The sequence below is a fragment of the Microbacterium sp. NPDC019599 genome (assembly GCF_040632175.1).
Lineage (GTDB): Bacteria > Actinomycetota > Actinomycetes > Actinomycetales > Microbacteriaceae > Microbacterium.
In genome coordinates, this window is record NZ_JBEYBL010000002.1 from 227,318 (window position 1) to 454,475 (window position 227,158).

General features: G+C 70.0%; 209 protein-coding genes, 4 tRNA genes, 1 other RNA gene and 2 pseudogenes (2 of these 216 cut by a window edge). 89 read left to right on the plus strand and 127 right to left on the minus strand.

Annotated elements, in window-relative coordinates; genetic code table 11:
• The 6 genes from ABZ477_RS04440 to ABZ477_RS04465 form a co-directional block, all read right to left on the minus strand.
• On the minus strand, nt 1-2,285 hold the 5' portion of the coding sequence (locus ABZ477_RS04440) for an FAD-binding and (Fe-S)-binding domain-containing protein (RefSeq protein WP_360128484.1). The gene continues 562 nt to the left of window position 1, outside the view; the window shows 2,285 of its 2,847 coding nt (coding positions 1-2,285); the start codon lies at nt 2,283-2,285; the stop codon falls past the left edge of the window.
• Nucleotides 2,272-3,987: an IlvD/Edd family dehydratase gene (locus tag ABZ477_RS04445; RefSeq protein ID WP_360128486.1), complete on the minus strand. Its 1,716-nt coding sequence runs from the start codon at nt 3,985-3,987 to the stop codon at nt 2,272-2,274. The genes ABZ477_RS04440 and ABZ477_RS04445 overlap by 14 nt, the downstream gene beginning before the upstream one ends.
• A 28-nt stretch (nt 3,988-4,015) precedes the next feature.
• Entirely contained in the window at nt 4,016-4,690 is a 675-nt protein-coding gene (locus tag ABZ477_RS04450) for an SDR family NAD(P)-dependent oxidoreductase (RefSeq protein WP_360128489.1), read from the minus strand.
• A 42-nt stretch (nt 4,691-4,732) separates the two neighbouring features.
• On the minus strand, nt 4,733-6,370 hold the full coding sequence (locus tag ABZ477_RS04455; RefSeq protein ID WP_360128492.1) for a CocE/NonD family hydrolase: 1,638 nt from the start codon (nt 6,368-6,370) through the stop codon (nt 4,733-4,735).
• On the minus strand, nt 6,363-7,334 hold the full coding sequence (locus tag ABZ477_RS04460) for an alpha/beta hydrolase (protein ID WP_360128495.1): 972 nt from the start codon (nt 7,332-7,334) through the stop codon (nt 6,363-6,365). Before ABZ477_RS04460 ends, ABZ477_RS04455 begins: the two co-directional genes overlap by 8 nt.
• Nucleotides 7,335-7,445: 111 nt before the next feature.
• Entirely contained in the window at nt 7,446-8,606 is a 1,161-nt protein-coding gene (locus tag ABZ477_RS04465) for an alpha/beta hydrolase (RefSeq protein ID WP_360128498.1), read from the minus strand.
• A 152-nt stretch (nt 8,607-8,758) separates the two neighbouring features.
• On the opposite strand from ABZ477_RS04465, the gene ABZ477_RS04470 reads away from it, so the two are divergent.
• Nucleotides 8,759-10,279 (plus strand): MFS transporter, encoded by a 1,521-nt coding sequence (locus ABZ477_RS04470; protein WP_360128501.1) that lies wholly within the window; start codon nt 8,759-8,761, stop codon nt 10,277-10,279.
• Between the two features lie 269 nt (nt 10,280-10,548).
• Nucleotides 10,549-10,976 (plus strand): annotated as a pseudogene (locus ABZ477_RS04475) (SDR family oxidoreductase).
• Nucleotides 10,977-11,090: 114 nt separating this feature from the next.
• On the opposite strand, the gene ABZ477_RS04480 reads toward ABZ477_RS04475, so the two are convergent.
• The 3 genes from ABZ477_RS04480 to ABZ477_RS04490 all read right to left on the minus strand — a co-directional run bounded on the left by ABZ477_RS04480 (nt 11,091) and on the right by ABZ477_RS04490 (nt 12,757).
• Nucleotides 11,091-12,143, minus strand: a complete 1,053-nt coding sequence (locus ABZ477_RS04480) for a site-specific integrase (protein WP_360128504.1) — start codon at nt 12,141-12,143, stop codon at nt 11,091-11,093.
• Nucleotides 12,144-12,285: 142 nt separating this feature from the next.
• A complete protein-coding gene (locus ABZ477_RS04485; RefSeq protein ID WP_360128507.1) occupies nt 12,286-12,510 on the minus strand; it encodes a helix-turn-helix domain-containing protein in 225 nt (74 codons plus the stop codon).
• A 171-nt stretch (nt 12,511-12,681) separates the two neighbouring features.
• Nucleotides 12,682-12,757 (minus strand) — tRNA-Thr (locus tag ABZ477_RS04490).
• A 228-nt stretch (nt 12,758-12,985) separates the two neighbouring features.
• Between ABZ477_RS04490 and ABZ477_RS04495 the strand changes: the two genes are divergently transcribed.
• From ABZ477_RS04495 to ABZ477_RS04505, 3 genes are all read left to right on the plus strand, one after another.
• Nucleotides 12,986-13,882 carry a MetQ/NlpA family ABC transporter substrate-binding protein gene (locus tag ABZ477_RS04495; RefSeq protein ID WP_360128510.1) on the plus strand — a complete coding sequence of 299 codons (897 nt, stop codon included), beginning with the start codon at nt 12,986-12,988 and terminating at the stop codon, nt 13,880-13,882.
• Between the two features lie 69 nt (nt 13,883-13,951).
• The gene (locus ABZ477_RS04500) at nt 13,952-14,989 is read left to right on the plus strand and encodes a methionine ABC transporter ATP-binding protein (RefSeq protein WP_360128513.1); all 1,038 of its coding nucleotides are present in this window, start codon (nt 13,952-13,954) and stop codon (nt 14,987-14,989) included.
• Nucleotides 14,982-15,641 (plus strand): ABC transporter permease subunit, encoded by a 660-nt coding sequence (locus tag ABZ477_RS04505; RefSeq protein ID WP_360128516.1) that lies wholly within the window; start codon nt 14,982-14,984, stop codon nt 15,639-15,641. Before ABZ477_RS04500 ends, ABZ477_RS04505 begins: the two co-directional genes overlap by 8 nt.
• 39 nt (nt 15,642-15,680) lie before the next feature.
• Here the strand turns inward: ABZ477_RS04505 and ABZ477_RS04510 are convergent, their stop codons facing one another.
• From ABZ477_RS04510 to ABZ477_RS04555, 10 genes are all read right to left on the minus strand, one after another.
• Entirely contained in the window at nt 15,681-17,210 is a 1,530-nt protein-coding gene (locus tag ABZ477_RS04510) for an alpha/beta hydrolase (RefSeq protein ID WP_360129808.1), read from the minus strand.
• A gap of 29 nt (nt 17,211-17,239) precedes the next feature.
• Entirely contained in the window at nt 17,240-18,397 is a 1,158-nt protein-coding gene (locus tag ABZ477_RS04515) for a DNA polymerase III subunit delta' (RefSeq protein ID WP_360128519.1), read from the minus strand.
• 73 nt (nt 18,398-18,470) lie between these two features.
• Nucleotides 18,471-20,897 (minus strand): hypothetical protein, encoded by a 2,427-nt coding sequence (locus tag ABZ477_RS04520; protein WP_360128522.1) that lies wholly within the window; start codon nt 20,895-20,897, stop codon nt 18,471-18,473.
• Between the two features lie 230 nt (nt 20,898-21,127).
• Entirely contained in the window at nt 21,128-21,775 is a 648-nt protein-coding gene (gene tmk / locus ABZ477_RS04525; RefSeq protein WP_360128525.1) for a dTMP kinase, read from the minus strand.
• A complete protein-coding gene (gene topA / locus ABZ477_RS04530; protein ID WP_360128528.1) occupies nt 21,772-24,498 on the minus strand; it encodes a type I DNA topoisomerase in 2,727 nt (908 codons plus the stop codon). Before topA ends, tmk begins: the two co-directional genes overlap by 4 nt.
• A gap of 104 nt (nt 24,499-24,602) precedes the next feature.
• Nucleotides 24,603-24,920, minus strand: a complete 318-nt coding sequence (locus ABZ477_RS04535) for an Rv3654c family TadE-like protein (protein ID WP_360128531.1) — start codon at nt 24,918-24,920, stop codon at nt 24,603-24,605.
• Nucleotides 24,920-25,258, minus strand: coding sequence for a TadE family type IV pilus minor pilin (locus tag ABZ477_RS04540; protein ID WP_360128534.1), 339 nt, complete (start codon nt 25,256-25,258; stop codon nt 24,920-24,922). The genes ABZ477_RS04535 and ABZ477_RS04540 overlap by 1 nt, the downstream gene beginning before the upstream one ends.
• Nucleotides 25,255-25,449: a DUF4244 domain-containing protein gene (locus ABZ477_RS04545; RefSeq protein WP_360128537.1), complete on the minus strand. Its 195-nt coding sequence runs from the start codon at nt 25,447-25,449 to the stop codon at nt 25,255-25,257. Before ABZ477_RS04545 ends, ABZ477_RS04540 begins: the two co-directional genes overlap by 4 nt.
• A 40-nt stretch (nt 25,450-25,489) precedes the next feature.
• A complete protein-coding gene (locus ABZ477_RS04550; protein WP_360128540.1) occupies nt 25,490-26,377 on the minus strand; it encodes a type II secretion system F family protein in 888 nt (295 codons plus the stop codon).
• 1 nt (nt 26,378) lies between these two features.
• The gene (locus ABZ477_RS04555) at nt 26,379-27,509 is read right to left on the minus strand and encodes a TadA family conjugal transfer-associated ATPase (RefSeq protein WP_360128543.1); all 1,131 of its coding nucleotides are present in this window, start codon (nt 27,507-27,509) and stop codon (nt 26,379-26,381) included.
• A 450-nt stretch (nt 27,510-27,959) separates the two neighbouring features.
• Between ABZ477_RS04555 and acs the strand changes: the two genes are divergently transcribed.
• Entirely contained in the window at nt 27,960-29,930 is a 1,971-nt protein-coding gene (acs, locus tag ABZ477_RS04560) for an acetate--CoA ligase (RefSeq protein ID WP_360128546.1), read from the plus strand.
• A gap of 66 nt (nt 29,931-29,996) precedes the next feature.
• Here acs and ABZ477_RS04565 read toward each other — a convergent pair whose 3' ends face one another.
• A complete protein-coding gene (locus ABZ477_RS04565) occupies nt 29,997-30,464 on the minus strand; it encodes a RidA family protein (protein WP_360128549.1) in 468 nt (155 codons plus the stop codon).
• A 3-nt stretch (nt 30,465-30,467) separates the two neighbouring features.
• Nucleotides 30,468-30,683, minus strand: coding sequence for a hypothetical protein (locus ABZ477_RS04570; RefSeq protein WP_360128552.1), 216 nt, complete (start codon nt 30,681-30,683; stop codon nt 30,468-30,470).
• Between the two features lie 122 nt (nt 30,684-30,805).
• Here ABZ477_RS04570 and ABZ477_RS04575 point away from each other — a divergent pair, with 122 nt between their 5' ends.
• The 4 genes from ABZ477_RS04575 to ABZ477_RS04590 all read left to right on the plus strand — a co-directional run bounded on the left by ABZ477_RS04575 (nt 30,806) and on the right by ABZ477_RS04590 (nt 35,345).
• Nucleotides 30,806-33,436 carry a transglycosylase domain-containing protein gene (locus tag ABZ477_RS04575; RefSeq protein WP_360128555.1) on the plus strand — a complete coding sequence of 877 codons (2,631 nt, stop codon included), beginning with the start codon at nt 30,806-30,808 and terminating at the stop codon, nt 33,434-33,436.
• Nucleotides 33,433-34,365, plus strand: a complete 933-nt coding sequence (locus ABZ477_RS04580; RefSeq protein ID WP_360128558.1) for a metallophosphoesterase — start codon at nt 33,433-33,435, stop codon at nt 34,363-34,365. Before ABZ477_RS04575 ends, ABZ477_RS04580 begins: the two co-directional genes overlap by 4 nt.
• A 56-nt stretch (nt 34,366-34,421) precedes the next feature.
• Nucleotides 34,422-34,495, plus strand: a tRNA-Pro gene (locus ABZ477_RS04585).
• Nucleotides 34,496-34,571: 76 nt separating this feature from the next.
• Nucleotides 34,572-35,345, plus strand: a complete 774-nt coding sequence (locus ABZ477_RS04590) for an HAD-IIB family hydrolase (RefSeq protein WP_360128561.1) — start codon at nt 34,572-34,574, stop codon at nt 35,343-35,345.
• A 218-nt stretch (nt 35,346-35,563) separates the two neighbouring features.
• Here ABZ477_RS04590 and ABZ477_RS04595 read toward each other — a convergent pair whose 3' ends face one another.
• Both ABZ477_RS04595 and ABZ477_RS04600 read right to left on the minus strand, forming a co-directional pair.
• Complete coding sequence (locus tag ABZ477_RS04595; RefSeq protein ID WP_360128564.1) at nt 35,564-36,844, minus strand: alpha-hydroxy acid oxidase; 1,281 nt, start codon at nt 36,842-36,844, stop codon at nt 35,564-35,566.
• A 17-nt stretch (nt 36,845-36,861) separates the two neighbouring features.
• Nucleotides 36,862-37,581 (minus strand): FCD domain-containing protein, encoded by a 720-nt coding sequence (locus ABZ477_RS04600; protein ID WP_360128567.1) that lies wholly within the window; start codon nt 37,579-37,581, stop codon nt 36,862-36,864.
• An 89-nt stretch (nt 37,582-37,670) separates the two neighbouring features.
• Here ABZ477_RS04600 and ABZ477_RS04605 point away from each other — a divergent pair, with 89 nt between their 5' ends.
• The gene (locus ABZ477_RS04605) at nt 37,671-38,576 is read left to right on the plus strand and encodes a DUF1295 domain-containing protein (protein ID WP_360128570.1); all 906 of its coding nucleotides are present in this window, start codon (nt 37,671-37,673) and stop codon (nt 38,574-38,576) included.
• Between the two features lie 145 nt (nt 38,577-38,721).
• Here ABZ477_RS04605 and ABZ477_RS04610 read toward each other — a convergent pair whose 3' ends face one another.
• From ABZ477_RS04610 to ABZ477_RS04635, 6 genes are all read right to left on the minus strand, one after another.
• Nucleotides 38,722-39,369, minus strand: a complete 648-nt coding sequence (locus tag ABZ477_RS04610; protein ID WP_360128573.1) for a thymidine kinase — start codon at nt 39,367-39,369, stop codon at nt 38,722-38,724.
• 9 nt (nt 39,370-39,378) lie between these two features.
• Complete coding sequence (locus ABZ477_RS04615; RefSeq protein WP_360128576.1) at nt 39,379-39,819, minus strand: pyrimidine dimer DNA glycosylase/endonuclease V; 441 nt, start codon at nt 39,817-39,819, stop codon at nt 39,379-39,381.
• Nucleotides 39,816-41,870 (minus strand): DUF2207 domain-containing protein, encoded by a 2,055-nt coding sequence (locus tag ABZ477_RS04620; protein ID WP_360128579.1) that lies wholly within the window; start codon nt 41,868-41,870, stop codon nt 39,816-39,818. Before ABZ477_RS04620 ends, ABZ477_RS04615 begins: the two co-directional genes overlap by 4 nt.
• 25 nt (nt 41,871-41,895) lie before the next feature.
• Nucleotides 41,896-43,368, minus strand: a complete 1,473-nt coding sequence (locus ABZ477_RS04625; protein ID WP_360128582.1) for a malate:quinone oxidoreductase — start codon at nt 43,366-43,368, stop codon at nt 41,896-41,898.
• Between the two features lie 196 nt (nt 43,369-43,564).
• Entirely contained in the window at nt 43,565-44,635 is a 1,071-nt protein-coding gene (locus ABZ477_RS04630; RefSeq protein ID WP_360128585.1) for an aspartate-semialdehyde dehydrogenase, read from the minus strand.
• 102 nt (nt 44,636-44,737) lie between these two features.
• A complete protein-coding gene (locus ABZ477_RS04635) occupies nt 44,738-45,514 on the minus strand; it encodes an NRDE family protein (protein WP_360128588.1) in 777 nt (258 codons plus the stop codon).
• A gap of 88 nt (nt 45,515-45,602) precedes the next feature.
• Between ABZ477_RS04635 and coaBC the strand changes: the two genes are divergently transcribed.
• Nucleotides 45,603-46,820 carry a bifunctional phosphopantothenoylcysteine decarboxylase/phosphopantothenate--cysteine ligase CoaBC gene (gene coaBC, locus ABZ477_RS04640; protein WP_360128591.1) on the plus strand — a complete coding sequence of 406 codons (1,218 nt, stop codon included), beginning with the start codon at nt 45,603-45,605 and terminating at the stop codon, nt 46,818-46,820.
• Between the two features lie 111 nt (nt 46,821-46,931).
• Here coaBC and ABZ477_RS04645 read toward each other — a convergent pair whose 3' ends face one another.
• From ABZ477_RS04645 to pta, 9 genes are all read right to left on the minus strand, one after another.
• The gene (locus ABZ477_RS04645; protein WP_360128594.1) at nt 46,932-47,711 is read right to left on the minus strand and encodes an endo alpha-1,4 polygalactosaminidase; all 780 of its coding nucleotides are present in this window, start codon (nt 47,709-47,711) and stop codon (nt 46,932-46,934) included.
• Nucleotides 47,712-47,725: 14 nt separating this feature from the next.
• Entirely contained in the window at nt 47,726-49,009 is a 1,284-nt protein-coding gene (locus tag ABZ477_RS04650; RefSeq protein ID WP_360128597.1) for an aspartate kinase, read from the minus strand.
• Nucleotides 49,010-49,142: 133 nt separating this feature from the next.
• Nucleotides 49,143-50,081, minus strand: a complete 939-nt coding sequence (locus ABZ477_RS04655) for a DMT family transporter (RefSeq protein WP_360128600.1) — start codon at nt 50,079-50,081, stop codon at nt 49,143-49,145.
• Nucleotides 50,078-50,671 (minus strand): recombination mediator RecR, encoded by a 594-nt coding sequence (recR, locus tag ABZ477_RS04660; protein ID WP_360128603.1) that lies wholly within the window; start codon nt 50,669-50,671, stop codon nt 50,078-50,080. Before recR ends, ABZ477_RS04655 begins: the two co-directional genes overlap by 4 nt.
• A 3-nt stretch (nt 50,672-50,674) precedes the next feature.
• Nucleotides 50,675-52,873 carry a DNA polymerase III subunit gamma and tau gene (locus tag ABZ477_RS04665; protein WP_360128606.1) on the minus strand — a complete coding sequence of 733 codons (2,199 nt, stop codon included), beginning with the start codon at nt 52,871-52,873 and terminating at the stop codon, nt 50,675-50,677.
• Nucleotides 52,874-52,941: 68 nt separating this feature from the next.
• Nucleotides 52,942-55,455, minus strand: coding sequence for a glycosyl hydrolase family 65 protein (locus tag ABZ477_RS04670; protein WP_360128608.1), 2,514 nt, complete (start codon nt 55,453-55,455; stop codon nt 52,942-52,944).
• Nucleotides 55,452-56,183, minus strand: coding sequence for a beta-phosphoglucomutase family hydrolase (locus tag ABZ477_RS04675; RefSeq protein WP_360128611.1), 732 nt, complete (start codon nt 56,181-56,183; stop codon nt 55,452-55,454). The genes ABZ477_RS04670 and ABZ477_RS04675 overlap by 4 nt, the downstream gene beginning before the upstream one ends.
• Before the next feature lie 124 nt (nt 56,184-56,307).
• Nucleotides 56,308-57,537 (minus strand): acetate kinase, encoded by a 1,230-nt coding sequence (locus tag ABZ477_RS04680; RefSeq protein WP_360128614.1) that lies wholly within the window; start codon nt 57,535-57,537, stop codon nt 56,308-56,310.
• A 160-nt stretch (nt 57,538-57,697) separates the two neighbouring features.
• Entirely contained in the window at nt 57,698-59,845 is a 2,148-nt protein-coding gene (gene pta / locus ABZ477_RS04685) for a phosphate acetyltransferase (RefSeq protein WP_360128617.1), read from the minus strand.
• Between the two features lie 107 nt (nt 59,846-59,952).
• On the opposite strand from pta, the gene ABZ477_RS04690 reads away from it, so the two are divergent.
• Entirely contained in the window at nt 59,953-60,615 is a 663-nt protein-coding gene (locus ABZ477_RS04690) for an NUDIX domain-containing protein (RefSeq protein ID WP_360128620.1), read from the plus strand.
• A gap of 50 nt (nt 60,616-60,665) precedes the next feature.
• On the opposite strand, the gene ffs is transcribed toward ABZ477_RS04690, so the two are convergent.
• The 3 genes from ffs to ABZ477_RS04705 all read right to left on the minus strand — a co-directional run bounded on the left by ffs (nt 60,666) and on the right by ABZ477_RS04705 (nt 62,978).
• An RNA gene (gene ffs, locus ABZ477_RS04695) (signal recognition particle sRNA small type) lies at nt 60,666-60,762 on the minus strand.
• 6 nt (nt 60,763-60,768) lie between these two features.
• Nucleotides 60,769-62,415: a DUF5671 domain-containing protein gene (locus tag ABZ477_RS04700; RefSeq protein WP_360128623.1), complete on the minus strand. Its 1,647-nt coding sequence runs from the start codon at nt 62,413-62,415 to the stop codon at nt 60,769-60,771.
• Nucleotides 62,415-62,978, minus strand: coding sequence for a hypothetical protein (locus tag ABZ477_RS04705; protein WP_360128626.1), 564 nt, complete (start codon nt 62,976-62,978; stop codon nt 62,415-62,417). The genes ABZ477_RS04700 and ABZ477_RS04705 overlap by 1 nt, the downstream gene beginning before the upstream one ends.
• Nucleotides 62,979-63,180: 202 nt before the next feature.
• On the opposite strand from ABZ477_RS04705, the gene ABZ477_RS04710 reads away from it, so the two are divergent.
• From ABZ477_RS04710 to ABZ477_RS04735, 6 genes are all read left to right on the plus strand, one after another.
• Nucleotides 63,181-64,185, plus strand: a complete 1,005-nt coding sequence (locus tag ABZ477_RS04710; RefSeq protein WP_360128629.1) for a MoxR family ATPase — start codon at nt 63,181-63,183, stop codon at nt 64,183-64,185.
• Nucleotides 64,186-64,231: 46 nt separating this feature from the next.
• Nucleotides 64,232-65,479, plus strand: coding sequence for a DUF58 domain-containing protein (locus ABZ477_RS04715; protein WP_360128632.1), 1,248 nt, complete (start codon nt 64,232-64,234; stop codon nt 65,477-65,479).
• Entirely contained in the window at nt 65,466-67,820 is a 2,355-nt protein-coding gene (locus ABZ477_RS04720) for a DUF3488 and transglutaminase-like domain-containing protein (RefSeq protein ID WP_360128635.1), read from the plus strand. The genes ABZ477_RS04715 and ABZ477_RS04720 overlap by 14 nt, the downstream gene beginning before the upstream one ends.
• A 74-nt stretch (nt 67,821-67,894) precedes the next feature.
• A tRNA-Ser gene (locus tag ABZ477_RS04725) sits at nt 67,895-67,982 on the plus strand.
• A gap of 249 nt (nt 67,983-68,231) precedes the next feature.
• On the plus strand, nt 68,232-69,536 hold the full coding sequence (locus ABZ477_RS04730) for a Fic family protein (RefSeq protein WP_360128638.1): 1,305 nt from the start codon (nt 68,232-68,234) through the stop codon (nt 69,534-69,536).
• Nucleotides 69,537-70,144: 608 nt separating this feature from the next.
• The gene (locus tag ABZ477_RS04735) at nt 70,145-70,600 is read left to right on the plus strand and encodes a hypothetical protein (RefSeq protein WP_360128641.1); all 456 of its coding nucleotides are present in this window, start codon (nt 70,145-70,147) and stop codon (nt 70,598-70,600) included.
• Nucleotides 70,601-70,731: 131 nt separating this feature from the next.
• Here ABZ477_RS04735 and ABZ477_RS04740 read toward each other — a convergent pair whose 3' ends face one another.
• From ABZ477_RS04740 to ABZ477_RS04750, 3 genes are read right to left on the minus strand one after another with little or no spacing between them, the layout of a single operon-like run.
• Nucleotides 70,732-73,869, minus strand: coding sequence for a type I restriction endonuclease (locus ABZ477_RS04740; RefSeq protein WP_360128644.1), 3,138 nt, complete (start codon nt 73,867-73,869; stop codon nt 70,732-70,734).
• Complete coding sequence (locus ABZ477_RS04745) at nt 73,866-75,143, minus strand: hypothetical protein (protein ID WP_360128647.1); 1,278 nt, start codon at nt 75,141-75,143, stop codon at nt 73,866-73,868. Before ABZ477_RS04745 ends, ABZ477_RS04740 begins: the two co-directional genes overlap by 4 nt.
• Nucleotides 75,144-75,166: 23 nt before the next feature.
• Nucleotides 75,167-77,161 (minus strand): class I SAM-dependent DNA methyltransferase, encoded by a 1,995-nt coding sequence (locus tag ABZ477_RS04750; RefSeq protein WP_360128650.1) that lies wholly within the window; start codon nt 77,159-77,161, stop codon nt 75,167-75,169.
• Between the two features lie 413 nt (nt 77,162-77,574).
• Between ABZ477_RS04750 and ABZ477_RS04755 the strand changes: the two genes are divergently transcribed.
• Complete coding sequence (locus ABZ477_RS04755) at nt 77,575-78,912, plus strand: hypothetical protein (RefSeq protein WP_360128653.1); 1,338 nt, start codon at nt 77,575-77,577, stop codon at nt 78,910-78,912.
• Nucleotides 78,909-79,085, plus strand: a complete 177-nt coding sequence (locus tag ABZ477_RS04760; protein WP_360128655.1) for a hypothetical protein — start codon at nt 78,909-78,911, stop codon at nt 79,083-79,085. The genes ABZ477_RS04755 and ABZ477_RS04760 overlap by 4 nt, the downstream gene beginning before the upstream one ends.
• Nucleotides 79,086-79,296: 211 nt before the next feature.
• On the opposite strand, the gene ABZ477_RS04765 is transcribed toward ABZ477_RS04760, so the two are convergent.
• The 3 genes from ABZ477_RS04765 to ABZ477_RS04775 form a co-directional block, all read right to left on the minus strand.
• Nucleotides 79,297-80,625 (minus strand): hypothetical protein, encoded by a 1,329-nt coding sequence (locus ABZ477_RS04765; protein ID WP_360128658.1) that lies wholly within the window; start codon nt 80,623-80,625, stop codon nt 79,297-79,299.
• Between the two features lie 377 nt (nt 80,626-81,002).
• Nucleotides 81,003-81,746 (minus strand): SDR family oxidoreductase, encoded by a 744-nt coding sequence (locus tag ABZ477_RS04770; protein ID WP_360128661.1) that lies wholly within the window; start codon nt 81,744-81,746, stop codon nt 81,003-81,005.
• 209 nt (nt 81,747-81,955) lie between these two features.
• Complete coding sequence (locus ABZ477_RS04775) at nt 81,956-82,531, minus strand: dihydrofolate reductase family protein (RefSeq protein ID WP_360128664.1); 576 nt, start codon at nt 82,529-82,531, stop codon at nt 81,956-81,958.
• Between the two features lie 86 nt (nt 82,532-82,617).
• Between ABZ477_RS04775 and ABZ477_RS04780 the strand changes: the two genes are divergently transcribed.
• The 4 genes from ABZ477_RS04780 (at nt 82,618) to ABZ477_RS04795 (ending at nt 87,525) form a co-directional block, all read left to right on the plus strand.
• Complete coding sequence (locus ABZ477_RS04780) at nt 82,618-83,610, plus strand: winged helix-turn-helix domain-containing protein (RefSeq protein WP_360128667.1); 993 nt, start codon at nt 82,618-82,620, stop codon at nt 83,608-83,610.
• A gap of 276 nt (nt 83,611-83,886) precedes the next feature.
• Nucleotides 83,887-84,783 carry a CPBP family intramembrane glutamic endopeptidase gene (locus ABZ477_RS04785; RefSeq protein WP_360128670.1) on the plus strand — a complete coding sequence of 299 codons (897 nt, stop codon included), beginning with the start codon at nt 83,887-83,889 and terminating at the stop codon, nt 84,781-84,783.
• Nucleotides 84,784-84,812: 29 nt separating this feature from the next.
• Nucleotides 84,813-85,652, plus strand: a complete 840-nt coding sequence (locus tag ABZ477_RS04790; RefSeq protein ID WP_360128673.1) for a type II CAAX endopeptidase family protein — start codon at nt 84,813-84,815, stop codon at nt 85,650-85,652.
• Between the two features lie 64 nt (nt 85,653-85,716).
• Entirely contained in the window at nt 85,717-87,525 is a 1,809-nt protein-coding gene (locus ABZ477_RS04795; protein ID WP_360129811.1) for a WD40 repeat domain-containing protein, read from the plus strand.
• Between the two features lie 151 nt (nt 87,526-87,676).
• On the opposite strand, the gene ABZ477_RS04800 is transcribed toward ABZ477_RS04795, so the two are convergent.
• Both ABZ477_RS04800 and ABZ477_RS04805 read right to left on the minus strand, forming a co-directional pair.
• Nucleotides 87,677-87,976 carry a HigA family addiction module antitoxin gene (locus ABZ477_RS04800; RefSeq protein ID WP_360128676.1) on the minus strand — a complete coding sequence of 100 codons (300 nt, stop codon included), beginning with the start codon at nt 87,974-87,976 and terminating at the stop codon, nt 87,677-87,679.
• Nucleotides 87,977-87,988: 12 nt separating this feature from the next.
• Nucleotides 87,989-88,270: a type II toxin-antitoxin system RelE/ParE family toxin gene (locus ABZ477_RS04805; RefSeq protein ID WP_360128679.1), complete on the minus strand. Its 282-nt coding sequence runs from the start codon at nt 88,268-88,270 to the stop codon at nt 87,989-87,991.
• Between the two features lie 219 nt (nt 88,271-88,489).
• Between ABZ477_RS04805 and ABZ477_RS04810 the strand changes: the two genes are divergently transcribed.
• Nucleotides 88,490-88,660, plus strand: coding sequence for a hypothetical protein (locus tag ABZ477_RS04810; protein ID WP_360128682.1), 171 nt, complete (start codon nt 88,490-88,492; stop codon nt 88,658-88,660).
• Between the two features lie 16 nt (nt 88,661-88,676).
• On the opposite strand, the gene ABZ477_RS04815 is transcribed toward ABZ477_RS04810, so the two are convergent.
• On the minus strand, nt 88,677-89,210 hold the full coding sequence (locus ABZ477_RS04815) for a GNAT family N-acetyltransferase (RefSeq protein ID WP_360128685.1): 534 nt from the start codon (nt 89,208-89,210) through the stop codon (nt 88,677-88,679).
• A 255-nt stretch (nt 89,211-89,465) separates the two neighbouring features.
• On the opposite strand from ABZ477_RS04815, the gene ABZ477_RS04820 reads away from it, so the two are divergent.
• Entirely contained in the window at nt 89,466-90,026 is a 561-nt protein-coding gene (locus ABZ477_RS04820) for a sigma-70 family RNA polymerase sigma factor (RefSeq protein ID WP_360128688.1), read from the plus strand.
• Nucleotides 90,023-90,589 carry a hypothetical protein gene (locus ABZ477_RS04825; RefSeq protein WP_360128691.1) on the plus strand — a complete coding sequence of 189 codons (567 nt, stop codon included), beginning with the start codon at nt 90,023-90,025 and terminating at the stop codon, nt 90,587-90,589. The genes ABZ477_RS04820 and ABZ477_RS04825 overlap by 4 nt, the downstream gene beginning before the upstream one ends.
• A 175-nt stretch (nt 90,590-90,764) precedes the next feature.
• On the opposite strand, the gene ABZ477_RS04830 is transcribed toward ABZ477_RS04825, so the two are convergent.
• The gene (locus ABZ477_RS04830) at nt 90,765-91,163 is read right to left on the minus strand and encodes a nuclear transport factor 2 family protein (protein ID WP_360128694.1); all 399 of its coding nucleotides are present in this window, start codon (nt 91,161-91,163) and stop codon (nt 90,765-90,767) included.
• 205 nt (nt 91,164-91,368) lie between these two features.
• Between ABZ477_RS04830 and ABZ477_RS04835 the strand changes: the two genes are divergently transcribed.
• Together ABZ477_RS04835 and ABZ477_RS04840 are read left to right on the plus strand one after the other, a co-directional pair.
• Complete coding sequence (locus ABZ477_RS04835; RefSeq protein ID WP_360128697.1) at nt 91,369-91,662, plus strand: hypothetical protein; 294 nt, start codon at nt 91,369-91,371, stop codon at nt 91,660-91,662.
• Between the two features lie 337 nt (nt 91,663-91,999).
• Nucleotides 92,000-92,428, plus strand: coding sequence for a hypothetical protein (locus ABZ477_RS04840; protein ID WP_360128700.1), 429 nt, complete (start codon nt 92,000-92,002; stop codon nt 92,426-92,428).
• A 284-nt stretch (nt 92,429-92,712) separates the two neighbouring features.
• Here ABZ477_RS04840 and ABZ477_RS04845 read toward each other — a convergent pair whose 3' ends face one another.
• Entirely contained in the window at nt 92,713-93,060 is a 348-nt protein-coding gene (locus tag ABZ477_RS04845; protein ID WP_360128703.1) for a hypothetical protein, read from the minus strand.
• A gap of 330 nt (nt 93,061-93,390) precedes the next feature.
• Nucleotides 93,391-93,945, minus strand: a complete 555-nt coding sequence (locus ABZ477_RS04850; RefSeq protein ID WP_360128706.1) for a DUF937 domain-containing protein — start codon at nt 93,943-93,945, stop codon at nt 93,391-93,393.
• Nucleotides 93,946-94,330: 385 nt separating this feature from the next.
• On the opposite strand from ABZ477_RS04850, the gene ABZ477_RS04855 reads away from it, so the two are divergent.
• Nucleotides 94,331-95,284 (plus strand): hypothetical protein, encoded by a 954-nt coding sequence (locus ABZ477_RS04855; protein ID WP_360128709.1) that lies wholly within the window; start codon nt 94,331-94,333, stop codon nt 95,282-95,284.
• Between the two features lie 59 nt (nt 95,285-95,343).
• Here the strand turns inward: ABZ477_RS04855 and ABZ477_RS04860 are convergent, their stop codons facing one another.
• Nucleotides 95,344-96,297, minus strand: coding sequence for a nucleoside hydrolase (locus tag ABZ477_RS04860; RefSeq protein WP_360128712.1), 954 nt, complete (start codon nt 96,295-96,297; stop codon nt 95,344-95,346).
• A gap of 321 nt (nt 96,298-96,618) precedes the next feature.
• On the opposite strand from ABZ477_RS04860, the gene ggt reads away from it, so the two are divergent.
• From ggt to ABZ477_RS04880, 4 genes are all read left to right on the plus strand, one after another.
• The gene (gene ggt / locus ABZ477_RS04865) at nt 96,619-98,457 is read left to right on the plus strand and encodes a gamma-glutamyltransferase (protein WP_360128715.1); all 1,839 of its coding nucleotides are present in this window, start codon (nt 96,619-96,621) and stop codon (nt 98,455-98,457) included.
• Nucleotides 98,458-98,538: 81 nt separating this feature from the next.
• Entirely contained in the window at nt 98,539-98,697 is a 159-nt protein-coding gene (locus ABZ477_RS04870; protein ID WP_360128718.1) for a hypothetical protein, read from the plus strand.
• A gap of 83 nt (nt 98,698-98,780) precedes the next feature.
• Nucleotides 98,781-99,605, plus strand: a complete 825-nt coding sequence (locus ABZ477_RS04875) for an alpha/beta hydrolase (RefSeq protein WP_360128721.1) — start codon at nt 98,781-98,783, stop codon at nt 99,603-99,605.
• Nucleotides 99,606-99,873: 268 nt separating this feature from the next.
• Nucleotides 99,874-100,230 carry a PRC-barrel domain containing protein gene (locus tag ABZ477_RS04880; RefSeq protein WP_360128724.1) on the plus strand — a complete coding sequence of 119 codons (357 nt, stop codon included), beginning with the start codon at nt 99,874-99,876 and terminating at the stop codon, nt 100,228-100,230.
• Nucleotides 100,231-100,293: 63 nt separating this feature from the next.
• Here the strand turns inward: ABZ477_RS04880 and ABZ477_RS04885 are convergent, their stop codons facing one another.
• Nucleotides 100,294-101,277, minus strand: coding sequence for a virulence protein RhuM/Fic/DOC family protein (locus tag ABZ477_RS04885; RefSeq protein WP_360128727.1), 984 nt, complete (start codon nt 101,275-101,277; stop codon nt 100,294-100,296).
• Between the two features lie 135 nt (nt 101,278-101,412).
• Complete coding sequence (locus ABZ477_RS04890; RefSeq protein ID WP_360128730.1) at nt 101,413-102,294, minus strand: hypothetical protein; 882 nt, start codon at nt 102,292-102,294, stop codon at nt 101,413-101,415.
• Nucleotides 102,295-102,572: 278 nt separating this feature from the next.
• Between ABZ477_RS04890 and ABZ477_RS04895 the strand changes: the two genes are divergently transcribed.
• Nucleotides 102,573-103,544 (plus strand): TIGR03557 family F420-dependent LLM class oxidoreductase, encoded by a 972-nt coding sequence (locus tag ABZ477_RS04895; RefSeq protein WP_360128733.1) that lies wholly within the window; start codon nt 102,573-102,575, stop codon nt 103,542-103,544.
• A gap of 35 nt (nt 103,545-103,579) precedes the next feature.
• Here the strand turns inward: ABZ477_RS04895 and ABZ477_RS04900 are convergent, their stop codons facing one another.
• From ABZ477_RS04900 to ABZ477_RS04935, 8 genes are all read right to left on the minus strand, one after another.
• A complete protein-coding gene (locus ABZ477_RS04900; protein ID WP_360128736.1) occupies nt 103,580-103,861 on the minus strand; it encodes a hypothetical protein in 282 nt (93 codons plus the stop codon).
• A gap of 153 nt (nt 103,862-104,014) precedes the next feature.
• The gene (locus ABZ477_RS04905; RefSeq protein ID WP_360128739.1) at nt 104,015-104,881 is read right to left on the minus strand and encodes a GyrI-like domain-containing protein; all 867 of its coding nucleotides are present in this window, start codon (nt 104,879-104,881) and stop codon (nt 104,015-104,017) included.
• Between the two features lie 134 nt (nt 104,882-105,015).
• Nucleotides 105,016-105,570, minus strand: a complete 555-nt coding sequence (locus tag ABZ477_RS04910; protein ID WP_360128741.1) for an NYN domain-containing protein — start codon at nt 105,568-105,570, stop codon at nt 105,016-105,018.
• A gap of 135 nt (nt 105,571-105,705) precedes the next feature.
• On the minus strand, nt 105,706-106,086 hold the full coding sequence (locus tag ABZ477_RS04915; protein ID WP_360128744.1) for a nitroreductase family deazaflavin-dependent oxidoreductase: 381 nt from the start codon (nt 106,084-106,086) through the stop codon (nt 105,706-105,708).
• Nucleotides 106,083-106,424 (minus strand): DUF2200 domain-containing protein, encoded by a 342-nt coding sequence (locus ABZ477_RS04920; protein ID WP_360128747.1) that lies wholly within the window; start codon nt 106,422-106,424, stop codon nt 106,083-106,085. The genes ABZ477_RS04915 and ABZ477_RS04920 overlap by 4 nt, the downstream gene beginning before the upstream one ends.
• 37 nt (nt 106,425-106,461) lie before the next feature.
• On the minus strand, nt 106,462-107,691 hold the full coding sequence (locus ABZ477_RS04925) for a nucleotide disphospho-sugar-binding domain-containing protein (protein WP_360128750.1): 1,230 nt from the start codon (nt 107,689-107,691) through the stop codon (nt 106,462-106,464).
• A gap of 34 nt (nt 107,692-107,725) precedes the next feature.
• On the minus strand, nt 107,726-108,805 hold the full coding sequence (locus tag ABZ477_RS04930) for a crosslink repair DNA glycosylase YcaQ family protein (RefSeq protein WP_360128753.1): 1,080 nt from the start codon (nt 108,803-108,805) through the stop codon (nt 107,726-107,728).
• An 81-nt stretch (nt 108,806-108,886) separates the two neighbouring features.
• The gene (locus tag ABZ477_RS04935) at nt 108,887-109,516 is read right to left on the minus strand and encodes a CoA pyrophosphatase (RefSeq protein ID WP_360129814.1); all 630 of its coding nucleotides are present in this window, start codon (nt 109,514-109,516) and stop codon (nt 108,887-108,889) included.
• 204 nt (nt 109,517-109,720) lie between these two features.
• Between ABZ477_RS04935 and ABZ477_RS04940 the strand changes: the two genes are divergently transcribed.
• From ABZ477_RS04940 to ABZ477_RS04970, 7 genes are all read left to right on the plus strand, one after another.
• Entirely contained in the window at nt 109,721-110,293 is a 573-nt protein-coding gene (locus ABZ477_RS04940) for a DNA starvation/stationary phase protection protein (protein WP_360128756.1), read from the plus strand.
• A gap of 364 nt (nt 110,294-110,657) precedes the next feature.
• Nucleotides 110,658-112,184: an HD domain-containing protein gene (locus ABZ477_RS04945; RefSeq protein WP_360128759.1), complete on the plus strand. Its 1,527-nt coding sequence runs from the start codon at nt 110,658-110,660 to the stop codon at nt 112,182-112,184.
• Nucleotides 112,185-112,354: 170 nt separating this feature from the next.
• A complete protein-coding gene (locus ABZ477_RS04950; protein WP_360128762.1) occupies nt 112,355-113,359 on the plus strand; it encodes a lytic transglycosylase domain-containing protein in 1,005 nt (334 codons plus the stop codon).
• Between the two features lie 200 nt (nt 113,360-113,559).
• Nucleotides 113,560-114,735, plus strand: coding sequence for an aminotransferase class I/II-fold pyridoxal phosphate-dependent enzyme (locus ABZ477_RS04955; protein WP_360128765.1), 1,176 nt, complete (start codon nt 113,560-113,562; stop codon nt 114,733-114,735).
• A gap of 84 nt (nt 114,736-114,819) precedes the next feature.
• Entirely contained in the window at nt 114,820-115,185 is a 366-nt protein-coding gene (locus tag ABZ477_RS04960; RefSeq protein ID WP_360128768.1) for a cupin domain-containing protein, read from the plus strand.
• A 115-nt stretch (nt 115,186-115,300) separates the two neighbouring features.
• Nucleotides 115,301-115,642, plus strand: coding sequence for a hypothetical protein (locus tag ABZ477_RS04965; protein WP_360128771.1), 342 nt, complete (start codon nt 115,301-115,303; stop codon nt 115,640-115,642).
• Nucleotides 115,643-115,679: 37 nt separating this feature from the next.
• Complete coding sequence (locus ABZ477_RS04970; RefSeq protein ID WP_360128774.1) at nt 115,680-116,249, plus strand: DUF2510 domain-containing protein; 570 nt, start codon at nt 115,680-115,682, stop codon at nt 116,247-116,249.
• Nucleotides 116,250-116,309: 60 nt separating this feature from the next.
• Here the strand turns inward: ABZ477_RS04970 and ABZ477_RS04975 are convergent, their stop codons facing one another.
• The 3 genes from ABZ477_RS04975 to ABZ477_RS04985 are packed head-to-tail and all read right to left on the minus strand — an operon-like array spanning nt 116,310 to nt 119,556.
• Nucleotides 116,310-117,176 carry an alpha/beta hydrolase gene (locus tag ABZ477_RS04975; RefSeq protein WP_360128777.1) on the minus strand — a complete coding sequence of 289 codons (867 nt, stop codon included), beginning with the start codon at nt 117,174-117,176 and terminating at the stop codon, nt 116,310-116,312.
• Nucleotides 117,176-118,417, minus strand: a complete 1,242-nt coding sequence (locus tag ABZ477_RS04980; protein WP_360128780.1) for a glycosyltransferase — start codon at nt 118,415-118,417, stop codon at nt 117,176-117,178. The genes ABZ477_RS04975 and ABZ477_RS04980 overlap by 1 nt, the downstream gene beginning before the upstream one ends.
• A 41-nt stretch (nt 118,418-118,458) precedes the next feature.
• Entirely contained in the window at nt 118,459-119,556 is a 1,098-nt protein-coding gene (locus ABZ477_RS04985) for a class I SAM-dependent methyltransferase (RefSeq protein ID WP_360128783.1), read from the minus strand.
• Nucleotides 119,557-119,670: 114 nt separating this feature from the next.
• Between ABZ477_RS04985 and ABZ477_RS04990 the strand changes: the two genes are divergently transcribed.
• Nucleotides 119,671-122,430 (plus strand): AAA family ATPase, encoded by a 2,760-nt coding sequence (locus ABZ477_RS04990; protein ID WP_360128786.1) that lies wholly within the window; start codon nt 119,671-119,673, stop codon nt 122,428-122,430.
• 127 nt (nt 122,431-122,557) lie between these two features.
• Here the strand turns inward: ABZ477_RS04990 and ABZ477_RS04995 are convergent, their stop codons facing one another.
• Nucleotides 122,558-122,893 (minus strand): hypothetical protein, encoded by a 336-nt coding sequence (locus ABZ477_RS04995; protein ID WP_360128789.1) that lies wholly within the window; start codon nt 122,891-122,893, stop codon nt 122,558-122,560.
• 10 nt (nt 122,894-122,903) lie between these two features.
• A complete protein-coding gene (locus tag ABZ477_RS05000) occupies nt 122,904-123,533 on the minus strand; it encodes a MerR family transcriptional regulator (RefSeq protein WP_360128792.1) in 630 nt (209 codons plus the stop codon).
• Nucleotides 123,534-123,604: 71 nt separating this feature from the next.
• On the opposite strand from ABZ477_RS05000, the gene ABZ477_RS05005 reads away from it, so the two are divergent.
• A complete protein-coding gene (locus tag ABZ477_RS05005; protein WP_360128795.1) occupies nt 123,605-124,108 on the plus strand; it encodes a DUF4188 domain-containing protein in 504 nt (167 codons plus the stop codon).
• Nucleotides 124,109-124,280: 172 nt separating this feature from the next.
• On the opposite strand, the gene ABZ477_RS05010 is transcribed toward ABZ477_RS05005, so the two are convergent.
• From ABZ477_RS05010 to ABZ477_RS05020, 3 genes are all read right to left on the minus strand, one after another.
• The gene (locus tag ABZ477_RS05010; protein WP_360128798.1) at nt 124,281-125,972 is read right to left on the minus strand and encodes an AarF/UbiB family protein; all 1,692 of its coding nucleotides are present in this window, start codon (nt 125,970-125,972) and stop codon (nt 124,281-124,283) included.
• Nucleotides 125,973-126,087: 115 nt separating this feature from the next.
• On the minus strand, nt 126,088-126,678 hold the full coding sequence (locus ABZ477_RS05015) for a PadR family transcriptional regulator (protein ID WP_360128801.1): 591 nt from the start codon (nt 126,676-126,678) through the stop codon (nt 126,088-126,090).
• A 109-nt stretch (nt 126,679-126,787) separates the two neighbouring features.
• Complete coding sequence (locus tag ABZ477_RS05020; RefSeq protein ID WP_360128804.1) at nt 126,788-127,963, minus strand: trypsin-like peptidase domain-containing protein; 1,176 nt, start codon at nt 127,961-127,963, stop codon at nt 126,788-126,790.
• Between the two features lie 207 nt (nt 127,964-128,170).
• On the opposite strand from ABZ477_RS05020, the gene msrB reads away from it, so the two are divergent.
• Nucleotides 128,171-128,701: a peptide-methionine (R)-S-oxide reductase MsrB gene (msrB, locus tag ABZ477_RS05025; protein WP_360128807.1), complete on the plus strand. Its 531-nt coding sequence runs from the start codon at nt 128,171-128,173 to the stop codon at nt 128,699-128,701.
• Nucleotides 128,698-129,252, plus strand: coding sequence for a peptide-methionine (S)-S-oxide reductase MsrA (msrA, locus tag ABZ477_RS05030; protein WP_360128811.1), 555 nt, complete (start codon nt 128,698-128,700; stop codon nt 129,250-129,252). The genes msrB and msrA overlap by 4 nt, the downstream gene beginning before the upstream one ends.
• Before the next feature lie 120 nt (nt 129,253-129,372).
• Here the strand turns inward: msrA and ABZ477_RS05035 are convergent, their stop codons facing one another.
• The 3 genes from ABZ477_RS05035 to ABZ477_RS05045 all read right to left on the minus strand — a co-directional run bounded on the left by ABZ477_RS05035 (nt 129,373) and on the right by ABZ477_RS05045 (nt 131,020).
• Complete coding sequence (locus ABZ477_RS05035; RefSeq protein WP_360128814.1) at nt 129,373-129,606, minus strand: hypothetical protein; 234 nt, start codon at nt 129,604-129,606, stop codon at nt 129,373-129,375.
• Nucleotides 129,607-129,656: 50 nt separating this feature from the next.
• Nucleotides 129,657-130,253, minus strand: coding sequence for a dihydrofolate reductase family protein (locus ABZ477_RS05040; protein WP_360128817.1), 597 nt, complete (start codon nt 130,251-130,253; stop codon nt 129,657-129,659).
• A gap of 86 nt (nt 130,254-130,339) precedes the next feature.
• A complete protein-coding gene (locus tag ABZ477_RS05045; protein WP_360128820.1) occupies nt 130,340-131,020 on the minus strand; it encodes a type 1 glutamine amidotransferase domain-containing protein in 681 nt (226 codons plus the stop codon).
• Between the two features lie 93 nt (nt 131,021-131,113).
• On the opposite strand from ABZ477_RS05045, the gene ABZ477_RS05050 reads away from it, so the two are divergent.
• Together ABZ477_RS05050 and ABZ477_RS05055 are read left to right on the plus strand one after the other, a co-directional pair.
• Entirely contained in the window at nt 131,114-132,055 is a 942-nt protein-coding gene (locus tag ABZ477_RS05050) for a LysR family transcriptional regulator (protein WP_360128823.1), read from the plus strand.
• Nucleotides 132,056-132,169: 114 nt separating this feature from the next.
• The gene (locus tag ABZ477_RS05055) at nt 132,170-133,240 is read left to right on the plus strand and encodes a DNA polymerase IV (protein WP_360128826.1); all 1,071 of its coding nucleotides are present in this window, start codon (nt 132,170-132,172) and stop codon (nt 133,238-133,240) included.
• Nucleotides 133,241-133,246: 6 nt separating this feature from the next.
• Here the strand turns inward: ABZ477_RS05055 and ABZ477_RS05060 are convergent, their stop codons facing one another.
• Nucleotides 133,247-133,762: an ACT domain-containing protein gene (locus tag ABZ477_RS05060; RefSeq protein ID WP_360128829.1), complete on the minus strand. Its 516-nt coding sequence runs from the start codon at nt 133,760-133,762 to the stop codon at nt 133,247-133,249.
• A 72-nt stretch (nt 133,763-133,834) separates the two neighbouring features.
• On the opposite strand from ABZ477_RS05060, the gene ABZ477_RS05065 reads away from it, so the two are divergent.
• Nucleotides 133,835-135,172, plus strand: a complete 1,338-nt coding sequence (locus ABZ477_RS05065; protein ID WP_360128832.1) for a cytochrome P450 — start codon at nt 133,835-133,837, stop codon at nt 135,170-135,172.
• A 28-nt stretch (nt 135,173-135,200) separates the two neighbouring features.
• On the opposite strand, the gene ABZ477_RS05070 is transcribed toward ABZ477_RS05065, so the two are convergent.
• The 7 genes from ABZ477_RS05070 to ABZ477_RS05100 all read right to left on the minus strand — a co-directional run bounded on the left by ABZ477_RS05070 (nt 135,201) and on the right by ABZ477_RS05100 (nt 141,260).
• Complete coding sequence (locus ABZ477_RS05070) at nt 135,201-135,809, minus strand: GyrI-like domain-containing protein (RefSeq protein WP_360128835.1); 609 nt, start codon at nt 135,807-135,809, stop codon at nt 135,201-135,203.
• Between the two features lie 11 nt (nt 135,810-135,820).
• Nucleotides 135,821-136,549, minus strand: coding sequence for a sulfurtransferase (locus tag ABZ477_RS05075; RefSeq protein ID WP_360128838.1), 729 nt, complete (start codon nt 136,547-136,549; stop codon nt 135,821-135,823).
• An 85-nt stretch (nt 136,550-136,634) separates the two neighbouring features.
• The gene (locus tag ABZ477_RS05080; RefSeq protein ID WP_360128841.1) at nt 136,635-138,665 is read right to left on the minus strand and encodes an acyltransferase family protein; all 2,031 of its coding nucleotides are present in this window, start codon (nt 138,663-138,665) and stop codon (nt 136,635-136,637) included.
• A 96-nt stretch (nt 138,666-138,761) separates the two neighbouring features.
• Nucleotides 138,762-139,532 carry a hypothetical protein gene (locus tag ABZ477_RS05085; RefSeq protein WP_360128844.1) on the minus strand — a complete coding sequence of 257 codons (771 nt, stop codon included), beginning with the start codon at nt 139,530-139,532 and terminating at the stop codon, nt 138,762-138,764.
• Nucleotides 139,533-139,619: 87 nt separating this feature from the next.
• Nucleotides 139,620-140,117: a metallophosphoesterase gene (locus ABZ477_RS05090; RefSeq protein WP_360128847.1), complete on the minus strand. Its 498-nt coding sequence runs from the start codon at nt 140,115-140,117 to the stop codon at nt 139,620-139,622.
• A gap of 146 nt (nt 140,118-140,263) precedes the next feature.
• Entirely contained in the window at nt 140,264-140,668 is a 405-nt protein-coding gene (locus ABZ477_RS05095; RefSeq protein ID WP_360128850.1) for a DUF3054 domain-containing protein, read from the minus strand.
• A gap of 79 nt (nt 140,669-140,747) precedes the next feature.
• Nucleotides 140,748-141,260: a bifunctional nuclease family protein gene (locus ABZ477_RS05100; protein WP_360128853.1), complete on the minus strand. Its 513-nt coding sequence runs from the start codon at nt 141,258-141,260 to the stop codon at nt 140,748-140,750.
• A 151-nt stretch (nt 141,261-141,411) separates the two neighbouring features.
• On the opposite strand from ABZ477_RS05100, the gene ABZ477_RS05105 reads away from it, so the two are divergent.
• Nucleotides 141,412-142,443 (plus strand): LLM class flavin-dependent oxidoreductase, encoded by a 1,032-nt coding sequence (locus tag ABZ477_RS05105; RefSeq protein WP_360128856.1) that lies wholly within the window; start codon nt 141,412-141,414, stop codon nt 142,441-142,443.
• Between the two features lie 124 nt (nt 142,444-142,567).
• Here ABZ477_RS05105 and ABZ477_RS05110 read toward each other — a convergent pair whose 3' ends face one another.
• Complete coding sequence (locus tag ABZ477_RS05110) at nt 142,568-143,968, minus strand: amidase family protein (protein ID WP_360128859.1); 1,401 nt, start codon at nt 143,966-143,968, stop codon at nt 142,568-142,570.
• A gap of 87 nt (nt 143,969-144,055) precedes the next feature.
• Here ABZ477_RS05110 and ABZ477_RS05115 point away from each other — a divergent pair, with 87 nt between their 5' ends.
• The 3 genes from ABZ477_RS05115 (at nt 144,056) to ABZ477_RS05125 (ending at nt 145,096) form a co-directional block, all read left to right on the plus strand.
• Nucleotides 144,056-144,400, plus strand: coding sequence for an HNH endonuclease signature motif containing protein (locus ABZ477_RS05115; protein WP_360128862.1), 345 nt, complete (start codon nt 144,056-144,058; stop codon nt 144,398-144,400).
• Between the two features lie 105 nt (nt 144,401-144,505).
• On the plus strand, nt 144,506-144,841 hold the full coding sequence (locus tag ABZ477_RS05120; protein ID WP_360128865.1) for a hypothetical protein: 336 nt from the start codon (nt 144,506-144,508) through the stop codon (nt 144,839-144,841).
• Nucleotides 144,842-144,856: 15 nt separating this feature from the next.
• The gene (locus ABZ477_RS05125; RefSeq protein WP_360128868.1) at nt 144,857-145,096 is read left to right on the plus strand and encodes a hypothetical protein; all 240 of its coding nucleotides are present in this window, start codon (nt 144,857-144,859) and stop codon (nt 145,094-145,096) included.
• 42 nt (nt 145,097-145,138) lie between these two features.
• Here ABZ477_RS05125 and msuE read toward each other — a convergent pair whose 3' ends face one another.
• Nucleotides 145,139-145,765, minus strand: a complete 627-nt coding sequence (msuE, locus tag ABZ477_RS05130) for an FMN reductase (protein WP_360128871.1) — start codon at nt 145,763-145,765, stop codon at nt 145,139-145,141.
• A gap of 128 nt (nt 145,766-145,893) precedes the next feature.
• Between msuE and ABZ477_RS05135 the strand changes: the two genes are divergently transcribed.
• Both ABZ477_RS05135 and ABZ477_RS05140 read left to right on the plus strand, forming a co-directional pair.
• Nucleotides 145,894-146,259 carry a hypothetical protein gene (locus ABZ477_RS05135; protein ID WP_360128874.1) on the plus strand — a complete coding sequence of 122 codons (366 nt, stop codon included), beginning with the start codon at nt 145,894-145,896 and terminating at the stop codon, nt 146,257-146,259.
• Between the two features lie 54 nt (nt 146,260-146,313).
• The gene (locus ABZ477_RS05140; RefSeq protein ID WP_360128877.1) at nt 146,314-146,922 is read left to right on the plus strand and encodes a winged helix-turn-helix domain-containing protein; all 609 of its coding nucleotides are present in this window, start codon (nt 146,314-146,316) and stop codon (nt 146,920-146,922) included.
• 6 nt (nt 146,923-146,928) lie between these two features.
• Here the strand turns inward: ABZ477_RS05140 and fdhD are convergent, their stop codons facing one another.
• Both fdhD and moaA read right to left on the minus strand, forming a co-directional pair.
• Nucleotides 146,929-147,795, minus strand: coding sequence for a formate dehydrogenase accessory sulfurtransferase FdhD (gene fdhD, locus ABZ477_RS05145; RefSeq protein WP_360128880.1), 867 nt, complete (start codon nt 147,793-147,795; stop codon nt 146,929-146,931).
• Nucleotides 147,796-148,007: 212 nt separating this feature from the next.
• Entirely contained in the window at nt 148,008-149,093 is a 1,086-nt protein-coding gene (gene moaA, locus ABZ477_RS05150) for a GTP 3',8-cyclase MoaA (RefSeq protein ID WP_360128883.1), read from the minus strand.
• 172 nt (nt 149,094-149,265) lie between these two features.
• On the opposite strand from moaA, the gene ABZ477_RS05155 reads away from it, so the two are divergent.
• The 4 genes from ABZ477_RS05155 (at nt 149,266) to cydC (ending at nt 155,375) form a co-directional block, all read left to right on the plus strand.
• Complete coding sequence (locus ABZ477_RS05155) at nt 149,266-150,711, plus strand: cytochrome ubiquinol oxidase subunit I (RefSeq protein WP_360128886.1); 1,446 nt, start codon at nt 149,266-149,268, stop codon at nt 150,709-150,711.
• A gap of 17 nt (nt 150,712-150,728) precedes the next feature.
• Nucleotides 150,729-151,760 (plus strand): cytochrome d ubiquinol oxidase subunit II, encoded by a 1,032-nt coding sequence (cydB, locus tag ABZ477_RS05160; protein WP_360128889.1) that lies wholly within the window; start codon nt 150,729-150,731, stop codon nt 151,758-151,760.
• Between the two features lie 121 nt (nt 151,761-151,881).
• The gene (gene cydD, locus ABZ477_RS05165) at nt 151,882-153,690 is read left to right on the plus strand and encodes a thiol reductant ABC exporter subunit CydD (protein WP_360128892.1); all 1,809 of its coding nucleotides are present in this window, start codon (nt 151,882-151,884) and stop codon (nt 153,688-153,690) included.
• Nucleotides 153,691-153,746: 56 nt separating this feature from the next.
• Nucleotides 153,747-155,375 (plus strand): thiol reductant ABC exporter subunit CydC, encoded by a 1,629-nt coding sequence (cydC, locus tag ABZ477_RS05170; RefSeq protein ID WP_360129817.1) that lies wholly within the window; start codon nt 153,747-153,749, stop codon nt 155,373-155,375.
• Nucleotides 155,376-155,484: 109 nt separating this feature from the next.
• On the opposite strand, the gene ABZ477_RS05175 is transcribed toward cydC, so the two are convergent.
• From ABZ477_RS05175 to ABZ477_RS05195, 5 genes are read right to left on the minus strand one after another with little or no spacing between them, the layout of a single operon-like run.
• Complete coding sequence (locus tag ABZ477_RS05175) at nt 155,485-156,081, minus strand: GNAT family N-acetyltransferase (protein WP_360128895.1); 597 nt, start codon at nt 156,079-156,081, stop codon at nt 155,485-155,487.
• A gap of 10 nt (nt 156,082-156,091) precedes the next feature.
• Nucleotides 156,092-156,838 carry an ATP-binding cassette domain-containing protein gene (locus ABZ477_RS05180; protein WP_360128898.1) on the minus strand — a complete coding sequence of 249 codons (747 nt, stop codon included), beginning with the start codon at nt 156,836-156,838 and terminating at the stop codon, nt 156,092-156,094.
• Nucleotides 156,835-157,641 (minus strand): ABC transporter permease, encoded by an 807-nt coding sequence (locus ABZ477_RS05185; RefSeq protein WP_360128901.1) that lies wholly within the window; start codon nt 157,639-157,641, stop codon nt 156,835-156,837. The genes ABZ477_RS05180 and ABZ477_RS05185 overlap by 4 nt, the downstream gene beginning before the upstream one ends.
• Entirely contained in the window at nt 157,638-158,432 is a 795-nt protein-coding gene (gene modA, locus ABZ477_RS05190) for a molybdate ABC transporter substrate-binding protein (protein WP_360128904.1), read from the minus strand. Before modA ends, ABZ477_RS05185 begins: the two co-directional genes overlap by 4 nt.
• Nucleotides 158,429-158,827, minus strand: a complete 399-nt coding sequence (locus ABZ477_RS05195) for a TOBE domain-containing protein (protein WP_360128907.1) — start codon at nt 158,825-158,827, stop codon at nt 158,429-158,431. Before ABZ477_RS05195 ends, modA begins: the two co-directional genes overlap by 4 nt.
• Nucleotides 158,828-158,972: 145 nt before the next feature.
• On the opposite strand from ABZ477_RS05195, the gene ABZ477_RS05200 reads away from it, so the two are divergent.
• The 6 genes and pseudogenes from ABZ477_RS05200 to ABZ477_RS05225 all read left to right on the plus strand — a co-directional run bounded on the left by ABZ477_RS05200 (nt 158,973) and on the right by ABZ477_RS05225 (nt 163,167).
• Nucleotides 158,973-160,106, plus strand: a complete 1,134-nt coding sequence (locus ABZ477_RS05200) for a HesA/MoeB/ThiF family protein (RefSeq protein ID WP_360128910.1) — start codon at nt 158,973-158,975, stop codon at nt 160,104-160,106.
• Nucleotides 160,103-161,347, plus strand: a complete 1,245-nt coding sequence (glp, locus tag ABZ477_RS05205; RefSeq protein ID WP_360128913.1) for a gephyrin-like molybdotransferase Glp — start codon at nt 160,103-160,105, stop codon at nt 161,345-161,347. The genes ABZ477_RS05200 and glp overlap by 4 nt, the downstream gene beginning before the upstream one ends.
• Nucleotides 161,344-161,808: pseudogene (gene moaC / locus ABZ477_RS05210) on the plus strand (cyclic pyranopterin monophosphate synthase MoaC); the annotation flags it as partial. The gene glp and the pseudogene moaC, both read left to right, overlap by 4 nt.
• Before the next feature lie 236 nt (nt 161,809-162,044).
• On the plus strand, nt 162,045-162,668 hold the full coding sequence (locus ABZ477_RS05215) for an NTP transferase domain-containing protein (protein ID WP_360128916.1): 624 nt from the start codon (nt 162,045-162,047) through the stop codon (nt 162,666-162,668).
• Entirely contained in the window at nt 162,665-162,934 is a 270-nt protein-coding gene (locus tag ABZ477_RS05220; protein ID WP_360128919.1) for a DUF6457 domain-containing protein, read from the plus strand. Before ABZ477_RS05215 ends, ABZ477_RS05220 begins: the two co-directional genes overlap by 4 nt.
• Nucleotides 162,934-163,167, plus strand: coding sequence for a MoaD/ThiS family protein (locus tag ABZ477_RS05225; protein WP_360128922.1), 234 nt, complete (start codon nt 162,934-162,936; stop codon nt 163,165-163,167). Before ABZ477_RS05220 ends, ABZ477_RS05225 begins: the two co-directional genes overlap by 1 nt.
• A gap of 110 nt (nt 163,168-163,277) precedes the next feature.
• Here ABZ477_RS05225 and ABZ477_RS05230 read toward each other — a convergent pair whose 3' ends face one another.
• Both ABZ477_RS05230 and ABZ477_RS05235 read right to left on the minus strand, forming a co-directional pair.
• A complete protein-coding gene (locus tag ABZ477_RS05230; protein WP_360128925.1) occupies nt 163,278-163,706 on the minus strand; it encodes a molybdenum cofactor biosynthesis protein MoaE in 429 nt (142 codons plus the stop codon).
• The gene (locus tag ABZ477_RS05235) at nt 163,703-164,203 is read right to left on the minus strand and encodes a molybdopterin-binding protein (protein ID WP_360128928.1); all 501 of its coding nucleotides are present in this window, start codon (nt 164,201-164,203) and stop codon (nt 163,703-163,705) included. Before ABZ477_RS05235 ends, ABZ477_RS05230 begins: the two co-directional genes overlap by 4 nt.
• Before the next feature lie 56 nt (nt 164,204-164,259).
• On the opposite strand from ABZ477_RS05235, the gene ABZ477_RS05240 reads away from it, so the two are divergent.
• From ABZ477_RS05240 to narI, 6 genes are all read left to right on the plus strand, one after another.
• Nucleotides 164,260-164,931: a helix-turn-helix domain-containing protein gene (locus ABZ477_RS05240; RefSeq protein WP_360128930.1), complete on the plus strand. Its 672-nt coding sequence runs from the start codon at nt 164,260-164,262 to the stop codon at nt 164,929-164,931.
• Nucleotides 164,932-165,143: 212 nt separating this feature from the next.
• Complete coding sequence (locus ABZ477_RS05245) at nt 165,144-166,454, plus strand: MFS transporter (RefSeq protein ID WP_360128933.1); 1,311 nt, start codon at nt 165,144-165,146, stop codon at nt 166,452-166,454.
• A gap of 55 nt (nt 166,455-166,509) precedes the next feature.
• A complete protein-coding gene (locus ABZ477_RS05250) occupies nt 166,510-170,256 on the plus strand; it encodes a nitrate reductase subunit alpha (protein WP_360128936.1) in 3,747 nt (1,248 codons plus the stop codon).
• On the plus strand, nt 170,256-171,941 hold the full coding sequence (narH, locus tag ABZ477_RS05255; RefSeq protein ID WP_360128939.1) for a nitrate reductase subunit beta: 1,686 nt from the start codon (nt 170,256-170,258) through the stop codon (nt 171,939-171,941). Before ABZ477_RS05250 ends, narH begins: the two co-directional genes overlap by 1 nt.
• Complete coding sequence (gene narJ / locus ABZ477_RS05260; protein WP_360128942.1) at nt 171,938-172,645, plus strand: nitrate reductase molybdenum cofactor assembly chaperone; 708 nt, start codon at nt 171,938-171,940, stop codon at nt 172,643-172,645. Before narH ends, narJ begins: the two co-directional genes overlap by 4 nt.
• Before the next feature lie 5 nt (nt 172,646-172,650).
• The gene (narI, locus tag ABZ477_RS05265; protein WP_360129820.1) at nt 172,651-173,400 is read left to right on the plus strand and encodes a respiratory nitrate reductase subunit gamma; all 750 of its coding nucleotides are present in this window, start codon (nt 172,651-172,653) and stop codon (nt 173,398-173,400) included.
• A gap of 183 nt (nt 173,401-173,583) precedes the next feature.
• On the opposite strand, the gene ABZ477_RS05270 is transcribed toward narI, so the two are convergent.
• From ABZ477_RS05270 to ABZ477_RS05290, 5 genes are all read right to left on the minus strand, one after another.
• Nucleotides 173,584-176,217, minus strand: a complete 2,634-nt coding sequence (locus tag ABZ477_RS05270) for a multicopper oxidase domain-containing protein (RefSeq protein WP_360128945.1) — start codon at nt 176,215-176,217, stop codon at nt 173,584-173,586.
• Between the two features lie 89 nt (nt 176,218-176,306).
• Nucleotides 176,307-177,857 (minus strand): SDR family oxidoreductase, encoded by a 1,551-nt coding sequence (locus ABZ477_RS05275; protein WP_360128947.1) that lies wholly within the window; start codon nt 177,855-177,857, stop codon nt 176,307-176,309.
• Between the two features lie 187 nt (nt 177,858-178,044).
• Nucleotides 178,045-180,495, minus strand: coding sequence for an FdhF/YdeP family oxidoreductase (locus tag ABZ477_RS05280; protein WP_360128950.1), 2,451 nt, complete (start codon nt 180,493-180,495; stop codon nt 178,045-178,047).
• A 189-nt stretch (nt 180,496-180,684) separates the two neighbouring features.
• Nucleotides 180,685-182,676, minus strand: a complete 1,992-nt coding sequence (locus ABZ477_RS05285) for a helicase HerA-like domain-containing protein (RefSeq protein WP_360128953.1) — start codon at nt 182,674-182,676, stop codon at nt 180,685-180,687.
• Nucleotides 182,677-182,698: 22 nt separating this feature from the next.
• The gene (locus ABZ477_RS05290) at nt 182,699-183,400 is read right to left on the minus strand and encodes a phosphatase PAP2 family protein (RefSeq protein WP_360128956.1); all 702 of its coding nucleotides are present in this window, start codon (nt 183,398-183,400) and stop codon (nt 182,699-182,701) included.
• Nucleotides 183,401-183,482: 82 nt separating this feature from the next.
• On the opposite strand from ABZ477_RS05290, the gene ABZ477_RS05295 reads away from it, so the two are divergent.
• Both ABZ477_RS05295 and ABZ477_RS05300 read left to right on the plus strand, forming a co-directional pair.
• Nucleotides 183,483-183,983 (plus strand): nitroreductase family deazaflavin-dependent oxidoreductase, encoded by a 501-nt coding sequence (locus ABZ477_RS05295; protein WP_360128959.1) that lies wholly within the window; start codon nt 183,483-183,485, stop codon nt 183,981-183,983.
• Complete coding sequence (locus ABZ477_RS05300; protein WP_360128962.1) at nt 183,980-184,486, plus strand: nitroreductase family deazaflavin-dependent oxidoreductase; 507 nt, start codon at nt 183,980-183,982, stop codon at nt 184,484-184,486. The genes ABZ477_RS05295 and ABZ477_RS05300 overlap by 4 nt, the downstream gene beginning before the upstream one ends.
• 7 nt (nt 184,487-184,493) lie before the next feature.
• On the opposite strand, the gene ABZ477_RS05305 is transcribed toward ABZ477_RS05300, so the two are convergent.
• The gene (locus ABZ477_RS05305; RefSeq protein ID WP_360129823.1) at nt 184,494-185,723 is read right to left on the minus strand and encodes a multidrug effflux MFS transporter; all 1,230 of its coding nucleotides are present in this window, start codon (nt 185,721-185,723) and stop codon (nt 184,494-184,496) included.
• 525 nt (nt 185,724-186,248) lie between these two features.
• On the opposite strand from ABZ477_RS05305, the gene ABZ477_RS05310 reads away from it, so the two are divergent.
• Both ABZ477_RS05310 and ABZ477_RS05315 read left to right on the plus strand, forming a co-directional pair.
• Entirely contained in the window at nt 186,249-186,968 is a 720-nt protein-coding gene (locus tag ABZ477_RS05310; RefSeq protein ID WP_360128965.1) for a DUF3105 domain-containing protein, read from the plus strand.
• Between the two features lie 5 nt (nt 186,969-186,973).
• Nucleotides 186,974-187,669 carry a DUF305 domain-containing protein gene (locus ABZ477_RS05315; RefSeq protein ID WP_360128968.1) on the plus strand — a complete coding sequence of 232 codons (696 nt, stop codon included), beginning with the start codon at nt 186,974-186,976 and terminating at the stop codon, nt 187,667-187,669.
• A gap of 75 nt (nt 187,670-187,744) precedes the next feature.
• Here the strand turns inward: ABZ477_RS05315 and ABZ477_RS05320 are convergent, their stop codons facing one another.
• The 3 genes from ABZ477_RS05320 to ABZ477_RS05330 all read right to left on the minus strand — a co-directional run bounded on the left by ABZ477_RS05320 (nt 187,745) and on the right by ABZ477_RS05330 (nt 191,283).
• Nucleotides 187,745-188,710 carry a carbohydrate ABC transporter permease gene (locus ABZ477_RS05320; RefSeq protein WP_360128971.1) on the minus strand — a complete coding sequence of 322 codons (966 nt, stop codon included), beginning with the start codon at nt 188,708-188,710 and terminating at the stop codon, nt 187,745-187,747.
• Complete coding sequence (locus ABZ477_RS05325) at nt 188,710-189,849, minus strand: sugar ABC transporter permease (protein WP_360128974.1); 1,140 nt, start codon at nt 189,847-189,849, stop codon at nt 188,710-188,712. Before ABZ477_RS05325 ends, ABZ477_RS05320 begins: the two co-directional genes overlap by 1 nt.
• 102 nt (nt 189,850-189,951) lie before the next feature.
• Nucleotides 189,952-191,283 (minus strand): ABC transporter substrate-binding protein, encoded by a 1,332-nt coding sequence (locus ABZ477_RS05330; protein ID WP_360128977.1) that lies wholly within the window; start codon nt 191,281-191,283, stop codon nt 189,952-189,954.
• A gap of 267 nt (nt 191,284-191,550) precedes the next feature.
• Here ABZ477_RS05330 and ABZ477_RS05335 point away from each other — a divergent pair, with 267 nt between their 5' ends.
• On the plus strand, nt 191,551-192,591 hold the full coding sequence (locus ABZ477_RS05335; RefSeq protein ID WP_360128980.1) for a LacI family DNA-binding transcriptional regulator: 1,041 nt from the start codon (nt 191,551-191,553) through the stop codon (nt 192,589-192,591).
• A 54-nt stretch (nt 192,592-192,645) separates the two neighbouring features.
• Here ABZ477_RS05335 and rplL read toward each other — a convergent pair whose 3' ends face one another.
• Both rplL and rplJ read right to left on the minus strand, forming a co-directional pair.
• The gene (gene rplL / locus ABZ477_RS05340; protein ID WP_165128292.1) at nt 192,646-193,035 is read right to left on the minus strand and encodes a 50S ribosomal protein L7/L12; all 390 of its coding nucleotides are present in this window, start codon (nt 193,033-193,035) and stop codon (nt 192,646-192,648) included.
• Between the two features lie 43 nt (nt 193,036-193,078).
• The gene (gene rplJ, locus ABZ477_RS05345) at nt 193,079-193,594 is read right to left on the minus strand and encodes a 50S ribosomal protein L10 (protein ID WP_360128984.1); all 516 of its coding nucleotides are present in this window, start codon (nt 193,592-193,594) and stop codon (nt 193,079-193,081) included.
• A gap of 395 nt (nt 193,595-193,989) precedes the next feature.
• On the opposite strand from rplJ, the gene ABZ477_RS05350 reads away from it, so the two are divergent.
• On the plus strand, nt 193,990-195,522 hold the full coding sequence (locus ABZ477_RS05350) for a M28 family peptidase (RefSeq protein WP_360128987.1): 1,533 nt from the start codon (nt 193,990-193,992) through the stop codon (nt 195,520-195,522).
• Nucleotides 195,523-195,644: 122 nt separating this feature from the next.
• Here the strand turns inward: ABZ477_RS05350 and ABZ477_RS05355 are convergent, their stop codons facing one another.
• Nucleotides 195,645-195,953, minus strand: coding sequence for a 4a-hydroxytetrahydrobiopterin dehydratase (locus tag ABZ477_RS05355; RefSeq protein WP_360128990.1), 309 nt, complete (start codon nt 195,951-195,953; stop codon nt 195,645-195,647).
• Between the two features lie 104 nt (nt 195,954-196,057).
• On the opposite strand from ABZ477_RS05355, the gene ABZ477_RS05360 reads away from it, so the two are divergent.
• Both ABZ477_RS05360 and ABZ477_RS05365 read left to right on the plus strand, forming a co-directional pair.
• On the plus strand, nt 196,058-196,711 hold the full coding sequence (locus ABZ477_RS05360; protein WP_360128993.1) for a hypothetical protein: 654 nt from the start codon (nt 196,058-196,060) through the stop codon (nt 196,709-196,711).
• A gap of 55 nt (nt 196,712-196,766) precedes the next feature.
• Nucleotides 196,767-197,429, plus strand: coding sequence for a YqaJ viral recombinase family protein (locus tag ABZ477_RS05365; protein ID WP_360128996.1), 663 nt, complete (start codon nt 196,767-196,769; stop codon nt 197,427-197,429).
• A 6-nt stretch (nt 197,430-197,435) separates the two neighbouring features.
• On the opposite strand, the gene ABZ477_RS05370 is transcribed toward ABZ477_RS05365, so the two are convergent.
• Nucleotides 197,436-197,939: a 2'-5' RNA ligase family protein gene (locus tag ABZ477_RS05370; protein WP_360128999.1), complete on the minus strand. Its 504-nt coding sequence runs from the start codon at nt 197,937-197,939 to the stop codon at nt 197,436-197,438.
• A 185-nt stretch (nt 197,940-198,124) separates the two neighbouring features.
• On the opposite strand from ABZ477_RS05370, the gene ABZ477_RS05375 reads away from it, so the two are divergent.
• The 3 genes from ABZ477_RS05375 to ABZ477_RS05385 all read left to right on the plus strand — a co-directional run bounded on the left by ABZ477_RS05375 (nt 198,125) and on the right by ABZ477_RS05385 (nt 201,488).
• On the plus strand, nt 198,125-199,843 hold the full coding sequence (locus tag ABZ477_RS05375) for an MDR family MFS transporter (protein ID WP_360129002.1): 1,719 nt from the start codon (nt 198,125-198,127) through the stop codon (nt 199,841-199,843).
• Nucleotides 199,844-199,854: 11 nt separating this feature from the next.
• A complete protein-coding gene (locus tag ABZ477_RS05380) occupies nt 199,855-200,313 on the plus strand; it encodes a MarR family transcriptional regulator (RefSeq protein ID WP_360129005.1) in 459 nt (152 codons plus the stop codon).
• 143 nt (nt 200,314-200,456) lie between these two features.
• Nucleotides 200,457-201,488 (plus strand): NADP-dependent oxidoreductase, encoded by a 1,032-nt coding sequence (locus ABZ477_RS05385; RefSeq protein WP_360129008.1) that lies wholly within the window; start codon nt 200,457-200,459, stop codon nt 201,486-201,488.
• Here the strand turns inward: ABZ477_RS05385 and ABZ477_RS05390 are convergent, their stop codons facing one another.
• Nucleotides 201,489-202,379 (minus strand): LysR family transcriptional regulator ArgP, encoded by an 891-nt coding sequence (locus tag ABZ477_RS05390; protein ID WP_360129011.1) that lies wholly within the window; start codon nt 202,377-202,379, stop codon nt 201,489-201,491. It lies immediately after the preceding gene.
• A 70-nt stretch (nt 202,380-202,449) separates the two neighbouring features.
• On the opposite strand from ABZ477_RS05390, the gene ABZ477_RS05395 reads away from it, so the two are divergent.
• The gene (locus tag ABZ477_RS05395; protein ID WP_360129014.1) at nt 202,450-203,181 is read left to right on the plus strand and encodes a LysE/ArgO family amino acid transporter; all 732 of its coding nucleotides are present in this window, start codon (nt 202,450-202,452) and stop codon (nt 203,179-203,181) included.
• A gap of 120 nt (nt 203,182-203,301) precedes the next feature.
• Here the strand turns inward: ABZ477_RS05395 and ABZ477_RS05400 are convergent, their stop codons facing one another.
• A complete protein-coding gene (locus ABZ477_RS05400; RefSeq protein ID WP_360129017.1) occupies nt 203,302-203,655 on the minus strand; it encodes a DUF1801 domain-containing protein in 354 nt (117 codons plus the stop codon).
• 59 nt (nt 203,656-203,714) lie between these two features.
• Here ABZ477_RS05400 and ABZ477_RS05405 point away from each other — a divergent pair, with 59 nt between their 5' ends.
• A complete protein-coding gene (locus ABZ477_RS05405; protein WP_360129020.1) occupies nt 203,715-203,990 on the plus strand; it encodes an acylphosphatase in 276 nt (91 codons plus the stop codon).
• A gap of 188 nt (nt 203,991-204,178) precedes the next feature.
• Here ABZ477_RS05405 and ABZ477_RS05410 read toward each other — a convergent pair whose 3' ends face one another.
• From ABZ477_RS05410 to gabT, 12 genes are all read right to left on the minus strand, one after another.
• The gene (locus ABZ477_RS05410) at nt 204,179-205,225 is read right to left on the minus strand and encodes a nitronate monooxygenase (protein WP_360129023.1); all 1,047 of its coding nucleotides are present in this window, start codon (nt 205,223-205,225) and stop codon (nt 204,179-204,181) included.
• Nucleotides 205,226-205,451: 226 nt separating this feature from the next.
• Entirely contained in the window at nt 205,452-206,141 is a 690-nt protein-coding gene (gene rplA, locus ABZ477_RS05415) for a 50S ribosomal protein L1 (RefSeq protein WP_360129026.1), read from the minus strand.
• 14 nt (nt 206,142-206,155) lie between these two features.
• Entirely contained in the window at nt 206,156-206,587 is a 432-nt protein-coding gene (gene rplK / locus ABZ477_RS05420) for a 50S ribosomal protein L11 (protein WP_360129029.1), read from the minus strand.
• 206 nt (nt 206,588-206,793) lie between these two features.
• A complete protein-coding gene (gene nusG, locus ABZ477_RS05425) occupies nt 206,794-207,831 on the minus strand; it encodes a transcription termination/antitermination protein NusG (protein WP_360129032.1) in 1,038 nt (345 codons plus the stop codon).
• A gap of 64 nt (nt 207,832-207,895) precedes the next feature.
• Nucleotides 207,896-208,174: a preprotein translocase subunit SecE gene (gene secE / locus ABZ477_RS05430; RefSeq protein ID WP_360129035.1), complete on the minus strand. Its 279-nt coding sequence runs from the start codon at nt 208,172-208,174 to the stop codon at nt 207,896-207,898.
• A gap of 45 nt (nt 208,175-208,219) precedes the next feature.
• Nucleotides 208,220-208,292 (minus strand) — tRNA-Trp (locus ABZ477_RS05435).
• A 163-nt stretch (nt 208,293-208,455) separates the two neighbouring features.
• Complete coding sequence (locus ABZ477_RS05440) at nt 208,456-208,902, minus strand: pyridoxamine 5'-phosphate oxidase family protein (RefSeq protein ID WP_360129038.1); 447 nt, start codon at nt 208,900-208,902, stop codon at nt 208,456-208,458.
• Between the two features lie 190 nt (nt 208,903-209,092).
• Entirely contained in the window at nt 209,093-210,454 is a 1,362-nt protein-coding gene (locus tag ABZ477_RS05445; protein WP_360129041.1) for an NAD-dependent succinate-semialdehyde dehydrogenase, read from the minus strand.
• Nucleotides 210,455-210,476: 22 nt separating this feature from the next.
• Nucleotides 210,477-212,051: an APC family permease gene (locus ABZ477_RS05450; RefSeq protein WP_360129044.1), complete on the minus strand. Its 1,575-nt coding sequence runs from the start codon at nt 212,049-212,051 to the stop codon at nt 210,477-210,479.
• A complete protein-coding gene (locus ABZ477_RS05455; RefSeq protein ID WP_360129047.1) occupies nt 212,048-212,938 on the minus strand; it encodes a universal stress protein in 891 nt (296 codons plus the stop codon). The genes ABZ477_RS05450 and ABZ477_RS05455 overlap by 4 nt, the downstream gene beginning before the upstream one ends.
• Entirely contained in the window at nt 212,935-214,293 is a 1,359-nt protein-coding gene (locus tag ABZ477_RS05460; RefSeq protein ID WP_360129050.1) for an NAD(P)/FAD-dependent oxidoreductase, read from the minus strand. Before ABZ477_RS05460 ends, ABZ477_RS05455 begins: the two co-directional genes overlap by 4 nt.
• A gap of 82 nt (nt 214,294-214,375) precedes the next feature.
• Nucleotides 214,376-215,734, minus strand: a complete 1,359-nt coding sequence (gene gabT / locus ABZ477_RS05465) for a 4-aminobutyrate--2-oxoglutarate transaminase (RefSeq protein WP_360129053.1) — start codon at nt 215,732-215,734, stop codon at nt 214,376-214,378.
• A 104-nt stretch (nt 215,735-215,838) separates the two neighbouring features.
• Between gabT and ABZ477_RS05470 the strand changes: the two genes are divergently transcribed.
• Complete coding sequence (locus ABZ477_RS05470) at nt 215,839-217,374, plus strand: PucR family transcriptional regulator (RefSeq protein ID WP_360129056.1); 1,536 nt, start codon at nt 215,839-215,841, stop codon at nt 217,372-217,374.
• A 141-nt stretch (nt 217,375-217,515) separates the two neighbouring features.
• On the opposite strand, the gene ABZ477_RS05475 is transcribed toward ABZ477_RS05470, so the two are convergent.
• Entirely contained in the window at nt 217,516-218,994 is a 1,479-nt protein-coding gene (locus ABZ477_RS05475; RefSeq protein ID WP_360129059.1) for a helix-turn-helix domain-containing protein, read from the minus strand.
• 323 nt (nt 218,995-219,317) lie between these two features.
• Here ABZ477_RS05475 and aceB point away from each other — a divergent pair, with 323 nt between their 5' ends.
• Complete coding sequence (aceB, locus tag ABZ477_RS05480) at nt 219,318-220,958, plus strand: malate synthase A (protein WP_360129826.1); 1,641 nt, start codon at nt 219,318-219,320, stop codon at nt 220,956-220,958.
• Nucleotides 220,959-220,988: 30 nt separating this feature from the next.
• Nucleotides 220,989-222,584, plus strand: coding sequence for an isocitrate lyase (locus ABZ477_RS05485; protein WP_360129062.1), 1,596 nt, complete (start codon nt 220,989-220,991; stop codon nt 222,582-222,584).
• A gap of 178 nt (nt 222,585-222,762) precedes the next feature.
• Here the strand turns inward: ABZ477_RS05485 and ABZ477_RS05490 are convergent, their stop codons facing one another.
• Nucleotides 222,763-223,092 (minus strand): hypothetical protein, encoded by a 330-nt coding sequence (locus ABZ477_RS05490; protein ID WP_360129065.1) that lies wholly within the window; start codon nt 223,090-223,092, stop codon nt 222,763-222,765.
• Between the two features lie 116 nt (nt 223,093-223,208).
• Between ABZ477_RS05490 and ABZ477_RS05495 the strand changes: the two genes are divergently transcribed.
• Entirely contained in the window at nt 223,209-224,411 is a 1,203-nt protein-coding gene (locus tag ABZ477_RS05495; protein WP_360129068.1) for a pyridoxal phosphate-dependent aminotransferase, read from the plus strand.
• A 220-nt stretch (nt 224,412-224,631) separates the two neighbouring features.
• Here ABZ477_RS05495 and ABZ477_RS05500 read toward each other — a convergent pair whose 3' ends face one another.
• The 4 genes in view from ABZ477_RS05500 to ABZ477_RS05515 are tightly spaced (at most 49 nt apart) and all read right to left on the minus strand, a layout consistent with a single transcriptional unit that may run on beyond the window.
• Nucleotides 224,632-225,768 carry a UDP-N-acetylmuramate dehydrogenase gene (locus ABZ477_RS05500; RefSeq protein ID WP_360129071.1) on the minus strand — a complete coding sequence of 379 codons (1,137 nt, stop codon included), beginning with the start codon at nt 225,766-225,768 and terminating at the stop codon, nt 224,632-224,634.
• A 3-nt stretch (nt 225,769-225,771) separates the two neighbouring features.
• Nucleotides 225,772-226,194: a MaoC/PaaZ C-terminal domain-containing protein gene (locus tag ABZ477_RS05505; protein WP_360129074.1), complete on the minus strand. Its 423-nt coding sequence runs from the start codon at nt 226,192-226,194 to the stop codon at nt 225,772-225,774.
• On the minus strand, nt 226,191-226,640 hold the full coding sequence (locus ABZ477_RS05510; protein WP_360129077.1) for a MaoC family dehydratase N-terminal domain-containing protein: 450 nt from the start codon (nt 226,638-226,640) through the stop codon (nt 226,191-226,193). The genes ABZ477_RS05505 and ABZ477_RS05510 overlap by 4 nt, the downstream gene beginning before the upstream one ends.
• 49 nt (nt 226,641-226,689) lie before the next feature.
• Nucleotides 226,690-227,158, minus strand: the 3' portion of a protein-coding gene (locus tag ABZ477_RS05515; RefSeq protein WP_360129080.1) for a sulfite exporter TauE/SafE family protein. 332 nt of this gene lie beyond the right edge of the window; only the last 469 of its 801 coding nucleotides appear in the window; its start codon lies beyond the right edge, outside the window; it ends in the stop codon at nt 226,690-226,692.

Here is a 227,158-nt window from a genome sequence, read left to right on the forward strand (position 1 = left end):
CAGGGGGTTCCGCAGCACAGCGACGGCAGGTCGTCGGGAGTGCGCACGTGCACGCCGACGCGTTCGCACAGCCGCAGGAACGACTCGGCGACCCCGGCGCCGCCGACCGGCCCGAACATCGTGTTCGTGCACGACGAGAAGAACACCGCGACCGGCTTATCCGCGTCGATCAGCCGGCGACGCTTGCCGCCGCCCGGAAGATCCGCTGTATAGAGGGGGACGGTGTCGTCGCCGAGGATGCCGCGGCCGATCTTCGTTGCCATCGCCGGCAGGGCGGTGGGCACCGCGCTCGCCACCGACAGTGTGACGCCGCCGGCCGCGGACACGGCATCCCACTGCTTCGCAGCGACGTTCCATGCCGCCTGCGCGAGCGCGTTCTGGTTCTCTGTGCGGAGCCGGCGGACGAGGTCGCCGGTGTTGATGAGAACAGGGCAGGCGGTCTTGCACATGCCGTCCACCGCGCAGGTCTGCACCCCGTCGTACCGGTACTCGTCCTGCAGGGTGCGGACGAGGTCCTCGTCGCCTCGGTCGCGGGCGCGCTGGATCTCTCGGCGAAGCACGATCCGCTCGCGCGGGGTGAGGGTGATGTCCTTCGAGGGGCAGACCGGCTCGCAGTACCCGCATTCCACGCACCGGTCGACCTCGGACTCCACGGTCGGCGCGCTCTTGAGGTGCCGGATGTGGGCCTGCGGGTCGTCGGTGAGCAGCACTCCGGGGTTGAGGGTCATGCCCGGGTCGATAAGGCGCTTGACCTCCCACATCACGTCGTACAGCTCGTCACCGTATTGACGGTGGACGAAAGGGGCCATGATTCGGCCGGTGCCGTGCTCGGCTTTCAGCGTTCCGCCCTGAGCGAGGACGAGGTCGACCATCTCTTCGGTGAACGCCTCGTAGCGCGCCAGTTTCTCGGTGTCGTCGAAGCGCTCGTTGACGAGGAAGTGGATGTTCCCGTCTTTCGCATGACCGAAGATCACGCTGCCCTCGTACCCGTACCGGTCGAACATCTCGATCAGCCGCTCGCATGTCGCGCCGAGACGCTCCACGGGAACGGCGATGTCTTCCAGCAGCGCCGTCGTCCCGGAGGGGCGCGCACCGGCGACCGCGGTGAAGAGTCCTTTGCGGATGTGCCACAGTTGGGCGCGGGTCGCGGCATCCGTGGTCAGCGCCGCGGGCTGCACCAAAGGCAACGCGGCGAGGACCGGGGTCGCGACGGCGAGGCGGGCGTCGAGAGCGGCGTCGGACTCCTCCTGGAACTCCACCAGAAGCGCCGCATGATCGATCACCACCAGCCCGCCGAGGTCGACTGTCGCCTCGGGATCCTCCTGCGCGACACGCAAAGAGGCGGCATCCAGCAGCTCGATGGTCGCGAAGCCTGCCGCGACCAGCGCGGGAAGCGCCGCAGTCGCAGCGGGCAGGTCCGCGAAGATCAGCAGGCCCGTGGCGAGGTTCGGCTTCACGGGGAGGGTGCGGAACGTCGCCTCGGCGACGAACGCGAGAGTGCCCTCCGACCCGACGACCAGGTGGGTGAGGATCTCGAGCGGGTCATCGTGATCGAGGAACGAGTTCAGCCCGTAGCCCATCGTGTTCTTGATCGCATGCAGCGCCCGCAGCGTGTCGACCGAGTCGGGATCTCTCCGGACGCGGTCGCGCAGCGTGAGCAGACCGGCGTGGATCTCGGGCTCCGCCTCGGCGAACCGTTCAGCGGCGCCCGGCGCGCCCGTGTCGACCACCGTGCCCGACGGCAGCACCAGCACCGCTGACTCGAGGGTGCGGTACGCGTTCGCGTGGGTGCCGCACGACATGCCGGAGGAGTTGTTCGCGATCACCCCGCCGATCGTGCACGCGATCTCACTCGCAGGATCCGGACCGAGCTTGCGCTTGTAGCGGGCCAGGCGCGTGTTGACCGAGCGCACGGTCGCTCCCGGCTGCACGCGGACCCGCTCCCCGTCATCGAGGACGTCGATGCGCCGGAAGTGGTGGTGTGTGTCGATCAGCACCTGGTCGGTGCCGGCCTGACCCGACAGGCTCGTCCCACCCGAGCGGAACGTCACCGGGGCCCCCGCTGCCCGTGCGGCGGCCATCACCCGGGCGACCTCGTCGACATCGGTCGGAGTCACCACCGCCTGCGGGGTGAGGAGATAGTGGCTCGCGTCGTGCGCGCCCGCCAGACGGTCGGTCGCGCGCGTGCCGACAGCGGCGCCCACCGACTCGATCGCGGCGATCAGTGCCGGATCGACCGGCGACAGCGTGGCCGTGCCGGCGACACCATGATCAGTGTGACTCACGGGACACCTTCGATCCCGACGCTCCGACGAGGAAGTCGAGGTCGGCGCCACGATCTGCCTGCAGGACGTGGTCGATGTAGAGCCGCTCCCATCCTCGGCGGGGCCGGGCGTACCCGTCGAGGGTCGCCTGGTTGGGCATCCGCGCGGCGAGGTCGTCGGCGGGCACGTCGAGGTCGAGCCGGCCCGCGCGCACGTCGAGGCTGATCCAGTCGCCCGTCTGCACGAGTGCGAGCGGTCCGCCGGCCGCCGCTTCGGGCGTGACGTGCAGGATGACGGTGCCGTACGCGGTGCCCGACATGCGGCCGTCGCAGATGCGGACGATGTCGCGCACGCCCTTCTCGAGGAGCTTCTTCGGCAGGGGCATGTTCGACACCTCGGGCATGCCCGGGTACCCCTTCGGCCCGCATCCCCGCAGCACCATGACGCTGTTCTCGTCGATCTCGAGGTCGGGGTCGTCGACGCGGGCGTGGAAGTCCTCGATGGAGTCGAACACGACAGCCCGCCCGCGGTGATTGAGCAGATGAGCGGATGCCGCGGCGGGCTTCACGAGCGCGCCGCCCGGCGCGAGCGACCCGCGCAGCACGCTGATCCCCGCGGCCGGCAGCAGCGGGCTCTCCCGCGACGCGATGACGTCGGGATCCCAGATCTGCGCCTCCTCGAGGTACTCCACGAACGGCGTGCCGGTGATCGTGAGCGCGTCCGGGTCGAGCAGGTCGCGGACCTCGCGCATCACCGCGAGGAACCCGCCCGCGCGGTACAGGTCGTCCATGAGGTACCGGCCCGCGGGCTGCAGATTCACCAGCAGCGGCACCTCCGCCCCGATCCGGTCGAAGTCGTCGACCGTCAGGTCGATGCCGAGGCGGCCCGCGATCGCGAGCAGGTGCACGACGGCGTTCGTGGACCCGCCGATCGCCGCCAGCGCCACGATCGCGTTGTGGAAGCTGCCCTTCGTCAGGAATGTCGACGGCCGCCGGTCGTCTGCCACGAGCTGCACGGCGAGCCGCCCGGTCTCATGCGAAGCCTCGAGCAGTCGCGCGTCCGGCGCGGGCGTGCCCGCGACCCCCGGCACGACCACACCGAGCGCCTCGGCGACGAGCGCCATCGTCGACGCCGTGCCCATCGTGTTGCAGTGCCCCTTCGACCGGATCATCGACGACTCGCTCTTCAGGAACATCGCCTCGGACAGCGTCCCGGCCCGCACCTCCTCGGACAGCCGCCACACGTCCGTGCCGCAGCCGAGCGCCTCGTTGCGGAAGTGCCCTGTCAGCATCGGGCCCCCGGGGACGACGACGGCAGGAAGGTCGACGGATGCCGCCGCCATGAGCAGCGACGGGATCGTCTTGTCGCATCCGCCGAGCAGCACGACCCCGTCGATCGGATTGGCCCGGAGCATCTCTTCCGTCGCCATCGCGGCCATGTTGCGCCACAGCATCGCCGTCGGGCGCACCTGCGTCTCACCCAGCGACACCACCGGCAGCTCGAGCGGGATCCCGCCCGCCTCGTAGATGCCGTTCTTCACCGACTGCGCGACCTCGGTCAGGTGCGCGTTGCACGGCGTGAGGTCGGACGCGGTGTTCGCGATCGCGATCTGCGGCCGCCCCTCGAAGGCCGAGCCCGGCACACCTCGGCGCATCCACGCGCGGTGGATATAGGCGTTTCGGGCATCGCCGGAGTACCACTCCGAACTGCGCAACTCCGTCATCGCATCAACCTCCCTCGTGCGCCGGTCGTCAGTAGGTCGCCCGGCCGCCGCTGATGTCATACACCGCGCCCGTCGAGAACGACACCTTGTCGGACGCCAGCCACGTCACGAGCTCCGCCACTTCACGGGCTTCGCCCACGCGCTTCATCGGGATGAGCGAGGTGATGTGGGCGAGCACCTCCGGGGCGGTGGAGTCGTTCATCGGGGTCGCGATCACCGCGGGAGCGATCGCGTTCACGATCACCCCCGACGTCGCGAGCTCCTTCCCCGCTGACTTCGTCAGCGCGATCACGGCGGCCTTGCTCGCTGAGTACACGCTGAGGTTCGGGTTGCCATCCTTGCCCGCCATGCTCGCGAAGTTGACGACGCGCCCCCATCCACGGTCGACCATGCCTGGCACGAATGCCTGCATCATCGACACCGTGCCCAGCACGTTCACCTCGAAGGTCCGACGCCAATCCTCCGGATCCGTCGACAACATGGGCATGTTCGGACCGACGACACCGGCCGAGTTGATCAGCACGTCTATCGTGCCCACCCGCTCCGCGAGCGCGGCCACTGCGGAGGCATCCGTGATGTCGACGATCTCGTCGGCGCCGGCGGCGCGGTCGACGGTGATGACCTCGAGCCCCTCCGCACGAAGCCGGGTGGCTGTTGCTGACCCGAGGCCGCTGGCCCCGCCGGTCACGATGGCACGTCGCATGATGTTCCTTCTGGTGTGGGAGATGAATGGTGCGCGGGCAGGTCAGACCGCGGAGGAATCGATCGGCATGCGCAGGGTCGATGCCGCCCCTGCGTGCGAAACGGAGTGGACGTTGGGGAGCAGGGTTTGGGCGGAAAGCGGGTTCTCCCCGGTGCCGGGATTGCGGCTGAACTGCGGAAAGGAGCCACCGGCGACCATCAGCCGGATGCGGTGCCCCGCGGCGAAGGTGTGCGCGGTGTCGTTCAGCACGATCTCGATCACCCCTGCGGTCGAGTCGACGCGGCAGTATGCCTCGCACACCGCGGTCGACCGTCCCCTCGCGTCGACGTCGCTCACCCGCACGAAGAGGTCGGCATCACCGAGCGAGGTGCTGTGGTGGAGGGTGACCACGGGAGCACCGAGCACCGTGAGGTGGCCCTCCAGCGGCGAGGTGTGGTAGATGAGCACATCCGAGCGCTGAGCATACGCGGAGTCATCCACGTAGCCGCCGCGGGCGATGAGATTGCCGCCGATCGTGGGTGTGGGATCCGCGGGATCGTACGTGAAGCTCGCGGGCGCGGCATCCGTAGCCGGCTCGCCGCTGTCGAGGCGACCACCCGGATGCAAGTGCCACGTCGCCACGGTCGTGTATGCCGGGGGCCACTGCGGGAACTCCAGCCATGTCTTGCGATCACTCAGTTGGGCGCGCACCGCGGCCGTGCGCGCGAGAGGCGCGCCGCCGAGGTGGGCGTCCAGCCACTGGACACTCTCGCGTGCGATCGTCGTCCCTCCCCGCAGCAGGATGTCAGCGTGCACCCAGGCGCCGACGGTAAGAGCGACGTCGACTCCGCGTTCGCGAAGTCGCGCATACTGCACAAGCGACTGCGGCAGGAAGATGTCCTGCCAGCCGGCGACGATCAGAGTCGGTGTGCTGATGGTCTCGAGGGCCCGCGCGAGCTGCATCGGAGCCCAGTAGGGGTCGTCGAGGTCTGAGCGCGACATCCGGTCGATCATCCATGCACGTTTACCCCTGAAGAACTCCTGCGCCACGGGGAGCGACGGCACCGCGTTGATCACGGCCGCCGCACCTTTGTCGAATGCAGACTGCACCCTCAGGTTCGCGAACGGATTCCGGCTCTCTGGCGGCCCACCGACCCCGCCGCTCCAGCCGATGAGATCGGTGCGGAAGGAGCCGGTGCCCCACGTGTGCCTGCTGAAGTCGTGCGGTCCCATCACCACGATCGACGCAGCGATATCGTCGGGCGCGTCCGCGAGGAGTGCCCACTGAGTGAATCCCAGGTAGGAGCCGCCGACAGTGGCGAGGCGCCCCGGGTACCAGGGCTGCTCCCGCAACCAGGCGACGATGTCGTGGCTGTCTCGCGCATCTGTGCGCATGGGGTCGAGTTCACCCTCGGAGTCGGCTGTGCCGCGGGTGGAGGCGAAGACGACGGTGTACCCCTGACCGACGAACGCCCAAGCGAAGCCCACCGTGTAGATGAATCCGCGACCGTATGGCCCGACCGCCAGAAGTACGCCCTTCGAGGGCACAGTCGGCTCGTAGATGTCAGCACCGAGCGTCACCCCGTCACGCATCGGAATGCGCACGGAGCGCTTTCGCCACGCGGCTGGCTTCGGGAGCTTCGCGCGGCGCGCGTGCCAGCGCGCCCACAGCGGCAGGACCGCCTTGGTCGCCTCACTCATATGCGGGATGCTCTTCTCTGGTTCGGTGCAGCCACTCGGCCATCACCGCCACAGAGTGCAGGAACGGCGCCCCTCCCCCGCGACCGAGGTGGCCGTGATAGACCCCCGGCTCGACGACTTCGGTCACATCAGCGCCGTCTCTGCGAAGCTGCTCGGCGAACGCCTCGGCCGACGCCCGCATGCCGTCGTACTCGCTGTTCAGGATGAGGGTGCGAGGGAACCCCGTCAGGTCGCCGGATACCCCGGGCATCGCATAGGCGGGAGCCTTTGACGCCGGCGCCCCGATGTAGTTCTCGACAACCGCTTCGACGAGGTCGGCGGACGGCTGGAGCATCGGTGACAGGCACGCGACCTTGGGGCCAAGCTCGGCACTCGCCTGGGGAAGCACTGGGTGAAGCAGCGGATACAGCAGCAGCGTCGACACCGGCTGGATCCCGCCCCGATCGCGCAACGCGAGGGCGGCGCCCGCCGCCAGATTGCCTCCTGCGCTCGCTCCCCCGAGGCTGATCCGACCCGTGTCGATGCCGAGCTCGTCTGCGTGGTCGACCGCCCAGTCGAACGCCGCCACGACATCGTCGTGAAGGGCGGGGAAGTGGATGCCGAGCGCCAGCCTGTAGTCGACGGCAACGACGACCGCGTCGGCGCGTGCGGAGATCTCACGGGCGACGGCGTCGGACTCATGCATGTCGAGATCGCCGGAGAAGAACGACCCGCCGTGGCACCAGACCAGCAGCGACCGTCGGGGCCGCTCGGAAAGCGGGCGGTAGACACGAACGCCGAACTCGCCGCCTGCGACTGGGAGCCTGTGATCACTGGTTGATGCCTCGGGCGCGACGTAATCCGCCTCGCCGGCCCGTGGAGCCAAGAGACCCATGATCAGCTCGGCATCGCCACCCTCGATGGGGTTGGTGGATTCCCATGCGGCCGCGCCGGCCTGGAGTCGTTCGAAGTAGATGTCGCCCATGACGTCCTTTCCATGACAAGCCTACGCGAAAGTCACCCAGCTGTGTGTTTTTCGACGAGTGGAGGTTCAATGCTCGAAGCTCGTGCACTGATTCGGATGGGACTCAGGCGTTCACGCGCCGTGCGCGCGGAAGTGACGTAGGTACAGATGCAGCATCGTCTGATTCGGTAGCCCGTCGTAACGCGCTGAGATGAGGTGATCGCCCCACCGCCGGTACTCAGCGCGGATGTCGACCCCCGCGCGTTCTGCTTCCGTGACGAAATCGCGGATGCCCGCGACAGGGACGAGATGGTCGGGTACGCACGCGGTGAGCAGGGTCGGAGGCGCCGCGGGCGACGCGTAGCTGTTGACACGCACGGCGGCGATCCGCTCCGGGTGGTCCGCAGGACTCCCGCCGATGTAGGTCTGCACCATGCTCCGCGTCGCCGTGCCCCACTCAGGGTCGTCGTTGTCGTAGACCGTGAGCGGATCTACCGCGGGAACTTCTCCCGCGACAGCGCGGACTGTCGGCGGGATCGCACCGTTCGGCAACACGAGTCTTCCCGCCGCGGCCGCGTACGACGTCGCCAGCGCGAGGTTCGCACCCGCGGATCCGCCCCACATCACGATCCGGTCGGAGTCGGCTCCCCACTGCGCGGCGTTCGCCGCTGCCCACACGAGCGCCATCCCGATCTGAGGCATCGCGACATCCCAGGTCGGCCGATGGTCGGTGGCCAGGCTGTACTCGGGAGCGAGCACAACGTATCCGTGATCGGCGAACCAACGGAGATCGGCGGAGGCATCATCCGGCGTGCCCTGAATCCAGCCGCCGCCGTGGACATAGATCATCAGCGGCGCCGGGCCCGCACCGGGTGACGGAGGCAGGTAGACGTCGACGCGCAGTGGCCTGCCGTCGGCATCGTCCGCATATGTCTCGGTGCGGTCGGGCAGCGGCTTGGGGCTGCGCCGCACCGCGAATGTCGAGGCGCGCACCGGCGCACCCGCCGCGCGTGCCGCGCGCAGCTGATCTGTGAAGATGATCGCGGTTGCCGTGCTGGCGAGTGCCCCCATCGCGGTGAGCGCGCCGCCCAGTCGCCGGGCGCCGAGGAGCACGGAAGCACCGGCCGCGAGACTGCCGACGACGCCGGCGACCAGGCCTGGTCCGCTATATGTCGGCAGGACCAGCGAGCCCGCGACACCCACGCGCGGAAGACGTGGCGCGTGGGCGCCCAGAGACAGCAGTGAGACCACCGCGATGATCGGTGTCGCGCCCACCAGGAGCACAACGCGCACTGCGGACAACCATGTCATCGACCGTCTGCGTGCGAGCATCGCACTTCCTCCTTGAAACCCACCCAACTGGATGACTTTCATGTTAGTGTGTTGTCGCCCGAGCCGGTGTCCGGCTTGCCATCACGATGCCATCACGAGGAAGTGAGCCGCACATGTCGACTGAACTCGACGCCCACGGGACGACGTCTGAGAAGAAGACCCAGAATAGGCGCCGCGGCATGGTTCCGATGGGCGAGCGCCTCGCCTACATCATCGGCTCCGGCTCGCACTTCACGGCGCACTTCTTCATCTCGGCGTTCCTCGCCACATACCTCCTGATGATCGGCATCCCGCCGGCGATCTCGGCCGCGGTGGTACTGGTCTTGCGCGTGTGGGACGCGGCGAACGACCTCCTGTTCGGCTACCTCGTCGACCGGGTCCGCCTTCGCGGCGGCAAGAACCCCTTCCTGCGATGGCTCTTCCGCGGTCGCTACCTTCCCTGGTACCGGATCGCCGCATTCATCCTGCCGATCGCCATGATCACGACCTTCACCGTCAACACCGACGCACCGATCTGGCTCCGCATCGTCCAGTACGCCATCGGCTACATGCTCTACGACTTCGCCTACACCCTGTCGTCCACGCCCTACGGCGCGATGCTGAACACCCTCACCAACGACAACAACGAGCGCACCACGCTCCAGTCGTACAGCGCGCTGGGACAGATTGTGAGCAACCTTCCGGTGCTGATCCTCGGCACGCTACTGATCGCGGGCAGCTGGGGCTACGCGGGCTCCGCCATCCTCTTCGGCTGCTGGGGCGTGCTCCTTGCGATCCCCGCGATGTTCGCAGTCAAGGAGCGCAACATCGCTGTCACCGAACCCGACGCCGACAAGGTCGAGGCGGAGGCGGAGCACGGCTTCCGACAGATGCTCCGCTTCCTGCGCTCGACGCCTGAGCTCCTCTTCCTCGTGCTTGCCATCCTGGTGCTCGGACTGACGGGAACCGGTGGCGCGTACTCGCTGCTCATCGGGTTCTACATCTTCGACAACGCCGCACTGGCTTCTCTTATCGGCCTCATCGCGATCGTTCCCACGCTCCTTCTCATCCCTCTCCTGCCCCCGCTGTTCAAGCGCGTCGACAAGGTCGTCGCGATCCGCGTCGCCGGCATCGTCGGCGTCGCCGCCGGCATCGGGCTGTACAGCATGGGCATCGAGGGTGCGCCGGCCAACCTCGGCGTATACATCGCCCTCGAGGCGGTGAAGGGCACCGCGCTCATCCTCATCCTGCTCGCGACGCAGATGCTCCTGCCCGACATCGCCGAGACCGGACGCTTCCGTACGGGCACCGATCACACTGCAATGGTGTGGGCGTCGTACGGCTTCGCGAACAAGTTCGGCACGAGCGTCGTGTCGTCGCTCTCGCTGCTGATCCTCGCCGCGTACGGCTTCGTCAGCGTCGAGGCCGGCAGTTTCGAAGAGCTCGCCGAGATGAAGGCCGACGGCGTGGCCCTCCAGACCGACACCGCGATCCAGGGCCTGTGGGACGTCAGTCATCTCTATCCCACGATCGGTCTCGCGGTGACGTGCGTCTTCTTCTTCTTCGTCAAGGTCCGCCGACGCGACATCGCGACCATGGCGGAGGCCAACTCGGGAGCGATCTCGAGGGAGGAAGCTCATGCTCGCCTAGGCTGACGGACGATCACGTCAGCCGGCCACTCGGAACATGTTCGACCGGCCGCCCTCGCTTCTGGGGGCTCACGCCGCGAATCTGGCAGCTGTGCCGCCGTCGGGTCCTGCATGCCGAACTGGGAGTGGGCGATCCTCGTCGGCAACCGACCGCAGGAATGCGAAGGACCGCTGACCCGCAGCACGCCATGGTGAGCGATCGGCATCCGGTTACTCATGTGAGGTGAATGCCAACACCCGCCGCCGCATTGAGAGGCCTCAAGCAATGGCAACGCATGTACGACATCGACACGACAGGGGTCTTTCTGAGTTCGCAGGCAGAGGGCCGAGCGATGATCAGAAATGGACGAGGATCGATCGTCAACATCGCCTCGATGTCCGGCACCATCGCGAACCGAGGGTTGCAGCAAGTGCACTACAACAGCGCCAAGCCGCCGTGATCCACTTCTCACGGTCACTCGCGGTGGAATGGGCGCACTACAACATCCGAGTAAACGCGCTCAGCCCGGGCTACACCGCGACGCCGATGAACACCCGCCCAGAAATGGTCGACAGGATGCGCGAGTTCGCAGAGTCCGTACCCATGCAGCGCGTCGCTGAACCGGACGAAATCGCCGGCCCGGCCGTCTTCCTGCTATCGGACGCCGCCTCGTACGTCACCGGAATCAATCTCCTTGTCGATGGCGGTCACACCGCCTGGTAGGACCCGCGCGGCGGCGCTGCCTATGACCTCGAACCGTAGGCACATTCGAGAAGTCAGAATCTCGGATCGTGCGACGACACAAGTCCGACCGCGCCGCAGCGATCCTCACCGACCTCACGACTCGGACTGATGGTCACTTGACGGAGCGAGCATCTCAAGAATCTTCGCCGTCTCGGGGTTCGCCGCCTGCTTGCGCTCGATGTAGTGCTTGCGCGTCACCGCAGTGCCGGAGTGCCCGAGCATCTCAGCAGCCATCTCGTCGTCCGCTTCCTCACTGATGAGCGTGGCAACTGTCTTTCGAAACGAGTGCGGCTTGATACCTCTGCCCGCGAGCCCCGCGTCGTCCAGCACCTGCCGAAAGATTCGCCGCGCGTTATAGGGGGTGACTGGCGTTCCCCGCTTGGTGAAGAACAGCAGGTGCTCAGGGTCGCGGTCGTCAACCAGCGCGAGGCGATGGCGAACGACCTCGGCGGCGAACTGCGGGATCGCGACGATGCGGTCAGACTTGTGCGACTTCGGCCATGACTGACGCAGGACGCCTTTGCCCTTACGGACAACGACGGTTCCCCGGATGTGGACGGTGGGCGGGCTGACAGTCATGTCGACGTCGCACTTGCGGAGCGCGAGCGCTTCACCGATGCGTGCGGAGCTGCCGAGCATGACCTCGATGATCTCGCGCAGCTGCCCATCCGGCTTAGGGCCCGGGAGTCCCTCTGCCGTGCGCCACTCGCGAGCGGCCTTGCGGATCCGCGTGATCTCGTCCATCGTCAACGCCTTGGGCGCGGGGGCCGACTTGGGGAGCGGAGAACAGCCGGCGACCGGGTTGTGACGGATCGCATCGTGCCGCATGGCGAACTTCATCATCAGGTTCAGCAGGACACGAGAGAGCCGGGCCTTCGAATCCGACTTCAACCGCTGCGCCTTCAGGAAGCGGTCTATCCGCCCGGTCGTCATCTCGCGGAGCATGAAGTGCTCCCAGGTCGGCATCAGCAGCGTGCGAGTTTCGGTTGCATAAAGCTCCTTCGTGCCGTCGGAAAGGCGCGGATCTTGCTCGATCTCCTCGAGCCACAGCGCGGCGAGCGTCGGAAAGGAAGTGTCGGCCGTGACTGCCTGTCCCGTGTCCGAGCTGCGATCACGTTCAGCGAGCTTCACACGTAGCGCGGCCACGGCCTTCGCCTTCGTCGCTCCCGAGGCGCTCACAGGCCGAAGGCGGCCGTCCCAATCACGGAACCGGCAGATTGCCTGGACCGCGCCGGACGGCAGCGTCGCCGTTCTGATCGCACCGAACGTGCCGATCTCAGTGCGCGGTCTACCCGGCACGGGCAGCGCTCCCCCGCGACGGATCGGCGCGGGATTCGAGCCACGCACGGATTTCTGGGACGCAGTAGCGGAGTTCCTTGCCGACGTGGAATCCGCGCGGTCCCTCGCCGGTCCGTCGGAGGTCGTAGATCACCTGCGGTTTGACGCCCAGGTACTCCGCGAGTTCGCTCGTCGTGAGCACCTCGTCCAACCCGGCTGCGACGTAGTCCCTCATGCAAGAGAGGTACGCCAAACGCGCCGCGCCGATCCCAAGCGATTCGACCCACGGTCGCCGCCTGGGCGCTGAAACGCCGCCTCGACGGCGAATGTGGCGAATAAACGACCAATCGGTCAACTTTCCATCCCCTCCTGATAGGGAGGAAAAGCCAGATGATCAGGTGATATGTGGAGCCACCTAAGGGAATCGAACCCTTGACCTATTCATTACGAGTGAATCGCTCTGCCGACTGAGCTAAGGTGGCGCACCTCGCTTGCGCGGGGCACGATGAACGATCTTACAGGGTCGCGGCGATGCTCGCGAACCGAGACCCCTTCGCGCGGCGTTTCGACGTGTTACGGGCGGATTTCGATCGCCTGAGAGCCTCGCCTAGCGTCGATGAGGCACCGCGTCGTGGCGAACGCGGTCCGCATCTGGTCGCGCTCGTCGCCGACACCGCACCGCGGTGCGTCGACAGAGCAGGAGCAACCACATGTCCAAGAAGCCACTCATCACCGCAGCGCTCGCCCTCCCCCTCGCTCTCGCACTCGGCGGCTGCGCCGGCGCCTCGTCGGATTCCGCCGGCAGCGGCGACGCCGCGCCCGAGGTCGTCCGCATCGGCGTCGTCGGCGCCGGCGACCCGTACTGGGAGACCTACAAGAAGGCCGCGGCCGCGGAAGGCATCGAGGTGGAGCTCGTCGACTTCTCGGAGTACACCCAGCCCAACCCGGCCCTGGCGGCCGGCGAACTGGACCTGAACCAGTTCCAGCACGTCATCTACCTCGCGACCTACAACGTCAACAGCGACGACGACCTCGAGCCCATCGGCTCGACCGCCATCTACCCGCTCGGCCTGTACTCGTCGCAGTACGACGACGTCGCCGACATCCCCGAGGGGGCCACGGTCGCCGTGCCGAACGACGAGTCGAACCAGGCCCGCGGCCTGCTCGTCCTGCAGTCGGCGGGTCTCATCGAGCTCGAGGACGGCGGATCGACCCTCTCGACGGTCGCCGACGTCTTGCCGTCGTCGAAGGTCGAGGTCGAGGCGCTCGACGCCGCGTTCACCGCCACGTCGCTCCCCGACGTCGCGGCCGCGATCATCAACAACGACTTCATCGCGGACGCCGGTCTCGAGCCGTCGGACGCGATCGCGCAGGACGACCCGAGCGACCCGAACGCCTTCCCGTACATCAACATCTTCGCGGCCCGCGCCGAGGACGCAGACAACCCGACCTACCTCAAGCTCGTCGAGATCTACCAGAACACGCAGGACGTGCTCGACGGCGTGCAGGAGGCCTCGGGCGGCTCGGCCGTGTTCGTCCAGACCGCGGCGGCGGATCTCGTGACGTCGCTGCACGACGTCGAGGACGACATCCGCGCCAACCAGTAGGTCCCCTGCGCGTGTGCGGCCCGCTCACCCGAGCGGGCCGCACACGTGTGCATCCCTCAGGAGCAGCCCATGACGATCATCCGCCTCAGCGGCGTCACCAAGGAGTTCCCGGCCGCATCGAAGGATGCCCGGCCGACCCTCGCCGTCGACGACGTGTCGCTCGACATCGCCGCGGGCGAGATCTGCGGCATCGTCGGATACTCCGGCGCCGGCAAGAGCACCGTGCTGCGGCTCGTGAACGCCCTCGAGACCCCCACGTCCGGGTCGATCGAGATCGACGGCCGCGAGATCACCCGGCTCGCCGAACGCGACCTGCGCGCGCTCCGCGGCGACATCGGCATGATCTTCCAGCAGTTCAACCTCTTCGACTCCCGCACCGTCGCCGGCAACGTGGCCTATCCCCTCGAGGTGGCCGGTCGCCCGCGCGGCGAGATCGCGGCGCGCGTCGACGAGCTCCTCCGGTTCGTGGGCCTCGCCGACAAGGCCCGCAGCTACCCCGAGCAGCTCTCGGGCGGACAGAAGCAGCGCGTCGGCATCGCCCGCGCCCTCGCGACCAGCCCCCGCATCCTGCTCGCGGACGAGGCGACGAGCGCGCTCGATCCCGACACGACGCAGGAGGTGCTGGCGCTCCTGAAGCGCGTCAACGCCGAGCTCGGCATCACGATCCTCGTCATCACGCACGAGATGGACGTCATCCGCACGCTCGCCGACCGCGTCATCGTCATGGAGCAGGGCCGGATCATCGAGTCGGGTGAGGTCTTCGACGTTCTCTCGGCGCCGCGGCATCCCGCGACGAAACGGTTCGTCGCGAGCATCATCGAGGACGTCCCGGCGGGTGACCAGCTCGAGACCCTCCGTCGGCGCCATCCCGGCCGCATCGTGACATTCACGATCCGGGACGGCGACGTGACGCAGGCCGACGTGTTCACGGCGCTCTCCGCGCGGGGTGTGCGCTTCGAGCTCATCCACGGCGGCATCAACGACATCCGCGGCCGCGTCTTCGGGCACTTGACCCTCGCGCTGACGGGCGACGCCCGAGCCGTTCAGGAGGCGATCGACGCGGCATCCGCGTTCGCGCCGCTCATCGAGGAGGACGCCCGTGGATAGGCTCGTCGACCTGCTGCCCGAGCTCTGGGCCGCCACGGCCGAGACGCTCTACATCGTCACGCTCTCGCTCCTGCTCGGCGGGTTCGCAGGGCTCCTGCTCGGCCTCGGGCTCTACGCGTCGCGGCCGGGGAGCCTCTTCCCCAACCGGCCCGTGTACGGCGCGCTCAACGTCGTCGTCAACTTCTTCCGGCCGATCCCGTTCGTGATCCTCCTGGCGGCGGTGCAGCCGATCGCGCGCAGCCTCGGCATCCCGGGAATCGGGCCGGAGTTCGCGGTCTTCGCGATCTCGATCGCCTCGATGTTCGCGATCAGCCGCATCGTCGAGCAGAACCTGCTCACCGTCCGGCCGGGTGTCATCGAGGCGGCGCGCGCGGCGGGCGCGAGCCGCTCGCGCATCCTCTTCCGCCTGATCCCGCGCGAGTCGCTCGGGCCGCTCGTGCTCGGCTACACCTTCATCGTCGTCGCCCTCGTCGACATGACGGCGATCGCCGGCGCCGTCGCCGCGGGCGGGCTCGGCGAGTTCGCGATCGTCTACGGCTTCAAGCAGTTCAACCCCGTCGTCACGTGGGCGGCGGTGCTCGTCATCATCGTGATCGTCCAGGCCGTGCAGTTCATCGGCAACGCGCTCGCGCGCCGCATCCTCCGCCGCTGACGCCCGGACGAAGAGCGGATGCTGGAACCCGGGCATCCGCTATTCGCAGCGCAGCCCGTCCTCCGGAACGGTGCCCTCGAGCAGGTACGCCTCGATGGCGTCGTCGACGCACTGGTTGCCCTTGTTGAAGCCCGTGTGCCCCTCACCGACACGCGTCACGAGGACTCCCGAGGAGAGCTGGTCCGCGAGCGAGACCGCCCACTCGTACGGCGTGGCGGGGTCGTTCGTCGTGCCCAGCACGACGATCGGCGCGGCGCCTTCCGCCGTGATCGGCTCGCGCGTGCCGGACGCCGGGTGATGCCAGACGCTGCACGGCGCCGGAGTGAGCCAGTACGGCGCGATCGTCGGCGCCTTCTCGTCGAGCTCGGCCTGTGCGGCCGCCACGTCGTCGGCGGTCCAGTCGATGGGATAGTCCATGCAGTTGTACGCGCGGAACGCCTCGAAGAAGCTGTCGACGTACTCGCCGTCCTCGTTCCGGTCGTAGTAGAAGTCGGCGAGCTGGAACGCGACGTCGGGGTTGCCCTGCAGTGCATCGGTGAGCGCGACCGTGAGGTACGGCCAGCTCCCCTCGGAGTACAGCGGCGCCACGATCGCGGTCTGGAGCGAGTCGGCGCCCATCAGGCGTCCGTCCGAGGCGGGCAGCGGCGATCGATCGACGCTCGCCAGCAGTGTGCCGAGGTCCGCCATCGCGTCATCGACGGTGCCGCGGAACGGGCAGTCGCTGCCCTCGAGGCAGTCCGCCATGTACGCGCGGAGTGCGCTCTCGAAGCCGAGGCCTTGTGTGAGGTCCAGCTCGAGCATCGAAACCTGCGGATCGATCGCGCCGTCCAGGACCAGTCGCCCGACGCGCTCCGGATACAGCCCCGCGTAGGTCGCGCCGAGGAGACTGCCATACGAGTAGCCGAGATAGTTGAGCTTCTCGTCGCCCAGCACAGCGCGCAGAAGGTCCATGTCGCGCGCGGCGTTCGGCGTGGTGATGAACGGCAGGATGCCGTCGCTGTTGGCGTCGCAGGCCTCGGCGAACCCGGCGTGCCGGTCGAGCATCTCCTGCTCCCAGGCGTCTGTTCCGCGCTCGTTGCGGGGGATGTCGTACAGGTAGTGGTCCATGTCGGCGGCGTCGTAGCAGCGCACCTTCGTCGAGGCGCCGACTCCGCGTGGGTCGAATCCGATGACGTCGTACGCAGCCTCGAGGTCCTCGCCCACCGCGAACGTCACGGAGTCGCGGACGAGGGCGACGCCGCTCGATCCGGGGCCGCCGGGGTTGACCAGGAGCGAGCCGATGGGCTCGGCCCCGTTGCTCGGCCGGTGCCGGATGAGCGCCAGCTCGATGTCGCCCGCGCCAGGGTCGGCCCAGTCCAGCGGCGCGTCCACGGTCGTGCAGTCGAAGCCTTCACCGCAGCCCTCCCACGCGAGCTCCTGGCTGTAGAACGGCAGCAGGTCGGCCGACACCCCGGAGGTATCCGGCGCGAGACTCGCGGTCGAGACGGGAGCAGGTGCCGGAATGACCGAGTAGAGGCATCCAGAGAGGGCGAGGGATGCCGCGACAAGGCCTGCGACGAGCGCGGCCATGCGGCGCCTGCCCCGCGTGAGATTCGGGTTCACGGGGTCCTTCCGCTCGCGACGGTCACGAGCATGCTCTCGAGCGCGAGCGCCGGCGCGGCGTTCAGCTCGAGGTTGCGGCGGGTCTCGGTGATCCGGTCGAGCACGGTGAGCGTGCGGTCGGGTGTCCACGCGGCCGCGACTGCGCGCAGCTCCGGCTCGAGCTCGAGGTTGATGAGGTCGTCGTCGCGCCCGAACTGCAGCACGACCACGTCGCGGAACATCGACTGGAGGTCCGTCAGGACACGATCGATCCCGTCGCGGAGGCTCCGCGTCGCGCGCCGCTTCTGGTCGTCCTCGAGTGCCGAGAGCTGTGCCCGGACAGCCGGCGGAACGGGCGAGCCCTCCGCCACGCCGAGCGTCCGCAGGAGTCCCGTCCGCTCGGCTTCGTCGCGTTCCGCCGTGAGCGCCTTCGCGTCGTCGGTCGCCGCCTGCACGATGGCGCCGGCGACTTCGACCGCGTCGTTCACGCCGCGCACGCGCAGGACGGCGCGGAGCGTCTCGTCGCGACGCACCCTGGTGGCGGCATCCGTCGCGAGTCGCTGCGCCATCCCGATGTGACGCTGCGCGTGCCGGGCGGACTGCTCGGCGATCGCGAGGTCGACGCCCGTGCGCTGGACGATGAGCCGCGCGACGTCGGCGACTTCGGGATCGCGCAGGCGCAGCGTGCGCACCCGCGACCGGATCGTCGGCAGGAGGTCGGCCTCGCTCGGCGCGCACAGCACCCACACGGTGCGCTCGGGGGGCTCTTCGAGGGCCTTCAGGAGGACGTTCGACGTCCGCTCCGCCATGCGATCGGCGTCCTCCATGACGATGACGCGGTACCGGCCGAGCGACGGCGCGAAGTACGACCGCTCGACGAGCGACCGCGCGTCCTTGATGGAGATGATGACGCCCTCGGTGCGCAGCGCCGTGAGATCCGGATGGGTCCCCGCGAGCACCTGCCGCATGGCCTGCTCATCGCCCGGCTCGGCGATGAGAGCCGCCGCGAACGCGTACGCGAGAGTCGACCGACCCGAGCCCGGCGGCCCCGTGATGAGCCACGCGTGCGTCAGCGCAACGGGGTCGGATGCTGCCGCCTGCAGCGTCGCGACCGCCTCGTCCTGCGCCCACACGTCGCCCCACGGCGGGGCGGCGACGGCGGCCGGGGCATCCATCCGTCCAGCCTAACCGCGGGCGCCGACGCCGCCGCCCGGCATCCAGCTGCTTCTCTGCCGGGCGGCGATCACGTCAGTCTCCGATCCTCGTCCACGTTCCGCAGTCCTCGGACCTGAAGCCGGCGTCGTCGGGATAGATCCGCACGTAGTTCGGCGCGTCGTAGGTGAAGTCGTTCTCGAGGATCTCGCCGAACGTTCCGCCGAAGCCGGATACTGCCTCCCAGTAGCACCCGTTCGACGCGGTCGTGCTCATGTAGAGACCGGGCTTGATGTGGACGCCCACTACGTGGACTCCGTTCCCGAAGCTCGACTTGGCGCTGCCCAGCGGGGCGTACGGCGCCCACGAACCGCAGTCGGCGTCAGTGACGAAGTACTTGTCCGTCGACGAGATCGTCACGATGACGCGTCCGTCGAACGGGACGAAGTCGTTCGCGATGATGCCGTCGAAAGACGTCCCGGCCGTTGATCGGCGCTCCCAGTAGCAGCCGTAACGCGCGTTCGCGACGTACGTCCCCGGCTTGATCTGCGTCCCCACCTGGTAGGTGCCCGCTGCACTGATCACCGGAGCAGGACCCGCCACCGTTGCGGTGGCGGCGCTCGTCATCGACTTCGTCACGACGTTCGTCGCCTTACCGGTGACCGTGACCGTGATCGTCTTGCCGTAATCCGCGCCCGTGAGCTTGTACGACATACCGGTCGCACCGGAGATCGCGGTGCCGTTGCGCTTCCACTGATAGCTCAGCGATGCCGTAGGCGACCAGGTCGAGACGGAGGCTTTCAGCCACGAATACACACGCGTGGTTCCGGAGATCTTCGGCGCTGCGGCGACGGCGAAGTACTTCGTGATGGTGGCCGTCGCGGCACTCGTCCGGGTCGTCGTCGTGTAGCCGGTCTTCTTCGCCGTCACCTTGACGGTGATCTTCCTGTTCCAATCCGAGCTCGTCAGCGTGTAGCTGGACCCCGTGGCGCTCGGGATGGCGACCCCGTTGCGCATCCACTGGTACGAGCGGGTCGCGCTGGGTGACCAGGTGCCGGGGACGACGGTGAGGGTCTGGCCGAGGATTCTCTTCCCAGTGATCGTCGGAGTGGGCGCGCTCGAGAAGATCCCGTAGCCGATAGTGACGGCCGAGGTCGACCGCGTCACGGTCGCGTAGCCCGTTCGGGATGCTTTCACGGTGAGCACGAGCGATTTGCCACGCTGATCGGCGGTCGGCGTGAACTTGGAGGCGGTGGAGACGGTCGTGCCCGACACCTTCCAGGCATAGGCGACGGTCGTCGAGGCCGGCCACGCACCGGTGACGGCGGTCAGTGCGGATCCGACGCGCACAGCGCCGCTGATGGTCGGCGCGAGCGCAGCGTCGAAGGCTCCGAGCGCCACAGTCACGGGGGCCGTCATTCGCGTGACGGTGTCGTAGTGGTCACGGGTTCCCGTCACGGCGAGGATCAGCGGCTTCCCGGCATCTGAGGCGATCGGGGTGAACGACTCCGAAGTGGAGCGCACAATCCCGTCGACGCGCCACTCGAATGCCAGCTGGGCTTCGGGGCTCCAGAGCTCCGTTGCTGCGGTGAGCGGCTGATCCACGCGCACGATGCCGTCGATGACGGGGATGGGGGACGCCTGGAACGTGCCGCGCAGGACGCGAGACTCGCTCGTGAGCTCGACCGTCTCGTAGTCGGAATGCGATGCACGCACCGTCACGCTGACGGCGTGGCCGACCTGGTCGGGTTCGAACACGTGGGAGCCGTCCGAGTCGCCGCCCGCCGTGGGCGCGCCGTCCACGAGATACGTGAACTCGAACGTCGTGCCCTCCGGCCACTCACCGAGGGTGGGTGCCACCGGCTGACCCGCGTACACCGACTCCGGCAGTACCGGCTGCTGGACGGATGGGAACGTGCCGAGGACGCCGACGACGCTGCGCGCGCTGGTCGCGGACGCCCCTGCGTATCCCGGCCGGGTCGCCGATACCGTGACGGACAGTTCATGACCCTGCTGAGCCTGCGACGGCGTGTAGGTCGCGTCGGTGGCATTCTTCAGCACGACGCCGTCGAGGAGCCACCGGTAGCTGAGCTGGACGTCATGCGGAACGTCGCCGGGGATGGCGACGGTCACGGGGCGGTCGTTCACCACGGCCCCGACGATCGTCGGGGTCGCCAAGGACCAGGTTCCCTCCGCCACGATCTCCGGCGCCGTCAGCTCGAATGTCGCAGGCTCGTATCCGGGGGCTTCCGCCACGACCTCCGCCTCGACGAGCTTTCCGACCCACTCGGGACGAATCGTCAGATCCAGCGGCATGGCCGATTCCAGCTCGTCTTCTACCGCGACGTCGTCGACGAGCCACGTGACGTCGAGGATGACATCCGCCGGCGTCCAGCCCTCGCCTGAGACCTCCACTGTCTCGCCGACGCGCAGGTCACCGGTTATCGCGAGACCTTCCGGTGCGGCGATCGCATCGGCCGCCTGGGCGGGCGCCGCTCCGATGAGTGAAGTGACGAGGACCACGGCAGCGGTGCTCGCGGTCGTGGTGAGAAGGGCTCGAGCCCGTGAGGCGCGCCTGTTTCCGGGCGCGCTGAGGACAGCATTCATTCGGGTGTCTCTCCAAGACATGCATCGGCGAGGGGACGGCGCGATCGGGTGACGCGACAAAGCCGCGCACGTCATCGCGCGCGGGCCGAACCGACTATACGTCGAGGCGACGACACTCGTTGAATCGCCGGGCCGGGAATATCCCGTTATCGGCCGAGTCGCGCTCGGATCCGCTCGCGCACTGTTGCGGCAAGCTCTTCCGCCGGACGCGAGGCGTCCAGGACGAGGAACCGATCGGGCTCGGCGGTCGCGATCGCGAGGAAGCGATCACGGACGCGCGCGTGGAAGTCCTCCTGCTCGGCCTCGAGCCGGTCGAACGGCTTGTCGTCGGCGTCGAGCCGGAGGCGGGCGGCGGCGGGGTCGAGGTCGAGCAGCACCGTGAGGTCCGGGAGGAGACCTCCCGTCGCCCACATCGAAAGGTCGCGGATCTCGCTCGGCTCGAGCTGGCGCCCGTCGCCTTGATACGCGACCGACGAGTCGACGTAGCGGTCCTGGATCACGACGTCGCCGCGCGCCAGCGCCGGCCGGACGACCGTCGCGACGTGGTGCGCCCGGTCGGCTGCATAGAGGAGGGCCTCGGCCCGCGGCGCGACGTCGCCCCGGTGGTGCAGGACGATGTCGCGCACCAGAAGGCCCACTTCCGTGCCGCCGGGCTCGCGGGTGCGGACGACGGTGCGCCCGAGGCCCGTCAGCCACTCGTCGAGGAGCGCCGCCTGCGTCGTCTTGCCGACGCCGTCGCCGCCCTCGAAGGTGACGAACAGTCCCTGTCTGCGTCCTTCTCCGGCCGCCGTCACTTCTTCGCCGGCGTCTTGCGCGTCGTCGTGCGGGCCGCGCGCTTGGGCGCCGGACCCTTCGCCCGCTTGTCGGCAAGCATCTGCACGGCGATCTCGAAGGTGATGTCGTCGGGCGTCTGTCCGCGCGGGATCGTGACGTTCGTCACGCCGTCGGTCACGTACGGCCCGAAGCGGCCGTCCTTGACCTTGATCGGCTTGCCGCTCACGGGGTCGGCCTCGAACTCCTTCAGGGCGCTCGATGCGCCGCGCGCGCCGTACTTGGGCTGCGCATAGACGGCGAGCGCCTCCTCGAGCGTGATGTCGAAGATCTGCTGCTCGCTCTGCAGCGTCCGCGAGTCCGTGCCCTTCTTGAGGTACGGACCGTAGCGGCCGTTCTGCGCCGTGATCTCGTTGCCAGACTCCGGGTCGACCCCGACGGTGCGCGGCAGCGACAGGAGCTTCAGCGCCGTGTCCAGGTCGATCGCGTCGACCGACATCGACTTGAACAGCGACGCGGTCCGCGGCTTCGGCGCCGGCTCCTTCTTCGCCGCACCCCGCTTCTTGGGCGCGGCCGCGACCTCGACCTCGCCGGTCGCCTCGTCGACAGCATCCGGGTCGACCGGATCCGTCTCCTGGACGTACGGACCGAACCGGCCGTCCTTGACGACGACGAGCTTGCCGTTCTCGGGGTTCTCGCCGAGCACGCGGTCGCCGGCGACGGGCGCGTCGATGAGCTCCTGCGCCTTCGCGGCCGTCAGCTCGTCGGGCGCCAGCTCCTCCGGGATGTTGACGCGTCGAGGCTCGGCCTCGGCGTTCGCGGCGTCGACGACTTCGAGGTACGGGCCGTACTTGCCGAAGCGGAGGGTCGCGGCATCCGAGATCCTCGTCGCATTGAGCTCGCGCGCGTCGATCTCTCCGAGGTTCTCGACGATGTTGCGCAGGCCCACCTGCCCCTCGGAGCCGAAGTAGAACCCGTTGAGCCACGCGACGCGCTGCTGCTCGCCGCGGGCGATCGCGTCGAGGTCGTCCTCGAGCGCCGCGGTGAAGTCGTAGTCCACGAGGTCGGCGAAGTGCTGCTCGAGCAGGCGCACGACACTGAAGGCGAGCCAGCTCGGCACGAGCGCCTGCCCGCGCTTGGTGACGTACCCGCGGTCGAGGATGACGTCGATGATGCTGGCGAACGTCGACGGACGGCCGATGCCCTTCTCCTCGAGCGCCTTCACGAGGCTCGCCTCGGTGTACCGCGGCTTCGGGCTCGTCGAGTGGCCCTTCGGCTCGACATCCTTCATCCGCAGGACATCGCCGACCGCCATGGCGGGCAGCGACTGGTCGTCGGCCTTGTCGGCGTCGCTGCGCTTCTCGTCGTGTCCTTCTTCATAGGCCTCGAGGAAGCCCTTGAACGTGTAGACGGTTCCGGATGCTGTGAACTCCGCGCTCCGGCCACCGGCCTGGACGGCGAGGGTCACGGTCGTCGTCTCGTACTTCGCGTCGGACATCTGGCTCGCGACGGTGCGCTTCCAGATGAGGTCGTACATGCGCAGCTCGTCGCGGTCGAGCTCGGACGAGATCGAGGCGGGCGTGCGGAAGACGTCGCCCGACGGGCGGATCGCCTCGTGCGCCTCCTGCGCGTTCTTGCTGTTGCTGCGGTAGACGCGCGGGTTGAGCGGCACGGCCTTCTCGCCGTACAGCGCGACGGCCTGCGTGCGCGCCGCTTCGACCGCCTGCTTCGACAGGGCGGTCGAGTCGGTGCGCATGTAGGTGATGTACCCCTTCTCGTAGAGACGCTGCGCGACGCTCATGGCGTGCTTGGCGCTCATCGAGAGCTTGCGACCGGCTTCCTGCTGGAGGGTCGAGGTCGTGAAGGGCGCCCGCGGGCTGCGCGTGCCGGGCTTCGCCTCGAGGTTGACGACGGATGCCTCGCCCACCGCCGCGATGGCGTCCGCGAGGGCGCGCGCCCCGGCCTCGTCGAGCACGACGACGGCCTTCTTCAGCCGGCCGTTGTCGTCGAAGTCCGTGCCCCGGGCCAGCGGCGCGCCGTCGAGGCGCGCGAGGCGCGTCGTGAACGCCGCTGAATCCGATCCCTGAGCCTGTCGAAGGGCGGCGAGCGCCTCGACATCCCAGTAGGAGGCTGACACGAACGCCATGCGCTCGCGCTCGCGATCGACGACCATGCGGGTCGCGGCCGACTGCACGCGGCCCGCGCTCAGCGCCGCTCCCTCACGGCCGCTGCCGACCTTGCGCCACAGCACGGGCGAGACGTCCCACCCGTAGAGACGGTCGAGGACGCGTCGCGTCTCCTGCGCATCGACGAGGGCGAGATCCAGCTCGCGCGTGTTCTCGGCGGCGGCCTGGATCGCATCCTTCGTGATCTCGTGGAACACCATGCGCTTGACGGGGACCTTGGGCTTGAGCACCTCGAGCAGATGCCACGCGATCGCCTCGCCCTCGCGGTCTTCATCGGTGGCGAGCAGGACTTCGTCGGCGCCCTTGAGCGCGCGCTTGAGCTCGGCGACGGTCTTCGACTTGCGGTCGTTGACGACGTAATAGGGGTCGAACCCGTTGTCGATGTCGATCGAGTACTTGCCGTACGCGACCTTCTTGTCGTCCGGGATCTCCTTCTTGCTCGCGAGATCACGGATGTGCCCGACCGAGCTCAGCACCTCGTAGCCATCGCCGAGGTACCCCTGGATCGACTTCATCTTCGTGGGGGACTCGACGATCACGAGCTTCTTGCCTTGTGCCAACGTGGGTCGTCCTTTCTTCGAAGCACACCATACACACCGCTCACAGGGGTCGGCGCTGTGAGGACTCCCAGGCAAGGTGCCCGGCGGAGCCCGGGGAATCGCACTCACGGCGGCGGTCCGGCGCGTGCGGAGGCCCTCGCGACGAGGCCCGCGAAGCCCGTGGAGACGGTCACGGTCGCGACCAGGCCTGCCAGGTCGCACGACTCGAGAATCGCGCCCGACGACGCGGCGATCTCGGCGGCGCGCTCGCACGGCACCCCACGGACGGCTCCCGAGGCGGCGTCGGCAGCCGCGAGCGCTGCGGCGTCGGCAGCCCCGGACAGTCGCTGCCCCGTCGTCGCCGCGGCGGAGACGGCGCCGAGCCCGACCGTGAGGACCGCGCACACCCCGAGGACGCCGACCGCGAGTCCCACTCCCGCCATCACAGCCCGCCCGCGAGCGCGCACGACCGCGCCGACAGCGTCAGCGATGCGATGCCCGCCGGGGCCGTCGCCGTCACGCACACGAGGTCGCCGGGCCGGTCGACCACCGCGGCGGCGCCGGACACGGCTGCGGAGACGACGCGGCTCGCCGCCTCGGCCGGCTCGCCGCGCCCCACGACTCGCGCGGCATCGGCTGCGGCATCCTGCAGCCGGACGTGGGTCGCTCCGGCGGCCAGCGCGCCCATGCCGAGCAGCAGGACGAGCAGGACCGCGGGCAGAGCGACGGCGAACTCGGCGACGACCGATCCGCGATCGCCGCCGAGCCGTCCGGCGCTCACGAAACCGTGAGCGCCCGGCGGACGAGGTCGGTCAGGATGCCGCGCACCTCATCCGAGCGCATGATGACGACCAACAGCCCGGCGAAGGCGACGGCGGCCATCGTCGCGATCGCGTATTCGGCGGTCGCGGCTCCCGTGTCGTCGCCGAACAGGTGGGCGGCACGGCGGCGCGTGAGTCGGGGAACAGTCATTCGGATACTCCTTCTTCTCTGGATGGGTGGGCACAGGACGTCAGAGCGACAGCGACATCGTCGACATGACGCTCAGGAGCAGCGGCGCGACCCCGAGCAGCAGGAACGCCGGCAGCGTGCACACGCCGAGCGGGAGCAGCAGGCGCGACGAGAGCTTCGCGGCCCGCAGCCGCGCGTCGATGCGGGCGTGGTGCCGCGCGAGGCCTGCGGCGGCCCGGAGGAGCTCGACGGCGGGAACGCCGGCGCGCTGGGACAGTCGCAGCACGTCCTCGACCGCGGCCTCGGGCGGCACACGCGAGAAGCGCGCGACGACCGCGCGGGCGCGCTCGATCGACACGCCGCCCGCCATCGCGATCGCGAGGAGCTCGGCCGACAGACCGGGGATGCTGTCATCCGGCGCCGCGCGCTTTACGAGCGCCGACGTCCAGCGGTGGGCGGCGACGATGAGCACAGCACCGAGGACGAGGCACACGATGCCGAGAGGGTTCGTGGCGAGCGTGGTCAGCGTGTCGAACCCGAACGCGGCACCCAGCGCGACCGCCACGAGCGGAAGCCATGCCATGAGCCGCGCCGTGCCGGCGGGCTCGGCGAGGGCGACCCGGACGTCGTCGGAGGCCTCCCCCGCGTCTCGGACCGCCCGTGCGATTGCCCGAAGCGCATCGGCGAGCGGAGCGCCCACCGTGGTCGCGATCGCCCAGGCCGAGGCGACATCGCGCCACGCACCGCCTTCAACGCCGATCGCCTCCGCGAGCGCGGTCCCGTCCGCGAGGGCACCGTGGATGCGCACGGCCACGGGATCGCCGGACTCGGCAGCGAGCTCCCATGCGCGGACGGGGGCGAGACCCGATTGAAGGAGCACGGCCAGGCGCAGCACGGTATCGGCGGCGACATCGGCCGAGGGCTCGGGCGCGCGACGCTTCAGCCGCACGTCACGCCACCGCCTCGATCACGAGGCGCCCCGCGGCGTCGAGCGACGGGCGCCCGATCGCCGCGAGGCGCCGTGCGCCGTCGCCGTCACGGGCGACGTGAAGGACGACGCCGATGGCGCTGACCACCTGACGCGCGAGGGACCGGTCGTCGAGCGACGCCATCGCGCCGAGCGACTCGAGGCGGGCCGCGACCTCGTGGATGCCGTTCGCATGGAGCGTGCCTGCGCCGCCGTCGTGCCCCGTGTTGAGGGCGGCGAGCAGTTCGCGCACCTCCTCTCCACGGCACTCGCCGACGACGAGGCGATCGGGACGCATCCGCAGCGCCTCGCGGACGAGTCGCGCAAGGCCGATGCCGCCCGCACCCTCGAGGTTCGGCTGACGCGCCTCGAGCTGCACGTGGTGCGGATGGTCGATGCGCAGCTCCGCGACGTCCTCGATCGTGACGATCCGGTCGCTCCGCGCGGCGCGGCCGAGGAGCGCGGCGAGCAGGGTCGTCTTGCCGGCGCCGGCGGCTCCGGTCACGAGCAGATTGACGCGCTGATCGACGATCTCTTCGAGCCGGTCCCGCATCGCGGGGTCGAACATGCCGGCGGTGCCGAGCCCGTCCAGGGTCGCGATGCCGAGCCGCGGGATCCTGATCGAGATCGCCGTGCCCGCCGGCGCGACAGGCGGCAGGACGGCGTGCACGCGGATGCCGCCCTCGAGTCGGACGTCGACGCAGGCCGTCGAGTCGTCGAGGTGCCGCCCGCCGAGCGAGATGAGGACGACCGCGAGCTCGCGCACATCCTCTTCTGCGGCCCGCCAGCCCTGCGCGCGCTCGGCGCCGCTCCCCCGGTCGACGAACAGACCGTCCGACCCGTTGATGAAGAGGTCGGTCACGGCCGGGTCCGCGAGGAACGGGACGAGCGGCGCGAGTGCGGGATGATCGCGCAGAGTCCGCGCCGGAGGGCTGACGTCCGGTGCAGGCGCCTTCGACACAAGAGTCGACGCCGGGGTGACAGCATCCCGCTCCACCGTTGTCGGCACGAAGCCGAGGACGCCGAGAGTCGGTCCAGTGCGCACGGAACGATCGGAGTCGCGCGCCGTCACCGGCGGCGCAGTGCGCGGCTCGACGACGAACGGCTGAGGCATGCCTCGACGGTAGATTCCGCGGGGCATGCGGCCAGCGGCATCCACGCACCTGGTGGACAGGCCCGCAAGCGCAGGACCTGGGGAGGAGGGGCCGTCGCGGAAGCGCTCCCATGCGAGCGCTCCGCGCCGGAGGTCAGGGGCGGCATCCCATGGGGGGTATGGGATGCCGCCGCGCGCGACACCGCATTTCGGGGGGTGCTTCAGGTGCCGCAATGCCAGAATCGAAGTTCGGCCGTGGAAGAGCATACGCAACTGCACGCAACCTTCCAAACAAACTGGAGCAAGGTCGAAGTGATATATCGGTGGGACCCCTCGAAGTGGCCGCCACCCACTATCGGAGGTAGTGGGCGTCGGGCGCCGTGGGTAGATTGCTCACGGCATCCGTCACCATGACGAGACCCCCATCCGTCGCCCCGCGACACCTCTCCAGCCGCAAAGGAGCGCGCCGCAATGAGCAGCCAGATCGACCACCTCCTGAATGAGACGCGCCGGTTCGCCCCGGCGGAGGACTTCGCCGCCGGCGCCGTCGCGACGGCGGAGCTGTACGAGCGCGCGTCGGCGGACCGCGAGGGCTTCTGGGCGGACCAGGCGCGCGAGCTGCTGCACTGGGACACGCCCTTCACCGAGGTGCTCGACTGGTCGCACCCGCCGTTCGCCAAGTGGTTCGCCGACGGGCGCCTCAACGTCGCCTACAACTGCCTCGACCGCCACGTCGAAGCCGGCAACGGGGACCGCGTCGCGCTCCTGTGGGAGGGCGAGCCCGGCGACGACCGCCGCGTGACGTACGCCGAACTGACGGACGAGGTCAAGCGGCTCGCGAACGTCCTCGAGGGCCTCGGCATCGGCGAGGGCGACCGCGTCGCGATCTACATGCCGATGATCCCCGAGGCGGTCGCGGCGATGCTCGCGGTGGTGCGGATCGGCGCGATCCACTCCGTCGTCTTCGGCGGCTTCTCGGCCGACAGCCTGCGCTCCCGCATCGACGACGCCGGCGCGAAGCTCGTCATCACGGCCGACGGCGGCTACCGCAAGGGCAAGGTCTCGCCGCTCAAGCCCGCCGTGGACCTGGCGCTCGCCGACCGCAACGGCTCGGGGGTGCAGGAGACCGTCGAGAACGTGCTCGTCGTCAAGCGCGGAGGCAACGACGTCGAGTGGACCGACGGTCGCGACATCTGGTGGCACGACGTCGTCCCCCAGGCCTCGGGTGAGCACGAGGCGACGGCCTTCCCCGCCGAGAACCCGCTCTTCATCCTCTACACGTCGGGGACGACCGGGAAGCCGAAGGGCATCCTGCACACGTCGGGCGGCTACCTCGCCCAGGCGACGTTCACGAACAAGGTCGTGCACGACATCCACCCCGAGTCGGACGTCTACTGGTGCACGGCCGACATCGGCTGGATCACGGGCCACTCGTACGTCACGTACGGCCCCCTCGCCAACGGTGCGACCCAGGTGCTCTACGAAGGGACCCCCGACACGCCGCACCCGGGCCGCTGGTGGGAGATCGTGCAGAAGTACGGCGTCACGATCCTTTATACGGCGCCCACCGCGATCCGCTCGTTCATGAAGATCGGCCGGGCCGTGCCCAAGCAGTTCGACCTGTCGTCGCTGCGCCTCCTCGGATCGGTGGGCGAGCCCATCAACCCCGAGGCGTGGATGTGGTACCGCAAGATCATCGGCGGCAAGACGGCGCCCATCGTCGACACGTGGTGGCAGACCGAGACCGGCGCGATCATGATCTCGGCCCTTCCGGGCGTCACCGAGACGAAGCCGGGCTCGGCGCAGGTGCCGCTGCCGGGCGTCTCGATCGACGTCGTCGATGAGGACGGCCAGCACGTCGGCAACGGCAACGGCGGCCTGCTCGTCGTGACGGAGCCGTGGCCGAGCATGCTCCGCGGCATCTGGGGCGACCCGGAGCGCTTCAAGGAGACGTACTGGGAGAAGTTCGAGAAGCAGGGCTTCTACTTCGCCGGCGACGGCGCCCGTCTCGACGAGGACGGCGACGTGTGGCTCCTCGGCCGCGTCGACGACGTCATGAACGTATCCGGTCACCGCCTGTCGACGACCGAGATCGAGTCGGCGCTCGTGGGCAACGAGGCCGTCGCCGAGGCCGCCGTCGTCGGAGCTTCCGACGAGACGACGGGGCAGGCCGTGGTGGCCTTCGTCATCATCAAGCAGTCGTACCTCGCGGAGCACTCCGCGGAGGGCCTCGCGAACAGCCTGCGCCTGTGGGTCGGCGAGCAGATCGGCCCGATCGCCCGCCCACGCGACGTCTACATCGTGGGCGAGCTTCCCAAGACCCGCTCGGGCAAGATCATGCGCCGGCTCCTGCGCGACGTCGCCGAGGGCCGCGAGGTCGGCGACACGACGACCCTCGCCGACACGGCCGTCATGAGCGTCATCTCGGCCCAGGTCAAGTAGGACGACGGAGCGGATGCTGCGACCCGGGGTCGCAGCATCCGCTCCGTTCGTCAGTAGGCGAAGCCGTCACTCGAAGGTGAAGACGACCTCGACCTCGACGGGGCTGTCCAGCGGCAGGACCGGGACGCCGACGGCCGAGCGCGCGTGGCGACCGGCGTCACCGAAGATCTCGCCGAGCAGTTCGCTCGCGCCGTTGATGACGCCGGGCTGACCGGTGAACTCGGGCACCGAGGCGACGAAGCCGGTCACCTTCAGGACACCCGTGAGGCGATCCACTCCCCCGACGGCAGAGGCCGCGGCGGCGACGGCGTTGAGCGCGGACTGGCGCGCATACGCCTTGGCGTCGGATGCCGGGACGAGCCCGTGCCCATCGCCGACCTTGCCCGCCTCGGGCAGCGCGCCCGAGATCATCGGCAGCTGGCCTGCCGTGTAGACGAGGTCGCCGTGCGCCTTCGCGGGCACGTAGGCGGCGACCGGCGGGACGACTTCTGGCAGCTGGATGCCGAGCTCGGCGAGACGCTGGGAGACGGTCATGCCTCAGGCCTCCTCGAACTGCTTGGCGGCAGTTGCCGCGGCATCCAGTCCCGCGTTCTGGGCTCCGTCGCCCACGGGGCGCTTGAAGTAGGCGACGAGGCCGCCCTCGGGGCCCTGGACGACCTGCACGAGCTCCCAGCCCTGCTTGCCCCAGTTGTTGAGGATCGCGGCGGTGTTGTGGATGAGTAGGGGCGTCGTGAGATATTCCCACGTGGTCATCTGCGGCTCCTGGCGGGGTCGAGGTGGGCGGAGAAGGAAATCCCTGATCATGGGCAGAACAAGCATCCGGCTTCGGCATGCCGTAAAGGGATCTGCCAGGTATCTCCCCTACGATCAACCCTATGCCTGATACCAAACGGACGGCTAGCGGTGTGCTCGGCGGCCTCGCCGGCCTCGTCGGCCTGAGCGCTGTCGCCGGCATCCTCGTGACCGCGACAGTCACTCCCGCCATCGCCCTGTCCGGGGCTGCGGCATCCAGCGCCATCACGATGTTCGACAACCTGCCCAGCGTGCTCGAGATCGAGAAGCTCATGCTTCCGACGACGATCTACTACACGAACGACCAGGGGCAGCCGGTCGAGCTTACGAAGTTCTACGACCAGAACCGGTCGCCGGTCGAGTTCGACGAAATCGCGCCCGTCATGTACGACGCGATCCTCTCCAGCGAGGACAAGAACTTCTACCAGCACGGCGGCATCGACCTCGTCGGCACGGCGAGCGCCGTCTACGACAACATCCGGGGCCGCGACACTCGCGGTGGATCGTCGATCAGCCAGCAGTACGTCAAGAACATCCTCGTCCAGCGGTGCGAGTCCAATGCCGAAGAGGTTACGGAGGAGAAGGACGGCGAGACGGTCGTCGTCACGACCCTCGAGGAAGCCCTCGCCAACTGCTACACCGAGGCGACGACCGCGGCGGGCACAGAGGGCATCCAGCGCAAGCTGCAGGAGATGCGCTACGCCATCGCGCTCGAGCAGAAGTACTCGAAGAACGAGATCCTGCTCGGCTACCTCAACATCGCCGGCTTCGGCGGACAGACCTACGGCGTCGACGCCGCTGCGAGGTACTACTTCGGCGTGGCCGCGAAGGACCTGAGCATCGGCCAGGCCGCGGCCCTCGCCGGCATGGTGCAGAACCCCAACAGCTACCGCATCGACATGAAGGGCGGGTCGACGACCGACAGCGACGGCAACCCCGTCAACAGCGAGGAAGACGGCTACAAGCTCACCAAGGCCCGCCAGGTCTATGTCCTGGACCGGCTCCTGGCCGACGGCAAGATCACGCAGGAGCAGCACGCCAAGGCGATCGAAGAGCCGATCACGCCCAACATCGTCAAGCCCAAGACCGGCTGTGCCGCGGCCGGCGGCTCGGCCTACTTCTGCCAGTACGTCAAGAACATCATCCGCACCGACACGGCGTTCGGCGCGACGCAGGACGAGCGCGACAAGGCGCTGCGGCGCGGCGGCCTGAACGTCTACACGACGCTCGACCTGCGCGTGCAGATCCCCGCCGAGGAAGCGGTGCACAACACCGCTCCCGCGAAGATCGACGGAATGGACTTCGGCGCGTCCACGGTCAGCATCGAGGCGACGACGGGCCGCATCCTGTCGATCGTGCAGAACACGCAGTTCAGCGAGGACCGCGCGGTCACCGACGCCGATCCCGCGTACACCTCGCTCGTTTACGCAGGATCGGCGAAGTACGGCAAGTCGAGCGGCTTCAACGCGGGCTCGACGTTCAAGCTCTTCACGCTCATCGACTGGCTCGAGAAGGGGCACTCGCTCAACGAGGTCCTCAACGGCACGACCCGCATCATCAAGCGGGTCACGAACTCCTGCGACGGCGACTGGGTGAACTTCGAGAACACCGAGGTCAACAACTTCGGCGGCGGCCGCGGCTGGGTCGGGACCCCGATGTCGTTCACGGCGCAGTCGCTCAACACGGGCTACTTCTCCATGGCCGAGAAGCTCGACCTGTGCGACATCCAGAAGGTCGCGACCAAGATGGGCGTGACGCGCGGCGATGACTCGCCGATCCAGATGAAGGTGCTCAACTCCATCATCGGAACGGAGCCCGTCGCTCCCATCGCCATGGCCGGGGCGTACGCCACCGTCGCGAACAACGGCATCTACTGCCAGCCGAAGGCGATCGACAAGGTCACCGACGCCGAGGGCAACGATCTGCCCGTGCCGAAGACCACGTGCACGCAGGTCCTCGACCCGAAGATCGCCGCGACCGCCGCGTACGCGCTGCAGGGCGTCATGCGCTCGGGCGGCACGGGTGCGCAGTCCAACCCGTGGGACGGCACTCCCCTCATCGGCAAGACGGGTACGCACGAGGACCTGCAGACCTGGATGGTGGAGTCCTCGACGAACGTCACGACCGCCGTGTGGGTCGGAAACGCCGACGGCTTCGGCTCGCTCAAGCAGTGGGCCAACGGCGTGCAGCTCAACCAGATGCGTCACCGGATCGCACCCGCGATCCAGCGTGCGGCGGACACCTTCTACGGCGGCAACGAGTTCCCGCAGCCCGACCGCGAGCTCACGCGTCAGGTCCTGACCGATCTGCCCAGCGTCATCGGCATGAGCGTCGACGACGCCACGCGGACGCTGCAGAATGCCGGATTCACCGTCATCGTGGGCGACCCGATCGACTCCGGGGAAGCGCAGGGCATCATCGCCGCGCAGAACCCGGGTGCCGGCAGGGTCGCGGGCGGCACGACCGTCACGATCAACCCGAGCAACGGCAACGGCATCATGGTTCCGTCGGATGTCGCGGGCCGCTCCGTGAGCGAGGCGATCAGCTATCTCCGCGCGGCGGGCTTCGGCAACGTCCAACCCGGGGTCTGCACCGAGGAGAAGAAGGTGAAGGGCAACGGCGAGGCGACCGGCACCAACCCGCCGGGCGGCACCGTCGTGAACCGGAACTCCACGATCCAGGTCGACTACAAGAGCGAGCACTGCAACCAGTGACCTCCGCATCGACTCGTACCGCCCTCACCGCGCTCGGCGCGGTGGGGGCGGTCGCTCTCGGCTCGGTCGTGTGGGGCGTCGGGATCGAGCGCTACCTCTTCACGCTGCGCCGGCACGAGCTGCGGATCCTCCCCGAGGGCTCGACACCGGTGAAGGTCCTGCATCTGTCCGACGCGCACATGGCGCCGTGGCAGACGCGCAAGCAGGAGTGGATCGCGGCGCTGGCCTCCCTCCAGCCCGACCTCGTCGTCAACACGGGCGACAACATGGGTCACGAGCAGGGACTCCGGGGCCTCAGACGCGCCTTCGACCCGCTGCGCGGCATCCCGGGTGTCTTCGTGCACGGCTCCAACGACCACGCGGCGCCGTCCCCGCGCAATCCGTTCAAGTACTTCACGGGGCCCTCCAAGACGCACGTGACGGTCGAACCGCTCGACACGCAGGCGCTCGACGCGTACCTCACCGAGGATCTGGGCTGGACCTCGCTGAACAACGCCGTCACGTCGCTCGATGTCGCGGGTCTGCGCATCGACGCGATGGGCGTCAGCGACGCGCATCGCCGGTGGGATCGCCTCGACGCCCTTCCCGATCCTCTCGAGGAGCTCCGCGGAGGAGGCGAGGCCGACCTCACGATCGGCGTCACGCACGCCCCGTATCGACGCGTGCTCGACGCGTTCACCAGGATGGGCTCCGACATGATCTTCGGCGGCCACACGCACGGCGGCCAGGTCCGCGTCCCCGGCTTCGGCGCGCTCGTCGCGAACTGCGACATCCCCCTCCGGCAGGCGCGGGGGCTCAGCGAGTGGTCGCGGGGCGGGCGGACGATCCCCCTCAATGTCAGCGCAGGACTCGGCCACTCCATCTACGCACCCGTGCGATTCGCATGCCGACCCGAGGCATCCCTCATCACTCTGCTCCCGGAGGCCTGAATCCCGCGCTCGATTCGGAGCATGCGCTCGGATCGGATAGACTCGGAGGGTTGTTACGGGGTGTGGCGCAGCTTGGTAGCGCGCTTCGTTCGGGACGAAGAGGCCGCAGGTTCAAATCCTGTCACCCCGACAGCAGGGAGGCTCCACCAGTATTGGTGGGGCCTTCCGTCGTATACGCCAGACCGCACCAGAGACAGGAGCCACGCATGCCGCACCCCCGCCTCGTCGCGTTCGACCTCGACGACACGCTCGCCCCGTCCAAGAGCGCCATCGACCCCCGCATCGGCGACCTGCTCGTCGCGCTCGCGGAGCGCGTCGACGTCGCGATCATCTCCGGAGGGCAGCTCGCCCAGTTCACGACGCAGGTCGTCGACAGACTTCCGGATGCCTCGGCCGAGGCCCTGTCGCGCATCCACCTGCTGCCCACCTGCGGCACGCAGTACTACCGCCTCTCGGCCGACGGTGTCGTGAAGATCTACGCCCACAGCCTCACCGGCGACGAGAAGTCGCGCGCCCTGGCCGCCGTCGAGCAGGAGGCCAAGCGCCTCGGGCTGTGGGAGTCGAAGACCTGGGGCGACATCCTCGAGGACCGCGGCTCGCAGATCACGTTCTCGGCGCTCGGCCAGACCGCGCCGCTGGATGCCAAGAAGGCGTGGGACCCGACCGGAGAGAAGAAGAACTCCCTCCGCGCCGCCGTCGCCGCGCGCATCCCCGACCTCGAGGTGCGCTCCGGCGGGTCGACGAGCGTCGACATCACGCAGCGCGGCATCGACAAGGCGTACGGCATGCGGCAGCTCGCCGAGCAGACCGGCATCTCCCTCGACGACATGCTCTTCGTCGGCGACCGGCTCGACCCGGACGGCAACGACTACCCCGTGCTCGCGATGGGCGTGGACTGTCACGCCGTCGAGGGCTGGGAAGACACGGCCGACTATCTCGAGGGGCTCATCCCGACCCTGCCCGAGCCCACCCGGGCCTGACCCCGGCGTTCAGCCGCCGCGCGGCCCTGCGTGGTCCCGCCGCCCCGCACCGCCCCGCGGTCGCCGCCTGACCTAGCTTCTTCACGCGAACCCACCTCTTTCACACGAACCCACCTGCTCCCGAGCGCGAGAGCGGGTGGGTTCGGCGAGAAAGGGTGGGTTCGGCGACAAGGCGAGGCTCGGCGAAGGCGAGGCGCGACGCCAAGGCGAGGCGCGGATCAGGTCCGGACGCGCGGGGCGCCGCCGGCGGTCGCCTCGGCGGGCGCCCCCGCGAGAGGCAGCAGTCGCGTGAGCTGCGTGACGTGCTTGGGCTCGAGCTCCTCGAGCGACGCGACGCCCAGCAGCTGCATCGTGCGCTCGATCTCGGTGCGCAGGATCGCGATCGTGCGGTCGACGCCCTCGCGCCCGCCGGCCATGAGGCCGTAGAGGTACGCCCGCCCGATGAGCGTGAACTTCGCGCCCAGCGCGATCGAGGCGACGATGTCGGCGCCGTTCATGATGCCCGTGTCGACCATGATGGTCGCGTCCGAGCCGACCTCGCGGACGACGTTGGGCAGCAGGTGGAACGGGATCGGCGCGCGGTCGAGCTGGCGCCCGCCGTGGTTGGACAGGACGATGCCGTCGACGCCGAGGTCGACGAGGCGCTTGGAGTCCTCGACGTTCTGGACGCCCTTGACGACGATCTTGCCCGGCCAGATGCCGCGGATGACCTCGAGGTCCTCGTAGCTGATCGTGGGATCCATGGCGGCGTTGAGCAGCTCGCCGACCGTGCCGCCCGTCGTGGACAGCGACGCGAACTCGAGCTTCGGCGTCGTGAGGAAATCGAACCACCACCACGGCCGCGGGATCGCGTTGATGATCGTGCCCACCGTCAACTGCGGCGGGATCGAGAACCCGTTGCGCTTGTCACGCAGCCGCGCGCCGGCCACCGGCGTGTCGACCGTGAACATGATCGTGTCGAAGCCCGCCTCCGCGGCCCGCTTGGCGAGGCCGTACGAGATCTCGCGCTCGCGCATGACGTACAGCTGGAACCAGTTCCGGCCGTTCGGGTTGGCCGCCTTGACGTCCTCGATCGACGTCGTGCCGAGCGTCGAGAGGGTGAACGGGATGCCGGCGGCACCGGCCGCGGACGCGCCCGCGATCTCGCCCTCGGTCTGCATGAGCCGCGTGAACCCCGTCGGCGCGATCCCGAACGGCAGGGCCGACGGCCCGCCGAGGATCGTCGTGGACATGTCGACGCGCTCGGCCGGACGCAGGATCGACGGGTGGAATTCGACATCCTCGAACGCCTGGCGGGCGCGGGCGAGCGACAGCTCGCCCTCGGCCGCCCCGTCGGTGTAGTCGAACGCGGCCTTGGGCGTGCGGCGCTTGGCGATCGTCCGGAGGTCGGCGATCGTGAGGGCGCCCTGGAGCCTGCGCTTCTTGCCGTTGAGCTCGGGCTTCTTGAACCTCATGAGCTCGAGGAGCTCGGACGGGACGGGCAGCTGCCGGGTCACCATGGAACGGGGTCCTTCCTTCAGTCGCGGGTCAGGCCCGCGGCGGCGTAGTAGCCGGTGATGTGGTCGTGGACGAGGGAACGGGCGAGGTCGGCCTCGCCCGAGTCGATGGCGCGGATGAGGTCGTGGTGCTCGCGGCGCAGGCGCGTGGCCGTGGCATCCCAATCGGGGATCCTCCGGGCGCCCGCCTGCACGTACGACTCGATCGAGGTGCGCAGGCCCGCCATCGACGCGCCGACGACGGCGTTGCCGGAGGCGTCGGCCAGTGCGAGGTGGAACTGCGCGTCGAGCGCGAGGAACTCCTCCGTCGAGAGCGCGTCGTCGTCCATCGCGGTCAGCGTGGAGCGCACGGCCGCGAGGTCGTGCTCGCCATCGACCGCGAGGGTGCCGACGACCCACTGCTCGAGCAGGAGACGGGTCGCCACGACATCCGCGATGGGGAACCCCTGCGCCGCGACCTGGAGGCGCAGGAGCGCGGCGAGGCCGCCGCGCGGGGTCGCGATGATGATGGCGCCGGAGGTCGGCCCCGAGCCCGTGCCCGTCTTGATGAGGCCCATGACCTCGAGGACGCGCAGCGCTTCGCGCACGCTGGAGCGGCCGACGCCGAGCGTCGCCGAGAGCTCGCGCTCGGGTGCGAGGCGGTCGCCTGGAGTGAGCCGTCCCTCGAGCAGATCGGTCTCGATCTTGTCGAGCACGACTCGCCATGCGCGAGCCGGGGCCTGGGCGACGTCGTCTGCCACGGCAACTCCTCATCTTTGTGGTCCGACCACAATACACGCGGTGGTCAGACCATGCAAAGCGTGGGAACCCTCAACGTAATCTGAGGGGCATGACCCCCCTCACCCTCGTCCTCATCGTCGCGGGCGCCGTCTGCGCGTTCTGCTGGATCGCCTCCCTCGTCACGAAGGACACCTCATGGGTCGACCGTCTGTGGTCGATCGCGCCCGTCGTCTACGTCTGGATCTTCGCCGTCTCCGGGATCATCGGCAGCGCATCCGGCGACGCCGTGTCGGCGGGCACGGAGCCCGGCGACTGGCTTGTCGGCGCAGCCGGCGGCGACCCCGTGCGCCTCGTCGTGATGGCGCTCCTCGTCACCGCGTGGGGCGCCCGCCTCACGTTCAACTTCGCCCGCAAGGGCGGCTACACGGGCATGGAGGACTACCGCTGGGCGGTCCTCCGCGGGCGCATGAAGCCGTGGCAGTTCCAGCTCTTCAACCTCTTCTTCATCGTCCTGTACCAGAACGCCCTCCTCGTCCTGATCACGCTTCCCGCGTTCATCGCGTGGCAGAACCCGTCGCCGTTCACGGGATGGGATGCCGCCTTCGCGCTGCTGTTCGCCGCGCTCCTGGTCGGCGAGTACGTCGCCGATCAGCAGCAGTGGGAGTTCCATCAGGCGAAGAAGGCCGCGGGCGGAACCCTCGAGCCCGGGTTCGTCACGACAGGACTCTTCCGCTTCAGCCGACACCCCAACTTCTTCTTCGAGCAGGCCCAGTGGTGGGTCTTCTACGCCATCGGGGCGACGGCGGCCGTGGCATCCGGCCTCGGGTTCTGGGGCGGCGCCGCCAACTGGACGATCGCGGGGGCCGCGCTGCTGACGCTGCTGTTCATCGGATCGACCGTCTTCACGGAGTCGATCACGGCGTCCAAGTACCCCGCCTACGCCGAGTACCAGCGCGCGACGTCGATGCTCATCCCCCGCCCGCCGCGGCGGCGCAGCGCCGAGGCGACCGCGTAGCCCCGGAGGACGTGCACGAACTCAGCAAGAATCACGGCGCGCACGCCGGACGGCGGCCACAGGCGCCGATCGAGCTGGATTTTGAGGAGTTCGTGCGCGGCAAGGCGCCGAAGCGACCGCGCACCCTGCACCGAGGCGCCAGGCCTCAGCCGAGCCGGCCGCCCGAGGCGCGCAGGTAGTCCTCGGCGCACAGCGACTCGTACGTCACGCGCTCGGTCGACAGCTCGTCGATCGCGACCTGATCGCCGTCGAAGACGAAGCGCCCGCCCACCAGGCGCGCATTGAAGATCGCCTTCCGGCCGCAGCGGCAGATCGTCTTGAGCTCCTCGAGCGAGTGCGCGAGCTCGAGCAGCCGCCGCGATCCGGGGAAGGCCTGCGTCTGGAAGTCGGTCCGGATGCCGTACGCAAGCACGGGCACGCCGTCGAGCACGACGATCCGCAGGAGGTCGTCGACCTGGTCGCGCGTGAGGAACTGCGCCTCGTCGATCAGAAGGCACGCGACGTCGACCGGGTGCTCGTCCGATTCCGGGATGAGGGATGCCGCGGCCTCGCGCTGCACGCGCACCCGGTGCTCCGCGAAGAGTGCGCGCAGGTCGTCGCCGGGCCCCACCAGGAAGTCCACCGGGCGCGTCACGCCGAGGCGGCTGGAGATCTCGTCGGCGCCCTTCGTGTCGATCGCGGGCTTGGCGAGGAGGACGTGCTGGCCGCGCTCCTCGTAGTTGTAGGCGGCCTGGAGCATCGCGGTCGACTTGCCGGAGTTCATCGCCCCGTAGCGGAAGTAGAGCTTGGCCACCAGGTGAGTCTAGGGGCGCCCCGGGGGCACCCTCTCCCACGTCTCGATCCCGCCCGGGACGATCCTGAAGGTCGGAGACGCCGAAGCCACGACCGGCAGGCGGGGAAGCCAGCCCGGGTCGCGGAGGCCGACCTTGTCGCGCAGGTGCGACAGCTCGTAGGCGAGCTGGCCGTCGGTGACGGGGATGCCGGGGGCGACAGCATCCGTCCGCTGAATGCGCGAGCCGTCGAAGCGGTAGCCGCGCGCCGTCGCCTCGAGGCGCAGCGCCTCGAGGAAGTGGCCGACGGCCTCGAGCGGATCGGGCGCGGCGCGGAACCGCTCCAGCTGCGGATGGCGCGTGTAACCTCGCGTGCCGCCCGCCAGGACCTTCTGCGCGAGCAGCCCCTCGCGCCAGCACGCCACGAGCGCGGCCCTGTCGAGGATCGACGGATGCAGCGACCAGAGCCTCATCGGCCGCCGAACCCGCCGCCGCCACCGCCGCCGCCGGAGAACCCCCCGCCGCTCGACCCGCCCGACGACGACCAACTGCTGGAGAACGACGAGCCGGACGAGCTGGAGGAGCTCCCGCTCGAGACGGGGGTCGCGGCGAGGCGGCCGATCGAGCGCGATGCGTCCGCGAGGGAGTCCGAGCACACGGAGTCGAACAGTGCGAGCCGGGATGTCGTGGCCTCGAGGGGCGACGCCGAGCGGATGACGTCGATCCACTCGCGCTCCATGCCGAACAGCACGGCGTACGGGAGGAGCCGCTCGTAGAGGTTCACGACGTCGACGCCGGCCCGATTCGGCGCGTCGCCGAACGGGCGCCTGCCGCTCGAGACCAGATCGGCCGTCTGCGGGGACTGCGCGGCGCGCAGGCGGTCCTCCTCCGCGAGGCGCAGGTACTCGCGGATGCCCTCGAGGTACGTCTTGTGCATGCCGCCCGCCCGCGTGAGGGCCGTCTTGGGCAGCCCGAAGAACGGCAGGACGATGAAGGCGCCGAAGCCGCTCACGATGGACAGCGTGTAGATCCAGCCGCCGACCCGCCCCAGGTCCGTGAGCACGGACGGGACGGCGTCGACGAAGAACATGAGGACCATCGCGACGATGAATCCGCCGAACTGCAGTGCGCCGCGGACGGCGCCGATCCACCCGGGGGTCTTGCTGCGGTAGCCGCGGTCCACGGTCGCGTCGTCGATCCGACGCACGTAGGTCACGGCGCGGACGGGGGGCCTGGCCGCGAACTCGCCGAGGTCGACGCGGTCGCCGGGGGCGGCATCCTTCCCGAACAGGGTCGTGACGATCCGGCGGTCGTCGTGCTCGAGGCCGGTCCCGTCGCGCAGGACGACGCTGAAGTCGTCCGGCTCGTCACGGCCGCCCTTCGCCGTGATCTCGACCTTGTCGCGCACCGCCAGATCCACGACGTGGGCCGCGAGGGCGCGTGCGGGGACGCCGAGGACTCCCGCGGACAGTGTCGGCGATTCGTCCACGGGCGGCGTGTACTGCACGATGACGGGCGAATCGTCGGGATTGCGGCGCAGGAACGCCTTCATGACGAGGATGAACACGAGCCCGCCGAATCCGGCGATGAGCGCGAGGACGGGGAGGATCCACTCCCACCACGGATACGGCGGGGGCGGGGGCGGCGTGGGGGCGGCGAAGGTCATCTGCGCGAAGCCGATCGCGACGGTCATCGCCTCTTCGGGCGCGAGGAAGGCATCGGTGGCCGTGAACACGACGGCGGATTCCTCGGCATCCCGTCCGCTCAGTGCGAGAGCCCATCCCGCGACGTCGTCGGGCCATGCCTCGTCGAGCTCGGGACCCTTGATCTCGCAGCGATTGGTGGACCCGACCGGGCCGCGGTAGCAGTAGACGCGACCGGACATGAGCCCGTCGGCGGCGTCGCCCGCGATGTGCACGCGCGCCGTCACCGCATCGAAGGGCTGCGCGTGGTCCTCGCCGACGACGTCCCAGTAGAACTCGTCGGCGCCGGTGTCGGCGTAGCGGAGCACGACGTCGCTCATCGTGTACGAGATGACGTAGGTCTGCGGTCCGTGCACGTAGGTGTCGTCGCCCGTGAGGACGTAGATGTCGTCCTCGTCCTGCTCGGTCCACCACGGGACGGGCGTCCCTCCCCCGGCTGTGACGTTGACGACGGCCGTGTTGAGGTCGATACCGGAGTCCGACTTCGGGATGCGGCGCACGATGCCCTTGTTCTGGTCGAACTCGGGGAACCTCGCGACGATCGTCTCCTGGGTGTAGAGCTGCGACTGGCCCGAGACCGAGCGGACGAGCCAGTAGTCGGCCGTCAGGGAGTCGTACCGGAAGTCGTCGACATCCGCGCGCGCGGCCGTGCCGACGGCGTCCGCCAGGGTTCCGGATGCCGCGGCCTCCGCGGTCGCGACGGGCGCCGCCGCGACCGGCATCGGGGATGCCGCGGCCCCCGCCGCGGCAGCGGGCGTCGCCGCGAGGGCGAGCGCGAGCACGGCCGCGGACGCGGCGCGGGCGAGCGTGCTGAGCCCCATCGGGCCAGCGTAGCGGCGCGAGGCGTCAGGCCGTGAGGGCCAGCGCCTCCGCCGTCTCGCTGAGGGTCTCCTCGGCCCGTTCGGGCTTCGGGTTGAGCGTCTCGCCGTAGCTCGGGATGAGCTCCTTGAGCGTCGGCTCCCACTGCGCGATGTTGTCGGGGAAGCACGTCTTGAGCAGGCCGAGCATGATCGACACGGCCGTCGACGCGCCCGGAGACGCGCCCAGCAGGCCCGCGATCGAGCCGTCGGCGGCTGTCACGACCTCCGTGCCGAACTGGAGGATGCCGCCCTTCTTCGGGTCCTTCTTCATGACCTGAGCGCGCTGCCCGGCCTGGATGAGCTCCCAGTCGGCATCCTTGGCGGTCGGCACGAAGGTGCGGAGGCTGTCGACCTTCTTCGCGTGGTTCTTCAGCAGCTCGCCCACGAGGTAGGTGATGAGGCTGGGGTTGTCCCACGCGACCTTGAGCATGGGCCACAGGTTGCCGGGCCGCACCTGCGTCACGATGTCGAGCATCGACCCGTTCTTGAGGAACTTGGGGCTGAATGTCGCGAACGGTCCGAAGAGGAGGGATGCCTCGCCGTCGACGACGCGCGTGTCCAGGTGCGGCACCGACATGGGCGGAGCCCCGACGGAGGCCTGCGAGTAGACCTTCGCCTGGTGCTGAGCGACGAGCGACGGGTCGGAGGTCTTGAGGAACTGCCCGCCGATGGGGAACACGCCGTAGCCCGAGATCTCGGGGATGCCCGAGCGCTGCAGGAGCTTGAGCGCCCAGCCGCCCGCGCCGACGAAGACGAAGCGTGCTTTCACCTCACCCGGCGTGCGGCCGACGGAGTTGCGCCACTTGAGCAGCCACGTGCCGTCGGCCTGCTTCTTGATGCGGCGCACCTCGCGGTTCGTGACGATGTCGGCGCCGCGCTCGCGCAGCCCGTCGAAGAGCTGGCGCGTCAGCGCGCCGAAGTCGACGTCGGTCCCGGCCGGCACGCGCGTCGCGGCGAACGGCTCGCCCGCGCGGCGCTTCTGCATGAGCAGCGGCGCCCACTGGTTGATGACGCGCGAGTCCTCGCTGTACTGGATGCCGGCGAACAGCGGCTCCTGCTTGAGCACCTCGTAGCGCTTGCGGAGGTACTCGACGTCCTTCTCGCCGCGGACGAACGTCATGTGCGGCGTGGAGTTGATGAACGTGTTGGGCGCGTCGAGGACGCCCCTCTCGACGAGAGAGGCCCAGAACTGCCGGCTCTGCTGGAACTGCTCGTTGATCGCGATGGCCTTCGCGGGATCGACGGTGCCGTCGGAGCCCTGCGGCATGTAGTTCAGCTCGCACAGCGCCGCGTGCCCCGTGCCGGCGTTGTTCCAGGCGTTGGAGCTCTCCAGCGCGACGTCATGGAGCCGTTCGTAGACGACGATCTTCCAGTCGGGCTGCAGTTCGGAGAGGAGGGTACCCAGGGTGGCGCTCATGATGCCGCCACCGATGAGCACGACGTCGACGGTCTCTGTCACCTGACGATTCTAGGCGGCGCGCCGAGGGCTCCCGCCCGCCGGGGGCTCCGGCATCCGTCAAAGAACGCACTTCTTGCCGCCGCGGAAAGGCCGGACCCGGCTCGGCCCGCTCGGTTCGTCTCCGTCGAATGCACCGCGGCATGCCGCAGAACCCCGCGTTCCACGGAGGCGAACGCGGCGAGCGGGATGCTGTGCGTCAGGCCTTGACGCCGAGGTTCGCCGCGACGAGCTCGGCGATCTGCACGGCGTTGAGGGCGGCGCCCTTGCGGAGGTTGTCGTTGCTGATGAACAGCACGAGGCCCTTGCCCTCGGGCGCCGACTGGTCGGCGCGGATGCGGCCGACGTAGCTGGGGTCGCTGCCCGCGGCCTGGAGGGGCGTCGGGACCTCCTCGAGCGCGACACCGGGTGCGACGGCGAGCAGCTCGCGAGCGCGCTCGGGCGTGATGTCGCGCCCGAACTCGGCGTGGATGCTCAGGGAGTGCCCGGTGAAGACGGGGACGCGCACGCACGTGCCGGCGACGCGGAGGCCAGGCAGCTCGAGGATCTTGCGGCTCTCGTTGCGGAGCTTCTTCTCCTCGTCGGTCTCGTTCAGGCCGTCGTCGACGAGGCTGCCGGCGAGCGGGATGACGTCGAACGCGATGGGCGCGACGTACTTCTCCGGCTGCGGGAAGTCGACGGCTGAGCCGTCGTGGACGAGGTCGATCGCATTGGGCTGCGCGACGACGGCCTCGACCTGGCCGAGGAGCTCCTGCGCGCCCGCGAGACCCGAGCCCGACACGGCCTGGTACGTCGAGACGATGAGCCGCTCGAGGCCGGCCTCGGCGTCGAGCACCTTGAGGACCGGCATCGCGGCCATCGTGGTGCAGTTGGGGTTGGCGATGATCCCCTTGTGCGCCTGGGCGATCGCGTGCGGGTTGACCTCGCTGACGACGAGCGGGACCTCGGGGTCCATGCGCCACGCGCTCGAGTTGTCGATGACGACGGCGCCGGCATCGGCGAAGCGGGGCGCGTGCGCGCGGCTGCCGGTCGCACCGGCCGAGAAGAGCGCGATGTCGATGCCGGAGGGGTCGGCGGTCGCGACATCCTCGATGACGACCGTCTCACCCGCGAACTCGACCGACGTTCCCGCCGAGCGGGCCGTCGCGAACAGCCGCAGCTCGCGGATCGGGAACGACCGCTCGGCGAGGATCTCGCGCATGACGGTGCCGACCTGGCCGGTGGCGCCGACGACGGCGATGGAGAGTCCGGAGTCTGAGATGCGGGTCATGCGGGATCCTCGAGGTTGCGACGGTGCACGGCAGCAGCCGACGGGGTGCGGGGTTTGCCCGATTCTACCGGCCGGCATATTCCGCTCGGGCCGTATGACGCCTCAGACCAGCGGCAGCGGGTTCCAGTGGCCGGGCTCGTCGAGCGCGCCGTAGGCCAGGTCGATCGAGTCCGGCCCGACCGACGCGAGGCACACGAGGAGTGACAGCGTCGGATAGCCCAGCGGGCGGTTGTCGCGGATGATCGCGTCGTCGTCGGTCGGCTCGAGCGCCGCGGACTCCTCGAGCAGGGCGACCCACGGCGCGAACCAGTCGAGCGGCTCACCGCCGGCAGGGGAAGCCGGGAGGTCCTCGATCGCTGGGGACGCGGCATCCGTCGCCGGTGCCCCGTGCGCGGCGGTGAAGGGCGCGAGCCAGCGCGCGATGCGCGGCGTCGCGTGGTCGTCCACGTCGTCGTGCGCGATCATGTGGGTTCCCGGCGCGAGCTCCGCCCTGCGCAGTTCGACGCCGTCCCACGTCGTGACGCGCGCTCCGGATCCGTCGACCTCGACGAGGTTGAACCCATGGGTCGGCGGATGCTGTCCGGGCGAGCGCCCGTCGACGGCGTCCAGCACGACTCCCCCGCGCGATTGCAGGCCGTCCTCGGGCAGGTCGGGCACGTCGGCGCGGTTGAGCAGCACGGCGAGCCGCCCTCGCGCGGGATCGGCGGCGAGCCACGCGCCCCCGGCGCGTGCATCGCGCACCCCGACGACGCCGGGGTGCGCCTCGGGCCACCACGGGCCGAGCGGGTCCCACGCGCGGGCCGGGTCCTCGTCGCGCACGGCGAGCACGCGCGTGGGCTCGCCCGCGGTCTCGGGGACCTGGAGGATGACGGTGCACATTCGGGATGCCGCTTTCTCGCGGCCCATCGGCAGCGCCGCGCACCCGGCCAACCGCCTGGCGGAGCGCGCCGCGTGGGAGGATCGGGGAATGTTCATCGTAGTCGGCGTGACAGGCGGGATCGCCGCGTACAAGACGGTCCAGCTCGTGCGGCTCCTCGTGCTCGAAGGCCACGACGTGCACGTCATCCCGACCGAGGACGCGCTGCGGTTCGTCGGACTCACGACGTGGGAGGCGATCAGTCGCAATCCCGTCACGACGTCGGTGCACGAGGACGTCTCGGAGGTGCGGCACGTCGCTCTCGGCCGGAAGGCCGACCTCATCGTCGTCGCCCCCGCGACGGCCAACACGCTCGCCTCGATGGCGGCGGGACTCGCCGACGACCTCCTCGGCACGACACTGCTCGCGACGAGCGCTCCCGTCGTCGTCGCGCCCGCGATGCACACCGAGATGTGGCGGCACCCCGCGACCGTCGCGAACATCCAGACGCTCCGCAGCCGCGGCGTGCACGTCGTCGGGCCGGCGGACGGACCCCTCACCGGCGGCGACAGCGGGCCGGGAAGGATGTCGGAGCCTGAGGAGATCGCCGCCTCCGCACTCGCCCTCGCGTCGGCGGAGGGTGACCTCGCCGGCCTCGTCGTGGCCGTCTCGACCGGCGGCACGCGCGAGCCCATCGATCCCGTCCGCTACGTCGGCAACCGCTCGAGCGGACGCCAGGGCGCCGAGATCGCGCTGGCCGCCGCGGCACGCGGAGCGCACGTGCGGCTCGTCGCAGCGCACGTCGACGACGGCGTGCTGGCGACAGCATCCCTCCACCCGCGCATCGAGCTCTCGCGCATCGCGACCGCGGGCGAGCTCGGGAGCGCGATGCGCGAGGCCGCGGCCGAGGCGGACGTCGTCGTGATGGTCGCGGCGGTCGCCGACTACCGCGTCGCCGACGTCGCCCCCGAGAAGCTCCGCAAGGAGGACGGGCCGCTCACGACGCTCCAGCTCGTCGAGAACGAGGACATCCTCGCCGGGCTGGTCGCGACGCGGCGGCGCGGTCAGACGATCGTCGGCTTCGCCGCCGAGACCGCCGCGAACGAGGAGGAGCTCCTCGATCGCGCCCGCCGCAAGCGCCGCCGCAAGGGCGTCGACCTGCTCGTCGTGAACGAGGTCGGGTGGGACAAGGGCTTCGAGGCCTCGGACAACCATGTCGCGGTCATCGATGCGCGCGACGAGGTCGCGGCCGAGGCGTCCGGCACCAAGCGCGAGGTGGCGGATGCTGTCTGGGATGCCGTGCTCGCCGCCCGCGGCTCTTCGGCATAGGACCCGAGTCGCTGACCCGCCGATTCGCCAGAACTTCGGGTGTCTGGACGCCGAGATGCCAGAACTTCTGGCCTTTCGGCAGCGTCGGCAGCCCGGACTCGCCGCCCGGGCTCAGCAGTGCTCGAAGACGTGTCCCGGCTCGCCCGCGGGGACGAGGTCGCGATCGCGGAGGATCATCGTGGCCGGGCGGTCCGGGTCGGCGCAGACCTCGGCGAAGGGCCGGCGGAGGTCGTCGGTGTACTCGATCGCGATGACGGCGTCGCCGTAGACGTCCGTATAGGCCGCGCACTCCTCGAACACGTCGCACTCCTCCGCGACGGCGAAGTCGAAGCCCGTCCGGTGGCCGTGCTCCGTGAGTTCGGCGGTGTTCTTCTGGCCTGCGGCGAGGCCGGCCGCGTGCGCCTCCTGGACGAGATCCGCGGCGAAGGCCAGGGCGTCTTCGGCATCGAGGAGGCCCGCCGAGCGGGTGAACGAGTCGAGGTTGTCGAACTCGACGGCGTCGAATCCGGCGTCGGCGCAGCGGGCGATGCCGTCCGCGGCGCGCTCGAGCGCAGCATCCGTCCTGATGTCGACGAGGCGCTCGTCGGGCCAGTCCGGATCCGCGATGGATTCGCCGTCCTGGTCCGTCAGGAGCAGGTCGGCGGCGGGGGTCTCGCCCGGCTGCGTCTGGAACGCGTTGAGGTAGCAGACGGAGTAGCGGCCGGGCGCGGGAGCCTCGGTGCTGTCGCGGACGACGAGCGTCACCTCGGGCGCGGGGTCGTAGGCTCCGCCGAGCTGATAGTCGGCGACAGCGCCCGCCGGAGGGAGGGCGACATCCGGCGCGGGCGGTGCCGAACATCCCGAGACGAGGGCGACCAGGAGCGCCGTCAAGGCGACACTCAGGGTGCGCATCCGCGCGGTCGGCGTCAGCGACCCGAGCCGGCGTGGACCGTCGCGTCGATGTCGCCGTCGAGGTCGTAGGCGCGGTGCACGACGCGGGCGGCCTCGGCGAGGTCGTCCCCGCGCACGACGACCGAGATGCGGATCTCGGACGTCGAGATCATCTCGATGTTGATGCCCGCGATCGACAGCGCCTCGAAGAGCGTCGCCGAGACGCCCGAGTGCGTGCGCATCCCGGCGCCGACGACCGAGAGCTTGCCGATCTGGTCGTCGTGGACGAGGCTCTCGAAGCCGACCTCGGTCTGGTCGCCGGCGAGCGCCTTGAGCGCCGTCGCCGCGTCGCCCTTGGGGAGCGTGAACGAGATGTCGGTGCGGCCCGTGGTCGCGGCCGACACGTTCTGGACGATCATGTCGACGTTGGCACCGGACTTGGCGACGATCTTGAAGATCTCGGCGGCCTTGCCCGGCACATCGGGAACGCCGATGACCGTGATCTTCGCCTGGCCCAGGTCGGTCGCGACACCCGCGACGATCGGCTCTTCCATCTCTTCTCCTTCGCCGTCGGGGAGGCTCATCCCCGGGCCCAGCACATAGGTTCCGACGTTCGGGCTGAACGTCGAGCGGGCGTGGATGAGCACGCCATGGCGGCGCGCGTACTCGACAGCGCGGATGTACAGCACCTTCGCGCCGTTCGCCGAGAGCTCGAGCATCTCTTCGCTCGTGACCGTCTTGAGCTTGCGCGCCTTCGGTACGACGCGGGGGTCGGCCGTGAAGATGCCGTCGACGTCGCTGTAGATCTCGCACGCGTCGGCGTCGAGCGCCGCCGCGAGCGCGACGGCGGTCGTGTCGGTGCCGCCGCGGCCGAGGGTCGTGATGTCGCGCGTGTCGCGGTTGAAGCCCTGGAAGCCGGCGACGATGACGATGGCGCCTTCATCGAGCGCCTCGCGCAGGCGTACAGGCGTCACGTCGACGATGCGGGCCGAGCCGTGGTCGGCTGTCGTGATCATGCCGGCCTGGCTGCCCGTGAACGAGCGGGCCTCGAAGCCCATCGAGTGAATCGCCATCGCGAGGAGCGCCATCGAGATGCGCTCTCCGCTCGAGAGCAGCATGTCGAGCTCGCGGGGCGCGGGGATCGGCGCGACCTGGGCCGCCAGGTCGAGCAGTTCGTCGGTCGTGTCGCCCATCGCGCTCACGGCGACGACGACGTCGTTGCCCGCGCGGCGCGTGTCGACGATGCGCTTCGCGACCCGCTTGATGCTCTCCGCGTCGGCGACGGACGAACCGCCGTACTTCTGGACGATCAGCGCCACGTTCAGAACTCCCAAGGATGCGCCGCCGGTCGATCGACGGCGGAGGGCGAACGGATGCCGCGCCCAACGGTCCATCTTACGGACGGGCTCATGCCGGCCCGACCATGTGACCGGATGCCGTGCCGGCGTCGGTCTACGAGAGGTCGGCCTCGCCGAGAGGCTCGGGGCCGCGGCGTGCGCGGCGTGGGACCACCCCGCCCGTCGCGGCGAGCCAGCAGCCCAGGATCACGAGCGGGAACCCGATGAGCAGGCCCGCACTCAGCTCCTCGCCGAGCAGGATCGTGCCGAGGAGGATCGCGACGACGGGATTGACGTAGGTGAACAGCGGCGCGCGGGCAGGGCCGACCTCGGCGATGAGCGCGAAGAACGCGATGAAGGCGATCGCCGTGCAGACGACGCCGAGCGCGACGAGCGAGACCGTGCTGCGCGCGGTCGGCGTCTCGTGCTGCGTCAGGAAGCCGATCGGCAGGTAGAAGAGGCCGACCGCGAAGAGGGACAGCGTGATGGTGCCGAGCGAGGGCACGTCCTTGAGCTTCGTCGCGACGATGAAGGGCGCGATGGCGTAGCAGAGCGCGACGAGCAGGAGTTCGCCGACCGCGAGGAGACTCGCCGAGTCGCCCGCTGCGAGCCCGGGGCCTGCCACGATGACCGCGACGCCCCCGAACCCGATCAGCAGCCCGCCCGCCCGCGCCGGACGGAGGACGCCCTTGTCGCCACGCGTGAACGCGATGACGGCGGCGAAGAGCGGGACGGTCGCGACGAGGAGTCCCGTGAGACCGGACGGAAGGGTCTGCTCGGCGTGCCCGAGCAGCAGGAACGGGCCGGCCATCTCGATCGCGCCGAACGCGAGCACCCATGGCCAGAGCTTGAGCGCGGGCCCGAGCGCGCGCCGGTGCAGCGCGATCGGGAGCAGGATCAGGGCGCCGATGAGGGTCCTGCCCGCGACGACCGCCGCCGGCGAGTAGGAGTCGACCGCCTCTTTGATGAAGAGATACGGCACGCCCCACACGAGCGACATGACGGCGAACAGCACCCAGCCACGGGTGCTGAACCGCGTCGAGGCGGCGTTCACAGCGTGCGGCGCCCCTCGAACGCGCGGCCGAGCGTGACTTCGTCGGCGTACTCGAGGTCGCCGCCGACGGGAAGCCCCGACGCGAGCCGCGTCACGGTGATCTCGAGCGTGTGCAGCAGCCGGCTGAGGTAGGTCGCCGTGGCCTCGCCCTCGAGGTTGGGGTTCGTCGCGAGGATGACCTCCTGCACCGTCCCGTCGGCGAGTCGCTTCATCAGCTGCGCGATGCGGAGGTCGTCGGGCCCGATGCCCGCGATGGGGCTGATCGCGCCGCCGAGCACGTGGTAGAGACCGCGGAACTCGCGCGTGCGCTCGATCGCCGCGACATCCTTCGCGTCCTCGACGACGCAGATGAGCGTCTCGTTGCGCCGGGGGTCGCGGCAGATGGCGCAGCGCTCCTGCTCCGAGACGTTGCCGCAGATCTCGCAGAAGCGCACCTTCTCGCGCACCTCGGCGAGCAGCTGCGCGAGCCGCGAGACGTCGAAGTTCGGGGTCTGCAGGATGTGGAACGTGATGCGCTGGGCGGACTTCGGGCCGATGCCCGGAAGCCGCCCGAACTCATCGATGAGGTCCTGGACGATGCCGTCGTACATGGGCTAGCTGAACCTCGTGGGCGGCTCGTAGGGCTCTTCACGGACGAACGCCGCGCCGAGCACCTGGCGCACGACTGCTTCGCCGTACCGCTGGGGCTGGCCGGGGCGCGACGCGGTCTGCGGGCGCCGGTCGGCGTCGCGCGGCGACGCCGAGAGCGGCGGCGCGATGACGGGCGGCACGGGCGCGTCGGCGGATGCCCCGACCTCGGGCTCGTCCTCGTCGTCGTCCTCCGGCTCGATCGACGGCTCGACGTCGGTCGAGGGCAGGACGTCGCCCTCCCGCGCAGGGGCGAGGGTCGCGGTGCGCAGGCGCGCCGCCTCGGTCGCGGCGTCCTCGGGCTCGTCGTCGATCGCGAACTGGGCGACGGCGGACGTCGACGCGGATGCCTCGGGCCCGGGGTCGGGCGCGGGAGCAGCATCCGGAATCGGCGCGACCGCCCACTCCGTCACGGGAGCCGCAGACGCGCGCGCCGGCGCGCTCTGCCGCTCGGGTGCGCGCTCGGGGCGGGGCGGCCTCGGGGCGTCGCCTCGAGCGGCGGGCGCTCCCCCATCGCCGCGGTCTCGGGAGGAGTCGTGCTTCGCACGGTACTTGACCCGGACGCCGAGCACGGCCTGGATCGCGCCGCGCAGGTCTTCGCTGGGCCCCGCACCTGCGGAGAGCTGCTTGAACTTCGCGACATCGCTCTGGCTCCCGAACGCGAGCGTGAGCACGTCGTCGTCGTCGAAGTCGACGACCGTCGCGTTGGTCGCGAGCATCCACGACGAGCGGCTGATCGTCTCGAGACGGGCCAGGATGCCCGGCCACGCCTCGCGCAGGCGCTCGAGCGTGACGGGGCCGGTCGGGACGGGCTCGGGCGCGGCGGGAGCCCGGCTGGGGGCGGAAGCAGCCGGGGCCGAAGTCGGGGCAGGGACGGCGTTCGACCCCTCGACAGGCTCGGGGACCGTGGCTCGAGCCACCGAGGAGCCCGGAGTCGTGGCCGCCGCGCGCACCGGGTTCGACGCGTCGACAGGCTCGGGGACCGTGGCAGGAGCGACGGCCACCGGCGCGGCCGGGACCGCAGCAGCCGGAACCGCGGGGGCGATCGGCGCAGCCGCCGCCACCCCCGTCGCGGTGAGCACGCGCGCGACCATGAGCTCGAGCTGCAGCCGCGGCGAGGTCGCGCCCGTCATGTCGTCGAGGGTCGCGATCACGAGGTCGGCGGTGTGCGAGAGGCGCGCCGTGCCGAACGCGGCGGCCTGGCGCGTCATCCGCTCCAGCTCCTCGGCCGAGACGCCGCGGAGGACGGCCGCGGCACCGGACCCCGTCGCGCTCACGACGATGAGGTCGCGCAGCCGCTCGAGGAGGTCGTCGACGAAGCGCCGGGGGTCCTGCCCGGTCTGGACGACGCGGTCGACGGCGGCGAAGGCGGCCGAGGCATCCGTCGCGGCGAAGGCGTCGACGACCTCATCGAGCAGCTCGGCGTGCGTGTACCCGAGGAGGGCGACGGCACGCTGATACGTCACGACCGAGCCCTCGGAGCCGGCGATGAGCTGGTCGAGGAGCGACAGCGTGTCTCGCGGCGACCCGCCGCCGGCGCGTACGACCAGTGGCAGGACGCCCGACTCGATCGTCACGCCCTCGGTCTCGCAGAGCTCTTCGACGTACGCGAGCATCGCGCCGGGAGGCACGAGCCGGAACGGATAGTGGTGGGTGCGAGAGCGGATCGTGCCGATGACCTTCTCGGGCTCGGTCGTCGCGAAGATGAACTTGACGTGGTCGGGCGGCTCCTCGACGAGCTTGAGCAGCGCGTTGAAGCCCTGCGGCGTCACCATGTGCGCCTCGTCGAGGATGAAGATCTTGAACCGGTCGCGCGCCGGGGCGAAGATCGCGCGCTCGCGCAGGTCGCGCGCGTCGTCGACGCCGTTGTGCGAGGCCGCGTCGATCTCGACGACGTCGAGCGAACCGCCGCCGCCGCGACCGAGCTCCACGCAGCTGTCGCACTTTCCGCACGGGGTGTCGGTCGGCCCCTCGGCGCAGTTGAGGCAGCGCGCGAGGATGCGCGCCGACGTCGTCTTGCCGCAGCCGCGCGGACCTGAGAACAGATACGCGTGACCGACCCGGTCGCTGCGCAGAGCCGTCATGAGCGGCTCGGTCACCTGCGACTGCCCGATCATCTCGCCGAACGCCTCAGGACGGTAACGGCGGTAGAGGGCTGTGGTCACCCGACCAGCCTAGGGCGTGCCTCCGACACTTCGGCGGGCTCTGCACATCGCATCACGGTCGGCCCCGATCACGCGTCGACGGGCTCATCCGACAGCTGCCCGTCGCCGATGATGGGGATCGCCGACGTGACGGCGGGGACGGATGCCGACAGCAGCGTGCCGTCCTCGCGACGGACGTCCTCGAGCTGGCGGATCGTGGGCCGCCCCGGGATGACGGGGCCCTGGTCGGCGAGCGGCACGGAGACCGTGTCGCCGGGGGCGACGACGAACGCGTCTCCGCGGACGCCGAACTCCACCGGCCGGTCGCCCTTCGCCGACACCCGCAGCTCGCTGCGCGTGATCTCGATGTCGAGGTGCGTACCGTGCCACTGCAGCGCGAACGCGAGCTCGTCCCACGCGGCCGGGAGCCGAGGGTCGAACGTCAGCTTGCCGAAGTGGTCGCGCATGCCGCCGAAGCCCGACGTGAGCGCCGTCCACACGCCGCCTGCCGAGGCCACGTGCACGCCGTCGGCCGCATTGTGGTGCAGGTCGCCGAGGTCCACGAACGCCGACTGCAGGAAGTACTCCAGCGCGAGGTCCTGGTACCCCACCTCGGCTGCGAGGATCGCCTGCACGACGGACGACAGCGTCGAGTCGCCCGTCGTCAGCGGGTCGTAGTACTCGAAGTCGGCGAGCTTCTCGTCGGCCGTGAAGTGGTTGCCCTGCAGGAAGAGCGCGAGCACGACATCCGCCTGCTTGAGCACCTGGTACCGGTAGATGACGAGCGGGTGGAAGTGCAGCAGGAGCGGCCTCTTGTCGGCCGGCGTGTGCTCGAGGTCCCAGATCTCGCGCTCGAGGAAGACAGCATCCTGCGGATGGATGCCGAGGGCCGCGCTGTACGGGATGTGCATCGCCTCCGCGGCCCGCTCCCACGCCTCGGGCTCTTCCGGATCCAGCGCGAGGCGGTCCACCATCATGCGGTACGCCTCTGGGTCGTCGTCGGCCATGAGCCGCGCGACCCGTGCCGCGAACCGCAGGTTGAAGCGCGCCATGACGTTGGTGAAGAGGTTGTCGTTGACGACCGTCGTGTACTCGTCCGGGCCCGTCACGCCGTGGATGTGGAACGACTCCACCTCGTCGTCGCTCGTGCGCCAGAAGCCCAGTGTGGTCCAGAGGCGCGCCGTCTCGACGGCGATGTCGATGCCTTCGCGATAGAGGAACTCGACGTCGCCCGTCGCCCTGACGTACTTCGCGAGCGCGAAGCTGACGTCGGCGTTGATGTGGTACTGCGCCGTGCCCGCCGCGTAGTAGGCGGAGGCCTCCTCGCCGTTGATCGTCCGCCACGGGAAGAGCGCGCCTGCCTCGTTCAGCTGGAAGGCGCGGCGCCGCGCGGCGGGCAGCATGAGGTACCGCATGCGCAGCGCGTTCTTCGCCCACTGCGGCGTCGTGTACATGAGGAACGGCAGGACGTAGATCTCGGTGTCCCAGAAGTAGTGCCCGCTGTAGCCGGAGCCGGACACGCCCTTGGCGGGCACGCCCTGGCCGTCGGCGCGGCTCGCGGCCTGCGCGAGCTGGAAGAGGCACCAGCGCGTCGCCTGCTGGAGGGCGTCATGGCCGGCGATGCGCACGTCCGAGCGCTCCCAGAAGCCGTCGAGCCACAGCCGCTGCTGACGGAACAGCGCGTCGACCCCGACCATGAGCGCACGGTCGAGCGTGCGTCGGCAGCGGTCGACGAGCTCGCGCGCGGGCACGCCGCGCGACGTGTGGTAGCTCACGAGCTTCGTCACGCGGATCGGCACGCCCGCCTTGGCCTGCACGCGGAAGACGTTCTTCGCGATGTCGGCCTCGATGAGGCGCCGCGCCGAGTACTCGTTGGCCGTCTCGATGACGTGGTCGGCGACGACCCCGAGAGTCATCCCCGACTCGGTGACGCGATACGACAGGGCCGAGCGCAGCTCGTCCTGCCAGTACTCCTGCGGCTGCAGGACGCGCTCCTGGAACTTCTCCGTCTTGCGCGGGTCGAATCCGGCCTTCCTCGACGGCAGCGGCGAGCCGCCGTAGACGTCCTCGCCGTCCTGCCGGTTGATGAGCTGGCAGTTGATCGTGACAGGGGCGTCGGCGTTGAGCACCGTGACGTCGACGCGCATGATCGCGAGGTGCTTCTCCTCGAACGACACCATCCGCTCGAAGTCGATCCGCACCTCCTTGCCCGAGGGTGTGGCCCACGTGAGGCCGCGGCGCAGGACGCCATCGCGCATGTCGAGCGTGCGCTCGTAGTCGCGCACATCCGCCACGTCGAACGACAGCGGCTCGTCGTCGACGTACACGCGCATGATCTTGGCGTCGGGCGCGTTGATGATCGTCTGCCCGACTTCGGCGAAGCCGTACGCCTGCTCGGCGTGGCGGATGGGGAACGTCTCGTGGAAGCCGTTGATGAAGGTGCCGTGCTCGTGCGCATGGCGTCCTTCGGGCATGTTGCCGCGGAGGCCGAGGTAGCCGTTGCCGACGGCGAAGAGCGTCTCGGTCACTCCGGCTTCGGAGAGCGCGAACTCCTTCTCGACGAGCCGCCAGGGGTCGACGGGGAACCGGTCGCGATCGATCATGAGACGAGCTCCTCCAGGTCCTCGACGACGATGTGAGCGCCGGCAGCGCGCAGGGCCTCCGCGCCGACCCCGCGGTCGACGCCCACGACGAGGCCGAAGCCTCCCGCGACGGCGGACTTCACGCCGCTCAAGGCGTCCTCCACTGCGACGGCACGGGCGGGCTCGACCTCCAGCATCCGCGCAGCCTCGACGAAGACATCCGGTGCGGGCTTGGAGGCGAGGTGGTCGCGTTCGGCGATGACGCCGTCCATCACGACCGGGAAGCGTTCGCGGATGCCGGCGACCTGCAGCACTTCTTCGGCGTTCTTCGAGCTCGACACGACGGCGACGGGCGTGCCGGCGGCGGCGAGCGCGTCCAGGAGCGCGATCGAGCCCGGATACGGGTCGATGCCGTCGCTGCGCAGCACGCGCGAGAAGACGAGGTTCTTGCGGTTGCCGATCCCGCACACGGTGTCGGTCTGGGGCTCGTCGGCGGGCGTGCCCCATGGCACCTCGACGTCGCGGCTGTGCAGCAGGCTCGCCACGCCGTCGTACCGCTTCTTGCCGTCCAGGTACTCGAAGTAGTCGCGCTCCGAGTACGCGGGTTCTATGCCCCACGCGGCGAACAGCTCCTCGAACATCGTCTGCCACGCATGCATGTGCACTTCGGCGGTCGGCGTCAGGACGCCGTCCAGGTCGAACAGCACGGCGTCGTAGCCGGTCAGATCGGGCAGAGCGTCAACGGGCACAGAACCTCCTCGCGAGGGCCTCGGGTCGTCGGACAGGCGGCTCGTATCGCGCCGTCCTGCAAGCGTAGTCCGCCGCCTCCGAGAGCCGAAGGGCGCACGCGTTACGGATGCGTGACGGCCTGGCTCACGCTCCGGCGACGCTCAGAGTCTGGCGCGCGATCTCGAGCTCCTCGTTCGTGGGGACGACGAGGACCGTCACGCGGGACGCATCCGTCGAGATGATCCGGATGCCGCGTCCCCGCGCCTCGTTGCGCTCGGGGTCGATCTCGATCCCCGCGAAGCCGAGGGACTCCAGCGCTCCGGCCCGGACGAGCGACGAGTTCTCGCCGACGCCCGCCGTGAACGAGATGACGTCGGCGCCGCCGAGCTCGGCGAGGTAGGCGCCCGCGTAGGAGCGCAGCCGGTGCAGGTAGACCTCGAAGGCCAGGGTGGCCGCGGCATCCCCCCTCTCGAGTCCCTGCTCGATGTCACGCATGTCGGAGACGCCCGCGAGCCCCAGGATGCCGCTGCGCTTGTTGAGGAGCGTGTCGAGGTCATCGATCGACAGGCCCGCGCGACGCGCGAGGTGGAACAGCACGGCCGGATCGATGTCACCCGAGCGCGTGCCCATGACGAGCCCCTCGAGGGGCGTCATGCCCATCGAGGTGTCGACGGAGCGTCCGCCGTCGATCGCGGTGACGGATGCCCCGTTCCCGAGGTGGAAGACGATCTGCTTGAGCTCGCCCAGTGGCCGGCCGAGGAAGGCCGCCGCGGCCTCCGAGACGAACTTGTGCGACGTGCCGTGGAAGCCGTAGCGGCGGATGCGGTGCGCCTCGGCGAGCTCGCGATCGATCGCGTACGTGTAGGCCGCGGGCGGCAGCGTCTGGTGGAACGCCGTGTCGAAGATCGCGACGTGCGGGAGGTCGGGGAAGTCCGCCTTGGCGGCCTTGATCCCCTGCAGCGCGCCGGGATTGTGCAGGGGCGCGAGGACGGACAGCTCGTCGATGTTGATCTCGACGAGGGGCGTGATGAGGGTCGGCTCGAAGAAGCGCGCGCCGCCGTGCACGACGCGATGCCCCACCGCGACCGGCGGCCGCTGTTCGAGCGACGGACCGTGCTCGGCGAAGGCGTCGAGCATGACCCGGAAGCCCGCCGTGTGGTCGGGGATCGGCAGCTCCCGCGTGTACTTCGCATCGCGGACGGCAGGGGCGGGCACGCCCTCCTCCGCCGAGAAGAACACGGTGTGGCGGGACTCCCCGACGGCCTCGCCGATCCGCTCCACGAGCCCGGAGGCGAGGACGGCCTCGGCATCCATGTCGATCAGCTGGTATTTGAACGAGGACGAACCGCTGTTGACGACCAGCACGACGCTCATGCCGCGAACCCCTTCTCTCCGTGTCCGAGACTCAGCCGCTCACGTCTCTCCGGTCGTTGAGCGAGGAGCGAAGCGACGAGACGAAACGCCCGAGCACTCGGCAACTCGTCGGTCCCCTGCGTTTCGTCTCGCTTCGCTCGCTCAACGACCGGGATCGCGCTCATGCCGTTGCTCCCCCGCCCTGGGCCTGGATCGCCGTGATGGCGATCGTGTTGATGATGTCGTCCACGAGCGCGCCGCGGGACAGGTCGTTGATCGGCTTGTTGAGGCCCTGCAGGACGGGCCCGATCGCCACTGCGCCGGCGGAGCGCTGCACCGCCTTGTAGGTGTTGTTGCCCGTGTTCAGATCGGGGAAGACGAAGACCGTCGCGCGGCCTGCGACGGCCGAGTCCGGCATCTTCGCCTTCGCGACGGCGGCGTCGGCCGCCGCGTCGTACTGGATGGGGCCCTCGACGAGCAGCTCGGGCGCGCGCTCCCGCACGAGCGACGTGGCCTCGCGGACCTTGTCGACATCGGCGCCCGACCCTGACTCCCCCGTCGAGTACGACAGCATCGCGACACGCGGCTCGATGCCGAACTGCGTGGCCGTGGCCGCTGACGACACCGCGATGTCGGCGAGCTGCGTCGCCGTGGGATCCGGGATGACGGCGCAGTCGCCGTAGACGAGGACGCGGTCGGCGAGCGCCATGAGGAAGACGCTCGACACCACCGAGACCCCCGGCTTGGTCTTGATGATCTCGAAGGACGGACGGATCGTGTGCGCCGTCGTGTGCGCCGCACCCGACACCATGCCGTCCGCGAGCCCCAGGTGGACCATGAGCGTGCCGAAGTACGACACGTCCGTGACCGTGTCGGCGGCCTGCGAGTAGGTGACCCCCTTGTGCCCCCGCAGGCGCTCGTACTCGCGCGCGAACTTGTCGACGTGGACGGCGTCGAAGGGGCTCAGGATGTTCGCGGCCTTGAGGTCGAGGCCCAGCTCGAGGGCGCGGCTGCGCACCTCGATCTCCTCGCCGAGGATCGTGAGGTCCGCGATGCCGCGCGCCAGCACGCTCGCTGCGGCGCGCAGGATGCGGTCGTCGTCGCCCTCCGGAAGCACGATGTGCTTGCGGTCGGCGCGGGCGCGCTCCATGAGCGCGTACTCGAACATGAGGGGCGTCACGACCGTCGACCGCGCCAGGCCCAGCGACCGGACGAGGGCCTCCGTGTCCACGTTGTTCTCGAAGAGCGCGAGGGCCGTGTCGTAGCGCCGCTGCGAATCGGCGGCCAGGCGGCCCCGCGTCCCCATGACCCGCACGATCACGTCGTACGTGCCGAGGTCGGTCGCGACGATCGGGAGAGTGGGCCCGAGGCCGTCGATGAGCCGGTCGATGTCGTCCGGCAGCGGGAACGGGCCGTTCAGGACGATCCCCGAGACGGAGGGGAACGTGCCGGACCGCTGTGCGAGGAGGGCCGCGAGCAGCACCTCGACGCGGTCGGCCGGGATGATCAGGAGCGCGTTGTCGACGAGGCGCGGCAGCACGTTGACGAGCGACATGCCGGCGATGACGACCTCGAGCACTTCGCGGTGCAGCAGCTCCGCGTCGCCCTTGACGAGCGTGCCGCCCACGCTGCGCATGGCGTCGCGGACGGACGGCGCCACGAGGAAGCGGTCCTCCGGCAGCGCCCATACGCCGACGGACCCGTCGGCCGTCGCCCGCTCGGGCGCGTGCGCGGAATCCACGACCTCGCGGACCGCCGCGACCGTCTCGGACAGGCTGTCAGGATCTGCGCGGTTGACGACGACGGCGAACAGGCCCGCGCGGCCGTGCGCGAGCTCGGCCAGCGACAGTGCGGCCACCTGCCCGATCTCGGCGGGCGTGCGGGGGGCCGACGTGCCGAGCTGCTCGCCCTGGCCAGGGCGGCCGTTGAGCACGAGGAGCACGGGAGCGCCCAGGTTCGCCGCGACGCGCGCGTTGTAGCCGAGCTCCGTCGGGCTGCCCACATCGGTGTAGTCGCTGCCGACGATGACGACGGCGTCGCACTGGGATTCGACGGCCTTGTAGCGCTGGACGATCGTCGCGAGGGCGGCATCCGGATCGTGCCGGACGTCGTCGTAGCTCACTCCCACGCACAGCTCGTAGTCGAGATCGACGCCGTCGTGGTCGAGCAGCATCTCGAGCACGTAGTCGCGCTCGACGGTCGACCGCGCGATGGGCCGGAAGACCCCGACGCGCGGCGTCGCATGACTCAATGCGTCCAGCACGCCCAGCGCGATCGTGGACTTGCCCGAGTGACCTTCTGCCGACGTGATGAAGATGCTCTGCGCCACATCGGCCAGCCTATGGGCGGCCGGGATGCTGCGGCCAGGCCGCTTCCCGTGGGAAATACGCCGTCGAGACAAAAGGTGCGGACGGGGCGGTCGGTAGGCTCGCGGCCATGTCCCCGACTCCCGGCATCGACGTTCCCGACCATCGCGGCCGCACTGGCCTGGACCGGACGGGACGCGATCTGTCGCGCAATCCCGACGTGCGGGTGACGGATGTCGAGGTGCTCGCGTCGGCGTGGCACGTGCTGCGGCGCACGACGCTCGAGTACCGCGACGCGTCGGGCGAGTGGTCCACGCAGCAGCGCGAGACCTACGATCGCGGAAACGGCGCGACGGTGCTGCTCTACGACGGCGGCCGGCGGACCGTGCTGCTGACACGGCAGTTCCGCTACCCCGTCTACGTCAACGACCACCCGGACGGGATGCTGGTGGAGACGGCCGCGGGGCTCCTCGACGACGACGACCCCGAGACGGCGATCCGGCGCGAGGCGCAGGAGGAGACGGGCGTCGACATCGGCGACATCGAGCACGTCTTCGACGTCTACATGAGCCCGGGCTCGGTCACGGAGCGCCTGCACTTCTTCGCGGCGCCGTACGAGGCCTCCGCCCGCCTCCAGGATCGCGGCGGGCTCGTTCACGAAGGCGAGGACATCGAACTCGTCGAGCTCGACATCGACGAGGCGCTCGCGTGGATCCGCGACGGGCGCATCCAGGACGCGAAGACGATCATGCTGCTGCAGTGGGCGGTGCTGGACGGCCCGTTCCGGCGCTGATCTCGCGGCCGGCGGCAACGCTGCCGCCGGCATCCGACATGCCCCGCACAAAGTAAGACTCTCCGCGAACCCGGCAGAGCCTGGTTACCCTTGCTACGTTTCCGTCCTGGGGGAGTTGGCCTGGATGCCGCCTCGCGGAGAGCTTCCGACAGTCTACCCGCTCGCGGCGGACGCTCGCGCCGCACCCTCCTCCAAGGGAACGGCGCGCACTCCCCCGCCCGCCTCGCCGAGGACGAGGAGCCGCGGAGCCGCGAGCCCGCGGATGGCCTCGAGGGCGGCGGGCAGGTGGAGGTCGCCGAGCTCGGCCGTGCGGTCGTCGCCGGCCGCGGACCACACCGACACGGGGGCTCCGGTCGCCGCGCGGATCCCCCGCACGAGCTCGTCCGCCCCCGATTCCGCGACGAGGATGACACGACCCACCGCGGGGACGGATACTGCCGGTCGCGCGATCGCCCGGTCACGGCGCCAGAGAGCGAAGTGGTAGCCGAACACGACGGCGGTCGCGGCCAGGAGGCCGAAGGGCGCGCGGATGCGCTCGACGAGTCCGTCGGTGCCGCCTGAACCGAGTGCGAACTCGAACACGCGGAAGCCGATGATCAGCAGCGAGACGATCGCGACGATGGCGCTCGCCCCGAAGATCGTCACGAGGTACACGCGGCGAGCGCGGTCGGCCGCCTCGTCGGCCGTGGTCGCGCGCGTCGGCTGCCACGCGAGCCACCAGGCAGGCACCCCGATGATCATGGCGCTCAGGCCGCCGAGCAGGATCGTGCGCGGGTCGTCCTCGACGAGGTTCGCGGAGAGAGACGCGAGCAGCGCGTTGACCACCACGCCGAAGCCGCTCGCCGCCCCGATGAGAGCGACGGCCGAGACGACGAGCCGGGCGCCGCGCCGGACTGCTTCCGAGCGCCATACGACGACCTGCGAGTGATACGCCCACACGATCCCGCCGATGAGGGCGGCTGCGAGCCAGACATCGAGCGACGCGGTCACCTCGGCGAACGGGTCGTCGTCGAACAGCAGACGCAGGACGACGAAGAGGGTCGCACCTGCGCCGAAGAGAGCCGTCGCCGCCGCGGCGCCGACGACGATGACGAGCGCGACGGGAGCGAACGCTCCCGGGGCCGTTCTGCCGCGCTCCGCGGACCAGTGCCACCACCACACGACGGCGCCGATGACCGCCCACACGAGGGCCTGCAGGGCGGCGAGGTACCACGGCTGCGATGCGACGAGCAGGAGTCCCGCCTGCGCGAGCGCGGCTCGGATGAGCGCCGCGAGCGCCGCGATCGAGCCGATCGTCGCGACGGCCAGGCCGAAGACGGCGCCGAGCGTGACGGGGACGAACGGCAGGCGCAGGGGCGCGGTGACGGCGCTGCGGCGCATGGAGCGGTGCCACACCCACACGCCGGCCCACACGACGCCCGACGCGAAGGCGCCGGCATCCCACCGCCCGTCGATGCCGGCGGCCGCGGCGATCGCGAGACCGGAGGTCGCGGCGATGAGCACGTTCGTCGACATGAGCGCGACGTACAGCGCCCAGACGAGCGACGACCGCTCCTGCGGATCGGCGAACCGGCGGCGCTGCCACCACCACAGCAGACCCGCCAGGGGCGCCGCGATGACGGTGAACGCGAGCGACAGCGCGAGTCCCGTGCTGTCGTCGTCGACGAGGGTGCTGCCGGCATCAAGCGCCCGCTCGAGGAGTCCCGCGAGCCCGATGCCGGCGATGATGACGAGCGCGTAGAGGATAGCGTAGACGAGGATGCGGCGAACCGCTGTCTGCGCCCGCCCCGCGCCGGCCATCAGCGGGGCTCCGTCTGCAGGCAGATCACGAACTCCCACGGCGTCGTGGAGATCCGCCAGTCGCCGCCGACCTTCGAGAGCTCGAAGACGCCCTCGTTCTCGTACTCGCTCGGGCCGAAGGGCCCGTCGCCGTACACGGTCGCGATCAGCACCTCGACGCGCGTGCGGTCCTCGTCACCGGTGGTCTTGACGAGCGTCACGCGCATGTCCTGCGTGCCGGTCGACTGGTGCTCGCAGTCGTCCGCGATCACAGGGAGCAGATACGTCAGCGCCGTCTCGTCGTCGCCGTCCACGACCGCCTGCGAGTAGCGCTGCACGACCCCCTCGGGCGTGCTCTCGTCGTACGCCGTCGGGCCGCTTCGTGCGAAGACGGCGACGAGGGCGACGATGATCACGAGCACCACGATCCCGATGAGCACGAACATGGTCGTCCGGGACCGGCGGGCCTGCCGAGCGGCGCCCGCGTCGGGCTCACTCACGGGCGGAACCGCGGGCGGCACGGGCTCGACGGCATCCGGTGTCTGCGGGTCGGGATGCTGTCCATCGGGCGTCGGATCGCTCATACGCACATCATGGCGGCGTATCCGCCTGCGGCCGGGGATTTCGCGGTCGGCCGCGCCACCTGTCGCGTCCTGGGGCGGGCCGGCCTGCCAGCGATCTCCCAGGCCCCGTGAACTGCGAGCGCGGCTACGATCGTTACCATCCTGATACCACCGTGCTCGACGGTGGGATGGACGGATCTCGAGCGCACCAAAGGAGGTCGCAGTGACCGAGACGGCCACGACGGCGGAACGGGTCGAGATCGACGCCGACGCCTTCGCACAGACGACCGACCAGATCCTGGCTTCGGTCGGGAGCGTCATCGACGGCAAGCCCGACGCCGTGCGGTCCTCGCTCGTGTGCCTGCTCGCCGAGGGTCATCTGCTCATCGAGGACGTGCCGGGCGTCGGCAAGACGATGCTCGCGCGCGCGCTCGCGGCATCCGTCGACGCGACGGTCCGCCGCATCCAGTTCACGCCCGACCTGCTGCCGGGCGACGTCACCGGCGTGAGCGTCTTCAACCCCGTCGAGCGGGAGTTCGAATTCAAGCCGGGCGCGATCTTCGCGAACATCGTGATCGCCGACGAGATCAACCGCTCGTCCCCGAAGACGCAGTCGGCGCTCCTCGAGGCGATGGAGGAGCACAACGTCACCGTCGACGGGCGCTCGCATCCGCTGCCCGACCCCTTCCTAGTCGTCGCGACGCAGAACCCGCTCGAGATGGAGGGCACGTACGCCCTGCCCGAGGCGCAGCGGGATCGCTTCATGATGCGCATCTCGATGGGCTACCCCGACCCGCGGTCGGAGGCGCTCATGCTGCGGCAGCGCGACACGGTCAATCCGCTCGAGGCCATCCGCGCCGTCGTCTCGGCCGAAGTGGTCTCGGACCTCGTCACGTGGGCGCGGGCCGTGCACGTCGCCCCGACGATCGAGGACTACGCTGTGGCGCTCGCCCAGGCGACCCGCGGGCACTCCGACCTGCGTCTCGGGGCGAGCCCCCGCGCGACGCTCCAGCTCGTCCGCGCCGCGAAGGTCTGGGCCGCCCTCGACGGCCGCGAGTTCGTCATCCCGGACGACATCACGGCGCTGCTGGTGCCCGTGTTCGCCCACCGTCTCATCCCGACGCGCTCCGCCGGCGGCTCCCGCGCCCGCTCCGGAACCGACGTCGTCACCTCGATCCTCGAGCGCATCGCGCAGAGCGTGCGCGTCCCGATAGCCGCTCGAGCCTGAACCCGGAAGCCGCCGCCGTGCACACCCGAAGCGCCGCGAGGTCGTCGTGAAGAGACTGTGGCCTCTCACGGCACGTGGAACGGGGGCGCTCGCCCTCGCGATCGGCTGCTTCGTGCTCGCGAACGAGCTCGGCGTCGTCGAGCTGATGTACTTCGGGATGCTGCTGCTCGCCGTCCTCGCCGCCGGCTGGGTCTCGCTGCACCTCGTACGCCGCACGGATCGCGTGACCCGCTCGCTCTCGCCCGACGTCGGCACCGTCGGCCGCCCGTCGACCGTCGTCGCGCGGGTCGGCGTCCGCTCCCCCTTCGCGACGGCGCCGGGCACGTGGGAGGACGGCCTCCCCAAGGGCGTCTCCGGCATCGCCCGCGGATCCTTCCCCGCCATCGGCTCGGGCTTCATCGGCACCGAGAAGATCGTCGAGCTCGAATACACGATCACGAGTGCGCGCCGGGGCGTGCACTCGCTCGGGCCCCTCACGGTCACCTCGACCGATCCCTTCCTGCTCACCCGCCGGCGCACGGTCTTCAGCGACCACGCCAAGATCACGATCGCACCCGCGGTCATCGAGCTGTCGCCGCTGACGAACCTCCTCGGCGACGCGGGCGGGACGCTGCACTCGCACACGAACCACCTCGGCCAGGGCGCCGACAACCTCGTCGCGCGCCCCTACGTCCCGGGCGACTCCATGCGTCGCATCCACTGGCGCGCCTCCGCGCACCGCGGCGACCTCATGGTCCGCCAGGAGGAGCAGGAGTCCACACCGGATGCTGTCGTCGTCCTCGATCGCGGAGTGCTCCGCTTCACCGGCGATGCGATGTCGGCGACGGGCGCCGATCCGGGATTCGAGGCGGCCGTGTCCGTCGCGATCTCCGTCATCACCCGGCTCGTGCACGACGGCTACGCCGTGGACGTCATCGACTCCGACGGCACTCCCCTCGCCGACCGCATCGACGGCAACGACATGACCGCCGTCGAGGATGTCCGCACGCGCTTCGCGATGCTGACGGCCCGCCGCGACGACTCTCTGCAGCGACTGCCGAAGCTCTTCCACGGTGTCGTGACGGGCCCGGTCGTCCTCGTCGTCGGGCGCCTGGATCGAGCGGATGCCGAGGCCCTCGGTCCGATCGTCCACCACAGCTCGCTGCCGCTCCTCTTCGCCGTGGCGCCCACGCCGGATGCGCTGGACCGGGCGCACGATGCCGGCTGGCATGCAGCATCCATCGGTCCCGACTCGGATGTCGCGGTCGCGTGGTCGACCGCCGTCGAGAGAGGCGTGAGCCGTGCGTTCCGCTGAGCGGGTGCGTGCCGACGGGGCCGGACAGGCGGCCTCCGGCGAGGGCGCCGCGACGGGCGCCTCGGGACCGGGCCGCCGGGCCGCCGACGAGCGCGAGCTGCGGCGCCCGCCGGATCTCGCGCTGACGATCGGCGTCTTCGTCGCCGTGTTCGCAGCGCTCCTGCCCGTCACGGGCGTCGTCGAGCCGTGGCCGTGGCTGCTGGGGGCGACGTTCCTCACGGGAGTCGTCCTGGCCGTCGGGTACATCGCGCGCCGCTACCGCCTCGCGGCCGTCGCGGTGAGCCTGCTCGAGATCGCCGCCTGGGCGCTGATCCTCACCTTCCTCTTCTTCCGCGACACGGCACTGCTGTGGATCATCCCGACCCCCGAGACGATCCGGTCCGTCCCCGATGCGCTGGCGATCGCCGGCAACGACATCGCCCTCGGAGCGGCACCGCTGACCCCCAGCGCCGAGCTCGCCTTCCTCATCGTCGGCGCGACCGCTCTGCTCGCGATCATCATCGACCACGTCGTCCTGACTGCTCGGATGCCGCTCCTGGCCGCCGTCGGGCTCATCGCCGTATCGCTCATCCCGTCGATCGCCGTTCCGCGGGGCATCAACCTCCCCGCCTTCGTGCTGCTGTCGGCGGCGATCCTCTTCCTCATCCGCGCCGAGACACGCGCGCGCGAGCCGAAGTCCCATCGCGAGGCGTCCCGCTTCTCCGGCGTCCCCGCCACGGCGCTGGGGATCGGCGCCATCGCGGTCGTGGTCGCGCTCGTGGCCTCTCCCCTCCTCCCGCAGCCTGCGATCCAGCCCGGCGCGGGCGGCGTCGGCGCGGGGCCTGGGATCGACGTCACGCTGCAGCTGGGCGACGACCTGCGCCGCCCGCGCGAGACGACGGCGCTCGTGGTCCGTTCGAGCCTCACCTCGGCACCGTACCTCCGGGCCGCGACGCTCTCGCAGTTCGACGGCGCGGTCTGGCAGCCCGACCGCTCGCGCTCCGTGCCGCTGTCGAGCGACTTCGCGCTGAGCGAGGTGGCCGTGAACCCCGACGTGCGCGTGTCCGAGTACACCACCAGCGTCACGGTGCAGGACCTCGTCTCGCCGTGGCTGCCTGTGCCGTTCCCCGCCGTCGGGGTCGACGGCCTACAGGGCGACTGGGAGGCCGTGCCCTACAACCGCACGGTCGTGTCGCGCACCACCTCGACAGCGGGCCAGGACTACGAGGTCGTGACGCACGTGCCGCGGCCCTCGCTCGAGCAGATGCGCGCGGCGACCGCCGGCAGCGTGCAGGCGCGCGACATCACGACGTCCCTGCCGGGCGGCATGCCGCCCATCATCGCCGAGCTGGCCGCGGAGGTGACGGAGGGTGCCGAGAGCGACTACGACGCCCTCGCAATGCTCCAGCGGTGGTTCCGCGGCGGCACGTTCAAGTACTCGCTCGACTCCCCCGTCGAGGAGCGGTTCGACGGCAGCGGCGCGCAGGCGGTCGCACGGTTCCTCGAGGTCCAGGAGGGCTACTGCGTGCACTTCGCCTCAGCCTTCGCCCTCATGGCGCGCACGCTCAACATGCCCTCGCGCATCGTCGTCGGCTATCTCCCGGGAACGCCGACGACGGATGCTGTCGACGGCCAGACCGTCTACACCGTCATGAGCAGCCAGCTGCACGCATGGCCCGAGGTGTACTTCGAAGGCATCGGCTGGATCCCCTTCGAGCCGACCGTGGGCCTCGGCGTCCCGACCACCTTCTCGCCGGCATCGACCCTGGCCGACAACCCCGGGGACGCTCCGGACGTCACACCCGGTCCCACGCCGTCCTCCTCGGCGCCGGTGCGCGACCCGGACCAGAACCTCGAGGACCCGGGCACGACCGAGGCGAGCGGGGCCTCCACGACCGTCAACCCGCTGCCGACCTTCGGCGTCGTGGTCGGCATCCTTCTAGCTCTCGCTATCCCCGCCGTCATCCAGGGGTTCCGGACGCGGCGCCTCCTGAACGCGGCCTCCCGCGGCGACGCCGTCGCCGCCTGGACGGTGGTGCAGGATGCCGCGATCGACCTCGGCATCTCCGCACCCTCCAGCGACTCTCCGCGCGCGCTCGGCCGGCGCCTGATCGATGAGCACGGCGCTCCCCTGGCCGAGACGACGCGACTGGTCAGCGCGATCGAGCGCGCGAGCTACGCGGCTGGCCGCGGTGGGGTCGATCCGGGAATGGCGGATGCTGCGGCCGCCGTCCGCTCGGCGCTCTTCGGGCACGTCTCCTCGGGCCGGCGAGCGCGTGGAGTGCTGATACCGAGGTCGCTCGTCATCCGGCCCGGATCCGTGTACGCGGGCGACGGGACGCGGGTGCGGACCGGCGTCTGAGCGGCCGCCCGGGTGCTCGGTTCTCTCGCGCGGTCCCGAGCAGGTTAGAATGTCCTTCGGCCCTTCGGGGTCGAGGAGGATTCGCCTAGTGGCCTATGGCGCACGCTTGGAAAGCGTGTTGGGTGAAAGCCCTCGGGGGTTCGAATCCCCCATCCTCCGCCAATGTCCTGAGTCGCGACATAGGTCACTCCTGAGTCGAGTGATAGGTCACTTTCGAACAGCCCCTGGCCATCGGCCGGGGGTTGTTTGCGTGTTGCACCAGTGAGTCTCCTCGGCCTCCTGCAATGTGCGGCTTGTGCCTCCCGCGCTCGTTCACATGGCCGGACGCCGAACTCGATCCACCCATCATCAACTTTGTGGGCGCTAAAGTTGATTTGTCCGCGTACTCGCCAACCTTGAGGGAGGCGGATCATGCCGCAGTGGATTGAACGACTCTGGGGTCCTGCCGACGAGGGACAGCTGAGCCGGCGCGATCGGGCGCCCGGCCGATACCTGGCCTACGTGCCGGACGAGCTGGGCGCGACCCTCCCCGTGCTCGGCGCAGAAGCTCAGTCGGCCGCGGAGGACGCGCTGGCCGCATTGGCACGCGCCGACGAGCGGATCGGCGCCCGCGCCGGCTACCTGAACCACCTACTCATCCGGTCGGAGAGCATCTCCTCCTCGTGGATCGAAGGCAACAGGGTCACGCCCAAGCGACTCGCCATCGCCGAAGCTCTGCAGTACGGACCGCGTGTCGCCCTCGATGTCATCGGCAACGTGCGCGCGACCGAGGCCGCGATCGCCGCACTCGCCGACCCTGCACGGCCCATCACGACGGGCGACATCGAACAGCTCCAGCACGTCATCGAACCCTCATTGAAACCGGGTCTGCGCACCAAGCAGAACTGGGTGGGCGGCTCCGGCTGGAGCCCGCTGCGCGCGGAGTTCGTACCGCCACCCGAATCCGAAGTGGCTCGGCTCGTCGACGACCTCGCGACGTTCGTGACCGCCACCTCCGGCAACCCCATCGTCCGCGCAGCCATCGCGCACGCACAGTTCGAGACCATCCACCCCTTCGTCGACGGCAACGGTCGCACCGGCCGCACGCTCATCCACACCGTGCTCCGCCGTACGGACGCGCTGCGCAGCATCCTGATCCCGATCAGCACCGTCTTCGCCGGCGACACCCAGGCCTACATCGCCGGGCTGACCGCCTTCCGCGCCAACCCTCCCCGACTCGAGCAATGGGTCATCGGATTCGCGCAGGCGACGGAGCTGGCCGCCGGCAACGCGGTCCGCCTCGCCGACGACGTCGCCGCACTCGACGCGCGCACCTTCGACGACCTCATCGCCTACCGTCGCGCCCGCGAAGTGGCCCCCGCCGTCCCGCGCCGTGACGCCGTCGTCCTCCGGATCCTCGGCAATCTCGCCACCGAGCCAGTGCTCACCGTCGACCGCGTCGCCAGCCGCCATCACGTGTCCACGACCGCGGCGCACCGGGCGCTGACCGAACTGGCCGACGCCGGCATCCTCGGCCGCACCAAGGATCAGCGCGGCCGCCTGATCTGCTGGACAGCCGACCGCCACCTCGCCCTCGTCGCCCTCACCGAACGCAGCGACGGCGTGGGCGCCGGAGACACCGAAGGTCGCACACCGCGGATCGGCCCCCCAGCCTCCGATCGCAAGCACCTCGGCCAGCTCCGCGCACAACCCGAGCCGAGAAGGCTCAGCCGATAGAGCAGCCTGCGCGCGCGGCACCACACTCACACGGCCGGCAGAGCCCGAGCCTCTCCTACCCGGACTGACAACGAAAAGGCAATGCGCCCAGGCACCCTTCAGTGACACGCCTCGAAGCCTTGTGGAAACTGCGATGCAATGTACACCGGGTCGCAAATGGGGCAGCGAGCGCTCCGGTCTGGACCGGCTCGGTGCCCTCTCGAAGGAACCCGTGAAGATTCATCGGGAGGAAGTTCGCTTGCTCCGAGAGCGCGACGATCTGGTGGCGTGTCTCCGATGTGATGGCCATAGTTGGACGTCGCTGAGCGCGCGAACCACGCTGAGTCGGCAAGCCCTGATGAAGCGGAAGAGCACGACTCCAACGCGCGAATAGCGGACGGCCATCGGGCCCATGTGCGGGCCGGCTAAATGCGAAGGGGTCGCGTCAACGAAGCCGTCGCAAGGGCCGAGGATCGGGGCGAAGGTACCAAGGGCTTATGGCACGAGGAATTGGTCACGGCTCGAGTGGATCCAGCAGTGTCTACCCGCGTGAGTCGACTCGCACGATGGTCGACAGCCACTGCATCGTCTGAGGGGCGTAACGTGGCGGTCAACATTCAGGAGGGATCGTGAAGCGGCGACACGCGAAGCAGCTCATCAGCGAAGACGAGCAGATCGCCCGCTACGCGTACGTCCTGGGAAATGTGCCAGCCGCGATCGCGGACAGAGGGTACGCGGCCGCCTTCCAGCGACTTGCACCGCCACAGCGCGAACACCTCATGATCGGCCTGCGTGAGCAGCTTCCAGCTGACATGCCAGAGACGGCATCCGACGATCCCGAAGCGTTCGCGATACTGATGCGCAATCTCCACGCCCGCCTCGCCATCGTTACCACGGGCGGCGCCGGTGCCCTGGCGGCCGCATTCGTCACAAGCCCGCCGATCGTCGCCTACTTCACGACGGGTGCTGGGTCGGTGGCGATAGACCAGCATCCGCCGTGGTTGCACGAACTTGCCGGACACGAGACGGCCCCGATCGACGCCGGAGGAAACAGAAGCGTCAACGGTCCGCAACGCTGGGTCTGATCGCCGAGCGAGGCGGCACGGGATTGCGCACCGCCGCAGGGCAGCGCAGCGGGCCGCCCGTATGCCGACCCTGCAAGGGGCGTCGTTTCCCGCGACCCGGAACCTGGCATGGGCGCGATGTGCCCAACACGTCAGCCCGTCGGCCGCTCCCGCAACCGCTCGTACAGCCCGAAGTCCAGGGCCAGCTGCACGAGGTGACCAGCCGGAAGCGCCCGGATCGCGGCGAGCACCTCGGCACTCGCCGTCTCGTGCGACCAGACCGCATCCTCGAGCACGACCTGCAACGCGGGGGAGTTCGAGAAGTCGACCTTGGTGTTGTTGCGCGCCTGCTCGGCGAGCCCGGCGTCCGCGATCGCCTCGACCAGCAGACCCTCGATCGCTCCCACCTTGTGCTCATCCTTCGCCGCGAGATCGCCGAGGTACTTGTTGACCTTCTCGATCAGCTCGGCGGTCGAGGCACGCTCCTTCTCGCGAAGCGCCGCCATCCCCGCTTCGGTGACTCCCTGCAGGCCCTCTGCCTCGCCGGAGGCGAGCGCGATGCCTTCCTGCTTGAGCTTCTCGAGCTTGTAGTGGGTGAGCACGACGTCCGACACATCGACGACCTCGCCGCCGCCCGAGTCCGACACTGCGCGAAGCCGCCGAGCGAGCAGGTCGCCGAAGACCGAGAACTTCTCGTACCGCGGATCGCCAAAATGCAGCACCTGCGAGAAGAACGCGTACAGCGAGGCATACTGTGCGAGCGTCGCGCGGAAGTCGATCAGGCGCTCGCGCTCCTCCGCGTCCTCCGTCGATGCCAGCCAGCGCGTCGTGAAACGGTCCACGGCCGGGTCGAGGTGGGCCGAGAGTGCGTTGTGCGCGGCACCGGGGCCGCCCGGCGTCGCGGTCCAGTCCGCCCACACCTGGTCGACCTCGGCCCATGTGAAGACGCCGACGGCGTCGAGCTTGTTGAGCAGGTTCGCCACGAGATCGGGATCGGATGCCGTCTCGACCCGGGCACCCTCGTAGTACTCCTGGAACGCCGCCTGGATGACCTCGGGCTCATTGACGAAATCGAGGACGTACGTCTCGGTCTTCCCCGGCATCGTGCGGTTCAGGCGCGAGAGCGTCTGCACGGCGGCGATCCCCGACAGTTGCTTGTCGACGTACATCGCCACGAGCAGCGGCTGGTCGAACCCGGTCTGGTACTTGTTCGCCACGATCAGCACATGGTGGTCGGGCTGTGCGAACACGTCGGCGAGGTCGCGCCCCTTCACCGTCGGATTCATGGATGCTTCGGTCACGGTCGGCGGCGAGACCCCGGGCAGCGCGGCGACATCTGGGTCGGGCACCTCGCCCGAGAACGCGACGAGCGCCTGGAGCGGCAGCCCTCGCTCGGCCGCGAGCTTCTCGAACGCCCGCGCGTAGCGCACGGCCGCGGCCCGCGACGACGTGACGATCATCGCCTTCGCGCGCCCGCCGAGCTGGGGCTGCACGACCTCACGGAAATGCGTGATGATCTCGGACACCTTCGAGGCGATGTTGGTCGGATGCAGCTCCACGAGCCCGATGAGAGCGCGCGTGCCTTTGCGCACGTCGATCTCGTCGGCATCGGCCGACCCGGTGCCCGAGCCGCCCCCGGTCCCCGAGCTTGTCGAGGGGCCGGCCCCCCGCTTAGCGATGCGCGCGGCCATGTCGTACGTCGTGTAGTTGCGCAGCACATCGAGGATGAACCCCTCCTCGATCGCCTGCTTCATCGAGTACAGGTCGAAGGGGCGGGGCTCGCCGTCGGGGCCGGGCGTGCCGAACAGTTCGAGCGTCTTCGCCTTGGGCGTCGCGGTGAACGCGAAGAAGCTCAGCCGCTCGTCGGTGTCGGCGTGCGCGGCCATCGCGACGAGGGCGTCCTGGTCGGCACCCGGTTCGTCGACGTCGATCTCGACGGCCTCGCCGCGATAGAGCAGCTCTCGCAGCTTGTTCGCCGCGTCGCCGGACTGCGACGAGTGCGCTTCGTCGGCGATGACCGCGAACCGCTTGCCCGCGAGGGCGCCGCCGTCCTCGCGCATCTGCTTCAGAGCGTGCGGGAACGTCTGCAGAGTGACGCCGATGATCGGGATGCCGGATGCCAGCGCCTCGGTCAGCTGCGCCGACTTCGACCCTTCCGACCCGCGCGTGATCGCCTGGAAGGTTCCGGTCGCCGTGACGAGCTGGTCGACAGCATCCTGCAACTGCCGGTCGAGCACTTGCCGGTCGGCGATCACGATGACCGAGTCGAACACCTTGTCGCCCGCGAGGGTGTGGAGCGACGCGAGGCGATGCGCGGTCCACGCGATCGAGTCGGTCTTGCCCGAACCGGCGGAGTGCTGGATGAGGTACCTGTGACCCGGACCGTCGGCGCGGGCGGCGGCGGTGAGCGCCGTGACGGCGCGCCACTGGTGGAACCGCGGAAAGCGGATCTGCGATCGGTAGGTCACCTTGCCGGTAAGCGGATCGGTCTGCTTCTCATGGTTGGTGTAGACGAACTTCGTGAGGATGTGCAGCCACGCGTCGCGGCCCAGCACGTCCTCCCAGAAGTACGCCGTGCGCGGCTTGTCTCCGTTCGGCGCATTGCCCGCGCCCCCGTCATGGCCGCGGTTGAACGGCAGGAACGATGTCGCCTCGCCCGCGAGCCGCGTCGTCATCGCGATCTCGTCCTGCGTGAGCGCGAAGTGCACCAGCGCCCCGCGCCCGACCGTCAGCAGCGGCTCGCCCTGCGGGTGCCGGTCGTGCTTGTACTGCGTGATCGCGTGGGCGAGGCTCTGCGCGAAGTTCGTCTTGATCTCGACCGTCGCCACGGGGACGCCGTTGACGAAGAACACCAGGTCGATGCGGTCGGCCTTCCTCGTCGAATAACTTAGCTCGGGCACGACCCGCAGGATGTTGCGCTCGTACAGCGCCGACAGCGCCGGGTTGCGGTCGTCGGCGGGAGGCTGCTGCAGCATGCGGAACCGCTTGGCCCCCACGACGTCGAACCCCTTGCGCAGGACCGTCAGGGTGCCGCCGCCCTGCTTCTCGTCAGTGCCGAGGGATGCCGCGAGCCGATCGAGCACACGGGCGCGACCTAGCTCGTCTCCGTCGTGCTTGACGATCCTGCGCAGGTTCTTCTCGTCGTCGAGCGCGAGCCACGCGAGCACGTCGTCGGGATACAGCGCCCGCTCGCGGTCGTATCTGTCGCTCGTGCCGACCTGCCAGCCGTGCCCCGCCAAGTGGGCGACGATGAGCTTCTGGAACTCGGTCTCGCCATACAGCGTGCTCATCGCGCCCCCACGGTGGTCGGTGGTTGAGTAGCGCGCGCAGCCCGCGTATCGAAACCGATGCTGTCGACCATCGGCTTCTGCCGGGTCGTGACGTCGATCTGGCCAGTGACGGCGGCGGTGATGAGGGCCGCGCGGCGTTCTTTCGCGAGGGCGATGGCGGCGTCGATGTCGGCGCTCACATTTGCAACCTCGGCCCACCGCGCGTCGAGTGCGTCGGCAACCTCACGCTGACGCTCCGGGCTCGCGATGGGAACCGGAGTCACCGCAACCTTCTCCGCCGTGAAGTGGGGCATCGAGGTGACCGATGCAATCGTCTTGATGTAGCCGGCGTGGCGAAGGAGGTGGAGGGCGTAGGCGACGTAGCGCCCGTCGACGCCGGAATGGGGGCGAACCCGAACAATCGAGTTCTGAAAGCCCAGCTCGGGTAGATCCTTATGTGCGTAGGCGGCCCTGCCAAACCCGCCCTGGCCGCCCTCGACGATCAGGACATCGTTGCGGCGCACATCCATCAAGGCACGCTCCGAACGAGTGAAGTGCATGGTCTTGAGATCGGATAGGTCGAGACGGCCGAGCGGCTGAATGTTCGCCGCCCTCAGGTATCGGTACTCGCTCTCCGCAGTCGTCGGCGAAGGGTCGAGCATCTTCCCCAGTGTGATCGACCCGAGATGGCGGAGAGGAACGACGGTTGAGGAGTCGGCACGAAAGAGGTCTGTCGGATAGGGCAGCACGCTCGCGAGCTCCGCCATGCGGTGCTCATCGAGTGTCGACTTGAGTTTCTCGAGGTCGGCGATGAAGGCGTCGATCTCGGCGGTCTCGTGGTCGAGGTAGTCCGCGATCTGCTGCTGCATCCAGGGGTCGAACCACGGAAGGGCCGTCTGTCTCACCCAGCCCATGTTCAGGTTCGGAACCGCTCCACCGTTCAAGAGCAAGTCGGGATCCAGGAGGTGGAGGGCAAAGTACAGATAACGAGGATGAGTACCTGGACGTGGCACCATCGCCACCATGTTGTTGTCGATGCATGATGTGATCCCCGTCACGCCGACGCGACGCAGACTGACAGCGGCCCCGATCTTCGCCAGTACAGGCGTGCCGGGCGCGATGAGGTCGGCACGCAGGAGGGATGCCGTATCTCTGTCGATGGTGTCAGGCGGCTCGGCGAAATACCCTTGCGAGTTGGTCCTCCCAAGTTCGCCAACCTTGAGGAAGGGCAGCTCGTTGCCACGCTCGCCCTGCAGTGCGGGCGGAAACCCCGCGCCCGACACTGGGTCGGCCATCAGCTTGAGGGGACGCCTATCGCTCACGCCCTCACCGCTTCCAGCCTCACGCGGATCCGCCCGAGCACCTCGTCCAGATCCCGGTCGATCTCCTCCAGCGGGCGCGGCGGCACGTACTCGTAGAAGTGACGCGTGAAGGGGATCTCGGCGCCCTCCTTCGTCTTCGACTCGTCGATCCACGCGTCCGGCACGAACGGCTTCACCTCGCGCTCGAGGTAGGCGTGGATGTCTTCGTCCCACGGCACGTTCTCGGTGTCGCGACGCGAGGCGTCGGGAGCGGGCTTGCCGGCAACCGTGACGAGCTCGCCCTCGTCGTCGGGCTCGCCGAGCTCGGAGACGAGGGACTTGAGCTGGGTGGGCGAAAGCGTGATTCCGGCATCCGTCAGCGTTGCGGTGAGGGAGCGGGTGAACTCGGCGCGGTTCGTCGAGACGAAGCGGGACGACGCTTCGACAAGCTCAGCGACCGCGGGCGAGGCTGTTGAGAGCAGGGCGGCGCGGAGCGCGGCGAGGGTCGCGGCATCCAGCTTCGACAGCGCGCGCGAGGCGAGCGCCTTCTCGACCCGCGTGGCGGTCACGGCGTAGTTGAGCCGCAGTGGGCGCTCGACGGTGATCGTGCGGTAGAAGAAGTCGGTCGTGCGGAAGATCTTCGAGTGCTTCGACTCGGCGAACTCCGTGAACAGCTTGGTGATCTCGCGAATGTGCGCGGCCGACAGCTTGCGGCGTTTGGAGCCGATCGACTTGCGCATCTTCTCGAACATGCCGGTCGCGTCGATGAGCTGCACGAGCCCGCGGCGGTTCGCCGGCTTGTCTTTGTTCAGCACCCACACGTAGGTCGCGATGCCGGTGTTGTAGAACATGTCGGTCGGCAGGCCCACGATCGCCTCGAGGTAGTCGGACTCGAGGATCCACTTGCGGATGTTCGATTCGCCCGACCCCGCGCCGCCCGTGAACAGCGGGGAACCGTTCAGCACGATCGCCCCGCGGCCAGCGACGGCGGCAGCCTCGCCCGGCTTCGGCTCGCGCAGCTTCGCGATCAGATGCATGAGGAACAGCAGCGAGCCGTCCGATACGCGCGGCAGCCCGGGCCCGAACCGGCCGGCGAAACCCGCGACGGTGTGCTCGGTCTCGATCTGCTGGCGGTACTGCTTCCAGTCGACGCCGAACGGCGGATTCGACAGCCCGTAGTGGAACGTGCGTCCCTCGAACGCCGGATCGGTGAGGGTGTTGCCGAGCACGATGTTGTCGATCGGCTGGCCCTTGACGACCATGTCGGCCTTGCAGATCGCGTACGAGGCGGGGTTGATCTCCTGCCCGAGCAGGTTCACGTGCGCCTTGGCGTTGTGGTCGTGGATGCGGTCGGCGGCGACCGACAGCATCCCACCCGTCCCCGCCGTGGGGTCGTAGACCTCACGGACGATCCCCGGGGTCATGAGGCTCTCGTCGGCATCGACGAGCAGCGACACCATGAGCTCGATCACCTCGCGCGGAGTGAAGTGCTCACCGGCGGTCTCGTTCGACGCCTCGGCGAACTTGCGGATGAGCTCCTCGAAGATGTGCCCCATCTGCTCGTTGCTCACGGCGTCGGGATGCAGGTTCGCCTTCGCGAAGTGCTGCAGCACCTGCAGGAGCAGGTCGTGTGCCGCGAGATCGAGAATGGTGTCTTCGAGCTTGTACTTGTCGAAGATGTCGCGCACGTTCGGCGAGAACGCCTGCACATAGTCGCGCAGGTTCTTCTCGAGGTTGTCGGGGTCGCCCGTGAGCGACTTCAGGTCGTGACGCGAGCGGTTGTGGAACGAATACGGATGCTGCGCCTTGGCCCGCAGCATCGCCTGCGGCGGCTCGTCATCGGGCCCGTACCCCTCTGACGCTGCGAGCACCGCCTGCTTCGTCGGCGCGAGCACGGCATCGAGGCGCGACAGCACCGTGAACGGCAGGATCACATCGCCGTACTGATGCTGCTTGTAGGTGCCCCGCAGGATGTCGGCGGCGTTCCAGATGAACGTGGCGTGATTGAGCAACGATCGCCCCTAAGTCGATATCGAACTGACCCATCACTCTATGGCCGAAGGGCGCCGCGCCCGCGGGCACGGTACCGCCATCAGGTATCGCAGTCTGGTCCCTCGCGTTCGGATCGTCGACAAGATTCGGGCTCCTCGCTCTTGGGAGCGCATGGTACCTCGCCACCGAGGTAGCGCGATGCTCGCCTGCGCGGCTTTCCGACCTACGGCGGAGGATCGGGAGAGGATCGGCATCCCCCACCCCAGTTCGACTAGCTTCGCGTCCGTGTGGTGGTTCGGGCTTCCATCTTCGCGCACACGGACGTCATCATGACGTCCGTAAAGGGCTGTGTCCACCAGGCTGAGGGCGCGCTGCCCGGCCCTGACCCCGCGCGCCGGTACGTTACTTCTCAACGTCCTTACCCAGGAGCGACATGACGACCGAGATCGCGATTCTCAATCGCAGCGCTGTCGCGCTCGCAGCCGACAGTGCCGTGAGTGTTTCGAGCGCCGGCAGCCTCAAGGTTTACGACGGAGTCAACAAGCTCTTCGAGCTGATTAAGGGCCGCCCAGTGGGGGTCATGATCTACAACGGCGCAGAACTCTCATTCCGGCCATGGGAGACGATCATCAAGGCCTACAGGGAGGAGCGGCGCGATCGTTCACTTCCGACACTCGATGAGTACGTAGAGGATTTCAAGGCGTTCATCCGCCTGCACCCTGAACTGTTCTCGGAGCGCCAGCAACACGAGGCACTCATGCAGACTGCGTTCGCGCATCTGTCATCCGTGCGGGTTGCCGTCTTGCAGGACCTGCAGCAAGCGATCGCCAAGGGCAAGAGGCCAACGCCCAGGCTAATCACGGCGACGACCGCTCGGCATGTGCGGGTTTTCTGGGACAGGGCACGCACTACCTACGACATCACCGCGTGGCCCGACGCGCTTCCTACGGCTCGAACCCTCGGTCAGCAGCTCCGTGCCGACCTCGACCCGTTGATCGACGCCGCGTTCGGCAATCTCCCGCTCAGCGACCCCCTCAAGGCCAACCTTCGCGTGGGACTCATCCATCGGATGTTCGGTCGGAACGATGCGGATGGTCAGTTCTCGGGCGTCGTCATCGCGGGTTTCGGCGACGCCGAGTATTACCCCCGCCTTCGGGAGTTCCGCGCGAAGGCAGTGTACAAGGATCGGCTGATGGCCTTCGACGTGCTCGAGTCAAAGACTGACATCGGAGTCTATCTGCCGGGCGACATCAAGTCCTTCGCGCAGGGCGACATGATCAGGTCCTTCACCGACGGAATCCAGGACCAGGTTCGCGGCGAGATGATCGAGTTCTGGAACAACTGGCGGACACGAGATGTCGGCAATGCGGTGGCAGCTGACGCACGACTGGACGGTCTTGCCCCCGCGGATCGCGCAGCCGTCACCGACTCAATCAGGGACATGTCGTCGACCGCTGTCGACGAGTTCCTCGACCACATGGCGAAGTACGAGCAAGCGAGTGTGAAGGGCCCGCTCCTTCAGAGTGTCGCGTTCCTGCCAAAGGACGAGCTCGGAGCCATGGCGGAAAGTCTCGTGAACCTCACAACGCTCAAACGACGGGTATCCATCAACGAAGCGCAGACTGTTGGTGGTGCCGTCGATGTCGCTGTGGTGTCGAGGGGTGATGGTTTTGTATGGTTGAAGCGTAAGCACTACTTCGATCAAGAGTTGAACCCCTCGTGGGCAGCGACGCACGCAGCGCAGCCGGTTCGAAGGAAGGCATCCCAGTGAACGGTGACAAGGTGCAAGGTCAGGTATTCCAGGAGCTCGTTAACGAATACTTCCCGCGGGACGCGGTCCAGGTACTGGAGGATGTTCGCGTCGCCCGTCAGCATGTAACTCCGATCGCCGACCAAGAGACGAATCTCCTGCTCGGATCGCTCAGCGGCCAGTTCGCTCGCTGATAGACCATCGTCGGTTGGCGCTGGGGATCCGCGAGTAATCGTGGTCTCGGCCGTCGACACCTTTCCCTCAACTCCTTCCAGATCGCACTCGCCAATGCTGGTCGTCTCGTGTTGGCGCGACCTTGCTCGCCTACACTCACCGCCACGGTTGAAGACGCCTGACGCACGCTCAGCCCCGAGTCTGTGTCGAAGGCGTGCATTCCCCGCGTATCTATGCCTCCTCCACGACTGGCTGGTCTCCACGCCTCTGTGAGATCACCGAATGTAGAGGTCCCCGCCAGTCCCTAGTGCTCACACTCACTTCGAACGTGCCTTTGAGGACCTCGTTGATCTCGCCCGCCACCAGCCGCCAGCTCGCGATCACCTTCTGCGGGGCTACCGACATGTCGCCCACAAAGGCGACCAGAACTACGTCTCTGTCCGGAGTCGTGACGGCCTGCTCCGCGTGGAGACGACGGAGTTCCACGACGAGTTCCGTCGGGTTCTGCTTGTCGATGCGGATCGCACCGTCGGAACTGTGAGTTGACGCGAACAATCGACCGTGGTCGAGGGCAACTGCGGTAAGGAACGACTCCTGCCCCCGGTCCCGCGGGCGGCCAGCGAACAGGTCAATATCTTCGTCCTTGTCCTCCCAGTCCAGCGCTGTCAGCGGGACGTCGAAGGTGATATCCAGCCGGACGTCTTTGAGCGACGCAGTCGTGTTGTTGACGATCTTTACCGCGAACGCGCGGGACATCTGCGCCGCGAGCTCATGAAGACCCACGGTGGGTTCCTCCAACGCTTCGGCCGCCCACTCGTCCACTGCGCTCAGAAAGGCCTCGCGGCTACGCCTGTCCGTGTGAAGAATCGGCTGAACGAGCCCGAACGGCGAACGCGCAGATTCGACGTCCACCTGCGCCTCCAGCCGCTCGACATGCCATTCGACGAAAGCCCGCAGCTCGTCGTCGTCCACCACGTATGCCTCGACCCCACCCACCGGCTCCACGGCTACATCCAGCACGCTACCGGGCGTCGCCGCCCGTGAGAGCATCGCAACTACTTCAGGTCCGTTTGCCTTGCGGGTCTGACCATCCGCCCGCATATAGATGTCTCCGCTCCAGAGCGGCTCCCCATCCTTCAGGACTGGCCAGATCCTCCCGGTGGGCGGGTCGACGATGATGAGGACGATGTCCCGGCCCCCGTCGACGGCGATGGTGTCGATGTCCCAGACCGGCGGCTCGGGTCCAGCGAACTCGACGATCTCGCGTTCCAGGTCCATCACCTCGAATTTGGGGACACCCCGCACACCGTCAAGGGGAAGTCCGAGCACCAAGACGGCGTGACCCTCGAAGTGTCGGGCAGCTTTGACAGGTTCGCGATGAGCCGCGCCGAGGATGAACTTTACGACCTTGCGGCGGTCGGCTCGCCGGTTTAGGTCGAACCCGCTCTTCAGCTCCAGATAGTGCCGCTCGGCGCGGTCGTCGCTCGCTTCCAGGGCTGCCACGAACGCCGCACGCGCCCGTTTCCCCACCGGCAGTTTGCCCGTCTCCACCACGCCCATTGGACGAGTAAACCGTATCCGGGGTCCTGACGCCCGTACCGTGGCCGTCACCTCAATGCGTTGCGCAACCAAGAGCTCGTCGACTCCACTTCCGAGCGGGTGGAGACTACCGTCATCATCGCCGCTGATGGCTTGCCGCCCCCGGTAAGAGGGCGCACCTCACACGCGGCAGACCGCACCACCGCGCGGGGTCAGGTTTCGCTCGGCGGGGTCCCTCTATCGTGCAGTGCCCGAATGAGGATCCCGGCTGCACGCGCGCCTTGGTGAGGCTGTGGGGGCTCTCCGTCCATGAGTGGGCGGTCCGATACGACTTGGACGCGACAGGCTCGTCGCGCTGGCGAGCGGAACGTGTCGCCTTGCTACGGTGAGAATTGGCGTCAGTCGCTCTCGGCGAGCCACTCGTCGTAGGTCTGGTGGCCGATGATCGCTCCGGGGGCGGGAAGCGATGAGCCGTCGCGCTGGGACTTCGCCATGGCCCCGGGGAGCGACACCGCCGGGATCCAGGCGTGTGACCCGTGCGTCCGGGCATACGCCCTGACGATCTCGACGAGGCTCTCTTCGCGCGGCCCGGCGAGGTCCGTGACACGCCCGGCGGGTCCGGCCTCGGCGAGGTCGACCAGACGCTCGGCGACTTCTCGGGCCGCGATCGGCTGGGTGCGCATGCGCGGCGCGAGATGCACGGGGCCGATCTTGGCCCCGCCGTACACCTGCCGCGCGAACTCGTGAACCTGTGTGGCGCGCTGAATGGTCCACGGTATCGGGCCGGCCTGGACCGCGCGCTCCTGCGCGAGCTTCGCGCCGTAGTAGCCATCATCGATCCCGTCGATTCCGACAATGGAGAGCGTCACATGGTGCCGGACACCCTCCCGGGCCTCCGCCGCGAGCAGCACGCGGGTGGTCACCTCGAAGAACTCCGTCGCCTCACGTCCGTTCATCGTGGCGATGTTGGCGACGTCGATGACCACGTCGACGCCGTGCAGCGCTTCCGCGACGCCCTCGTCGTGAACCAGGTCGACACCGCTGCTTCGCGACAGCACCACGACATCGTGCCCGCGCTCCACCGCAATCTCGACGACGTGGGTCCCGATCGTTCCGGTTCCGCCGGCGACCGCGATTCTCATGGCCCGATCCTCCCTATCCGTCCCAGAGCAATCCCATGGGGACCATGCTTCCCCTCAGTGCAGTCTCCGTGGGACGGCCTTGACAGGCCCCGGCAGAAGTGCCCCGGCCGCACAGGGATCCCGCGGCGGTCGGTGAGTCTGGTCGGTGGGCAGCATCGGGGTGCGTCGCCGTCGGGGTCGGGTGGGGTCGTGGCCGGTGACTCCGCTGGTTACGCGCGGCGTACGCGGTAGCGGAGGTGGAGCACCCTGCCACCTTGGATGACGACGTCGGGGTCTTCGAGCAGCCGGGGGGTGTCGAGATCGCCGAAGAAGCGGCGTCCAGAGCCGAAGACGACGGGCGCGACATCCATCGCGACTTCGTCGACGAGCCCAGCCGCGAAGCACTGCCCGCCCACAAGGCCCGCGGCGACGCCGACGTCCTTGCCGTCCGCGAGTTCACGGGCGCGGTCGATCGCCGTCGAGATGTCCTCCACGAACTCGTACGGGGCGTCGGGATACCACTGCTCGGGGCGCTGACGGTGCGAGACGACCACGACGTGCGGGATCCCCGCCGGGGGTGTCCCCTCCCAGCCGTTCATGAGGTCGAACAGCCGTCGACCGATGACGAGGCATCCTGTCGCCGCCCAGGTCGATTCGAGATAGCTCGCCGACTGGGGCGTCACCCGGAATCCGCCGAGGGGCACGTTCCCGGCGAAGTACCAGTCGAAGAGCGAGCCGATGTCGTCGTTGTCGTCGGCGATGAACCCGTCGACGGACACCACGTTGTGCATCACTACCTTGCTCATGGAATCCTCCTCTGCTTGGTTGCGTGCCCTTCCAGGCTTCCGGTTGACGCAGCACTCAGGCAACGGATTCTGACTATTCTGAATCCATGACCGAGACGGAGTCCGCTGTCCGATTCCGGTTCGGACGCGACGACCTGCTGCGCACCCGTTTCGCGATCGCGCCGTTGATCGAGCTCAGCGCGGCGACCTACGTGCTGCGGCTCCCCGGTCAGTTCCCGGAGCATCGTCGTTTCATCCAAGCCGCCTCATCCCGCATCGGCTCGCTCGACCTCGGACTGCTGTACGCGGTCAATCCGCTGGGCCGTCGCACCTGGCCGAACTTCAACGCTCCCGCCCCGTTGACTCCGCACCCCGACATCGGCAACGAACTGGCCAGAGTCGCCGCCACACCGCCGTCGACCGTGGTCGCTGACGTCCTCCGCACGTATCCCGGAGGAGTCCCTGAAGGCCTGCGCCCGTTCGTCGAGGACCCGGAGGAAGCGCTCGCCGGCCTCGTCGAGCAGATGCGCGCCTTCTGGGACGCGGTGATCGATCCGTGGTGGGCGCGGATGACCGGATTCCTAGAGGCGGAGATCGCCGGTCGTGCCCGTCGACTGGTGTCGGCGGGTGGGGCTTCCGCATTCACCGGACTGGGCCGGAACGTGCGCTGGGACGGAGCGGCCCTGACCGTGTCGCCGGTCGCGATGGCCTCGCGCGACATCGACCTCGCCGGCAGAGGCTTGCTGCTGATCCCCTCCGCGCTGGCATTCGACGTGTGGCCGCGCGTCGATGGCCCGTGGGACCCGGCCCTCACCTACCAGCCGCCCGGAGTCGGAGACCTCTGGCAACGCGATCACCACGCCGCGGGAGCACTCGAGGAACTCATCGGGCGCCGCCGCGCCGCGATCCTCCGAGCGCTCGACCAGCCGACGTCAACGCTCGCCGTCGCCCAGCGCACCGGCTGGAGCGCCGGCGGCGTGAGCACCCACCTGGCAGCCCTGCGCCGCACCGGCCTCGTTGTCCGCCGGCGCGACGGACGTGAAGTGCTCTACACCCGCACCCACGCCGGCACAGCCCTCATCGCGCACGCAACAACCTAACAAGCGGCCACGGACGAGCTATCCGCCGGCAAACCGGCGAATGCGCGCGACGGTCCCGCTCTCGGGCACTGCCCGCAAGGGGATGCATCCCGGGCACTTCGACCGCCCGCGTCTCTTCTGGGATCCGGCGCATGATCCGCACGCAGAGCGACCGGCTTCCGCACGCCCGCCGACCGTCATCCGCGCTGATCGGCGGTGAGTAACGGGGATTTGAACCCGCGACCCTCCGTTGCGCGCAGGTGGACCCGGAGAGGTGAGCGCATCTGCCAGGATCGGGTGAGGCACGCGGCCGAGCGGTCTTGCGGCAGTCCGGGTATCAGGATGGGGGAGTTGATGGCTGATCGGTCGACGGGGTGGAAGGGTTTCTGGGATCGTGGGGGCTTCTGGCGGGCGCTGCTGCTGGCGGCGCTGTACCTCGGTGTTTACCTTCTGATCGGGTTCCTGCTCGGACTGGTGGTGCCGGAGGGTGGTGACGTGCGGGGTGAGAAGGGCAGCGCGCCGGATGTGTTCTTCGCCACCGCGCTGCCGATCATCCTCACCAGCATTCTTCTGATCGCGTTCGCGGCGTCGGTCGGATGGTTGAAGGAGCTGTTCGCCCGGCAGTCGCTGGGCGGACGCGGATGGATGTGGATCGCGCTGATCGTCGTGTTGGCGATCAACGTCGCCGCGCTGTTCAGCATCGACTACGCCGAGGCCGGTCTCGTCCTCGTATTCACGTGGCTGTTCGCGGGACTGTTCGTCGGATTCGTGGAAGAGCTCGTCACCCGCGGCTTCGTGGTCAACATGATGCGCAAGGCCGGCCACGGCGAGATCGCGGTCGCGCTGGCCTCCGCGGGCATCTTCGCCGCGCTGCACCTGGTCAACGCCTTCACCACGAGCCAGGGAATCGTCGTAACGCTCGAACAGGTCGTCTACACGTTCGCGTTCGGCATCTGCATGTACCTGATCCTGCGCGTCACCCGCACCCTGATCGCCCCGATGCTCGTCCACGCCAGCACCGACCCGACCCTGCTCCTGCACGGAACCTACCCGGCGAACAGCATCGTCGGATTGCTGCCCACGCTCAGCACCTACCTCGTCGTCGCGACCGGGATCATCCTGCTGATCGTGCTGATCGTCAGCGAACGACGCCGGACCGCGCAGCACAGTCCCGCTGGCGTGGCAAGCCCCTGACGTCAGCCATCTCGACTGCGAAGGCCACGATGACGACATCGCCACCGACGACCGAGACCCGCAGGGTACGTCCCCGCATCTGGATCGGCCTCGTCGCCGTTCTGATCTACGTTGGTTTCGCCGCAGGCCTCGGCAACGTGCTGGGCGGCTTGGCCGGCGACGACGCGACCGCCGAGTTCGCGCTGTCCCATCTCATCCCCCTTCCGATCGCGATCGCCGCCGCCCTGGCGTTCGTCCGCTGGGCCGGGTGGTCGCAGCCGGTGTGGCAGGAGACGCCGACCGTGCGGCGCATCCCGCGACGCTGGTGGCTGGTCAGTATCCCGGTGCTCGCGCTGCTGGTGCCGCTCGGGCAGGCGGTCACGATCCCCTGGGGTGACCGGGCCATCTCGTTCATCCTGATCGTCGCCGTCGGGACGTTGCTGGTCGGCCTCGGTGAGGAGCTCGTGGTGCGCGGCATCCTGCTCGTCACCGTCCGGGAACGGCACGGTGAACTCCTCACCATGCTCGTCACCGCCGTGGTGTTCGCTCTGGCCCACGTGTTCGGCAGCGTCTGGCACGGGCTGCCGCCCGCGGCGATCGCGTTCCAGGTGGCCGTGCTGGCGATGGCCGGAGTCGGCTATTACTGGGTGCGACGGGTCACCGGTCGGCTGTGGGCGGCGGTGCTGCTGCACGCGTTCACCGACTTCGTCCTCTACGTCGGCTCCGCAGCGGGCAACCCCGCCGAGGCGATGGCCTCCACCTCCGACGCCGGCAATCCCGTCACCGTGACCGCCCAGATCCTGCTCGGCATCGCCATCACCGCCAGCATCGTCAGCGTCATCCGCGAAGACATCCGCGCCCGCCGCCGCGCCACGAACAGACCGCGGTAGCCAGAACCCGACGCCCCCAGGTGCGCGCGGTCAGCTCCCTGACCGCGCACTTGCCCGCAAGGGGATCGCGATCGACGAGGCCCACACACGGGTCATCGATCGGCTGGTCGACGCGCGCCTGCTCACCACCGACGAGGAATCGGTGCAGCTGTCGCACGAAGCACTCGCACGGGAATGGCCACGGCTGAAGGAATGGCTCGCCGCTGATGTCGAGGGCCAACGCATCATGCGGCACCTCAGCTCCGCTGCCGCCGCCTGGGATGCAATGGGACGACCCGACAGCGAGCTCTACCGCGGCAGCAGGCTCGCGGCGGCCCAGCAGTGGCGGGATGTGGCTGATCCCGCCCTCACCGCGGTCGAGCAAGAGTTCCTGGATGCCTCTTCAGCGCACGAGTCCGCAGAACTCGCCGCCGCCCGCCGCATGGTGCGCCGACTGTCCTGGGTGTCGGTCGGCGCAGCCGGTCTGGCTCTCGTCGCTATTGCGGCGAGCCTCTTCGGGGGGTTCCAGGCAAGCCTCGCAGGCGAGCGCGCGACGGTCGCCGAAGCCCGACGGGTCGCTGGGCTGGCCCTGGAAGAGCCCGACTTCGACCGTGCGCTGTTACTCGCTGTGGAAGCCATCCACATCTGGGACGATCCCGAGACACGCGTCAACCTCGTACGCGTCATCTCGCGCGCACCCCGACTGACGAGCATCACCCGCATCCCGGAAGTCGGAGTCGCCGCGGGCAGCATGTCGCTTGCGGAGGACGGGACTCGCGCGTCGGTGATCGACAGCGACGGGGTTGTGCGCCTGTTCGATCTCGACGACCGATCGCAGCTCGCGGAGTACGGGCCGTTCTTCAAGATAGTGGTGACGTCGGCGATCGACCCCGTCACTGGGGCAGTCGCGTTCAGCGAGACATCCGACACGTGCACCGAGGCCCGCTGCGACTTCCGCCGGATCGCAACACTCGATGTCGGCGACGCGGGCCGCTCGGGCGTCACGACCTACGAGGGGCTGGGCGGGCCGGCGACCGACGTCGAATACTCGGCCGACGGATCCCTGTTCGCCGCGCTCACGGCGACACCGCGGCCTGACTCATCCGTGAGCGTCGCCCTGTGGCGAGGCGGCGCAGCCGACCGGACCGGCCCGATACTCCGGGATCTCGGCGTGATCACTTCCAATCCGAGCTCTCTGCCCGGTCGGGGCTTGCCCGGTCCGGCGTGGCAATACAGTGCGGTGAAGTTCTCACCGGACGGCTCGCGCATCTACGCCAGCGGGTTCGGGCCGACCATCGTGCTTGACACGACATCGGGCCAAGAGCTTCATCGGATCCCCGGCACCGGGATACTCGCCGTCAGTCCGGATGGACGCCGGATCGCCGTCCGCGATGGCGAGCGCGCGGTGCGCATCGTCGACTCCTCCGGGCAAGCAGCACCCATCGCCGTCACGCTGTCGTCCTTTCCGTCGGTGGCCGACTTCAGCCCAGACGGCACTCAGTTGGCCATCGCCGCCGGCAACGAGGTCGTGGTGGCGAACGCCGAGAGCGGCGAGGTCGAGGAGACGCTCCAAGATCATGACGGCTTGGTCACCGCGGTCGAGTTCCGACCCACCGGTGAGCTGGTGACAGCCGGAGATGACGGCGCGATCATCACGTGGCAATTCGGGGACTGGGTGGGGGGCCTTCGCAGCGACCTACGGGACCATGGGCCGGCCGAGGTCGATGAACGCACCGTCGCGCGCGAACAGTCCGACGGGCGTTGGCTGGTCGTTGTCGCCGAGCCGACGGCGTGGGAGGAACGCGCGTGTGAGACTGCGGGACGCGCGCTGACCGAGCAGGAGTGGGCGGAATTCTTGGGATCTCGTCCGTACGCCCCGGCATGTGGGGAATGACCGCGGCTGCAGCTTCACGACGACCTATCAGCGCGCGCGGCTCACCCGAACGTGTCCGGGGGCGGACTTACGTGCGAAAGCCGAGTTCTCCGTCGAACCTACTGCCCGTTGAAGGGACCGGCCCACGTGCGGTGAAAGACCGGCGGGCCAGCTACGCCGCACCGACCAGGGGCCTGATTTGATCAAGGCCCTGATGCTGCGAGTCGTCGAAGACCTCTAGGTCGTAGTCCAATTGGAGAATGAGCCAGAACCGTTCCGTTGTGTCGAAAGCCTTCGCGAGCCGCGCGGCGGTGTCCGGCGTGATCGACCTCCGTCCTTTCACGATCTGACCAATCGTTGGCTTGGACACGCTGATCGCGCGGGCAAGGGCAGCGTTGGTTAGCCCTAGCGGCTTCATGTACTCCTCGAGGAGGATCTCACCGGGGTGAACCGGTGCAAAGTCGGCAGCCATTTCCTTCTCCTCTCAGTGGTAGTCGACTATTTCAACGTTCTCGGGACCCAGATCAGTCCAGGTGAAGCAGATGCGGAACTGATCGTTGATACGAATGCTGTACTGTCCCTCGCGGTCGCCCGTCAGCTTCTCCAATCGGTTCCCTGGCGGGCTGTTGGCATCCTTCAAACTCTGTGCAGCGTTGAGGATTCGAAGCTTCCTGTGCGCTTGCTTCTGCAAATCTGGACCAAAGGCCGGCACTCGGATGCGACGCCAGACATCTCGAGTGTCGTTGTCACCGAAGGACCGGATCACCCACCAACCGTAACGCGTAACGTAACTGATTACAAGGGTACGCCCGACCTCTGGCTGCCGTGCCTAGCGATGCTGCCCATGTCCAGCCCCGGAGTCGACGTCCCGGTTATCGCCGCGTAGCGCCAACGCGGCGCTGCCGCCAAGGAGCGATCCGTGCGCTGAGCGACCGACAATCGCGCAAACGCATTCGCTCCCGCTCGCCGGCGTAGGCTCAGCCGCATGACGGACAGCCCGTTCAAACCCGGAGACGACGTCTTCACCCCCGGTGCACGCGGCATTGTGGTCGATGTTCGGGCTACTCCATCTGGCAAGTGGGTCTTCGGCGTCGAGGACGCCAACGGCAGGGTGGACTACTACACCGCTGGGGCCCTCCGGTTGGCATCCAGCTAGCCTGTCCCAAGGCCGCTTATTGGGCGGCCGACGCTGGCAGCGTGACGTAGAACTTGAAGCCTACGTGCGAGTCGACGAAACCGAGCCTGCGATAGAACCGGTGCGCATCGTCGCGGGCGGCGTCGGAGGTGAGCTGCACCAGCGGCGCTTCAAGATCAATCGCGGCTTGTTCTATCACCCACCGCATCAGCGCACTCCCGATACCTGAGGATCGCTGGGTGCTCGCGACGCGGACGGCTTCGATGAGGAGCCGGGTACTACCCCGACGTGCCATCCCAGGGATGACCGTCAGTTGCAGTGTGCCCACGACGGCATCGTCGCGGTTCACGGCCACTAGGAGTTCGTTGCCAGGATCGTGAATGATGCGATCAAGTGCGGCGGCGTACGCGGGGCGGTCGTCGTCGTTCGCGATGTCCCCGCGGCCGGCGCTGATCGGGTCATCGGAGAGCAACTGCATGATCGCTTGCAGATCGTCAGGCGTTGCTCGGCGGATGACGACGCTTGTGCCGGGGGCGCTGATGGAAGTCGGAAGGTCAAGGTCGTCGAGCACGCTCTATTCTCTCGACTCGCGATAGGTCGTCGATCACGACCTTCGAGCGCCCTCACAGGGCGGTCGCTCCAGGGAGTGCGGTCAGCGGCGGCAACTTGTATCCCGTGTGCGGCTCACGCCCGAGGCGTCTTCCGCGTGCGTGGGCGCCGGGCCCACGACTGCCTAGCTGCCTCGACAGCGGCGGCGGCCGGGATCGGCGGCTCTGCGGCAGAATCTCGATGTGACGTTCTGGGCGGGTGCGGACATTTCTGGGTGATGGAACAGTCAGACCAGGCGTTGTGGGGTGATGTTGTGGCCGGTGATGCGCGTGCGTTCGGGATCATCTGGGATCGCCACCATGTGCGTGTCTTCCGTCATCTGGTCGCCGGTGGTGCGTCAACGGTCGATGCGGAGGATCTGTCGGCGGCGGCCTTCCTTGAGCTATGGCGAAAGCGCCGCAGCATCCGATTCGTGGACGGGTCCGTGCTGCCGTGGCTGATCGTTACCGCGCGGAATGTCGAACGCAACGCCTCCCGCGCCAAGCGTCGCTACCACAGATTCCTCGCCGCACTGCCCGCACCCGCACTCGCCCCCGACCCGGCCGACACTGATCACGACCTGGACGACCGAACAGCGCAGATCCGCGTTGCCCTGGCGTCGGTGAAGCAATTGGACTCCGACCTGCTGGCCATGACTGCGATCGAGGGACTCACAGTGCGCGAAGCGGCCGCCGCCGTCGGGCTGTCCGAATCGGCTGCGAAGATGCGGCTGTCCCGCCTGCCTAACCAGCTGCGCTCAGCAGTCGCCGCACCCATCATCGAAGGGGGCACGTCATGAACACCGCCTTCACACCTGAGCGGGCCACCGCGATCAGGGAAGCACTTGTCACCCACGTCGCCACGACCGGTGCCCGACCCCGCCGCCGCGGCGTGTGGGCGGTCATCGCGGGCGCGCTCTTGGCCGGCGCGAGCCTCGCGACACTCGGCGGGCTGGCCGCATCCGGAGGAGCATTCACCAACCCGGAAGCAGGACCCCTGCCCGAGGGTGTCGACATGGTCACGCAGCAGGTATACGACGACGCCTTCGCGAAGTTCGAAGAGTGCATGAACGAAGGCGGTGCCGAGCTTGCCGGCAAGCGCGTTGTCGGCGGTGTGCACGAGTTCTCCTTCCTGGCCCAATTCGAGCCGGTGTACGACAAGTGTTATTTCGACTTCGCACCGGTCGACTTTCAGTGGCAGGTCGCCCACTCATACGACTCCGAGACATTCCTCACGTACCGCAAGTGCCTTGAGGACATCGGCATCGAGCCGGGCAGGGACGCTGACGCGATCTTGGCGCAGGTCAAGGAGAGCGGCCTCGACGTCCGGAAGTGCTTCGAGGAAGGCACAACAAACGGGTGAACCGAACACCCACGCCGTCCTGTCATCCGAATCGCCGGCGACAGGACGGCGGATATGAGCGCGCCAGTGGCGATCACGCAGGATCACCACTCGGCCGCCACTCACTCGACACCACACACCAGCGAACGACCTGGTGCGGGATCGCTAGACAGCGTCGGCCCGCCGTAGACGACCGTTACTGCGCCGAGATGCGTGGTCCCGCGTGCCCGGCCAGACACTGCCACTGCCCACCCGCGCGAACCCACATCTGTGTCATCGGCATCCGATATTCGGAACGTCCAGCACTGGTCGTGACGTCGTCGACGACGACACATCGCAGAACGGCGGTGCCGCCGACCACGGTGATCTTGGGGTCCGTCAGCAGCTGAGAATGCCAACGCGTCGGTCCGCGGAGATTGCCGGCGAGATAGCTGTCCCGGTCGAAGTGTTCCCCGGTGTGCGACGTCCATCCGAAGGCGGGGTGAAGCAGCATCCTGAGCGCGCGCTCGTCGCCCGCCGCCAGCGCAGCAGCACGACGCTCCGCGGCCCCGAGAACCTCATCTTGGATGGTCACCACGTCATATTCCCTCTCCATGTCGGCTCCTCTGCAGATACTCCCGCTCTGCTTCCCTGACCCAGACCCCGCACTGAGCCGAGTCGGTGACCGCTGTCGACTCCGAGACAGATGACCTCACCGTTCAGAGAGGGCGTTGCGTCGATCCTGCTGCTTGTTGCACGCGGGGACCGGCTCGAGGGGCGTGTAGGGATGTCGCGACCTTGTGCATCGATAGTGTCGACGCGTGAGCGAGCGGAAGAGATCGATCCTGGCATGGGCGACTGCCGGCGTCGTGGTCGGGGTAGGCGCCGTCGTTCTGATCGTCGGGTTGCTGACTCCAGTGACGTTCGGCTGGTTCGCATATCAACCTCTGGCCGATGCGACGTTCGTTCCCGGCGCTGGCGGGGTATTCCTGTCCCGCGTCACGATCATCGGGTGGGTGATCTTGACGGTCGGGCTCCTGGCGGTCGCCTTCCTCGCCGGGTGGCGGATTGCCAAAGCGCGCCCCAATCGGCTCAACTCCGATTCCGCGACTTGACAGGCGAACATCCGGACGGGCGCGGCGACCGCGCGGTGCCCTCAAGGCGATCTCAGCAAATGCGCGGCGTTGCTCGTCAGCTCTGACGGCTCTCTACGGGCGTGATTCGCGCAGGCATTCCCAGCAAGCCTGCTGGTTCGATATGGGCAAGTGCGTGTGTCAGCGACGACCCATCGAGCGCGCGCCCACATCCACGGCTTTCCGTAGGACGGGCAACCGGACCCTATGAACGCTCCTCACCGCACACCTGCCCTCATCAGGACCGGCTTGCGAGGTCTCTGTTGACCAACGGCTCCGAGAGCAAATGACGGGAAGGCCGAGTCAATAGTCTTCGACTATGGCGCGTATCCGCAGGCTCGTATTCATCTCGGCGGCCGCGGGTCTGCTTGGCTCGATTGTCGGCTGCAGTGGAGGCGGCGCAGGAGTCAGCGTTCCGCAGGGATTCGATGATCTCGATCAATGCCCGCCCCGCTCCATTCCGGTCGAAGATCTGCGGGAGATCGGCGAGCCGGGATGCGACCTCGTTGGTTCATCGCTGACTTTCCCGGACGGTGTGTCGCTTCCCATCTATGCCGTCGGCGAGGTCTTCTCGTCCGCGGACTCCTCAGCCGGCAACCGTGAGCATCTCATCGTGAATTGGGGGACACCCGGAGTCGGGGCGCTTACGAAGGACGGCGACGAGCTGCTGGACCTGTGGGCCACCAGCGACAAGGCCGAACACCTGCAGCGCGAGCAGGCGAAGATCGAAGGCGTGCGCCTGGACTGAGCCGCGCCCGGCGAGGGACCCCATGGGCACGCCGCGGACGGCAACGGGCCGCATCAGACGAGCTCTCCCGCTGTCGCTGCTTCGCTACCTCGAGATGACTCGGAACATCGCGGTGCCGGTCGGCCGGCCTGCTCGCCGATATCGAGGCTCCGCGGAGGGCTGGCGTCTCGGAGTCGAAAGTTGAACACGGGTCCGGCCGTTTCGGCGGAGCGACGACGTGCTGGGAGCGATCGCCCGCCCTCGCGGAGCAGGCCGGGCGGCGGGAGCGAGGCTGACCGAACCGGCTACCTGCTGTCGTTGGCGTTGTTGCCCGGGAACTCGGGGGCGTCCTTGTGGTGGCCCCAGGCCTTGCCGTGCTTCTCCTTGTCGAGGCCCTTGCCCTTACCCGGGAAGTCCTCGGAATCCTTGTCGAGACCCCTGCCCCGACCGGGGAAGTCGGGGTCGTCCTTGTGATGACCCCACGCCTTGCCTCCCCCGTTGCCCGGCGTCTCGCCGGTGTCGTCAGGGGACCCCACATCGACAGAGACGACCGTCGGAAGCGAAGCACCAGAGGCGATCGCCGGAACCAGGATCGCACCTGCGCAGACCCCGGCGACCACGGCCCCAGCGACGAGCGACTTCTTCGAGCCCATGGCGACCTCGGATTCGGTGGCGCGCCCACCCCAGGCGCGCTCTTGCGGGGAGCGTAGCACCGGCAGGCCCCGCCACACCCACTCCGCCGCATCGCGTCTGCACGCCGACGCCCCTTCCGCGCCATACCCGCTGAGGGGATGGCCGTTGAACAATCTCTCGACGCGCGCCCGAGTGCAGGCGTGGTGACCTCGGAGCTGTGGATAGCGAGGGCTGTCTCGTTCGTCGTGATGGTTAGCGCCGGCGTTCTCCTCATCTGCATGGCGCGGGCCGCAGGTCATCCCGGGGCGGTCGTGATCCGTGCGCGCAGCTGGTGCCGCTCCGTTGCGTACCTACTTCTTTCCCCCGAAGAGCCCACCCAGCAGTCCGCCGATGTCGATGCCGCCCGCGGAAGCCCCGCCGCCAGATGCACCGCCACCGAGCAGTCCGCCGATGATGTCCCCGAGGCCGCCTCCGCCCGCGGCCGAACCAGAGCCGGCCTGGCCAGCCGCTCCACCCTGCTTCTTGGCGAGCAAGCCGAGCACGATGGGCGCCAAGATCGGCAGGAGCTTCCCGAAGTCGATGCCCGCCGTCTGAGGCTCCGACGTAAGCTTCTGCGCGACGGCGTCCTGCTGGCCGCCGAAGATGTGCCCCAGGATCTTCTGACCGTCGGCGGTGTCGACGCGGTCGACTTCTACCGTTCCCTCGCCGATCGTGTCCGAGTGCTTGTCGAGGGCTTTCAGGATCGCCTGCGAGCCTTCGGGTGTCTGCGCGTTCCCCTGCAGACCGGTCAGGATCGTCGCGCCGCCCTCTTGGATCGCCTGCCGAGCAACGCTCGGGTCGACTCCGAGCTTGGCGGCGGTCTCATCCACCGGCAGTGATCTGAGGATCTCGTCGTTTCCAGCCATGATCATCTCCCCACCGCGAGGTCGTTCGTCCCCGCTCGCCCGTCAGGCTAATTGGAGGCAGCGAAGTCCAGCCAGGGCTTGCGATACACGGCCGAGGGTGCTCGGATTCGGGCACCCGCTCAGCCCCGGTCCGGCGGTTCCGAGCCGCGCGCTGAACGACCGCAAGGCGGGCGTTGGATGCGATGATCCGCGAACCGCCTCGCCTCGCTATCTGGTGGGGATTGCGTGTGCTCCCTAACCCAGACAGTTGCATCGAGCGGACGGGAATCATGGGGAGGTTCAGCCCGCGGCCATCCGGCAGGATCGATCGCTGTACCGGCTCTTCCACGGCCCTGCGCTCCCATCCGGGATCTCGTCGGCGGGAGTCATGTGGCACAGTGACGGGGTGACTGAACCCGATCTGGGCGCGCTCGCCGAGGCCGTTCGCATTGCCGCAGAAGCCCGCGCGCGTCATAGCCGACTGGGTGTGCAGCTCGAGACCTTGGGGTTTCTCGTGGAGACGCGGCGCGGCGAACTGGCAGAAGCGCAGCGGAGGCTGCAGAGGGAGCAGTCCGATGTCCGCCGGCTGGATAAGCTGTCGCCGACGAGGATCTGGACGACGCTGCGCGGAGACGCGGCCGATCGTCTGTCCATCGAGCGCGCCGAGGCGGATGCCGCCAGGCTCGCCCTGGCCGGCGCACAGGCCCGGCTCGACAGCGCCATCGCCGACGCCGCCCGAGTCCGCAGCCGACGCGATCCGCTGAACGGCGCGGATCACGCCTACGGCCAAGCGCTGGCCGCTTACGAGGCCGCATTGCGCGCGGCCGGTGGCCGTGACGCGGCAGAGCTGACGGTGATCGCCGACCAGCTGGGGGTGGCCGCGGCCCGTCAGCACGAAATCGCAGAGGCTGTCGATGCGCTGCGCGCCACAACAGCAGCACTGGAGGAAGCACTCGTGAAGTTGGACAGCGCGGGGGGCTGGTCGACGTACGACACCTTCTTCGGGGGCGGCTTCGTCGCCGACATGATCAAGCACTCGAACATCGACGACGCCACCGCCGCCTTCGCAAAGGTCAACCGGGCGCTCGAACGACTCTCCACCGAGCTCGCCGACCTCGGCGCCCCGACGGTCACTGCCGTCGAGATATCCGACGCTCTGGCGGTCTTTGATGTGCTGTTCGACAACATCCTCAGCGACTGGATGGTCATGGACCGCATCTCCGGAGCCCGGGCGAGCGCCGACAGACTTCGGGACCGCCTCGCTCAGGTCGCAGAACAACTCGCCACCAGCGCTGTAGACACCTCGACACACATCGGCGCGTTGCTGGGGCGGCGAGAAGCGATCCTCACCGCAGCCTGAACAACGGGTCAGAGACCTCGCCTCCGGACCCGTGCCGGTCCGCAGCACGAGACAACGACTCAGGCGCGTATCGACAGCATCCGTTCCAGGAGGTGCGGCGCGGCATCCTCCGCGACGGCGCGAACCACACGGACGTGACTGACGCTCATGCCCTGCTCCACGTCACTGCACACGGTGCGGCCGCGCTCGGGTCCGCCGGTCACGTCGACCGACACCTTGCACAGGGATGCGTCGGTGATGGTCAGGTCGCCCAACGCCAGAGCGGCGGCGAGCGGGTCGTACAGAATGCACTGGCGCACGCCCAGGATCGGTTCGTAGAAGTCCAGGTAGGTATCCAGCATCTCGCCGAGCGCGGTGTGGACGGCGCTGCCGGCATTGCGAAGAGCTGCCTGATGCGTGACGTCGAAGCGGTGTGCGCGCGTCACATCCAGCGGCACGAGGAGGATCGGCCACCCTGCATTCAGGACGATCTGTGCAGCTTCAGGATCGTTGGCGACGTTGGCCTCGGCGAACGGCGTGATGTTCCCGTCGACCCAGCCGGCACCGCCCATGATCGTGACACTGTGCACGAGGCCGGGTAATCCCGGATCGAGCTCAAGCGCTCGGGCCAGGTTCGTCAGGGGCCCGATCGCCAGCACACGAAGTCGCCCTTCGCACTCGTGAGCAAGGCGGACCAGTGCTTCCGCCGCCGCCTCGACCGGTGGTGTCCATCCCTGCGAAGGCAGAGCGACGCCCCCGATTCCATTGGAGCCGTGTACCTCAGGCGCGCCGCCCGCGTACGGATGTGTCCGAAAGTTCTGTTCCCCCAGGAAGATCTGCACCTCGCCGCGTCCGGCCAGACCGAGGAGGTTCGCCGTGTTGATGGCCGCCGTCGCCGCATCGATGTTTCCGCTGACGGTGCCGATGCCGACCAGTCGCGCGTGCGAGCTTGCGAGCAGATATGCCAGCGCGAGCGCGTCGTCGATGCCCGTGTCGCAGTCGAGATAGAGGGGCACGGGCGAGGAGTCGGGCATGGCGTCAGGACCTTTCGACAGGAAACGATGCGGCAGGCCGACATCAGACTCAGCGTACGTTCTGACATGAATGCGGGGCCGGCGAAGTCGCCGGACAGTCGCGCGCCGTGCTGCACGTCCGAGGACCGGGTTCCGCGCTGCGTTCGGCTCGGCGCGGGACCGTTGCCACGATTACGCCAGTCGACAGGTGGAGCCTGAGAAGAGCCCCGCGTGCGAGCAGCGGCACGCGGCGGTTCGTTGCCGTCGTCAGGGACTGGGGCTACCGTGAAAGGGTCCGCCCTCGCCACTCCGCCCTCGCCGCTCAGCTCGTGGGGGTTTGTCATGGTCAGCTTCACGCTCCGTTCCGTGCGCACGCGCGCCGCGCTGGCCCTCGTCGGGGTACTGGTCGCGGCGCTTGCGGCCGCATCACCGGCATCCGGGCTCCAGACAGCCACGCAGGCAGGGCGTCCGGCACCGCCGAAGCCTTCGACGTCCACGGGATACGGCGGTGCGGTGGCGTCCGTCGACGCCGAAGCGAGCGCCGTCGGCCTCGAGGTGCTTCGCAAGGGCGGCAACGCCGTGGACGCCGCCGTCGCGACCGCCGCCGCGCTCGGTGTCACCGAGCCCTACAGCGCCGGGATCGGCGGCGGCGGGTACTTCGTGTACTTCGACGCCGCGACCGGCGAGGTCACAACGATCGACGGACGCGAGACGGCGCCCGCCGCGATGAATGAGAGGTCTTTTCTCGACCCGGCCACGGGCACGGCGTACCCCTTCTTCGACGTCGTCTACTCCGGCCTGTCGGTCGGAGTGCCGGGCACCCTCGCGACGTGGGAGGCCGCGCTCGACCGCTTCGGTACGACGTCGCTCAGGGATGCACTGAAACCGGCGATCCTTCTTGCGACCCGCGGCTTCCAGGTCGACGAGACGTTCCGGCAGCAGACGGCGGGCAATGAGGCGCGGTTCCGGCAGTTCCCCGACACCGCCGAGCTCTTCCTTCCGAAGGGGGAACTGCCCGTCGTCGGGTCGACGTTCAAGAACCCCGACCTGGCACGAACGCTGCGCGAGATCTCGTTGCGCGGCACCGACGTGTTCTACGACGGGGCGATCGCGGATGAGATCGTCGCGCTCGTGGAGGACCCCGTGACGACGGAGGACCACACTCTCCCTGCGTTCCCGGGCGTGATGACGACAGAAGACATCGCGGACTACTCCGTGATCGAACAGGCGCCGACGCATATCGCCTACCGCGGCCTGGACATCTACGGCATGGCGCCGTCGTCGTCGGGCGGCACGACGGTCGGAGAATCGCTGAACATCCTCGAGAACTTCGAGCTCTCGGCCGCAGACATGCCGCAGAGCCTCCACCTCTACCTCGAGGCGACGGCTCATGCATTCGCCGACCGCGGCGCCTACGTCGGCGACCCGGCCTTCGTCGACGTGCCGACCGAGATCCTGCTCAGCCAGGAGTTCGCCGATGCGCGAGCCTGCGTGATCGATCCCAACGCTGCGTCGGTGAAGCCCGTCGCCGCCGCGCCCCTCGATGCCGCCGGGTGCGATGCGCTCGTCTTCGCGGAGGCTCCCGACACCGAGAACCTTTCGACCACCCACCTCTCGGTCGTCGACCGGTGGGGCAACGCCGTGGCGTACACGCTGACGATCGAGCAGACCGGCGGATCCGGCATGACCGTGCCGGATCGCGGGTTCCTCCTGAACAACGAGCTCACCGACTTCTCGTTCACTCCGCGCGACGCTGATCCGGACTCCGACATCGATCCGAACACGATCGGGCCGGGCAAGCGCCCGCGCTCATCGATGTCGCCCACGATCGTGCTCGACGGCGGCGACATCCGCTTCGTGGTCGGATCCCCGGGTGGCTCGATGATCATCACGACGGTCACCCAGGTGCTGATCAACCGCATCGACCTCGGAATGACTCTGCCCGAGGCAGTCGCGGCGCCGCGCGCGTCGCAGCGGAACACCGCGGCCGTAGCCGCTGAGCCGGCGTTCCTCGCGGCCTACCAGGGCCCGCTCACGACGTTCGGGCACGCATTCTCGTCGACCGCCGAGATCGGCGCCGTGGCAGCCATCGAGGTGGGGAATGACGGACTCATGACGGCCGCCGCCGAACCGGTGCGACGTGGTGGTGGCACGGGACTGGTGGTCGAGCCCGCAGACTGATAAGCCGCGCCTCGGAACGGACTTCGCGGGCGGGACCCCCGTCCAGGCGCCGCCGCTTACCCTGCGCTGACCGAACAGCGTGTGGGAACTCTGGCGAGCACCGCTTCGCTGGCAACCGACGGCCAGGCCGAGTCATCGGCCTTCACGGAGGACGGCGACGAACTGCTGGACCTGTGGCCCTCCAGCGAAGCCGAGCGTCTGCAACGCGAGCAGGCGAACATCGAAGGCGTGCGGGAGTGAGCCGCGCCCCTGGGAGGGCCCGTCTTCGAGCTGATCCCCATCGAACGCTTGGGTCCCGTGTTGCGACTGACCATCATGGGGCCATGACGATGACGGTCGAACTGGGCCCCTCGGCTTCGCTGGCATACGACGCCATCGGCACGGGCATCCCGCTCCTGGCTCTTCACGGCGCATACTCCGCGCGTGGCGAGGTACGCGGCTTCCTCGAGCCGATGATCGCTGGGCGGCCTCTGCGTCGGCTGTACGTAGACCTGCCCGGCCATGGCGACTCCCGGCCTTCGGCGGGAGTTCAGCAACCGGATGACGTGCTGGATCTCGTCGACCGCCTGCTTGACCGTGAGGCGCCATCCGGGAGATTTCTCGTGCTCGGGCACTCGTTCGGTGGGCACGTCGCCCGGGCGATCGCGGCGCGGCATCCTGACCGTGTCGCCGGGATCGCACTCATCTGCCCAGCTCTTCCCGGCGAGCAGAGCACCCCTCCGCCAGCGGTCGTTCGCGATGATCACGTGTCCGGCGCACTCGATCCCGATCTGCGAGCCCAGTACGAGGGGTACTTCGTTGTTCGAACGACTGAGACCCTCGAGCGGTTTCGCCGCGCCGTGGTCCCCGCCATCGGGCAGGTCGACGAGCCGACGCTGGAGCGGGCGATCACGGCGGGCCCGCATGCCGCCGATCCCGACAGGGTGGCGGTGACCTGTTCGGTGCTGGTGATCTCAGGCCGACGCGATCACTGGGTCGGCTGGGAGCGGCAACAGCTGCTCGGCGATCGGTACCCCCGTGCCACCGTCGTCACTGCGGGCGACGCCGGCCACGCGCTGCCTCACGAACGCCCCGGTCTCGTGGCTGCACTGCTGTCCGACTGGCTCGAAATCGTGGATCTCGATGCAGACACACGACGGCAGCGCTGATCGCGTTGTCCCGGAAACCGCCCAACCACCCGGCAGAACGGCCTATTGAGGCCTGATCAGGCATTCTCTGAACGTCCAGAGTGCCTGATCGCGCCTCAGTCCTCCTTCCGCTCGGCCATGCTCGCTCGGCTGAGCGCCGGCCCATTACGCTTCTTGACCCGATTGCGCCAGGGGGTCCCCCGGCCGGACGACCCCTCGTAGCGTCGATATCAGAGCGACCGTCGCGGTCGCCCTTCGAATCCCTCGCAGGAAGACGAAGGAGGAGCCCATGACAGCTTGGGACGCCTGGAACTACCGTGAGTCAGTGGGCCGTGGCCCCGGATCGCGCGATCTGGTGGGATACCACGTGCACGCCACGGACGGTGACATCGGCAAGGTCGATGAAGCCAGCAACGAGGCGGGAAACAGCCGCCTGGTGGTGGACACCGGCCCGTGGATCTTCGGCCGGAAGGTGGTCCTTCCCGCCGGTACCGTCCAGCGTGTCGACGACGATGACCAGAAGGTCTACGTCGACCTGACCAAGGACCAGATCAAGGACTCCCCGGAGTGGGACCAGAGCAGCGCCGGCATGGATGACGCCGACCGCGGCCGCCTGGACACCTACTACGGCGGCTACTACCGCTGATCCTGAAGGCGATGGGTGCTCGGCCATGGGCCGGGCACCCATCGCTCTGCTCTGGCGAGTGCCTCAGGAGGGGTCCGCGGACAGCATCCGGTCCGCGGACAGCATCCGGTCTTCGGAGAGCATGCCGACGATCAGGGCGATCATCAGGTCCTTCTCCTTCGGGTCGCTCATCGCGACCATGAGGGTGATCGCGGCGAGGGCGTTGTTCGAGATCAGCGGCACGCCGTGCTCGTCGTCGAGCGCCCGGTTGCGGACGAGGAAGTGGGCGAAGAGCGCGGCAGCACTGCGCTTGTTGCCATCGGTCAGCGGGTGGTCCTTGACGACGAGATAGAGCAGGTTCGCGGCCTTCTCCTGCACGGTCGGATAGAGCTCCGCTCCCCCGAATCCCTGGTAGATCGCGTCGATGATGCCGTCGAGCGCATCGCCTCGCTCACCGCCGAAGAAGGTGTCCTGCGGGAAGGCGGCGCCGACTTCGTCGATGACCGCGCGCGCGCCGTCGTAGGTGAGGAACCACGTCGGTGGATCACCCTCGCCGGACGGGATCTCCCCTTCGTCGTAGTCGCGCAGCATGCGCAGGCTCGGGAGATAGTTCGCGACGACCTTGGCGACGCTCGCGATGAGCTCACCGCCGGAGCGCGAGAGCTCACGCACCATCGATCTCTGCTGGGAGAGCCGACGCTCGTTGAGGACAACGCCTTCCAGCAGATACTGGCGCAGCACCTGCGTCGCCCAGCGGCGGAAGCTCACCCCTTCCGACGACTTCACCCGGTAGCCGACCGAGATGACGACATCCAGGTTGTAGTGCGCGACGTGGTAGGTCTTGCCGTCCGCGGCAGTTGTGGCAAAATCTGCAACAACTGCCTGCCGGTCCAGTTCGCCGTCGTCGAAGACGTTGCGCAGGTGCCGCGAGATCGTCGACTTGTCGCGGCCGAACAGCTCCCCGAGCTGGTCCGCGGAGAGCCAGACCGTCTCGGCGTCGGTGCGCACGGCGAGCTCGAACTCGCCGCTCGCGGATCGGTAGAGCTCGACGCCCTGGGCTTCCGGCACTCGTCGCCTCCCGGCTCATCGAGGCGGTCGGCCGCCTCGTCATCGGGTTCAGGCTATGTCGGGTCGCTCGGCGCCCGCCGCCCCCTCGCCGGGTTGCGGCGCAAGACTCGCACGCAGTCCGCCGGCCGGTCGGGATCAGCGCCGGCGCTCGGTCCAGCGCGCCGGCTCGGGCGCCCAGGACGCGGCCCGCTCCTCGCGCTCGGTGATGAGCATGGCCAGCCGGAGGCGCGCGAGCACCTCCGTGCGCACCTTCCGCACGCGGGCCGCGTCCCGATGCATCGCCTCGGGACCGACCGCGGACCACCAGCGGTCGAGCGCTTCATAGACCTCGAGGGCATCCCCCTGATCGACGAGGTCGCCGGTGAGGCGTGCGAGACCGGTCTGGCGTCCCGAGCGATCCGCACGCAAGGCGTGGAACCACAGGATCAGTGCCCCGACCCCGGAGCACGCCAGCAGCGTGAGGCCCGTGGTCTGCGCGAGCGCGCGGTCGAGGTCCACCTCGTCCCACCGGAAGATCAGCACATACGCCGCGGCGAGGAGCCACAGCATCCCGAAGATGAGGTGGATGACGGCGGGAGCGCGGGATCCCCAGAGCGAGCCGTTCGCGCGGCGCGGCTCGAGCCACCACAGCAGCGACACCGAGACGGAGGCGCACAGGCCGGCGGGCAGCATCCCGTCCTGCAGCGAGACCGAGCTGCTGCGCCCCGTGGCCACGAGCGCGACGGCGAGGATGCCGAGCACGAACGCCACCCCGAGCATCGCGCGGTGCAGCGCCGTCGACGGCCGCACCCGGGCCGCGACGGGATCGCGCCGCTCGTTCACGGCTCGCACGGCCGCGGCCCGTGCGCGCTCGTGATCGGCGAGCGTCCGGGCGTCGGAGGCGAGCACGGCGACCCGCCACGAGTCCTCGACGGCGGCCCGGGCGTCGCGGTAGTCCGCGTCGAAGAGGATGAGGTCGATGCGGCCGACGGTGCGGTCGTCCAGTCCCGTCACGGAATCGTGTCCGGATCCGGCCATCGCACCCTCCTCGCACCTCATCAGGCATCGGGCTGCTGTCGTACAACCTCAGAGTAGGCCCGGGGCGCGCGGGCGGCGCGAGACGGCCGCCGCTCTGGTCGCGCGCCAGTTGTTGCAGATTCTGCAACAACTGCCGGACGCGTCTCTCGCGACAGGTCTTCGGAGTGCAGTAGCAGGCGGCGGTTCGCCTGCCAACCCCCGGACCGACCGGATGAACGATCCGTATCGTCGCGACGGAGGCGGCCCTGCGATGCCGCCCGCGCGCGATCGGAGAAGTCATGGTGAGATACGGCTACACGCTCATGTGCGAGCAGAGCGGACCCCGCGAGCTCGTCCGCTACGCGCAGGCGGCCGAGGAGGCGGGGTTCGACTTCGAGGTCATGAGCGACCACTATTCGCCCTGGCTCGTGAGCCAGGGGCATTCGCCGTATGCGTGGACCCTGCTCGGCGCGGTCGCACAGGCCACGTCGCGGGTCGGACTCATGACCTACGTGACCTGTCCCACGACGAGGTACCACCCCGCTGTCGTGGCGCAGAAGGCCGCCACGGTGCAGCTGCTCAGCGAGGGCCGCTTCACCCTCGGCCTCGGGTCGGGCGAGAGCCTCAACGAGCACGTCGTAGGTGAAGGGTGGCCGAACGTGGCGGTGCGGCAGGCCAAGCTCGTCGAGGCGATCGAGATCATCCGAGAGCTCCAGTCCGGCGAACTCGTGACATACGACGGCGAGTACTTCCGCGTCGACTCGGCTCGCGTCTGGGACGTGCCCGATACGCCGCTCGAGATCGGAGTCGCCGTCTCGGGTGAGGAGTCGATCGCCGCCTTCGCGCCGCTCAGCGAGCACATGATCGCCGTGGAGCCGGATGCCGCGCTCGTGGAGGGATGGACGGCCGCGCACACCGGCTCGTCGCGGATCATCGGGCAGATCCCGATCTCCTGGGATCCGGACAGGCAGAAGGCGGTCGAGCGCGCGCACGAGCAGTTCCGGTGGTTCGCCGGCGGCTGGCCCGTCAACAGCGAGCTGCCCAATCCGGCGTCCTTCGCGGCGGCGAGCCGGTTCGTGCGTCCCGAGGACGTCGCCGAGCAGATCGCCTGCGGGCCGGATCTCGACGAGCTCGCGGAGAGTGTCCGCCCCTTCCTCGACGCCGGGTTCACCGATGTCGCCATCGTGCAGATCGGCGATGAGGAGCAGGAGCAGTTCCTCGCGGAGGTCGCGCAGCCCCTGCTCGAGAAGCTCCGCGCGCTCGGCTCATAGCGCCCCACAGGACGCGCAGGCGTGAGGTCCGCGGGTCAGACCGAGGCGAGTTCGGCGGTGCGGCGCCGGAGCTCTTCGAGCAGGTGCGCCGACCCGTCGAGATTGCCGGGAGTGCTTCCTGGGATGCGCACCGTGGCGATCTGGTACGGCTTGCCCAGCAGCACCGACGCCATGCTCGGACCGCTGTCGTAGAGGCACGGGAACTCGACGATCTCCATCCGCCCGCGCTCCGCGAGCGCGCAGGCGAGTTCGAGCACTGCGTCGGCGATGTCGTCGGAGGTCTCGATACGAGCCCCGAGGATCACGATCTGCTTCACGGTCACCCCCCCACAGGTGCAAGAACGCGCGCGCCTCGATCATCCGCTCACGGAGGCTCCAGGACAACCGGATGCGCGTGATCCGTACAGAGAATTCGCGATTCGGCCCGCGTGTCCGAGGTCAGGAGAGCCGCGCAGGTGGCGGATCCGGAGTCACGCGCGCTCGACGGGGAGCCACAGTTCGCAGGTCGCGGTGCTGAAGTCGGGAGCACGGTCGAGCACGGCCACGATGGACGGGCCGGGGCGAAGCCGCCAAGGGTTGGACGGGAACCAGTCGCTCGCGGTCGCTGCCCAGGTCGCCTGGAGGGCGGCCGGGTACTCCCCCGAGATGCGGAACACCGCCCACGCGCCCTCCTCGGCCGGAATGACGTCGAGGTCGTCGGGCACGGGCGAAGCGGCGCTCACCGCAACCCCGTGGAGGTAGGTCAGCTCGCTGCCCTCCGTGTAGTCGGGGTCGACGTCCGCGCTCACCTGGAGCAGGCCCGCCGGCTCGGTGTCGCCGAGGTCCTTGAGCCGGGCGTGCTCGGACATGGGCAGCGAGGCGATGTGCGCCTGGATGTGGGGATTGACGCCCTCGTGGATCAGGGGGACGCGGGCGCTGTGCCCGATGAGCCGGAAGGCCGGCCGGTCGGCGATGCGGGTGTCCATCGTGGTGTTCCCTTCTACTGTCAGGCGGAACCTGAGCTGTGGTTGCGTGCGAAGGGGACCGCCGTCGCGGCGCACATCGGCGGGACTCACGCCGTGCACCGCCCGGAACGCCCGGTTGAACGCCTCGGTCGAGCCGTAGCCATAGCGCACCGCGATGTCGAGCAGATCGTCGCCGTCGAGCACGTCGGCGGCCGCGACGGTCATTCGGCGCCGACGGACGTACTCCGACAGCGGCATCCCCGCCAGTGACGAGAACATGCGCCGCACGTGGTACTCCGTCGTGCCGAGGCTCCCGGCCAGGTCGGCGAGGTCGAGATCATCGTCGAGATGCTGCTCGACGAACTCGACGACCCGGTTGAGAATCGCGATCACGGTTCCTCCTTCGACATCGAGCCTCGTCGAACGGGCGGCCGTCCACCCGACTATCGCGGTCCGAAACGATCGGGATGCGCGGGATGCTCGACGCAGTCCGCTTGCCTGCGCGCGGCGCCGGGCGACAGCATCCGTCAGCCGAGGAATTCGGCGGGATCGAACTCCTCGATCGAGATGACGCGAACCCGGGGCAGGCGCGCGTCGAAGGCCTGTGCGTCGTACTCGAGATCGAAGAACTCCACGCCCGGGATGGCGGTCAGCTCGCTGCTGCGGAACTCGTGGAACGCGAGCACTCCCACGCGTCGGCCGTCGCCCGCGAGGCTGCCGAGGTCCTGCGCGAAGTCGCGGTCGTGGCTGACGAGCACGATGTCGCCCTCGCGGCCGGCGAGCGCGCGCAGTGTGCGCTGGACGGCGATGTCGACGATCTTCTCATCGGCGGGGCCGGACAGCGGCACGGGCTGGTACCCGAGGGCGAGCAGCGCCTGGATGAACGGCATCGGCAGGTTGGTGCTGGCGTTGAGGAAGAACAGCCCCTTGGCCGACTGGTTCCAGCGCGAGGCGATGAACGTCAGGATGCGGTCCCAGCGCGGACGCTCCTCCGGCTGCGGGCGGCGGCCGAGGATCGATGCGCCGAGCGTCGCATCGATGTTCTCGCCGTCGACCAGCACCCACGTGACGCGCTCCGACATGTGCTCCCCCATCCCGCCGATCCGATTCCGACCGTAGCAGGGGGCGGATGCTGTCCGGATGGGCGGATGCCGCGCGGAGCGTCAGGCGACCACACCGGGGACGGCGGCGTCGGGCACCTCACCGGTTTGTGCGCGTCAGACCAGCCGCATCACCAGGGCGCCCGGCATCCGCTTTACGACGAACCGGAACGCGGGGCGTGCGAACGCGGTCGCCTCGTCGGCTTCGATGATCCTTGCGCCTGCGGCCCGGACGGTCTCACCCTTCCAGTCGAGTTCCGCGCCGCCCGCCGTCACGACGTTGCGCGCCCAGTTGGTGTCGATCCCCCACGGCAGGCCGATCAGCACGAGGCTCCGGTCCGACGTCGGGATGACGGCGATCGGCGTGGCGTACTCCGTGCCGCTCTTGCGCCCGCGGTGGTGGATCACGGCCCACAGTGGCATCCACCGGTGCCCCGCGAGCCTGCGGGCGATCGGTTCGGTCGCCCGCTGCACGGCAGGACGGCGCGACCCGGTCATGCCCGGAGGATCTTCGCCATAGGACGGCCCTTCGCGAGCTCGTCCACGAGCTTGTCCATGTAGCGGATCTTCTGCATGAGCGGGTCCTCGATCTGCTCGACCCGCATGCCGCAGATGACGCCCGTGATGAGCGACGCGTTCGGGTTGAGGTCGGCGTCGGCGAAGAAGTCCTCGAGGGTCGTGTGCTCGTCGATGTGCCGGCGCAGCTCGTCGTCGTCGAAGCCCGTGAGCCACTCGATGACCTCGTCCAGCTCGTCGTTCGTGCGCCCCTTCTTCTCGACCTTCGTCACGTAGAGGGGGTAGACGGACGCGAAGCTGATCCCGAAGATCCTGTGCACGTCTGAAAGCGTACGCCGGGTGTCATTCCGGATGCTGTCAGCGCCCTGCGACGGCAGCCTCGATGATCCGCGCCGACGCGGCGGCGCCGTCCTCCTGCGCATACGCGCGCTGGACGCGCCCGGCCGCCTCGCGGAACGAGTCCTCCGCGAGCAGACGGCGCACAGCATCCGCCAATGCCGGCGAGCCGGCCTGCTTGGGAGCCAGGGCGATCGCGTTGCCCTGCTTCACGCACACGTCGACGTTCCAGACCTGCTCGGGCTGCAGCCCCATTCCGACGAACGGGATGCCGGTGGCACACGCGGTCTGCACAGTCCCCTGTCCGCCGTGCAGGACGGCGGCGTCGACGAGGCCGCCCAGCAGGTGCGCGGGGATGAGGTCGACGACGTGCACGTTGGCCGGGAGGACGTCGCCCGGCTTCAGGTAGTGCCGGATGGGTGCGACGACGTTGACCGGGAGCCGGCCGAGCTGCGACGCGGCCGCGAGCGCCAGCTCACGGCTCGCCGACGAGCCGAGGCCGAGGTACACGAGCGGTTCGGGCCGCGCCGCGAGCTCGGTCACGATCGGTGGGACGGGCGCGTCGATGTGGGCGAAGATCGGCCCGACGCGCTCGTATCCGTCGGGCAGCGTGAAGCCGTCGAGCTCCCAGGGCATGACGGCGACGAGGTTGCGGTCGGCCTCCAGCAGCGAGACGACGGTCTTGAGCGGTCGCACGCCGTTCGCGACCGCGACCCGCCGGAAGGCCCGCGGTGCGAGCGGCGCCTTGTTGTACGCCCAGCGCAGCGCGCTCGTCGCGACCCGATCCGCGGCCCGGGCGAACCACCCCGACCCGCGCACGAGGCCCATGCGCTTCGTCTGATCGACCTGCGGGCGGGTCAGCGCCCACGTCACGGCGTAGAAGAGCGGAAGTCCCTCTGCGCGCGCCGAGATCATCGACGTGGGATTGGATCCGATTACGACGGCCGCAGCATCCGTCTGCCTGATGAGGGCTCGCTCGGCAGCGACGCGCGCGCCGATGAACTCGTCCGTGAACGGCGTGCGCAGCGTCTTGCCCTGATCGAACTTCATGACCTGGTCGCGCTCGGCGGGCGTGAGCGCGGGGCGGAGTGCGCGGTACTCGAAGCCCGCATCGCGGATGAGCTGCGCGAAGTCCTCCTCGTACCCCTGGAAGATCGCGCGGTGCGCGGGGTCGAGGGCACGCGCCACCTCGATCATGCGCGTGACCTCGGCGAGGTTGAACGTGATGGGGCAGAAGAGGATGGTCGCCACAGCCCCATCCTTGCGTGCGGACACAGGGTCGGGCTCAGCCCAGGCCGACGACGGGGACGCCGAGCCACTCCCCCAGCTCCGCGATCTCGGCCCGGACCATGTCGTGCTCCTCGGGCTCCCACGGCAGGAACTCGTGCACAGCGTTGACACGCAGCACTTCGCGCGCGCGGTCGACCTCGGCGTCCAGCATCCCGATGAAGCGGTCGCCCATGAGGATCGGATGCGCGAAATAGCCGTACCGCCGCTGCGGCTTGGGCTTGAACTGCTCGAGGACGTAGTCGAACTCGAAGATCTCGCTGAGGCGCGGGCGGTCGAACAGCATCCCGTCGTAGGGGTTGAGGAAGGCGACGCGTCCGCCGCCGTCGTCGTCGAGCGCTGCGAGCGCCTCGGGATCGACGCGGTACTTGCGCGGGCTGCCCTCGATGACAGCGGGCTCGCCCGCTTCGCCGACGGGCGTCCAGGGCGACCTCTGCTTCGCGATGCCGGCCGCCTGCAGTCGCCGCTCGTGGAGCAGGCGCTCGGCCTCGTCGTCGGGATGGACGGGCAAGTCGCTCGGGTACACGCGCTCGGCGAGATCCCACCGGCGATGCCGGCCCTCGCGCCCGACGACGGCCACCTCGCCCCGCCGCAGGAGGAAGTCGAGCATGATCGGCACCTGGTTGGAGCCGGACCAGCCGTCCGGTGCGCGGCTGACCTGGGCCGTGTCCGGGATCTGGCTCGCGAGGAGCGGCCCCTCGGCGCGCAGCTTCGCGAGGACGTCGGCACGGAAGCGCGCGTTGGCGTCGAGCCACGCGCGGCTGCGCTCGTGGGTCGGCCACCGCCGCATCGCGGGGAGCATGAGCGGGAGCAGGCTCATGGGCCGGAAGGTGCCGTCGAACTCGAACAGCAGCCGGTCCAGCTCGACGGCCTTCTGCAGCTGTCCCGCCTCGTACGACCAGCCGATGCGCGACCACAGGACCGTGTGCTCGCACGGGGCGATCGTCGCGGTCGGGTCGATCTTGATGTAGCCGAGCTGCTCGGCGACCTCGACGACATCGCCGGGCCGCTCGGCGTCGAGCAGCTGCGCGCGCACGATGATGCGGCGTGCCTCGTCGCGCGTCAGCCGGTGCGTCACACGGTCGAGGCTAGCGGGGCGGGCTTGCGTTTCGTCTCGCGTCGACCGGCACCGAGCGAGCGAAGCGAGTCGAAGTGTCGCTCAACGACCGGTGGGAAGGTCGAGCGGGAGTTCGCGCTCCTCATCCCACGACTCGGACCACCCCAACCGGTCGAACAGGCCGTCGAGCAGCATCCCGGTGAATCCCCAGACGAGGTGATGGCCGGATTCATGCCGCACGAGGAATCCGGGGCCGCGCCACTCCTGGCCGTCGCGCCTGATCACGGTGACGCCGCGGTTCGCGGGGTCGAGCAGGTCGGCGACGGGGGCACGGAACACTGCCGACGACTCGGCCTCGTCGACGACGCGGACGGGGCTGGGATGCTGCCACCAGGCCAGCACCGGAGTCACGCGATGCTGCGAGTAGACGAGGGGGATGTCCATGAGCGGTCCGAGCACTTCGACCCCGTCCGGGTCGAGGCCCGTCTCCTCGCGCGCCTCGCGGAGAGCCGCCGCGATGGGCCCGTCGTCGCCCGGATCGACGCGGCCGCCCGGGAATGCGACCTGCCCCGCGTGCGAGCGCAGCGTCGTCGCGCGCGAGAGGAGGAGCACGTCCAGGTCGCGCGAGACGGCGTGCGCCTGCGCGTCGTGATCGCTGGCGAGCGAGTCGAGTACGCCGAAGAGCATGAGCACGGCGGCCGGCCGCGCGTCCGGCTCCTCGTCCGCGTCGATGAGCCGCCCCGGGCGCCCGTTGCCTGCACCGCGCGCTTCGGCGAGGGCGAGGAGCTGCGCGCGTGCGCTTCGGGTGTTCACGTCGGCGGGCACTCCTTCAGGCTACGCCCGGCGTAGCACGCACCCGGCGGGCACGACAACCCCGCGGACCGATCCGACCCGCGACCGTAGCGTGGCGGCATCCGACTGTGAAAGGTGGACCCGATGGCTGCGACCGCGACCAAGAAGAGCTCGACCGCTTCCGCGACGACGGCGAAGAACAAGCGACGTCCCGCCAAGAGCGGCGCGATGCTCACGAGCGCACAGAACGCCGAGACGGGCTTCCGCGCCTCCGAGGCGCTCAGCGACAACCTGCAGCGTGTCCTCGTGGATCTGCTCGAGCTGGCGAGCCAGGGCAAGCAGGCCCACTGGAACGTCGTCGGCAAGAACTTCCGCGACACGCACAAGCAGCTCGACGAGATCATCGAGGCCGCGCGGACCTTCAGCGACACCGTCGCAGAGCGCATGCGCGCGCTCCACGCCCTCCCCGACGGACGCAGCGACACGGTGGCCGAGACGACGACGCTCCCGGAGTTCCCGCAGGGCGAGATCGACACGGCCGAGGTCGTCGACCTCGTGACGGAGCGGCTGGAGGCGGCGATCGGCACGTGTCGCGAGGTCCACGACGACGTCGACGAGGAGGACCCGACCAGCGCCGACATCCTGCACGCGATCCTCGAGTCGCTCGAGCAGTACGCGTGGATGGTCAGCGCGGAGGACCGCACCCCGAGCCGCTGACCCCTGCCGTACGGTCGGCGGGCTGCGGCTCGCAGGCCGTGCTCCGCCTGCCGGGCTCGTGGCGCCGATGCGCGCCTGCGCACGGGTTCGTCTCCGTGGAATGCGGGTTTCTCGCGCCGTGCACGCGACGTTCGACGGAGACGAACCGACAGGCCGGGATCGGCAACGCGGGCTGAGGAGGGGCGCCTCGGTGCGCGAGAGATCTGCGCGGGAGCGGGTGCCATCAGGGAACTCCCACGTGACGCCCGGCTTCGCCCCATTCTGTGGTCTGACCACAGGGCAGAATGGATGCCGAGCCCGACCGACTCCGTCGGCTCGCCCGCTGGACCACACGCCCGAGACGTGGCCGCGCAGGAGACGCATCATGCACACCGACCACGACCCCCGCTTCGTATCCCCTCAGTCCGTCGATGTTCCGGAATGGGAGTGGTCGCGGCATCCCATCATGCGCCGAGCGGTTGTCGAGGCAGTCGGCTCGCTCTCGTGGCAGCTGGGACCGTGTGCGCCGCACGTCATGGACCAGTGCGTCGCCGCCGTCGCCCGCATCGAGCTGCGCCGATCCTCGGCGGGCACCCTCGTCGCGCGGCTCGGCGAGCCGATCAACGAGGACTGGTTCGTCGACGCGGACGCCGGCGACGAGGACGGCGCGCGCCGCGTCGGCCGGACGCAGGACATCACGCGTTGGTACGCGCGCCATCGCTCCGACGGCGCCGAGATGGGCTTCGTGTGCGCCGAGACGATCGAAGGCGTGCGCCGCTACTTCGAGTGGATCGAAGGCATCTGGGTGCGCGTGCCCACGAGCCGCTGGGTGACGATCCGCGACGACAGCGTCGCCGAGGCGCTCACGGACGACGAGGCGCGCGAGGCGAGCCCGGCCGCGGTCCTCGCGCCGCGCATCCTCCGCTGCCGGACCGAGCGGATGCCGCGCGAGCACGCGCAGCTTCAGATCCAGCTCGCCCGGGCCATCGCACGGTCCGCCCACGCCGCGCAGGTCGACAAGCTCGGCGAGCCGTACATCGAGCACCCCGCGCGGGTCGCGGCGCGATTCGACCCCGAGACGCAGGCCGTCGAGCACGCGGCGGCCTGGCTGCACGACGTCGTGGAGGACACCGCGACGACGACGGCCGACCTGCTGGAGGCGGGCATCGATCCCGAGATCGTCGAGGTCGTCGTCCTGCTGACGCGGGATGCCGCCACCCCGCCCCGCGAATACCACGAGCGCATCCGCGGCAACGCGAAGGCCTTCGCCGTCAAGGCATCCGACATCGACGACAACACCGCTCCGTGGCGCGCCGGACGCCTCGACCCCGCCGTGCAGGAATGGCTGGCGAAGAAGTATGCCGACGCCCGAGCGGCGCTCGACCTCGAGCCGGCCTCGACGGCGTCGCTCAACCCGATCCTGTATATCGAGATGGACACGCTCGTCGACTTCCGGTCCGCGTTCCCGCTCGTGGACCCGCGCCTCCTCGAGGCCTACCAGAACGACGTCGACGACATCCCCGGGATCTTCGCCCACGTGCACCCGCTGGAGGGCGCGATCGACGCCGTCAGCACGCTCGCGGAGCACTTCGACGTCTACGTCCTGTCGACCGCGCCGTGGAACAACCCGTCCGCCTGGAGCGACAAGCTCACGTGGATCCAGCGGCACTTCGGCGCCGGCCCCGAATCGATGCTCTACAAGCGCCTCATCCTGAGCCACCACAAGGACCTCAATCGGGGCGCGATCCTCATCGACGACCGGCCCGGAAGGAACGGCGCGGCAGGCTTCGAAGGGACGGTCATCCCCTTCGGCACCGCAGGTTTCGCGGACTGGCGGGCTGTCGTCGAAAAGCTCCGCGGGACGGATGCCGAGACCCTCCGTGAGGCGGTCGCCGACGCCGTTCCCGCCTAGCGGAGCAGACCCCGAAACGGCGTGCGACGCGCGGTAGGAATACGACCGCGTCCAGGTAACGTTCAGATAACGCCCAGAAAAGACGGGCAGGATCTGGGTTTTGTGTCCGCAGGAGCGGCCGCGACGCGTCGAACTCGCCGGCGCCGACCCCCGACACGGAACCCGAATTCATGACCTCGAACACGTCATCCACGCCCACCCGCCGAACCGCAAGATCCGTCGAGAGGCGCGCTCGACGCCGGCCCTCGATCGTCGCCGGAAGCATCGCTGCCGGAGTCCTCACCGTCGTCGGATTCGCGGGTGCGACGCCCGTCTCGTACGCGGAGGCGGGCGGCACGACACCGACCTTCGCCCTCGCCTCGTACGCCACCTCCGTGGCCTCCCCCGCGGCGGAGAAGGCCGTCGCAGAGGCCGCACCGGACGCGGCCCACGAAGTGCTCGACGCGGCGGAGACCACCGTCGACGCGGCTGCGGCCGTCACCGCCGACGTCGCCGAGTCGGGCCTCGAGCTCGGCGTGAAGAAGACGTCGATCGACACCTCGAAGCTCGAGGACGCGGCGGACCGCCTCGAGATCGGCATCGGCCACCTTCCCGAGCCCGTCCTCGCCGATGTCGCAGACGATGTGAGCGAACTCGCCGACTCGATCGACGAGCAGGTCGCGAGCCTCCGCGGCAGCCTCGACGCCGCGATCGCGGCCGAAGAGGAGCGCAAGGCCGAAGAGAAGGCCCGCCAGGAGGCCGAGGCGCGCGCCGCGGCCGAGGCCGAGGCCGCCGCTCAGGCCGCGGCGTCGAGCAGCGGCTCGTCGAGCGCTCCGGCCGCGTCGTACCCGTCTGCGCCGATCCCCTCCGGCAACGGCAACGGCGACAACAGCCCCGCCGGCGCCCAGGCCTTCGCGTACTCCCAGTTCGCGAGCCGCGGCTGGGGCGACGACCAGTTCGGCTGCCTCGTCGCGCTCTGGAACAAGGAGTCGGGCTGGAACTACCAGGCCTACAACGCCGGCAGCGGCGCCTACGGCATCCCCCAGGCACTCCCCGGCAGCAAGATGGGCAGCGCCGGCGCGGACTGGCAGAGCAACGCCGCCACGCAGGTCCTCTGGGGCCTCGGCTACATCCAGGGCCGATACGGCACCCCCTGCAACGCGTGGGGCCACTCGCAGTCCACCGGCTGGTACTGACCTCCCGACCACGGCATTCGACGGGATGCTGCTCCCCGGCGCGCTCGCGCGTCACCGGGAGCAGCATCCCGTCGCCGTTCCGGAGTGACCCGCGGGCTCGGCCACCGGGCCTGAGCGGCGGAGGCGATTGACGCCGACCGCGTCGGCTGGGAGGCTGACCGCGTCGCACCCAGCGGTGGGTGTCGGGGGTGGTGAGTGCCATGGTGCTGTCGGCTCGCGCAACGACGGCGAAGGCGTCGGTCGACATCGTGACGACGTTCCTCGCCCGTATCCAGGAGCTCGCGGATGATCCCGATGCCCTGGATCTGACCTTCGGCAATCCGCACGAGATGCCCCTGCCGGGGCTCTCCGCGGCCCTGAAGGCCCAGCTCGAACCCCAGTCCGTCGACTGGTTCGCGTACAAGACGAGCGAGCGGGAGGCGCAGGAGGCCGTCGCGGCCGGTCTGCGGGCAGAGCTCGGTCTCGACTTCGGGCCCGACGACATCGCCATGACGCAGGGCGCCTTCGGAGCGATGTCGCTCGCCTTCGCACTGCTCGCGGACGCGGGCGACGAAGTCGTCATCCCGGTCCCCGGGTGGTTCTGCTACGAGCCCATGCTGTTCGCCGCCGATCTCGTCCCGGTGCGGGCCCCGCTGGCGGAGGGGAGCTTCGACCTCGATGTCGACGCGATCGCACGGGCGATCACCCCCCGCACGCGCATCGTGATCGTCAACTCGCCGGCGAACCCGACGGGGCGGGTCTACCCGAAGTCCTCCTGGGACGCGCTCGCCGACGTGCTCGAGGCCGCCTCGCAGCGGCACGGGCGTCGCATCTGGATCCTGTCGGACGAGCCGTATCGCCGCATCCGGTTCGACGGCGTCGGCTTCGCGAGCCCCGTCGCGTCGTATCCGTGGACCGCGATCGACTACAGCTACGCCAAGGTGCTCCTCGCTCCGGGGCAGCGCCTCGGCTACCTGGCGCTCTCGCCGCTGCTCTCAGCCCGGGATCGCGACGAGCTGCAGGCCGCGTTCATGCCGCTGGGGCTCGCGATCGGCTGGGGGTTCCCCGACGCGATCATGCAGTACGCGACCCCCGCGCTCGAGGCGCTGTCGCTCGACATCCCGGAGCTGACCCGCAAGCGCGACCGGATGTACGGGGCGCTCACCGACGCGGGCTTCGAGATCACGCGCCCCGAGGGCACGTTCTACCTGTGGGGCAGGGCACCGGGCGGCGACGGCGCGGCGTTCTGCGACGCCCTCGCCGCGCGAGGGGTCTACCTCATGCCCGGCACGCTGTTCGACCAGCCCCATCACTTCCGCGTCTCGCTCACGGCGACGATGGAGATGATCGACCAGTCACTCCCCCACATCCTCGAGGTGGGCTCGCAGCTCCGCTGATGCGAACGGATGCCGCGGCATCCCCTCCTCGCGGCGACAGGCGTAGCCTGACCACGCGACCACTCGACGACGAAGGGTGACCCGGTGCTGAGGTACGACGAGGACAACCTGGCCGAACTGGTGGCGGAGCTGCTCGACACCGCGCGCTCGGTCCCGAGCGGGCGCGCCGCCCGCACTATCATGGGCGACCACGAGCACGCACTCCGTCAGACGGTCATCGCGCTGCGGGGCGGTGAGCAGCTCAACGAGCACGAGAGCCCCGGCGAGGCGACACTGCAGGTCCTCGCCGGACGGATCCGCCTCGTCGCCGGCGAAGAGGCGTGGGACGGGGCATCCGGAGATCACCTCGCGATCCCGCCGCGAAGGCACCGGCTGGACGCCGTGGAGGACTCCGCCGTGCTGCTCACCGTCGTCAAACGGCCCGTGGGCGACTACCCCGCGAGCCCGTAGCGCCGCTGCGTGGGGGCGAACGCGCCTCCGTCAAGCCCTTGGCACTCATGAGCGATGCGACGGATGCTGGGCTCCGTCGCGCCCGCCGTGAGCCGACGACGAGATGGAGGAACCCATGAGCGAGACGCTTCCCGACATCCCCGGCGACCCCGGGCAGGCCCCGCCCGGGCCCGGCGAAGTGCCGGGCGCTCCCCCCGGCGGACCGACAGCGCCGCCGGGACCCTCGGAGCCCGCACCCGGCCCTTCGGAGCCGGCACCGGGTCCCGCCGCGCCGCCGACGCCGACCGAGCCCGATGCGCCGAACCCGGAGGAGCCGCTCGCACCCAACCCGCCCGAGCCGCTCGCACCGAACCCGGAGGAGCCGATCCTGCCGACGCCGGACGAGCCTCTGGCACCCAACCCGCCGGAGACTCCGATGCCGCCGCCGAGCGCCCCCACGTCCCCGACCCCCATGTGACGGGCCGGGGCCCGGTCTGCGCGGGTACCCTCGATCCATGGTCGCGGCGGAGCCCGGGTGGTACGACGACGGCACCGGCGCGATGCGCTGGTGGGACGGTTCGCGCTGGACCGAGCACTACGCGGACTTCGACAGGTTCGGGGTCGAGCTGCGCGCAGGCGCCGCGCCCGAGACGAAGCCGACGGCCGCCGGGTGGTACGACGACGGCCACGGCCGCATGCGCTGGTGGGACGGGCATCGCTGGACGACCCAGTCACGGTTCAGCGGCAGTGAAGAGTCGTATGCAGGCGTCGTCGTCGACGGCCGGTGGATCCACCTCGGCGAGCGGAGCCAGGCCATCGCGGGCGTCGTCGCGGTCGTCGACAGCCTCGAGCAGCTCGGCAAGCGGCCCGGCTTCTCACGGCCTGCGCACGCGAGGGCGCTGTTCGACCCGCGCGGCGCGATGACCTGGCGCCAGTTCACTCATTTCGACCGCCGGGTCCTCGGTCTCGCGGTCGAGAGCGCGGATCAGGCCTGGATCACCTTCCCGCCTGCCGGCGACGAGGCGCGCGCCCGGCAGTTCGCCGGCTGGATCAACGCTAGCGCGGAGCACTACCGGTACAGGTGACGGATGCCGGGCGCCAGTTCGATGCTCGGCGTCGACCCTCGACCGACTCACGACCGTCGCCTAGACCCTCCGGATGAAATCGCGGAGCAGAAGATTGACCTTCACGGGGTCCCTCGCCTGCGGAAGGTGCCCGCCGCCCTCGATGATCACGTGCTCACCGCCCGTGAGTTCGGCCAGGCGCCGGCTTCGCTCGGGGTTCTGGCACATGTCCATCGACCCGGTGATGACGAGCACGGGGCAGCGCACGGCCTGCGCCGCCGCGACCGTCTGCGGCTCGCTGCCCGGGTACGGCGCCGAGTAGCCGGCGAGGATCATCGCCTCCGGCGTGGTCTGCAGCGCCCATTCGACGCAGTCCTCGTGCTGCTTGGTGGAATGCGGCTCGGGGAACATCTCGGCGAAGAAGAAGCGCGCGAAGTCGGGCCAGTCCTGGCGCCAGTACTGCTTGTTCAGCTTCTGCCAGCCCTCGTACGACTCGCGCGGCTCGTCGAAGTCGAACGCCACCTTGTGCGGCAGCGGCGGGCTCAGCTGCAGACCCGGATTGACGGCGCACACGCCCAGCACGCGCTCGGGCGCCTCGGCGGCCATGAGCACGACGTACCCCGCGCCCGTGCAGAGCCCGACGAGCACGGCCTGCTCCGCGCCGACCTCATCGAGCACCGCCCACGCGTCGTCGATCATGAGCCGATCGGCGAAGCCGTCCGCTGTCGCAGGTGTGCCGCTGCCGCCGTTGCCCCGCGGATCGCTCACCACGACCCGGAAATGGCGGGCGAGGAAAGGCACCTGCGCCTTCCACGCTCGGCTGTCCACGATCGTGTCGGGCATGAGGAGGTACACGGTCGGGTCGCCGTCGCCGTACACCTCGTAGTGGATGGCCACGCCGTCTCCGCGATCGACCGAGCTGTCGATCACCGGCTGGATCGCACGCATCAGATCAGCTCCCCCAGCAGTGCGGCGGCGCGGGCCGCGCCGTCCGTCTCGACAGCGCGGTATCGCACCGTGCCGGCGAGCTCGTCGATGAGAGCCGCGGCGAGCGCGGAGGAATCGCTCGCCTCGGCATAGCGGATGCAGCGACCTGCTCCGTACTGGTCGAGCCGGTGGCGCACGTGGAAGTTCTGCTCGAAGTGGTTCTCGAGCGGCACGTAGAGGAACGGCCGCTGCGCCGCCGTGAGCTCCATGCAGGTCGTGAGTCCGCCCTGCACGATCGCGACGTCGCATGCGGCGAGCGTCAGGTAAAGATCGGGGACGAATCCGCGCACGGCGGCGCCGCGCCGACGCGGCAGCGATGCCGGTTCGATGCGCGGGCCCGTCACGACGAGGAAGCGCAGCCTCGGCTCGACGCGCCGCGCGAGGGGGACAGCATCCATCGCCCGATGAAGCAGGGCCTCGCCCACACCGGATCCCCCGACCGTCACGACGCAGAGCAGCGCATCGGGCTCGAGTCCCAGGCGCGCTCGCACCCGCTCACGCTCCTGGCCCGACGGAGCCGCGAATCCCGTCACGTAACCGGCGAAGTCGTAGTGCGCCTCGGTCCACTCCCGGATCCGCGGCAGCCCGGGCCCGAACGACTCGTCGACGATGTCGTCCGGATTGCCGACGAAGATCGAACGATCGCGCAGCCGCCGGTAGCGGGCGCGCTGCTCGAGCATCTCGGCGTTGTAGTCGGCGGTGAGGGCTGCCTCGGCATCCCCTCCCGCCGGCATCGGCAGCCACCCCACGAAGTCGGTCATCCAGGCGAACGCGAACCGCTTGAGCTCGGGGTTCTCGTGCAGGAAGTAGTCGACGTCCCATGCCTCGTCGCCGATCACGAGGTCGTAGTAGGTCTCGTCGACCACGTCGTTGAAGACCATGAAGTTGCTGACGAGGATCTCGTCCATGCGGCGGATGGCCTGGAAGGCGTGCAGGTCGTGGTCGGCGGACTCGTCCTCGATGTGCGCGGACTCGTTCGCGAGCCAGGCGGATGCCGGATGCACGGACTCACCGGCATCCGCCAGAACCCGCGTGACGGGATGCTGTGCCAGCCAGTCGATCTGCAGATCCGGGTGGATGCTCCTCAGCTCCTGTGCGATCGCGACATCGCGGCGCGCGTGGCCGAGCCCGATCGGGGACGAGAGGAACAGCGCCCGCTTGGGGCGGCGCTGCGCCCGGACCCAGGTATGGCTCTTGCCCATGGCCGCCATCCCCTCAGTGTGCTCCTCCCGTCCCGCGACCGTCAGGGGCGCGCCTCGAGCACGCGGTTGAACGGCGTCTCGGCGACGCTGCGGAACCGGGTGAATCCCCCGGCGGCCGTGACGTCGCGGATGCGCGCCGGCCCGGCCTGCGTGCCGAGGGCGAGGCCGATGTCCTGCGAGAGCGACGACGGCGTGCACAGGAGCGTCGAGAAGCCGTAGTACGCGCGCCCGACGGGGTTGAGGTTGTCTTCGACGCGGTCGCCCGCCATGGGCTCGACGATCATCCACGTGCCGTCGTCGGCGATGACCTCGCGCACGCGGCGCGCCGCCCCGACGGGGTCGCCCATGTCGTGCAGGCAGTCGAACATCGCCACGAGGTCATACCCGCTGCCGGTGAACTCCTGCGCGGACGCGACCTCGAACGTCACGCGATCCGCGACTCCTGCGTCCGCGGCGCGGGCCCGTGCCGTCTCGATCGACGCCGGGTGGTAGTCCGAGCCGATGAAGCGGGAGTTCGGGAACGCCTGCGCCAGGAGGATCGTGGAGGCCCCGTATCCGCAGCCGACGTCGGCGACGAGGGCGCCGCGCTCGAGCTTCTCCTGCACGCCGTCGAGCGCGGGGATCCACGAGCCGACGAGATTCGCGTGATAGCTCGGGCGGAAGAAGCGCTCGCACCCGACGTGCACGTCGGCGTCGTGCTCGTGCCAGCCGTAGCCGGCTCCGCTGCGGGCCGCCTCGACGATGTGCTGCGTGTCGTGGACGGTGCCCAGGGCGATCTGGAAGAAGCCGGGCAGGAACGCCGGGCTGTCGGCATCCGTCATCGCGAGGGCGTGCTCGGGCGGCAGCGTGTAGCGCTTGGTCGCCGGGTCGTACGTGACGTAGCCGCCCGCCGCCTGGGCGTTGAGCCACTCGCGGGCGTACGGCTCGGCCGTCTCGGTCCGCTCGGCGAGCTGCGTCGGGGTCGTGGGCCCGTGCGCCGCGAGGTCGCGGTAGTAGCCGAGCTTGTCGCCCATCACGACGAGGGCGGCGTTGAGCGTGGCTCCCACCTCGTCGACGGCGCGGAAGACGAAGCCCATCAGCTTGTCTGTGTCGATCGCGGCCGGCTGCTCGTCGACGCGCGGTTCTGTCGTGAGGGACATCGGTGGCTCCTTCGTTCGGTCATGCCGTGCTGGATGACTCGACGGTAGGGAGCGCTGCGCGAGCGTCGCGTCCGGGGACCCCCCTAGTCGTCCGCTCGGTCATAGGCTCGGGGCATGCTGGTGGGTCGGCGGGCCGAGCAGCGGGCGATCGAGCGGCTCGTCGCCTCGGCGCGCCTGGGCACGAGCGGCGTGCTCGCGATCGTCGGCGAGGCGGGCGTGGGCAAGACGGCGCTCATCGACGACGCCCTCGGGCGGTTGGGCGGCATGCGCGTGCTCCGGGCGACGGGCGTCGAGTCGGAGCGCGAGATCCCGTTCGGGATGCTGTTGCAGCTCGTCCGGCCCGCACTCGACGTCCTCGACGGCATCCCGGCGATCCAGGCCGCCGCCCTCGCGTCGGCGCTCGCCCTGCCCGGGGCCTCGGCGGGCGTCCCGGGATCGTCGGCACTCGACGGCCGCGACCGATTCGCTGTCGGCGCCGCGCTGCTGAGCCTCCTCTGCCGCTACGCCGAGGATGGCCCGATCGCCGTCATCGTCGACGACCTCCAGCTGGCTGACGCACCCTCTGCGAGCGCCCTCGTCTTCGCCGCGCGCCGGCTCGCGGCCGATCCGGTGGTCGCGCTGCTCGGCGTGCGCACGCCCGACGGCGATGCGGTCGTGGCGGGGCTGCCGGCCCTGGCCCTCGGCGGCCTGGATGTCGACGCGACTCGTCTGCTGGTCGCCGCCGCGCGAGGCCGTGACGACACGGAGGAGCACGTGCAGGCCCTGCATCGCGCCACCGCGGGCAACCCGCTCGCGGTCCTCGAGCTCGGAAACGCCGAGCGCGAGCTGCTCGACAGTCTCGAGACGGGCATGCCGCTGCGGGTCTCGCGGGCGGTGTCCGACGCGTTCGGCCGGCGACTCGCCCAGGTGGACGACGCGTGCCGCGCGGTTCTGCTCGTCGCGGCGGTCTGCGGCGTCGACCTCCGGCTCATCGCCGACGCGTGCTCTTCACTGGGGTTCGATGTCGCGCAGCTGGAGGCAGCGGAGGACCTGTCGCTCGTGACCGTCCGGGACGGCCGTGTCGAGTTCCGGCATCCGCTCCTGCGCGCAGCGGTCTACTCGGGCGCATCGGTGCACGACCGCCGTGCGGCGCATCGGGCCGCCGCGATCGCGGCCGCCCCTTCGGACCTGGATCGGCGGGCATGGCATCTGTCCGAGGCCATCTGGCATCCGGATGCCGGGACCGCGGAGCTGCTCACCCAGGTCGGCGAGCGCGCCGTCGGGCGGGCGGCGTACTCGGTGGCCTCCGGTGCGTTCGAACGCGCGGCACGGGTTACTCCGGATGCCGACGCCCGAGCGGCACGCCTGCTCCGCGCCGCCGACGCGGCGTGGGCGGGCGGCGACGGAGGTCGCGCGATCGCGCTCCTCGACCAGTGGCGGGAACACGCGGGCGCAGAGCCCGGCCCCGCGGTGCGGGCGATCGAGCTGCGGGCGTCGATCGCGGCCCGCACGGGATCGCTGCGCGAGGCGCTCGACCTGCTGATCGCGGCCGCGTCGCGGGTCGACAGCGCGGATACGACAGCGATCGCGCTCGCCGACGCCGTCCACGCGACCTACTACCTCGGTGACGCCCGGACGGCTTCGTCCCTCGCGGATCGGCTGGATGGGCTTCGCGAACACGTCAACGAGCCGCGCGCCCGCGCGTTGGCGCTCATGGCGAGCGGGATGGCGAGGACTCTCGCAGGTCGGGGCGGCGCCGACGACATCCGCGCGGCGGTGCCGCTGCTCGAATCCGACCCGGATCTCTCGCACGACCCGCGCCGGCTCTCGTGGCTCCTGCTCGCACCGCTCTTCCTCCGGGACGCGACCAGTGGGGCGCGCCTGCGCGCGGTCGTGGACGAGGTGCGCGGCGCCGCGGGGGTCGGAGCACTGCCCGCCGTGCTCTTCCACGTCGCGCGAGACGAATCCACGACGGGGGCATCCTGGGCGCGCGCCGAGGCGGACTACACCGAGGCGATCCATCTCGCGACCGAGACGGGTCAGGCCACGGAGCTCGCGATGTCTCTCGCCGGACTCGCCTGGCTCGAGTCCAGAGCCGGTCGAGCGGACGCCTCCCGGGCGCACGGGGCCGAGGCCGCCGCGCTCTGCGCGGCGCGCGACATCCACGTCGGCGAGGTGTGGGTGGCGCTCGCGCTCGGCGACCTCGAGCTCTCGCTCGGACGTGCCGAGGCGGCCGCCGAGCGGCTGCTCGCGCTCGGAGCGCTCCTGGAACGTCTCGGGCTGGACGACGTGGATCTCAGGCCCGGACCGGAGCTGACCGACGCCCTCCTGCGGCTGGGCCGCCGTGTCGAGGCCGCAGGGGTCGCGCGCGACTACCGCGATCGCGCCGTCGACAAGGGGCAGCCCTGGGCGCTCGCCCGCGCCGATCGGGCGTCGGGGCTGGCCGCCGACGAGGGCGACTTCGACGCCTTGTTCGAGTCAGCGCTCGGCTGGCACGAGCAGACGCTCGATCGCTTCGAGACGGCGCGCACCCGGCTCGCGTACGGCTCGCGGCTGCGCCGTGCAGGGCGCCGGGTGGATGCGCGCGAGCCGTTGCGCGGTGCTTTCGAGGCCTTCTCCGATCTCGGTGCCGAGCGGTGGCGCGAACACGCGGCCGACGAGCTCGCCGCGACGGGCGAGCACGTGCGCCGGGCCGGGACGAACCCGCTCGCCGACCTGACTCCGCAGGAGCTGCAGGTGAGCGTGCTCCTGGCGGAGGGTCGGACGACCCGCGAGGCCGCCGCCGCGCTGTTCCTGAGCCCCAAGACCGTCGAGTATCACTTGCGGAAGGTCTACACGAAGCTCGGCATCTCCTCGCGTGACGAGCTCGCGCGGGTCATGGCCGCGGAAGCCTGACGCGCCCTTCGACGCCTCGACAGGCTCTCGGCGACCGGGGTGGTTCACCGACTCGGCGACCGTTCGGCCCCCGTGCCGGCGTTGTCCCGCTTTCCGCCAGTCATGTCCCCGGTGCGAAGCCGGCGGTCTAGCGCCGCCGCCGTTGGAGACCCCGCAGTCCGCGGCCTCCGCGAAGGACGTCGCCGAAGTGGAAGGCGAGCACGAACGCCATCGCGACCGCTGCCGCACCCGCGCCGATCCACTCCCCGCGGGAGCGGATGCCTCGGCGGACGAGCAGCGCGCCGGCCACGGCGTTGGCGGCGCTCCACGCGACGTTCACGACAGGAGGCGACATCCCGACCCCCGGCGGATCGGCGAACGGCGACGGGAACGGCTTTCCCTGCACACCGCTCACCCCGTGCGGCACGGCGTTGACGAGAAGCGCAGCGCCGAGAGCGCTCCTGAGGATCGAGCCGAGCGACATGTCGCCCACCCTACGGCTCAGGATCGGCGGCCGCCGGGTCCCCGAAGCGCTCGGCCGACGCGACCTGCTCCGCGACGCGACGCAAGGCAAGCAGCAGCGGCTCGATGAGCACGGAGCCGAGCACGACGTAGCGGACGGCGGCCTCGGGCGAGTCGGTCGGGACGTTGGCGATCTCGGCGCGGGCGAGGGTCCGCACGGATTCGAGATAGGCCGACATGACAGCATCCGGAATCTCGAACCCCGCACGCTGAACGCCCTGTAGCGCACGGGCGACACCGGCGAGGATCTGGTCGTCGCACATGCCGGGCTGCCAGCCCAGGCGGACGGCGAGCGCCTCGGCCGCCGCCGTGTCGAGGGCCTCGCCGGTGGCCGGGAGCACGGCGGCATGCGCTGCCCCGAGCAGGTCGTGCGGGCTCGTCGGCGGATCGTCCAGCGCGGCGAGCACCCTGCGGGTCTCGGCGACGCTGACTCCGGCCTCGATGAGCGCGCGGATGACCCGCAGCCGCTCGATGTGCGGCTCGCCGTAGGTCGCCTGCGTGGCGGACGTGCGGGCTCCCTCGGGCAGCAGATCCTCGCGCAGGTAGTACTTGATCGTCGCGACGGGCACACCCGATTCGGCGGACAGTTCCGAGATCCTCATGCGTCACCTCTTGACACCGATAGTAGTGCTATCCAATATAGATAGTGAAACTATCGAGTAAGGAGTGTGCGATGACGAAGGTGATCCCGGGGCGCATGACGCACCGTCACGACGGCGAGCTCGTCGTCTTCCACATCGGGATGCAGATCAACCGCTGGTGGCGGCCGGATCTGTGGGGTCCCGCCTTCTTCGCGATGCCGGGCATGCTCAAAGAGCTCAGCGCCGACCCCGATTCGGGGCTCCTCGGGTTCGAGCTGCTCTTCGGCGCCGGCGGCCCATACGTCGTGCAGTACTGGTCGTCGATCGAGAAGCTGTACGCCTATGCCTCGAACCCCGCACAGCAGCACCGGCCCGCGTGGGCGGCGTTCAACAAGGCCGCGCGCAAGGCTCCGGGCGCGGTCGGCGTGTGGCACGAGACCTACCTCGTCGAGCGCGCCGAGAGCGTCTTCGTCTCGACGAAGGCGATGGGACTGCCGAAGGCGACGGAGCTCGTGCCCGTCGGGCGGAATCACGACGGGGCCAAGGCGCGCTTCGAGGACGGGCGGACGGGCGCTGCCGAGCGCGAGGCGGCGTAGGCCTGCCGGGCGGAGGACGCCGACATTGCGCGGATGACCGGGCGCACAGCATCCGGCCGGTCGTCCGGGCGATCTCGACGGACTCTGAGGCAGACGCGCCAGGCGAGGCCGCATCGGCTCGGCCCGTTTCGTCTCGCCTTCGGCTCGCTCGACGACCGGGGTGGACGAGCCGTCACCGCCCGCGGGACCAGAACCCCGCGAACAGGGCGGGCACGAGTGGGACGACCGAGACCGCCAGCAGGACGGTGCCCCACACGGCGTCCTCGGACCGGAGGATGATGCCGCCGATGAAGAGGCCTGCGAACAGGACGGCCGACAGGATGCGCCGGCCCATCCGCTCGAGGCGGGCGAGGCGCTTCTCGAGGCGCGGAGTCTCGACGACGACCTTGCCGTCCTCGACGCGCGTCGCGAGGCTGTCGAGCCGCTTCGGCAGGCGCGCCGAGACCCCCGCGATCGACAGCGCCTCCTGCAGGAACGCCTGCGCGACATTGCCCCGCTCGTCGCGGAGGAGCTGCGCCGCGTAGGGCTCGACGGCGTCCCAGACATTGAAGGCCGGGTCCAGGCCGCTGCACATGCCTGACGTCAGCGACATCGCCCGGACGATGAGCAGGAAGTTCTCCGGCAGCTGGAACGGCAGCGACCGCACGACGTCGCCGAATTCGCGCCCGAAGTCGCGGAACTCCTTCGGATCGACATCCCGCAGCTCGGCGAAGCCCATCCCGCCGAAGCGCGCGAAGAGCTGGGTCATGGCCCGCTCGAGCTCCGCCGTGTCGGCGGACGGGAGCAGGATGCCGACACCCCGGATGCTGTCCACCAGGCGCTTCCCGTCGCGCGCGGCGACCGCGAGCAGCACGTCGCGCAGGCCGCTGCGCAGAGTGTCGGGGACTTCGCCCATCATGCCGAAGTCGACGAAGGTCAGGGTCCACGGCCGGGATGCGGCATCCGGCCCCTCCTTCGCGGGCGTGACGAAGATGTTGCCGGGGTGCGGGTCTGCGTGGAAGAAGCCGTGCCCGAAGAGCTGGTCGAACATGACCGCGGCGAACTCGCTCGCGACGGCCGACGGATCGATCCCAGCCGCCCGCAGCGCGTCGACATCGTTGATCTTGATGGCGGTGACGTCCTCGAGGGTGAGGACGCGACGCGTCGTGCGCTCCCACGCGACCCGGGGCACGCCGACGCGCGGGTCGCCCGCGAAGCTCTCGGCGAATCGCTCGGCACTGGCCGCCTCGTGGAGGTAGTCGATCTCCTCGAAGCTCGTGGCGGCGAACTCCTCGACGAGCTCGGGAAGGTCCACGTGATCCGACACGACGCGCACGCGGTTGAGCCATCCCGCGACCCGCCGGAGCGCCGCGAGGTCGACGTCGACGATCGCCTCGATGCCCGGCCGCTGCACCTTGACGACGACGAAGTCGAGCCCGGTGTCGGCAGCGGTGACGGGCGCGAGCCGTGCCCGATGCGCCTGACCGAGGGATGCCGCGGCCACCGGCACTTCGTCGAACGACGCGTAGGCGTGCTCGAGCGGCATGCCGAGCTCGGCTTCGGCGAGCCGGCGGATCGCGGGGAACGGCACGGCGGGCACTTCGTCCTGCAGTCCCTCGAGCTCCTTCGTGATCTCGGGCGGCAGGACGTCGAGCCGCGACGAGAGGAACTGGCCGACCTTGATCATGAGGCCGCCGAGGTCGACCGCGAGCCCGTGGAAGCGCTGCGCGATGTGCGTCAGCCGGGCCGCACGCCCTCGCGCCGAGTAGCGCGCGAGCCCGAACCTGGGCAGGACGAGCTCGAACCACCACACCTGGATGATGTAGAAGCCCGCGAATCGCAGGATGCGACGGTAGCGGGCGCGGGTGTTCCCGACGTCGGCCATCGATTCTCCTTGACGCCGACGTGCCGGGGCACCGGTCGGGCTTCGGCGGGCTCAGCTTCCGGCAGGCTCGGGCCTGGGCGGGCTCGGCCCGCTCAGACCTCGACTGCTCCCCCGCTCAGTCCTGAGCGAGGATGGAGTAGAGCTTACGGCGCGCCTCGTCGAGGACGTCGACGGCCTGCTTGACCTGGTCGGGAGAGCCCGTGCGCGCCACCTGTGCCGCGACCTGCGCGAGTTCCATGCCGGCCTTCGGGAGGGCCGCCGCGGCGTGCGCGGCATCCCGCATCCCGGACGACTCCCACGGGGCGGACTTCTCGCTCGCCGCCTCGGCTTCGAGCCGGCCGTCGTCGGTGAGCGAGTAGGTCTTGCGCCCGCCCGATTCCTCGGCCTTGATGAGTCCTTCGTCGGCCAGGAGCTGCAGGGTCGGATAGATGGAGCCCGCGCTGGGCTTCCAGCTGCCGCCGCTGCGCTCCTCGATCTGCTGGATGATCTGGTAGCCGTGCATGGGCTGCTCGAGGAGCAGCGCGAGCACGGCGGCGCGCACGTCGCCCTTGCCCATCCGCGTCGCCGGCGGGCCGATCTTCTGGCCGAACGCCTCGCGGAGCTGATCCATGATGTCCCAGAGGCCCGAACCGGGTCCGCCGGGGCCACCCGGACCGCGGCCCGGGAACCCTCCGCCGAACCCTCCGCCGCTGTACGAACCGCTCATGATGACCTCCCTGATGACCGGGCGCTCGCGCGTCAACGATATATACCGATATATCGTTAAGCCGCGGGATCCACAAGGGGATGTCAGGCGGCCGGCGCCGCCGGGAGCGTCAGGCGGCCGGACCCGCTGCGAGCGTCACGTCCGCGGCGTGCGTCGCGCCGGACGCGTCGATCCACGTGATCGTGACGGAGTCACCGGGCTCGTGGCCGGCGATCAGATCGCTGAGGGACGCGGCATCCGTCACCGCCGCGCCGTCGATCGCCGTGATCGTGTCGCCGCCGGTCAGACCCGCCTCAGCGGCCGGGGTGCCCGAGTAGACGCCCGCGATGAGCGCCCCACCTGTCGAGCCGCCGCCGCGGAGGCCGTACCGGCCGTACGCCTGCGTCTCGGACGCGAGCCCGACGCCCAGGAACGCGGGGTAGCCGACGGTCACCCCATCGGTCTCGTCCCCGTCGACGATCTGCTGCGCGATGGCGAGCGCGTCCTCGATCGGGATGGCCCACCCTGTGATCGCGGCGGTGCCGGAGGATGCGGCGGTCGTCATGCCGATGACCTCGCCTTCCGCGTCGAGGAGCGCACCGCCGGAGTCGCCCGAGACCACGTCGGCGGCGACCTCGATCATGCCGTTCAGCGTCTCGCCGGACGCGGTCCCCTCAGACGCCGTCGTGACCGTCGTCTCGAGGTCGGTGATGCGGCCGTCCGCGGCGAGCAGCTCGCCTCGCCCCAGGGCGTTGCCGACAGCGGTCACGGCCTGACCGATGGTCTCGGCATCCTGGTCGATCGTCACCGTCGCGAGCCCTGACGCGCCGTCGAGCTGCAGCAGGGCGACGTCGTCCTCCGCGTCCGTGCCGACGACGGTCGCCGTGTAGGTCTCGCCGGTCGAGGCGATCGTCACCTGGATCGCTGTCGAGCCCTCCACGACGTGGTTGTTCGTGAGGACGAGCCCGCCGCTCGTGAGCACCATGCCGGTGCCGGCGGCTTGGGCCCCCTCGTAGCCGAGGACCGTGTCGATGAGGACGACGCCCGTGGACTCATCGGCGGTCGCCGCACTGGCATCGATCGAGACCGACCTGCCCTGCGCGCTGTACGGGTATGAGCCCCAGCTCGCCGCGCGCTCGGCCGAGGAGAACGCGGACGGAGCCGGAGCGGCGTTCGCCGCGGTCGGGATGCCGAAGGCCAGGGCTCCCGCGCAGGCGAGCGTCGCGGCAGTCGAGGCGAAGAGCCATCCCCGCCGGCTGCGCGCGGGGGCGGGGGTGCGTCGGTGCGGGGCGGTGCTGTCGAACATGGCGTGGTCCTCTCGTCGGATCCGATGTCACCTCTCCGGGCTCGGAACCGCCGATCGAACAGCTATGCCCCGGCTATGGATCGCGGCATCCAGCCCGGTCCGCCCACAACTCACAGCGCGCTCACAGCCTCGCGGGACCAATCCCGCCCGGTCGCACGTTCTCATCTCATGTCGCCGCAGCCAGCGACGCCACCAAGGGAGGAATCCGTGTCACACGACTACCGCAGGACCCCCGAGGCGCTGAGCCGCCTCACCGACGCCCAGTACCGCGTCACGCAGGAGGACGGCACCGAGCCGGCGTTCCGCAACGCGTACTGGAACAACCACGAGCCCGGCATCTACGTGGATGTCGTCTCGGGACAGCCGCTCTTCTCGTCGATCGACAAGTACGACAGCGGGACGGGCTGGCCGAGCTTCACGCGGCCCATCGAGTCCGCCGCCGTGCGCACCAAGACCGACTGGGGTTTCGACAGGCTCAACCACCGGTTGGGGATGGCACGCACCGAGGTGCGCTCCTCGGGCGCCGACAGCCACCTCGGCCACGTGTTCCACGACGGCCCCCGGGATGCCGGCGGCCTGAGATACTGCATGAATTCGGCCGCGCTGCGCTTCGTGCCCGCCTCGTCGCTCGAGGACGAGGGCTACGAGGCCTACCGAGACCTCTTCCCCACCGACACATCGACCAGCTCAGCAACCGAGACGTCGAGCTCAGCAACCGAGACGGAGAACGCATCATGACCAGCGGACCTTTCGACACCGGCGAGATCACCCGCACCCCTGGAACCGAGACGGCCGTCCTCGCCGGCGGCTGTTTCTGGGGCATGGAGGACCTCATCCGCCGCCAGCCCGGCGTGCTCGACACACGCGTCGGCTACACGGGCGGCGAGAACGCTCACGCGACCTATCGCAAGCACCCCGGCCACGCCGAGGCCGTGGAGATCGTCTTCGACCCCGCGAAGACGTCGTATCGCGACATCCTGGCCTTCTTCTTCCAGATCCACGACCCGTCGACCCTCAACCGCCAGGGCAACGACATCGGCACGAGCTACCGCTCGGCGATCTTCCCGCTCTCGCCCGAGCAGGAGCAGGTCGCCCGAGACACGATCGCCGACGTCGACGCGTCGGGTCTGTGGCCCGGCAAGGCGGTCACGACGATCGAGCCCGAGGGCCCGTTCTGGGAGGCCGAGCCCGAGCACCAGGACTACCTGATCACGTACCCGAACGGGTACACGTGCCACTTCCCGCGCGCGGGCTGGATCCTCCCCAAGCGGGCCGACGCGACGGCGTGAGCGCGCCGGAACGCGCCTGTGTCCTCAACACGCCGTGGGTTGGAGACATAGGAGCGTTCTCGCGCCGGAACCGACGACAGCGGATGCTGCGGCCCGGCCGGGTCGCGGCATCCGCTGTTCTCAGTCGTCGTCGGCGGTGCTCAGACCGTGCCCGCTCGTGAGGTGGGGCGGAAGGTGAGCGATCGTCCCGGGATGCGCGATCTGCGACCCGATGTCGGTTTCCGCGGCGTGCAGCTCGAGGTCTTCACGCGCCTGGTGCGCGACCGCCTTCTGGTACTCGAGCATGATCTCGGAGATGTCGCCGGACGCGGCATCCTCGCCCGGCGGGTGGTACGGAACGTTCGGATCAGCCATGCCGCACAGGGTACGCCCGCCGCGCGCGGGGTTGAACCCCGCCGGCGCGGTCAGCGCCGCACGCGGTAGCGGACGTGCGTCGCGAGGGACGCGCCCCGCGTCGAGACGAGGTCGAGCTCGTACCCGCCGACGTCCTCGAAGAGCCGCAGCCCGTCGCCGATGAGCACGGGCGAGATCTGCAGCATGAGCTCGTCCAGGAGCCCCGCGGCGAGGTACTGGTTGATCGTGCTGACACCGCCTGCGACGTGGACCGTCCGATCCCCCGCCGCATCCCGTGCGCGGTCGAGCGCCGCCTCGATCCCGTCGGTGACGAAGTGGAACGTCGTGCCGCCCTCCATCTCGATCGACTCCCGCGGGTGGTGCGTCAAGACGAAGACGGGCGCGTGGTAGGGCGGGTTCTGGCCCCACCAGCCCCGCCAATCGCGGTCCCACTCGCCGCGGATGGGCCCGAACATGTTGCGGCCCATGATGTAGGCGCCGGCCGACACGATCGCGTCGATCTCGGCGCGATTCTCGTCGGGCGTCTCGAACATCCAGCGGTGCAGGACGTCCGGCATGTCGCCGAACGGGCGCTCTTCGGTCTGGTTGCGCCCCGCGCCGATCCCGTCGAGCGAGATGGACATGGTGGCGACGACGGGCTGCGTCATGGCGGACCTCCGGCGGATCGTATCCGGGCTCACGCTACGCCTCACCGCCGACGGCCGCCCTGCTCTCGCGAGGCCAGCCGGGCGAACTACGCCGGAACGACGCCGAGGCGCGACACGAGCGCCCGGGCGACGGATGCCGAGGACTGCGGGTTCTGGCCGCTGATGAGTGCGCCGTCCTCGACGACGACGTCGGCCCACGGCTCGGCCGCCTCGACCGTCACGCCGCCCGCGCGGAGCGCCGACTCCAGGAGCCACGGCGTGTTCTCGCCGAGCCCGCCCTGCAGCTCCTCGGCATCCGTGAACGCCGTGACGGTGCGGCCCGACGCGGCGAGCGATCCGTCGGCGCGGGTCGCGGCGAGGAGTGCCGCGAGACCATGGCAGACGAGCGCGAGGAGCACCCCGTCGTCGAGTGCGCGGGTGATGAGGGCGCCCGACACCGCGTCGGCCGCGAGGTCTGCCATCGGGCCGTGTCCGCCCGGATAGAACACGGAGTCGAACTTCGACAGCTCCACGTCCTCGAGCCGCAGCGGCGCCGACAGACCCGGGATCGCGGCGAGCGCCGCGCGCTCCCCGTCGCCCGTCAGCGAGCCCTCGTCAGCGACGGGCTCGAGACCGCCGGGCGTCGCGAACACGACGTCGTGGCCCGCGGCCGTGAGCAGCTCGAAGGGCGTCAGCAGCTCCTCGGCCCAATACCCGGTGGGGTGGGCGGTGCCGTCGGCCAGCGTCAGCTGCCGGGCGGCGGTCACGACGAAAAGGACGGTGGACATGGGTTCTCCTCGGATCGGGCGACACCGGCGCGAGCACCCCGGCAGAGAAGGAGAACGGATGCTGTCCCACAACCGTTCCGATAGCTTCGCTATGTGAGCCATAAGAATCCTGATGTCCTGGCCGATCTGGACCTCTGGCGGGCGTTCCTCGCGGTGCACGCCGCCGGCAGCCTCTCCGGCGCCGCCCACGCCATGGGCCTCACGCAGCCCGCTGTGTCGGGCCGGCTTCAGAGCCTCGAGCGCATCGTCGGCGAGCGACTCTTCCAGCGGACGGCGCGCGGGGTCCTGCCCACGGCGCGCGCCGACGAGCTCGCGGCGCGGCTCGCCGGCCCGTTCGACGCGCTGGCGGCCGCGCTCACGGGCGCAAGTCCCGACGCCGAGTCCCAGCAGCCTCCCGTCCGCCTCGGCGGAGCGGCAGAGCTGCTCGGCGAGGTCGTCGCACCGCTCCTGGCTCCCCTCGTCGCCGACGGCGTGCGCGTCCAGCTCGTCCCAGGCCTGACGGCGAGCCTCCTCGACCTCCTGCGAGCCGGCTCCCTCGACCTCGTCGTCGCCTCCGAGCGGCCGCGGGGACGCGCTGTCGTCGCAACGCCCCTCGTCGACGAGACCTTCCTGCTCGTGGCCGCCCCGGCGCTCGCGGAGCGGGCCGGGCTCGCGGCAGCCCGGCTCACGGACGACGGGCCCGCCGCGCTGCGGGACGTGCCGCTGCTCGCCTACGCGCACGACGTCCCGATCCTGCGTCGCTACTGGCGGCACGTCTTCGGCGCGCGGCTCGAGCGCGAACCCGCCATGACCCTCCCCGACCTCCGGGCCCTCCGGGACGCGGCGGCAGCGGGAGCCGGTGTCACGGTCCTGCCGAGTCACCTGTGCCGCGACGCCCTGGATCGCGGCGCGCTCGTCGACCTGCTCCCCACCGACGACCCGCCCATCAACACCCTGTACCTCGTCCGGCGCCCGGGCGGCACGCCGCGACCCCACGTCGAGCGTGTGCGCGGCATCCTGTCCGGCCCCGTCGCCGCGCTCGTCGCGGACGACTGACGCGCGGCGCTCGCCGCCCTCTCGCGAGAACGCCCTTATGTCCTCAACACGCCGTGCGATAGAGACACAGGCGCGTTCTCGCGAGACGTCGGCGGCACCCGGCACACTGGGCAGATGAGCACGCCCTGGGTGCTGCACGTCGACCTCGACCAGTTCATCGCGGCGGTCGAGGTGCTGCGGCGCCCCGAACTCGCCGGCAAGCCCGTCATCGTCGGCGGACGCGGCGACCCTACCGAGCGCGCCGTCGTGTCCACAGCGTCGTACGAGGCGCGCCGGTTCGGGGTCGGGTCCGGGATGCCGCTGCGCATCGCGGCGAGGAAGGCTCCGGATGCTGTCATCCTCCCCGTCGACGCGCCCGCGTACACAGCGGCCTCGGAGGCGGTCATGGCGACGCTGCGCGAGCAGCCGGGCGCCGTCGTGCAGGTGCTCGGATGGGACGAGGCGTTCGTCGGCGTGACGACCGAGGATCCCGAGGCGTACGCGCGGCACGTGCAGCAGGCCGTCCTCGAGCGCACGCGGCTGCACTGCAGCGTCGGGATCGGCGACACGCTCGTCCGCGCGAAGAACGCGACGGACTTCGGCAAGCCGCGAGGCACGTTCCGCCTCACGGCCGACAACTGGCTCGCGGTCATGGGCGACCGGCCGACGACCGCGCTGTGGGGCGTCGGCGCCAAGATCTCCAAGCGACTCGCGGGGCTCGGCATCCAGACCGTCACCGAGCTCGCGACAGCCGACGTCGAGCCGCTCGCGGCGGAGTTCGGGCCGCGCATGGGCCCGTGGTACCGGCAGCTGGGCCGCGGCGACGGCTCATCGGTCGTCGACGCGACGCCGTGGGTCGCGCGCGGTCACAGCCGCGAGACGACCTACCAGCAGGATCTCAGCGACCCCGCCGACATCGAGGCGGCCGCGCGCGAGCTCATCGCGCAGGTGCTGGGCGACGTCGTCGCGGAGGGGCGCCCCGTGGTCGGGGTCGGGCTCAAGGTCCGCTACGCGCCGTTCTTCACGAAGACGTTCACGCGCAAGGTCGCGACGACCTTCGATCGCGAGACCGTCACCGCCGAGATCATGGGCCTCGTCGCCAAGATCGAGCCGGACCGGCCGATCCGGCTGCTCGGCGTCCGCGCCGAGATGGCGATGCCCGACGACGCCCGCCAGGGCCACACCCCCACGCGCAGCGGCTGGTAGCCCGCCTCAGTCGAGGCGCGTGACGTCGACCTGCAGCTCGTGCGCGAGGCGCTCGAGCTCGGCGACGAGGCGGTCGATGTCGACCGATGCCGGGACGCTCGCCGAGATCGTCGCCTCGAACAGCCGGCCGCCTGCCATCGCGGCATCCCGCGTCTCGCTCGTCATGCGCTCGATGCTGACGCCGCTCGCGCTCAGGGTCGACGACAGCTCCCGGACGATGCCGGGATGGTCGTTGCCGAGCACCTCGAAGCTGAAGCGGCGGGCGGACGCGGCGTCCGCCGCCTGCTGCCCGTGCCCCGTGACCGCGACGGTCACGAGCCCCGGAATGTCAGACAGCGCGGCGCGCAGAGCGTCCGCGCGCTCCGCGGCGACGGAGACCTCGACGATGCCCGCGAAGGCGCCGGCGAGCTCGGCGAGCTGGCTGTTCTCCCAGTTGCCGCCGTGCGAGTCGATGACCTCTGCGACCGCGGCGACGAGTCCGGCGCGGTCGTCGCCGACGACGGTGAGCACGAGCGTTGTCATGGGCTCAGCATAGGAGTGCTACCCCCGCGCCCGTGCCGGGACTACGCTGACGCGCGAGCGGAGGGAGTCGTCATGCAGGCTCCCGCTGTCGGCCCGGTCGCCTTCACCCGCGGTGTGCGCCGGGGCGGCTTCCTCGACTTCGCGGGCGAGCTGTGGCGCGAACACGGCGACGTGTTCGAGGTGCATCTGGGGCCCCGCACCCTGTTCTTCGCGATGCATCCGGATGCTGTCGAGCACGTCACCGTCTCGGGCCGGCAGCACTACGACAAGGGCAAGAGCTACGACGTGGTGCGCCGCTACCTCATCGGGGAGGGGCTCGTCGGCAGCACAGGAGACCTGTGGAAGCAGCAGCGCAAGCTGATGGCGCCGTTCTTCACGCCTCGCGGCATCCAGGCGTACGCGGACGTCATCATGCGGGACGCCGTCGCGTTCGCCGACCGCTGGAACGAGCTCTCGCGCGCGGGTACCGAGATCGACATGTCGCACGAGATGACGCTCGTGACGGCATCCATCATCCTGCGGGCGATGTTCAGCACGCAGGCGACGGAGACGATCGACGAGCTGCGCGATGCTGTCAGCACGATGCTGGGGTTCGCCGACGCGCAGATGGTCGGCATCCGGTTCCCGCTGTGGGTGCCGACTCCGCGCAACACGGGCTACCGGCACGCACGCGACCTCGTGCACGGGACGATCGCCGACGTCATCGCGGAGCGCCGCGCGATCGACGAGTCCCTCTGGCCCGACGACCTGCTCTCGCGCCTCATGCAGGCGCGGGATGCCGAGACCGGCGAGGCCATGAGCGAGACGCTGCTGCGCGACGAGTCGATCACCATCTACTTCGCCGGCCACGAGACGACGGCGCGGACCCTGACCTTCGCCTGGTACGCGCTCGCGCAGCATCCCGAGGTGGCCGCGCGGCTGCACGACGAGGTGGACGGGGTGCTCGGCGACGGACCGCCCACCCTCGAGCAGCTGCACGCCCTGCCCTACACGCTGCAGGTCGTCAAGGAGGTGCTGCGGCTCTACCCCGCGGCTCCCTTCTACGCACGGGATGCTGTCGACGCCGACGCCATCGGACCGTTCGACGTGCCGGCGAACGCGACCGTCATGCTGTCGCCGTACTACACCCACCGGCACCCCGGATTCTGGCCGGACCCGGAGCGGTTCGACCCCGACCGCTGGACACGCGACGCGGAGCACGCCCGGCACGGCCACGCGTACCACCCGTTCGCCGCGGGGCCGCGGATCTGCATCGGCAACAACTTCTCGCTGCTCGAGAGCCACCTGCTGCTCGCGGTCCTCGCGCGGCGGTTCGCTCCGCGGCTCCGCGAGGGCTACCGGCCGCGCTGGCTCATGCGGGGAACCCTCACGCTCGAGGACGGGCTGCCGATGACGATCCTGCCTCGCTGAGGCGAGGGGCCGCACGCGTGTCCGGCGGTCAGGCGTCGGCGACGGGCTGGCGGAGGATCGTCTTGAGCTTCTCCGGGGCCGTGCGGCGGGCGTCGCTCAGGTAGATCTCGTGGTGGCGGCCCGTCATGCGGAGGCCCTGCGCGGGGATGAACCGCTCGTGCAGCTCGGCCAGCACGGGGCCTTCCTCGTCGTAGGGGCCGACATGCAGCGTCTGCACGCAGCGTCCCTCCGCGAACTCCTCGAACCGCAGCTTCTCGACCGCCGGCGACGCGTCGACGAGGCCTCGAACGTGCTCGACGTGCTCCGCCTCGATCCAGTCCGGCACGACGTTGAGGAGAGTCCAGCTCCACCGGGACTTGTCGCGCGCCGTCGTGAACGACGTCATGTCGTCCGCCCACCACAGCCCCTCGAGGGGCATCACGACATAGTCGCGGCGGAGGTCGCGCTTGCTCAGGAACTTGAGCTTGTACGCGACCGGGAACAGCGCCTCGAGCGCATCACGGTATTCGGCCGACGAGTTCGGATCCCCGCGCCCGTCGATCATGAGGCACCGCACGGGCGGCACCTCGACGACCTCGAAGGCGCCGCGCCGAGCCGAGTACGCCGCGATCTCCCTCTTCAGGTCGAGCTTCGGCATCCGGTCTTCCGTCACCGGGGAAGCAGCTCCGGCGTGAGGGCCTCGCGCTCGTCGAACACGAAGCACTCGCCATTCCAGTGAGCGCCGCCGACGTGCTCGAACCACCCGAGGATTCCGCCCTCCAGCTGCAGCGCCGGCACGCCGAGCTCGTCGAGGTACAGCGCGGCCTTCTCGCACCGGATGCCGCCCGTGCAGAAGCTCACGACCGTCTTGCCCTCGAGCTCGGCGCGGCGGGTGGCCGCGGCATCCGGGAACTGCGTGAACCGCTCGATGCGCCAGTCGAGCGCGCCCTGGAACGTGCCGTAATCGACCTCGAAGGCGTTGCGCGTGTCGAGCATGACGACCTCGCGTCCGGCGTCGTCGTGGCCCCGGTCGAGCCAGCGGCGAAGCGTCACCGGGTCGACGGATGGCGCGCGGCCCGCCTCGGGGCGGATCGTGGGGTGGTCCATGCGGATGATCTCGCGCTTGACCTTGACGAGCATGCGCGCGAAGGGCTGGTCGGCCGACCAGCTCTCCTTCGCCGTGAGCGCCGCGAAGCGCGGCTCCTCGCGGAGCCCGTCGACGAACCCGCGAACGGCATCCGCGTTCCCCGCGAGGAAGAGGTTGATGCCCTCCTCAGCCAGGAGGATCGTGCCTTTGAGCCGCGCCGTGACCGCGCGCTCCCGCAGTACGGCGCGCAGGGCGGCCGGGTCGTCGATCCGCGTGAAGAGGTACGCGGAGATGTTGAGAACGGATGCCACGCCTCCAGCCTAGGAGCGGATGCGCGGACGTCCGCCAGTCCTTCGACCGACGACAGTCCTTCGACCGCCGGCGCCCGATGCCGCGTCAGCGCGCAGACGACCGGGAGTCCTCCAGGAGCGGCTCCAGCCGCTCCCCCAGCACGCCCGCGAGCTCGGCGCTGAAGGCGGCCGTCAGGTGGTGCGAATCGCGATAGACGAGCGTGTCGCCGAGGATGGGCGGGCACGACTCGGCGTCGCACAGGAAGTCGTTGAAGCTCAGCAGCGGAACCCCGCGTTCGGCGGTCGCCCAGAGCTCCGCCTTGCGAGCGGGATCGTCGAGGGCGATCGACCGGGGCTGCGCGCACGCCTCCGCATCGGCGAGGTGCGCCGACAGGCACGGCGCGGGGTCCTCCCGCATGTCCGGTGTGTCGGCGATGACGGCGACAGGCGCCGAGATGGCGTCGAGAGTGCGGCCGAGCGCGTCATCCCACGTCGGCGCATCATCCTCGACCCCGGGCGCGAGGGCGGAGTCGGCGTAGTTCACGATCAGGACGAGGGCGGGATGCTGTTCCTCGATGGCGTCGATCACGGTCTGCCGCCACTCGGCGCATGCGGGGTACGGTGCGCCCTCGCGGGTCGACTCGATGTCGGCAGCAGGACACGAGCTCTTCGTCCGCACCTCCACCGCGTAGCCGTGGGTCGACGCGAACCCCTCGACGGCGGGGAACCAGTGGGCGGCGTGCGAGTCGCCGAACAGCACGATGCGCGGCGCGTCGGGGTCGCCGTAGAGGCAGGCGTCGGCATCCGACGCGTCCTTGCCCCGGTTGCAGCCGTCGTCGTAGATCTCGGGAAGGCTCTCACGCGCCTTCCGCAGCGAGGGCCGCAGGTTCTCCGGCACGAACCCGGTCGCCGGCGGCGGGTCGGCGATCGCCGTGGGAGCGGCTTCCTCGGCGACGCTGAGGGGCCGCGTGTCGGCGACGGCGTACGCCCCGGTCGCGAGGACGAGGCATGCCGCCGAGCCGACGGCGGCGCCGATGAGCGTGCGCCGCGCCCGCGCGCGATGCAGCCACGGCGCGCGACGCAGCGGGTCCTCGACGAAGCGGTACAGGAGCCATGCGACGGGCACGCACAGGACCGCGATGAGCAGCGTCGCCCACAGCGGCAGCGGGCCGCGCACCGAGGCGGCCGGGATGACGAGCCCCGGCCAGTGCACGAGGTACAGCGAGTACGAGATCGTGCCGATGAAGACCATGCCGGACAGTGACAGCATCCGTCCCGGTCCGCGCGGCGAGTGGGTCGCGCCCGCGACGATCGCCGCCGCCGTGCCGAGGACCGGCAGCGCCGCCCACGCGCCGGGGAACGGCGTCTCGGATGAGAAGAGCAGGACGGATGCCGCGATCCCCGTGATCCCGAGCCACCCGAGAAGCGGCGCGATGCGGGGGCCGACCAGGGTCTGCCGGTGGGCCAGGCCGAAGGCGACGAGCCCGCCGACCCCGAGCTCCCACGCGCGGGTCGCGAGCGAGAAGAAGGCCCACGGCTGCGACTGGAAGGTCACCAGCACGCAGGCCGTGAAGGATGCCGCGACCACCACGACCAGCCCCGCGAGCAGCGCGCGCCGCGAGCGCATGGTGATCCACGCGAGTGCGAGCAGCGCAGGCCAGACGAGGTAGAACTGCTCCTCGACGCCGAGAGACCAGTAGTGCTGGAAGAGCGACGGCGTGCTCGACTCCGCGAGGTAGTCGGTCTGGGCGCTCGCGAAGAAGTAGTTCGGCACATAGAGCGCCGTCGCGATGGCCCCGGCCCAGACATCCCCCATGAGCAGCGGCGGGTACCAGATGAGCGCCGCCACGATCGAGAGCGCGAGTACGAGGAACGCCGCGGGCAGGATGCGGCGCGCGCGCCGCGCGTAGAACGTCGCGAAGCGGATGCGTCCCTCGGTCTGCAGGCTCCGCAACAGGTGCGTCGTGATCAGGAAGCCCGAGATGACGAAGAACACGTCGACGCCGACGTACCCGCCGGGCAGGAACGGGATGCCCGCGTGATACAGGAGGACTGCGCCCACCGCGATCGCGCGGAGGCCTTGGACGTCAGGGCGGAATTCCGAGGCTGCCGTCCCGGCATCGATTCGCTCTGCCACAGTGCCGTGAGTCTAGGCCGGGCCGATGAACGGGCGCTTCCCCTTGACTTGGCGCCGGTTCGCGTACTCGCCGGCCCGCCCCGCGGCGCGCGAGGGTCAGAACATCCAGGGCTCGAGGCCGTCCATGCCCCCGTTGCGGGGAGGGTCCGCGATCGTCGGGGCCGGCGTCCGGCGGCGGCGGAGGCCGCGGACGAAGGCGCTGCGCAGGATGCCGGGACCGCTGGTCGCACCCGCGCGCAGGCGCGTCAGCTCGGACGCACGCGGCCCGGTCGGGATGTCGTGCGGCAGGGCTCCCGCCGCGACCAGCCAGTCCGGCATCCCGAGGAGTCTCAGGATGCCGCGCAGCCGCTCGGACTCGAAGACGCTGTCGGGGTCGAGCTCCTCCTCGAGCATCTCGGTGAGCTCCTCCGCGGCATCCGGTCGAGCGGCGAGCTCAGCGAAGTCCGCCGCGCTGTAGGCGCCCACGGGTTCGCCGAGCACGTCGTCCTCGGCGCCGGGCTCCTGCGACGGATCGCTGCAATACCGGCCGCGCTCCTCGCCGGCCTGCCACGCCACGATCGACAGCTGGCGGTCGCGCCGGACCCGGACGGCGAATGCGGAAGCCTCCGGCATCCTGCCTGCGAGCAGCTCGCCGACCTCGATGATGCCCCTCCGATCGCTTGCGACGACTCCCGCGCCCGGGTCGCCGAGCACGACCAGCCAGCCGCCCTGAGCGGGCGCGACCCATCCGGAGAAGCGGATGCCGCGCAGCACCTCGAGGACGGCGGCGAGCGCCTCATCGCCCGACGCGATGAGCACACCGCCGTACGAGTCGCCGGCCGGCTCGCCGTCGGGATCGCCGGGCACACCTAATGGAGGAATCGCCATGAGCCGATCATGACGTGCTCCGCCGGGCCGCCGTCAACCCCACGGCGATGGTGGGGCCACGCGGCTGAGCGCCAGTCGAGCAGGACGTCAGGTGATCGGGACGAGTTCGACGTCGCGGATGGCTCCGTCGTCCGCGACCGCCGTCATGAACGTGCACTGCGGCTGACGTCGCCGGTCCGTCGGCGACCCCGGGTTCAGCAGCCTCATCCCTCGCGGGGAGGTCGTATCCCACGGGATGTGGCTGTGGCCGAAGACGAGCACGTCGACGCCGGGGAAGATGACGTCCATGCGCGCCTCGCGGTCCCGGGCAGGGCCGGTCTCATGCGTCACGGCGATGCGCACGCCTTCCACGTCGCGGCGCGCGATCTCCGGGAGCCGTTCACGGAGGTCGCGCGAGTCGTTGTTCCCGAACACGCCGAGCACGTCGGCACGCTTCGAGAGCTCCTCGAAGACGGATGCCTCGACCCAGTCCCCGGCGTGGATGACGAGGTCCGCGTCATCGATCGCCGCCAGTACGGCGTCGGGCAGCCGCTGGGCGCGACGCGGGATGTGCGTGTCTGCGATGAGTACGAGGCGAGTCGACATGCCTCGATCGAAGCACCGGCCACGTCCGCCGTCTACAGCCTGGCCGGTGTGCGGCTCGACCCGGTCGCGGTCACGAATTCAGGCGATCGCAGCGGATTCAGGCTGATGGATCGTTCAAAGGGCATGATCCGGCCGAATCGCCTGAATCAGCGCGAACGGCCGCGGCGGATGAGAGCCGCGATCACGCGCCAGCCCACGAGGAACACCAGCAGCACGATGCTCGCGACGATGACGAAGGCGAGGGCGACACCCTGTCCCGTCACGCCGCGCAGCAGCATCCCCGCAGCCACCGTCAGCAGCCACACGCCGATGCCGGTCGGGAGGATCGCGAGCGGAGCGCGCCAGGCTCGGGTCAGCAGCCAGCCGAGGACGAGGCCCACGAGGAACGGCCACGCCGTCTGCGCCGCACCTGCCACCGTGAGGTCCTCGTCATGGCTCGCGCGACCGATGACCGCGAACACGACGACGAGGACGACATCCAGCGCGAAGGCGCCCGCCATCACGCGCGACGAGACGGCGGACCGGTGTGAGGCGGTCGACGGTTCGGCCATGGGCGATTCCTTCCGATCAGACCATCCTCGCGCACGCGGACCGGCACCCCCGATTCGAGCCGTCGCGAGTGAGATCGAGTCAGCGGAAGTCCTCGGGCTCGATGTCGTCGATGAAGCGCTTGAACTCGTCGAGGCTCTCCGCCACGTCGGGGACGGCCTCGTCGTCCTCGGAGCTGTTCTCGATGAGGGTGTCGAGCACGCCGGCCTCGGTCATGACGGCTTCCGCGACCCAGATCGACGCTCCGACGCGCGAGGCGAGCGCGATGGCGTCCGACGGGCGGGCGTCGATGACCCGGGCTCCGAAGGGCGTCGTGAGCGTGATCTCGGCGTAGAACGTGCCCTCGTCGATGCGGGTGACCTCGACGCGATCGACGACCGCGTCGAGCGCCTCGAGCATGTTGCGCATGAGGTCGTGCGCGAGCGGTCGCGGGACCGTGGCGCCCTCGACCGCGATGAGGATGGACGTCGCCTCCTGCTGGCCGATCCAGATGGGCAGCACCGATCCCGACCCCGGGAGGTCGTCGAGGGGCTTGAGCAGGATCACGTGCTGACCCGCCGCGTCCAGCGCGACTCCTGCGACACGTACTTGCACGCCGGCACCGCCCTTCGGATCGGGAGCCTGAGCCAATCGTAGGCACCGCGATGGCGTCGCGGCATGGGGGTTGCGCCACGACGTCCCGCCGACCTACCTGCACCGATCCATTCACCGGAATGGATGCTGTCGGCGTACGGTTGCAGTCACCGTGAAGCGATTCGGAACACTCTCCTTCGGGCACTACGGCCCGCTGGGCGGCGGGCACCAGCTGACCGCCGCGGACTCGATGCTGCAGGCCATCGACCTCGCGCAGGGCATGGACGAGCTCGGCGCCAACGGCGTCTACTTCCGCGTCCACCACTTCGCCCGCCAGCAGTCCTCGCCCATGCCGCTGCTCGCGGCGATCGCCGCGCGCACCGAGCGCATCGAGATGGGCACGGGCGTCATCGACATGCGCTACGAGAACCCGCTGTACCTGGCCGAGGAGGCGGCATCCGTCGACCTCATCGGCGGCGGGCGACTCGCGCTCGGCGTGAGCCGCGGTTCACCCGAGACCGTCGTGCGCGGCTACGAGGCGTTCGGCTACACCGGTTCGGAGGATCCGCGCGGCGCCGACATCGCCCGCGACCACTTCGCGCGGTTCCTCCGCGCGATCGAGGGCGAGGGTCTCGCTGAGCGGGACGCCTCGAGCCCGTTCGGCGGCGGCGCGTCGGGCAGGCAGCGCATCGAGCCGCACTCCCCCGGCCTGCGCTCGCGCGTGTGGTGGGGCGCCGGCAACCGCGACTCCGCCGAGTGGGCGGGGCGCACCGGCGTCAACCTCATGTCGTCCACGCTCCTGACCGAGGACCGCGGACTGCCGTTCGATATCCTGCAGGCGGAGCAGATCGACGCCTTCCGCACGGCGTGGCGCGAGGCCGGCCACGCCGGAGAGCCGCGCGTCTCGGTGAGCCGGTCGGTCTTCCCCCTCACGACGGCCGAGGACCACCTGTACTTCGGCGGGCGTCAGGAGGGAGAAGGCGTCGGCTACATCGACGGGATGCGCTCGACGTTCGGCAAGACCTACGCGGCCGAGCCGGACGTCCTCGTCGAGCAGCTGAAGGAGGATGCCGCGATCGCGAGCGCCGACACGCTCATGCTGACCATCCCCAGCCAGCTGGGCGTCGAATTCAACCTGCGGATCGTCGAGTCGTTCGCGAAGCACGTCGCGCCCGCCCTCGGCTGGGAGAGCACCCGCCCGTAACACCCCGATACCCGAGCTTGTCCCGGTCCCCGAGCTTGTCGAGGGGTCGAACCCGTGCCCGGCGCATGGCTCGACCCCGGCGCCTCGACAGCCCCGGCGTCCGTGCCCGAGTGCCGCCCGCAGCTCAGCGGGACGGCGGGGTGAGCGTCCCCAGCGCGGCCTCCACGTCCCGCGCCGCCGCGAGGGCGAGGCGGTCGCCGTGCATCGGCCCGATGAGCTGGACTCCCGTCGGCATCCCGCGCTCGTCGAGCCCCGTCGGCACGGCGACCGACGGCAGCCCGAGGAAGTTCACGGCGACCGTGAGCCGGAGGTCCCGCCACGCCCGAGTCGCGGCATCCTGTCCCCCGAGGTCGAAGTCGGGCGGCGGCATCCGTCGTGCGAGGACGGGGCCGAGGATGATCGGGAACTCCTGCTGCAGCCTGCGCCACGCGGCCGCGACCACGGCGCGACGCGCCCACGCCTCGGCGTACTCGCGGGCCGTCTCATAGGGCCGCGCGGCGGCCGTGCTGTCGCGGAGGAACGCCGTCGCGGAACGGCCGAGAGGAACCGGCAGCTGCGCGGGGTCGAGCGTGAACGCCATGTCGGTGCACGCCAGCCTGCGCCACAGGACCGCCGCCTCCTCGAGCAGCGGTGGCTCCACGTGCTCGACTTCCCAGCCCGCGGCGGAGAGGGATGCCGCGGCACGGTCGACCGCCGCAGCGACCGCGTCGTCCACGCCCCAGCCGAGCGGGTCGCGCGTCACGGCGACCCGGCGAGGCGCCTCGGCAGAGACGGACGGAAGGTCCAGCGACACGGGATCCCCGGCATCCACCCCCTCGAGGAGCGGGAGAGACCGCTCGAGATCGTCGACACGGCGCGCCAAGACGCCGTTGACCGAGAACTGCTGCAGCGTCAGCGCGACGGGCTGATCCGACACCGCCGCGCGCGGCAGCCTGCCGAGCGAAGGGCGCAGTCCCGCGACGCCGTTGGCGAACGCCGGTATCCGGATCGAACCGCCGAAGTCGCTGCCGAGGCCCAGCGCCGACATTCCCGTCGCGACGGCGACCCCGTCGCCGCCGCTGGATCCGCCCGCGCTGACCGAGGCGCTCCACGGGTTGACGGTGCGGCCGAAGACGTCGTTGTCGGTGTCCCAGCGCATGCCGAAGTCGGGCATGTTGCCCCGGCCGACCGGGATGGCACCGGTCGCCCGGAGGCGGCTCACCACGACGGCATCGCGCTCCGGCACGGCGTCGGCGAGAGCGCGCCACCCCTGGGTCGTCGCAGACCACGTGAGGTCGATGCTCTCCTTGACCGAGAACGGCACGCCCGCGAGCGGACCCACCTCCGTCCCTGCGGCGAGCGCCGCGTCGACGGCATCCGCCTCCCGACGAGCGCGATCGGCGAACACGACCGTGAGCGCGTTCAGCCGCGGGTTGTCGTGCGAGATACGAGCGAGGTGGCGGTCGATCAGCTCGGCGGCCGTCACGCGGCGCTGACGGATGGCATCGGCGATCGCGAAGGCGCCGAGGAGTGCGAGGTCGTCCATCACCTCGACAGTAGCGACGCGCTCGCGCCTACGCCGCGCCGGGCGCGGTTCGCGTGGAGGCGGGGATGCTGCCGCTACCGTCGAGCCATGGTCGTGAGCCGCAGCAGGCGAGCCCGCGCGGCCCGCCGGCGGCGCGCACGCGTCTCCGCCGCCGACAACGACCTCACGACGGCCGAGTGGACGGCCATCCGCGACGCCTGGGCTGCGTGCGCGTACTGCGGAGCCACCGGCGTGCCGCTGCAGCGCGACTGCGTCCTGCCCATCTCGCGCGGCGGTCGCTACACGCTCGCCAACGTCGTGCCGGCGTGCCGCTCGTGCAACGCGAGCAAGTGCAATGACGAGGTGACGTCGTGGATGCGACGGCGGCGGCTCGACGAGCCGCGCTTCCTCCTGCGTCATCGCGAACTCGTCGCGCTGCTCTCCCCGGCGTGAGCCTCCACGGCTTTACTCCCGTCGGCGGTGGCGTGTCAAGAGCCGTGCCGGCGACAGCATCCGTTCCCTAGCGTGTGGCCATCCGATGCCGGAAGGACGCGCGAAATGAGCCCGCTCGCCGATCTGCACGTCGACCCGCCTCACGCGACCGCAGCGCGGCCCGCCCTGAGCGACGAGCGCCGCCGCCATTGGCTCGTGCCGACGGCCGTCCTCGCCGCGGTCTCGGTGGGCACGTTCGTCCTCGCGTTCGTGCTCAACCCGCCGATCGCCGTCACGGGGATCGTGCTCGTCACGACGTTCTACGTCGCGATGCTCGTGTGCGCCGTCGCGGCGCGCAACGTCCACAATCGCACGCTGGCGTTCGCGTGGCTCACGGGCGCGATCTCGGTGACGTCCGTCGTGCTGATGCTGTTCGTCCTGGCCGTCGAGGCCATCAGCTGACCCAGGAGGCACCACGTGTCCGACCCGCGCGAATCATTCGAGGAGCAGACGGACGGCGATGACGGCGTGACGGATGTCGACGAGCAGAACGTGCTCTCGGTCGACCCGGACGAGTACTCCGACGAGCCGCATATGGGCAGCGTCCCGCGCGTGCTCGACCAGGACGAGTACATGCCCGAGACGCAGAACACGGATCCGCTCGAGGCCGAACTGGGCGACGAAGGCCAGGGCGACCTCGCACCCGAGGACCACTGACTCGTCTCGGGCGGGCGGGGACACCCCGGGCTGCGACTGGACCTACCAGGTGGAGACGTAGTCCGAGACCCGCTGGTGCGCGGCCTGCTCGACGAGCGGGAGCCCGCGGCTCACCGCCTGCTCGATGCGCTGCTGCACACCGCCCTCGCGGAGGGCGTAGCCGTCGAAGTCCGACGCGCTCGCGTAGACGCCGAGCGGCAGGGTCAACGACTGGAAGAACCCGAACAGCGGGCGCAGCTGGTGCTCGAGGATGAGGGCGTGCCGCTCGCCGCCGCCGGTGGCGGCGAGGAGGACGGGCTGGCCCACGAGCGCATACTGATCGACGAAGTCGAACAGGTGCTTGAAGAGCCCCGTGAACGAGGCGCGATAGACGGGGCTCGCCGCGACGAGCAGGTCGGCGCCCTCGATGTCGCGCAGCACCCCCTCGATGTCGTCGGACAGCTGGTCGCGCTGAAGCGCTCCCGCCAGCGCGGGCCCGATCTCGGCGAGCTTGACGACCTGGGACTCGATGGGCGTGCGGCGACCGACGGCCTCGATGACCGATTCGACCAGCACGGTCGTCTTGCTCGGCTCGTGCAGAGAGCCCGAGACGCCGACGACCTTGAGCGGCCGGCGCAGCGCACCCTCCAGGACGGAGGAGGCGTCGAAGGGGTGTGAGATCGTCGTCATGAGGCGACCGTACGCACGGGCGTCTCCGGCCCGCCGTCGTGTGCGACACCGGGCGTCACCATGCGTCATCCCGCGTAACGACGACGCCGCCGCGTTCGGGGTCCTCCCGCCGCGCTAGAGTCGTCCGCATGGCCACCAAGAGCACCCGTCCCGCAGTCGAAGAGGACGATTACGACCTCGGCAGCAAGTCCGTCCTGTGGGGCTTCCTGTCCGGCATCATCGTCGCGGCATTCATCGCCGTCCCGCTGTCGGCCGCCTTCGCCTTCGCGACGCACCCGAGCACTCAGCAGCTGTTCGGCGCCCGCCTGACGGACCTGACCGAAGGCGGTTACCGCCTGTTCTGGTGGCTCGTGACGGCGCTCCTGGTCGCGCTGCCCTTCCTCGTCGGCTTCGCGGTCGCGAAGCTCTCCGGCCGCACGCTTGCGATCGTCGGCGGCATCATCGCGCTGTTCGTCATCGCGATCCTGATCGTCGGGCAGCTCGCCGTCTTCTGATCCCGTTCCGCGGCGCGCAGGACTTCCTCGGCTTGACCGTGGATAATGTGTGGTATGACCACACTCGCCTACAGTGCGATCTCCAGCGGCTCACGGGTCGAGCTGCTCCACCTGCTGCAGCAGCGGGCTGAGCGCACGATCGCCGAACTCTGCGAAGAGACCGGTCTGCACGCCAACACCGTGCGCGAGCACCTCCAGCGGCTCACCGATGGGGGCTACGTCGTCTCCACGCGAGAGCACCGCACGACGAGGGGGCGTCCACGCGTCCTGTACAGCGCCGCGGGGACCCCGTCGGTCTCGAGCCCGATCGCCCGTCGCCGCGTGCGGGATGCCGCGCGCCGCGGCGACCTCATGCGCCGCGTCATGCCCGACGCGGCGCCGTCGGCCGATCTGCCCGAGGACGCGGTGCACCAGCTCGACGCCCTCACGGAGGATCTCGCGGGAGCGGGCTTCGACCCGTTCGTCGACGAGCGCGAGCTCACGATCGACCTGTCACCCTGCGCGCACGCGCCGTCGGACCCGCACGAACGCGCGATGAAGTGCTCCGTGCACCTCCAGCTGATGCAGAGTGTGCTGACCGAGGCCGGCGGGCCGCTCTCGGTGAGCGCGCTGCGCGAGTCGTGCGACCCGACGCAGTGCGTCGTCATGCTGCTGCGGAACTGACCCGACTCACGCAGTCACAGGAGCGGCGACGCGGATGCGATGGGCGTGCGCGTACACGTTCATCGTCTCGCCGCGCAGGAACCCCACGAGGGTGAGTCCGGATGCCTCGGCCAGCTCGACCGCGAGCGACGACGGCGCCGAGACCGCGGCGAGGATCGGGATGCCGGCCATGACGGCCTTCTGCGCGAGCTCGAAGCTCGCACGCCCCGACACCTGCAGGACCGTCCCCTGCAGAGGCAGACGGTCCTCGAGCACCGCCCACCCGACCACCTTGTCGACGGCGTTGTGCCGCCCGACGTCCTCGCGCACGACGAGGAGCTCTCCCGACTGGGCGTCGAAGAGCGCCGCCGCGTGGAGGCCACCGGTCTTGTCGAACACGGTCTGGTGGGCCCGCAGCGATTCGGGGAGCATCACGAGGGTCGCGGCGTCGACGATCGCGGCATCCGCCTTCACGTCGTAGGACGACACGGTCTCGACGGCGTCGATGGAGGCCTTGCCGCACAGCCCGCACGAGCTCGTCGTGTAGAAGGCGCGGGCGGTCTCGGGCGACGGAGGCGGGACCCCCGGCGCGAGGGACACGTCGAGGACGTTGTAGGTGTTGCCCTCCGCGCTGCCGACAGTGCCGCCCGTGCCCGGGCCGCCGCAGTGGATCGCCGACCGGAACTCTCCGCCGTGCGAGATGACGCCCTCGGAGACGAGGAAGCCGGCGGCGAGCTCGACGTCGTTGCCGGGCGTGCGCATCGTGACCGCGAGCGACGTGCCTCCGACCCGGATCTCGAGCGGCTCCTCGACCGCGAGCGTGTCGGCGCGGCGCGTCTCGCCCCCGTCGAGCGAGATCCTGACGACGGGCCGCCGTGCCGTGATGCGTCCCATGGCTCCAGGGTAGGCCCGCAGATCGCGCCGAGGGCCGGTGACCCTCGGTCGTTGAGCGAGCGAAGCGAGGCGAAACGCCCCGGACGCGGCGCACGCCTCAGAGCCTGCCCCGGCGCTCGGGCGTTTCGTCTCGTCGCTCCGCTCCTCGCTCAACGACCGGAAACGTCGGTCGTTGAGCGAGCGAAGCGAGACGAAACGCCCCGAAGCCCCGCTCAGCCCCCGATGGCGTTCATGCCGCGCGCGGGCTGGAGGAACCCGGGGTCGTTGATCGCATGACCGGGGAGCTTCCCGCGCACGCAGGAGCGCAGCATCCCGTCGATCTCGACGTCCGTGCCCCCGTCTGGCGACCGCAGGACGGGCAGGAGGTCGTACTCGGTCGTGGAGAAGAGGCAGTTGCGCAGCTGGCCGTCGGCCGTGAGGCGCAGTCGGTCGCAGTCGCCGCAGAAGGGCGCCGTGACCGAGGCGATGACGCCGACCGTGCGCGGTCCGCCGTCGATCATCCAGCGCTCCGCGGGCGCTCCCCCGCGGCCCGGCACGGGCATGAGGGTCCAGCGCGCCGCGAGCGCGTCGAGGATCTCGTCGCGCGTCACCATGCGCGAGCGGTCCCACGTGTGACCGGCGTCGAGGGGCATCTGCTCGATGAACCGCAGCTCGGCGTCGTGGTCGAGCGCGAACTGCACGAGCTCCGTGAGCTCGTCGAGATTGACGTCGCGCATCGCGACGGCGTTGAGCTTGAGGGGGCGGAGTCCGGATGCTGCCGCCGCCGCGATCCCCGCGAGAACGTCGTCGAGCCGATCACGCCGCGTCAGGTCGCGGAACCGGTCGCGGCGCAGCGTGTCGAGCGAGATGTTGAGCCGGCGCAGTCCCGCGTCGACGAGCCCGGGGAGCAGTTCGGGCAGCCGGATCCCGTTGGTCGTCATCGCGAGCTCGACGGGTCGCCCGTCCGGCCCTTCGATGACGGCCAGGCGCCGGACGACCTCGACGATGTCGGTGCGCAGGAGCGGCTCACCGCCCGTCAGTCGGAAGGTCGTCACCCCAGCCGCCGCGGCCACGGTCGCGATCCGCACGATCTCGTCCAGCGTCAGGATGCTCGACTTCGCGAGCCACTCGTTGCCCTGCTCCGGCATGCAGTAGGTGCAGCGCAGCGAGCAGCGGTCGGTCAGCGAGATCCGCAGGTCCCGGTGGACGCGCCCGTAGGTGTCCACGAGCGGTCCGGATGCCGCCTCCTCGGCCGCGGTCGCGGCGGACTTCGAGGACCACGCGCGCGGCATCCCGATCGAAACGGGCACCGCGGTCATGCCCGCACTTCCCGTCGCCTCATCCTTCGAGGGTAATCCCGGCTCGGCGGCGCCGCGGCGGGATGCCCTGGTTTATTCGAGAGCGAGGTTTTTCACGGCCCACCTTCTGTATTCCTGAAAGGATCCTGAGTACCGTAGGGCCCGTTGGCGCCCGTGTGATGTGGGAGGTCCCATGGATTGGCTCGATCCGCTGCTGCTGGCTCGCTGGCAGTTCGGCCTGACGACGCTCTATCACTTCCTCTTCGTGCCGCTCACGCTCGGGATGGCCCTGACGGTCTCGATCTTCCAGACGGCGTGGTTCCGGACGGCGAACCTGAAGTGGCTTCATCTGACCCGCTTCTTCGGCAAGATCTTCCTGATCAACTTCGCGATGGGTGTCGTCACCGGCATCGTGCAGGAGTTCCAGTTCGGCATGAACTGGTCGGCCTACAGCCGCTTCGTCGGCGACATCTTCGGTGCGCCGCTCGCTTTCGAGGGCCTCATGGCGTTCTTCTTCGAGGCGACCTTCATCGGCCTGTGGATCTTCGGGTGGGACAAGCTGCCCAAGGGCCTGCACCTCGCGAGCATCTGGATCGCGACGATCGGCGCGTGGTTCTCGGCGTACTTCATCCTCGCGGCCAACGCCTTCATGCAGAACCCGGTCGGCTACAAGATGGCCGCCGACGGCTCGCGCGCCGAGATGACGGACTTCCTGGCGGTCCTCACGAACCCTGTCGCGCTCGCGGCCCTCCCCCACACGCTCTTCGCCGCCTTCATGATGACGGCCGGCGTCATCATCTCGATCTCCGCCTGGCACCTGCTGCGCAAGCAGAACGTCGACATGATGCGCTCGTCGCTGCGCTACGGCCTGTGGGGCATGATCATCGCCTTCGCCGGCGTCGCGATCTCGGGCGACCAGCTCGGTCTCGTCATGGTGTCGACGCAGCCCATGAAGATGGCGGCCGCCGAGGCCCTGTTCGACTCGGCGTGCGGCTACGACGCCTCCTTCTCGCTCTTCTCGATCGGCACACCCGACGGCACGGGAGAGGTCTGGTCGCTGCGCATCCCGTATCTCCTGGCCCTCCTGTCGACGCACTCGATCGACGGCTGCGTGGAGGGCATCAACGACCTCAACGAGCTGTACGCGACCGAGATGTTCCCGCAGTTCGCCGACCAGGTCGACGGCAACTTCGCGCCCATCCTTTGGATCACGTACTGGTCGTTCCGCTGGATGATCGGCCTCGGCGGTGTCGCGGCGCTCACCGCGGTGGTGGGCCTGTGGCTCACGCGCAAGAAGGCGAAGCGCGACGTTCCGGCGTGGGCGTGGAAGCTCGCGATCTGGGCATGGCCGGCCTCGCTCGGCGCGATCCTCATCGGCTGGATCTTCACCGAGATGGGCCGCCAGCCCTGGATCGTCTTCAGCCTCATGCTCACGCAGGACGGCGTCTCGCCGAGCGTCCCGGGCTGGAACGTCCTCGTCTCGCTCATCTCGTTCACGGCCATCTACGCCGCACTCGCGATCGTCGAGGTCGGGCTCATCATGAAGACCTCGAAGAGGGGCCCCGATCCGCTGCCCGGGCCGGATGAGCCGCATCCGAGCGAGGTCGCACTCGAAGACACCCCCACGACGGTCTACTGAGGAACGAGGAGCACATCATGGATCTCGCCTACCTCTGGTTCTTCATCGTCGGCTTCCTCTTCGTCGGCTACTTCGTCCTCGACGGGTTCGACTTCGGCGTCGGCATGTCTCTGCCGTTCCTCGGCAAGGACGACATCAGCCGCCGCCAGATCATCAACACGATCGGCCCCGTGTGGGACCTCAACGAGACGTGGGTCATCGTCGCCGGCGCGTGCCTGTTCGCAGCCTTCCCGCACTGGTACGCGACGCTGTTCAGCGGCTTCTACCTCGCGCTGCTGCTCATCCTGCTCGCGCTCATCCTGCGCGGCGTCTCGTTCGAATACCGCCACCAGCGCGACGGCCTGCGCTGGAAGAAGGGCTTCGACACGATGATCGTCGTCGGGTCGGCGGTCCCCGCCCTGCTCTGGGGCGTCGCGGTCGCCAACATCGTCCAGGGCGTGCCGATCGATGCCGACATGGAGTTCACGGGGTCGCTCCTGACGCTCCTGAACCCGTACGGCCTCCTCGGCGGGCTCACGACGCTGCTGCTGTTCTTCACGCACGGCGTGTACTTCGTGGCGCTCAAGACCGATGGCCAGGTGCACGACGACGCCCGCGGGCTCGCCCGTCGCAGCAGCATCCTGACCGTCGTCGTCGCCGCGGTCTTCCTCGTGTGGACGATCCTGCTGGCGTTCGGCGAGGGACGGCCGCTCGCGTGGCTCGTCGTGGTCTTCGCCGCAGTGGCCGCGGTGCTGCTGATCGGCTCGGTCATCGCCAACCTCCGCGATCGCGAGGGCTGGGCGTTCGGCCTCGGCGCGTTCACGATCGTCGCCGCCGTGCTCGGCCTGTGGTTCGCGCTGTTCCCGTTCGTCATGCCGTCGACGACCGATCCCGCCTACAGCCTCACGATCGAGAACGCCTCGAGCACCGACTACACGCTCACGATCATGAGCTGGGCGGCGCTCGTGTTCCTGCCGCTCGTCCTGCTCTACCAGGCCTGGACGTACTGGATCTTCCGCAAGCGCGTCTCGCGCACGCGCATCGAGCGGGCGGCGGCGCTGGTCCACTGACCTCTTCCTGTGCCCGCCGAACCCACCCGTTCGGCGCGAACCCACCGGCTCGTGCTCACCGCATCACGTGGGTTCGCCGACAATGGGTGGGTTCGGCGGAGTGGATAGGCTCGATGAGCACATGAGTGATACGGACGCGGCTCCCCGCGCGAAGCGGACTCCCCCCGTCGACCCGCGACTGCTCAAGCACGCGAGCGCCGCGCGGTGGTTCTTCCTCGCGATCGCCGCCCTCGCGTTCGGGCAGACGGTCGTCATCGTCGCGTTCGCGTGGCTGCTGACCCGATCGGTCGTCGGCGCGATCGAGGGGATGCCGTGGGACGAGCTCGCGACGACGCTCGGCGCCCTCGCGCTCGTCGTTCTGCTGCGGGCGATCCTGCTCTGGGCGCGCGAGACCGTCGCGGCGCGAGCCGCGGCGCGCGTCGAGACGCAGCTGCGCGACCGCGTCGTCGAGGCGGTCGGGATGCTGGGCCCCGAGTGGCTCGGGCAGCGCAACTCCGCGCAGCTCGCCGTGACGGCGGGACGCGGGCTCGCGGCCCTCGAGGCGTACTTCGGCCGGTACCTGCCGCAGCTCGTGCAGACCGTCATCGCGACGCCGATCATCCTCGCCGTCATGTGGTGGCAGGACTGGATCTCTGGCCTCACTGTGCTGCTCACGATCCCGCTCATCCCGCTCTTCATGGTGCTCATCGGGCTCGCGACGCGGTCGGTGCAGCAGCGGCAGTGGCACACGCTCCACCAGCTCGCGGCGCGCTTCTCCGACACGGTCCAGGGGCTCTCGACGCTCAAGGTCTTCGGGCGGCAGCACCGGGCTGCGGCATCCATCTCCTCCGTCACGCAGCGGTACCGGCGGGAGACGATGAAGGTGCTGCGGGTCTCGTTCGTGTCCGGATTCGCCCTGGAGTTCCTCGCCTCGATCTCGGTCGCGATCGTCGCCGTCTCGATCGGCTTCCGGCTGCTCGACGGCTCGCTCGCGCTCATGGTCGGACTGTTCGTGCTGCTGCTGGCTCCCGAGGCCTACCTGCCGCTGCGCCAGGTCGGCGTGCAGTTCCACGCGGCGGCCGAGGGCGTCGCCGCGACCGACGACGTGTTCGCGGTGCTGGATGCGGCCCGCCAGCCGTCATCGGTCGTTGAGCGAGGAGCGCAGCGACGAGACGAAACGCCCCGCGCTCGCGTCGATGCGGAACGCGTTTCGTCTCGCTTCGCTCGCTCAACGACCGGGGCGGTCCCCGAGCCTGCCGAGGGGTCGAACGCAAACTCGGCCTCGGAACGGGGCACGTCATCCGCGGCCGCGGGCCATTCCGCGCTCGTCCTGGAAGGCCTGCGCGTGCGGCGCGGGGAGCAGCTCCTCGCGCCCGTCGACCTCGTCGCGCGACCCGGTGAGGTCGTCCTCCTCGAGGGGCCGAGCGGGTCGGGCAAGTCGAGCGTGCTCGCCGCGCTCCGGGGTGCCGCGACGTTCCAGGGCGCGGCGACGTACGGCGGGCGCGACCTCCGCTCCTTCGCCCCCTGGCAGTGGCTCGCATGGGCCGGCCAGCAGCCGGGGCTCGTGGCGGGCAGCATCCGCGACAACGTCGCGCTCGGCGACCCCTCCGCGCATTCGGCGACCGTCCGGCGGGCGCTGAAGCTCGCAGGGGCCGGTGACCTCGACCCGGCTCAGGAGCTCGGCGTCCAGGGCGCGGGTCTGTCCGGCGGTCAGGCGCAGCGCGTCGCCGTTGCGCGGGCGTTCCACCGGCACCTGCGCGGTCTCGCGAGGGTCGTCGCGCTCGACGAGCCCAGCTCCGCGCTCGACGCCGAGACCGAAGCCCGGCTCTGGGCCTCCGTGCGCTCGCTCGCGGACGACGGGGCGACCGTGGTCCTCGTGTCGCACCGGACGTCTGCGCGCGACATCGCCGACGCCGTCGTCCGCCTCGAGCCGAGCGAGGTGAGAGTGTGAGAGACCCGACGACGATCCCGGATGCTGCCACCCCGGTCGCCGTCCTCCGCGGCGCGATGCCGCCGATGCGGCGGTTCTGGCCGGGAGCAGCATCCGCCTTCCTCTCCGAAGGGTCCGCCGTCGCCCTGCTCGCGGTCAGCGCGTGGCTCATCGTGCGCGCGAGCGAGCAGCCGCTCGTCATGTACGTCACCGCTGCGGTCGTCGGGGTGCGCCTCTTCGCGATCACGCGGGCCGTCTTCCGGTACACCGACCGCCTCGCGAGCCACGACGCCGCCCTGCGCCAGCTCGCCACGACCCGCACGTCGCTCGTGCGGCGGCTCATCCCGCTCGCGCCGGACGGCCTGGCCCGCACGCGGCGCGGCTCGGTGCTGGGCGCCCTCGTCGACGACGTCGACGACCTCCAGAACCTGCCGCTGCGCGTGGTCCAGCCGCTCATCGCGTCCGCCGCCGTCGCGGTCGGAGCCGTCGTGCTCATCGCGTTCGTCTGGTGGCCCGCTGCGCTGACGCTCCTCGCGTGCCTCGCACTCGCAGCAGGCGCGGCGCTGCTGTGGGGCTGGGCATCCGGATCCCGCGCCGAGCGCGCCATCGCGCCGCTGCGCGCGGGGCTCGCCGACGCGATCCTCGACCACATCTCGAGCCTCGACGTCCTCATCGCGTTCGGCGCCGAGTCCCAGAGCCGCGCCCGCGTCCACACCGCCGACGCAGCCTTGCGCCGTGCCGTCAACCGTCGCGCCGCCTCCCAGGCCGGCACGGCGGCCCTCGTCTCGCTCGCGGCCGGCGCCGCCTCGGTCGCCGCCGTCGCCGTGTCGGCGCCCGCGGTCGGCGACGGGCTCCAGGGTCCGTCGCTCGCGGTCGCCGTCCTCGTGCCGATGGCGGTCTTCGAGGTCTTCGCCGCCGTGCCCCTCGCGGCCTCTGCGTGGCGCCAGGTCCGCGCCTCGGCGGGACGGATCGCCGATGCCCTGCCGGCCGGACTCCCGGCCGGACTCCCTGCCGACACGATCGCGCCGACCGGCGAAGGACCCGCACTCGGACACGGCCTCCGGCTGCGCGGCGTCGCGGCGCGCTGGCCCCACGCGACGGGACCGGCCCTGGACGGGATCGATCTCGACGTCCGGCCCGGCGAGCGCGTCCTCGTGGTCGGCTCCAGCGGCGCGGGCAAGACGACGCTCGCGCACGTGCTCGTGCGGTTCCTGGACAGCTCCGGGGAGTACAGGATCGGCGGGCGACCGGTCCACGACCTCGCGGCCGACGACGTGCGCCTGACGGTCGGGCTGTGCGAACAGCATCCGATGCTCTTCGACGAGGACATCCGCCAGAACCTCCTGTTCGCCCGCGACACCGCGACGGATGCCGAGCTGCTCGCCGTCCTCGAGCGCGTCGGCCTCGCGTCCTGGGTGCACGAGCGCGGCGGCCTCGACGCACGCGTCGGCGAGCGCGGGGCGCTGGTGTCGGGCGGTCAGGCCCAGCGCATCGCGCTCGCCCGCGCGCTGCTGCGCGGCTTCCCCGTGCTCGTGCTCGACGAGCCGACCGCGGGGGTGGACCCCGAGGCATCCGACGCCCTGCTCGCCGACCTCCTGTTCGCCGTCGGGACGGACCAGGCGGTGATCCTCATCTCGCACGTGACGGTGCCGGCAGGGCTCGTCGACCGCGTCGTGCGGCTCGAGCGCGGGCGCGTCGCGGCCTGAGGCCCTCGGCACCCACCCCACGTTCGTCTCCGTGGAACGCCGGCTTTTCGGCGCCCCAGCGCGCGTTCCACGGAGACGAGGCGATGTCGCGGGAGCGGATGGGAGCCCGCTACAGCGCCTTCCCGAAGGCCTGGACGCCCTCGTGGGACTCGAGGGGCTCGAACCCGAGGCGTGGGTAGAAGGCGACCGCGCCGGTGTTGCCGCTCGACGCGACGAGGTGCAGCGCCTGGACGCCCTTGGCTCGAAGGGCCCCTTCGAGCGTCTCGATGAGACGGCGCCCCCAGCCCTGGCCCTGCGCCTCGGGCAGCAGGTCGATGTGCAGGTGTGCCGGATAGCGCTCGGCGTACGGCTCGGCGCCCGCGCGGCGGGCGTAGGCGTAGATGAGGATGCCGTCCTGCCGCGTCGTCTCGACCTCGGGCCGGGGCCAGCGATCGGCGAAGCCCGGCCACCACTCCCCGGCGAACCAGTCCTCGAACTCGGGGGTGTCCGGTGCGCCCACCACGTACCCGACGACCCGTCCGTCGTCGGTCTCGACGACGAACGCGAGATCGGGATGCCGCGCGACGTAGGGCAGCACGAAGAGCTCGGCCCAGAGGCCGTCGTCGTCGAGCACACCCGTCGCGTCGATGCCGTCGTCGGCGGTCTTGAGGCAGATTTCGGCTAGCGCGGGTTCGTCGCCCGGCCGGAAGGGGCGGATGCGGGTCACCCGGCCGAGTCTAGATACTCCCGTCGAACCGGTGCGCCGCTGCCACGGCCGCGATGAAGCGGGTGGCGGGTGCGCTCAGCACGTCCTCGACGGGTCCGGCCTGCACCGTCCGCCCCGCCTCGACGACGACGAGCCTTCCGGCGAGCGCAGCCGCGTCGGCCGCGTCGTGGGACACCACGACGGCCGTCGCCCGGGTCGCGGCGAGCTGTGCACGCAGGAGGGCCCGGACGTCAGCGGCCGTCTCGACGTCCAGCGAGGTCAGCGGCTCGTCGAGCAGCAGCACGCGGGGCTCGACGGCGAGCGCGCGGGCGAGGGCGACGCGCTGCTGCTGACCGCCGGACAGGCGAGCCGGATGCCGCTCCCCTGCCCCCTCGAGTCCCACGCGGGCGAGCCAGGCGTCCGCGTCGCGGTGCGCGTCGGCCTTGGCGATCCCCTTCGCGCGCGGCCCGAAAGCGACGTTCTCGCGGGCCGTCAGATGGGGGAAGAGCCGCGGATCCTGACCCAGCAGCACGACGCCTCGGCGATCGGGTGGAACGTGGAGTCGTGCCGCCGCATCCGCGACAGCCGTCGCGTCGAGCCGCACATGACCGCCGTCGAGGTGCGCGAGCCCCGCCAGCGCCGCCAGCAGCGTCGACTTCCCCGCGCCGCTGGGGCCCATGACCGCCACGATCTCACCGGACCCGGCGGCGAGCTGCACCTCGAGTTCGAACCCGTGGCGCCGCACGACGACGTGCGCGTCGAGCGCTGCGCCGGTCATCGCGGCGTCTCCGGACGCCACGCGCGCACGAGCAGCAGCACGGCGATCGCCGTGACGAGCAGGAGCAGCGAGAGCGCGACGGCCGTCCCCTGGGTCACGCCGGCCCCGTTGAACGCGGTGTAGATGGCAAGAGGCATCGTCTGCGTGACTCCGGGCGCGTTGCCGGCGAAGAGCGCCGTCGCCCCGAACTCGCCGATCGCGCGCGCGAAGCACAGGATGACGCCCGCGATGAGTCCCGGTGCCGCCAGCGGCAGCGTCACGCGGCGCAGGATCGTCCAGCGGCTCGCGCCGAGCGCGGCCGCCGTCTGCTCGTAGCCGATGCCGACGGTCCGCAGCGACCCCTCGACAGCGAGGACGAGGAAAGGCAGCGCGACGAAGGTCTGCGCGAGCACGACGGCGGTCGTCGAGAAGGGGATCCGGATGCCCCACTCCGCCAGGACGCCGCCGAGCGGGCTCGACCGGCCGAACAGGAACAGCAGCGCGATCCCGCCGACCATGGGGGGCAGCACGAGCGGCACCGTCACGAGCGCGCGCAGGACTCCCGCGGTGCGGGCGGGGCTGCGCGCGATGACCAGCGCGAGCGGGATGCCGAGCACGGCGCACACGAGTGTCGCGACGACTCCCGTTCCGAGCGAGAGCAGCAGCGCGGAGACCGCTTCGGGCGATGTGACGTCGCTCCACAGCGTCGACCAGTCGACGCGCACGACGAGCGTCAGGAGCGGCAGGACGAGCAGCGCGAGGCCGAGGATCGCCGGCAGCAGCAGGATCTGCGGGACGAAGCCTCGGGTCTCGCCCGACCTCACGGGGCGCCGAATCCGAGCCCCGCGAGCACGTCCTGGCCCTCGGCATCGAGCACGAACTCCGCGAACGCGGCAGCCGCGTGGGGGTTCGCAGCATCCGTCAGCGCTGCGACGGGGTAGCGGTTGACGACGTCGGCGGCCCCTTCCGGCACGATCGACTCGACGTCGTCGCGCCCCTGCACGTCCGTGACGTAGACCAGACCTGCGTCGGCCTCGCCCGCCGCGACCTTCGTGAGCACCGCCGTCACGTTCTGCTCGGAGCTCGCGGGCGTCACGGTCAGCCCCGCATTCGCGAGGAGGGTCTGGGATGCCGCGCCGCACGGCACCTCGGGCGCGCACAGCACGACCGTGACACTGTCGTCGGCGAGATCGCTGAGGTCCTCCACACCGCCCGGGTTCCCCGCCGGAACCGCGATGACGAGCGTGTTCGTGGCGAAGAGCTCGGAACCACTCGCGAGCCCCGCGTCGAGGACCTTCTGCATGTTCGCCTCGTCGGCCGACGCGAAGACGTCAGCGGGAGCGCCCTCGATGAGCTGCGTCGCGAGGGTGCTCGAGCCGTCGTAGACGATCGGCAGGACCTCGAGGCTCGGGTTGCGCGCCTCGAACTGCGTCGCGAGCTCGTCGAACGCCGTCTTGAGGGAGGCCGCTGCGTAGATCGTGAGCTCGCCCGTGAGCTCCTCGCCGACGGGCGTGCTCTCCGCCGGCGACGCTTCGGGATCCTCGTCGGACTGGGAGGCACACCCGCCCAGGAGGACGACCGCGGCGAAGGCGAGGACGGCGGCGACACGCTTCAACGAGGCTCCTTGGGGGTTTCGACGATGACGTTGGTGGCCTTGACGACCGCGACGGCGAGGGACCCGACCTCGAGCCCGAGGTCCTGCACGGCTTCGGCCGACAAGAGCGAGACGACGCGATGCGGACCGGCCTGGATGTCGACCTGCGCCATGATCCCGTCGACCTGCACGCGCGTGACGAGGCCGACGAAGCGGTTGCGGGCGCTGGAGAGCACGTCGGTGGGATCGGATGCTGTCCGCGCGAGCTCGACCGCCCGCTCGGCGAGTGCGTCTCCGGGGATCCCGGCCGGCGTCGCGTCCGTGACGGGCAGCACGCCCTGGTCCACCCAGCGACGCACGGTGTCATCGCTGACGCCGAGCAGCCGTGCGGCTTCGGCGATCTTGTAGGTCGGCATATGTCGAACCTAGCACCGCATCTGCGGGTGATTTCCGCTTCTGTACCCGCATCTGCGGTGCAACAGCGACCCCGGGCTTCGGCGGCCGGATTTCCACGCCCTTCCGTACGGATCCCGCCTTCTGCCGGGTGGCTACCCTGGGAGCATGCCCCTGCGACCGCTGGTCGAGCCCGTCTCCGCGTTGAGCGATGCGGAGCGGATCCGCACGGCCCGGCACACGCGGCTGGCGGGGTTCGGCGACTCGGCGCAGCGCCGGCTCGCGGCCGCGCGCATCGCCGTCGTCGGGGCCGGCGGCCTCGGCTCGCCCGTCGTCCTCGCGCTCGCGGCGGCCGGAGTCGGCGAGCTCATCGTCATCGACGACGACGTCGTCGAGCAGTCGAACCTTCAGCGGCAGGTGCTGCACCGCGTCCGCGACGTCGGGCGGCCGAAGGTCGACAGCGCCGTGCGCGTCGCGGCCGACCTCGCTCCCGAGACCGTCGTGCGGCCGGTCGGCGAACGACTCGACAGCGCGAACGCCGCCGCTCTCCTCGCCGGCGCGCATCTCGTGATCGACGGCACCGACACGTTCGAGACGCGAGAAGCCGTGGCCTCCGCCTGCGAAGCGCTCGGAGTTCCGCTCGTCTGGGGCACGGTGCAGGGCTTCGACGCCCAGATCACGGTGTTCTGGAGCCGCCCGCCGGAGGGGACTGCCCCCGTGGTCCTCGCCGACCTGTACCCGCCGCACAGCGTCGGCGAGGTCCCGACCTGCGCCGACGTCGGCGTCCTCGGAGCGCTGTGCCTCCAGGTCGGCGCCCTCCTCGCGACGGAGGCGATCAAGCTCGTGACCGGTGTCGGCGAGCCGCTGGTCGGGCGCGTCCTGGTGATCGACGGGCTGCGGTCGCGGCAGCACGAGGTCGCCCTGCGCGCCGCGACGGCACCCGTGGTGCCCGCCGTCGCGCCCGTGGTGCCCGCCGTCGCGCCCGCGGCGCGGCAGACTGCGCCACCCCTCGTCGGCCCCGAAGCGCTTGCCGGCGCGGCCGTGGTCGACGTTCGCGAGCACGACGAAGTCGCGACGGGCATGGTGCCGGGTTCGCGCCACATCCCGCTCGCGGACCTCCTGGCCGACCCCGCCGCCGTCGGCGCGGGTCCGGTCGTGGTCGTCTGCAAGGTGGGCGTCCGGGCGCGCCGCGCCGCGGAAGCGCTCCGCGCCGCCGGCATCGAGGCATCCGTGTTGGCAGGCGGCCTCGACGCATGGCCGGGAGCGCTCGCCCCGTCGGGCTCCGCCCGGGTCCCGGCGTGAGCCTCGACACTCCGCGCGAGGTCGAGGAGCAGCAGCGCCTCGTCCTGTCGCGGGCCCGCACGCTCGAAGCGACGACGGTGCCGGTGTGGGCGGCGCTCGGACGCACCCTCCGCGAGCCGCTGAGCGCGGGCGTCGACATCCCCGTCTTCGACAACTCCGCGATGGACGGCTTCGCCGTGCGGTTCGCGGACGTCGCGGATGCCTCGCCCGAGCGCCCGGTGCGGCTCCGCGTCGTCGCCGACCTGCCCGCCGGGACGGCGCTGGATCCACCGCTCGGACGCGGCGAGGCCGCCCGGATCATGACCGGCTCGCCTGTGCCGACAGCATCCGACGCGATCGTCCCGTTCGAGGACACCGCAGGCGGGCTCGCGGACTCGCTCGGCGAGATCGTCGTCAGGCACGCCCCGAAGGCGGTGGGATCCCACATCCGCCGCCGCGGCGAGGACGCGGTCTCCGGGACCGAGCTGCTCGCTGCGGGCGGCGTGCTGGGACCCCTTCAGCTCTCGGCCGCCGCGGCGGCGGGGATCGTCGACGTGGTGGTGTCGCGCGTGCCGCGCGTCGCGGTCGTTTCGACCGGCTCGGAGCTCGCGGCCCCGGGCGTGCCACTCGAGCGCGGGCGCATCCCCGAGTCGAACAGCGAGCTGCTCACGGGGCTCGTGTCGCTCGCGGGAGCCGAGGTCGTGCTCCGTCTCAGTGTGCCCGACGACGGCGACGGACCCGCCCGCGCCGTCGGCGAGGCGGCCGCGCTCGGCGCCGATGTCGTCGTCTTCACCGGCGGCGTGAGCGCTGGCGCGTACGAGCCCGTCAAGCAGACCCTGTCCGGCTCGATGGAGTTCACGAAGGTGCGCATGCAGCCGGGCAAGCCGCAGGGCTTCGGCGCGACGGAGAACGGGATGCTGCTCTTCGGGCTGCCCGGGAACCCTGTGAGCGCCGCGGTCTCGTTCGAGGTCTTCGTCCGGCCCGCCCTGCTCGCCCTCCAAGGCCGCACCGAGCTGCACCGGCCTCGGATCGCGCTGCCCGCGGCGGTCGGCTGGCGGACCCCTCCGGGCCGGCGGCAGTATCTCCCTGCGGCGATCGACCGCACCGACGCGGCTCGGTGGACCGTGCGCCCCGCGACCGCCGGGGGGTCCGGCTCGCATCTCGCCGGCGGGCTCGCCCGCGCCGAGGCCTACGCCGTCGTGCCGGCCGACGTCGACGCCGTCGAGGCGGGCGACCTCGTCGATGTCATGCTGATCGCATGACTTTCACCCATCTCGACGAGGCCGGACGCGCCCGCATGGTCGACGTCACGGCGAAGGCGCCGACGGTCCGCGCCGCGACGGCCCGAGGCTTCGTCCGCTGCTCGCCCGACGTCGTCGCCGCACTTCGCGACCGCGCGGTGCCGAAGGGCGACGTCCTCGCAGTCGCGCGCATCGCCGGCATCCAGGCCGCCAAGCGCACTCCCGACCTCCTGCCCCTCGCCCACGTCATCGGCGTGCACGGCGCCGCCGTCGACCTGCACATCGTCGACGACGGCGTCGAGGTCGAGGCGACGGTCCGCACGGCCGACCGCACGGGCGTCGAGATGGAGGCGCTCACGGCCGTCTCCGTCGCCGCCCTCGCCGTCGTCGACATGGTGAAGGGCCTCGACAAGTCGACCTCGATCGAGAACGTGCGGATCACGGCGAAGGAGGGCGGCCGCTCTGGGACATGGGTGCGCCAGGGCGAGCCTGGCTCCGCGGGCGCTGGCGTGCCGGACACCGCCGACGACGCAGGCGAGCCAGACACCGCCGACGGTGCGGCTGCACTGGGCGCCGCGCCGGCCACCGCCGAGGGCGCAGCTGCGCCGGGTTCCGCGCCAGATCAGACCGCACCGGCGCCCACGGACCCGCACGCGGAGAGCCCGCGTCCCGCCGACGCGCTCGATCACCCGCACGACGACGCCCCGGTCGTCGAGTCGTGACCACGTTCGGCGCGATCCTGCTCGCCGGCGGCCGAGCAGCCCGCGTCGACGGCGCCGCCAAGCCGCTCTTCGAGGTGGGCGGCCAGACCCTGCTCGCCCGCGCCGTCACTGCTGTGACGGGCACCGGCGCTCAGCCGATCGTCGTCGCCGGCCCTGTCCTCGACGCCGCCCTCGACGTCGCCTGGGTCGTCGAGGATCCGCCCTTCGGCGGGCCCGTCGCAGGCATCGTCGCAGCGCTCAGCCGCGACGACCTGTGGGCGCCCGAGCCCGACTGGACGTTCGTCCTGGCATGCGACCTCCCCCGTGTCGGAGCCGCCGTCGAGCGGCTGAGATCCGACATCCTGCTCCTCCCCTCCGACACCGAGGGCGTGTGCCTCGCCGACGCGTCCAGTCGCCCGCAATGGCTCACGGGCGCGTACCGGACGCGAGCGCTGAGGGCGGCTGCGAAAGCCGTCCCGGATGCCGGCCGCGACGCCCCTGTCAGGGTGCTCCTCGCGGACCTCGCGATCGCCGCGATCGCCGCGCCCGACGACCTCACGCGCGACATCGACACGTGGGAGGATCTCAGCAGCGCCCGCGCATCGGCGGGCGAAGCACGTCCGGCACAGGAGGAGTCATGACCGAGGCATCCCGCACCCTTCCGCCCGAGGCGCTCGACTCATGGGCCGGGGCGCTGCGCGAGCGCTTCGACCTCGCCGACGACGACGTGCCCATCGCGCTCATCCTCGACCTCGCCCGCGACGTCGCGAACGGCGTCGCGCGTCCCGCGGCGCCCCTGAGCGCCTTCGTCGCCGGCCTCGTCGCAGGTCGTGCGGGCGGGTCGCCGGCGGATGTCGAGTCCGCCGTCGCGGCGGTCACGCAGCTCGCCGGCACCTGGGAGGCCTGATGGCGCGCGTCCGCTACTTCGCGGCTGCCGCCGAGGCGACGGGCCTCGACGTCGAGGAGCGCCCGGAAGCCACACTGGGTGCGCTGCGTCGCGCCGTGGCGTCGGATCACCCCGGTCTCGGCGGCATCCTCCCCCGCTGCGCCGTGCTCGTGGGCGGTGCGCGCGTCGGCGACGAGACGCCGCTCGGGTCGGACGACCTCGTCGACGTCCTGCCGCCCTTCGCCGGCGGCTGACCCGACCGCTCCGCCGCGCCTCGACAAGCTCGGACCTCGACCCCTCGACGAGCTCGGGGACCGTGCCGCGCCGGGACCCGGGGCCCGTTGACCGAACTCCGCCGATGGCGTCAGCCGCCGAGGCCCTTCCAGGCCGTCGTGCCGTCGGCCTCGACCTGGCGCTTCCAGACCGGGAGGTCGGTCTTGATCGTCTCGATGATCGCGCGACAGACCTCGAACGCCTGCGCGCGGTGCGAGGACGACACGGCGATGACGACGGCCGCGTCGCCCACCTCCAGGCGTCCGACGCGGTGGCTCACCGCCACGAGCGCTCCCGTGTCGCCGATCGCGCCCTCGGCGATGCGCCGGAGGGCGGCCGCGGCGTCGGGGTGAGCGGAGTACTCCAGCGCGACGACGGCGGTCGCGGCATCCGGATCGTGATCGCGCACGCGACCGACGAAGGTCGTCTCGGCCCCCATCGTGGCGTCCGAGACAGCTGCGAGGTGCGCGTCGACGTCGAGGGGACTGTCGCTGATCGCGGCGAGCCGCACGCCGTTCATGCGTGGTCTCCGCCCGTGAGCTGATCGATGACGTGCCGGGCGACCGACAGGATGACGGGCATCCCGGATGCCACGGCCTTGGGAGACCCCGGCAGATTGACGATGAGCGCACCCGCCGTCACGCCGGGCACGGGCTCGGCCACGCCGGCAAGACCGCGGGACAGCATCCCGCCCGGCGTGTCGGACGCGCCGATGCGGCGGAGCTCCTCGGCGATGCCGGGGACCTCGCGCCCGATGACGCGCGACGTGCCCTCTGGGGTCTCGTCGCGGGGACCCACGCCTGTGCCGCCCGTCGTCACGACGAGCCGGGCGCCTCCCGCGAGCACGGCCCAGAGGGCGCGCTCGACGCTGTCGGCGCCGTCGGGCACGACGATGGGATCGTCGCACGAGAACCCCGCACGCACGAGCTCGGAGGTCGCGACGGGCCCCGCCGAATCCGCTCGCTCGCCCGCCGCCGACCTGTCTGACACCGTGATGACGGCGGCCGGGTAGGTCATCTCTTCAGCCTAGATCCGCCCAGAGAGACCACGGCACCGCCTGGGATAATCGGAGCATGCCCCGCCGCACCGACGCCTACCGCGGTCTCGCCCAGCCGAGCCGCCTGAGCGTCATGCACGAACTCCTCGCGCGCCCGGGGCAATCCCTGGCGGAGCTGGCCGAGGCGACCGGACTGCACGAGAACACACTGAGGGACCACCTCCGCGTCCTCGAGACCGAAGGCTTCGTCGTGCGGGTCACTGAGCATCGCGGCACGCGGGGGCGCCCGCGCGACCTGTTCGAGCCCGCCGGACCCGAGAACCCCATCGCGGCCAAGCGCATCGAGGACGCGAAGCGGCACGGCGACCTCATGCGCAGCGTCTTGCTGCACGAGGACGCGGATGCGACGGAGGAGGTCGTCGCGCATCAGCTCGACGCCCTCTACGAGCACCTCGACGACGTCGGCCTCGAACCCCGGATCGACGAGGACGCCCTCACGGTCAAGCTCGCTCCGTGCGCCTTCCACGACCTCGTCGCCGACCGCCTGCCCATCCTGTGTCACGTGCACGAGGAGCTCGTCCGCGGCGTGCTCAGCCAGGCCGGCGGTCCGCTCGAAGTCGGACGCCTCCTCCCCCTCGTGACGCCGCACGAGTGCCGGCTCCTCCTCCAGCGGCGGGATGCCGCGCCGCTGGGTGATGCGACGGCGCAAGGCGAGGCGACGCCGGACGCAGCATCCCTCGACGTCTGAACCCACGCCGCACCGAGCCTGAACGCGGCGCTCGAAGCGTCTGACGGGCGGTTCGGCGGGGATCTCCGCCGCGCGCTGGGCGCGGCATCCGCCGTCGTCCGAGGCCCCGCGCCGCGGAGCTGAATATCCACGGCATACGGGCCATCGCCGCGCTCGAGAGAGGGCTTCAATGAGGGCACGGCCCACGGCGGCCGCCCACCCGAGGAGGCGCGATGTCCGCGATCACCACCCCAGCCACCCTCGACCTGTCGCGATGGGATCCCGAGAACGAGGACACGTGGGACTCGCGCCTCGCGTGGCGGACGCTGACCATCACGACGTACTCGCTGCTCCTCGGATTCGCGACCTGGTACCTGGTGAGCGCGATCGCGCCGCGGCTCACGGCGATCGGCTTCGACCTCGACACGGCGCAGCTGTACTGGCTCGCCGCGATCCCGGGGCTCGCGGGCGGCCTGCTGCGCTTCGCCTACATGTTCCTGCCGCCCATCGTCGGCACTCGGGCCCTCGTCGGCTGGAGCTCGCTCCTGCTCGCGCTGCCCATGCTCGGGTGGACCCTCGCCGTGCGCGACACGTCGACGCCGTACTGGATGCTGCTCGCGCTCGCCTTCTCGGCGGGCATCGGCGGCGGCGTCTTCTCGGGCTACATGCCCTCGACGAGCTACTTCTTCCCGAAGCGCCTGCAGGGTACGGCGCTCGGGCTGCAGGCCGGCATCGGCAACTTCGGCATCGGGCTCGTCCAGGTGCTCGTGCCGTGGGTCATCGGATTCGGCCTCTTCGGCACGTGGTTCCTCGACCCGCAGACGACGACCGGCGGCGCCAACATGTGGCTGCACAACGGCGGCCTCGTGCTGATCCCGTGGGCGGTGCTCGCCTCGATCCTCGGGTTCGTGTTCCTCAAGCGCGTGCCCGTGAAGGCGAACTTCCGGGAGCAGCTGGACATCTTCCGCCTGAAGCACACGTGGATCATGACCGCGATCTACATGATGACGTTCGGCGCCTACGCGGGCCTCGCCGCGCAGATGGGTCTCATGATCGTGAACATCTACGGCGGCTTCGAGAACGCGCCCGACCCGCTCGCCTACGCCTGGATCGGGCCCGCCGTGGGCGCCGCCGTGCGGGCCGCCGCGGGACCCCTGTGCGATCGGTTCGGCGGGGCGCCGTTCACGCTCATCTCGGGCATCGGCATGACCGCCGGCACGATCGTCGCCCTCTTCTTCCTCACCCCGACCGAGGTCGGCGAGTTCTGGGGCTTCCTCGCGGGTATGATCACGATCTTCGTGTTCGCCGGCTTCGGCAACGCCGGGACGTTCAAGCAGATGCCCATGATCTTCCCCAAGCGCCAGGCCGGCGGGGTCGTCGGCTTCACGGCAGCCGTAGCGGCATTCGGCCCGTTCATCGTCGGCATGGCCCTGTCGGCCGTGAGCCCCACGGTCTTCTTCGTGATCTGCGCGGCCTGGTGCGTCTTCTGCACGGGGCTGACATGGTGGTTCTACGCACGTTCCGGCGCCGAGGCGAAGAGCTGACCGCCGTGACGGCGCACCGCTGAAGTCCGATTTCGACGATGAAGGACATGCAGTCATGACCCCAGACACGCGAGCGATCCACCCCGCGACAGACGGGCCGCTCACCGATTCGCTGCTCAGCATGGGCCGCTTCCTCCGCCGCGGCGAGGTGTCGCCCGACCTCCGCGCCCTCTTCCTCGAGGGCGGCCGGCAGGGCGACGTCTTCTACCGCGACCGCTGGTCTCACGACAAAGTCGTGCGGTCCACGCACGGCGTCAACTGCACCGGCTCGTGCTCGTGGAAGGTGTACGTCAAGGACGGCATCATCACGTGGGAGACGCAGCAGACGGACTACCCCTCCGTCGGGCCGGATTCCCCCGAGTACGAGCCGCGCGGGTGCCCGCGCGGCGCCGCCTTCAGCTGGTACACGTACTCGCCGACGCGCGTGCGGTATCCGTACATCCGGGATGCTCTCGCCGAGCGCTACCGCGCGGCCAAAGCCGTCCACCCGAACCCCGTGGACGCGTGGGAGTCCATCGCCCTGGACCCCGAGGCATCCCGTGCCTACAAGAGCGCGCGCGGCAAGGGCGGACTCATCCGCACGACGTGGGACGAGGCGCTCGAGATCGCCGCCGCGGCGCACGTCTACACCGTCAAGAAGTACGGACCCGACCGGGTCGCGGGCTTCTCGCCGATCCCGGCGATGTCGATGGTGTCGCACGGCGCCGGCGCGCGGTTCCTGAACCTCCTCGGCGGCACGATCCTGTCGTTCTACGACTGGTACGCAGACCTGCCCGTCGCGAGCCCGCAGGTGTTCGGAGACCAGACCGACGTCCCCGAGTCGGCGGACTGGTGGAACGCCGGTTACCTCATCATGTGGGGCTCGAACGTGCCCGTCACGCGCACGCCCGACGCGCACTTCATGGCCGAGGCCCGGTATCGCGGGCAGAAGGTCGTGACGGTCTCGCCGGACTACACCGACAACACGAAGTTCGCCGACGAGTGGGTCGCACCCCACCCCGGGACGGATGCCGCGCTCGCGCTCGCGATGGGCCACGTCATCCTCCGCGAGCACTTCGTCGCCACGCGCACGGCGCGCTTCGAGGACTACATGCGCCGGTTCACCGACGCGCCGTATCTCGTGACGCTCGAGCGCAACGGCGACCGCCTCGTGCCGGGCAAGTTCCTGACGGCGAGCGATCTGGGCGGGACGGATGCCGCAGCACCGCGCGCCGACTTCAAGACGGTGCTGCTCGACCAGGACGGGACGCCCGTCGTCCCGAACGGATCGCTCGGGCACCGCTTCACGGCAGAGGACGAAGGGAGGTGGAACCTCGATCTCGGGGATGTCGTGCCGCCGCTCTCGCTCGCGGACATCGGCGACGGCGACACGGCATCCGCCCAAGTCGCGCTCCCGCGCTTCGACGTCGCGCCGCAGGAGGGCGACGAGCACGCCGGCGGATCGGGCGTCGTCGTGCGCGGCGTGCCGGTGCGCACGGTCGCGGGGCGCACCGTCACGACGGTGTTCGACCTGCTGCTCGCGCAGTACGGCGTCGGCCGCCCGGGTCTTCCCGGCGCGTGGCCCGCGGACTACGACGACCCGTCGACGCCGGGGACGCCCGCGTGGCAGGAGGAGATCACGTCGGTGCCCGCCGTCCAGGCGATCCGGATCGCGCGCGAGTTCGCCGACAACGCCGACCGCTCGGGCGGCCGCTCCATGATCCTGATGGGCGCCGGCACCAACCACTGGTTCCACTCCGACACGATCTACCGCACGTTCCTCGCGCTCACGACGATGACGGGATGCCAGGGCGTCAACGGCGGCGGCTGGGCCCACTACGTCGGGCAGGAGAAGGTCCGGCCCATCACCGGCTACTCGCAGTACGCGACCGCCGGCGACTGGAACCGGCCGCCGCGGCAGATGATCGGCACGGCCTTCTGGTACCTCGCGACCGACCAGTGGCGCTACGACGGGCTGCCCGCCGACAAGCTCGCCTCTCCCCTCGCGCGCGGCGCATTCGCCGACCGGACGACGGCCGACTGCCTCGTCGAATCCGTCAAGCGGGGATGGATGCCGAGCTACCCGACCTTCTCGCGCAGCTCGCTCGACCTGTGCGACGAGGCGGATGCTGCGGGCAAGGAGCCCGCACAGCACGTCGTGGACTCGCTTCAGGACGGATCGCTGCACTACGCGTGCGAAGACCCCGACGCGCCGGTCAACTTCCCGCGCATCGTGACGGTGTGGCGCGCGAACATCCTCGGTTCCTCGGGCAAGGGCAACGAGTACTTCCTGAAGCACCTGCTCGGCACCGACTCGGCGATCCGCGCCTCGGAGACTCCGGAGGGCTCGCGCCCCCGCGACATCGTGTGGCGCGACGACGCCCCTGCCGGCAAGCTCGACCTGCTCATGACGGCGGACTTCCGGATGACGTCCACGACCCTGTTCAGCGACCTCGTCTTCCCCGCCGCGACGTGGTACGAGAAGCACGATCTGTCCTCGACCGACATGCACCCGTTCCTGCACTCGTTCAACCCGGCGATCAACCCGCCGTGGCAGACGAAGACGGACTACGACCTGTTCCGCGAGCTCGCGGAGCGCTTCAGCGAGCTGTGCGAGGGGCACCTGGGCGTCCGGCGCGACGTCGTGGCGTCTCCGCTGCAGCACGACACCCCTGATGTCATGGCCTACGCGCACGGCGCGGTTCCGGACGATCCGTCGCTCGTCCCCGGCGTGACGATGGCCAAGCTCATCGTCGTCGAGCGCGACTACCCGGCGCTCGCCGACCGGTGGAAGTCGCTCGGCCCGCTCACCGAGAAGCTCGGCATGACCACCAAGGCGATCACCTACCACCCCGACGAGGAGATCCGCCGGCTCGAGCACGTCAACGGCGTCGTCGCGGGCGGTCCCATGGCGGGGCGGGTGCGGCTCGACTCCGACAAGCGCGTGTGCGAGCTGATCCTCGCCTTCTCGGGCACGAGCAACGGGCGTCTCGCGGTACAGGGATTCCGCGCGCTGGAGAAGCGCACGGGACAACGCATCGCGCACCTCGCCGAGGACCACGAGGGCTCGCACATCACGTTCGCCGACGTCCAGGTGCAGCCGCGCGCCGTCATCACCTCCCCCGAGTGGTCGGGCTCGGAGCACGGCGGGCGCCGCTACACGGCGTTCGCGATCAACGTCGAGCACTTGAAGCCCTGGCACACCCTCACGGGCCGCCAGCACTTCTACCTCGACCACGATTGGATGGAAGAGCTCGGCGAGAACCTGCCGACCTTCCGCCCGCCGCTGGACATGCACCGGCTGTTCGACTCACCCGAGGTCGGCGCGACGCGCCGCGTCGCGGGCCCCGGAGCGCCCGGCCAGACCGAGGTCGCGGTGCGCTACCTCACGCCGCACTCGAAGTGGTCGATCCACTCCGAGTACCAGGACAACCTCTTCATGCTGTCGCTCTCGCGCGGCGGCCCCACGATCTGGATGAGCCCGCAGGATGCCGCGAAGGCCGGCATCCGCGACAACGACTGGATCGAGTCCTACAACCGCAACGGCGTCGTCGTCGCCCGCGCGATCGTGTCGCACCGGATGCCGGAGGGCACGGTGTACATGTACCACGCGAAGGACCGCACGGTGGACGTGCCGATCGCCGAGACGAGCGGTCAGCGCGGCGGCATCCACAACTCCCTGACGCGCATCCTCCTCAAGCCCAGTCATCTCATCGGCGGCTACGCACAGCTCGCGTGGGCGTTCAACTATCTGGGCCCGACGGGGAACCAGCGCGACGAGATCACCGTCATCCGCCGCCGCAGCCAGGAGGTCGAGTACTGATGAAGGTCATGGCTCAGATGTCGATGGTCATGAACCTCGACAAGTGCATCGGATGCCACACCTGCTCCGTCACGTGCAAGCAGGCGTGGACGAACCGCACCGGCGTCGAGTACGTGTGGTTCAACAACGTCGAGACCCGTCCCGGCGTCGGCTATCCGCGGGGGTACGAGGACCAGGAGAAGTGGGGCGGCGGCTGGGTGCGCACGAAGCGCGGCCGCCTGAAGCTGCGCAGCGGCGGCCGGTTCGCCAAGCTCGCGAGCATCTTCTCCAACCCGAAGCTGCCCGAGATCCACGACTACTACGAGCCGTGGACGTACGACTACGACATGCTGCTCAACGCCCCGCGCGGGGCCAATGTGCCGGTCGCGAAGCCGAAGAGCCTCCTGACCGGCAAGGACATGAAGATCTCGTGGTCGGCGAACTGGGATGACGACCTCGGCGGGTCGCTCGAGACGATGCAGGACGACCCGATCCTGCAGAAGATGAGCGAGAAGGTCGAGGCCGAGTTCTCGAAGGCCTTCATGTTCTACCTCCCGCGCATCTGCGAGCACTGCCTCAATCCGTCCTGCGTCGCCTCGTGCCCCTCCGGCGCGATGTACAAGCGCGCCGAGGACGGCATCGTCCTGGTCGACCAGGACCAGTGCCGCGGCTGGCGCATGTGCGTCTCGGGCTGCCCGTACAAGAAGGTCTACTTCAACCACAAGACCGGCAAGGCCGAGAAGTGCACGATGTGCTACCCCCGCATCGAGGTCGGCCTTCCCACGGTGTGCTCCGAGACCTGTGTCGGGCGGCTGCGCTACCTCGGGCTCGTCCTCTACGACGCCGACGGTGTGGCCGAGGCCGCGAGCGTCGAGGACGAGAAGGCGCTCCTCGCCGCGCAGCGGCGCGTCCTGCTCGACCCGCACGACCCCGCCGTCGTCGAGCAGGCCCGGCGTGACGGCATCCCGGAGGACTGGATCGAGGCGGCGCAGCGCAGCCCGATCTGGCGGCTCATCCAGGAGTACGAGGTCGCCCTGCCGCTGCACCCCGAGTACCGGACGATGCCCATGGTCTGGTACATCCCGCCGCTCTCGCCCGTCGTCGACGTCGTGTCGGAGTCGGGCAACGACGGTGAGGACGCGCCGACGCTCTTCGCAGCGATCGACAAGCTGCGCATCCCGATCGGGTACCTCGCGGAGCTCTTCAGCGCGGGCGACACCGGCCCGGTCGACCACTCCCTGCGCCGCCTGGCCGCGATGCGCTCGTACATGCGGGGTCTCAACCTCGACGGCGAGCGCGACGAGCGGATCGCGCGGGCGGTCGGGATGACGGGCGAGTCCGTCGAGGCGATGTACCGGCTGCTCGCGATCGCGAAGTACGAGGAGCGCTACGTCATCCCGACGGCGCACTCCGAGCGCGCGCACGAACTGGAGGAGATGGCCTGCTCCCTCGACTACGAGGGCGGGCCTGGAATGGGGGGCGCGGGACCGCTCGGTCTTTCGAGCGGTCCGAGCGTCCCGGTCGCGGTCGAGAACTTCCACGTGCTCGCCGACCGCCAGACGGCCGACCGGCCCTCGACGCCGGGGCGCGTGAACCTGCTCAACTGGGACGGCAACGGCACTCCGGACGGCATGTTCCCGCCTGCGCAGCAGGGTGAGATCCGCACGACGAGCAAGGGCCGCCGCGCGGCGGAGGAGGAGCGATGAGCGCCCTCCTGCCCCGCGTCACCCCGCGGCGCGCGCTTCCCGTCGAGCTCGAGTCGCTCGACCTCGACCCGGCGCGGCGCGCACGCGTCCACATGATCGCGTCGCTGCTGCTCGACTACCCCGACGAGGCGTGGTTCGCTCGGCTCGCCCGCGTGCGCGGCGGGCTGGACGGACTTCCCGCGCCGATCGCCGAGCCGCTCGCGCAGTTCGCGGATGCCGCGACCGAGGCGGGCCTGACCGAATGGCAGCGACGGTACGTGCTCACCTTCGACCTCAAGCGCAAGTGCAGCCTGTACCTCAGCTACTACGCGACGGGCGACACCCGTAAGCGGGGCACGGCGCTCGTGACGTTCCTCGAGGCGTACCGCGCCGCGGGCTGGGAGTTCGACGCGCAGGAGCTGCCGGACTACCTGCCGGTAGCCCTCGAGTTCTCAGCCCTCAGCGATTCGCCCATCGCCGAGGCGCTCATCGCGTCGCACCGCGACGGCATCGAGGTGCTCCGCGCGGCCCTCGAGTCGATGGACAGCCCGTGGGCGGCCGTCGTCCGAGCCGTGACGCTCTCGCTTCCGCCAATCGACGACGAGACGCGCGAGCGCTTCGTCCGGCTCATCACCGAGGGACCGCCCGCCGAGACGGTCGGCCTCAGCTTCCTCGGATCGCTTCCGCCCTTCCAGCCCGTCTCGCAGCGAGGAGAGCAGCCGTGAACGCCATGGACGTCATCCTGTGGGTCGCCATCCCGTACGCCGCCATCGCGGTGTTCATCGTCGGCCACGTGTGGCGCTACCGCTACGACAAGTTCGGCTGGACCACGAGGTCGAGCCAGACCTACGAGAGCCGGCTGCTGCGGTGGGGCTCGCCGATGTTCCACATCGGCATCCTCATGGTCATCGCGGGCCACGCCGTGGGCCTCCTCATCCCCCGCGAGTGGCTGTACGCGATCGGCATCTCGGAGGAGATGTACCACTTCGGAGCGACCTTCCTCGGGACGGCGGCGGCCGTGCTGACGCTCGCTGGCCTCGCGATCCTCGTCTACCGGCGAAGGACGGTCGGCCCCGTGTTCCTCGCGACGACCGTGATGGACAAGGTCATGTACGTCTTCCTCGGCGTCACACTGCTGTTCGGGACGCTCGCGACGGTCGTGTACCAGGTCTTCGGCGGCGGGTTCCACTACCGCGAGACGATCTCACCCTGGATCCGCAGCATCCTGTTCTTCCAGCCCCAGCCGGAGCTCATGGTCGACGTGCCGCTCCTCTTCCAGATCCATGTCCTGTCGGCGTTCGCGCTCTTCGCGCTGTGGCCCTTCACACGCCTCGTGCACGTGTTCTCGGCTCCGCTCGGCTACCTCACGCGGCCGTACATCGTGTACCGCTCGCGCGATGCGCACCGCGGCGCTCGCCCGCCTCGCCGCGGCTGGGATCCGGTCAGCGCTCCCGACCCGCAGCGGCTGCGCCGGCCCTGAGGCCAGGCCGGAGCCACCCGCAATGGGGCGGGCTCGAGACCTCGGGGCGGACCTGCACCGCCCCGAGGTCCTCCTCATGACGATCGCACAAGTGTCGGAGTGGCGAACATGCGGGCATGCCCTGCCCCGCACAGCTCGTCCACCCGAAGCGACCCCGAGCCGCCCAGGCGACCCGGTGGCAGCTCACTCGACGCGGAAGAGGCCGCGTGCGCCCTTCTCCGCGTCGCTCATGCGATGCGTGACGAACGGGTACGAGCCCGGCTCCGGGAACGTCAGCTCGACGAACCCGCCCTGGGCGGGCTGCAGCGCCATCGCCTGCGAACCGCCTGGGTCGCCCGCCTGCAGGACGTACGAGCCCTCGACGTAGACGGTGTCGAACTGGCCGCCGACGACGTGGAAGGACGACGGCGCGTTCGGTCCCGCGTCGAGCACCCACACCCGTACCCGCTCCCCCGCCGCCGCACTGAGCGGGCGATGGACGTACTGGTCGGCATAGCCGTTGAACGCGACGAGGTCCGGAGTGCCGGCAGCGATCTTGTCGGCATCCGCCGTCGCGCCCGCGGCGCCGAGATACAGCTCGCCCTGCACGAGGACGTACTCGCGGTCGACGGGTGCCAGGTCGGGCGGGTCGATGATGACGGCGCCATGCATGCCGTTGGCGATGTGCATCGACATCGGCATCGTCGAGCAGTGGTACATCCAGATCCCGGCCTGCGTCGCCGTGAATGCGTAGGTGAGCGTCTCGCCCGGCTGGATCGTCCGCATCGGTCCGTCGGGTGCGAGTGCGCCGGCGTGGAAGTCGATCGAGTGGCCGATCGTGCCGTCGTTGACGAGCGTGATCTCGAACCGGTCTCCGACCCTGCCGCGGAGCACGGGGCCCGGCGCTCTCCCGCCGAAGGTCCAGCGCGCCTGCGACACGCCGGGAGCGACATCCGTCACGATCTCCTCGACGTTCAGCGTCACGCGGTGGACGGTCTCGTCCGAGGCCGGGACCAGGGCGGCCGGCCATGCCGCGAAGCTGCTTGCGGGCTCGCGCTGCAGGTCGACGTCGGCTGCGGCGCCGGCTGACCCGGCATCGTGCTCGTGCCCGGCCGCGTGGGAATCGTCGACGGCAGGGGCCCCCGTCACCTCGACCGTGAGCTCCATGCCCATCTGGCGATGGCCCGCGATGGAGCACCATCCCTGGAAGTCGGCGCCGACGAGCCCGACATCGATCTTCTCGGACGCGCCCGGCGCCAGGCGCCCGGTCCGCACCCCGTTGGCGAAGGTCAGGTCGTGGACGTCCGTCCCGGTGTTCTCGAACGTGACGACGAGCCGGTCGCCGTACGGTACCTCGATGACGGCGGGGTCGAACCGCATGCCGTCGACGCGTACCGTGACCGCGGTCGTCTCCCCTGTCGCGACGACCCCCTGAGACGGGGCGACGGTCGAGATCCCGGCCGCCGCCGGGTCGACGGCCACGCCCGCGCCGACGCACAGGGCGAGCAGGCCGAGCGCCGCGACGACAGCTCCTGGCCGCCGCCGCGGCGGTGAGGGCGGGGCGGGGAGCGGCATCCCGATCGTCACGCGTCCGGAGCGGTCGGGGTGCGGTCCCTCCGCACGCCGGATGCGGCGACCGACGACGAGCGCCCGCACGGCGAGCACGACGAAGGTCACGACGAGCCCCGCGACGACGAAGGACAGCAGCACGCGGGCGAGCGACGGCATCGGGGCGAGGTACAGGAGGATCGCACCGTTGAACGCCGCGACCCGGAACGCCGCGCCGCGGTCGAGGACTTCGGAGCCGGCCTTGGCCGCTGCGGGGCTGCCGAGCGCCACGACGGGGAGCAGGTGGCTGAGCGCCCCGGTCAGCACCTGCACGACGAACCCGACGACGAGCGGGCCCAGCACGACGAGGTACTCGACGCGCAGGGTCGCCCAGTCGGGCACGACGAGCGACTGGATGCCGAGGGCCGCGGCCGCCGCGACGACCCAGGCGAATCCCGCGGCGAGGCTCCAGCCGGCGTAGGTCGCGGGCGGCATCGCTCGGGCCTCTCGCCATCCCTCCACCGCGAGCCGCCCGGCTCCCGCGATCCACAGGGCCATGCCGAGCGCGACGAGCGGGCGGAGGTCGACGATCGGTCCCGTGGCCGCCACGACGAGACCTGCCACGAGGACCGGGAGGGCATGGCGGGCGGCAGCATCCGCCGTCCTGGGCATGCGCGCGTGCAGGATCGTGGGCCACAGGAGGACGAGCGTGCCGAGCACCGTCAGCCCGATCCACCCGTAGGCGTTGAGGATGAGGTGCGTCGTCACCAGGCGATCGGCCAGTACGGGGCGGATCGCCGTCACGACTCCCGCCGCGATGCCGAGGAAGAACACTGCGGCCGCCGCGACGTAGTAGCGCACGAGCGGCGCGAACCGCGCGGGAAGCGCCGTGCGGGTCTGCAGCCCCAGGATGATGCCGTGCGCGACGACGGCGGCGGCGACGACACCGCCGCCGATCGCGACGAGCGGGATGGTCGCGGTGAGCATTCCTGCCATGACCACGCCGGCTCCGAGCGTGTGAAGGGCGAGCCGCGTGCCGAGACCTGCACGCCCGCCCGGCGCCGAGCGGCGCAGGAGCGTGTCGGCGAAATGCTGCGACCAGATGAGGATCGCGGCGGTCGCGGCCCCCAGCAGCGGGACGTGCACGAGCAGCCACAGCGGCTGATCGACGAATCGGTGGACGCCGACCGCGACGAGGGCGAGCACGATCCAGGCGAGGACGATCGAGTTGGTCAGGAGGTACCAGTCGCGCCGCGACAGGGCGGCCCGGCGTGGGGGCGCAGCATCCACTCCCCCACGCTAGGAATCGCGCGCGGTGCGCCGTCCTCGGAAGGCCGTGGATATTCGCCGGATGCTGTCCTCCGGCCCGCAGCTCAGGATCAGCCCGGGTCCGGCCGAGCGCCCGCCGCCGCCTCGGCCGTCGCCGTGATGCGGTTCGCCATGCCGCGGAAGATGAAGCCGTGGAAGGGCAGCACCGCGAGCCAGTAGAGGTGGCCGGAGAGACCCTTGGGGAAGAAGACCGCCCGCTGGTCGTAGCGCGACCCGTCGCCGTCCGCGCGCGACCGCAGCTCGAGCCAGGCGCGTCCGGGCACCTTCATCTCGGCGCGCAGGCGCAGCAGACTCCCCGGCTCGATCGCCTCGACGCGCCAGAAGTCCAGCGCGTCGCCGACCTCCAGCCGTGTCCGGCTGCGACGTCCGCGGGCGAGGCCCACGCCGCCGACCAGCTTGTCCGCCCATCCTCGCAGCGCCCAGAGGAACGGCTGCGAGTACCAGCCGTTGACCCCGCCGATGCCGACGATGACCTGCCACAGGCGCTCGGGCGAGGCCGTGGTGCGCGCCGTCCGCTCGTCCGTGAAGACGGTGCGCCCCGCCCACTCCGGGTCGCTCGGGAGGGGGTCGCTGGGAACGCCCAGCACTTCGGAATCGAGCCAGCTCGTCTCGACGAGGTCGTCCCGCTCGCGGCCGAGCGCGAGGGCGACCGCCGTCCGATACGGCGTCAGCCCGCCCTCGGGCGGCGGGATGAGCGCGTCCACGTCGCGATCCTTGACGACGCAGTCGTTCTGCAGCGACTCGACGAGCGGTCGCGCGATCGACCGTGGGATCGGGGTCACGAGATTCACCCAATGCGATGCGAGCCGTGGCGTCAGGACCGGCAGGGCTGCGATGGGGCGCTGCGGAAGACCCGCCTCGAGCGCATAGCCGTTCATCATCTGCCCGTACCGCAGCACGTCCGGTCCCCCGATGTCGACCGCGCGGTTGACGTCGGCAGGAACCCGCGCCGCGCCCAGGAGGTAATGGAGCACATCGCGCACGGCGATCGGCTGGATGCGGTTGCGCACCCACTTCGGTGCGGGCATGTACGGCAGCACGTCCGTCAAGTGCCGCACCATCTCGAACGACGCCGAGCCCGACCCGATGACGACGCCCGCCTGCAGCACGAGGGTCGGCACGCCGGACGCGAGCAGGACCTCGCCCACCTCGACCCGCGAGCGGAGGTGCGGCGACAGGTCGGCGTCGTCGGGATGCAGCCCGCCGAGGTACACGATCCGCGACACAGCGGCCGCGGCGGCCGCCTCCGCCGTCGTCCGCACCGCGCGGCGATCGGCCTCTTCGAACCCTCGACCCGCGGCCATGGAATGCACGAGGTAGTACAGCACGTCCACGTCGCGCACGGCTTCGGCGACGGCTGCGGCATCCCCCGCCTCTCCGACGACGGTCTCGACACGCGGAGCCCACTCGAATGTCGCGACGCGGTGGCGATCGCGCGCCAGCACCCGCACCCGGTAGCCCGCCGCGAGCAGGCGCGGCACGAGGCGTCCGCCGATGTAGCCCGTCGCGCCGAGCACGAGCGCGCGCGGCGGCTCGCCGTCGTGGCGAGGCTGCGCCCGCAGTGCGGGCTCCCGGCCCGTCGGCGTCGAGTGATCTGTCATCATCCGAAGCTAGGGCGGGACGGATGCCGTCACCAGGGCTTGCGCCCGGGCCCCAGGCGTGCCACCCGCCCGACCCCGACCCGAGGTCTCGCGAAACGAGGACATCTCGCGAGCCGAGGACGTTCAGCGCGGCGACATCCTCGTCCCGCGATTTCTCCTCGCCCGGCGAGAGCGTGCTCGACGATCCCTATTCCCGGTGCTCGAGCCGCACGACGACCGACTTCGAGGTCGGCGTGCCGCTCACGTCCGCGACGGAGTCGAGCGGCACGAGGACGTTCGTCTCGGGGTAGTACGCCGCAGCGTTGCCGCGCGGGGTTCGGTAGGCGACGACGCGGAACTCTTCGGCCCGGCGCTCCTGCACGACGCCGTCGGGTCCCGTCCACTCCGACACGAGGTCGACGATCTCGTCCTCGGCGAACCCGAGCGCCTGGATGTCCTTCGCGTTGACGAGCACCACCCGGCGCCCGCCGCGGATGCCGCGGTAGCGGTCGTCCTTGCCGTAGATCGTGGTGTTGTACTGGTCGTGAGAGCGCAGCGTCTGCAGCAGCAGCCGGCCGCGCGGGATGCGGGGGTACTCGAGCACGTTGACGGTGAACCGCGCCCTGCCGTCGACGGTCGCGAAGGTGCGCGCGTCGCGGGGTCCGTTCGGCAGGAACAGCGTGCCGCCCTTGTCGATCCGCTTCTCGTAGTCGTCGAAGCCCGGTACGACGTTCTGGATGTGCGCGCGGATGAGCGCGTAGTCCGCCTCCAGCGCCGCCCAGTCCGCCTGGGGGACGTTGAGGGGATGCTCCGGCGCGGGAACCTGCGGCGTCGCCGTCTCCTCCCGCGGCGAGCGCTCGACCTGCGCGCGGTCGATCGCCTCGAGATCCCGGATGCCGGTGCCCACGGCGACCGGCCTCACCGACCCGTCGACAGACTCGGGGACCGTTCCGAACACGAGCGCGCAGAGTCGTGCGACAATCGCGACTTCGCTCAGCAGCTCCTCCGACGGTGGCGCGAGGCGGCCGCGCGACGAGTGGACGGCTCCCATCGAGTCCTCGACCGAGACGCGCTGCTCCTTGCCGCCGCGCGAGTCGCGGTCGGTGCGGCCGAGCGTCGGCAGGATGATCGCGCGCGTCCCGGCGACGACGTGCGAGCGGTTGAGCTTCGTCGAGACCTGCACCGTGAGGTCGACGTTGCGCATCGCCGCCTCGACGACTTCCGTGTCGGGCGTCGCCGAGACGAAGTTGCCGCCCATGCCCATGAAGAACCGCACCGAGCCATCGCGCATGGCACGGATCGCCTGGACCGTGTCGTAGCCGTGCTCGCGCGGCGCCTGGAACGCGAACTCGCGGTCGAGCGCGTCGAGGAACCTCACCGACGGCTTCTCGTAGATGCCGACCGTGCGGTCGCCCTGCACGTTGGAGTGACCGCGGACGGGGCACAGGCCCGCTCCGCGCCGGCCGATGTTGCCCTGCAGCAGCAGAGCGTTGACGACGTCTCTCAGCATCGCGACGGAGTGCTTGTGCTGCGTGAGCCCCATCGCCCAGCACACGATGGTCGCCTTCGAGGTGCGCACCGCCTCCCCGACGCGGCGCAGCGTCTTCTCGGGCACGCCCGTCGCCGCGACCAGCTCGGACCAGGAGGTCTGCGCGATCGCCTGACTGTACGCCTCGAAGCCGCTCGTGTGCTCGGCGATGAAGGCGTGGTCGAGCACACCGCCGTCGCGCGACTCGACCTCGAGCAGGTGCTTGCCGATCGCCTGGAACAGCGCCTGATCGCCGCCGAGGCGGATCTGCACGAACTGGTCGGCGAGCTTCGTGCCGCCGAACGCGACGCCGCGCACCGTCTGCGGATTCTCGAACCTCATGAGTCCGGCCTCGGGCAGCGGGTTCACCGCGATGATCGTCGCGCCGTTGCGCTTCGCCTTCTCGAGCGCCGACAGCATCCGCGGATGATTCGTGCCCGGATTCTGGCCCGCCACGATCAGCAGGTCGGCCTCGTGGACGTCCTCGATCGACACGGTGCCCTTGCCGATGCCGATCGTCTCGGTCAGCGCCGACCCGGACGACTCGTGGCACATATTCGAGCAGTCCGGCAGATTGTTCGTGCCGAGCCCGCGGACGAGCAGCTGATAGAGGAACGCCGCCTCGTTCGACGTGCGACCGGACGTGTAGAAGACCGCCTCGTCGGGATCGTCGAGCGCCCTCAAGGCCGACGCGATCTCGCCGAGCGCGTCATCCCACGAGATCGGGCGGTAGTGCGCGGCGCCCTCGTCGAGGATCATCGGCTCGGTCAGGCGCCCCTGCTGGCCCAGCCACCAGTCGTCGTGCAGCTGCAGCTCGGCGAGCGAGTGCGCCGCGAAGAAGTCCGCCCCGACCCGCCGGAGCGTCGCCTCCTCGGCGACGGCCTTCGCGCCGTTCTCGCAGAACTCCGCGATGTGGCGCTTGTCCTCTTCGGGCCATGCGCACCCGGGGCAGTCGAAGCCGTCCTTCTGATTGACGCGCAGGAGCGTCTGGATGCTGCGCCCCACGCCCATCTGGTCGTTCGCGATCTGCAGCGCGTGCAGGACCGCGGGCACCCCGACCGCCACCTTCTTCGTCCCCGAGTGGCGGACCTTCGACTCGTCGATGTCGACGGTCGGTGCGCGCTTGGCCATGATGCTTCCTCGCGTGGGCGTGGCCGGAGGACGGATGCCTCGGCCTCTCCCCATGCTAGGTCTGGGTCACGCGGCGTGCTCCGAAATCGTCGGTGGGCGTGACACCGGATCAGGACAGACAGTCGGAATCAGGATGCGCCGGCCCACAGCATCCTGATTCCGCGTGCATCTCCTGATCCGGCGCGAGGCTCACCGCCGGCCGGTGCCGAAGACTCCCCGGATGACGCTGTTCAGGATCGTCTGCGTCGACCGCGAGTTCAGGATCGACTCGATGGGCGACTTCTCGGCCCGCCGCGTCGTCCGCGACGTGCCCGACGTCCTCTTCAGCAGCCGGTCGTACTCCGCTTGCGCCTTCTTCTCGGCGGCGGCCTGCGCCTTCTCGATCGCGGCCTGCTGCTTGGCGTACTCGGCATCCGCCTTCGCCTTCGCCAGCGCCGCGTCCTCGGCGGCGGCCGCTTCGGCCGCAGCGTTCATCTTCGCCGTGAGGATCTCGCGCGCCGACTCGCGATCGACCGGCGTCCCGTACTTGGGAAGGAGAGCGGATGCCGCCACCGCCGCGTCGATCTGCGCCTCGGGTGTCGGCGACATGAGCCCCTGCGGCGCGCGCAGGCGCGTCCACGCGACGGGCGTGGGCGCGCCCTTCTCGCTCATCACGGTGACGATGGCCTCGCCCGTGCCGAGCTCCTGCAGCGTCCGTTCGAGGTCGTAGCCCGACTTCGGGTAGGTGCCGACCGTCGCGCGCAGAGCCTTCGCGTCGTCGGGGGTGAAAGCGCGCAGTGCGTGCTGCACGCGCGAGCCCAGCTGCGCGAGCACGTCACCCGGCACGTCCTTCGGCGTCTGCGTCACGAAGAAGACGCCGACGCCCTTGGAGCGGATGAGCCGCACCGTCTGCACGATCGCGGCCGTGAAGTCCTTCGACGCCTCCTTGAAGAGCAGGTGCGCCTCGTCGAAGAAGAACACGAGCTTGGGCTTGTCGAGGTCGCCGACCTCTGGCAGCAGCTCGAACAGCTCCGCGAGCAGGTACATGAGGAACGTCGAGAAGAGCGCCGGCTTGTCGGCCACGCCCGGGACCTCGAGCAGCGAGATGACGCCCCGTCCGTCCGCCGCCGTCCGCAGGAACTCGGCGACCTCGAACTCGGGCTCGCCGAAGAAGACGTCCGCGCCCTCGTCGGCGAACGTGATGAGCTCGCGCAGGATGACGCCTGCCGTCGCCGCCGACAGCCCGCCGAGGTTCTTGAGCTCGGCCTTGCCCTCGTCGCTCGTGAGATAGGTCAGCACGGCGCGCAGGTCGGAGAGATCGACCAGCGCGAGCCCGTTCTCGTCGGCGTAGTGGAAGACGAGACCGAGGCTCGACTCCTGCGTCTCGTTGAGCCCCAGGACCTTGCTCAGCAGCAGCGGACCGAACCCGCTCACCGTCGCACGCACCGGCACGCCCTTGCCGATGCCGCCGAGTGCGAAGTACTCGGTGACCGAGGCCTCGGGCTTCCAGTCCTGTCCGATCGCCTGCGTGCGGGCGAGCAGCTTCTCGCTCGGTTCGCCGGGCGTCGCGACGCCCGAGAGGTCGCCCTTGATGTCGGCCGCGAAGACCGGGACGCCTTTGGCCGCGAGCTGCTCCGCCAGGCCCTGCAGCGTCCGCGTCTTCCCGGTGCCGGTCGCCCCCGCGACGAGACCGTGGCGGTTCATCATGGCGAGTGGAATCCTGATCTGGCTGCTCGATATGGGGTTCGTGTTCAGGAGGGCCCCGAGATCGAGGGATGGGCCTTCGAATCCGTACGCTTGCGTGATTCGTTGAACTTCGTCTGCAGTCAGAGGGCCCTCTTGGCTCTCGGGGATGGTCGATGCGGGAATTCGGACCTGCGTCGCGGATGCTTGGGACGGCGCTCCCGCGGGCCCTGAGGTCGCGGGGGTCGAGGCCGACTCGGAGGTCTCCGGTGTGGGGCTGCCGGGCCCCGGCCCGTCGGTTGACGGCGTGGCGGCGCCCGGGGACGAGTCGTCGGTGGCGGGTGAGGTGGCGGGGGTGGTCGCGCGGGAGCGGGCGGCGGCCGCCTCGGCGGCGGCCAGAGCGGCGCGGGCCTGGGCGAGCTTGAGCTGGGCCTCGGCCGCTTCCGCCTCGGCGCGCAGTCGGGCGAGCTCGGCTTCGGCGGCGGTCACAGCGGGATCGGAGGAAGCGGCGTCGCTCATGCGCACAGCCTAGCGACGGCCCTCACCGCGGGTTCGAGGCATCCAGTGCCGGATCCGGGCGATGGTGCCGAGCGTGTTCGCGGGCGATCAGGACGGCGAATCCCGCGCCCAGTGCGAGCGAGACGCCCGAGCCGACCAGAGCGCCGCCGAACGTATCGCTGAGCCAATGCGCGTGCAGGTACGTGCGGCTGAACGCCATGAGCAGCACCCACCCGGCCCCCACGAGAGCGACCCAGAGCCTCGGGAAGATGATGGCGAACGCCACAGCCACCGTCGCGGCGTTGGCGACGTGCCCCGACGGATAGGATCCGACGTCGGTCAGCACGATGATCTCGTCCGGCCGAGCGCGTCCGAAGATGTGCTTCATGAGCTGCACGACGAGGGCACCGGCGAGCGAGGCCGACACGAAGTACAGCGCCGACCAGGGCCGTCGCAGCACGATGAGGACGACGGCCGTGAGGATGGGCACGGCGAAGACGCCGAACCACCCCCCGCCGAGGAAGTTCATCGTGTACGACACGATCAGCAGGAACGGCGACGCCGTCGCCTGCGCGAGCGTCTCGTTCCACCACGCGTCGATCACGAACGGGGGCTCGCCCTTGACCGTGATCCAGACGCCGAGCGCGAAGGAGGCCGCGATGAGCACGACCCCGACGAGCAGCATCCGGATGCGAAGCCGGGTCGCGGAATCCGCCGCCCCCGGCTCGACGTCTCGTTCTGCCATCGCCCCATTCTGCTGGACATCGGCCGCCAGGGCGCGCCCTTGACAAGTGGCTCCGCGATCTGGGCCGGGAGAGGATGGGAGCATGCCCGTCGCCGTCGACGTCCTGCGCTCCGTCATCGCGCCGCTCACACGGACGCGTGTGTTCCGGCGCTTCCTCGGTCCGCGCGTGCTGCCGCTCGTCGAGCGCGCCCTCGCCCGGCTCACGGGCGGTCGTGTCCAGCTGAGCGCCCTCCTCGTCCCGTCGCTCGTGCTGCACACGATCGGCGCGAAGTCCGGCGAGCCGCGCGACGTGCCCCTCATGTACACGCCCGACGGCCAGGGACGCGCGATCGTCGCAGGCACGAACTTCGCGGGCTCGAGGCATCCCGCGTGGACGGCGAATCTGCTGGCGCATCCGGATGCCGCGATCACCGTCCGCGGGCGGCGCTGGACCGTCCACGCGACGATGATCCCCGACGCCGAACGCGACGCCGCGTGGGCGCGCATCGAGCACCAGTGGCCCGGCTACCGTGGCTACGAGCGCGAGTCGGGGCGCACCGTGCGGCTCTTCCGCCTGCAGCCCGTCCGGAGAGAGGTCCCATGAGCATCGTCGACATCGTGCGCGAGCTCGTCGCGCCGATCACGCGGACGGGGTGGTTCAGGACCTTCGCGACGACCGCGCTGCCGCCGTTCGAGCGCTTCCTCGCCCGGATCACCAAGGGGCACTTCCAGCTGACGGCCTTCATCGTCCCGTCGCTCATGCTGCACACGATCGGAGCGAAGTCGGGCGAGCCGCGCGATGCGCCCCTCATGTACACGGCGGACGGCAAGGGGCGCGCACTCGTCGCGGGGACGAACTGGGCGGGAGCGAAGCATCCCGCCTGGACGGTCAATCTGCTCGCACACCCGGACGTCGAGATCACGGTGCGCGGGCGGCGCATGCCCGTCCGTGCGACGCTCGTCCCCGACGAGGAGCGCGACGCCGCGTGGGCGATCATGGAGGCGCAGTGGCCGGACTACCGGCAGTACGAGCGCGACTCGGGCCGGACGGCGCGGATCTTCGTGCTCCAGCCGGTCCGCCGGGCGGACGGTCCCGGCTCCCGCTGACGCGGCGTCAGGGCGCGAGCTGCTCGACGGTCCTCGGCCGCACGACCAGCCACAGCGACAGCACCGCGATCACGGCGCACGCGACCATCACCGAGGCCATCGTCGTCGCCGTGATGCCGGCATCCCGCGCCAGCCACCCGACGATGGGCGAGATGAGCCCGGCCACGCCGAAGTTCGTGAACCCGATGATCGACTGCGCCGTGCCCGCCGCCTTGCCGTGGCGGTCGAGGGCGAGCACCTGCACGCACGGGAACGTGAATCCGCACGCCGTCATGAAGACGAACAGCGGCGCGATCGTGCCCCAGAGCCCGAAGCCCAGCTGGTCGAACACGATGATGGCGGATGCCGCCACCACGAGCACCGCCGTCGACCAGGCCATGACCCACTGCGGGCCGAAGCGTGCGGCCAGACGCGACGCCGCCTGCACGCCCAGGACGACGCCGAGCGAGTTGGCGGCGAACAGGAGGCCGTACTGCTGCGGGTCGAAGCCGTAGTCGAGCTGGAAGAGGAAGGACGACGACGACAGGTAGGAGAACAGCCCGCTGAACGTCATGCCGCCGATGATGAGCACGCCGATGAAGACGCGGTCGCTCAGGACGCTGCGGTACCGCTGCCACACGGTCGTCGAGCCCTTCTCGTGGCGGCGGGCGGGCGGCAGCGTCTCGGGCAGGAACACGGTCGCCGAGACGAGCATGACGGCGCCGTAGACGGCGAGCACGACGAAGACCCCGCGCCACGGCATGACGAGCAGCAGCGCCGAGCCGACGAGCGGAGCGAGCACGGGCGCGACGCCCGAGACGAGCGCGAGCCTGGAGAGCATGACGACGAGCCGGCGTCCGCCGAAGAGGTCTCGCACGATCGCGGCCGCGACGACACCGCCGGCGGCGGCGCCGGCGCCCTGCAGGACGCGGGCGATCGACAGCAGCTCGAGTGTCGGGGCGAGCGCTGCGCCGACGCTCGCGAGGACGTGCAGCGCCGTGACGGACAGCAGCGGGACGCGGCGCCCCACCTTGTCGGAGAGCGGGCCGACGATGAGCTGGCCCAGTCCGAAGCCGATCATCGTGCCCGTCAGCGTGAGCTGGATCGCCGCCGCGGTCGTGTTGAAATCCGCCTCGAGGACCGGGAAGGCCGGCAGGTAGAGGTCGATCGTGAACGGCCCGAGCGCCGTCAGGGCACCCAGCAGGACGATGTAGAGGACCCTGCGACGGTGCGGGATCGAGTCGCCCGGGTGCAGCATGATCGGCGCGGTCGCCGGATCGGGCCCGAGGGTCCGGATGGCACCGGTCGCCGATCCGGGCACGCGGATGCTGCCGGTCGCGGTCCGCGGGGACGGCGCGGTCGCTGCCTGAGGGTCGGTGTCGGGCTGCTGCGTCGGGATGGAGGCGGTGTCGAGCAAGGCGGAATTCACTTCGGTGACGATGGGGCGGGAGGGCGGACGCGTCGACACCGGCGAGCGGCTCGGGCGCAGGAGCGCAGCGTGGACTGCGAGGGTGCGGCGTTGCGGAGGTGCGGCGAAGCAGAAGAACCGAGTCGGTCTGGGCGAACGTGGCCGGAGACCGCGGTCGAATCGATTCGGGCTCCAGGATACCGGATCCGGCCACCTCGCCGGGAGACCCCATGGACATCTCGATCTGGGCGAGATGAGCGGACTGGGCTCATGTGTAGTTCCCAGGCCCGGTCCCATGCGCTCGAATAAGCTTGAGGCAATTCCTGCACAGCAGCCCGACGGCATCCCGCGGGCGCCCCGAGCCGAGATCGACGAATGACCCCGACATCACAGCGCCCCGACGAACAGCGTACGAGCGGCAACCCAGCGACCCAGGCGAAGATCAACCAGACCGTCAAGCAGCAGCGCGAGCAGAAGCGGCAGGAGAAGCTGGCCGAGTACCAGCGGCAGCTCGCCAAGCGCAAGCGCGGCAAGATCGTCTGGTGGACCGTCGGCTCGGCTGCCGCCGTCCTCGTGATCGCCGCGATCGTGGCGTCGATCGTCTTCGCCCCGGCTCCTCCGGCGTCCTACGACGCGGGCGGCACGGGCGCAGAGATCGAGGGCGTCGCGACCTACCAGAACGAGACGAGGCACGTCGAGGGAACCGTCGAGTACGAGCAGAGCCCGCCGGCGGGAGGCCCGCACAACCAGGTGTGGCTCAACTGCGGCGTGTACGACCAGCCCGTCCCCAACGAGAATGCCGTCCACTCGATGGAGCACGGCGCGGTGTGGGTGACCTACGACCCCGAGGCGCTCTCGGCAGACGAACTTGCGACGCTGAAGACCTACCTCCCCTCGAGCTACGTCATCCTGTCGCCCTACGAAGGCCTCGACGTCCCCGTCATCCTCTCCAACTGGAACCATCAGCTGAAGCTCGACTCGGTGGACGACCCGCGCATCTCGGAGTTCTTCGAGGAGTACTGGCGCAGCCAGGACGTCCCCGAGCCGACCGCCCTGTGCTCGGGCGCCCTCGACGCGCCGGGCAAGGTCTCCTGATCGGGATGACGGACGCCGAAGCGCCGTCGGCGGAGCGGACAGCATCCGGTCCCACCCGTCCCGCGTGGTGGGTGTACGCGCTCATCGCCGTCGGCATCGGGGCGCTCGCCTTCGCGATCGGCCGGTTCTCGACCTTCGGCTCGGTGCCGACGGCGGCGGGACCGAACGCCGCCGACATCGGATTCGCGCGCGACATGCAGGTGCACCACACGCAGGCGATCGAGATGGCGATGGAGATCTATCGCAAGACCGAGGACGACGATGTGCAGCGCATGGCCTACGACATCGCGACGAGTCAGGCCGGTCAGCGCGGCGAGATGTTCGACTGGCTCGTGCAGTGGGGTCTCCCCCAGTCGAGCACCGACCCGCTCATGGCGTGGATGACGGATGCCTCGGGCCACGGCGGCGGTCACGGCGCGACGTCCGAGAGTATGACCGACGAAGAGCTGCGGGCGGCCATGGGCATGGCGTCGGCGGACGAGATCGCGCAGCTGCAGGCGGCGACCGGGACCGAGGCCGACTGCCTGTACCTCGCGCTCATGATCCGGCATCACGAGGGAGCGATCCCGATGGCCGAGGCCGTCATCGAACTGGGGTCGGTCCCGCGCGTCCTCGCCGTCGCGGAAGGCATCAAGGCGGGTCAGACGGCAGAGATCGACGCCATGCGCTCGGTGCAGGCGCGCCTGGGCTGCACCGGCTGACTCCGCCGCACGTGATCGAAGGGACCGGCGCGCCCCCTGCGCCGGTCCCTTCGCTTTCCCCTGAGTCGGTGTGCCTCAGCCCTTCGTCGAGCCCGCGAGCAGACCGCGCACGAAGAACCTCTGCAGCGAGAGGAACACGATGAGCGGCACCACCAGGGCGATGAACGCGCCCGCCGTCAAGAGGAACCAGTCCTGCCCGCGGTTGCCCGTCATCTCGGCGAGGAGCTTCGTGATCGGCGCCACGGCGCCGTCCGCGAAGATGAGGGCGACCAGCAGGTCGTTCCACACCCACAGGAACTGGAAGATCGCGACCGAGGCGATGGCCGGCGTCGTGAGCGGCAGGACGATCCGGAAGAAGATCTGCCCGTGCCCCGCGCCGTCCACACGCGCCGCCTCCAGCACCTCGTTCGGGATCTCCGACACGAAGTTGTGGAGCAGGTAGATGATGAGCGGCAAGCCGAAGATCGTATGCGCGATCCACACCTGTGTGTACCCCGGTGAGCCGAAGGCCTGGATGACCGGCACGCCGAAGATCGTGCCGCGCGAGAAGAGGAGCAGGAGCGGCACGAGCGCCATCTGGATGGGGACGATCTGCAGCGCGAAGATCCCGATGAACAGGATGTTCTTGCCGCGGAAATCGATCCAGGCGAATGCGTAGGCCGCGAGCATCCCGATCGAGATGGGGATGACGACCGCGGGGATCGTGATGGCGAACGAGTTCACGAACGCCTCGGCCATGTTCAGCTGGCTGTTGCCGGACTGCAGCGCCGTGGCGTAGTTGTCGAGCGTCCAGCCCCAGTTCTGGAAGACCGTCCACCAGCCCGTTGTCTGGATGAGCTCGGCCGGCCGGAACGACGAGATGAACACGCCGAAGGTCGGGATCGTCCAGAAGATCGCGATGATGAGGGCGGCGATGGTCGCCCATCGCGAGGTGAGGCGACGCTTCGTGCGACCCAGCCCCTCTTCGGTCTTGCGCTCGCCGCGCTTGATTCGTCGGGCGTCTTCGTCGTCGATCGGGAGATCGACCGGTGCAACCGTCATCAGCGGGCCTCCCTCTGCTTCTTCAGCTGGATCGCGTTGTACACGATGATCGGCGTCACCAGCAGGAAGAGGATGACAGCGAACGCCGCAGAGCGACCCGCTTCGAAGTTCTTGAACTGCGTGTACATCTCGTTGGCGACGACCGAGGTGTTGTTCGCGCCCGCTGTCATGGTGCGGACGATGTCGAACACTTTGAGCGACCCGATCGAGATCGTGGTCAGGACGACGATGAGGGCACCCCGGATGCCCGGCACGATGACGTTCCAGAACTTCTGCCAGCCGTTCGTGCCGTCGAGTTCAGCCGCCTCGATCTGCTCGGTCGGGACGCCCTTGATCGCCGCGGACAGGAGCACCATCGCGAAGCCCGTCTGGATCCAGATGAACACGATGATCAGGAACAGCGTGTTCCACGGCTGCACCGCGAGGAAGTTGACGGGCTGCCCGCCGAACCAGACGATGATCTGGTTCAGGAAGCCGATCTGCGCGAGGTCGGCGGGACGGACGGCGTACATGAACCGCCAGATCACCGAGGCGCCGACGAACGAGATGGCCATCGGCATGAACACGAGGATCTTGTAGTATTTCTCACCGCGCGTCTTGTCGATGAAGTACGCGTACGCGAGTCCGGCGGCCGTCGAGACGATCGGCGCGATGATGACCCAGATCAGCGTGTTCACGATGACGCGGAGGTTCTGCGGGTTGGTGAAGATCCACGCGTAGTTGTCGAATCCCACGAAACGGGTGCTCGACGAGTTCATGAACGACTGCACCGTCGTCTGGATCGTCGGCACCACGAGTCCCACGAGGACGAGGAGCAGCGCAGGGGTCAGGAACCCGACCAGCTGGAAGAGCGACCCCTCGCCACCCTTTGCGCGCTTGTCGATGAAGAAGAAGAGGAGCCCGAGCACGGCTGCGACGGCGATCGCCCACTGGTAGGACTGCAGCAGCCAGAGGACGAGAGCGGGGCCCGCGATGCAGATCGCGAGCCGGATGATCGTGTACATCCGCCCCGAACGCGGCGCGATCTCGATGAAGAACAGGATCAGCGCGATGACGAGCAGGAAGACGAAGACGATGATCGGGATCTGGAGCCAGGGCGAGAGGGTGCTCAGCCACTGGAAGAAGGCGACGGCGGACATGGGATCCTTTCGAGCACTTCGACGGACTCGGCGGCAGCGGCGACGCACTGCGGTGTGGGAGCGGGGCCGCTCCGTCAGGAGCGGCCCCGCCTCACGCGCCGGCTAGCTGGAAGGCCAGCCGGACTCGATCTGCTGCAGCACCGTGTCGGTGTCGGTGCCGTTGACCCAGTCGACCATCCCCTTCCAGAACGTGCCCGACCCGACAGCCGACGGCATGAGGTCGGAGGCGTCGAAGCGGAACGTCGTCGTGTCGTCCTGCAGGATGGCGATGGCCTCCTTGAGGACGTTGCTCGAGGCGTTCTCCGGGTCGAGGCCCTTGTTGGCGCTGATGACGCCGCCGAGCGACACGCGGGAGTTCGCCCACTCCGGGCTCGACAGGTACTCCTGCACCTTGACGGTCGACTCCGAGTCGTCGAACGCGGCGACGATCTCGCCACCGCCCGTGACCACGGCACCGCCTTCGCCGCTGCCCGCCTCGAACGGCGGCAGCAGGAACGCCCAGATGTCGCCGTCCTCGGCTACCTCACCGCCCGCGTCGGACAGGAAGCCGTCGAAGAACGACGCCTGGTGGTGCAGGATGCAGTCGCCCGCGACCATCGCCGCAGCGGGGTCGGTGCCGAACGGAGTCGTGACGATCGTGTCGATGCCGCCGAAGCCGGCGTTGACGTAGTTCGGGTCCTGGATGATCTTGGCGAACTCATCGAACGCGGACTTGATCTGGGGGTCGGTGAACTTGACCTCGTTGGCGACCCATTGGTCGTAGACATCCGTGCCGGACTGGCGCAGCACGATGTCCTCGATCCAGTCGGTTCCCGGCCATCCCGTCGCCGCGTCCGACGCGAAGCCGACGCACCACGGCGGCTTGCCCGTCGCGGACTGGATCTCGGCCGTCAGATCCAGCAGGCCCTGCCAGTCGGTCGGCACCTCCCAGCCGTTCTCCTCGAAGAGCGAGGGCGAGTACCACACCCAGCCCTTGACGCTCGCCATGAGCGGTGCGCCGTAGAGGGTGTCGTCGACGGTCGCGTAGCCCGCCCAGTCATCGGTCCAGTACTCGGCGACGTTGTCTGCGACGCCTTCGGGTGCGGGCAACAGGTATCCGCGCGTCGCCATGTCGGCCATGAGACCCGGCTGCGGGAAGATCGCGATGTCGGGCGGGTTGCCGCCCTGGGCGCGAACCGCGATCTGCGCCTCGAACTCCTTCGATCCCTCGTACTGGATGTCGATGTCGTTCTCTTCTTCCCAATCCGCCCAGGACTCCTCCAGGAGCTCCTGCTCGGGAGTCACGATCGTGCCGTAGACGGTGACGACGTTGTCGTCTTCGCCGCCGCCTTCGTCGGTCTGACCAGGGCCGCCGGAGCATGCTGCGAGGGCGATCCCGGTCACACCCAGAACCGCGGCCGAGATGAGGGTGCGTCCTCGTCTCGATGTCTTCATGTGTCCTCCTCTTCGAGTGGTGCAGGGACGATACTCCCCCGGAAGCAGCACGCGAGAGCGTGCGGAACCGCTTCCAGGAGTCACGCTAGGGGATGCCGTGTTGCCGCACAACGCACGATCATCACAAGTCGATAACCCCGCATCCGCGGCACTTTCGCGGAGCGGCCGGGCTTCGGCATCCTGTAATCGGTTCCAGGTTTGGACGTGTCAGCCGCGCCATCGGCCGGCCGCGCGTCGCGCAGTGCGCAGGGCTCGGAGAGGAGTCGCATGGCCGGTATCGCCGACGTCGCACGCGCCGCCGGGGTCTCCAAAGCCACTGCGAGCCGCGCGCTCACGGGCAGCGGCTATGTGTCGGAGCCGACGAAGGCGCGTGTCCAGGAGGCGGCTGCGAAGCTCGGCTACGTGGCGTCGACCGCCGCCGTGAGCCTCGCGACCGGCAAGACGAAGAACGTGGGCGTCGTCATGCCCTACGTCAATCGCTGGTTCTTCGCCGAGGTGCTCGACGGCATCCAGGACGCGCTCCTGCGGCACGGCTACGACCTGACGCTGTACGACGCGCGTCCGGGCACGGAGGGCCGCGTCCGGGTGTTCGACGAGTTCCTCGCGCGGAAGAGATTCGACGGTCTCATCGCGGTCGGCCTGGAGCCGAGCGACAACGAGCTCGACCGTCTGATCGCGATCGGCCGGCCGCTCGTCAGCGTCGTGGGTGTGTCCGGCACGACGAGCGTCATCGCGCTGGACGACGTGAACGCCGCTCGGCGCGCGACCGAGCATCTGCTGGATCTCGGCCACACGAACATCGCGTTCGTCGGCGGCGGGGTCGAGGGCGGGGCGCACGTCGACGGCATCCGGCTCGAGGGGTACGAGGCCACGATGGCGGATGCCGGCCTCCCCGCATGCCACGTCCCGTCCCCCGCGAGCCTGCCGGGCGGCTATGCGGCCTCCGTCGACCTCCTCGGCGACGTGCGGCGCCGGCCCACCGGCATCGTCGCGACGTGCGACGAGGTCGCGATCGGCGCGATCATCGCGGCGCGCCGGCTCGGACTGCCCGTGCCGAGCTCGCTCAGCGTCGTCGGCATCGACAACCACGAGTACGCCGAGATGTTCTCCCTCACGACGCTGGAGCAGTCGCCCCGCGAACAGGGCGTCCATGCTGCGGAGCTCCTGCTGCAGCGCTTCCGAGACCCCGATGCGCCCGTCGTCGAGATGCGCCTCCAGGCGACGCTCATCGTGCGCAACTCGACGGCTCCGCCGGCCGGCATCCCCTCCGCCGCGGCGGGGGTGGCGACCACCCGCAGCGTGCCGTAGAAACACGGATGCCCCGGGCGCAAGCCCGGGGCATCCGTTCGCGAGAGAGCGAGATTACTTGAGGGTAACCGTCGCGCCGGCCTCCTGAAGGGCGGCCTGAGCCTTCTCGGCGGTCTCCTTGTTGGCGCCCTCGAGGACAGCCTTGGGAGCACCGTCGACGACGGCCTTCGCCTCACCGAGGCCGAGCGAGGTGAGCTCGCGGACGACCTTGATGACCTGGATCTTCTTGTCGCCGGCGGCCTCGAGGATGACGTCGAACGAGTCCTTCTCCTCGACCTCCTCGGCGGGCGCGCCACCGGCCGGCGCGCCGGCGGCGGCAACGGCCACGGGGGCGGCAGCGGTGACGTCGAAGGTCTCCTCGAACGCCTTGACGAACTCGCTGAGCTCGATGAGCGTGAGCTCCTTGAACGCGTCGAGCAGCTCCTCAGTGCTGAGCTTTGCCATGATGATTCTCCTTGATATGGGTTTGCTACGCCGAGGCCCGATGTCAGGCCGCGGACTCCTGCTTCTCGCGCAGCGCGTCGACCGTGCGGACGGCCTTCGACGGGAGCGCATTGAAGACGTATGCCGCCTTGGTCAGCGAGGCCTTCATCGCGCCGGCGAGCTTCGCCAGCAGGACTTCACGGCTCTCGAGGTCGGCGAGCTTGTTGACCTCGTCCGCGCTCAGGGGGTTTCCGTCGAAGAAACCGCCCTTGATCACGAGAAGAGGGTGTGCCTTGGCGAAGGCACGCAGACCCTTCGCGACGGCGACCGGGTCGCCGTGCACGAACGCGATGGCCGACGGACCCTTGAGGTCGTCGTCCAGCGACGTGATCCCCGCGTTGTTCGCGGCGATCTTGGTCAGCGTGTTCTTCACCACGGCGTACTCCGCGTCCTGACGGATGCTGTTGCGCAGCTGCTTGAGCTGGGCAACCGTCAGACCGCGGTACTCGGTCAGCAGAACGGCGGTCGAGTCCTCGAAGTTCTTCGTGAGCTCGGCGACCGATGCTTCCTTCTGCGCCATGGCCACTCCTTGTGTGTACGAGACGCTCCGCGATGGCGGGGCGCCGGCCGAAGGCTCCCGGTCATCTGCTCTCGTCACGGCAAAGAAAAAGCTCCGGCGCAAGCGCACGGAGCAGAATCCTGAATTCAGGAGAATCGTTCGTGACACCTGCGCGGGCCCCTGCAGAGCAGTGCTTCGATCTTCGTACGTTCACACGCACGACGATGACCGGCGGTCTTCGGCTCCTTCCAGGGTACGGGATGCCGCCTCGCGCGCCAAATCGAGCACAGTCAAGGGGTTCCGTGCGTCCGATGCGCTGAATAGGCTCGCCCGCAACGGGTGTCAACGAGGACGCCCGAACGGAAGGGAAGACGATGTACCCATCTCCACCACTTTCCAGGCGCGCCACGACGGCCATGATCGCGACGACGGCGATCGCGGCACTGGCACTCATCCCCGCAGGCGGAGCGTTCGCGGCTCCGACCCAGGCGTGTGAGACGCGCACGAACAACACGTACGAGAAGCTCCTCTCGTGCGTGACCGTCGACGGGGTCCTCGAGCACGAGGAGGCGCTCCAGGCCATCGCGGACGCCAACGGCGGCACCCGCGCGGCCGGAACCCCGGGCTACACGGCGAGCGTCGAGTACGTGGTCGACACGCTCGAGGCGGCCGGGTGGAACGTCGAGCTCGACTCGTTCGACTTCACCTTCGTGCCGCCGCCCCTGCTGGAGCAGCTGACGCCGGTCGCCGCCGAGTACGACTCCGGCACGTTCACGGGAACGGGCTACGGCGAGGTCACGGGGAACGTGATCCCAGTCGACATCGTGCTCACGCCGCCGCGCGACCCGGTCACGAGCGCGTGCGAGCCGACCGACTTCAACGGTCTCGACTTCACCGGCCCGAACGACATCGCCCTCATCCAGCGCGGCACATGCGAGTTCGGCGTCAAGGCGACCAACGCGCAGAACGCCGGCGCCGAGGCAGTGATCATCTTCAACCAAGGCAACACGGAACTCCGCTCGGGCCTTGTGACCGGCACGCTGTTCGGCATCAACCAGACGCCGCTCAACATCCCGGTCGTCGGGGCGAGCTTCGCCGACGGTGCAGCACTCGCTCAGGCGGGTTCGACGGCGCACATCGTCGTCGACGAGCCGGAGCCGCGTCCGCAGGTCAACGTCATCGCGGAGCTGCCCGGCAAGAACGACTCCAACGTCGTCATGGCCGGTGCGCACCTCGACTCGGTTCTGGCCGGTCCCGGCATCAACGACAACGGCAGCGGCTCGTCGGCACTCCTCGAGATCGCTCAGAACATCTCCAAGCTCAAGCCGGAGAACACCATCCGCTTCGCGTGGTGGGGTGCCGAAGAAGGCGGCCTGCTCGGATCCCACGCGTGGGTCGACGAGCAGGTCCTGGAGGGCACGCTCGGCGAGGTCGCGCTCTACCTGAACTTCGACATGGTGGCTTCGCCCAACTACATCTTCATGGTGTACGACAGCGACGAATCGGGCTGGGATGCTCCGGCAGGCGTACCGATCCCTGAGGGCTCCATCGCGATCGAGGACCTGTTCGAGAGCTACTACACCTGGGCGGGCGTGCCGTACGACGACGCGCAGTTCAGCGGACGCAGCGACTACCAGGGCTTCATCGAGGAAGGCATTCCGGCAGGTGGTCTGTTCACGGGCGCCGAGGTGCCCAAGACGGAGCTGCAGGCCGAGATCTGGGGCGGTGAGGCGGGCCAGCAGTACGACCCGTGCTACCACCTGGCGTGCGACGACATCGACAACCTCGCGCTGGACGCGCTCGACGTCAACTCCGACGCCATCGCGGCGGCCGTGCTGACGTACGCGTACTCCACCGAGTCGGTCAACGGCGTCGCGGGCAAGAAGGTGCCCGGGAAGTTCGCGTTCCCGGTCCCGGCCGGTCCCGAGGGCACGGTGAACCTCCCGTAGTGGCGGACACGACAAGCGCGCGGCGCCATCGACGCAGTCGATGAGCCGAGCGGGGCGGGGATGCCGATCGGCATCCCCGCCTTCGTGTGCCCGGCAGTGCCCGGCTCAGCAGGCGGGACGCGTCAGGGCGCGCCGTCGACCGGGATTCCGAGCTCGTCCGCGGCGACGGAGATGCGGTTGGCGAGCTCGACGTCCTTGTGCGTCAGCCCGCCGGCGGAGTGCGTGAACAGGTGCACGCCCACGCGGGAGTAGCGGACGTCCACGTCGGGATGATGGTTCGCCTGCTCCGCGAGCTCCGCGATCGCGGCGAACAGGCGGGCACCCGTCGCGAAGTCGCCCGTCGCGTAGTCGATGCGCGCACCGTCGTCGCCCGCGCGCCAGCCGTCGGCGCCCGCCTGCGCGCGGAACTCGTCTGCCGGGATCGTGTCCATGCTCCGACTCTTCCACTCCCGATCCGGATCGCAACCCCCTGGCCGGAAGGGGCAGCCCCGCGCGTCAGGGACCGCGCAAGCGAGGGTTCCGTAGGCTGTGGGCGATGCCACTGTTCATCCGCCCCACCTCGATCCCGTCCATCGTGGCCGCGGAGGAAGCGATCTCGAGCGGGAAGTCACCCAAGGCCGCCGCCGGCTACCGCACCGCGGACGATCATCTGCGCGAGCTCCGCGCGGACTACGGAAGACTGTCCCGCTGGCTCTTCGGCATCCTGGGCACGGCGGGCGCCCTGGGAGCGGGACTCGTCGCCGGGGTTTCGATCGATCTCCTGGCCGAAGGCCAGGTCGTCCTCGGATCAGTGCTGATCCTCGTCGCGAGCGGGGTGGCCGCGGCGTCGGCGTGGCTCCTCATCGCGCTTCACCGCACAGGCCGTCGTCTCGTGCACGCCCTGGCCTACTGGGCGGGATACCCGTTCCGGACCGGCCAGCGGAAGCCGGCAGGAAGTCGTGACTTCTTCGTGCGCCTCGGCCCCGACTCCGACCTCTACGCCCGCATGCTCACGTCGGCGATCGCGGCGCTCTGGTCCGCGTTCGCGGTCTCGATGATCCGGTTCGGCATCGCGGAGTACCCGACGCCCGCCGTCACCGTGATCGCCTCGGCGTGGCTGGTGACGCTCGTCTGCGTCGCGATCGGACAGTACGGGGGCGTCCTCCGCGTGCAGCGGGGCTACCGAGCGGGGTCCGCTGCGAGCGAGTGACCTGCTCCGCGTGGCACGCCCGCACGCGTCGGCGGCGCGGCGTACGGTGGATGACGTGACACCCGAACTCGCCGCCCGCATCGTCGCGGACTCCCGCGACCGGGTCGCATGGGTGCGCGCACGATCGCGGGGCATCACGGCGACGGATGTCGCGACCCTGACCTCGAGCAACGCGATCCGCCGCGCCGCTGACGCCAAGCTCATGGGCTCGGGGTTCTCCGGCAACGCGTACACGGCTCACGGCCGCGCCCGCGAGCCCGAGATCGCGGCCTGGGTCGCGGCGACCCACGGCATCCAGCCGTCGTCGGCCCTCTTCCACGCTGTCGTCGAGAAGCGGCACCTGGCAACCCCCGACGGCATCGCGATCGACGCTTCGGGTCGCGTGCTGCTCGCCGAGATCAAGACGACGAACAAGCAGTGGCGCAGCATCCCGCGGTCGTATCTGCGGCAGGTGTGGTGGCAGCAGCACGTCCTCGGCGCGGAGCGCACGCTCGTCGCGTGGGAGGAGCACAGCGACTTCGTGCCCGTGGGCGACGAACCGCGCTGCGCCTGGGTCGACCGCGACGAGGCCGAGATCGCCCAGCTCGTGCGCCTCGCGACGGCGCTGATCGACGAGCTGCACCGCCGGCACCTGGCCGGGCGGGCTACGGAAGGCGACCGGATGCTGCGCCCCGAGGCGCCCCGTCAGCCCTACCGCGCGCTGGCCCTCGCCGACTGACCGCGATCAGCCGAGGGTCGTCACGACGCGCTCCTCGGCGTTCCACACGCGCAGGCCCGTCGCCTCGCCGACGACATGCGCGGCGCGGATCGTCCGCAGCGCCGTCGCGAGCCGGAACGTCGTCAGGCCGCGCGCGAGAGTGACGTGCGGCGTCCATCTGTCCGGACCGGTGTTGGTGTAGCGCGGCTCGGGCGGGCCGGCGATCGAGGCCACCTCGCGGTGCAGGCTCAGCAGCGCGGCGCTCACGACGACCTGACGCGTGAGGACGAATCGTTCGCGGTGGCCGAGCAGGAGCGTGCCTCCGAGCTCGAGCCGGACGGGCAGGCGGTCCACGAGGCCTGCGAATGCCGACGGTTCCACGCGGTCGCGCACGGCGAGGGTGATGTGCGGGCGATTGCTCGGGGCGGGATTGCGTCCGGAGCTCGGGAGGTCGGCGGCGAGCAGCCGGTCCCAATCCTCGCGCACGGCGGCCTCGGTCTCGGGATCGAGGAGGAGCTCGACGCTGAACATTCCCTCATCCTGCTCCTCCCCCGCCGCCTGCGGTTCGCGGGGCGTCTCCGAGGGTGCGCAGGAATAGTTGACACAGATCAACGATTGAACGTATAGTTGACCTTTCTCAACTGTTGACGATCGTCAACCACCTTCGCGCCGCCGCCGCCGCACACCACCGATCAACTCCGATCCGAAGGATCCGCATGTCTGCTGTCTCCACTGCGCCGGACGCGGTCGAGAGCGCTCCCCGCCCCGCGCGGGAAGTCCTCCCCGCCCTCTCCGGTCTCCTGCTCGGCATGTTCGTGTCGATGCTGGCCTCCACCGTCGTCTCGACCTCGCTGCCCGTCATCATCCACGACCTCGAGGGCAACCAGACGGCCTTCACGTGGGTCGTCACATCGACGCTGCTCACCACCGCGATCTCCACCCCCGTCTGGGGCAAGCTCGCCGACCTCTTCAACCGCAAGGTCCTCATCCAGCTCGCGATCGCGATCTTCGTCCTCGCGACCGCCGCGGCCGGGTTCTCGCAGTCGCCCGAGATGCTCATCGCCTTCCGCGCCGTGCAGGGCATCGGCGCCGGCGGTCTGGCGGCCCTCAGCCAGGTCATCATGGCCGACATCATCAGCCCGCGCGAGCGCGGCCGGTACATGGGCCTCTTCGGTGCCGTCATGGCCGTCGCGACCATCGGCGGACCGCTGCTGGGCGGCGTCATCACCGACTCGCTCGGCTGGCGCTGGAACTTCTTCGTCGCGCTGCCGTTCGCGGTGCTGGCGCTCATCATCCTGCAGCGCACGCTCCACCTCCCGGCGCGTGCCAAGCAGAAGGTCCGCATCGACTACCTCGGCATCGTGCTGCTCTCCGTCGGCGTGTCGCTGCTGCTCATCTGGGTCACGCTCGCAGGCGACTCGTTCGACTGGTGGAGCACCGAGACGGTCCTCATGGTCGGCGGCGCGATCCTCGCCACGGCCCTCTTCATCCTGGTCGAGCTGCGCTCGAAGGAGCCGCTCATCCCGCTCTCGATGTTCCGCAACCGTACCTTCACGCTGTCGGTCATCGCGTCCATCGCGACGGGCATCGCGATGTTCGGAGCATCCGTCTTCCTCAGCCAGTACATGCAGCTCGCGCGCGGCGCGACGCCGACCGAGGCGGGCGTCATGACGATCCCCATGATCGCGGGTCTGCTGATCTCGTCGATCGGCGTGGGCGCGCTCATCACGCGCTTCGGCCAGTGGAAGCCGTACCTCATCGTCGGCTCGGTGTTCCTCATCGCGGGCTCGTACCTGCTGTCGACGATCCACTACGACACGAACTTCGCGCTCGTCTCGCTCTACATGTTCCTGCTCGGCGCGGGCGTCGGCATGACGATGCAGAACCTCGTCCTGGTCGTGCAGAACACCTCGAAGCCGACCGAGATAGGGGTCGCGAGCTCGGGCGTGACGTTCTTCCGCAGCCTCGGCGGCACGATCGGCGTCTCGGTCATGGGCGCCGCGCTGGCCGCGAGCGTCACCGACCTCGTCGCGGGCGCGAAGGACGACCTGACCGCCGCGATCATGAGCCTGGGCGCGAAGGGTGCGGAGGTCGCGCAGCAGCTGCAGAGCGGGACGCTCCCGCAGGTGTCGACGATGCCCGAGCCCGTCCGCATCATCTTCGAGGACATCTACGCGCAGGGCATCTCGCACTCGTTCCTCATCGCCGTGCCGTTCGCCGTCATCAGCCTCATCGCGATCCTGTTCCTGCCGAACAAGCCGCTGACGCGCATGACCACGAGCGAGCGCATCCAGGCGAGCGAGGCCGACTTCGCGACGGTGTCCGTCGCCGAGGGCATGGACGCGCTGACCGCGACGGGCGACGCCCCGGCCGACCGCGACTCGGCCCGGACGACCGCGACGGATGCCGCGGCCGAGGCTCCGACGCACCGCTAATGTCGATCGCGATGACCGAACCCGAGGCCCCCGAGGCCCGCACCCAGGCGGTGCGGGCCCTCGAGGCCGAGTTCGGGGAGCTCTTCACGCAGGTCCGCCGCGTCATGTCCGAGTCGGCGCACCGCGTGAGCCCCGGCATGCTGCCCGGCGCCTACAAGGTCTTCACGACGATCGTGCGCCGCGGGACGACGACGATCTCGGCCCTGGCCGAAACGCTGCTGGCCGACAAGGGCCAGATCAGCCGCACGGTCCGCGAGCTCGAGGCCCTCGGTCTCGTCAGCCGCGCCCCCGACCCCGAGGACGGGCGCTCGATGCTCCTCTCCCCGACGCCGGAGGGCCTCGAACGGCTGTCCGCGGCGCGCCATCCGCGCGAGAGCGGGTTCATCGATGCGCTCGACACGTGGGAGCTCGCCGACATCGTCCGGCTCACCGAGCTGCTGCACGCCCTCTCGAGCGGCATCAAGCCCTGACGCCCCGCCGGGTGACGGCATCCGATGCTTAGCCGCTCGGTAGCAGTCGCGTAACACGGGCGAGACATTCACGGGGTTGGATGGTCTCATCCACACGGCAACCAGTGCTGCCAACGTCGACATGCACGGGGAAGGAGCGACGGATGCGATTCCGGCCGCTGCGACAGTCATCGCCCTACCGAGGCGAGCCCATCGAGATGCCCGACCCGCCCGAGCTCATGCGCGCCATGGTCATGGACGGCCCCGGCGATGTCGACGCGCTGCGCGAGGCATCCGTCCCCGTCCCGTCACCCGTCATGAGCGAGCTGCTCGTGCGGGTCGTCGCAGCCGGCATCAATCCGATCGACGCCAAGACGCGGGCGGGCAAGGGCGTCGCCTCCGCGATCGCGTCGTACCCCGCCGTGCTCGGCTACGACTTCAGCGGCGTCGTCGTGAAATCGCCGTACGAGTCGCATGCCTTCCCGCCCGGCACGGAGGTGTTCGGGATGCTGTCGTTCCCCCGCTCCCCCGGGTCCTACGGCGAGTACGCCGTCGTGCCGACCCTCTCGGTCGCGCGGAAGCCCGCCTCGCTCTCGCACGTCGAGGCGGCCGGCGTCCCGCTCGCCGCGCTCACGGCGTGGGGCCTCGTCGTCGAGACGGCGCACGCCCACGAGGGCCAGCGCATGCTCATCCACGCGGGCAGCGGCGGAGTCGGCCACTTCGCCGTGCAGCTCGCCGCGTACTTCGGGGCCCACGTCACGGCGACGGGCTCCGCGGCCAACGCGTCCTGGCTGCGCGAGCTGGGAGCCTCGACGGTCATCGACCACACGTCCACCCGCTTCGAGGAGGTCGTGCCCGAGGTCGACGTCGTGATCGACCTCGTCGGGAACGTGCACGCGAACACCGGCACGCGGTCGCTGAGCGTCGTCCGCCCCGGCGGGCTGTACGTCCTCGTCCCGACGGGCTCGTTCCCGGGGTACGCCGAGGCTGCTGCGGCGGCGCACGTCCGCGCGACGAGCTACAAGGTCACGGCGGACGGCACAGCGCTCGCCACCGTCGGCCGGCTGCTGGACTCGGGCGCCGTCCAGATCTACATCGACCGCGTCTTCGATCTCGCCGAGGCGCCGGCCGCGCACGCGCTGCTCGAGGAGGGGCACACGCGGGGCAAGATCGTCCTGCGCGTCAGCGACGACTGATCACGGCGTGAGGACGCGCCGGCCCTCCGTGACGATCTCCTCCGCGATCGCCTCGAGGAGAGGCGAGCGAAGATTCCACTGCTGCCAGTACAGCGGCACGTCGACGGGAGCTCCGCCGAGGCGCACGAGCCGCCCGTCGGCGAGCTCCTCCTCCGACTGGAATCCGGGCAGCAGCCCCCAGCCGAGCCCGAGCTTGATGGCCGTCGCGAAGTCGTTCGATGCGGGCACGTAGCTGCGCGGCGGCGCCACGGGGTCGATCCCGCTCGCCGCGAGCCACTGCGACTGCAGGTCGTCGCGCCGATCGAAGTCCACGAGCGGCGCCGCCGCGAGCGCCCCGGCCGTCGGCCCGTCCGGGAGCCACCGGGCCACGTAGCCCGGCGTCGCGACGGCCTCATACCGCATCATGCCGAGCGGGCTCACGCGGCACCCCGCGACCGGGGCGGCGCGAGACGTGACGGCACCCATGACCGTGCCCGCCTCCAGCAGTCTCGCGGTGAAGTCCTGATCGTCGCGATGCAGCTCGAAGACGATGGGATGCCGCTCCCCCAGCCGCGCCAGCGGCTCGAGGAACCACGTCGCGAGCGAATCCGCGTTGACGGCGAGCGGGACCGAGACGAGCGGGTGCTCGTCGTCGCCCTCGCCGAGTGCGGCGAGGGCGTCGTGCTCGAGCAGCGCGACCTGCCGCGCGAGCCGCACGACCGATGCTCCCGAGTCGGTCGCGCGGACCGGCTTGGACCGCACGAGGAGCACGCGCCCGAGCTGCTCCTCGAGCGCTTTGATGCGCTGGCTGACGGCGGACGGGGTGACGTGTAGACGGCGGGCTGCGGCATCCAGGGATCCCTCGTCGATCACGACGGAGAGCGTCTCGGCGAGTTCGAACGGGATCTTCACGTAAGTCAGGCTAATGCAGCTGAAGAATGATGAGCTGGACTTCACTGAGGCCGCTGCCTACCGTCGAAGGGTGATCTCCCCTGTGCTCGCCGGTCTCGGCCTGGGTCTCTCGCTCATCGTCGCGATCGGCGCGCAGAACCTCTTCGTGCTCCGGCAGGGGCTCCGCCGAGAGCATGTCTTCGTCGTGGCGGCCATCTGCGCGCTGTCGGATGCCGCGCTCATCGTTCTGGGCGTCTCAGGCGTGGGCTTCGTCCTTCAGGCGGTTCCGTGGCTCATCGACGCCGTGCGCTGGGCGGGCGCCGCGTTCCTCGTCGCGTACGGGCTGCTCGCCGCCAAGCGCGCCTGGCGTCCGTCGGGAGAGACCCTCGACGGCATCGAGGAGCCCGACGTGCGCGGGGTGAGCACGTCGGGGCATGCAGCGGATCCGACGGACGACGGAGTGCCCGAGCCCGCCGTCTCGGCATCCCTCGTCCGCGAGGACGTCCGCACCGCGACGACTCCCACGGGCCGGTCGCGCCCGCTCCCGGTCATCGCGACGTGCCTGGCCCTCACGTGGCTCAACCCGCACGTGTACCTCGACACCGTCTTCCTCCTCGGCACCGTGGCGAACACGCACGGCGACGCGCGCTGGCTGTTCGCGGCGGGGGCGATGACGGCGAGCGTCCTGTGGTTCTTCGGTCTCGCGTTCGGCGCGCGCTTCCTCAGCCGCTGGCTCTCGACGCCGCGCGCGTGGCGCGTCCTCGACGCCGTGATCGCGGTCGTCATGATCGGCCTGGGGATCTCGCTCGTCGTCTCGGCCTGAGCGCCGGCCGCGCCGGACTCGCGCAGCCTGGTCCGCGCGATCGCTGAGGCCCGCGTGTTTTCGCGGCCCCGACGAGGAGTTCGTGACAACCTGCGGGAGTTCGGCGCGCTGCGTGGCGACTCAGCCCTCGATCTGCTGCTTCCGGGCGAGGATGAGGGCCCGCACGAGATCGTCGGGCAGGGGATCGGTCGGCTGGAACCGGATCGTCCCCTTGTCGAGCCCCGTGTTCGGCACGGCCCGGACCGCGTCCGCGACGGCTGAGACAGCATCCGGACTGAACGGATAGATGCCGATGTGCTTCTGCGTCCGCTTCACCGACACGAGGGGCTTCCCACGGTAGACGAGGGCCGGCATGCCGTATCCCGTGCCCTGCTCGGCATCCGGAGCCTCCTCGCGCGCGATCTCGTAGACGCGCGCGACGACCCCGCGATCGGCGGGGTCGAGCTCGTTCAGGTAGTCGTCGACGGTTCCCATGGAGGCATCCTGGCACTCCCCATGTGCCGGGTGACAGCGCGAAGCGGCACGATAGAGGCATGAAGCGCGTGCACGTCGTCGTCTCGGGTGACGTCCAGGGCGTCGGCTACCGCTACACGATGCGGATCGTCGCGATGGAGGCGGGGGTCGCGGGCTGGGTGCGCAACCGCCGCGACGGGACGGTCGAGGCCGAGGTCGAGGGCACGGACGAGCAGGTCGACGAGGTCCTCGCCTGGATGGCCCAGGGACCTCCCGGGTCGGTCGTCGCCAACGCGTCGGTCTCGGATGCCGAGCCCACCGGCGAGCGCGGCTTCCAGGTCCGCGGCAGCGCCTGACCGGTCGAGCGCGGCTCGTGCCGGGCGTGCGTCCGCGGCGAGACGCCAGAAGATCGGGCTTCCCGCCGTCGAGATGCCACAACTTCTGGCATCGGGCTCAGCGGGGAACGCCCGCCGCGAGCTCCGCGGCGAGACGCCAGAAGATCGCGCATCCCGCCGTCGAGATGCCACAACTTCTGGCATCGCGGTCAGCGGGGAACGCCCGCCGCAAGCTCCGCGAAGACCTCGGCGGCGTCGTCCCGGACAGCGAGCGCCGACGCCTGCCCCGCCCACAGCGACAGCAGGTCGCCGTCGCCACTTCTTGCGGCCGCTGCCCGGAAGACGCCGGTGAGCCAGTTCTGCGCGGGGAACGGCGCGATGATCCCCGCCGTCTCGATCGTGCGCATCGTGCGGTTCGGGATGCCGCGCGCCAGCCTCCCGCTCATGGCCCGCGTGAGGACGGTGTCGGTGTCACTGGCGCGCGCGATCGCCGCGCGATGCGCGTCGGTCGCGGCGGACTGACGCGTGCGCAGGAACGCCGTCCCCACCTGCACGCCGGACGCGCCGAGCGCGAAGGCGGCTGCGACACCGCGGCGGTCCGCGATCCCGCCCGCCGCGATGACGGGCACGCCCACGGCGTCGACGACCTGGGGCACGAGGGCGAAGGTGCCGACGAGCGAGTCCTCCGCGGGGCGCAGCCACGACACACGATGCCCCGCGGCCTCGGCGCCCGTCGCGACGATCGCGTCGACTTCGGCCTTGTCGAGAGCGCGCGCCTCGGCGACGGTCGTCGCGGTACCGATGATCCGGATGCCGCGCCCCCGCGCCGCGTCGACGAGCGCGGCATCCGGCACGCCGAAGACGACGCTGAGCACGGCGGGCGCCGCCTCGAGCACGGCGTCGAGCTGATCCTGGATGAACGGCAGGAATGCGGCAAGTGGAGTGGGCGCCGCGACGCCCGCAGCCTCGAACAGCGGCGAGAGCGCCGCGAGCGACGGCTCGAGATCGACATCCGAGGGAATCACCTCGTCGCCCGTCGGGAGCCAGAGGTTCACCGCGAACGGCTTGTCGGTCGCGGCACGCAGCTGCGCGATCGTGTCGTGGATGCGCTCCCGCGTGTAGCCGTACAGCCCGTACGACCCGAGGCCGCCGAGCTCGCTCACCGATGTCGTCAGCTCGACGGACGAGAGCCCGCCGAACGGTCCGAGCACGATCGGCTCGTCGATCCCGAACACGTCCTGCAGTCGCTCTGTCACGCCCACGACGCTACTCGCGCCCGTCGTCGCGGGCTCTTGTGTGACGGCTTGAGCACAACGTCGCTGAATCGACTCGACACGCCGCGCGTCGGCATCCGGAACCGTGCAGACGCCTCCGATCGGCGACGTTGTGCACGCGACACGGCGACGTTGTCCGCACGGCGCGCGACGCCGGAACGCAGAAGGGGCCCCGCCTTGCGGCGGAGCCCCTTCGAAGATCCGTGGATCAGAGAGCGTTGACGTCCAGCGGGATGCCGGGGCCGAACGTGGTCGACACGGCGCCCTTCTGGATATAGCGGCCCTTCGAGCTCGACGGCTTGAGGCGGACGATCTCCTCGAGCGCGGCGTGCAGGTTCTCGTTGAGCTGGTCAGCCGAGAACGAGGCCTTGCCGACGACGAAGTGCACGTTGGCGTGCTTGTCGACGCGGAACTCGATCTTGCCGCCCTTGATCTCCTCGACGGCCTTGGCCGGGTTGGGCGTCACGGTGCCGGTCTTCGGGTTGGGCATGAGGCCGCGGGGGCCGAGCACCTTGCCGAGACGGCCGACCTGGCCCATGAGTTCGGGCGTCGCGACGGCCGCGTCGAACGCGGTCCAGCCGCCGGCGACCTTCTCGATGAGCTCGGCGCCGCCGACCTCGTCAGCGCCTGCGGCGATGGCGGCCTCGGCGGCCGGGCCCGTCGCGAAGACGATGACGCGGGCGGTCTTGCCCGTGCCGTGCGGGAGGATGACGGTGCCGCGCACCATCTGGTCGGCCTTGCGAGGGTCGACCGAGAGCTTGAGCGCGACCTCGACGGTCGAGTCGAACTTCGCCGATCCGGTCTCCTTCGCCAGGGCGACGGCCTCGGTGGGCGTGTAGAACTTGTCAGCCGCGATCTTGGCGGCGGCGGCCTGGTAGGCCTTGGACTTCGTAGCCATTGTGGTTATCCCCCTCAGTCCTCGACCGTGATGCCCATGGAACGGGCGGTGCCGGCGATGATCAGCGAGGCGGCCTCGATGTCGTTCGCGTTCAGGTCGGGCATCTTCGTCTCGGCGATCTGGCGGACCTGCTCCTTCGAGAGCTTCGCGACCTTGACCGTGTGAGGCGTCTTCGAGCCCTTCTGGACGCCCGCAGCCTTCTTGATGAGCTCAGCGGCCGGCGGGGTCTTCAGGATGAACGTGAAGCTGCGGTCCTCGTAGACGGTGATCTCCACGGGGATGACGTTGCCGCGCTGCGACTCGGTCGCGGCGTTGTACGCCTTGCAGAACTCCATGATGTTGACGCCGTGCTGACCGAGCGCGGGGCCGATCGGCGGGGCCGGGTTGGCGGCGCCGGCGTTGATCTGGAGCTTGATCAGGCCGGTCACCTTCTTCTTCGGTGCCATGTTCCTCTTCCTTTCGAGCGCCCTGTAGGGGCGCGCTTCCACGGCCGGGCTCGCCCCGGAAGTGGTGGTGGATCGTCGCGTGACACGCACGCAACCGCATAAGTCTACCGGATGCTGCGCCCAGCCTCGAACGGAAGGCGCCGGTCACCCGGTGAAAAGAGAGGAGCGGATGCTGACAGCATCCGCTCCTCCCGATGTTCAGTGGTTCAGAGCTTCGTGACCTGATCGAAGCTGAGCTCGACGGGGGTCTCGCGCTCGAAGAGCGAGACGAGGACCGTGAGCTTGCCGCTTTCGGGCTTGATCTCGCTGATCGTGCCGGGAAGACCCGCGAACGAGCCCTCCTTGATCGTGATCGTCTCGCCGACCTCGAAGTCGACCTCGGCGGGGATGACCCGCGCAGCCGCGGCGGCGCCCTTCTTGGCGGCGCCGGCCTTGGCCGGGGCGGTCTCCTTGATCTCGACGAGGCTCTTCAGCATGTTGAAGGCCTCCTCGAAGCGGAGGGGCGTCGGGTTGTGCGCGTTGCCCACGAAGCCGGTGACACCGGGAGTGTGGCGGACGACGGACCAGGTGTCCTCGTTGAGCTCCATGCGGACGAGCACGTAGCCGGGGATCCGGACGCGCGTGACCATCTTGCGCTGCCCGTTCTTGATCTCGACGACGTCCTCCATCGGGACCTCGATCTGGTAGATCTCCTCTTCGACCTCGAGCGTCGACTTGCGCTGCTCGATGTTGGCCTTCACCTTGCGCTCGAAGCCGGCGTAGGAGTGGATGACGTACCACTTGCCCGGCAGCGACCGCAGCTCGGTGCGGAAGACCTCGTACGGGTCCTCGTCCTCGTCGTCGCCGATGAACTCGTCGTCGAAGACGGGGGCGTCGGGGTCGCCGTTCACGTCGGGGCCGTCGTACGGGTCGACGTCGTCGGCCGCGGCGGCGACGCGCTCGGCGGCCTCCTCCGCGATGGAGTCGTTGAGGACCTCGGCCGCGGCCTCGGTCTCGGCCGCTTCGTCCAGGTTCAGTGCGTCGTTCACGATGGCGTCCGCCTCGGGGTCGTCGATGTCGATGTCGTCCAGGTCGGCGAGGCCTTCGTCATCGGACTCGTCGACCACGTGCAGGGCCAGGTGCTCGGCTGCTTCGACCGAGCGCTCCTCGGCGGCAAGCACGTTGCCCTCCTGCGCTTCGTCGTCCTCCGAGGACTGCTCGGCGGCCGTCGCCCAATCGGCGTCGTCGACATATCTTTCAGACACTTCGTTCTCTTCCGTTTCGTGGGGCCGATCGCTGTCGGCACCCGCGTCGCTCCACAGGTGGGAGCTACGCGCCCGCCGGCACGCCGAAGACGATGGTCGTCAGCCAGACGAACAGCAGATCGAGGCCGTACACGAGCGCCATCATGACGACGACGAAGCCGAGCACGACTGCCGTGAACTTCACGAGCTCCTGGCGCGTCGGCGTGACGACCTTCCGGAGCTCCGCGAAGACCTGGCGGATGAAGAGCGCAATGCGCGCGAAGAAGCCGGGCTTCTTCTCGCGGGGTGCGGTCGCCTCGCTCTTCGCGGCGACGACTTCGCCCTTCGGCTCGTCTTGAACCATCGAACCCACCTGATTACCTTCCGTGTGCCAGCTTCCGCTGACGCGCAGGGCGGACAGGAATCGAACCTGCAACCTGCGGTTTTGGAGACCGCTGCTCTGCCAATTGAGCTACCGCCCTAGAGACCCGGAGGCCTCGGGATGTCCGCACTTCTCCGCCGTGTCCTGTCTTTCAGGGGCTTTGCCCGGGACTCGGGCACAGCAGAGGATTGCAGACTTCAACTGCATCAACGAGTGTACGGCATGCCTTCACGGCCCGCGAACCGACGCACGTCCCGGGCATGTCAGTAGTCGGCGACGCCGTAGCGCTCGGGCTCGGCGCCGCGGCGGAACGCCCTTCCGCTGACGGCCGTGGGCTCGATGCGCACGAAGTTGTATTTCAGGGTGGGCAGCCACGGCTGCAGCGGCAGGCGATCGGCCGCGGCTACCTCCTCCGACGTCGCCAGTCGGCGCGCGTGCCCGCGGACGACGACGCTCCAGGCATCCTCGTCCGTGTGCTCGTCCACCTCGAAGAGGACCTCGTCGTTGACCGTCAGCTCGAACAGCTTGCTGCCCTCGGCGGTGCGGAAGACGATCGTCCCGCGGTCGACGACGTAGTTCACGGGGAAGATGTCGAGCACGTCCCCCACGTGCGTCACGAGGCGCCCCAGCTCGTCGCCGGCCAGGAGCGACCAGCACTCGTCGTCGCTGAGCACCTTCAGTGGATTCGTCGTCTGCGTGTCGTCGTTCACGACTCCATCCTTACGCGTCGCGAGCGCGCGCGACAGACTCGTCGGGCCGAGCGGCCGTCGAGATCGCCCGAATGACCGAGCGGATGCTGTCACGCCGGTCGTACGCGCGATGTCGGCGCCCCGCGACCCGCGCGCGTCGCGGCTGACCCGTCGCTCCCTCGGGATCGAGGCGTCCGCCGCGACGGCGCGATCAGCCGATGCGGATGAGTTTCTTGTTGACGAACTCGTCGGCGCCGAGGAGACCGAGCTCACGCGACGTGCCGGAGCGCTTGACGCCGCCGAAGGGCAGCTCGGGGCCGTCGGCGAGCACGAGGTTGACGTAGACCATTCCCGCGTCGATCTTGTCGGCGATGCGGGCGGCCTGCTCCTCGTCGGTCGTGAAGACATACGACCCGAGACCGAAGCTCGTGTCGTTCGCGAGCGTCACCGCCTCGTCCTCGTCCGCCACGCGATACACGACGCCGACGGGCCCGAAGAACTCCTCGCGGTAGGCGTCCATGTCTCTCGTGACGCCCGTGAGCACGGTGGGCGCGTAGAACGCGCCGTCGCGCGTTCCGCCGGCGACGAGCGTCGCTCCCTGCGAGACGGCCTTGTCGACCTGCTCCGCGAGCCGCTCGGCCGCCGTGAGCGACGACAGCGGCCCCAGGACCGTGTCCTCCTCGGTGGGGTCGCCGACCTTCGCCGCCGTCATGGCCGCGGTGAACTTCTCGAGGAACTGCTCGTAGAGGCCGTCCACGACGATGAACCGCTTGGCGGCGTTGCACGACTGGCCCGTGTTGTCCAGGCGCGCGTCGACGGCCGACTGGACCGTCGCGTCGAGGTCGTCGGTCGACAGCAGGATGAACGGGTCGGAGCCGCCGAGCTCGAGCGCGACCTTCTTGAGGTTGCGGCCCGCGATCTCTGCGACGGCGGCGCCCGCGCGCTCGGACCCCGTGACCGAGACGCCCTGCACGCGGCGGTCGGCGATGACGACGGCTGCCTGGTCGTTCGTCGCGTAGATGTTCGTGTAGACGCCGTCGCCGAGTCCCGCGTCCCGGTAGACGGCCTCGATCGCCGCGGCCGACTCGGGGCACTGCGGAGCGTGCTTGAGGAGGATCGTGTTGCCGACGACGATGTTCGGCGCCGCGAAGCGGGCGACCTGGTAGTACGGGAAGTTCCACGGCATGATCCCGAGGAGCACGCCGAGCGGCGAGCGGCGGATGACGGCCGTCCCGTCGCCCTCGATGTCCAGCGGCTGGTCGCCCGTGACCTTGTCAGCGTGGTCGGCGTAGTACTCGGTGATGTCGGCCGCGAAGTCGACCTCGGCGAGCGCGGCGGCCAGCGGCTTGCCCATCTCGCGCACGATGAGAGCCGCGAGCTCGTCGCGACGCTCGCGGTGCAGCTCGGCCGCGCGACGCACGCGCGCGGCGCGCTCGGCGACCGGCACGTTGCGCCACGTGCGGTAGGCGGCATCCGCCGACGCGATGGCGCCCTCCAGCGCCTCGTCGGTGATCGTCGGGTAGGTCGCGAGGGTCTCGCCCGTGGCCGGATTGACGACGGTGTATTCGCTCATGTGGGGGTTTCTCCGATCGTTTTCAGTTCGAGGCGTTCAGTCGTGCAGTGCGGGCGCTGGGCGGAGCGTCGAGCGAGAGCGTCTGCCCGCGGAAGAAGGCCGGACGCTTGATCGCCTGCCAGATCATGATCACGACGCCGAGCAGGACGACTCCGATGCCGAGGATGAACACGAGGCCCAGGCCGCCGATGTTAGATCCGCTGCCGTAGGCGGGGTCCATCGAGTCCACGAGCGTCTGGACGAACAGGACGGCCAGGATGACGCCGCCCACGAGCGGGAACAGGAGCTTGAAGAAGAAGTCCCGCACGGAGTCGAACCACTGCTTGCGGAAGTACCACACGCACGCGAACGCCGTGAGGCCGTAGTAGAAGCAGATCATCATGCCGAGCGAGAGGATCGTGTCCCACAGGACGTTCTCGCTCACGAACCGCATGACGGCGTAGAAGCCCGCCGCGACGACGGCCGAGACGATCGTCGCGTACCCCGGCGTGAAGAACCGCGGGCTCACCGACGCGAACTTCGGCGGCAGCGCGCCGTAGTGGCCCATCGACAGGAGCGTGCGCGCGGGCGACACGAACGTCGACTGCAGCGACGACGCCGAGCTCGTCAGCACGGCGAGCGACACGAGGAACGCGAGCGGGCCGAGCACCTGGCCGGAGAGGGCGAAGAAGACGTTGCTCTGGATGTCCTCGTTGCCCAGGCCGTACTCCCCTGTGCCGACGCCCGCGAACATGATGAGCGCGACCGAGAGCAGCAGGTAGAGCGAGACGATGATGAGCACCGTCAGGGTCGCCGCGCGGCCCGGCGTCTTGTCGGGGTCCTTGGTCTCCTCGTTCATGGTGAGCGTGACGTCCCAGCCCCAGAAGATGAAGATCGACAGCGAGAGCCCCGCGACGAGCGCGCTGAACGACTCGACCGCGAACGGGTTGAACCATTGCCAGCTGAACGCCGTCGCGTCGAAGGCGTTGCCGCCCAGCGTCTGGACGATCGCGGCACCCGCGAAGACGACGAGCACGAGCACCTGGAAGCCGACGAGGAAGTACTGCAGCTTCTGCGTCGTCTGCATGTCGCGGTACGACACGTACGTCGCGCCGAGCACGAAGAGCAGACACACCGCGACATTGATGAACGGATTGAAGGCGAGCTCGGCGATCTGCTCCTGACCCGTGATCTGCGCGATCAGGAGGAAGAGGAACTCGACCGCGATGCCGGCGAGGTTCGACAGGACCAGGATCGTCGCGGCGATGAGCCCCCAGCCGGCCATCCAGCCGATCCAGGGCCCGAAGGCCCGCGCGGCCCATGTGAAGGACGTGCCGGCATCGGGCATCGAGCGGTTGAGCTCGCGGTAGCCGAAGGCGACGAGCAGCATCGGGATGAAGCCGACGAGGATGACCGCGGGCACCTGGAGGCCCACGGCCGAGACCGTGGGTCCGAGGGCGGCTGTCAGGGTGTACGCGGGCGCGATGCAGGAGATGCCGATGACGATCGCGCCGATGAGGCCGACCGTTCCGGCGCTCAGGCCCTTCTTGGAGATGCCGCCGGCGTCTTCGCCGGAGGTCGGCGCAAGCGGCGTTGCCGCGCCTTCGGGAGCAGTCATCGCTGCTCTCCTTCCTGGGTCTTGGCGGTCTTCGGGACGACCACCATGGGAACGGGGAGCTCGTGGAGGATCTTCGCCGCCGTCGAGCCGAGGAAGAGCCGACGCGGCTGCGCGAGGCGGCTCGATCCGACGATCGCGAGCTCGCCCGGCTCCCAGCTGAGCTGCGAGACCGCGTCCTCGATGCTGTCGCCGCGGGCCACGACGACGTCGGCCTCGACGCCGTCGGGCAGCTCGGCGAGGGCCTTCGAGAGCACATCCTCGGCATGGGCCGCGCCCGCGATGCGGATGACGCCCGTGTCGACGCTCGCGGGGAGGTCGACCGAGACGAGCGAGAGCAGACGCAGCTCGGCGCCGGTCGCGGCGGCGAGCGCCGTGCTCGCGTGGAGGAGCGCCTCGGTGCCGGGCCGGGTGCCGATCGCCGCGGTGATGCGCGAGATGCCGGCGCTCGGATCGATGCGGCGCGACCCCTCGGGGGCCAGCACGACAGGCACCTCGGCGGAGTGGAGCAGCTCGCTCGCGACCGTGCCGAGACGGTGGCGGCCGCGCAGGCCGCCGTTGGCCGCGCCCACGACGAGGTGCGACGCGCCGACCTCGGCGACCGCGTCGCCCAGGCCCTCGGCGAACGAGTCGCCGTAGCGGATCAGGGTGCGCACCGGCACGATGTCACCGGCCTGCGCGGCGGCCCGCGCGAGCCACTCGGCGGCCTGCTGCTCGAGGTAGTGGTCGTAGCTCGCGTCGGGCGGAGTGATGACGCTGCGCGTGTCGGCGGGCAGCACGACGACGATGCACAGCTCGGATCCGGATGCCGCGGCCAGCCGCGCCCCGAGGGCGACGGCGTCCTCGCCCGCCTCGGTGGCGGTGTAGCCGACGACGATGGGGGCGCTCATGCGCGGGCCTCCTCGAGGATGTTCGCGGCGACGAAGCGGCCCATGCGGATGGCGCCGTCGACGTGCTGGTAGCCGGCGCCGGCCATGTCGCTGCAGGCGAAGTGGATGGGGCCGACAGGCGTGCGCAGGTCGGCGCCATAGCGGTGGAGACCGCCGAGGTCGAAGCTCGCGGCGTAGGCGCCGCGCGTCCACTCCTCGCTGCCCCAGTCGCTCTCGTAGTAGACGACGGGGTTCTTGGCCTCCGGACCGTAGTAGTGCGAGAGCGACTCGAGGATCCGCTCCTTGCGCTCCTCAGCCGACAGGGTGAAGACGTCGTCGGCGTTGCGGTCGGACACGAAGCCGACGAGCGTGCCGCGCTCGTCGCCGTGGTTGGTGTTGTCGTAGGCCTCGTGCGACAGCTCGTAGGGGCTGAACGCGGTGCCCGACAGCCCCTGCTCGCGCCAGAACGGGCGGCCGTAGACGGCGTGGACCTTGATGACGAAGCCCATCGACAGATGTTGATGCAGCTGATGCTGTCGGCGCGGCAGTGCGGGGACGAACTGGATGCGGCTGTAGAGGACCGGCGCGTGCGCGAGGATCGCGTACCGGGCGCGGACCGTCTGGGTGTCCGTGGTCGCTGTGACCCCCGTATCCGACCATTCCAGGGTGCGGACGGGCGACCCGAGGAAGACGTCGTCGCCGAGGCGCTCGGCGAGCAGGAGCGGAACCTGCTGCAGGCCGCCGACGACGCGCTTGTCGAGGATGAAGTCGGCGTCGACGAGGTGCGAGTAGCTGCCGGCCGAGGCTGCCATGAGCAGCGACTGCAGGAGCGAGAAGGCGTGGACGGGCTTGGTGAGCATCGCGGAGCCGGTCGGGAACGCGAGGTTGCGGACCGCTTCGTCGTCATCGGTCTTGGTGCGCAGCCACGCCTCCCACGAGATCGAGTCCCACTCGGCCGCCTTGGGATGCGCCCACGGGCGGTCGGGGTCGATCTCGGCGACCATCGCGTCGAGCTCTTCCGTGACCTCCGCGATGATGCGCTCCGTCTCGGGAGCGACCGGGAAGACGTCGCCGGTGAAGCGCGTCAGCGTGCCGTCGGGGCCGACGTAGACCGAGTCGCCCTCACGGTAGCGGTCGAAGGTCTCCAGCCCCAGCTCGTCGATCGTCTCGATGAGGGCGTCCTGATCCGGTGAGACCCACTGACCGCCGATCTCGAGCATCGCGCCGTCGATGACGTCGGTCCACAGGCGCCCTCCCACGCGATCACGCGCCTCGAGGACCGCGACCGACAGGCCCGCCTTCTTCAGCTCGTTCGCGGCCGTGAGGCCCGCGGCACCCGCGCCGATGATGACGACGTCCCGCGTCAGCTCCGACATTTCTGCTCCTTTGCTCGAGATGGGGATTGCTCTCACGGACGACGGGCCCGGTATCCCCCCACCGGGCCCGTCGACTGCGAGGTCAGGCTGCGGCCAGCGCGGCCGCGACGACGTCGATGCCCTCGTGGAGCAGTGCGTCCGGAATCGTGAGCGGCGGCAGGAAACGGATCACGTTCCCGTACGTGCCGCACGTCAGGACGATGACGCCCTGCGCGATGCAGGCCTTCGCGACGGCGCCGGTCAGCGCCGCGTCGGGCTCGCCCGTCTCCGGGTCGACGAACTCGGCGGCGATCATGGCGCCGTGGCCGCGCACGTCTCCGATCCGCGGGTCGGCGGACTGGATCTCGGTCAGGCGCGACGTGAGGATGGCGCCGATCTCGTTCGCGCGCTCGACGAGGCCCTCGGTCTCGTACGCGTCGATCGCGGCGAGGGCCGCGGCGCACGCGATCGGGTTGCCGCCGTAGGTGCCGCCGAGACCGCCGGCGTGGGCGGCATCCATGATCTCGGCGCGACCCGTGACGGCGGCGAGCGGAAGACCCGCGGCGATGCCCTTCGCGGTCGTGATGAGGTCGGGGACGATGCCGAAGCGCTCGGACGCGAACATGGCGCCCGTGCGGGCGAAGCCGGTCTGGATCTCGTCGGCGATGAAGACGACGCCGTTGGCGCGGCACCAGTCGACGACAGCATTGAGGAAGCCGTCGGCCGGGACGATGAAGCCGCCTTCGCCCTGGATGGGCTCGATGATGACGGCGGCGAGGTTGTCGGCGCCGACCTGCTTCTCGATGATCGAGATGGCCTTCTTCGCCGCCTCGGGTCCGGTCAGGCCGTCGCGGTACGGGTACGACAGGGGCGCGCGGTAGATCTCCGACGCGAACGGGCCGAAGCCGCTCTTGTACGGCATCGACTTGGCAGTGAGGGCCATCGTGAGGTTCGTGCGGCCGTGGTAGCCGTGGTCGAAGGCGACGACCGCCTGCTTCTTCGTGAACTTGCGGGCGATCTTCACCGCGTTCTCGACGGCCTCGGCGCCCGAGTTGAACAGGGCGCTCTTCTTGACGTGGTCACCCGGGGTCACCCGGTTGAGCGCCTCGGCGACCGCGACATACGACTCGTACGGCGAGACCATGAAGCACGTGTGCGTGAACTGCGCGGCCTGGGCCCGGACCGCTTCGACGACGCGAGGGTGGGCGTTGCCGAGCGATGTGACGGCGATGCCCGAGCCGAGGTCGATGAGCGAGTTGCCGTCGGCGTCGACGACGACTCCCCCGCCGGCGGCGACGGCCTCGATGGGCGCCGTGTGTCCGACACCGGCTGCGACCGCGGCCGCCTTGCGCTCGAGGAGCTGCTGCGATCGAGGTCCCGGAATGGACGTGACGAGACGACGCTCCTGAGGCAGCGACGGGCCGCCCAGCGGCGTTGCGGTGACGGTATCGATGGCGGTCATGCTGAGGAGCGTATGGATCGGGATGCGGCGCTCGCACTCTCCGCGGTGTACATTCTGATCCGCCGCCTGTACGCCCGGTACAGCCGTCGCCCTCGGGAGGTCCCATGGATGCCGCATCCGAGGCTCCGACGCTGCGCGCCCTCCTGCGCCGGCGCGAGCTGCACCTCCGCCTGGAGGGGGACGAAGCCGAGCTCGAGGCGGGCGCGCTCGACCAGCCCGTGCGCTGGGTGCACAGCACGGATCTCGCCGACCCCACGCCCTTCCTCTCGGAAGGGCTCGCTCTGCTGACGACGGGCACGCAGTTCCTCGACGTCGAGGACGAATCCGCGGAGATCGCGGCGTACGTCCACCGCCTCGTCGCGCGCGGAGTCGTGGGACTCGGGTTCGGCACGGAAGTCGTGCGGGACGGCATCCCGCCTGCGCTGGCCGAAGCGTGCCGGAACGAGCGGATGCCGCTCTTCGAGGTGCCGTACCGCACGCCGTTCATCGCCGTCGCTCGCGCCAACGCCGAGACGATCGCGGCGCAGGCGTACGCGCGGCGCAGCTGGGCGCTCGCGGCCCAGCGCGCGATCGCCCTCGCGGCGCTGCGCCCGGACGGCCTCGGGGCGACCCTCGCCGAGCTGTCGCGCCAGCTGGACACCTGGGTCGGGCTCTTCGACGCAGCGGGCGTCCTCAGCCGCGAGCATCCGGCGGGAGCCCTCGAGGAGCCCATGCTCGAAGAGCTCGCGGACGAGGTCGGCGCCGTGCTCCGTCGCGGCGCGCGGGCGGGATCGTCGCTGCGCATCGGCGACTCCCCCTTCACGATGCAGACCCTCGGCCGCGGCGGTCACCTCCGCGGGGTCATCGCGATCGCCGCCGGTGAGCTGGACCAGGAGGGGCGCGGCGTCGTGACCTCCGTCGTCGCGATGGCCGGCCTCGCGCTCGAGCAGCAGCAGAGCCTCGCGCGCGCGCACTCCGTCCTGCGGGCCGGGCTCGTTCACTCGCTGCTGGCCGGCGATCCGGTCCTCGCCCGCCGCATCTCGAGGGACCTGTGGGGCGGCTTTCCCTCCGCGCCGGTCCTCGTGGGGGTGACGGATGCCGCGACCGCACGTTCAGACGCCGTCGCGGAGTGGCTCGCCCTGCGCGCCTCCGAGACGCGGGGCGCGGTGTTCCATGGGCGCGCGGAGGATTCGATGGTCGTCGTGAGCCGCGACGAGGAGATCTTCACGGAGCTGGTGGAGCGCTTCCAGTCCCGTATCGGGCTCTCCGAGCCGGTGCCCTACGCGGAGTTCGGCGACGCGCACGCGCAGGCGGTCACGGCTCTGCGCCGGGGTGCTGCGCCGATCACGCGCTTCCGCGAGATCGCGGCATCCGGTGTCCTTTCAGCGCTCGACTCGGAGGCGGCGCGCTCGCTCGCCGCGGCGCGACTGGCGCCCCTGCGCGAGCACGACGAGCGCGAGGGCACGGCGCTCGTCGAGACGGTGCGGATGTGGCTCGAGCAGGATGCCCGCATCGACGCCGCGGCCACGGCCCTGGGCGTGCACCGGCACACGGTGCGGGCCCGCATCGGGCTCGCCCAGCGGCTGCTGGGCACCGACCTCGCCTCGTTCGCCGCCCGCGCGGACCTCTGGGCGGCGCTCCAGGTGTCGCGGGGCGGCTGACGGCTCCGGCGGCGCGCAGCGCTCGCCAGGCACGAACTCCTCAAGATCGCGGCCGTGCAGCCCCGCGTCGCGGCGTGTCGGGGTCGGGTGCGACCGGTCTTGCGGAGTTCGTGCCCGGCTCGGCCGCGACCGGCCCGCCCGTCAGCGGGGCGCGTGCGCCTCGAGGAACTCGTACACGTCGGTCGTGTCGACGCCCGGGAACGCCCCCGTGGGGAGCGTCGCGAGCAGGGTCCGGGGCGTGCGGACGTTGGGCCACGAGTGATCGCGCCACGCCGACTCGAGGTCGGCCGGCGCGCGGCGGCAGCACACCTCGACGGAGTGCTTGGACACGCCGCGGTTCGGGGTGTCGCGCCCCAGGAACCACTTCGTGTCGTCGAACCGCACCCCGACGCTCACCGAGTGAGAGCCTTCGCTGGACGACTCGACGCGGGCCGTGCACCAGTACGTGCCGTTGCCGGTGTCGGTGTACTGGTAGTACGGGTTGAACTTGTCGTCGACGTCGAAGACGACCCGGCTCGTCCACCTGCGGCAGCACAGCTGGCCCTCGATCGACCCGAGGCGGTCGGTCGGGAAGTTCACATCGTCGTTCTCGTACGCCTTCGTGATGGTGCCCGACTCGTGCACCTTGAGGAAGTGCACCGGGATGCCCAGATGCACCGTCGCGAGATTGGTGAAGCGGTGCGCCGCCGTCTCGTACGACACGGAGTACGCGTCGCGGAGGTCCTCGATCGAGATCGCCCTGTCCTTCTTCGCGTCCTGCAGGAACGGCACCGCGTGCGCCTCGGGGATCAGCAGGGCCCCTGTCAGGTAGTTGGTCTCGACGCGCTGTCGCAGGAACTCGGGGTAGCTCGTGGGCTCGCGGTGCCCGAGGATGCGGCTCGACAGCGCCTGCAGCACCGCGGTGCGCGGGTCGCCCTTCGCCGTCAGCCGGCTCGACAGATAGAGCCGCCCGTTCTTGATGTCGGCGACCGACCGCGTCGTCTGCGGCAGATCCGGGACGTAGTGCAGCGTGAACCCCAGATGAGCGGCGATGTCGGATGCTGTCCGCTGCGTCAGCGGACCACTGGGGTGGTCGACGGCATCCAGGATCGCCCGAGCCTGCTCCTCGAGCTCGGCGAAGTAGTTGCTCTGGGTCCGCATGAGGCGTCGGAGGGCGACGTTGGCGCGCCGCGCCTCTTCGGGCGTCGCGGCGCGCTCGTCGCGCAGCCGGTCGATCTCACCGTGCAGTGCGAGCATCGCCTTGAGGACGTCATCCGGGATCGATTTCCCGACGCGGAAGGGCTCGATCCCCAGCGCCTGGAAGTTCTGCCCCTTCATCGCCCGCTCGATCGCGATCTCGAGCGTCGCCCGCTCGTCCAGCGGCTCCGACTCCAGCAGTGCGTCGACGCTCACGCCGAGGACGCGTGCGATCGTGCGCAGAAGCGTCAGCTTGGGCTCGCGCCGGCCGTTCTCGATCATCGACAGCTGGCTCGGCGCGCGTTCGACGGCCGCGGCGAGCTCGTCCAGCGTCATGCCGCGCGCGGTGCGCAGCTGGCGGATGCGGCGGCCGATCGTCAGTGAATCCACCTCTTCATCGTCGGCGGCATCCGTCATCGCATCGTGGGTCGCAGACAGCGTCATTGCCGGAGTCTCTCACAGAAGCAGAACTTCGGCGAAACTTCACACCCGAATCGGCGGGGTTGACCGCGAACTTCACTCGAAAGTGGTCTCACGACCTCCTGACGATCCACGCAGAACGCGGATCACGGGATGCCTCGACCCGGCGCACACGCCGGGTCGCGGCATCCCCCACTCACATACCTCTCCCTCCGGTCGTTGAGCGAGCGAGGAACGAGCGAGACGAAACGCGCTCGATCCGCCGCAGGCGTTTCGTCTCGCAAGCTCGCTCAACGACCGGGGGCTCACAGGAAGACAGGGACATGACACCTGCAACCGCCACTCCGATGCGCACGCGCACGGGCCCCATCCCCACCCAGACCCACGAGCCGTCGATCGAGGTCGCGGGGCGGCCCGGCGCCCGCTATGACGAGATCCTGACACCGGAGGCTCTCGCGTTCCTCGCGGAGCTGCACGACCGCTTCGGCGCCCGCCGCCATGACCGCCTCGCCGACCGCATGCGCCGCCGCTTCGAGATCGGAAACGGCCACGACCCGCAGTTCCGCGACGACACCCGCCACATCCGCGAGGACGCGTCGTGGCGCGTCGCGGGCGCGGGCCCGGGCCTGGAGGACCGCCGCGTCGAGATCACGGGCCCGACCGACCCGAAGATGACGATCAACGCGCTGAACTCGGGTGCGAAGGTGTGGCTGGCCGACCAGGAGGACGCGACGAGCCCGACGTGGCGCAACGTCGTCGAGGGCCAGCTGAGCCTGCGCGACGCGATCCGCGGGGAGCTGCAGTTCACGAGCCCCGAAGGCAAGCGGTACGAGATCACCGCCACCGAGACGCCGACGATCGTGATGCGGCCCCGCGGGTGGCACCTGCCCGAGCAGCACATCCGCTTCACCGACCGCGCCGGCCGGGCGATGGCGGCGTCGGGCTCGTTCGTGGACTTCGGCCTGTACTTCTTCCACAACGCGCAAGCCCTGATCGCGAACGGCCGCGGACCGTACTTCTACCTCGCCAAGCTCGAGTCGAGCGAAGAGGCGAAGCTGTGGGACGACGTCTTCACCTTCAGCGAGCGGTATCTCGGCATCCCGCACGGCACCATCCGCGCGACGGTGCTCATCGAGACGCTGCCGGCGGCGTTCGAGATGGAGGAGATCCTGTTCGAGCTGCGGGACCACATCGCCGGCCTGAACGCGGGCCGCTGGGACTACATCTTCTCGATCATCAAGAACTACCGCGGCCGCGGGGCGCGCTTCGTGCTGCCCGACCGCAGCGAGGTCACGATGACCGTGCCGTTCATGCGCGCCTACACCGAGCTGCTCGTCAAGACGTGCCACAAGCGCGGCGCGTTCGCGATCGGCGGGATGAGCGCCTTCATCCCCAACCGCCGCGATCCGGAGGTCACCGAGCGCGCGTTCGAGAAGGTCGCCGCGGACAAGAAGCGCGAGGCCGGCGACGGCTTCGACGGCACGTGGGTCGCGCATCCCGACCTCATCCCGGTGGCCCGCGCGGAGTTCGACGCGGTGCTCGGCGACCGGCCGAACCAGGTCGATCGTCAGCGCGACGACGTCGAGGTGAGGGCCGCCGACCTCATCGACGTCCACATCGGCCGCCCCATCACCGTCGCCGGAGTGCACGCCAACGTGTCGGTCGCCATCCGCTACCTCGAGGCGTGGCTGCGGGGCCTGGGCGCCGTCGCGATCGACAACCTCATGGAGGACGCCGCGACCGCCGAGATCTCCCGCTCGCAGGTGTGGCAGTGGATCCACCAGGACCAGACCACCGACGACGGCACTCCGATCACCCGCGAGTACGTCGAGGGCCTCATCGCGCAGGTGCTGGGCGAGGTCGAACGTCGCGACGGCGACCGCTTCGACGACGCCGCGGAGATCTTCCGCGAGGTCGCCCTCGGCCAGGAGTTCCCGGCATTCCTCACCCTGCCGGCGTACACGAAGCACCTGGTCGACGCCGACTGATCACCCCGAGACGACGAAGAAGGAATTGACATGACCGCATACCAGGACGACATCGAAGCCATCCGGGCGCTCAAGGAGCAGCAGGGCTCCGGCTGGGCTGCCATCGACCCCGAGTCCGCCGCGCGCATGCGGGCGCAGAACCGGTTCCGCACGGGACTTCAGATCGCCCAGTACACGGCCGACATCATGCGCCGCGACATGGACGAGTACGACGCCGACTCGTCGGTGTACACGCAGTCGCTCGGCGTCTGGCACGGCTTCATCGGGCAGCAGAAGCTGATCTCGATCAAGAAGCACCTGAAGACCACGAACAAGCGCTACCTCTACCTGTCGGGGTGGATGGTCGCCGCGCTCCGTTCCGAGTTCGGACCCCTGCCCGACCAGTCGATGCACGAGAAGACGTCGGTGCCCGCCCTCATCGAGGAGCTCTACACGTTCCTGCGCCAGGCCGACGCGCGCGAGCTCGACCTGCTCTTCACGCAACTGGACGAGGCCCGCGCCGCGGGCGACGAGACCGCGGTCGAGTTCATCCAGTCGCAGATCGACACCCACGAGACCCACGTCGTGCCGATCATCGCCGACATCGACGCGGGCTTCGGCAACCCCGAGGCGACCTATCTCCTGGCCAAGAAGATGATCGAGGCGGGCGCGTGCGCCATCCAGATCGAGAACCAGGTGTCGGACGAGAAGCAGTGCGGCCACCAGGACGGCAAGGTCACGGTTCCGCACGAGGACTTCATCGCGAAGCTCAACGCGGTCCGCTACGCGTTCCTCGAGCTCGGCATCGAGAACGGCATCATCGTGGCCCGCACCGACTCGCTCGGCGCCGGGCTCACGCAGAAGCTCGCCGTCAGCCACCAGCGCGGCGACCTCGGCGATCAGTACAACTCCTTCCTCGACGTCGAGGAGGTCGAAGGCGACGAACTCGGAAATGGTGACGTCGTGATCAAGCGCGACGGCAGGATGCTGCGCCCCAAGCGTCTCGCGAGCAACCTGTATCAGTTCCGTCCGGGGACGGGTGAGCAGCGCGTCGTGCTGGACTGCATCACGTCGCTGCGCAACGGCGCGGATCTGCTGTGGATCGAGACCGAGAAGCCCCACGTGGAGCAGATCGCCGGCATGGTCGACGCGATCCGCGAGGTCATCCCGAACGCCAAGCTCGTCTACAACAACAGCCCGTCGTTCAACTGGACCCTCAACTTCCGCCAGCAGGCCTACGACCTGCTCGCCGAGCGGGGCGAGGATGTCTCGGCGTACGACCGCGGCGACCTCATGAGCGTCGAGTACGACGACACCGAGCTGGCCCGGCTGGCCGACGAGAAGATCCGCACATTCCAGCGCGACGGGTCCGCTCGCGCCGGGATCTTCCACCACCTCATCACGCTTCCGACGTACCACACGGCTGCCCTGTCGACCGATGACCTCGCGAAGGGCTACTTCGGCGATGAGGGCATGCTCGCTTACGTCAAGGGCGTCCAGCGCCGCGAGATCCGCGGGGGCATCGCCACGGTCAAGCACCAGAACATGGCCGGAAGCGACATCGGCGACAACCACAAGGAGTATTTCGCCGGCGACGCCGCCCTCAAGGCCGGGGGCCAGCACAACACGATGAACCAGTTCGGCTGAGCATCGATCGCGAAGAGACAGGATGCCGCGTCCCGACACGGGACGCGGCATCCGGTTCTTCTGCAGGCGTGCAGGCTGAGGTCGCCCAGGCGCGCGGGACGGTGCGGCTCGGGTCTGCGCTCGGGCGTGCGGCCGGCCCCCGCGCGCGGCGCGGCCCGGATGTGCGCCGGCGCGACGCTCAGGCGTGCGGGACGGGGCTGCGTGAACCGCTCGCGGCTTGAGCCGCCGCCGCGTTCTCGCGCGCGAGTCGCTGCGCGCGGATGCCGCTGGCGAGCACCCAGCCGAGGAGCCAGACGACCGTGAGGACGGTCAGCGCGAACGACGTGCGCAGCGCCAGATCCTGATCGGCCATCACGAGCAGCGGCACGAGCGACAGGATGCCGCCGACGACCGTGCCGACGGCACCGGTCAGCGAGAGGCTGCACCCGCCCCAGAGCCACCACACGAGTCCGCCGGCCGCGACGAGCACGACCGACGAGATGATCGCGCCCCACATCATGCCGTCCACGAGCACAGGGTACCGCTCCCACGTGTGCCGCCGCGATGCCCGCGCGTGCCGCGCCCGTCCAGGCGGCCCGTCCACGCGTCTGCGCGCCGGGCGGCCCCGCAGGTACGCTCGAAGGCGTGACCGAACGCGCTCCTCTGTCCCGCAAGCTGTCCGCCATCGCCGAGTCCGCGACCCTCAAGGTCGACGCGAAGGCCAAGGCGCTCCAGGCCGCCGGCCGCCCCGTCATCAGCTATGCGGCGGGAGAGCCCGATTTCGCCACCCCGCAGTTCATCGTGGACGCCGCCATCGAGGCGCTGCACGACCCCGCCAACTACCGCTACACGCCGGCCGTCGGCCTCCCCGTCCTGCGCGAGGCGATCGCCGCCAAGACGCTCCGCGACTCGGGCCTCGAGGTGGCGCCGTCTCAGGTCGTCGTGACCAACGGCGGCAAGCAGGCCGTGTACCAGGCCTTCCAGGCCGTCGTGAACCCGGGCGACGAGGTGCTCCTGCCCGCCCCGTACTGGACGACCTATCCCGAGGCGATCGCGCTCGCCGACGGCATCCCTGTCGAGGTGTTCGCCGGCGCCGACCAGGACTACAAGGTCACCGTCGAGCAGCTCGAGGCCGCGCGCACCGACCGGACGACGGCGCTCGTCTTCGTGTCTCCGTCGAACCCGACCGGCTCGGTCTACTCGCCCGAAGAGACCAAGGCCATCGGAGAGTGGGCGGTCGAGCACGGCATCTGGATCATCTCCGACGAGATCTACCAGAACCTCGTCTACGAGGGCACCCGCGCCGTCTCGATCGTCGAGGCGGTCCCGGATGCCGCAGCCCAGACGATCCTCGTCAACGGCGTCGCCAAGACCTACGCGATGACCGGCTGGCGCCTCGGCTGGATGGTCGGCCCCGCGGACGCCATCAAGGTCGCCGCGAACCTGCAGTCGCACTTGAGCTCGAACGTCAACAACATCGCCCAGCGCGCGGCGCTCGCGGCTCTGACCGGCCCGCAGACCGAGGCGGAGGAGTTCCGCCTCGCCTTCGACCGCCGCCGCAAGCTCATCGTGTCGGAGCTCGCGAAGATCGAGGGCGTCACCGTGCCGAACCCGCTCGGCGCGTTCTACGCGTACCCCGACGTCACGGGCCTGCTCGGCCGCGAGTGGCGCGGCAAGCGCATCGAGACGTCTCTCGAGCTCGCCGACCTCATCCTCGACGAGGCCGAGGTCGCGGTCGTGCCGGGCGAGGCCTTCGGCCCGTCGGGCTATCTCCGCCTCTCGTACGCCCTGGGCGACGAGGCACTCCTGGAGGGCGTCCGCCGGATGCAGGAGCTCTTCGCCTCCTGACCCCGTTCCGCGAGAACGCGCCTCTGTCCTCATCACCCGTCGTGTTGAGGACAGAGGCGCGTTCTCGCGTGAGGGCGCCAGGGCTCGGCCGAGGGCGGTCGCGTCCGCAACTCCTGCTGGTGTGTGCGGAATGCCGCTCAGACGACCTCTTGAGGCCACTCCCGACGCATTCAGCAGGAGTTGCGCACGCCGCGCGCGCGGCATGGGTTCGTGCGAACGACTAGAGCTCGACGCCGATCAGGACAGGCTCGGGCTGCAGGATCAGGCCGAACTCGGACTGCACGCGACCCTGGATGAACCGCGCGAGCTCGGCGAGCTCGTCGGCGGTCGCTCCCCCGCGGTTGGTGAGGGCGAGGGCGTGTTTGGACGACAGGGCCGCCCGGGAGCGCGGCAGCTTGAACCCCTTGCGCAGTCCGGAGTGCTCGATGAGCCAAGCGGCGCTGACCTTGACGTCCGGCTGCTGCGTCGCGTGCGGCGGCACGTACCCGTCGAAGGACGCGAGCGGGATGACGAGCACGGGGTCGAGATCGGGGGCGACGGGCCACCGGGGGCACTCGTCGGGGAGCGTGCGGGCGAAGGATGCTGTCACGACGGCGTTCTGGAAGAACGACCCGGCGCTGAACGTGTCGGTGTCGGTGTCGTCGAGGACCATGCCCTTGCGGCGGCGCGTCTCGAGGACGTGCTCGCGGATCCAGGCGACCGTCACGGCGTCGCCCTCGGCGAGCCCGAGCGCGGACCGCAGCTGCGCGCCGGCGATCGGACGCTCCGCGTGCCCCACTTCACCGAGCTCGAGCGTCACCGACACGATGACGGCGGACCGCAGCGGCACCGAGCCGTAGTGGTGCTTGAGGACTGAGGTCCGAAAGCCCAGGCCGAGCTCGGACGCGGGGACGGTCACGATCTCAGACGCGCCCTCGTCGAGCAGCTCGACCTCGACGAGGGTCTGGACGATCTCCTGACCGTACGCGCCGATGTTCTGCACGGGGGCGGCGCCCACCGTCCCGGGGATCCCGGACATGGCCTCGATTCCGGCCAGCCCCTGGTCGACGGCGTAGGCGACCAGCGCATCCCAGTCGTGCCCCGCCTGCACCTTGAGGCGCGCGAAGCCGGGCCGGGGTGACGGCATCCGTTCGATCCCCTGCGTGCGGATGCGCACGACGGTCCCGTCGAAGGGCTCGTCGCCCGCGAAGAGGTTCGACCCGCCGCCGAGGACGAGCCACGGGTCGCCGTCGGCCCACACCTCGGAGAGGGCGTCGACGAGCTCGCCGGACGTGTGCGCCTCGATCATGCGCTCGGGAAGGCCGCCGGTGCGCAGTGTCGTGAGCTGCGCGAGCGGAACAGGCTCGACTTCAGGCATGGGCTACGCGCGACGGACGCGAACCTGCGCCTTGCCGAGCACCGTCACCTCGGCGAACGTCACCGTGAGGTCGATGCGGGCCGCCTCGTCGTCGACGGCGCCGACCTTCGCGACGATCGTCAGCGCGGCGCCGTCCTCGGGATCCACGACGACGGGCCGCGTGAAGCGGACGCCGTAGTCGAGGATGCGGCCGGAGTCGCCGAGCCACGGCACGATCGCCTGGACCGCCAGACCCATCGTCAGCATGCCGTGGGCGAGGACACCCGGCAGCCCGACGGAGGCGGCGATGTCGTCGCGGTAGTGGATCGGATTGAAGTCGCCCGAGGCGCCCGCGTAGCGGACGAGGGACTCCCGCGTGAGGTGCACGGTGCGCTCGGCGACGACATCGCCCACGGCGATCCCCCAGCTCGTCGAAGGGTCGCTCACTTCTCGCCCTCCCCCACGAGGAGGACGGATGTCGCGGTCACGACGTGCGCGCCCTCGGCATCCGTGATGACCGCGTCGCTCGTGACCATGGCGTTGCCGCCGAGGGTCCGGATACCGGTCACGGCGAGCTTCGCCGTCAGCTCGTCACCCGCGACGATGGGCCGCGTGTAGGCGAACCGCTGCTCCGCGTGCAGCACGTTCTGGAGCAGAATGCCGGAGTCCGGCTCGCCGAGCAGCTGCTGGAGCGTGAGGTCCTGCACGACCATCGCGAAGGTCGGCGGCGCGACGACGTCGGCGTAGCCGAGCGCCTGCGCGGCGGCCGGGTCGGTGTGCTGGGGGTCGGCGGCGAAGACGGCTCTCGCGAATTCGCGCACCTTCTCACGGCCGACGAGGTACGGCGGCGTCGGCGGGAAGTCCCGCCCGACGAGCTCGGGGTTCACTGGCACCGTGCCATCCTACCGAGCCGCTCCGATCGCCCCGGCCGGAGGAATGCCCTCACTTCTTGCGGTCGCGGATCGCCCTCCAGGCCATCTGCCCTGCGATGAACGTCAGGAAGATCGCGAAGAGGACGTTCGCCACGAAGGGGTCCACGATCGTCGCGATCCAGGCGCCGAGCGCCGTCGTCGTGCACGCCGCGAGGCCGATGACACCCGCCGCTACGAGGTCCACGTTGCGTCGACGGATGTTGCCGATGGTGCCCGAGATCGCCGTCGGGATCATCATGAGCAGCGACGTGCCCTTCGCGACGAGGTCGCTCGTCCCGAACACCAGCATGAGCGCGGGCACGACGATGATGCCGCCCCCGACGCCGATGAGGCCGGCGATCGTGCCGGTCACGACGCCGAGGACGAGCAGTCCGACGATCGTCGGCGGATTGAGCGGGAACTCGGCGTCGCGCGACGGGATGACGACGAAGAGCATGACGATCACGAACGCGAGGAACGCGACGAAGCCCCACCGCAGG

Coding starts and splice junctions, on each gene's coding strand:
- ABZ477_RS04445 (WP_360128486.1), bottom strand. CDS start 3,987: ATGACGGAGTTGCGCAGTTCGGAGTGGTACTCCGGCGATGCCCGAAAC.
- ABZ477_RS04450 (WP_360128489.1), bottom strand. CDS start 4,690: ATGCGACGTGCCATCGTGACCGGCGGGGCCAGCGGCCTCGGGTCAGCA.
- ABZ477_RS04455 (WP_360128492.1), bottom strand. CDS start 6,370: ATGAGTGAGGCGACCAAGGCGGTCCTGCCGCTGTGGGCGCGCTGGCAC.
- ABZ477_RS04460 (WP_360128495.1), bottom strand. CDS start 7,334: ATGGGCGACATCTACTTCGAACGACTCCAGGCCGGCGCGGCCGCATGG.
- ABZ477_RS04470 (WP_360128501.1), top strand. CDS start 8,759: ATGTCGACTGAACTCGACGCCCACGGGACGACGTCTGAGAAGAAGACC.
- ABZ477_RS04485 (WP_360128507.1), bottom strand. CDS start 12,510: ATGAGGGACTACGTCGCAGCCGGGTTGGACGAGGTGCTCACGACGAGC.
- ABZ477_RS04495 (WP_360128510.1), top strand. CDS start 12,986: ATGTCCAAGAAGCCACTCATCACCGCAGCGCTCGCCCTCCCCCTCGCT.
- ABZ477_RS04500 (WP_360128513.1), top strand. CDS start 13,952: ATGACGATCATCCGCCTCAGCGGCGTCACCAAGGAGTTCCCGGCCGCA.
- ABZ477_RS04510 (WP_360129808.1), bottom strand. CDS start 17,210: ATGGCCGCGCTCGTCGCAGGCCTTGTCGCGGCATCCCTCGCCCTCTCT.
- ABZ477_RS04515 (WP_360128519.1), bottom strand. CDS start 18,397: ATGGATGCCCCGGCCGCCGTCGCCGCCCCGCCGTGGGGCGACGTGTGG.
- ABZ477_RS04535 (WP_360128531.1), bottom strand. CDS start 24,920: ATGGCGGGAGTGGGACTCGCGGTCGGCGTCCTCGGGGTGTGCGCGGTC.
- ABZ477_RS04545 (WP_360128537.1), bottom strand. CDS start 25,449: ATGACTGTTCCCCGACTCACGCGCCGCCGTGCCGCCCACCTGTTCGGC.
- ABZ477_RS04555 (WP_360128543.1), bottom strand. CDS start 27,509: ATGCCTCAGCCGTTCGTCGTCGAGCCGCGCACTGCGCCGCCGGTGACG.
- acs (WP_360128546.1), top strand. CDS start 27,960: ATGAGCAGCCAGATCGACCACCTCCTGAATGAGACGCGCCGGTTCGCC.
- ABZ477_RS04565 (WP_360128549.1), bottom strand. CDS start 30,464: ATGACCGTCTCCCAGCGTCTCGCCGAGCTCGGCATCCAGCTGCCAGAA.
- ABZ477_RS04570 (WP_360128552.1), bottom strand. CDS start 30,683: ATGACCACGTGGGAATATCTCACGACGCCCCTACTCATCCACAACACC.
- ABZ477_RS04575 (WP_360128555.1), top strand. CDS start 30,806: ATGCCTGATACCAAACGGACGGCTAGCGGTGTGCTCGGCGGCCTCGCC.
- ABZ477_RS04590 (WP_360128561.1), top strand. CDS start 34,572: ATGCCGCACCCCCGCCTCGTCGCGTTCGACCTCGACGACACGCTCGCC.
- ABZ477_RS04595 (WP_360128564.1), bottom strand. CDS start 36,844: ATGGTGACCCGGCAGCTGCCCGTCCCGTCCGAGCTCCTCGAGCTCATG.
- ABZ477_RS04605 (WP_360128570.1), top strand. CDS start 37,671: ATGACCCCCCTCACCCTCGTCCTCATCGTCGCGGGCGCCGTCTGCGCG.
- ABZ477_RS04615 (WP_360128576.1), bottom strand. CDS start 39,819: ATGAGGCTCTGGTCGCTGCATCCGTCGATCCTCGACAGGGCCGCGCTC.
- ABZ477_RS04620 (WP_360128579.1), bottom strand. CDS start 41,870: ATGGGGCTCAGCACGCTCGCCCGCGCCGCGTCCGCGGCCGTGCTCGCG.
- ABZ477_RS04630 (WP_360128585.1), bottom strand. CDS start 44,635: ATGACCCGCATCTCAGACTCCGGACTCTCCATCGCCGTCGTCGGCGCC.
- ABZ477_RS04635 (WP_360128588.1), bottom strand. CDS start 45,514: ATGTGCACCGTCATCCTCCAGGTCCCCGAGACCGCGGGCGAGCCCACG.
- coaBC (WP_360128591.1), top strand. CDS start 45,603: ATGTTCATCGTAGTCGGCGTGACAGGCGGGATCGCCGCGTACAAGACG.
- ABZ477_RS04645 (WP_360128594.1), bottom strand. CDS start 47,711: ATGCGCACCCTGAGTGTCGCCTTGACGGCGCTCCTGGTCGCCCTCGTC.
- recR (WP_360128603.1), bottom strand. CDS start 50,671: ATGTACGACGGCATCGTCCAGGACCTCATCGATGAGTTCGGGCGGCTT.
- ABZ477_RS04670 (WP_360128608.1), bottom strand. CDS start 55,455: ATGATCGATCGCGACCGGTTCCCCGTCGACCCCTGGCGGCTCGTCGAG.
- ABZ477_RS04680 (WP_360128614.1), bottom strand. CDS start 57,537: ATGAGCGTCGTGCTGGTCGTCAACAGCGGTTCGTCCTCGTTCAAATAC.
- ABZ477_RS04690 (WP_360128620.1), top strand. CDS start 59,953: ATGTCCCCGACTCCCGGCATCGACGTTCCCGACCATCGCGGCCGCACT.
- ABZ477_RS04700 (WP_360128623.1), bottom strand. CDS start 62,415: ATGGCCGGCGCGGGGCGGGCGCAGACAGCGGTTCGCCGCATCCTCGTC.
- ABZ477_RS04705 (WP_360128626.1), bottom strand. CDS start 62,978: ATGAGCGATCCGACGCCCGATGGACAGCATCCCGACCCGCAGACACCG.
- ABZ477_RS04730 (WP_360128638.1), top strand. CDS start 68,232: ATGCCGCAGTGGATTGAACGACTCTGGGGTCCTGCCGACGAGGGACAG.
- ABZ477_RS04740 (WP_360128644.1), bottom strand. CDS start 73,869: ATGAGCACGCTGTATGGCGAGACCGAGTTCCAGAAGCTCATCGTCGCC.
- ABZ477_RS04745 (WP_360128647.1), bottom strand. CDS start 75,143: ATGGCCGACCCAGTGTCGGGCGCGGGGTTTCCGCCCGCACTGCAGGGC.
- ABZ477_RS04755 (WP_360128653.1), top strand. CDS start 77,575: ATGACGACCGAGATCGCGATTCTCAATCGCAGCGCTGTCGCGCTCGCA.
- ABZ477_RS04765 (WP_360128658.1), bottom strand. CDS start 80,625: ATGGGCGTGGTGGAGACGGGCAAACTGCCGGTGGGGAAACGGGCGCGT.
- ABZ477_RS04770 (WP_360128661.1), bottom strand. CDS start 81,746: ATGAGAATCGCGGTCGCCGGCGGAACCGGAACGATCGGGACCCACGTC.
- ABZ477_RS04775 (WP_360128664.1), bottom strand. CDS start 82,531: ATGAGCAAGGTAGTGATGCACAACGTGGTGTCCGTCGACGGGTTCATC.
- ABZ477_RS04780 (WP_360128667.1), top strand. CDS start 82,618: ATGACCGAGACGGAGTCCGCTGTCCGATTCCGGTTCGGACGCGACGAC.
- ABZ477_RS04790 (WP_360128673.1), top strand. CDS start 84,813: ATGACGACATCGCCACCGACGACCGAGACCCGCAGGGTACGTCCCCGC.
- ABZ477_RS04800 (WP_360128676.1), bottom strand. CDS start 87,976: ATGGCTGCCGACTTTGCACCGGTTCACCCCGGTGAGATCCTCCTCGAG.
- ABZ477_RS04810 (WP_360128682.1), top strand. CDS start 88,490: ATGACGGACAGCCCGTTCAAACCCGGAGACGACGTCTTCACCCCCGGT.
- ABZ477_RS04820 (WP_360128688.1), top strand. CDS start 89,466: ATGGAACAGTCAGACCAGGCGTTGTGGGGTGATGTTGTGGCCGGTGAT.
- ABZ477_RS04825 (WP_360128691.1), top strand. CDS start 90,023: ATGAACACCGCCTTCACACCTGAGCGGGCCACCGCGATCAGGGAAGCA.
- ABZ477_RS04830 (WP_360128694.1), bottom strand. CDS start 91,163: ATGGAGAGGGAATATGACGTGGTGACCATCCAAGATGAGGTTCTCGGG.
- ABZ477_RS04840 (WP_360128700.1), top strand. CDS start 92,000: ATGGCGCGTATCCGCAGGCTCGTATTCATCTCGGCGGCCGCGGGTCTG.
- ABZ477_RS04845 (WP_360128703.1), bottom strand. CDS start 93,060: ATGGGCTCGAAGAAGTCGCTCGTCGCTGGGGCCGTGGTCGCCGGGGTC.
- ABZ477_RS04850 (WP_360128706.1), bottom strand. CDS start 93,945: ATGGCTGGAAACGACGAGATCCTCAGATCACTGCCGGTGGATGAGACC.
- ABZ477_RS04860 (WP_360128712.1), bottom strand. CDS start 96,297: ATGCCCGACTCCTCGCCCGTGCCCCTCTATCTCGACTGCGACACGGGC.
- ggt (WP_360128715.1), top strand. CDS start 96,619: ATGGTCAGCTTCACGCTCCGTTCCGTGCGCACGCGCGCCGCGCTGGCC.
- ABZ477_RS04875 (WP_360128721.1), top strand. CDS start 98,781: ATGACGATGACGGTCGAACTGGGCCCCTCGGCTTCGCTGGCATACGAC.
- ABZ477_RS04880 (WP_360128724.1), top strand. CDS start 99,874: ATGACAGCTTGGGACGCCTGGAACTACCGTGAGTCAGTGGGCCGTGGC.
- ABZ477_RS04890 (WP_360128730.1), bottom strand. CDS start 102,294: ATGGCCGGATCCGGACACGATTCCGTGACGGGACTGGACGACCGCACC.
- ABZ477_RS04895 (WP_360128733.1), top strand. CDS start 102,573: ATGGTGAGATACGGCTACACGCTCATGTGCGAGCAGAGCGGACCCCGC.
- ABZ477_RS04910 (WP_360128741.1), bottom strand. CDS start 105,570: ATGTCGGAGCGCGTCACGTGGGTGCTGGTCGACGGCGAGAACATCGAT.
- ABZ477_RS04915 (WP_360128744.1), bottom strand. CDS start 106,086: ATGACCGGGTCGCGCCGTCCTGCCGTGCAGCGGGCGACCGAACCGATC.
- ABZ477_RS04940 (WP_360128756.1), top strand. CDS start 109,721: ATGGCTGCGACCGCGACCAAGAAGAGCTCGACCGCTTCCGCGACGACG.
- ABZ477_RS04945 (WP_360128759.1), top strand. CDS start 110,658: ATGCACACCGACCACGACCCCCGCTTCGTATCCCCTCAGTCCGTCGAT.
- ABZ477_RS04950 (WP_360128762.1), top strand. CDS start 112,355: ATGACCTCGAACACGTCATCCACGCCCACCCGCCGAACCGCAAGATCC.
- ABZ477_RS04955 (WP_360128765.1), top strand. CDS start 113,560: ATGGTGCTGTCGGCTCGCGCAACGACGGCGAAGGCGTCGGTCGACATC.
- ABZ477_RS04965 (WP_360128771.1), top strand. CDS start 115,301: ATGAGCGAGACGCTTCCCGACATCCCCGGCGACCCCGGGCAGGCCCCG.
- ABZ477_RS04970 (WP_360128774.1), top strand. CDS start 115,680: ATGGTCGCGGCGGAGCCCGGGTGGTACGACGACGGCACCGGCGCGATG.
- ABZ477_RS04975 (WP_360128777.1), bottom strand. CDS start 117,176: ATGCGTGCGATCCAGCCGGTGATCGACAGCTCGGTCGATCGCGGAGAC.
- ABZ477_RS04980 (WP_360128780.1), bottom strand. CDS start 118,417: ATGGGCAAGAGCCATACCTGGGTCCGGGCGCAGCGCCGCCCCAAGCGG.
- ABZ477_RS04985 (WP_360128783.1), bottom strand. CDS start 119,556: ATGTCCCTCACGACAGAACCGCGCGTCGACGAGCAGCCGGCCGCGATC.
- ABZ477_RS04990 (WP_360128786.1), top strand. CDS start 119,671: ATGCTGGTGGGTCGGCGGGCCGAGCAGCGGGCGATCGAGCGGCTCGTC.
- ABZ477_RS04995 (WP_360128789.1), bottom strand. CDS start 122,893: ATGTCGCTCGGCTCGATCCTCAGGAGCGCTCTCGGCGCTGCGCTTCTC.
- ABZ477_RS05000 (WP_360128792.1), bottom strand. CDS start 123,533: ATGAGGATCTCGGAACTGTCCGCCGAATCGGGTGTGCCCGTCGCGACG.
- ABZ477_RS05005 (WP_360128795.1), top strand. CDS start 123,605: ATGACGAAGGTGATCCCGGGGCGCATGACGCACCGTCACGACGGCGAG.
- ABZ477_RS05010 (WP_360128798.1), bottom strand. CDS start 125,972: ATGGCCGACGTCGGGAACACCCGCGCCCGCTACCGTCGCATCCTGCGA.
- ABZ477_RS05015 (WP_360128801.1), bottom strand. CDS start 126,678: ATGAGCGGTTCGTACAGCGGCGGAGGGTTCGGCGGAGGGTTCCCGGGC.
- ABZ477_RS05020 (WP_360128804.1), bottom strand. CDS start 127,963: ATGTTCGACAGCACCGCCCCGCACCGACGCACCCCCGCCCCCGCGCGC.
- msrA (WP_360128811.1), top strand. CDS start 128,698: ATGACCAGCGGACCTTTCGACACCGGCGAGATCACCCGCACCCCTGGA.
- ABZ477_RS05035 (WP_360128814.1), bottom strand. CDS start 129,606: ATGGCTGATCCGAACGTTCCGTACCACCCGCCGGGCGAGGATGCCGCG.
- ABZ477_RS05040 (WP_360128817.1), bottom strand. CDS start 130,253: ATGACGCAGCCCGTCGTCGCCACCATGTCCATCTCGCTCGACGGGATC.
- ABZ477_RS05045 (WP_360128820.1), bottom strand. CDS start 131,020: ATGTCCACCGTCCTTTTCGTCGTGACCGCCGCCCGGCAGCTGACGCTG.
- ABZ477_RS05055 (WP_360128826.1), top strand. CDS start 132,170: ATGAGCACGCCCTGGGTGCTGCACGTCGACCTCGACCAGTTCATCGCG.
- ABZ477_RS05060 (WP_360128829.1), bottom strand. CDS start 133,762: ATGACAACGCTCGTGCTCACCGTCGTCGGCGACGACCGCGCCGGACTC.
- ABZ477_RS05065 (WP_360128832.1), top strand. CDS start 133,835: ATGCAGGCTCCCGCTGTCGGCCCGGTCGCCTTCACCCGCGGTGTGCGC.
- ABZ477_RS05070 (WP_360128835.1), bottom strand. CDS start 135,809: ATGCCGAAGCTCGACCTGAAGAGGGAGATCGCGGCGTACTCGGCTCGG.
- ABZ477_RS05085 (WP_360128844.1), bottom strand. CDS start 139,532: ATGGCGATTCCTCCATTAGGTGTGCCCGGCGATCCCGACGGCGAGCCG.
- ABZ477_RS05090 (WP_360128847.1), bottom strand. CDS start 140,117: ATGTCGACTCGCCTCGTACTCATCGCAGACACGCACATCCCGCGTCGC.
- ABZ477_RS05095 (WP_360128850.1), bottom strand. CDS start 140,668: ATGGCCGAACCGTCGACCGCCTCACACCGGTCCGCCGTCTCGTCGCGC.
- ABZ477_RS05110 (WP_360128859.1), bottom strand. CDS start 143,968: ATGGACGACCTCGCACTCCTCGGCGCCTTCGCGATCGCCGATGCCATC.
- ABZ477_RS05115 (WP_360128862.1), top strand. CDS start 144,056: ATGGTCGTGAGCCGCAGCAGGCGAGCCCGCGCGGCCCGCCGGCGGCGC.
- ABZ477_RS05120 (WP_360128865.1), top strand. CDS start 144,506: ATGAGCCCGCTCGCCGATCTGCACGTCGACCCGCCTCACGCGACCGCA.
- msuE (WP_360128871.1), bottom strand. CDS start 145,765: ATGACGACGATCTCACACCCCTTCGACGCCTCCTCCGTCCTGGAGGGT.
- ABZ477_RS05135 (WP_360128874.1), top strand. CDS start 145,894: ATGGCCACCAAGAGCACCCGTCCCGCAGTCGAAGAGGACGATTACGAC.
- ABZ477_RS05140 (WP_360128877.1), top strand. CDS start 146,314: ATGACCACACTCGCCTACAGTGCGATCTCCAGCGGCTCACGGGTCGAG.
- fdhD (WP_360128880.1), bottom strand. CDS start 147,795: ATGGGACGCATCACGGCACGGCGGCCCGTCGTCAGGATCTCGCTCGAC.
- moaA (WP_360128883.1), bottom strand. CDS start 149,093: ATGACCGCGGTGCCCGTTTCGATCGGGATGCCGCGCGCGTGGTCCTCG.
- ABZ477_RS05155 (WP_360128886.1), top strand. CDS start 149,266: ATGGATTGGCTCGATCCGCTGCTGCTGGCTCGCTGGCAGTTCGGCCTG.
- cydB (WP_360128889.1), top strand. CDS start 150,729: ATGGATCTCGCCTACCTCTGGTTCTTCATCGTCGGCTTCCTCTTCGTC.
- cydD (WP_360128892.1), top strand. CDS start 151,882: ATGAGTGATACGGACGCGGCTCCCCGCGCGAAGCGGACTCCCCCCGTC.
- cydC (WP_360129817.1), top strand. CDS start 153,747: ATGCCGCCGATGCGGCGGTTCTGGCCGGGAGCAGCATCCGCCTTCCTC.
- ABZ477_RS05180 (WP_360128898.1), bottom strand. CDS start 156,838: ATGACCGGCGCAGCGCTCGACGCGCACGTCGTCGTGCGGCGCCACGGG.
- ABZ477_RS05195 (WP_360128907.1), bottom strand. CDS start 158,827: ATGCCGACCTACAAGATCGCCGAAGCCGCACGGCTGCTCGGCGTCAGC.
- ABZ477_RS05200 (WP_360128910.1), top strand. CDS start 158,973: ATGCCCCTGCGACCGCTGGTCGAGCCCGTCTCCGCGTTGAGCGATGCG.
- ABZ477_RS05220 (WP_360128919.1), top strand. CDS start 162,665: ATGACCGAGGCATCCCGCACCCTTCCGCCCGAGGCGCTCGACTCATGG.
- ABZ477_RS05225 (WP_360128922.1), top strand. CDS start 162,934: ATGGCGCGCGTCCGCTACTTCGCGGCTGCCGCCGAGGCGACGGGCCTC.
- ABZ477_RS05230 (WP_360128925.1), bottom strand. CDS start 163,706: ATGAACGGCGTGCGGCTCGCCGCGATCAGCGACAGTCCCCTCGACGTC.
- ABZ477_RS05235 (WP_360128928.1), bottom strand. CDS start 164,203: ATGACCTACCCGGCCGCCGTCATCACGGTGTCAGACAGGTCGGCGGCG.
- ABZ477_RS05240 (WP_360128930.1), top strand. CDS start 164,260: ATGCCCCGCCGCACCGACGCCTACCGCGGTCTCGCCCAGCCGAGCCGC.
- ABZ477_RS05245 (WP_360128933.1), top strand. CDS start 165,144: ATGTCCGCGATCACCACCCCAGCCACCCTCGACCTGTCGCGATGGGAT.
- ABZ477_RS05250 (WP_360128936.1), top strand. CDS start 166,510: ATGACCCCAGACACGCGAGCGATCCACCCCGCGACAGACGGGCCGCTC.
- narH (WP_360128939.1), top strand. CDS start 170,256: ATGAAGGTCATGGCTCAGATGTCGATGGTCATGAACCTCGACAAGTGC.
- narJ (WP_360128942.1), top strand. CDS start 171,938: ATGAGCGCCCTCCTGCCCCGCGTCACCCCGCGGCGCGCGCTTCCCGTC.
- narI (WP_360129820.1), top strand. CDS start 172,651: ATGGACGTCATCCTGTGGGTCGCCATCCCGTACGCCGCCATCGCGGTG.
- ABZ477_RS05275 (WP_360128947.1), bottom strand. CDS start 177,857: ATGACAGATCACTCGACGCCGACGGGCCGGGAGCCCGCACTGCGGGCG.
- ABZ477_RS05280 (WP_360128950.1), bottom strand. CDS start 180,495: ATGGCCAAGCGCGCACCGACCGTCGACATCGACGAGTCGAAGGTCCGC.
- ABZ477_RS05285 (WP_360128953.1), bottom strand. CDS start 182,676: ATGAGCGACGCCGCTTCCTCCGATCCCGCTGTGACCGCCGCCGAAGCC.
- ABZ477_RS05290 (WP_360128956.1), bottom strand. CDS start 183,400: ATGGCAGAACGAGACGTCGAGCCGGGGGCGGCGGATTCCGCGACCCGG.
- ABZ477_RS05295 (WP_360128959.1), top strand. CDS start 183,483: ATGCCCGTCGCCGTCGACGTCCTGCGCTCCGTCATCGCGCCGCTCACA.
- ABZ477_RS05300 (WP_360128962.1), top strand. CDS start 183,980: ATGAGCATCGTCGACATCGTGCGCGAGCTCGTCGCGCCGATCACGCGG.
- ABZ477_RS05305 (WP_360129823.1), bottom strand. CDS start 185,723: ATGCTGCACCCGGGCGACTCGATCCCGCACCGTCGCAGGGTCCTCTAC.
- ABZ477_RS05310 (WP_360128965.1), top strand. CDS start 186,249: ATGACCCCGACATCACAGCGCCCCGACGAACAGCGTACGAGCGGCAAC.
- ABZ477_RS05315 (WP_360128968.1), top strand. CDS start 186,974: ATGACGGACGCCGAAGCGCCGTCGGCGGAGCGGACAGCATCCGGTCCC.
- ABZ477_RS05320 (WP_360128971.1), bottom strand. CDS start 188,710: ATGACGGTTGCACCGGTCGATCTCCCGATCGACGACGAAGACGCCCGA.
- ABZ477_RS05325 (WP_360128974.1), bottom strand. CDS start 189,849: ATGTCCGCCGTCGCCTTCTTCCAGTGGCTGAGCACCCTCTCGCCCTGG.
- ABZ477_RS05330 (WP_360128977.1), bottom strand. CDS start 191,283: ATGAAGACATCGAGACGAGGACGCACCCTCATCTCGGCCGCGGTTCTG.
- ABZ477_RS05335 (WP_360128980.1), top strand. CDS start 191,551: ATGGCCGGTATCGCCGACGTCGCACGCGCCGCCGGGGTCTCCAAAGCC.
- rplL (WP_165128292.1), bottom strand. CDS start 193,035: ATGGCAAAGCTCAGCACTGAGGAGCTGCTCGACGCGTTCAAGGAGCTC.
- rplJ (WP_360128984.1), bottom strand. CDS start 193,594: ATGGCGCAGAAGGAAGCATCGGTCGCCGAGCTCACGAAGAACTTCGAG.
- ABZ477_RS05350 (WP_360128987.1), top strand. CDS start 193,990: ATGATCGCGACGACGGCGATCGCGGCACTGGCACTCATCCCCGCAGGC.
- ABZ477_RS05355 (WP_360128990.1), bottom strand. CDS start 195,953: ATGGACACGATCCCGGCAGACGAGTTCCGCGCGCAGGCGGGCGCCGAC.
- ABZ477_RS05360 (WP_360128993.1), top strand. CDS start 196,058: ATGCCACTGTTCATCCGCCCCACCTCGATCCCGTCCATCGTGGCCGCG.
- ABZ477_RS05370 (WP_360128999.1), bottom strand. CDS start 197,939: ATGTTCAGCGTCGAGCTCCTCCTCGATCCCGAGACCGAGGCCGCCGTG.
- ABZ477_RS05375 (WP_360129002.1), top strand. CDS start 198,125: ATGTCTGCTGTCTCCACTGCGCCGGACGCGGTCGAGAGCGCTCCCCGC.
- ABZ477_RS05380 (WP_360129005.1), top strand. CDS start 199,855: ATGACCGAACCCGAGGCCCCCGAGGCCCGCACCCAGGCGGTGCGGGCC.
- ABZ477_RS05385 (WP_360129008.1), top strand. CDS start 200,457: ATGCGATTCCGGCCGCTGCGACAGTCATCGCCCTACCGAGGCGAGCCC.
- ABZ477_RS05400 (WP_360129017.1), bottom strand. CDS start 203,655: ATGGGAACCGTCGACGACTACCTGAACGAGCTCGACCCCGCCGATCGC.
- ABZ477_RS05405 (WP_360129020.1), top strand. CDS start 203,715: ATGAAGCGCGTGCACGTCGTCGTCTCGGGTGACGTCCAGGGCGTCGGC.
- rplA (WP_360129026.1), bottom strand. CDS start 206,141: ATGGCTACGAAGTCCAAGGCCTACCAGGCCGCCGCCGCCAAGATCGCG.
- rplK (WP_360129029.1), bottom strand. CDS start 206,587: ATGGCACCGAAGAAGAAGGTGACCGGCCTGATCAAGCTCCAGATCAAC.
- secE (WP_360129035.1), bottom strand. CDS start 208,174: ATGGTTCAAGACGAGCCGAAGGGCGAAGTCGTCGCCGCGAAGAGCGAG.
- ABZ477_RS05445 (WP_360129041.1), bottom strand. CDS start 210,454: ATGAGCGAATACACCGTCGTCAATCCGGCCACGGGCGAGACCCTCGCG.
- ABZ477_RS05450 (WP_360129044.1), bottom strand. CDS start 212,051: ATGACTGCTCCCGAAGGCGCGGCAACGCCGCTTGCGCCGACCTCCGGC.
- ABZ477_RS05455 (WP_360129047.1), bottom strand. CDS start 212,938: ATGAGCGCCCCCATCGTCGTCGGCTACACCGCCACCGAGGCGGGCGAG.
- ABZ477_RS05460 (WP_360129050.1), bottom strand. CDS start 214,293: ATGTCGGAGCTGACGCGGGACGTCGTCATCATCGGCGCGGGTGCCGCG.
- gabT (WP_360129053.1), bottom strand. CDS start 215,734: ATGACCGCCATCGATACCGTCACCGCAACGCCGCTGGGCGGCCCGTCG.
- ABZ477_RS05470 (WP_360129056.1), top strand. CDS start 215,839: ATGGATGCCGCATCCGAGGCTCCGACGCTGCGCGCCCTCCTGCGCCGG.
- ABZ477_RS05475 (WP_360129059.1), bottom strand. CDS start 218,994: ATGACGCTGTCTGCGACCCACGATGCGATGACGGATGCCGCCGACGAT.
- aceB (WP_360129826.1), top strand. CDS start 219,318: ATGCGCACGCGCACGGGCCCCATCCCCACCCAGACCCACGAGCCGTCG.
- ABZ477_RS05485 (WP_360129062.1), top strand. CDS start 220,989: ATGACCGCATACCAGGACGACATCGAAGCCATCCGGGCGCTCAAGGAG.
- ABZ477_RS05500 (WP_360129071.1), bottom strand. CDS start 225,768: ATGCCTGAAGTCGAGCCTGTTCCGCTCGCGCAGCTCACGACACTGCGC.